At 56.3% G+C, this 228,625-nt stretch carries 209 protein-coding genes and 3 pseudogenes (1 of these 212 only partly in view); 92 read left to right on the top strand and 120 right to left on the bottom strand.

What is annotated here, in order from left to right:
* Both treY and glgX read left to right on the top strand, forming a co-directional pair.
* Positions 1-1,166 carry the final stretch of a malto-oligosyltrehalose synthase gene (gene treY, locus FOY93_RS11470; protein ID WP_143345128.1) on the top strand. Its footprint begins 1,303 nt before the window's first position, so the window shows 1,166 of its 2,469 coding nt (coding positions 1,304-2,469); the start codon falls outside the window, past its left edge; it ends in the stop codon at positions 1,164-1,166.
* A 15-nt stretch (positions 1,167-1,181) separates the two neighbouring features.
* The gene (glgX, locus tag FOY93_RS11465; RefSeq protein ID WP_136194882.1) at positions 1,182-3,257 is read left to right on the top strand and encodes a glycogen debranching protein GlgX; all 2,076 of its coding nucleotides are present in this window, start codon (positions 1,182-1,184) and stop codon (positions 3,255-3,257) included.
* On the opposite strand, the gene FOY93_RS11460 is transcribed toward glgX, so the two are convergent.
* Positions 3,258-3,803, bottom strand: coding sequence for a winged helix DNA-binding protein (locus FOY93_RS11460; protein WP_143345127.1), 546 nt, complete (start codon positions 3,801-3,803; stop codon positions 3,258-3,260).
* A 200-nt stretch (positions 3,804-4,003) separates the two neighbouring features.
* Here FOY93_RS11460 and FOY93_RS11455 point away from each other — a divergent pair, with 200 nt between their 5' ends.
* Genes FOY93_RS11455 through FOY93_RS11445 form a run of 3 tightly spaced genes read left to right on the top strand, consistent with a single transcriptional unit; the run spans position 4,004 to position 6,714 of the window.
* The gene (locus FOY93_RS11455) at positions 4,004-4,726 is read left to right on the top strand and encodes a DUF969 domain-containing protein (protein ID WP_123922397.1); all 723 of its coding nucleotides are present in this window, start codon (positions 4,004-4,006) and stop codon (positions 4,724-4,726) included.
* Complete coding sequence (locus FOY93_RS11450) at positions 4,723-5,709, top strand: DUF979 domain-containing protein (RefSeq protein ID WP_133294435.1); 987 nt, start codon at positions 4,723-4,725, stop codon at positions 5,707-5,709. Before FOY93_RS11455 ends, FOY93_RS11450 begins: the two co-directional genes overlap by 4 nt.
* Positions 5,710-5,718: 9 nt before the next feature.
* A complete protein-coding gene (locus FOY93_RS11445; RefSeq protein ID WP_143345126.1) occupies positions 5,719-6,714 on the top strand; it encodes a DUF2891 domain-containing protein in 996 nt (331 codons plus the stop codon).
* Positions 6,715-6,745: 31 nt separating this feature from the next.
* On the opposite strand, the gene FOY93_RS11440 is transcribed toward FOY93_RS11445, so the two are convergent.
* On the bottom strand, positions 6,746-8,161 hold the full coding sequence (locus FOY93_RS11440; protein WP_133294433.1) for an MFS transporter: 1,416 nt from the start codon (positions 8,159-8,161) through the stop codon (positions 6,746-6,748).
* Positions 8,162-8,278: 117 nt separating this feature from the next.
* On the opposite strand from FOY93_RS11440, the gene FOY93_RS11435 reads away from it, so the two are divergent.
* Positions 8,279-9,184: a LysR family transcriptional regulator gene (locus FOY93_RS11435; RefSeq protein ID WP_143345125.1), complete on the top strand. Its 906-nt coding sequence runs from the start codon at positions 8,279-8,281 to the stop codon at positions 9,182-9,184.
* Between the two features lie 4 nt (positions 9,185-9,188).
* Here the strand turns inward: FOY93_RS11435 and FOY93_RS11430 are convergent, their stop codons facing one another.
* On the bottom strand, positions 9,189-10,643 hold the full coding sequence (locus FOY93_RS11430; protein WP_133294431.1) for a Cu(+)/Ag(+) sensor histidine kinase: 1,455 nt from the start codon (positions 10,641-10,643) through the stop codon (positions 9,189-9,191).
* A complete protein-coding gene (locus FOY93_RS11425; RefSeq protein ID WP_133294430.1) occupies positions 10,633-11,316 on the bottom strand; it encodes a copper/silver response regulator transcription factor in 684 nt (227 codons plus the stop codon). The genes FOY93_RS11430 and FOY93_RS11425 overlap by 11 nt, the downstream gene beginning before the upstream one ends.
* 162 nt (positions 11,317-11,478) lie before the next feature.
* Between FOY93_RS11425 and FOY93_RS11420 the strand changes: the two genes are divergently transcribed.
* Genes FOY93_RS11420 through silA form a run of 4 tightly spaced genes read left to right on the top strand, consistent with a single transcriptional unit; the run spans position 11,479 to position 17,644 of the window.
* A complete protein-coding gene (locus FOY93_RS11420; protein ID WP_143345124.1) occupies positions 11,479-12,864 on the top strand; it encodes an efflux transporter outer membrane subunit in 1,386 nt (461 codons plus the stop codon).
* Between the two features lie 28 nt (positions 12,865-12,892).
* Positions 12,893-13,231, top strand: a complete 339-nt coding sequence (cusF, locus tag FOY93_RS11415; protein WP_143345123.1) for a cation efflux system protein CusF — start codon at positions 12,893-12,895, stop codon at positions 13,229-13,231.
* 11 nt (positions 13,232-13,242) lie between these two features.
* Positions 13,243-14,493 (top strand): efflux RND transporter periplasmic adaptor subunit, encoded by a 1,251-nt coding sequence (locus FOY93_RS11410; RefSeq protein ID WP_133294427.1) that lies wholly within the window; start codon positions 13,243-13,245, stop codon positions 14,491-14,493.
* 10 nt (positions 14,494-14,503) lie between these two features.
* Positions 14,504-17,644 (top strand): Cu(+)/Ag(+) efflux RND transporter permease subunit SilA, encoded by a 3,141-nt coding sequence (silA, locus tag FOY93_RS11405; RefSeq protein WP_143345724.1) that lies wholly within the window; start codon positions 14,504-14,506, stop codon positions 17,642-17,644.
* 40 nt (positions 17,645-17,684) lie between these two features.
* Here silA and FOY93_RS11400 read toward each other — a convergent pair whose 3' ends face one another.
* The 4 genes and pseudogenes from FOY93_RS11400 to FOY93_RS11385 all read right to left on the bottom strand — a co-directional run bounded on the left by FOY93_RS11400 (position 17,685) and on the right by FOY93_RS11385 (position 20,833).
* Positions 17,685-18,254 carry a hypothetical protein gene (locus FOY93_RS11400; RefSeq protein ID WP_111963558.1) on the bottom strand — a complete coding sequence of 190 codons (570 nt, stop codon included), beginning with the start codon at positions 18,252-18,254 and terminating at the stop codon, positions 17,685-17,687.
* Between the two features lie 15 nt (positions 18,255-18,269).
* The gene (gene ssp4, locus FOY93_RS11395) at positions 18,270-19,235 is read right to left on the bottom strand and encodes an Ssp4 family T6SS effector (RefSeq protein ID WP_111963557.1); all 966 of its coding nucleotides are present in this window, start codon (positions 19,233-19,235) and stop codon (positions 18,270-18,272) included.
* 154 nt (positions 19,236-19,389) lie between these two features.
* Positions 19,390-19,494, bottom strand: a pseudogene (locus FOY93_RS11390) (AraC family transcriptional regulator); the annotation flags it as partial.
* Positions 19,495-19,924: 430 nt separating this feature from the next.
* The gene (locus FOY93_RS11385; protein ID WP_143345122.1) at positions 19,925-20,833 is read right to left on the bottom strand and encodes a LysR family transcriptional regulator; all 909 of its coding nucleotides are present in this window, start codon (positions 20,831-20,833) and stop codon (positions 19,925-19,927) included.
* 94 nt (positions 20,834-20,927) lie between these two features.
* On the opposite strand from FOY93_RS11385, the gene FOY93_RS11380 reads away from it, so the two are divergent.
* The 4 genes from FOY93_RS11380 (at position 20,928) to FOY93_RS11365 (ending at position 23,386) form a co-directional block, all read left to right on the top strand.
* Positions 20,928-21,890 (top strand): NAD-dependent epimerase/dehydratase family protein, encoded by a 963-nt coding sequence (locus tag FOY93_RS11380; protein ID WP_143345121.1) that lies wholly within the window; start codon positions 20,928-20,930, stop codon positions 21,888-21,890.
* A 74-nt stretch (positions 21,891-21,964) separates the two neighbouring features.
* Positions 21,965-22,408: a PACE efflux transporter gene (locus tag FOY93_RS11375; RefSeq protein ID WP_136194867.1), complete on the top strand. Its 444-nt coding sequence runs from the start codon at positions 21,965-21,967 to the stop codon at positions 22,406-22,408.
* A 94-nt stretch (positions 22,409-22,502) separates the two neighbouring features.
* On the top strand, positions 22,503-22,874 hold the full coding sequence (locus FOY93_RS11370; RefSeq protein WP_127730896.1) for a VOC family protein: 372 nt from the start codon (positions 22,503-22,505) through the stop codon (positions 22,872-22,874).
* A gap of 149 nt (positions 22,875-23,023) precedes the next feature.
* Complete coding sequence (locus FOY93_RS11365; protein WP_133294424.1) at positions 23,024-23,386, top strand: TIR domain-containing protein; 363 nt, start codon at positions 23,024-23,026, stop codon at positions 23,384-23,386.
* Between the two features lie 38 nt (positions 23,387-23,424).
* On the opposite strand, the gene FOY93_RS11360 is transcribed toward FOY93_RS11365, so the two are convergent.
* Positions 23,425-24,198 carry a DeoR/GlpR family DNA-binding transcription regulator gene (locus FOY93_RS11360; RefSeq protein WP_133295430.1) on the bottom strand — a complete coding sequence of 258 codons (774 nt, stop codon included), beginning with the start codon at positions 24,196-24,198 and terminating at the stop codon, positions 23,425-23,427.
* A gap of 86 nt (positions 24,199-24,284) precedes the next feature.
* Between FOY93_RS11360 and FOY93_RS11355 the strand changes: the two genes are divergently transcribed.
* Complete coding sequence (locus FOY93_RS11355; RefSeq protein WP_143345120.1) at positions 24,285-24,869, top strand: NUDIX hydrolase; 585 nt, start codon at positions 24,285-24,287, stop codon at positions 24,867-24,869.
* Positions 24,870-25,173: 304 nt separating this feature from the next.
* A complete protein-coding gene (locus FOY93_RS11350; protein ID WP_111964585.1) occupies positions 25,174-25,866 on the top strand; it encodes a helix-turn-helix transcriptional regulator in 693 nt (230 codons plus the stop codon).
* Positions 25,867-25,880: 14 nt separating this feature from the next.
* On the opposite strand, the gene FOY93_RS11345 is transcribed toward FOY93_RS11350, so the two are convergent.
* Positions 25,881-26,519: an acyl-homoserine-lactone synthase gene (locus FOY93_RS11345; RefSeq protein WP_127730890.1), complete on the bottom strand. Its 639-nt coding sequence runs from the start codon at positions 26,517-26,519 to the stop codon at positions 25,881-25,883.
* 436 nt (positions 26,520-26,955) lie between these two features.
* Here FOY93_RS11345 and tam point away from each other — a divergent pair, with 436 nt between their 5' ends.
* Complete coding sequence (gene tam / locus FOY93_RS11340) at positions 26,956-27,714, top strand: trans-aconitate 2-methyltransferase (protein ID WP_133295429.1); 759 nt, start codon at positions 26,956-26,958, stop codon at positions 27,712-27,714.
* Positions 27,715-27,719: 5 nt separating this feature from the next.
* Here the strand turns inward: tam and FOY93_RS11335 are convergent, their stop codons facing one another.
* From FOY93_RS11335 to ssp4 (FOY93_RS11300), 8 genes are all read right to left on the bottom strand, one after another.
* Positions 27,720-28,910 (bottom strand): cytochrome c biogenesis protein/redoxin, encoded by a 1,191-nt coding sequence (locus FOY93_RS11335; RefSeq protein ID WP_136194866.1) that lies wholly within the window; start codon positions 28,908-28,910, stop codon positions 27,720-27,722.
* Positions 28,911-29,047: 137 nt separating this feature from the next.
* Positions 29,048-30,349 carry an ATP-binding protein gene (locus tag FOY93_RS11330; RefSeq protein WP_136194865.1) on the bottom strand — a complete coding sequence of 434 codons (1,302 nt, stop codon included), beginning with the start codon at positions 30,347-30,349 and terminating at the stop codon, positions 29,048-29,050.
* A complete protein-coding gene (locus tag FOY93_RS11325; protein WP_143345119.1) occupies positions 30,346-31,086 on the bottom strand; it encodes a response regulator in 741 nt (246 codons plus the stop codon). The genes FOY93_RS11330 and FOY93_RS11325 overlap by 4 nt, the downstream gene beginning before the upstream one ends.
* Positions 31,087-31,130: 44 nt before the next feature.
* Positions 31,131-32,126, bottom strand: a complete 996-nt coding sequence (locus FOY93_RS11320) for an alpha/beta fold hydrolase (protein WP_143345118.1) — start codon at positions 32,124-32,126, stop codon at positions 31,131-31,133.
* Between the two features lie 145 nt (positions 32,127-32,271).
* Entirely contained in the window at positions 32,272-32,712 is a 441-nt protein-coding gene (locus FOY93_RS11315; protein WP_143345117.1) for a GNAT family N-acetyltransferase, read from the bottom strand.
* A 12-nt stretch (positions 32,713-32,724) separates the two neighbouring features.
* Complete coding sequence (locus tag FOY93_RS11310; RefSeq protein ID WP_143345116.1) at positions 32,725-33,195, bottom strand: GNAT family N-acetyltransferase; 471 nt, start codon at positions 33,193-33,195, stop codon at positions 32,725-32,727.
* An 11-nt stretch (positions 33,196-33,206) separates the two neighbouring features.
* A complete protein-coding gene (locus tag FOY93_RS11305; RefSeq protein ID WP_143345115.1) occupies positions 33,207-33,794 on the bottom strand; it encodes a hypothetical protein in 588 nt (195 codons plus the stop codon).
* A complete protein-coding gene (gene ssp4, locus FOY93_RS11300; RefSeq protein WP_032674783.1) occupies positions 33,794-34,756 on the bottom strand; it encodes an Ssp4 family T6SS effector in 963 nt (320 codons plus the stop codon). Before ssp4 (FOY93_RS11300) ends, FOY93_RS11305 begins: the two co-directional genes overlap by 1 nt.
* A gap of 176 nt (positions 34,757-34,932) precedes the next feature.
* Between ssp4 (FOY93_RS11300) and FOY93_RS11295 the strand changes: the two genes are divergently transcribed.
* Positions 34,933-35,481: a GNAT family N-acetyltransferase gene (locus tag FOY93_RS11295; protein WP_111964593.1), complete on the top strand. Its 549-nt coding sequence runs from the start codon at positions 34,933-34,935 to the stop codon at positions 35,479-35,481.
* On the opposite strand, the gene FOY93_RS11290 is transcribed toward FOY93_RS11295, so the two are convergent.
* The 9 genes from FOY93_RS11290 to sad form a co-directional block, all read right to left on the bottom strand.
* A complete protein-coding gene (locus FOY93_RS11290; protein ID WP_133294416.1) occupies positions 35,469-36,383 on the bottom strand; it encodes a bestrophin family protein in 915 nt (304 codons plus the stop codon). The genes FOY93_RS11295 and FOY93_RS11290 overlap by 13 nt on opposite strands.
* A gap of 201 nt (positions 36,384-36,584) precedes the next feature.
* Positions 36,585-38,036 (bottom strand): tagaturonate reductase, encoded by a 1,452-nt coding sequence (locus FOY93_RS11285; protein ID WP_143345114.1) that lies wholly within the window; start codon positions 38,034-38,036, stop codon positions 36,585-36,587.
* Positions 38,037-38,153: 117 nt separating this feature from the next.
* Complete coding sequence (locus FOY93_RS11280) at positions 38,154-38,681, bottom strand: GNAT family N-acetyltransferase (RefSeq protein ID WP_136194863.1); 528 nt, start codon at positions 38,679-38,681, stop codon at positions 38,154-38,156.
* Between the two features lie 82 nt (positions 38,682-38,763).
* Positions 38,764-39,729, bottom strand: coding sequence for a sensor domain-containing diguanylate cyclase (locus tag FOY93_RS11275; RefSeq protein ID WP_115875055.1), 966 nt, complete (start codon positions 39,727-39,729; stop codon positions 38,764-38,766).
* Positions 39,730-39,848: 119 nt separating this feature from the next.
* On the bottom strand, positions 39,849-41,288 hold the full coding sequence (locus tag FOY93_RS11270; RefSeq protein ID WP_143345113.1) for a sensor domain-containing diguanylate cyclase: 1,440 nt from the start codon (positions 41,286-41,288) through the stop codon (positions 39,849-39,851).
* Between the two features lie 113 nt (positions 41,289-41,401).
* Positions 41,402-41,758, bottom strand: coding sequence for a DUF4186 domain-containing protein (locus FOY93_RS11265; RefSeq protein WP_111964599.1), 357 nt, complete (start codon positions 41,756-41,758; stop codon positions 41,402-41,404).
* Positions 41,758-42,684 carry a glutaminase B gene (gene glsB, locus FOY93_RS11260; protein ID WP_111964600.1) on the bottom strand — a complete coding sequence of 309 codons (927 nt, stop codon included), beginning with the start codon at positions 42,682-42,684 and terminating at the stop codon, positions 41,758-41,760. Before glsB ends, FOY93_RS11265 begins: the two co-directional genes overlap by 1 nt.
* A gap of 62 nt (positions 42,685-42,746) precedes the next feature.
* A complete protein-coding gene (locus FOY93_RS11255) occupies positions 42,747-44,336 on the bottom strand; it encodes a methyl-accepting chemotaxis protein (protein WP_143345112.1) in 1,590 nt (529 codons plus the stop codon).
* A gap of 111 nt (positions 44,337-44,447) precedes the next feature.
* Entirely contained in the window at positions 44,448-45,836 is a 1,389-nt protein-coding gene (gene sad / locus FOY93_RS11250) for a succinate-semialdehyde dehydrogenase (protein WP_136194861.1), read from the bottom strand.
* A gap of 98 nt (positions 45,837-45,934) precedes the next feature.
* Between sad and ptrR the strand changes: the two genes are divergently transcribed.
* Positions 45,935-46,813, top strand: a complete 879-nt coding sequence (gene ptrR, locus FOY93_RS11245; protein ID WP_143345111.1) for a putrescine utilization regulator PtrR — start codon at positions 45,935-45,937, stop codon at positions 46,811-46,813.
* Here the strand turns inward: ptrR and FOY93_RS11240 are convergent.
* The 3 genes from FOY93_RS11240 to FOY93_RS11230 all read right to left on the bottom strand — a co-directional run bounded on the left by FOY93_RS11240 (position 46,767) and on the right by FOY93_RS11230 (position 48,948).
* Complete coding sequence (locus FOY93_RS11240) at positions 46,767-47,249, bottom strand: GNAT family N-acetyltransferase (protein WP_127730865.1); 483 nt, start codon at positions 47,247-47,249, stop codon at positions 46,767-46,769. The genes ptrR and FOY93_RS11240 overlap by 47 nt on opposite strands.
* A 91-nt stretch (positions 47,250-47,340) precedes the next feature.
* On the bottom strand, positions 47,341-48,132 hold the full coding sequence (locus FOY93_RS11235; protein WP_111964605.1) for a PhzF family phenazine biosynthesis protein: 792 nt from the start codon (positions 48,130-48,132) through the stop codon (positions 47,341-47,343).
* Positions 48,133-48,159: 27 nt separating this feature from the next.
* Positions 48,160-48,948, bottom strand: coding sequence for a PhzF family phenazine biosynthesis protein (locus FOY93_RS11230; protein ID WP_143345110.1), 789 nt, complete (start codon positions 48,946-48,948; stop codon positions 48,160-48,162).
* Positions 48,949-49,125: 177 nt separating this feature from the next.
* Between FOY93_RS11230 and FOY93_RS11225 the strand changes: the two genes are divergently transcribed.
* Positions 49,126-50,322, top strand: a complete 1,197-nt coding sequence (locus FOY93_RS11225; RefSeq protein WP_133294408.1) for a sugar transporter — start codon at positions 49,126-49,128, stop codon at positions 50,320-50,322.
* Positions 50,323-50,366: 44 nt separating this feature from the next.
* Here FOY93_RS11225 and FOY93_RS11220 read toward each other — a convergent pair whose 3' ends face one another.
* Positions 50,367-51,032 (bottom strand): MarC family NAAT transporter, encoded by a 666-nt coding sequence (locus FOY93_RS11220; protein WP_032651801.1) that lies wholly within the window; start codon positions 51,030-51,032, stop codon positions 50,367-50,369.
* A gap of 255 nt (positions 51,033-51,287) precedes the next feature.
* Here FOY93_RS11220 and marR point away from each other — a divergent pair, with 255 nt between their 5' ends.
* The 3 genes from marR to marB are packed head-to-tail and all read left to right on the top strand — an operon-like array spanning position 51,288 to position 52,376.
* Positions 51,288-51,722 carry a multiple antibiotic resistance transcriptional regulator MarR gene (gene marR / locus FOY93_RS11215; RefSeq protein ID WP_111964608.1) on the top strand — a complete coding sequence of 145 codons (435 nt, stop codon included), beginning with the start codon at positions 51,288-51,290 and terminating at the stop codon, positions 51,720-51,722.
* Between the two features lie 21 nt (positions 51,723-51,743).
* Entirely contained in the window at positions 51,744-52,124 is a 381-nt protein-coding gene (marA, locus tag FOY93_RS11210) for an MDR efflux pump AcrAB transcriptional activator MarA (RefSeq protein WP_008502237.1), read from the top strand.
* 33 nt (positions 52,125-52,157) lie between these two features.
* Positions 52,158-52,376 (top strand): multiple antibiotic resistance protein MarB, encoded by a 219-nt coding sequence (gene marB / locus FOY93_RS11205; RefSeq protein ID WP_111964609.1) that lies wholly within the window; start codon positions 52,158-52,160, stop codon positions 52,374-52,376.
* A gap of 32 nt (positions 52,377-52,408) precedes the next feature.
* Here marB and eamA read toward each other — a convergent pair whose 3' ends face one another.
* Positions 52,409-53,314, bottom strand: a complete 906-nt coding sequence (gene eamA, locus FOY93_RS11200) for an O-acetylserine/cysteine exporter (RefSeq protein ID WP_111964610.1) — start codon at positions 53,312-53,314, stop codon at positions 52,409-52,411.
* Between the two features lie 194 nt (positions 53,315-53,508).
* Here eamA and ydeE point away from each other — a divergent pair, with 194 nt between their 5' ends.
* Positions 53,509-54,702, top strand: a complete 1,194-nt coding sequence (gene ydeE, locus FOY93_RS11195) for an efflux MFS transporter YdeE (protein WP_143345109.1) — start codon at positions 53,509-53,511, stop codon at positions 54,700-54,702.
* A gap of 46 nt (positions 54,703-54,748) precedes the next feature.
* On the opposite strand, the gene zinT is transcribed toward ydeE, so the two are convergent.
* The 8 genes from zinT to FOY93_RS11155 all read right to left on the bottom strand — a co-directional run bounded on the left by zinT (position 54,749) and on the right by FOY93_RS11155 (position 62,768).
* Positions 54,749-55,390, bottom strand: a complete 642-nt coding sequence (zinT, locus tag FOY93_RS11190) for a metal-binding protein ZinT (RefSeq protein WP_143345108.1) — start codon at positions 55,388-55,390, stop codon at positions 54,749-54,751.
* A 52-nt stretch (positions 55,391-55,442) separates the two neighbouring features.
* Positions 55,443-56,141 carry an urea ABC transporter ATP-binding subunit UrtE gene (urtE, locus tag FOY93_RS11185; protein WP_111964612.1) on the bottom strand — a complete coding sequence of 233 codons (699 nt, stop codon included), beginning with the start codon at positions 56,139-56,141 and terminating at the stop codon, positions 55,443-55,445.
* A gap of 9 nt (positions 56,142-56,150) precedes the next feature.
* Positions 56,151-56,948, bottom strand: a complete 798-nt coding sequence (gene urtD / locus FOY93_RS11180; RefSeq protein WP_133294404.1) for an urea ABC transporter ATP-binding protein UrtD — start codon at positions 56,946-56,948, stop codon at positions 56,151-56,153.
* The gene (gene urtC / locus FOY93_RS11175) at positions 56,948-58,021 is read right to left on the bottom strand and encodes an urea ABC transporter permease subunit UrtC (protein WP_136194855.1); all 1,074 of its coding nucleotides are present in this window, start codon (positions 58,019-58,021) and stop codon (positions 56,948-56,950) included. The genes urtD and urtC overlap by 1 nt, the downstream gene beginning before the upstream one ends.
* The gene (gene urtB / locus FOY93_RS11170; protein WP_136194854.1) at positions 58,021-59,595 is read right to left on the bottom strand and encodes an urea ABC transporter permease subunit UrtB; all 1,575 of its coding nucleotides are present in this window, start codon (positions 59,593-59,595) and stop codon (positions 58,021-58,023) included. Before urtB ends, urtC begins: the two co-directional genes overlap by 1 nt.
* 24 nt (positions 59,596-59,619) lie before the next feature.
* Positions 59,620-60,891 carry an urea ABC transporter substrate-binding protein gene (urtA, locus tag FOY93_RS11165; RefSeq protein WP_047958573.1) on the bottom strand — a complete coding sequence of 424 codons (1,272 nt, stop codon included), beginning with the start codon at positions 60,889-60,891 and terminating at the stop codon, positions 59,620-59,622.
* Between the two features lie 203 nt (positions 60,892-61,094).
* Positions 61,095-62,198: a cobalamin-independent methionine synthase II family protein gene (locus tag FOY93_RS11160; RefSeq protein ID WP_111964617.1), complete on the bottom strand. Its 1,104-nt coding sequence runs from the start codon at positions 62,196-62,198 to the stop codon at positions 61,095-61,097.
* Between the two features lie 156 nt (positions 62,199-62,354).
* Positions 62,355-62,768: a rhodanese-like domain-containing protein gene (locus FOY93_RS11155; protein WP_111964618.1), complete on the bottom strand. Its 414-nt coding sequence runs from the start codon at positions 62,766-62,768 to the stop codon at positions 62,355-62,357.
* Between the two features lie 73 nt (positions 62,769-62,841).
* Between FOY93_RS11155 and ftrA the strand changes: the two genes are divergently transcribed.
* Both ftrA and FOY93_RS11145 read left to right on the top strand, forming a co-directional pair.
* Positions 62,842-63,849 (top strand): transcriptional regulator FtrA, encoded by a 1,008-nt coding sequence (gene ftrA, locus FOY93_RS11150; protein WP_136194853.1) that lies wholly within the window; start codon positions 62,842-62,844, stop codon positions 63,847-63,849.
* Positions 63,850-63,889: 40 nt separating this feature from the next.
* The gene (locus FOY93_RS11145; RefSeq protein ID WP_136194852.1) at positions 63,890-64,426 is read left to right on the top strand and encodes a dihydrofolate reductase family protein; all 537 of its coding nucleotides are present in this window, start codon (positions 63,890-63,892) and stop codon (positions 64,424-64,426) included.
* Positions 64,427-64,587: 161 nt separating this feature from the next.
* Here the strand turns inward: FOY93_RS11145 and FOY93_RS11140 are convergent, their stop codons facing one another.
* Positions 64,588-64,950, bottom strand: coding sequence for a hypothetical protein (locus FOY93_RS11140; protein WP_133294399.1), 363 nt, complete (start codon positions 64,948-64,950; stop codon positions 64,588-64,590).
* Positions 64,951-65,194: 244 nt separating this feature from the next.
* On the opposite strand from FOY93_RS11140, the gene FOY93_RS11135 reads away from it, so the two are divergent.
* On the top strand, positions 65,195-65,425 hold the full coding sequence (locus tag FOY93_RS11135; protein WP_115876065.1) for a DUF2554 family protein: 231 nt from the start codon (positions 65,195-65,197) through the stop codon (positions 65,423-65,425).
* On the opposite strand, the gene FOY93_RS11130 is transcribed toward FOY93_RS11135, so the two are convergent.
* Positions 65,426-67,390, bottom strand: a complete 1,965-nt coding sequence (locus FOY93_RS11130; RefSeq protein ID WP_143345107.1) for a peptidase U32 family protein — start codon at positions 67,388-67,390, stop codon at positions 65,426-65,428. It abuts the gene before it with no gap.
* An 80-nt stretch (positions 67,391-67,470) separates the two neighbouring features.
* Positions 67,471-67,998: a helix-turn-helix domain-containing protein gene (locus tag FOY93_RS11125; protein ID WP_133294397.1), complete on the bottom strand. Its 528-nt coding sequence runs from the start codon at positions 67,996-67,998 to the stop codon at positions 67,471-67,473.
* Between the two features lie 92 nt (positions 67,999-68,090).
* On the opposite strand from FOY93_RS11125, the gene FOY93_RS11120 reads away from it, so the two are divergent.
* Complete coding sequence (locus tag FOY93_RS11120) at positions 68,091-69,257, top strand: benzoate/H(+) symporter BenE family transporter (RefSeq protein ID WP_143345106.1); 1,167 nt, start codon at positions 68,091-68,093, stop codon at positions 69,255-69,257.
* Here the strand turns inward: FOY93_RS11120 and FOY93_RS11115 are convergent.
* Positions 69,237-70,109 (bottom strand): helix-turn-helix transcriptional regulator, encoded by an 873-nt coding sequence (locus FOY93_RS11115; protein WP_133294395.1) that lies wholly within the window; start codon positions 70,107-70,109, stop codon positions 69,237-69,239. The genes FOY93_RS11120 and FOY93_RS11115 overlap by 21 nt on opposite strands.
* Before the next feature lie 173 nt (positions 70,110-70,282).
* Here FOY93_RS11115 and FOY93_RS11110 point away from each other — a divergent pair, with 173 nt between their 5' ends.
* Positions 70,283-71,179, top strand: a complete 897-nt coding sequence (locus tag FOY93_RS11110) for a DMT family transporter (RefSeq protein WP_133294394.1) — start codon at positions 70,283-70,285, stop codon at positions 71,177-71,179.
* A 34-nt stretch (positions 71,180-71,213) separates the two neighbouring features.
* On the opposite strand, the gene FOY93_RS11105 is transcribed toward FOY93_RS11110, so the two are convergent.
* Complete coding sequence (locus FOY93_RS11105; protein ID WP_111964626.1) at positions 71,214-71,888, bottom strand: DUF3313 domain-containing protein; 675 nt, start codon at positions 71,886-71,888, stop codon at positions 71,214-71,216.
* Between the two features lie 135 nt (positions 71,889-72,023).
* The gene (locus FOY93_RS11100) at positions 72,024-73,619 is read right to left on the bottom strand and encodes an ABC transporter substrate-binding protein (RefSeq protein ID WP_136195012.1); all 1,596 of its coding nucleotides are present in this window, start codon (positions 73,617-73,619) and stop codon (positions 72,024-72,026) included.
* Between the two features lie 112 nt (positions 73,620-73,731).
* On the opposite strand from FOY93_RS11100, the gene pepT reads away from it, so the two are divergent.
* Complete coding sequence (gene pepT / locus FOY93_RS11095) at positions 73,732-74,961, top strand: peptidase T (protein ID WP_143345105.1); 1,230 nt, start codon at positions 73,732-73,734, stop codon at positions 74,959-74,961.
* On the opposite strand, the gene tehB is transcribed toward pepT, so the two are convergent.
* Positions 74,958-75,551: a tellurite resistance methyltransferase TehB gene (gene tehB, locus FOY93_RS11090; protein WP_133294392.1), complete on the bottom strand. Its 594-nt coding sequence runs from the start codon at positions 75,549-75,551 to the stop codon at positions 74,958-74,960. The genes pepT and tehB overlap by 4 nt on opposite strands.
* Positions 75,552-75,684: 133 nt before the next feature.
* Between tehB and ydcK the strand changes: the two genes are divergently transcribed.
* Complete coding sequence (ydcK, locus tag FOY93_RS11085) at positions 75,685-76,665, top strand: YdcK family protein (protein ID WP_143345104.1); 981 nt, start codon at positions 75,685-75,687, stop codon at positions 76,663-76,665.
* Here ydcK and rimL read toward each other — a convergent pair.
* The 4 genes from rimL to FOY93_RS11065 form a co-directional block, all read right to left on the bottom strand.
* Positions 76,660-77,208, bottom strand: coding sequence for a 50S ribosomal protein L7/L12-serine acetyltransferase (gene rimL / locus FOY93_RS11080; protein WP_136194847.1), 549 nt, complete (start codon positions 77,206-77,208; stop codon positions 76,660-76,662). The two genes, ydcK and rimL, sit on opposite strands and share 6 nt — an antisense overlap.
* 45 nt (positions 77,209-77,253) lie before the next feature.
* On the bottom strand, positions 77,254-78,909 hold the full coding sequence (locus FOY93_RS11075; protein WP_143345103.1) for a glucan biosynthesis protein D: 1,656 nt from the start codon (positions 78,907-78,909) through the stop codon (positions 77,254-77,256).
* Between the two features lie 242 nt (positions 78,910-79,151).
* A complete protein-coding gene (locus FOY93_RS11070; RefSeq protein WP_143345102.1) occupies positions 79,152-79,925 on the bottom strand; it encodes a transporter substrate-binding domain-containing protein in 774 nt (257 codons plus the stop codon).
* 22 nt (positions 79,926-79,947) lie between these two features.
* On the bottom strand, positions 79,948-81,117 hold the full coding sequence (locus tag FOY93_RS11065) for a pyridoxal phosphate-dependent aminotransferase (protein ID WP_136194846.1): 1,170 nt from the start codon (positions 81,115-81,117) through the stop codon (positions 79,948-79,950).
* A 114-nt stretch (positions 81,118-81,231) separates the two neighbouring features.
* Here FOY93_RS11065 and FOY93_RS11060 point away from each other — a divergent pair, with 114 nt between their 5' ends.
* Positions 81,232-82,074, top strand: a complete 843-nt coding sequence (locus tag FOY93_RS11060) for a LysR family transcriptional regulator (protein WP_136194845.1) — start codon at positions 81,232-81,234, stop codon at positions 82,072-82,074.
* On the opposite strand, the gene FOY93_RS11055 is transcribed toward FOY93_RS11060, so the two are convergent.
* The gene (locus FOY93_RS11055; RefSeq protein WP_143345101.1) at positions 82,061-83,566 is read right to left on the bottom strand and encodes a carboxylesterase/lipase family protein; all 1,506 of its coding nucleotides are present in this window, start codon (positions 83,564-83,566) and stop codon (positions 82,061-82,063) included. The genes FOY93_RS11060 and FOY93_RS11055 overlap by 14 nt on opposite strands.
* 43 nt (positions 83,567-83,609) lie before the next feature.
* Complete coding sequence (hglS, locus tag FOY93_RS11050) at positions 83,610-84,953, bottom strand: 2-oxoadipate dioxygenase/decarboxylase HglS (RefSeq protein WP_143345100.1); 1,344 nt, start codon at positions 84,951-84,953, stop codon at positions 83,610-83,612.
* 528 nt (positions 84,954-85,481) lie between these two features.
* Between hglS and FOY93_RS11045 the strand changes: the two genes are divergently transcribed.
* The 8 genes from FOY93_RS11045 to FOY93_RS11010 all read left to right on the top strand — a co-directional run bounded on the left by FOY93_RS11045 (position 85,482) and on the right by FOY93_RS11010 (position 92,025).
* Positions 85,482-85,667, top strand: coding sequence for a con-10 family general stress protein (locus FOY93_RS11045; protein WP_006684659.1), 186 nt, complete (start codon positions 85,482-85,484; stop codon positions 85,665-85,667).
* 94 nt (positions 85,668-85,761) lie between these two features.
* Positions 85,762-86,256, top strand: coding sequence for a YciE/YciF ferroxidase family protein (locus FOY93_RS11040; protein WP_143345099.1), 495 nt, complete (start codon positions 85,762-85,764; stop codon positions 86,254-86,256).
* A 23-nt stretch (positions 86,257-86,279) separates the two neighbouring features.
* Positions 86,280-86,483 carry a hypothetical protein gene (locus FOY93_RS11035; protein ID WP_111964639.1) on the top strand — a complete coding sequence of 68 codons (204 nt, stop codon included), beginning with the start codon at positions 86,280-86,282 and terminating at the stop codon, positions 86,481-86,483.
* 30 nt (positions 86,484-86,513) lie between these two features.
* Complete coding sequence (locus FOY93_RS11030) at positions 86,514-87,020, top strand: ferritin-like domain-containing protein (protein WP_014883791.1); 507 nt, start codon at positions 86,514-86,516, stop codon at positions 87,018-87,020.
* A gap of 17 nt (positions 87,021-87,037) precedes the next feature.
* Positions 87,038-87,910, top strand: a complete 873-nt coding sequence (locus FOY93_RS11025) for a manganese catalase family protein (RefSeq protein WP_008502274.1) — start codon at positions 87,038-87,040, stop codon at positions 87,908-87,910.
* Positions 87,911-87,977: 67 nt separating this feature from the next.
* The gene (locus tag FOY93_RS11020; RefSeq protein ID WP_143345098.1) at positions 87,978-89,381 is read left to right on the top strand and encodes a cytochrome ubiquinol oxidase subunit I; all 1,404 of its coding nucleotides are present in this window, start codon (positions 87,978-87,980) and stop codon (positions 89,379-89,381) included.
* Complete coding sequence (cydB, locus tag FOY93_RS11015) at positions 89,381-90,391, top strand: cytochrome d ubiquinol oxidase subunit II (RefSeq protein ID WP_143345097.1); 1,011 nt, start codon at positions 89,381-89,383, stop codon at positions 90,389-90,391. The genes FOY93_RS11020 and cydB overlap by 1 nt, the downstream gene beginning before the upstream one ends.
* An 8-nt stretch (positions 90,392-90,399) precedes the next feature.
* A complete protein-coding gene (locus FOY93_RS11010; RefSeq protein ID WP_143345096.1) occupies positions 90,400-92,025 on the top strand; it encodes an alpha-amylase family protein in 1,626 nt (541 codons plus the stop codon).
* On the opposite strand, the gene FOY93_RS11005 is transcribed toward FOY93_RS11010, so the two are convergent.
* From FOY93_RS11005 to FOY93_RS10990, 4 genes are read right to left on the bottom strand one after another with little or no spacing between them, the layout of a single operon-like run.
* Entirely contained in the window at positions 92,026-93,012 is a 987-nt protein-coding gene (locus FOY93_RS11005; protein ID WP_104948601.1) for an SDR family oxidoreductase, read from the bottom strand.
* A 17-nt stretch (positions 93,013-93,029) separates the two neighbouring features.
* On the bottom strand, positions 93,030-93,548 hold the full coding sequence (locus tag FOY93_RS11000; protein ID WP_133294380.1) for a 2-oxo-tetronate isomerase: 519 nt from the start codon (positions 93,546-93,548) through the stop codon (positions 93,030-93,032).
* Between the two features lie 11 nt (positions 93,549-93,559).
* Positions 93,560-94,006 (bottom strand): DUF421 domain-containing protein, encoded by a 447-nt coding sequence (locus FOY93_RS10995; RefSeq protein ID WP_127730802.1) that lies wholly within the window; start codon positions 94,004-94,006, stop codon positions 93,560-93,562.
* Positions 94,007-94,015: 9 nt separating this feature from the next.
* Complete coding sequence (locus FOY93_RS10990) at positions 94,016-94,519, bottom strand: hypothetical protein (protein WP_143345095.1); 504 nt, start codon at positions 94,517-94,519, stop codon at positions 94,016-94,018.
* A gap of 138 nt (positions 94,520-94,657) precedes the next feature.
* Between FOY93_RS10990 and FOY93_RS10985 the strand changes: the two genes are divergently transcribed.
* The 4 genes from FOY93_RS10985 (at position 94,658) to FOY93_RS10970 (ending at position 99,738) form a co-directional block, all read left to right on the top strand.
* Positions 94,658-95,047: a YdeI family stress tolerance OB fold protein gene (locus FOY93_RS10985; RefSeq protein WP_045910503.1), complete on the top strand. Its 390-nt coding sequence runs from the start codon at positions 94,658-94,660 to the stop codon at positions 95,045-95,047.
* A gap of 64 nt (positions 95,048-95,111) precedes the next feature.
* Entirely contained in the window at positions 95,112-95,996 is an 885-nt protein-coding gene (locus tag FOY93_RS10980) for an SDR family oxidoreductase (protein WP_021242539.1), read from the top strand.
* A gap of 180 nt (positions 95,997-96,176) precedes the next feature.
* Complete coding sequence (locus tag FOY93_RS10975) at positions 96,177-97,100, top strand: LysR substrate-binding domain-containing protein (RefSeq protein ID WP_127730796.1); 924 nt, start codon at positions 96,177-96,179, stop codon at positions 97,098-97,100.
* Positions 97,101-97,356: 256 nt separating this feature from the next.
* Positions 97,357-99,738, top strand: a complete 2,382-nt coding sequence (locus FOY93_RS10970) for a glucose/quinate/shikimate family membrane-bound PQQ-dependent dehydrogenase (protein ID WP_133294376.1) — start codon at positions 97,357-97,359, stop codon at positions 99,736-99,738.
* Positions 99,739-99,827: 89 nt separating this feature from the next.
* Here FOY93_RS10970 and FOY93_RS10965 read toward each other — a convergent pair whose 3' ends face one another.
* The 6 genes from FOY93_RS10965 to FOY93_RS10940 form a co-directional block, all read right to left on the bottom strand.
* Entirely contained in the window at positions 99,828-101,522 is a 1,695-nt protein-coding gene (locus tag FOY93_RS10965; RefSeq protein WP_143345094.1) for a methyl-accepting chemotaxis protein, read from the bottom strand.
* 160 nt (positions 101,523-101,682) lie between these two features.
* Entirely contained in the window at positions 101,683-102,801 is a 1,119-nt protein-coding gene (locus FOY93_RS10960) for an S-(hydroxymethyl)glutathione dehydrogenase/class III alcohol dehydrogenase (RefSeq protein WP_021242543.1), read from the bottom strand.
* 30 nt (positions 102,802-102,831) lie between these two features.
* A complete protein-coding gene (locus tag FOY93_RS10955; protein ID WP_143345093.1) occupies positions 102,832-103,107 on the bottom strand; it encodes a metal/formaldehyde-sensitive transcriptional repressor in 276 nt (91 codons plus the stop codon).
* A gap of 101 nt (positions 103,108-103,208) precedes the next feature.
* Entirely contained in the window at positions 103,209-103,691 is a 483-nt protein-coding gene (locus FOY93_RS10950; RefSeq protein WP_232057388.1) for an SDR family NAD(P)-dependent oxidoreductase, read from the bottom strand.
* Between the two features lie 55 nt (positions 103,692-103,746).
* Positions 103,747-104,946, bottom strand: a complete 1,200-nt coding sequence (locus FOY93_RS10945) for an arabinose transporter (RefSeq protein ID WP_143345092.1) — start codon at positions 104,944-104,946, stop codon at positions 103,747-103,749.
* Between the two features lie 66 nt (positions 104,947-105,012).
* Positions 105,013-106,335 (bottom strand): amidohydrolase family protein, encoded by a 1,323-nt coding sequence (locus FOY93_RS10940; protein ID WP_143345091.1) that lies wholly within the window; start codon positions 106,333-106,335, stop codon positions 105,013-105,015.
* Between the two features lie 169 nt (positions 106,336-106,504).
* Here FOY93_RS10940 and FOY93_RS10935 point away from each other — a divergent pair, with 169 nt between their 5' ends.
* Positions 106,505-107,419 carry a LysR family transcriptional regulator gene (locus tag FOY93_RS10935; RefSeq protein WP_143345090.1) on the top strand — a complete coding sequence of 305 codons (915 nt, stop codon included), beginning with the start codon at positions 106,505-106,507 and terminating at the stop codon, positions 107,417-107,419.
* 123 nt (positions 107,420-107,542) lie between these two features.
* Here FOY93_RS10935 and FOY93_RS10930 read toward each other — a convergent pair whose 3' ends face one another.
* A complete protein-coding gene (locus tag FOY93_RS10930) occupies positions 107,543-107,848 on the bottom strand; it encodes a nitroreductase (RefSeq protein WP_143345723.1) in 306 nt (101 codons plus the stop codon).
* A 224-nt stretch (positions 107,849-108,072) separates the two neighbouring features.
* Between FOY93_RS10930 and FOY93_RS10925 the strand changes: the two are divergent.
* Together FOY93_RS10925 and FOY93_RS10920 are read left to right on the top strand one after the other, a co-directional pair.
* Positions 108,073-108,938: pseudogene (locus tag FOY93_RS10925) on the top strand (AraC family transcriptional regulator).
* A 290-nt stretch (positions 108,939-109,228) separates the two neighbouring features.
* Complete coding sequence (locus tag FOY93_RS10920; RefSeq protein ID WP_133294371.1) at positions 109,229-109,819, top strand: LysE family translocator; 591 nt, start codon at positions 109,229-109,231, stop codon at positions 109,817-109,819.
* A gap of 4 nt (positions 109,820-109,823) precedes the next feature.
* Here the strand turns inward: FOY93_RS10920 and FOY93_RS10915 are convergent, their stop codons facing one another.
* Positions 109,824-110,717 carry a LysR family transcriptional regulator gene (locus FOY93_RS10915; protein ID WP_045354903.1) on the bottom strand — a complete coding sequence of 298 codons (894 nt, stop codon included), beginning with the start codon at positions 110,715-110,717 and terminating at the stop codon, positions 109,824-109,826.
* A 59-nt stretch (positions 110,718-110,776) separates the two neighbouring features.
* Here FOY93_RS10915 and FOY93_RS24050 point away from each other — a divergent pair, with 59 nt between their 5' ends.
* Complete coding sequence (locus FOY93_RS24050; RefSeq protein WP_133295427.1) at positions 110,777-110,902, top strand: helix-turn-helix domain-containing protein; 126 nt, start codon at positions 110,777-110,779, stop codon at positions 110,900-110,902.
* Here FOY93_RS24050 and FOY93_RS10905 read toward each other — a convergent pair.
* Entirely contained in the window at positions 110,857-111,819 is a 963-nt protein-coding gene (locus tag FOY93_RS10905; protein ID WP_133294370.1) for a LysR family transcriptional regulator, read from the bottom strand. The genes FOY93_RS24050 and FOY93_RS10905 overlap by 46 nt on opposite strands.
* A gap of 90 nt (positions 111,820-111,909) precedes the next feature.
* On the opposite strand from FOY93_RS10905, the gene FOY93_RS10900 reads away from it, so the two are divergent.
* From FOY93_RS10900 to FOY93_RS10890, 3 genes are all read left to right on the top strand, one after another.
* The gene (locus FOY93_RS10900) at positions 111,910-112,386 is read left to right on the top strand and encodes a GNAT family N-acetyltransferase (protein WP_047717718.1); all 477 of its coding nucleotides are present in this window, start codon (positions 111,910-111,912) and stop codon (positions 112,384-112,386) included.
* Positions 112,387-112,510: 124 nt separating this feature from the next.
* A complete protein-coding gene (locus FOY93_RS10895) occupies positions 112,511-113,179 on the top strand; it encodes an epoxyqueuosine reductase QueH (RefSeq protein WP_008502293.1) in 669 nt (222 codons plus the stop codon).
* 119 nt (positions 113,180-113,298) lie between these two features.
* Positions 113,299-113,571, top strand: a complete 273-nt coding sequence (locus tag FOY93_RS10890) for an ElaB/YgaM/YqjD family protein (RefSeq protein ID WP_133294369.1) — start codon at positions 113,299-113,301, stop codon at positions 113,569-113,571.
* A 29-nt stretch (positions 113,572-113,600) separates the two neighbouring features.
* Here the strand turns inward: FOY93_RS10890 and FOY93_RS10885 are convergent, their stop codons facing one another.
* Entirely contained in the window at positions 113,601-115,064 is a 1,464-nt protein-coding gene (locus FOY93_RS10885; protein ID WP_133294368.1) for an EAL domain-containing protein, read from the bottom strand.
* A gap of 276 nt (positions 115,065-115,340) precedes the next feature.
* Here FOY93_RS10885 and FOY93_RS10880 point away from each other — a divergent pair, with 276 nt between their 5' ends.
* Complete coding sequence (locus FOY93_RS10880; protein ID WP_133294367.1) at positions 115,341-116,225, top strand: helix-turn-helix domain-containing protein; 885 nt, start codon at positions 115,341-115,343, stop codon at positions 116,223-116,225.
* Positions 116,226-116,260: 35 nt separating this feature from the next.
* Here FOY93_RS10880 and FOY93_RS10875 read toward each other — a convergent pair whose 3' ends face one another.
* From FOY93_RS10875 to FOY93_RS10860, 4 genes are all read right to left on the bottom strand, one after another.
* Positions 116,261-117,436, bottom strand: coding sequence for an HlyD family type I secretion periplasmic adaptor subunit (locus FOY93_RS10875; protein WP_115875014.1), 1,176 nt, complete (start codon positions 117,434-117,436; stop codon positions 116,261-116,263).
* A complete protein-coding gene (locus FOY93_RS10870; RefSeq protein WP_143345089.1) occupies positions 117,433-119,613 on the bottom strand; it encodes a type I secretion system permease/ATPase in 2,181 nt (726 codons plus the stop codon). Before FOY93_RS10870 ends, FOY93_RS10875 begins: the two co-directional genes overlap by 4 nt.
* A gap of 177 nt (positions 119,614-119,790) precedes the next feature.
* Positions 119,791-137,796 carry an Ig-like domain-containing protein gene (locus tag FOY93_RS10865; RefSeq protein ID WP_143345088.1) on the bottom strand — a complete coding sequence of 6,002 codons (18,006 nt, stop codon included), beginning with the start codon at positions 137,794-137,796 and terminating at the stop codon, positions 119,791-119,793.
* A 121-nt stretch (positions 137,797-137,917) separates the two neighbouring features.
* On the bottom strand, positions 137,918-139,255 hold the full coding sequence (locus FOY93_RS10860; RefSeq protein ID WP_133294365.1) for a TolC family outer membrane protein: 1,338 nt from the start codon (positions 139,253-139,255) through the stop codon (positions 137,918-137,920).
* A gap of 741 nt (positions 139,256-139,996) precedes the next feature.
* Between FOY93_RS10860 and FOY93_RS10855 the strand changes: the two genes are divergently transcribed.
* Together FOY93_RS10855 and FOY93_RS10850 are read left to right on the top strand one after the other, a co-directional pair.
* The gene (locus FOY93_RS10855) at positions 139,997-140,740 is read left to right on the top strand and encodes a DeoR/GlpR family DNA-binding transcription regulator (protein ID WP_115875010.1); all 744 of its coding nucleotides are present in this window, start codon (positions 139,997-139,999) and stop codon (positions 140,738-140,740) included.
* A 13-nt stretch (positions 140,741-140,753) separates the two neighbouring features.
* The gene (locus tag FOY93_RS10850; RefSeq protein WP_143345087.1) at positions 140,754-141,821 is read left to right on the top strand and encodes an oxidoreductase; all 1,068 of its coding nucleotides are present in this window, start codon (positions 140,754-140,756) and stop codon (positions 141,819-141,821) included.
* Between the two features lie 44 nt (positions 141,822-141,865).
* Here the strand turns inward: FOY93_RS10850 and cybB are convergent, their stop codons facing one another.
* Positions 141,866-142,396 (bottom strand): cytochrome b561, encoded by a 531-nt coding sequence (cybB, locus tag FOY93_RS10845; RefSeq protein ID WP_143345086.1) that lies wholly within the window; start codon positions 142,394-142,396, stop codon positions 141,866-141,868.
* 189 nt (positions 142,397-142,585) lie between these two features.
* On the opposite strand from cybB, the gene gap reads away from it, so the two are divergent.
* Positions 142,586-143,587, top strand: a complete 1,002-nt coding sequence (gene gap, locus FOY93_RS10840; RefSeq protein ID WP_023311641.1) for a type I glyceraldehyde-3-phosphate dehydrogenase — start codon at positions 142,586-142,588, stop codon at positions 143,585-143,587.
* Between the two features lie 55 nt (positions 143,588-143,642).
* Here the strand turns inward: gap and FOY93_RS10835 are convergent, their stop codons facing one another.
* Complete coding sequence (locus tag FOY93_RS10835; protein WP_143345085.1) at positions 143,643-144,437, bottom strand: YdcF family protein; 795 nt, start codon at positions 144,435-144,437, stop codon at positions 143,643-143,645.
* Positions 144,438-144,765: 328 nt separating this feature from the next.
* Between FOY93_RS10835 and FOY93_RS10830 the strand changes: the two genes are divergently transcribed.
* The 5 genes from FOY93_RS10830 to FOY93_RS10810 all read left to right on the top strand — a co-directional run bounded on the left by FOY93_RS10830 (position 144,766) and on the right by FOY93_RS10810 (position 151,113).
* On the top strand, positions 144,766-146,085 hold the full coding sequence (locus FOY93_RS10830; protein WP_143345084.1) for an MFS transporter: 1,320 nt from the start codon (positions 144,766-144,768) through the stop codon (positions 146,083-146,085).
* A 158-nt stretch (positions 146,086-146,243) separates the two neighbouring features.
* A complete protein-coding gene (locus tag FOY93_RS10825) occupies positions 146,244-147,896 on the top strand; it encodes an MFS transporter (RefSeq protein ID WP_143345083.1) in 1,653 nt (550 codons plus the stop codon).
* Positions 147,897-147,918: 22 nt separating this feature from the next.
* The gene (locus FOY93_RS10820; protein ID WP_143345082.1) at positions 147,919-148,998 is read left to right on the top strand and encodes an HlyD family secretion protein; all 1,080 of its coding nucleotides are present in this window, start codon (positions 147,919-147,921) and stop codon (positions 148,996-148,998) included.
* A complete protein-coding gene (locus FOY93_RS10815; RefSeq protein WP_143345081.1) occupies positions 148,998-150,377 on the top strand; it encodes an efflux transporter outer membrane subunit in 1,380 nt (459 codons plus the stop codon). Before FOY93_RS10820 ends, FOY93_RS10815 begins: the two co-directional genes overlap by 1 nt.
* A gap of 76 nt (positions 150,378-150,453) precedes the next feature.
* Positions 150,454-151,113: an O-methyltransferase gene (locus FOY93_RS10810; protein WP_143345080.1), complete on the top strand. Its 660-nt coding sequence runs from the start codon at positions 150,454-150,456 to the stop codon at positions 151,111-151,113.
* Between the two features lie 70 nt (positions 151,114-151,183).
* Here FOY93_RS10810 and hrpA read toward each other — a convergent pair whose 3' ends face one another.
* Positions 151,184-155,086, bottom strand: a complete 3,903-nt coding sequence (hrpA, locus tag FOY93_RS10805; RefSeq protein WP_143345079.1) for an ATP-dependent RNA helicase HrpA — start codon at positions 155,084-155,086, stop codon at positions 151,184-151,186.
* A 205-nt stretch (positions 155,087-155,291) separates the two neighbouring features.
* Here hrpA and azoR point away from each other — a divergent pair, with 205 nt between their 5' ends.
* Together azoR and FOY93_RS10795 are read left to right on the top strand one after the other, a co-directional pair.
* Positions 155,292-155,897, top strand: a complete 606-nt coding sequence (gene azoR / locus FOY93_RS10800) for an FMN-dependent NADH-azoreductase (protein WP_143345078.1) — start codon at positions 155,292-155,294, stop codon at positions 155,895-155,897.
* Positions 155,898-155,987: 90 nt separating this feature from the next.
* Positions 155,988-156,674, top strand: a complete 687-nt coding sequence (locus FOY93_RS10795; RefSeq protein ID WP_143345077.1) for an RluA family pseudouridine synthase — start codon at positions 155,988-155,990, stop codon at positions 156,672-156,674.
* A gap of 7 nt (positions 156,675-156,681) precedes the next feature.
* Here FOY93_RS10795 and FOY93_RS10790 read toward each other — a convergent pair whose 3' ends face one another.
* The gene (locus tag FOY93_RS10790; protein ID WP_115875000.1) at positions 156,682-157,221 is read right to left on the bottom strand and encodes a DUF2058 domain-containing protein; all 540 of its coding nucleotides are present in this window, start codon (positions 157,219-157,221) and stop codon (positions 156,682-156,684) included.
* A 141-nt stretch (positions 157,222-157,362) separates the two neighbouring features.
* On the opposite strand from FOY93_RS10790, the gene FOY93_RS10785 reads away from it, so the two are divergent.
* The 3 genes from FOY93_RS10785 (at position 157,363) to FOY93_RS10775 (ending at position 159,989) form a co-directional block, all read left to right on the top strand.
* Positions 157,363-157,839 carry a GNAT family N-acetyltransferase gene (locus FOY93_RS10785; RefSeq protein WP_143345076.1) on the top strand — a complete coding sequence of 159 codons (477 nt, stop codon included), beginning with the start codon at positions 157,363-157,365 and terminating at the stop codon, positions 157,837-157,839.
* 123 nt (positions 157,840-157,962) lie between these two features.
* Positions 157,963-158,937, top strand: a complete 975-nt coding sequence (locus FOY93_RS10780) for a DUF1852 domain-containing protein (RefSeq protein WP_115874998.1) — start codon at positions 157,963-157,965, stop codon at positions 158,935-158,937.
* A 23-nt stretch (positions 158,938-158,960) separates the two neighbouring features.
* Positions 158,961-159,989 (top strand): methionine synthase, encoded by a 1,029-nt coding sequence (locus FOY93_RS10775; protein ID WP_111964677.1) that lies wholly within the window; start codon positions 158,961-158,963, stop codon positions 159,987-159,989.
* Between the two features lie 4 nt (positions 159,990-159,993).
* Here the strand turns inward: FOY93_RS10775 and FOY93_RS10770 are convergent, their stop codons facing one another.
* Positions 159,994-160,926: a LysR family transcriptional regulator gene (locus tag FOY93_RS10770; protein WP_143345075.1), complete on the bottom strand. Its 933-nt coding sequence runs from the start codon at positions 160,924-160,926 to the stop codon at positions 159,994-159,996.
* 95 nt (positions 160,927-161,021) lie between these two features.
* On the opposite strand from FOY93_RS10770, the gene FOY93_RS10765 reads away from it, so the two are divergent.
* Both FOY93_RS10765 and FOY93_RS10760 read left to right on the top strand, forming a co-directional pair.
* On the top strand, positions 161,022-161,456 hold the full coding sequence (locus tag FOY93_RS10765; RefSeq protein WP_143345074.1) for a DMT family transporter: 435 nt from the start codon (positions 161,022-161,024) through the stop codon (positions 161,454-161,456).
* Positions 161,457-161,459: 3 nt separating this feature from the next.
* Positions 161,460-161,918, top strand: a complete 459-nt coding sequence (locus FOY93_RS10760; protein WP_115874995.1) for a DMT family transporter — start codon at positions 161,460-161,462, stop codon at positions 161,916-161,918.
* A gap of 2 nt (positions 161,919-161,920) precedes the next feature.
* On the opposite strand, the gene FOY93_RS10755 is transcribed toward FOY93_RS10760, so the two are convergent.
* The 8 genes from FOY93_RS10755 to FOY93_RS10720 are packed head-to-tail and all read right to left on the bottom strand — an operon-like array spanning position 161,921 to position 167,795.
* A complete protein-coding gene (locus tag FOY93_RS10755; protein WP_111964680.1) occupies positions 161,921-162,448 on the bottom strand; it encodes a DUF3833 domain-containing protein in 528 nt (175 codons plus the stop codon).
* A complete protein-coding gene (locus FOY93_RS10750; RefSeq protein ID WP_133294355.1) occupies positions 162,445-162,969 on the bottom strand; it encodes a hypothetical protein in 525 nt (174 codons plus the stop codon). Before FOY93_RS10750 ends, FOY93_RS10755 begins: the two co-directional genes overlap by 4 nt.
* Positions 162,966-163,451, bottom strand: coding sequence for a DUF2878 domain-containing protein (locus tag FOY93_RS10745; RefSeq protein ID WP_143345073.1), 486 nt, complete (start codon positions 163,449-163,451; stop codon positions 162,966-162,968). Before FOY93_RS10745 ends, FOY93_RS10750 begins: the two co-directional genes overlap by 4 nt.
* The gene (locus tag FOY93_RS10740; protein WP_133294354.1) at positions 163,448-164,668 is read right to left on the bottom strand and encodes an SAM-dependent methyltransferase; all 1,221 of its coding nucleotides are present in this window, start codon (positions 164,666-164,668) and stop codon (positions 163,448-163,450) included. Before FOY93_RS10740 ends, FOY93_RS10745 begins: the two co-directional genes overlap by 4 nt.
* Entirely contained in the window at positions 164,665-165,387 is a 723-nt protein-coding gene (locus tag FOY93_RS10735; RefSeq protein ID WP_143345072.1) for a DUF1365 domain-containing protein, read from the bottom strand. Before FOY93_RS10735 ends, FOY93_RS10740 begins: the two co-directional genes overlap by 4 nt.
* A 1-nt stretch (position 165,388) precedes the next feature.
* Positions 165,389-166,648: an NAD(P)/FAD-dependent oxidoreductase gene (locus FOY93_RS10730; protein ID WP_136194820.1), complete on the bottom strand. Its 1,260-nt coding sequence runs from the start codon at positions 166,646-166,648 to the stop codon at positions 165,389-165,391.
* The gene (locus FOY93_RS10725; RefSeq protein WP_127730732.1) at positions 166,645-167,364 is read right to left on the bottom strand and encodes an SDR family NAD(P)-dependent oxidoreductase; all 720 of its coding nucleotides are present in this window, start codon (positions 167,362-167,364) and stop codon (positions 166,645-166,647) included. Before FOY93_RS10725 ends, FOY93_RS10730 begins: the two co-directional genes overlap by 4 nt.
* The gene (locus FOY93_RS10720) at positions 167,361-167,795 is read right to left on the bottom strand and encodes a nuclear transport factor 2 family protein (protein WP_143345071.1); all 435 of its coding nucleotides are present in this window, start codon (positions 167,793-167,795) and stop codon (positions 167,361-167,363) included. Before FOY93_RS10720 ends, FOY93_RS10725 begins: the two co-directional genes overlap by 4 nt.
* A 257-nt stretch (positions 167,796-168,052) precedes the next feature.
* Between FOY93_RS10720 and FOY93_RS10715 the strand changes: the two genes are divergently transcribed.
* Both FOY93_RS10715 and FOY93_RS10710 read left to right on the top strand, forming a co-directional pair.
* Positions 168,053-168,250 (top strand): hypothetical protein, encoded by a 198-nt coding sequence (locus tag FOY93_RS10715; protein ID WP_023311615.1) that lies wholly within the window; start codon positions 168,053-168,055, stop codon positions 168,248-168,250.
* Position 168,251: 1 nt separating this feature from the next.
* A complete protein-coding gene (locus FOY93_RS10710; RefSeq protein WP_136194818.1) occupies positions 168,252-169,040 on the top strand; it encodes a hypothetical protein in 789 nt (262 codons plus the stop codon).
* Positions 169,041-169,107: 67 nt separating this feature from the next.
* Here FOY93_RS10710 and FOY93_RS10705 read toward each other — a convergent pair whose 3' ends face one another.
* A complete protein-coding gene (locus tag FOY93_RS10705; protein ID WP_136194817.1) occupies positions 169,108-169,509 on the bottom strand; it encodes a VOC family protein in 402 nt (133 codons plus the stop codon).
* A gap of 69 nt (positions 169,510-169,578) precedes the next feature.
* Positions 169,579-169,917 (bottom strand): winged helix-turn-helix transcriptional regulator, encoded by a 339-nt coding sequence (locus FOY93_RS10700; protein WP_115874985.1) that lies wholly within the window; start codon positions 169,915-169,917, stop codon positions 169,579-169,581.
* A 90-nt stretch (positions 169,918-170,007) separates the two neighbouring features.
* On the opposite strand from FOY93_RS10700, the gene FOY93_RS10695 reads away from it, so the two are divergent.
* On the top strand, positions 170,008-170,787 hold the full coding sequence (locus FOY93_RS10695) for an SDR family oxidoreductase (protein ID WP_143345070.1): 780 nt from the start codon (positions 170,008-170,010) through the stop codon (positions 170,785-170,787).
* A 49-nt stretch (positions 170,788-170,836) separates the two neighbouring features.
* On the opposite strand, the gene FOY93_RS10690 is transcribed toward FOY93_RS10695, so the two are convergent.
* A complete protein-coding gene (locus FOY93_RS10690) occupies positions 170,837-171,415 on the bottom strand; it encodes a TetR/AcrR family transcriptional regulator (RefSeq protein ID WP_143345069.1) in 579 nt (192 codons plus the stop codon).
* Between the two features lie 103 nt (positions 171,416-171,518).
* Between FOY93_RS10690 and FOY93_RS10685 the strand changes: the two genes are divergently transcribed.
* Entirely contained in the window at positions 171,519-171,986 is a 468-nt protein-coding gene (locus FOY93_RS10685; RefSeq protein ID WP_143345068.1) for a nuclear transport factor 2 family protein, read from the top strand.
* Between the two features lie 39 nt (positions 171,987-172,025).
* Here the strand turns inward: FOY93_RS10685 and FOY93_RS10680 are convergent, their stop codons facing one another.
* The 3 genes from FOY93_RS10680 to FOY93_RS10670 all read right to left on the bottom strand — a co-directional run bounded on the left by FOY93_RS10680 (position 172,026) and on the right by FOY93_RS10670 (position 174,461).
* Positions 172,026-172,565, bottom strand: a complete 540-nt coding sequence (locus tag FOY93_RS10680) for an ester cyclase (protein WP_143345722.1) — start codon at positions 172,563-172,565, stop codon at positions 172,026-172,028.
* 64 nt (positions 172,566-172,629) lie between these two features.
* Positions 172,630-173,349 (bottom strand): SDR family oxidoreductase, encoded by a 720-nt coding sequence (locus FOY93_RS10675; RefSeq protein ID WP_143345067.1) that lies wholly within the window; start codon positions 173,347-173,349, stop codon positions 172,630-172,632.
* Entirely contained in the window at positions 173,346-174,461 is a 1,116-nt protein-coding gene (locus FOY93_RS10670; protein WP_143345066.1) for an alkene reductase, read from the bottom strand. Before FOY93_RS10670 ends, FOY93_RS10675 begins: the two co-directional genes overlap by 4 nt.
* Before the next feature lie 99 nt (positions 174,462-174,560).
* Between FOY93_RS10670 and FOY93_RS10665 the strand changes: the two genes are divergently transcribed.
* The 7 genes and pseudogenes from FOY93_RS10665 to FOY93_RS10635 form a co-directional block, all read left to right on the top strand.
* Positions 174,561-175,472 (top strand): LysR family transcriptional regulator, encoded by a 912-nt coding sequence (locus FOY93_RS10665; protein ID WP_143345065.1) that lies wholly within the window; start codon positions 174,561-174,563, stop codon positions 175,470-175,472.
* A gap of 133 nt (positions 175,473-175,605) precedes the next feature.
* Positions 175,606-176,220, top strand: a complete 615-nt coding sequence (locus FOY93_RS10660) for a TetR/AcrR family transcriptional regulator (protein ID WP_136194813.1) — start codon at positions 175,606-175,608, stop codon at positions 176,218-176,220.
* A gap of 74 nt (positions 176,221-176,294) precedes the next feature.
* Positions 176,295-177,404: an efflux RND transporter periplasmic adaptor subunit gene (locus FOY93_RS10655; RefSeq protein WP_136194812.1), complete on the top strand. Its 1,110-nt coding sequence runs from the start codon at positions 176,295-176,297 to the stop codon at positions 177,402-177,404.
* The gene (locus tag FOY93_RS10650; protein ID WP_143345064.1) at positions 177,401-180,490 is read left to right on the top strand and encodes an efflux RND transporter permease subunit; all 3,090 of its coding nucleotides are present in this window, start codon (positions 177,401-177,403) and stop codon (positions 180,488-180,490) included. Before FOY93_RS10655 ends, FOY93_RS10650 begins: the two co-directional genes overlap by 4 nt.
* 34 nt (positions 180,491-180,524) lie before the next feature.
* The gene (locus tag FOY93_RS10645; protein ID WP_111964699.1) at positions 180,525-181,118 is read left to right on the top strand and encodes a TetR/AcrR family transcriptional regulator; all 594 of its coding nucleotides are present in this window, start codon (positions 180,525-180,527) and stop codon (positions 181,116-181,118) included.
* Between the two features lie 74 nt (positions 181,119-181,192).
* Positions 181,193-181,792 (top strand): NAD(P)H-dependent oxidoreductase, encoded by a 600-nt coding sequence (locus tag FOY93_RS10640; RefSeq protein ID WP_143345063.1) that lies wholly within the window; start codon positions 181,193-181,195, stop codon positions 181,790-181,792.
* Positions 181,793-182,039: 247 nt separating this feature from the next.
* Positions 182,040-182,534: pseudogene (locus FOY93_RS10635) on the top strand (isochorismatase family protein); the annotation flags it as partial.
* Positions 182,535-182,599: 65 nt separating this feature from the next.
* Here FOY93_RS10635 and FOY93_RS10630 read toward each other — a convergent pair.
* Together FOY93_RS10630 and FOY93_RS10625 are read right to left on the bottom strand one after the other, a co-directional pair.
* Complete coding sequence (locus tag FOY93_RS10630; RefSeq protein WP_136194809.1) at positions 182,600-183,076, bottom strand: WbuC family cupin fold metalloprotein; 477 nt, start codon at positions 183,074-183,076, stop codon at positions 182,600-182,602.
* A gap of 136 nt (positions 183,077-183,212) precedes the next feature.
* Complete coding sequence (locus FOY93_RS10625) at positions 183,213-183,998, bottom strand: phosphotransferase family protein (protein WP_136194808.1); 786 nt, start codon at positions 183,996-183,998, stop codon at positions 183,213-183,215.
* A gap of 181 nt (positions 183,999-184,179) precedes the next feature.
* Here FOY93_RS10625 and FOY93_RS10620 point away from each other — a divergent pair, with 181 nt between their 5' ends.
* Positions 184,180-184,650, top strand: coding sequence for a hypothetical protein (locus FOY93_RS10620; RefSeq protein WP_136194807.1), 471 nt, complete (start codon positions 184,180-184,182; stop codon positions 184,648-184,650).
* A 46-nt stretch (positions 184,651-184,696) separates the two neighbouring features.
* On the opposite strand, the gene FOY93_RS10615 is transcribed toward FOY93_RS10620, so the two are convergent.
* Together FOY93_RS10615 and FOY93_RS10610 are read right to left on the bottom strand one after the other, a co-directional pair.
* Entirely contained in the window at positions 184,697-185,620 is a 924-nt protein-coding gene (locus FOY93_RS10615; RefSeq protein ID WP_136194806.1) for a LysR substrate-binding domain-containing protein, read from the bottom strand.
* A 24-nt stretch (positions 185,621-185,644) separates the two neighbouring features.
* The gene (locus tag FOY93_RS10610; protein WP_143345062.1) at positions 185,645-186,181 is read right to left on the bottom strand and encodes a MarR family winged helix-turn-helix transcriptional regulator; all 537 of its coding nucleotides are present in this window, start codon (positions 186,179-186,181) and stop codon (positions 185,645-185,647) included.
* Between the two features lie 130 nt (positions 186,182-186,311).
* On the opposite strand from FOY93_RS10610, the gene FOY93_RS10605 reads away from it, so the two are divergent.
* Together FOY93_RS10605 and FOY93_RS10600 are read left to right on the top strand one after the other, a co-directional pair.
* Positions 186,312-187,472 (top strand): MFS transporter, encoded by a 1,161-nt coding sequence (locus tag FOY93_RS10605; protein WP_143345061.1) that lies wholly within the window; start codon positions 186,312-186,314, stop codon positions 187,470-187,472.
* Between the two features lie 82 nt (positions 187,473-187,554).
* Positions 187,555-187,992, top strand: a complete 438-nt coding sequence (locus tag FOY93_RS10600; RefSeq protein WP_143345060.1) for a VOC family protein — start codon at positions 187,555-187,557, stop codon at positions 187,990-187,992.
* Positions 187,993-188,135: 143 nt separating this feature from the next.
* Here the strand turns inward: FOY93_RS10600 and FOY93_RS10595 are convergent, their stop codons facing one another.
* Positions 188,136-188,708, bottom strand: coding sequence for a flavin reductase family protein (locus FOY93_RS10595; protein WP_133294336.1), 573 nt, complete (start codon positions 188,706-188,708; stop codon positions 188,136-188,138).
* A gap of 125 nt (positions 188,709-188,833) precedes the next feature.
* Between FOY93_RS10595 and FOY93_RS10590 the strand changes: the two genes are divergently transcribed.
* Positions 188,834-189,733 carry a LysR family transcriptional regulator gene (locus FOY93_RS10590; protein WP_143345059.1) on the top strand — a complete coding sequence of 300 codons (900 nt, stop codon included), beginning with the start codon at positions 188,834-188,836 and terminating at the stop codon, positions 189,731-189,733.
* Positions 189,734-189,881: 148 nt separating this feature from the next.
* Here the strand turns inward: FOY93_RS10590 and FOY93_RS10585 are convergent, their stop codons facing one another.
* Positions 189,882-190,364: a glutathione peroxidase gene (locus tag FOY93_RS10585; protein ID WP_143345058.1), complete on the bottom strand. Its 483-nt coding sequence runs from the start codon at positions 190,362-190,364 to the stop codon at positions 189,882-189,884.
* Positions 190,365-190,500: 136 nt separating this feature from the next.
* Here FOY93_RS10585 and FOY93_RS10580 point away from each other — a divergent pair, with 136 nt between their 5' ends.
* Positions 190,501-191,742: a serine hydrolase domain-containing protein gene (locus tag FOY93_RS10580; protein ID WP_232057386.1), complete on the top strand. Its 1,242-nt coding sequence runs from the start codon at positions 190,501-190,503 to the stop codon at positions 191,740-191,742.
* Positions 191,743-191,752: 10 nt separating this feature from the next.
* Here FOY93_RS10580 and FOY93_RS10575 read toward each other — a convergent pair whose 3' ends face one another.
* The 14 genes from FOY93_RS10575 to paaA all read right to left on the bottom strand — a co-directional run bounded on the left by FOY93_RS10575 (position 191,753) and on the right by paaA (position 203,760).
* The gene (locus FOY93_RS10575; RefSeq protein WP_143345057.1) at positions 191,753-192,502 is read right to left on the bottom strand and encodes an SDR family oxidoreductase; all 750 of its coding nucleotides are present in this window, start codon (positions 192,500-192,502) and stop codon (positions 191,753-191,755) included.
* A 102-nt stretch (positions 192,503-192,604) separates the two neighbouring features.
* Entirely contained in the window at positions 192,605-193,201 is a 597-nt protein-coding gene (gene paaY, locus FOY93_RS10570; RefSeq protein ID WP_143345056.1) for a phenylacetic acid degradation protein PaaY, read from the bottom strand.
* A gap of 9 nt (positions 193,202-193,210) precedes the next feature.
* Positions 193,211-194,146 (bottom strand): phenylacetic acid degradation operon negative regulatory protein PaaX, encoded by a 936-nt coding sequence (paaX, locus tag FOY93_RS10565; protein WP_028016008.1) that lies wholly within the window; start codon positions 194,144-194,146, stop codon positions 193,211-193,213.
* Between the two features lie 102 nt (positions 194,147-194,248).
* The gene (gene paaK, locus FOY93_RS10560) at positions 194,249-195,565 is read right to left on the bottom strand and encodes a phenylacetate--CoA ligase PaaK (RefSeq protein WP_136194799.1); all 1,317 of its coding nucleotides are present in this window, start codon (positions 195,563-195,565) and stop codon (positions 194,249-194,251) included.
* 27 nt (positions 195,566-195,592) lie between these two features.
* The gene (gene pcaF, locus FOY93_RS10555; RefSeq protein WP_143345055.1) at positions 195,593-196,798 is read right to left on the bottom strand and encodes a 3-oxoadipyl-CoA thiolase; all 1,206 of its coding nucleotides are present in this window, start codon (positions 196,796-196,798) and stop codon (positions 195,593-195,595) included.
* Positions 196,798-197,220: a hydroxyphenylacetyl-CoA thioesterase PaaI gene (gene paaI, locus FOY93_RS10550; protein WP_143345054.1), complete on the bottom strand. Its 423-nt coding sequence runs from the start codon at positions 197,218-197,220 to the stop codon at positions 196,798-196,800. Before paaI ends, pcaF begins: the two co-directional genes overlap by 1 nt.
* Positions 197,210-198,634 carry a 3-hydroxyacyl-CoA dehydrogenase PaaH gene (gene paaH / locus FOY93_RS10545; RefSeq protein WP_143345053.1) on the bottom strand — a complete coding sequence of 475 codons (1,425 nt, stop codon included), beginning with the start codon at positions 198,632-198,634 and terminating at the stop codon, positions 197,210-197,212. Before paaH ends, paaI begins: the two co-directional genes overlap by 11 nt.
* Before the next feature lies 1 nt (position 198,635).
* Positions 198,636-199,424 (bottom strand): 2-(1,2-epoxy-1,2-dihydrophenyl)acetyl-CoA isomerase PaaG, encoded by a 789-nt coding sequence (gene paaG, locus FOY93_RS10540; protein WP_143345052.1) that lies wholly within the window; start codon positions 199,422-199,424, stop codon positions 198,636-198,638.
* On the bottom strand, positions 199,424-200,191 hold the full coding sequence (gene paaF / locus FOY93_RS10535; RefSeq protein WP_143345051.1) for a 2,3-dehydroadipyl-CoA hydratase PaaF: 768 nt from the start codon (positions 200,189-200,191) through the stop codon (positions 199,424-199,426). Before paaF ends, paaG begins: the two co-directional genes overlap by 1 nt.
* Positions 200,188-201,258 carry a 1,2-phenylacetyl-CoA epoxidase subunit PaaE gene (paaE, locus tag FOY93_RS10530; protein WP_143345050.1) on the bottom strand — a complete coding sequence of 357 codons (1,071 nt, stop codon included), beginning with the start codon at positions 201,256-201,258 and terminating at the stop codon, positions 200,188-200,190. The genes paaF and paaE overlap by 4 nt, the downstream gene beginning before the upstream one ends.
* Positions 201,259-201,265: 7 nt before the next feature.
* A complete protein-coding gene (gene paaD / locus FOY93_RS10525) occupies positions 201,266-201,763 on the bottom strand; it encodes a 1,2-phenylacetyl-CoA epoxidase subunit PaaD (protein WP_133294326.1) in 498 nt (165 codons plus the stop codon).
* An 11-nt stretch (positions 201,764-201,774) separates the two neighbouring features.
* Positions 201,775-202,521 (bottom strand): 1,2-phenylacetyl-CoA epoxidase subunit PaaC, encoded by a 747-nt coding sequence (gene paaC / locus FOY93_RS10520; protein WP_133294325.1) that lies wholly within the window; start codon positions 202,519-202,521, stop codon positions 201,775-201,777.
* A gap of 8 nt (positions 202,522-202,529) precedes the next feature.
* Positions 202,530-202,817 (bottom strand): 1,2-phenylacetyl-CoA epoxidase subunit PaaB, encoded by a 288-nt coding sequence (paaB, locus tag FOY93_RS10515; RefSeq protein ID WP_003857353.1) that lies wholly within the window; start codon positions 202,815-202,817, stop codon positions 202,530-202,532.
* A gap of 13 nt (positions 202,818-202,830) precedes the next feature.
* Positions 202,831-203,760 (bottom strand): 1,2-phenylacetyl-CoA epoxidase subunit PaaA, encoded by a 930-nt coding sequence (gene paaA, locus FOY93_RS10510; protein WP_232057385.1) that lies wholly within the window; start codon positions 203,758-203,760, stop codon positions 202,831-202,833.
* A 285-nt stretch (positions 203,761-204,045) separates the two neighbouring features.
* Between paaA and paaZ the strand changes: the two genes are divergently transcribed.
* The 3 genes from paaZ to FOY93_RS10495 all read left to right on the top strand — a co-directional run bounded on the left by paaZ (position 204,046) and on the right by FOY93_RS10495 (position 210,185).
* A complete protein-coding gene (gene paaZ / locus FOY93_RS10505) occupies positions 204,046-206,088 on the top strand; it encodes a phenylacetic acid degradation bifunctional protein PaaZ (protein ID WP_143345049.1) in 2,043 nt (680 codons plus the stop codon).
* 598 nt (positions 206,089-206,686) lie between these two features.
* A complete protein-coding gene (tynA, locus tag FOY93_RS10500) occupies positions 206,687-208,960 on the top strand; it encodes a primary-amine oxidase (RefSeq protein WP_143345048.1) in 2,274 nt (757 codons plus the stop codon).
* Between the two features lie 118 nt (positions 208,961-209,078).
* Positions 209,079-210,185 (top strand): GGDEF domain-containing protein, encoded by a 1,107-nt coding sequence (locus FOY93_RS10495; protein WP_136194791.1) that lies wholly within the window; start codon positions 209,079-209,081, stop codon positions 210,183-210,185.
* Between the two features lie 42 nt (positions 210,186-210,227).
* Here FOY93_RS10495 and FOY93_RS10490 read toward each other — a convergent pair whose 3' ends face one another.
* A complete protein-coding gene (locus tag FOY93_RS10490; RefSeq protein ID WP_143345047.1) occupies positions 210,228-211,727 on the bottom strand; it encodes an aldehyde dehydrogenase family protein in 1,500 nt (499 codons plus the stop codon).
* Between the two features lie 241 nt (positions 211,728-211,968).
* On the opposite strand from FOY93_RS10490, the gene feaR reads away from it, so the two are divergent.
* Positions 211,969-212,877, top strand: a complete 909-nt coding sequence (gene feaR, locus FOY93_RS10485) for a transcriptional regulator FeaR (protein WP_143345721.1) — start codon at positions 211,969-211,971, stop codon at positions 212,875-212,877.
* Here the strand turns inward: feaR and FOY93_RS10480 are convergent, their stop codons facing one another.
* The 5 genes from FOY93_RS10480 to FOY93_RS10460 form a co-directional block, all read right to left on the bottom strand.
* Positions 212,878-213,195, bottom strand: a complete 318-nt coding sequence (locus FOY93_RS10480; protein WP_115874948.1) for a YdbL family probable chaperone protein — start codon at positions 213,193-213,195, stop codon at positions 212,878-212,880. It lies immediately after the preceding gene.
* Between the two features lie 7 nt (positions 213,196-213,202).
* Positions 213,203-213,394, bottom strand: coding sequence for a YnbE family lipoprotein (locus tag FOY93_RS10475; protein WP_014169918.1), 192 nt, complete (start codon positions 213,392-213,394; stop codon positions 213,203-213,205).
* Complete coding sequence (locus FOY93_RS10470; RefSeq protein ID WP_133294320.1) at positions 213,391-216,030, bottom strand: YdbH family protein; 2,640 nt, start codon at positions 216,028-216,030, stop codon at positions 213,391-213,393. The genes FOY93_RS10475 and FOY93_RS10470 overlap by 4 nt, the downstream gene beginning before the upstream one ends.
* A 215-nt stretch (positions 216,031-216,245) precedes the next feature.
* Positions 216,246-216,569, bottom strand: a complete 324-nt coding sequence (locus FOY93_RS10465) for a hypothetical protein (protein WP_115874946.1) — start codon at positions 216,567-216,569, stop codon at positions 216,246-216,248.
* Between the two features lie 2 nt (positions 216,570-216,571).
* Entirely contained in the window at positions 216,572-217,327 is a 756-nt protein-coding gene (locus tag FOY93_RS10460; protein ID WP_115874945.1) for a DUF4225 domain-containing protein, read from the bottom strand.
* Positions 217,328-217,648: 321 nt separating this feature from the next.
* Here FOY93_RS10460 and FOY93_RS10455 point away from each other — a divergent pair, with 321 nt between their 5' ends.
* Positions 217,649-218,638, top strand: a complete 990-nt coding sequence (locus FOY93_RS10455) for a 2-hydroxyacid dehydrogenase (protein WP_127730659.1) — start codon at positions 217,649-217,651, stop codon at positions 218,636-218,638.
* A gap of 19 nt (positions 218,639-218,657) precedes the next feature.
* Here the strand turns inward: FOY93_RS10455 and FOY93_RS10450 are convergent, their stop codons facing one another.
* Entirely contained in the window at positions 218,658-219,866 is a 1,209-nt protein-coding gene (locus FOY93_RS10450; protein ID WP_143345046.1) for an MFS transporter, read from the bottom strand.
* A gap of 455 nt (positions 219,867-220,321) precedes the next feature.
* Between FOY93_RS10450 and FOY93_RS10445 the strand changes: the two genes are divergently transcribed.
* Positions 220,322-220,993 carry an MgtC family protein gene (locus tag FOY93_RS10445; protein WP_133294317.1) on the top strand — a complete coding sequence of 224 codons (672 nt, stop codon included), beginning with the start codon at positions 220,322-220,324 and terminating at the stop codon, positions 220,991-220,993.
* Between the two features lie 60 nt (positions 220,994-221,053).
* On the opposite strand, the gene FOY93_RS10440 is transcribed toward FOY93_RS10445, so the two are convergent.
* Positions 221,054-223,636, bottom strand: a complete 2,583-nt coding sequence (locus tag FOY93_RS10440; RefSeq protein ID WP_133294316.1) for a bifunctional diguanylate cyclase/phosphodiesterase — start codon at positions 223,634-223,636, stop codon at positions 221,054-221,056.
* Between the two features lie 316 nt (positions 223,637-223,952).
* Positions 223,953-225,986, bottom strand: coding sequence for a peptidyl-dipeptidase Dcp (gene dcp / locus FOY93_RS10435; RefSeq protein ID WP_143345045.1), 2,034 nt, complete (start codon positions 225,984-225,986; stop codon positions 223,953-223,955).
* Between the two features lie 142 nt (positions 225,987-226,128).
* Between dcp and ydfG the strand changes: the two genes are divergently transcribed.
* Positions 226,129-226,875: a bifunctional NADP-dependent 3-hydroxy acid dehydrogenase/3-hydroxypropionate dehydrogenase YdfG gene (ydfG, locus tag FOY93_RS10430; RefSeq protein WP_023292548.1), complete on the top strand. Its 747-nt coding sequence runs from the start codon at positions 226,129-226,131 to the stop codon at positions 226,873-226,875.
* Positions 226,876-226,966: 91 nt separating this feature from the next.
* Positions 226,967-227,653: a GntR family transcriptional regulator gene (locus FOY93_RS10425; RefSeq protein ID WP_008502405.1), complete on the top strand. Its 687-nt coding sequence runs from the start codon at positions 226,967-226,969 to the stop codon at positions 227,651-227,653.
* A 33-nt stretch (positions 227,654-227,686) separates the two neighbouring features.
* On the opposite strand, the gene FOY93_RS10420 is transcribed toward FOY93_RS10425, so the two are convergent.
* A complete protein-coding gene (locus FOY93_RS10420; RefSeq protein WP_111965759.1) occupies positions 227,687-228,118 on the bottom strand; it encodes a universal stress protein in 432 nt (143 codons plus the stop codon).
* 287 nt (positions 228,119-228,405) lie between these two features.
* On the opposite strand from FOY93_RS10420, the gene ydfZ reads away from it, so the two are divergent.
* Entirely contained in the window at positions 228,406-228,609 is a 204-nt protein-coding gene (gene ydfZ / locus FOY93_RS10415; protein WP_014883679.1) for a putative selenium delivery protein YdfZ, read from the top strand.
* Positions 228,610-228,625 lie beyond the last annotated feature (16 nt).

Here is a 228,625-nt window from a genome sequence, read left to right as displayed (position 1 = left end):
CCCGCTTCCAGCAGCTGACCGGGCCGCTGATGGCGAAGTCCGTTGAAGACACGCTCTTCTTTCGCCACAACCTCGAGCTTGCGCTCAACGAAGTGGGCGCCGACCCGACGCCGCGCGCGTTTTCATTATCCCGCTTCCACCAGGAGATGCGCATTCGTCTGGCCCGTCAGCCCGATGCGCTGCTGGGCACCTCCACGCACGATACCAAGCGCGGGGAGGATGCCCGCGCGCGCCTTTACACCCTGACGGAAGCCCCGGAACGCTGGGGGGAAAATCTGGCCCGCTGGCGGCAGATGAACCAGACCCAGGTGCGTTTTCTCAATGACGGTACCGCGCCGAACGCCGCCGATACGTGGATGATCTACCAGGCCCTGGCGGGCGTCTGGCCCGCCACGCTGTCACCGGACGACGCCGACGGGCTGAAATCACTGGAAGAACGCTTCCTTGGCTTCCTCGAGAAAGCGCTTCGCGAGGCGAAACAGCGCACCGACTGGATTGACAGCAACGAGAGCTATGAGAGCGTGGTGCTGAGCTACGCGCGGCACATGCTTTCGCCGGACAACAGCCCGTTCCTGCATGATTTCAGCGAGGCGATGCAGCCCTTTATCCGCGCCGGGTTAATGAACAGCCTCAGCCAGACGGTGATTAAGCTGACGGCGCCCGGCGTGCCGGATATCTATCAGGGCAGCGAGGCGCTTAACTTTAGCCTCGTCGACCCGGATAACCGACGCGAGCCGGACTTTCCGGCCCTGGTGCAGAGCCTCAGCGCGGCGGATGCCGGGGTGTTTGACAACCCGGCATGCTGGCGGGACGGCAGGGTGAAGCAGTTTGTTACCGCCACGCTGCTGCGGCTTCGACCGCACTACGACGCGCTTTTCCGCTACGGCGACTGGCTGCCGCTTAAGGTCAGCGGCGAGCGCGAAGATAACCTGATTGTCTACGCGCGCGTTAAGGACGACGAGGCGCTGATTGTTGCCGTGCCGCGTCTGGTTTTTGATGTCACCGATAATCATCAGCTGTGGGTCAATACCACGGTGGCGATACCCGAGGAGCTGACGGGGAAACGCTATCGGGATCTGTTCAGCGGTGAGAGCCGCATTCTGCAAGAGACGCTGGATTTAACGTCAGAAAAGGGATGTGTACTGGTTCTGCTTACCTGCGAATAATCGTGGAGAACGAAAATGGCAAAGGATACAACGTTTGAAATTCGGGCCGGTCATGGCCAGCAGTTGGGTGCGAATTATGACGGGAAAGGGGTCAACTTCGCGCTGTTCTCCGCTCACGCTGAACGGGTGGAGCTCTGTCTGTTTGACCCGTCCGGGAAAACGGAAATCGCCCGGCTGGAGCTGCCGGAGTATACCCATGAGGTCTGGCACGGCTATGTGCCCGATCTGAAGCCGGGTGCGCTGTACGGCTATCGCGTCTACGGCCCCTACGACCCGGAAAATGGTCATCGCTTTAACCCGCATAAGCTGCTTATCGACCCTTACGCTCGCGAACTGATGGGTGACATCGACTGGAACGACGCCCATTTCGGCTATGAGCTGGGGCATGACGAGCTGGATTTGAGCTTTGATACCCGCGACAGCGCGCCGTTTACGCCGAAATGCAGGGTCATCGACCCGAATGCCTTTGACTGGCAGGACAACAGCCGGCCGAACGTGCCCTGGCCGCATACCGTTGTCTATGAGAGCCACGTGAAAGGGTTTACCCAGATGAACCCGGCCATTCCGCCCGAGCTGCGGGGCACGTTTGAGGGGATGGGGCACAAAGCCTCGGTCGACTATATCAAAAGCCTCGGCATTACCTCGGTGGAGCTGCTGCCGGTTCACTGGTTTCCGGACGATCAGCACCTGCTCGACCGCGGCCTGAAGAACTTCTGGGGCTATAACACGCTGGGCTTTTTTGCCCCTGCGTCACGCTACTACGGCCCGGCGGGGATCCAGGGCTTTCGCGATATGGTGCGCGCATATCATGACGCGGGCATCGAGGTCATTCTGGACGTGGTGTACAACCACACGGCGGAAGGGAACGAGCTTGGACCGACGCTCTCGTTTAAGGGGATTGATAACTACAGCTATTACCGCACGCTCCCGGACCAGCACCGGTACTACATCAACGACACCGGGACGGGAAACACGGTCAACACCTCGCACCCGCGCGTGCTGCAGATGGTGATGGATTCCCTGCGCTACTGGGCGGAATCGATGCACATCGACGGTTTTCGCTTCGACCTCGGGACGATCCTGGGCCGCGAGCCCGAAGGGTTTGACCCGCGCGGCGGTTTCTTCGACGCCGTGACTCAGGATCCGGTGTTATCCCGACTGAAGCTGATTGGTGAACCCTGGGATATCGGCCCCGGCGGGTATCAGGTCGGCGGTTTCCCGCCGGGCTGGGGTGAGTGGAACGACAAATACCGCGACACCGTTCGCGAGTACTGGAAGGGGGACAACGTCTCCACGGACTTTGCCGCGCGCCTGCTCGGTTCCGGCGATCTGTACGATCTGCGCGGACGTCGTCCGTGGGCCAGCGTCAATTTTATCACCGCCCACGACGGCTTTACGCTGAATGACCTGGTGTCGTACAACGAGAAGCACAACGCCGACAACGGCGAGGACAATAACGACGGGCATAACGATAACCGCTCGTACAACTACGGCGAGGAAGGGCCAACCGAGAACCCGGATATTATTGCTACCCGCGAACGGCAGAAACGTAATTTCCTGACCACGCTGCTGTTCTCCCACGGCACGCCGATGCTGCTGGCGGGGGACGAGTTTGGCCGCACGCAGAAGGGCAACAACAATGGGTACTGCCAGGACAGTGAGATCTCATGGATCGACTGGAAGGGGCTCTCCGAAAACGACGCTGCGCTGCGCGAGTTTACCCGTCGTCTCATTACCTTGCGCGCGCAACAGCCACTGCTGCGCCGTGAAAGCTGGCGCGACGGGCTGGAGATCCGCTGGTTCAATGCCGGGGGCGGCCCACAGCAGGCCGAGCAGTGGGATGAAGGCTCAACCCTCGGGGTCTCCATCAGCAGGCCGGATCTCAGGCAGGAGGACGGTATCTGGCACGACGTGCTGATGCTGTTCAATCCTTTTGAAGGCACCGTGCCGTTCCAGATCCCGCAGTTTGGCGAAGGGGGATGGGTGCTGGAGCTGTCTACGGCGGATGATGCTGCCACCGGGACAGCGATCACCGAAACCGTAGAGTATGCGCTGGCCGGACGGAGCATTACGCTGTTCCGACGTCCTTAATTACAGTGACGCCGCCGCCCGTGCGGCGGTGTCATACAGGGAGGAGATCGTGCGTAACAGCTGCGCGGTCTCGCCAATCGACTTCCCGGCAATGCCGCTCTCCGCGTGGATCGCAATCAGGCACGCTTCCCGCACGTCCCGGTATTTCATGCACAGCGCTTTCCCTTCCTCGGTGGTAGAGAAAAAGAGCTCTTTACCCGCTTTCTGGCTCGTCACGTAGCCTGCTTTGACCAGTTTTTTCAGGGCATAGGTCACCACGTGGGTATCTTCCACGTTGAGGACGAAGCAGATATCGGCCAGCTTTTTCTTGCGGTCGCGGTGGTTCACGTGATGCAGCAGCGAAACGTCAAAGGCGCCCATATCGGGCTCGCCGGCAGCCGTCATGCAGCGCACCATCCATTTGTTAAACGCGTTGCTGGTCATGATCAGCGCATATTCCAGCTCTGATAACTCCGCGCAGCGCTCGGATACCAGATGGCGGGAAGAGACGATCCGGCCATCGTTGATATCGTCGCGATCGGGTGAAGCACTCTTTTCTGAGGTCATAACGTTCCTTAGCCAGAAATGTAAACTCATCGATAAAATAAGAACATTTTATTGATAATTTGTTTACATGTTTTTGAGGTTCAGATATAGCTTTTTAGCGCAGGTTTTGCGAAGCCTGCCAACAAAACACAACATCGCTCGCCGCAAATTAAAAAAATAGCCGTCGGCGCGCAACGCTCACTTTCGATAGGGTAAACGTTATGGACGGTACTACGCTGCTTCCGCTGATCGGGATACCGATCGTGGTTATTGGTTTTGCACTGCGCTTCAACCCGCTGCTGGTAGTCGTGGTGGCGGGGCTGGCGACGGGTCTGCTGGTCGGCATGGATTTCGGGATGCTGCTGGAGACCTTTGGCGAGAAGTTCGTCAATAGCCGATCGCTGGCCACCTTCATCCTGATCCTGCCCGTGATTGGTCTGCTGGAATATTACGGGCTTAAGGAGCGCGCCCAGGCCTGGGTGGCGAAGATCGCCAGCGCCACCTCGGCGCGTATTCTGATGCTTTACTTTGTCGCCCGTGAAGGCACCGCCGCGCTGGGACTGATGTCGCTGGGCGGACATGCGCAGACGGTGCGCCCGCTGCTGGCGCCGATGGCCGAAGGGGCGGCGCTGAACGAATACGGCGAACTGCCGCAGCACATCCGCGACAAAATCAAAGCCCACGCCGCCGCGTGCGACAACATCGCGGTCTTCTTTGGGGAAGATATCTTTATTGCCTTCGGGGCGGTGCTGCTGATCGACGCGTTCCTGAAAGAGAACGGTATTCCGGGCATTGAACCGCTGCATATCGGCCTGTGGGCTATTCCTACCGCCATTGCGGCATTGGTTATTCATATGACGCGCCTGCTGCGCCTCGATGCAAGCATCCGTCGCGACGTGATGGCCTGGCGTGCAGAGCAGGGTACGCAGGAGGCTGCGCAATGATGACGCTTATCACCATTAACCGCGTGTACTACCTGATTGGCTTTGTCGTGATGCTGCTGGTTGTGATGACCCTGCGCGATCGCGCTAATCCGAAGCGTTTTACCACCGCGCTGTTCTGGTTCTTGTTTGGCGGGATCTTTCTGTTTGGCGATCTGATGGTTCAGGAGCTGGGGAAATCGCTGGCGTACCGGATAATCGGCGGCGGCGTTATCGTTATCGCGCTGCTGGCGGGTTTTGGCCTCGTCGGGAAAGGGCACTATAAAATGTCGACCGAGGAGGAGCGCGTCGCGTCGTCAAACCGGCTTAAAAACTGGCTGTTCCTGCCCGCGCTGATGATCCCGGTGGTGACGGTGCTGGGCACGTTATTCCTGAAGGGCGTTTCGATCGGCGGCGTGTTTCTGCTCGATCAGAAACAGCTCACCCTGGCGGCGCTGTGCGTGGCCTGCGTCGCGGCGATCCTCACCGGCTGGTGGCTGACCAAAGGCACGCCGCTGCATGCCGTTCGTCAGTCTCGTCGTCTTGTCGATACCATCGGCTGGGCGGTGATCCTGCCGCAGATGCTGGCCATGCTCGGCGGCGTGTTCGTGGTGGCCAACACGGGCGACTCGGTACAGAAGGTGGTGAGCCTGTTTGTAAACCCGGATAGCCGCTTCATGCTGGTGGTCATTTACTGCGTGGGTATGGCGCTGTTTACCATGATCATGGGTAATGCCTTTGCGGCCTTCCCGGTGTTAAGTGCCGGTATCGCCTTGCCGTTTCTCATCAACGTGCATCACGGCAACCCGGCGCCGCTGCTGGCGATTGGCATGTACGCGGGCTATTGCGGCACGCTGATGACGCCGATGGCCGCGAACTTCAATATCGTTCCCGCCGCGCTGCTGGAGCTGAAGGACAAATATCAGGTGATCAAGATCCAGATCCCGACCGCGTTAACCCTGCTGGTGGTGAACGTGTTGTTAATGTATTTCCTCGTGTTTCGCTAAGGAGCTGTCATGGAATTAACGCAACATCAGGCCGACGCGTTTGCCCGCATGCCTTTGACCTATTTGCGCCAGGAATACCCGAACCACATCATGCACCTGCTGAATGATGATGGTGACGTTCTGCCGCCGCGCGAGCTGCATCCCATTTTCTACGGTTGTTTTGACTGGCACTCGGCGGTGCACGGCTACTGGCTGCTGCTGCGCTGCGTGCGGCTCTATCCAGAATTACCTTGCCGGGACGCGATCGTCGCGCTTTTTGACGAGCACATAACCGAAGAGAACATGGCGAAGGAGCTGGCCTATTTCACCGCGCCGTTCCGCGCCTCGTTTGAGCGGCCGTATGGCTACGGCTGGCTGCTTGCGCTGGCCCAGGAGCTGAAACAGTCGTCGCTGCCGCAGGCCGCGGGCTGGTATCAGATGCTGGAGCCGTTAACTCAGGACATTCGCAACCGGCTGGTGGATTACCTCGGCAAGCTCACCTATCCGATCCGCGTCGGGACGCACTACAACACCGCGTTTGCCCTCGCGCTGGCGCTCGATTACGGTCGCGCAGTGGGAGACAAGGCGCTTGAACAGGCGATTGTGGCAGCGGCGGAGCGGTTTTATCTCGCCGACACGCGCTATCCGGCTCATTATGAGCCCGGCGGAGACGAGTATATTTCCGGCGCGCTGACGGAGGCGCTGCTGATGAGCAAAGTGTCTGAAGACTTCCCGGCCTGGTTTGACGCGTTTCTCCCGGAGGTGGGTGCCGTTACGGCGCTGATGAACCCTGCGGAAGTGAGCGATCGCACCGACCCGAAAATTGCCCATCTCGACGGATTAAACCTCAGCCGCGCCTGGTGCATGAAGCATATTGCTAAAGCGCTTCCCGCAAACCATCCGGCGCAGCAGGCGCTGCGCGAGGCGGTGACGAAACATCTGGCCGCAAGCGTTGAGCATGTGGTCGGCAGCCACTACAGCGGCGGGCACTGGCTGGCGAGCTTTGCGCTGCTGGCGCTGGAGTAAATAAACGCGCTGCGCCGTGAGGCGCAGCCTGTTAAGCCGATGCCCGAACCGCAGGGCGCAGCCTGCTCAGGCTAAATAAGACCGATCCCGTTGAGGCAATCACCGCAATCCACAGCGCCAGATGCACGGCCCGTTCATCAAGCGTTTGATGATCTGACCCTGTCGTCACAGCCATCAGCACCCCCACCGCGGCAGCGCCGAGACACTGGCCGAATGTCCTGACGATAGAAAGCACGCCAGAGGCATAGCTGGCATATTCCCGCGCCACGTTAGAGAGCATTTCCCGGTTATTGGGACTCTGGAAGCAGCCAAACCCAATCCCACAAACCAGGCTGCGCAGGCAGATATTCCATACGGAAGGATTTGCCGGCAACGTCGCCAGCAGGACCAGTCCACCAACAAACACGATCAGCCCGAGGGTCGAGATCAGCGGCGCGGAAATGGTATCCGCCCAGCGACCCGCGTGCGGCGCGATCAGCACGATGCCAATCGGCCACGGGGTGAACAGCAGCGCGGAAACTACAGGGCTGTAGCCATATACGCTCTGAAACAGGAACGGCAGCGCGACAAACGTGATCCCCTGGCTCACAAACGAGGCCAGCGAGGTCAGCGCGGCGAGGGTGAAGCGCCCGTTTCTGAACATCACCGGCGGCAGTAACGGATGTTGCGCACGCCGGATCCGCCAGGTAAAGGCGAAGGCGCTTACCAGCGCGAGAACGCCCCAGAAGATGGCCTGCGCGCTAATCTGTTGCGCCACGTGCTGAAGGCTGTCGGCCAGCATGATCGCGGAACCTAGCAGGACGGCGGAGAGAACAGCGCCCGGCGCGTCAAATGGAGTTCGGTCCACGGCCGATTCCCGCGGCAAGGCCCGCCATGCCAGCAGCAGGGCGATGCTGCCCGGAATGAGGTTAATGGCGAACAGCCATTGCCAGCTCAGGGCGTCCAGTATTGTTCCTCCGAGCACAGGAGCAATCGCCGTGCTGGAGGCGATAAGCAGGGCGTGCAGCCCCAGAATGCGGCCAAGCAGTTGGCGAGGAAAAACCGAACGCAGGATCGCCGGGGCGATACTCAGGGTCGCCGCCCCGCCGATGCCCTGCAGGATCCGCATCCCGGTTAACATTTCCGGCGTTGTTGCCAGCGCGCAGCCGAGCGAGGTGAGCGTAAAGGCGGCAAGCCCGGTCAGAAAGATCGGGCGATAGCCCACGCGCGCCGCCAGCGCCGCGAAGATGGCCAACGTCATCGCCGCTGACAGCAGATAGCCGTTGGCGAACCAGACCGCAACGTTCGCGGGGACCTGCATCGCCCTTGCCATAGAGGGGAGCGCGATGTTGATCATGGTGCCGTCAAAGACGCCCATCAGCGTGGTGGTCATAACGGCGGCCAGGACCCGGGCGCGTTCATGCCCGGGTAAACCTTCATCGCCGGGCTGGTTTGAAAAGAGCGTCATCGTCGTTACTCCGAAAAAGAATCGTGATGACGAAACTATAATCATGCGGTATATAGGGCGGAAGACGCAGCATTTGCACTTAATCATTGCGCGTAACGCCATATCTGAGGAGCAATCGTGTCCGATCCTGATTTTAACCTTCTGGTTGCGCTCGACGTTTTGCTGGCAGAAGCCAGCGTGGCGGGCGCGGCGCGACGTTTGAACCTGAGCACCTCCGCCATGAGCCGTACCCTCAGCAGGCTCCGGGAGGTGACCGGCGATCCTATTCTTGTACGGGCCGGTCGTCATATGGTGCTGACGACCTGGGCCGAAGCTACCCGGGACCGCGCCAGAAGCGCCGTCTACGAGGCAAGGGCGGTTCTGCAGCCCTCCACCGACACGCTGAAGGTGGAAAATCTCGAACGGTTGTTCACCATCCGGGCCAACGACGGTTTTGTGGTGGCATTTGGGCCACTACTTATTGCGGCGGTGGCGGAGGTGGCGCCCGACGTCTGTATTCGTTTTTCGCCGAAACCTGAAAAAACGTCGCGCTATTTGCGCGAGGGGCTTGTCGATCTGGAGATTGGCGTGCAGAACAATATGGGGCCTGAAATACGGCTGCAAAGGCTCTTTCAGGATCGGTTTGTTGGCGCGGTGCGCAAGGGGCATCCGCTGTCATTACGGCATGATGTCAGCCTTGACGATTATATCGCCTGGGGCCATGTGGTGGCCTCTCCGAACGGATCGTTGCATGGGTCTGTCGATGACGCGCTGGCAGAACGGGGGATGAAACGCAAGATCGCCAGCGTGGTGCCCGGCTTTCCGACGGCGTTATCCGTGGCGCTGGCCTCCGATCTGATTGCCATGGTGCCTGCGTTGTACCTGCTCAATCAGGCGATGACCGAGCGCGTACACGTCTTTGAACTGCCCTTTAAGACCAGGACCATTACGGTGTCACAGATGTGGCACCCGCGCATGGAGCAGGACCCGGCGCACCGGTGGCTCAGAGAGAAAGTGCTGGAGGTGTGCCGTTCCGTGCGCTGAGCGCTCAGGCAACCTTTCCCGGCACGGTGAGGATGAAGCGCGTCGACACCGCATCCGATTCCACGCGGACTTTTCCGTTGTGCGCCGTGACGATGGACTTCACGATGGCAAGCCCAATTCCGCTGCCTTCGCCTTTACGCTGCCTGGACGGATCGACGCGATAAAAACGGTCAAACAGCTTCGACAGATGCGCCTGCGGGATCGGCGTACCGGGGTTTTCTGTTACCAGCTCAACGTTGTTATCCTGTGTTCTGATGGAGACCGTTACCGTTTTCCCTTCCGGCGTATAGCGCAGGGCGTTGGAGAGCAGATTATTGATTGCTCTTCTGAACATCTGCGGATCGCCTTCTATCAGGCAGGGCATCCCGTTAAATTTCAGAGCGATGTGGCGTTCTTCCGCCCAGGCTTCGAAGAAATCAAACACCTTCATGACCTCGGCGCTTAAATCAAACATCACTCGATCCGGGATGAGCTGATTATTATCGGCCTGTGCCAGGAACAGCATGTCGCTGACCATGCGGGTCATCCGGTTGTACTCTTCAAGGCTGGAGTACAACACATCCTCCAGCTCCTTTTGAGAACGGTTCTGGCTCAGCGCGATTTCCGTTTGCGTCACCAGGTTGGTGATGGGGGTTCTGATTTCGTGAGCGATGTCGGCGGAAAAGTTAGCCTGACGGGTAAAAACATCTTCAATCTTTTCGATCATCTGGTTGAAGGAGATGACCAGCTGCTCCAGCTCAACGGGGACGCGGGACGGCTCCAGCCGCGCGTCAAGATTTTCGGAGGTGATGTTTTTAATGGCGTTACTGACGTTACGCAGGGGCAAATGTCCCTGGCGCACGGCGATGCGGATGACAAGAATAATCAGCAGGCTGATAACGGCGGCAATCGCCAGAAGGTTTTTTTTCAGCGCCTCAAGGTAGTGCAGATGAAAATTAATGGAGAGCCCGATCAGCATTACGTAGCCCTGCGTTTTGCCCTGCAGCGTCGCCGTGCCTGAGGAGGCGATAATCCGGTACGTTTCCATTTTCATGTCGGACCCGCCGTGCATGGGGGCGGCCGGGCCTTCAACCGTCCAGAGAAACACATCCTGCGCGCGGCGGTGTTCGCTAAAGTTCGCCGTGTTCATCGCCGGGCGCAGTGCCGCTCCTTGCGCCGAGCTGAACAGGGTATTGCCCTGCGGATCCAGAAGCAGGACGGCCACGTTGCGGTAGCTGGCGATCGACTCTTTGATCTTGCTGATTTTCTTTTGGTCAGGATCGGCCGGTGACTGCAGGATGCGGTGCATCGCGGTGCTGATTTGCTGCAGGTCGCTGATATCCTGCTCGGCGAAGTGCTTCTCGACGGAATGCAGCATAAACCAGGTAAAGGCGAAAAAGGCCAGTATCGTGGAGAGGCTGATAAAAAAGGTCAGCCGCAGCGCAAGCGAGAACGGGCGTCGGAGGGGCTTAACGCGCATCCGGCACCTCCAGCATATAGCCCACGCCGCGCACCGTCTGGATCAGCTTCGGTTCAAAGTCATTATCGATCTTTGCGCGCAGCCGCTTTACCGCAACGTCAATCGCGTTTGTGTCGCTGTCAAAATTCATGTCCCATACCTGGGAGGCAATCAGGGAGCGGGGCAATACTTCCCCCTGATGGCGCATGAAAAACTCCAGCAGGCTGAACTCTTTGCTGGTTAACAGGATGCGACTTCCGGCACGGCTGACCTTTCTCGACACAAGATCAACCGCCAGGTCAGCCACCTGAAGCTGGCTTTCGGCGATCACCGTATTTCCGCGCCTCAACAGCGTCCTGACCCGGGCGAGCAGCTCGGCAAAGGCGAAAGGCTTAATCAGATAGTCATCCGCGCCCAGCTCAAGCCCCTTAACCCGGTGTTCAATCGTACCGAGAGCCGTCAGAAGTAGTATGGGCATCCCTTTGCCGGCAGAGCGGAGCATGCGGACAATGTCCCAGCCGTTCACATCGGGCAGCATGATATCCAGAATCAGCAGATCGTATTCAGCGGTCATGGCGAGATGGTAGCCGTTGAGGCCATTAACAGCGTGGTCCACGACAAACCCCGCTTCAGTGAGCCCCTTGCTGAGGTACTCACCGGTTTTCATTTCATCTTCAACGATCAGTATTTTCATCTTGCTCCCCTGACTGGCTGCTGATGACATTCTATGGAGCCCGCAACCGTTCACAATGACTTACGTTAAAAATGACAACATTGTCATTATCCCGTCACCCGTCAAACAGGAAGCGTTCAGTAGAGTAGCCCTAAAAATACTCTGGACTTCATTTGAACCGCTATGTTCCTGTTAAAACGACTCAGCATCAGTACGGTATTTATCCTGGCGGGCTGCGTCTCGCTGGCCCCCGAATACCAGCGCCCGGCATCACCGGTACCCCAGCAGTTTTCACTTTCGCGCAACGGCCTGACGTCCGCGATGGTGGGGTATCAGGACACCGGGTGGCGCAACTTTTTCGTCGACCCGCAGGTAGCCGGGCTGATTACGGAAGCGCTGAACAATAATCGCGATGTAAAAATGGCCGCTCTGAAGGTTGAAGAGGCACGGGCGCAGTTCAGCGTGACGGATGCGGATCGTTATCCGCAGCTGAATGCCTCCTCGGGTATCACCTACAGCGGTGGGTTGAAAAGTGACAAACCGACCTCTCAACAGTACGACGCGGGTTTTGAGCTTAGCTATGAACTCGACTTCTTCGGCAAGCTGAAGAACATGAGCGAGGCCGGCCGACAAAGCTATTTCGCCAGCGAAGAGGCCCGTCGCGCGGTGCATATCCTGCTCGTCTCTAACGTTTCACAGAGTTATTTCAACCAGCAGCTGGCGTTTAAACAGCTGCGTATCGCGCGGGAAACGCTGAAAAATTACCGGCAGTCTTATGCGTTCGTTGAGCAACAGCTGGTGACGGGCAGTACGAACGTGCTGGCGCTGGAACAGGCCCGGGGACAGATCGAAAGCACGCAGGCAGAGATTGCCAAAAGAGAGGGAGAGCTGGCGCAGGCCAATAATGCCCTGCAGCTGGTCCTCGGCACGTATCGCGCGCTCCCGGGCGAGAGCGGCATGAACGCCAGCGACGTTGCGCCGGTAAAACTGCCGCCTCATCTCTCCTCAGCGATACTGCTGCAGCGCCCGGACATTTTGGAAGCGGAGTATCAGCTTAAAGCGGCCGATGCGAATATCGGCGCCGCGCGTGCCGCCTTTTTCCCGTCAATATCATTAACCAGCGGGCTTTCAACTGGCAGTACGGAATTATCCAGCCTGTTTACCGCGGGCAGCGGGATGTGGAATTTTATCCCTAAAATAGACATACCCATTTTTAATGCGGGCAGGAATAAGGCAAACCTGAAGCTGGCCGAAATTCGCCAGCAGCAGTCGGTCGTGAATTACGAACAAAAAATACAGGCTGCATTCAAACAGGTTGCCGACGCGCTCGCGCTGCGGGACAGCATCAACCAGCAGCTTGCTGCGCAGCAGCGGTACCTTAATTCACTCCGCATCACTCTTCAACGTGCAGGCGGGTTATATTCCAGCGGTGCAGTCAGCTATATCGAAGTCCTGGACGCGGAACGTTCTCTGTTCGCTACACAGCAAAATATTCTCGACCTTATTTATGCCCGACAGGTTAATGAAATTAATCTCTTCACCGCGCTGGGCGGCGGTTGGGTCGAATAACCTCATTTAATTAAACAGGAAAATAAGCATGCGCAATTCTCTTAAGGCTCTTGTATTTGGTGCAATTATTATGTTTTCAGCCAGTCTCCAGGCTGAGGTTCATCAGCACGAGGGGATGAATTCTACCAGCGAAGCGACCTCAGAGCAGCTCATCACCGCGACCGGCATCGTGAAGGACATTGATCTGACGAACAAAAAAGTGACGATTTCTCATGAAGCGATCCCGGCGATTGGCTGGCCCGCGATGACCATGCGTTTCACCTTTATTCAGGCTGACGAGAGTATCAATGCATTGAAAGTCGGCAGTCATGTTGATTTTTCATTTGTTCAGCAGGGCAATATCTCTTTACTGAAGAGCATTAAATAGCGAGAAACGGCATGGCCTCATTCAAAATAAAATATGCTGCCATGATAGTCAGCAGCCTTATTGCGGGAGGGCTGATATCGGTGACGGCTTTGCAGGCGTTTCATTCATCTGAAAAAACAGAAAATAGCGTCTCTGAAAGAAGGGTACTTTTCTGGTATGACCCGATGAAACCAGACGTGAAATTCGATAAGCCCGGTAAATCACCATTTATGGATATGGATTTGGTACCGAAATATGCGGATGAAAACGAGAATAAAAGCAGTGGCGGTATCCGTATCGATCCGACGCAGGTTCAGAATCTGGGGTTAAAAACGCAAAAGGTGACGCGCGGAACGCTGAATTATGCCCAGACGATCCCGGCCAACGTTAGCTATAACGACTATCAGTTTGTCATTGTGCAGGCGCGCGCGGAAGGCTTCGTGGAGAACGTGTACCCGCTGACGACGGGCGATAAGGTAAAGAAAGGCACGCCGCTGATTGATATCACCATTCCGGACTGGGTAGAGGCGCAGAGCGAGTTTCTGCTGTTATCCGGCACCGGCGGAACGCCGACGCAAATCAAAGGGGTTCTGGAACGGCTTCGGCTGGCGGGTATGCCGGATGAGGATATTCAGAGGCTGCGTGCGACCCGCACGATCCAGACCCGGTTTACCATCAGGGCGCCGATCGACGGGGTGATTACGGCATTTGACCTGCGCACCGGGATGAATATTTCGAAAGAAAAGGTGGTGGCACAAATTCAGGGGATGGATCCGGTCTGGATCGGTGCGGCGGTTCCTGAGTCCATTGCTTATCTTCTGAAAGACACCTCGCAGTTTGCTGTTTCGATACCTGCTTATCCGGATAAATCCTTCCCGGTTGAAAAATGGAGCCTTCTGCCGAGCGTGGATCAAACCACCCGTACGCTGCAGCTGCGCCTGCAGGTCTCCAACAAGGATGAGCTGCTGAAACCTGGCATGAATGCCTACCTGAAGCTGAATACCCACAGTCAGGAAATGCTGCTCATTCCGTCTCAGGCCGTTATTGATACCGGCAAAGAGCAGCGCGTTATTACCGTTGATACGAACGGGAATTTTATACCGAAAAGGATCCGCGTTCTGCATGAATCTCAGCAGCAGTCCGGCATTGGTAGCGGACTGGAGGAGGGGGAGTCGGTGGTGGTCAGCGGTCTGTTCCTGATTGACTCGGAGGCCAATATTACCGGTGCGTTGGACCGCATGCGCCACGCTGAAACAACTGAAGACGCGCATTCTGGCCATTAAGGAGACGATGATGATTGAATGGATTATCCGACGGTCAGTGGCCAATCGTTTCCTGGTCATGATGGGGGCGCTGTTCCTCAGCGTCTGGGGCACATGGACGATTATTAACACGCCTGTCGATGCCTTACCCGATCTGTCTGACGTGCAGGTGATTATCAAAACCCGCTATCCCGGCCAGGCCCCGCAGATTGTTGAAAACCAGGTGACCTATCCACTCACCACCACCATGCTGTCGGTTCCCGGCGCAAAGACAGTGCGCGGTTTTTCGCAGTTTGGTGATTCGTATGTGTACGTCATTTTTGAAGATGGCACCGATTTGTACTGGGCCCGTTCGCGCGTGCTGGAGTACCTGAACCAGGTTCAGAGCAAACTCCCTGCCGGCGTGAGCTCGGAAATCGGCCCGGACGCCACGGGCGTAGGCTGGATATTTGAGTATGCGCTGGTGGACCGCAGCGGAAAACACGATCTCGCCGAGCTGCGATCATTGCAGGACTGGTTCCTGAAGTTTGAGCTAAAAACTATCCCGAACGTGGCCGAGGTGGCCTCCGTCGGCGGCGTGGTGAAGCAATATCAGATTCAGGTTGACCCGTTAAAGCTGGCGCAGTTCGGCGTCAGCCTGCCTGAGGTTAATCAGGCCCTTGAATCGTCTAATCAGGAAGCGGGGGGATCGTCCGTAGAACTCGCGGAAGCGGAATATATGGTCCGGGCCAGCGGCTATCTGCAGACCATCGATGATTTCAATCACATCGTCCTGAAAACCGGTGAGAACGGCGTGCCGATTTACCTGCATGATGTTGCCCGCGTACAAACGGGGCCGGAAATGCGCCGTGGTATTGCCGAGCTGAACGGGCAGGGTGAAGTGGCGGGCGGAGTGGTGATCCTGCGTTCGGGTAAAAACGCGCGCGAGGTCATAACGGCGGTGAAAGACAAGCTGGAAACGCTGAAGGCCAGCCTGCCGGAAGGCGTTGAGATTGTGACTACTTACGATCGCAGCCAGCTTATCGACCGGGCCATTGATAACCTGAGCGGCAAGCTTCTCGAAGAGTTTATCGTGGTGGCCATCGTCTGCGCGCTGTTCCTCTGGCACATTCGCTCAGCGCTGGTGGCGATTATCTCTCTGCCGCTTGGCCTGTGTATTGCCTTCATCGTTATGCATTTCCAGGGGCTGAACGCCAATATCATGTCTCTGGGAGGCATTGCCATTGCCGTCGGCGCAATGGTGGATGCCGCTATCGTGATGATTGAAAATGCGCACAAACGGCTGGAAGAGTGGGATCACCACCACCCGGGGAAGCCGATTGACAACGTCACCCGCTGGAAGGTCATCACCAACGCCTCTGTAGAGGTTGGCCCCGCGCTGTTTATCAGCCTGCTGATCATCACCTTGTCGTTCATTCCCATCTTTACCCTCGAGGGGCAGGAAGGGCGGCTGTTTGGTCCGCTGGCCTTCACCAAAACGTACTCTATGGCAGGGGCGGCCGCGCTGGCCATCATCGTGATCCCCATTCTGATGGGATTCTGGATCCGGGGTAAAATCCCCGCAGAGACCCGTAATCCTCTGAACAGACTGTTGATTAACGCCTATCATCCGCTTCTGATTCGGGTGCTCCACTGGCCTAAAACCACCCTGCTGGTTGCGACCTTATCCATCTTCACGGTGATCTGGCCCCTGAGCCAGGTGGGTGGCGAGTTCCTGCCAAAGATAAATGAAGGTGACCTGCTGTATATGCCGTCGACGTTGCCCGGCGTCTCACCGGCAGAAGCGGCGGCATTGTTACAGACCACGGACAAGTTAATAAAAACCGTCCCTGAAGTGGCCTCTGTCTTCGGCAAGACCGGTAAAGCCGAAACGGCCACGGACTCCGCACCGCTTGAAATGGTGGAAACCACCATTCAGCTTAAGCCTGAGAATGAGTGGCGACCCGGAATGACGATTGACAAGATCGTTGACGAACTCGATAAGACCGTTCGTTTGCCTGGCCTGGCGAATCTCTGGGTTCCGCCCATCCGCAACCGCATCGATATGCTTTCAACCGGGATTAAAAGCCCCATTGGCATCAAGGTGTCAGGTACCGTTCTGGCTGATATCGACGCCACGGCGCAGAGTATTGAAGCGGTAGCTAAAACGGTGCCGGGCGTGGTGTCAGCCCTGGCTGAACGTCTGGAAGGCGGGCGCTACACTAACGTTGATATCAACCGCGAAAAAGCCTCCCGCTACGGGATGACGGTGGGCGACGTGCAGCTGTTCGTCTCCTCGGCCATCGGCGGCGCGACGGTGGGAGAAACGGTGGAAGGCGTCGCCCGCTACCCGATTAATATTCGTTATCCTCAGGACTACCGGAACAGCCCGAACGCGTTGAAGCAGATGCCGATCCTGACGCCGATGAAACAGCAGATCACGCTGGGTGATGTGGCGGATATCAACGTGGTTTCCGGCCCCACGATGCTAAAAACGGAGAATGCCCGACCTGCAAGCTGGATTTATATTGATGCCCGTGGCAGGGATATGGTGTCCGTAGTGAACGACATTAAAACGGCCATCAGTCAGAACGTAAAGCTGAGACCGGGTACCAGCGTGTCATTCTCCGGACAGTTCGAACTGCTCGAGCACGCCAACAAGAAACTGAAGCTAATGGTACCGATGACGGTGATGATCATCTTCATTCTGCTGTATCTGGCATTCCGTCGCGTGGATGAAGCGTTGCTGATCCTGATGAGCCTGCCGTTCGCCCTGGTCGGGGGGATATGGTTCCTGTACTGGCAGGGCTTCCATATGTCTGTGGCAACCGGCACCGGCTTTATCGCTCTGGCCGGGGTGGCGGCAGAATTTGGGGTGGTAATGCTGATGTATTTGCGTCATGCCGTTGAAGCGCATCCGACGTTATCCTATCGGGAAACCTTCACCGTACAGGGACTTGATGACGCCCTTTATCATGGCGCCGTGCTGCGCGTGCGGCCAAAGGCGATGACCGTTGCGGTGATTATTGCCGGTCTGCTGCCCATTTTGTGGGGAACCGGTGCCGGATCAGAAGTCATGAGCCGGATAGCGGCGCCAATGATTGGCGGCATGATCACGGCTCCGCTGCTATCGCTGTTTATTATCCCTGCGGCGTATAAGTTGATTTGGTTGCGCAGGCTTAAAAAACCATAAAAAAACCGCCGTTAGCGGCGGGTTTTTGCGTGATGAATGCTTAGCGCGCCTTGCTGATCAGTTTGCGCCAGGCTCTGTTATGCAGAGTAAATAGCAGCATCTTATAGAAAGCGGTAGAGAAGATGCAGCTGCCGCTAAGCCCCAGCATGACGGTACTCACCATCGCAGCGGCCAGACTGACGCCCGGAGCAGCGCTACCGCTCAGCGCGGCCAGCAGATAGGCTGCCGTTAATACCAGACTTATCACCGCCAGCGTAAGATGTAACCGCACGGCGCGCATGCTTCCTTTGCCAATCATAAACATCGTCACGCCGTTGATGCCTGCGAACAGTAGGGCGATCAGCACAATCCACACGAATACGCGTTCGGCTGGCTGGCCGAGTGCGGCGAATACGCCATAGCCCAACCACAGCTGAGGAATCGCGAAGCTAACAATTACCCCGAGAGTACTGATTGCCGCCGGAATACCCATGGTGTGTAGACCCACAGGTTTGCCCATTTCTTCAGCCAACTGAGTCTTTAGCTGTTGCAGCTGTGTCGGGGAGGTATTGCTTATGCTGGTAGCCACCTCGTTACAGTGTTGCAGGCGACGGGTTAAAACTTTAAACATTTGAATACTCAGCGTTCAGTTAGGTAAAAATGATTGCAGCACACCAACCACATAGCGTCCTGACTGGACGGTATTTTGCGGATTGCGGATAGTCCCAGTGAGTGAGCTCCCCACAAAGGCCGATGCGTTGTTGACCGCACTCATCAGCTCGCGCTGCAGTGATTTTTGTAACGATTCGCTTGGGAAACGTTTCGGATAAACACCTGCGCGGATCGCGGCCTTTACCCCGGCACTGGAGATACCTGGATTCTGCGCTTTAATGATCTCTTCCGTGATGCGCTTACGCTCGGCACGGCTCAGGCTCTGGAACCAGGCGGTAACTTTACTTGAAGACGCCGCTTTCATCAGCTTGTACGTTTCTAAAGTACCTCTTAGCGCGGTTCCTGCCGCAGCAAGCGAAATAACATCCAGAACTGTCGTGGTAGCAACGTACCAGTCCTGGCTGTCAAGCCATGCAACGTCGGAACCATGGTCGTTATGGATAGCCAGCAGACGGCCCGCGCCAATCATGCATTGCGCTCCCGTAGCCAGCGTACCGGACAGGCTAATCGCCGCAATCACACCAGACCCGCCAGCGGTAAACGGTACTGCCGCACCGGCACCAAACGCCATGACAAGCGTAACAATCATCGCGCCACAGGCAAAACCGGTCGAGGTAATTTCCGTAGCAAGTGACGGAGTAGTTAGTGTCGCAACCACAGCTTTTTCTGCACTGATTTCCTTAGCATCTGGAATTTTACTGATGACTACATGGCTGACGGTGCTCTGATTCACATCAGCAATGCGTCGAGACGGGCGAACCAGCCAGCGTTGCTTGCCATCATCAAAAATGATGCCGACATTGTAAAAATTACGCGAGCAGTCGAGCTGCGCGGCCAGCTTTTTAAAATCGATATCTGCACCGGCCTGTAGGCCAAGGCTTCGCGAGAGATCATATGAGGGAAGGGTGCTGTCAGGCGACTGCTGACCGGGTAAGTTCATCGAGGAAGCTCCTTCATTCCGTGAGGACTATTAATTAGCAGGGTAATTTATTGAAAAAATTTATGATTAGAACACTAAGACTTAGATAATAGCAGCGTTAACTCGGTGATCAAATGATATTGCTTGACTTAAATGTAAACGATACCAGGGTGTATTAAAGCTTAGCGGCAGACTTTCTCAGCACAGTAATATCCCTCTTAGGTGATTGACCGAACATCCGCGTATATTTCCGACTGAAATGGGATAAGCTTTCGTAACCCGGTCCCGCGTCTTGAGTGGAACGCCAGATGGGTAATGTGAGTTTTTCTCACAAAAGGTTTGTAATCGACGGTGGATTTTATCGAGAAGGGAGGACACCAACGTCCTGATTTCTGCATGAAAGCACCATGGAGAATAGAACCATGAATGCAATTTAACATAATATACATTATGCGCACCAATATGAAATAAGGGGAAATCTGGCGTTTTGTGGTCATCGTTATCGTTAGCCTGGATGCCGATGGACTATTAAAGCGTCTTAGCTGACCATCGTATGTGCATCCAGCTTTTGCTCAACATCTCAACCAAAGGCCGTGTTGAATACGCTCATCTGCCGCATCAGAACTTTGAACTGAACTTACGCATTTCACATTCCTTAAAACGCAGATAGCACGCCAGCTTGACGGTACTGTTCTTTCCAGCCTTATTATTTACCGTTTTGTCCTGTTGATATAAGCCTGCAAACCCTCCGCAAGATAATCAAACACCGTTTTACAGGTCTGGCTATGGCGTAAATCCTCATGCATCACCAGCCATGTGTCGAGATGAAATGCAAAGAAATCAGGCATTACCCTCTGTAACGGCGGAGAAAAATCGGCCAGTTGTACCTGGCACATACCGATACCTACTCCTGCACGAATGAGGTTTAATTGTGCAATATCACTGTCGCTCCGCACGGTAAACAATTCACGGCTTAGCTGTGGATATTGTTTAAGTGCCTGTAAAATAAAGGGAGTCGTATTATCGAAACCCACGAGCGTATGGGTGAATAACTCATCAATACTTTCCGGAGCACCACATCGTGACAGATAGGCTGGCGCGGCATGCAGACCTATTTCAACCCTGCCCATCCTACGTGCAATCAGTTGCTCCTGCACCGGCGTGGCCATGCGTACGACAATATCCGCTTCCCGGTTCAGTAAATCCTGAACGCGATTAGACAGATCCAGTTCAATAACTATCTGCGGGTATTCTTCCTTTATTTGTGCGATCACTGGAGGCAGAACCTCCGTGCCGATGATTTCACTAGCGGCGACGCGCACAATGCCTCGTAATCCGGTTGCGCCGGAACTGAAACTGGCTGCCGACCGCTCAATCATCATGGCCGTATTTTCCATCGCCTGCGCATGGCCCTTCAGCTCAACGGCTGCATCCGTGGCCTGTAATCCTGTCTGCGAACGGGTAAATAAAACAAGGCCCAGGGCTGACTCCAACGCCGCAATATGGCGTCCGGCGGTTGGCTGAGTAATGGCAAGCCTGCGTGCGGCCCCTGACAAAGACCCTTCCCTCATCACGGCCAGAAAGGTGCGATACCATTCCCACGGGATATTTAGCTTCATACAAAAATGAATACCTGCTGGCTGATATTATGCAATTACATTTAGCCCGTGTCGTCATTATGATGTCAAGCAGATATCCAATAAGGGTCAAACGATGAAAAACACAAATAAGGTACTGATACTGGGCGCAACGGGTGGGATCGGTGGCGAAATAGCCCGCAAATTGATCCGTGACGAATGGGATGTGCATGCATTGCGCCGCAGCGCTCCGAAAACTGACGATCGCAACAAAAGCATTTCGTGGATAAGCGGTGATGCGCAGAATGCAGAACAGGTTGAGGCAGCGGCGTCCGAATGCAGCGTTATTGTCCATGCCGTAAACCCGCCGGGTTATCGAAACTGGGAACAGCTGGTTTTGCCCATGTTGCATAACACCATAAATGCAGCGGAGCGAAACGGTGCGTTAATCGTTCTGCCGGGCACGATTTATAACTACGGCCCGGATGCTTTTCCCCTCTTACGCGAGGATTCTCCTCAGAATCCGTTTACCCGAAAAGGCGCTATACGGGTGCAAATGGAGCAGGAACTCGCAGACTATACGCAGCGTGGCGGAAAGGTGCTGATTTTACGTGCAGGTGACTTTTTTGGTCCCCATGCCGGCAATAACTGGTTTTCGCAGGGATTGGTCAAACCGGGGCAACCACCGAAGATAATTCAAAACCCAGGGAAAACCGGCGCAGGCCACCAGTGGGCTTATCTGCCGGATGTCGCCGAAACGCTCGTTGCACTGCTGTCGCGTCGGGAGGAACTCGAACCGTTTGCCAGTTTCCATATGCGCGGGCATTGGGATCCTGACGGGACAGCGATGACTACCGCCATAAAGCACGTCGCGGAGCGTGCCGGTATTCAGGCGAAGGTGAAATCGTTTCCCTGGTGGCTTATCTCGGCGATAAGCCCCTTTAATACCACACTTCATGAAATGCAGGAGATGCGTTATCTCTGGGAGCAGTCAATAGAAATGGATAATTCAAAACTGATTTCCTTTTTGGGCCATGAGCCCCAGACCCCTCTTATTGAAGCTGTACATTCCACATTAGCGGGCCTGGGCTGCATTTAACATAACCTGTACGTTTAGAAAGGGTTGAACGAGGTCTGATATACTTCAGCTTTTGAAAACGCAGCCCTAAGCAAATGGAAATTGAATTAAATAAAAGTGTTAAAGAGAGAATTTTCCACGCAGTCATTTTTGAAGTGATGGCCAACATTATTATCGCGCTGTCTCTTGCCTGGCTGATGAACGTGTCGATACTCCAGTCGGGCTCGTTGTCCGTGATATCCGCCCTTACCGCAACGGTCTGGAATTTTATTTTTAATAAACTCTTCGACTCGCTGCAGAAAAAATACCGCTTTCAACGGACGTTTCTCATTCGAGCGATCCATGCGGTAGGTTTTGAAACGGGACTCATCATCACCCTAATTCCTGTCGCGATGGTTATGCTGAATCTTACAGTGACTGAGGCATTTTTTGTTGAGATCGGTCTTGTACTGTTTTTCCTGCCGTACACGTTACTGTTTAACTGGATTTACGACTACCTGCGCTGGACATTTGTTGGGCGGAAACGGTCTGCTATGTAGAGAGATACCTGTCACATTGACACGCCTTTTATCGTATTCGACTCCTCTCACCTTCTATACTCTTCATTTCTCTATCTCTTTTGAGGAGTCGATAATGTTCGATCATGTGAAATTCGGCGTCAGCGATTATGAAAAAAGTAAAACTTTCTTCCTCGAGGCGCTTCGCCCGCTTGGGGTAAAAATCATCGATGAAGGCGCGCCGGAGTATGGTGTTGAAATGAGCTCCGGGGACGTTTCACTTTGCCTTTTCCATACAAATGACAAACCCGCGCCCCTGCATCTGGCGTTTGTGGCTAATACGCGTCAGCAGGTTGATGATTTTTTCCATGCCGCGCTGCGCGCTGGCGGACGTGATAACGGCGGGCCGGGATTGCGTTCGTACGGTGAAAATTATTATGCCGCTTTTGTCATCTCACCTGATGGACATAACATCGAGGCCGTGTGCCATACGCCGGAGAGCGAGTAGCTCAACGGGTCTTTCAGAACCCGTAAAACGATTTACTCATGCGGTTTTCTGCACGATACTGCACGAAAAGCTGTATTCCTGGCCAGTGATGTCGTAAAGTCTCGTCTGTAAATGTGCATTTTCATGCAACAACACTGACAGAGGTATTTATGACACAACAGTTGATTTTAATTGCCGGTCCCTATCGCAGCGGTACCGATGGCGTTCAGGCACGAATCGATGAGAATCTGGCGCGTCTCGAAAGCGCAGCATTAGCCGTTTACCAGCGTGGCCACATTCCGGTCATTGGTGAATGGCTTGCGTTGCCGCTGGCAAAAGCCGCAGGCTCAATAGCGGTGGGTGATGAAATCAGCGAAGCGATGCTGTACCCCGTTGCTCACCGGCTCATCGCAAAATGTGATGCGATTTATCGTATTGCCGGTGCGTCTAAAGGTGCCGATATGGATATTGAAGTAGCCCGAAAATATGGTCTCAGCGTTTATACCGCGCTTGAGAACATTCCAGAAGCTTAATCCGGGACGCCAGCCAGCCCGTGGTCAAAGGCTGGCTGTCAGAGGGGGTCACGATCTGAGGTCAGCACGACGGATACGCCCTTTTCCGATACCGCGCGGACCCAGTCCTTATCTGTACCGTCTTCAACGACGATGGTATTTACCGAAGACACATCGCCAATCACAAACGAAGACGCGGTGTTGATCTTTTCCGGAGAAGCCAGAACAACCGTCTCCGCGGCTCTGCCGGAAAATGCACGTTTGATGCATGCCTCTTCGAAATCACCGGTTGTCAGCCCCGCGTCAGGATGAATGCCGGTCACGCCCATAAAGAACAGGTCCGCATGTATATTCGCTATGCCTTCGATGGCCGCAGCGCCGACCGCAACAATTGAATGTTTATACAAGCGTCCGCCGATCAAAATCACCTCAATGGAAGGATGATCAACGAGCCCCAGAGCAATGCTCGGGCTGTGCGTCACCACGGTGATGCGCAAGTCAGGAGGGAAAAACGTAATCAGCTCGGAGGTTGTCGTGCCACCGTCGACAATCACCACCTGGCCTGATGAAATTAGCTGTGCCCCTTTTCGGGCCACCCTTTTTTTCGCATCCATCTTCACGGATTGCCGTTCGGCAAACGGAGCAATAGCGGAAGATGACGGCAGCGCGCCACCGTGAACACGCTGCAAACGCCCTTCTGCCGCCAGCTCGCGCAGATCGCGCCGGATGGTATCTTCTGAGACGTCAAAGAGAATGCTGAGCGCTTTTGACTGTACCTGACCTTCGGCACCCAGCTTCTCAAGGATCAATTGTTTTCGCTGACTGGTGAGCATCGTGAATTCCTGATATTGCATGTTTCATCCTGAACATGCATGATAATGCTGTTTATGATCATTACTCTACGTAAGGAGGGACATTCGTGCAATCAAAACGTGCAGATGTGCGCATCATCGACAGTGAAACCCAGTCAGACAACTGGTACATCCTCAAAAAATACACCTTTGACCTGCAGCGGCGTGATGGTGAATGGCAGCGGCAGCATCGGGAAGTCTATGACCGTGGCAACGGCGCGACGATTCTACTCTATAACCGTGAGAAAAAGACGGTGATCCTGACGCGCCAGTTCCGCTTCCCTGTCTTTATCAACGGCCATGAAGACGATTTAATTGAGGCAGCAGCAGGATTGCTGGACAACATGGATCCCGAAAGCCGCATTAAAGCAGAAGCGGAAGAAGAGACCGGATTTCACGTTTCGCGCGTGCAGAAAATCTTTGAAGCCTATATGAGCCCAGGCTCCGTCACGGAGAAACTCTACTTTTATCTTGCCGAGTACCAACCACATGACAGAACCAGCGCAGGCGGCGGGATCAAGGCTGAAGGAGAAGATATCGACGTGCTGGAAATGACGCTTGAAGAGGCTTTACGCAGCATTGAAACGGGCAAGATTGTCGACGGTAAAACCATCATGCTGCTTTATCATGTTGCCCTTAAAGGTATTCTGTAACCTACTGGTTTACATCCTGATTTAAAGGCGTATGTAGACGGTACGCTGGTACGTTACGCGTAAGAAAAGGGAAAACCTCCTAAATTTTGCAGCCTACTATATTTAGTGAACGATTTCGCAATTCGATAAAATCATCAACAATTCCCTGAGTCATCTGCATTTACCATTCAAAATGCCAAACGTTCACAAGGCTGCCCGCTGAGGTAGCCTGTCTTATCTGTTATCTGGATTAAAATGCGACTCGCTACGGATAACGAAGCATATTATACTTGCTCCTCCATTCGAACAGGAGGCAGCATCTCACGTGAAGGATACATATTACAACGACATAACGATCAATACGCTAATTCAGAGTGAGCTTGACGCGTTTTTTGAGGATTTCAAAGGGATCGTCTTTGCCTACGCTATTATGAACAAGAAAGATCCTTCACAGATGAGGATAATCAATAATAGCCCTGAGTGGTTTAATATCTACCTTGAAAGAAAATACCAGTTCATTGACCCTGTCATTATTAGGGCTTTGCGCTGTGTTGAAGATTTTTTCTGGGAAAGTGATGTCGTGCTGTCGGATGGTTACAACCTGACACGCATTTTCGACGAAAGTGTCCAGTATGATATTTACCAGGGACAGACGTTTCCTCTGCATGACTATCTGAATAATCTTGTTGTCTTATCCGTCATCAGTCCTAAGCATTCTGGCATTGACATAGATAAGTATCGGCCGCAATTTCTACGCTTCCTTGTCCAGTTACATCAGAAGACACTCAATCTGTATAGCCAGCATCAGCAGAAAAAGAATGTTTTCTTGTCGCCACGTGAGCGCCAAATCCTTAAATGGGTCAGTGCCGGGAAAACGTACGCAGAAATTGCTGTTATTTTGTCTATTGCCGAGCGCACCGTTAAATTCCATATGGGCAATATAATGAAAAAACTCGGTGTGAATAATGCCAGACACGCAATAAAACTTGGAACGGAACTCCGGTTACTGGAGGAGTAAGCCTCAGCCACTGGTTATAAATGGTGTAGATGCTCGAGCATTTCGCGAAGCCAGTGACTGGATTTATCTTTGCTAATAATGTCTTCAATAATGCCTATACTGGCAGGCATGTAAATATAGTAAATAACCTCCCCTTTTTCAGAAACACCGCGCTGAATAACCTCAACTTTCCAGTTAGCATGGCGAAATATGGCATACATACCACGGCTGGCTACTGCGTACATCCCATGATATTTATTCTTAATGCAATAAATAATCATTGCAAGAAACAATGCTTTACTGGCGGGCACGCCCTGAAGGCTTGCGGAGTCTCGTGTTTCTTTATCTAAAAATAAACGACTCACTTCACAGCAGGGAACATCTGCTGGAAAAACAATGGGATTATCGAAATAGTTGTGAAAGATCTCGCTTATCATTGTCGGCTGCGTTGCGTTAATAAATCGCGCGCCGCATAGCAGCTGCCCATCATACATACCCAGTAAGTATGTCGTGTTATGGGAATCAAATTGATCCTTTTCCATACCTTCGACGCATTCCACCTTCCAGTCGAGTCGGTCCCGAAAAGTTTTTCTCCTGAGTCTGTAGAGTTCGCGCGCTAATGCTGGTGGTAAATCATCGTAGTCGTGTAAAAAAAATTCAATGACAGAATTCATTCTCATGTTCCTGATAATAACACCTGAAACTAGTTTCACCTGTCTCTTAGGACAGCTTTCATTGTGCCGCATATTCCCTATACTTAAAAAGTACCTGACCACGAAGTTCTCGCAAAACTAAGCGGTCAGGAGGTCAAAGACCTATGAAACACCAGGGATATACCCATCGATTATTATCTAATATTTAAAGTTTCGGGTACAGAACATAAGAAGCACTTTGCCGATAAAATATTAAAAAACAATAATCATAAAATTATTACAATAAAAACATTGCCCCTTAATCCTTTAAGGGGTAATATTTCCGTTTTCTTATTTTTTTCCTCTCTTTTGTTTCACAGAAACTGCGGAATTCATCTGCCCTGAACCTCTCCCGTACCGCTTTGAAGGCGCCTGCCTGTGCTATTCTTGCAGAAGCATGCCAAACGGAGAATTGATGATGACCGACTGGAACCCTTCTCTTTACCTGCAATTTGGCGCAGAAAGAACGCGTCCAGCTGCAGAACTGCTCGCCAGAATTCCTCTGGATGAGATCGCTACCATCGCTGATCTGGGCTGTGGACCAGGAAACAGCACGGCGCTGTTGAAGCATCGCTGGCCTTCTGCTCACATTACCGGGGTCGATAACTCCCCTGCCATGCTTGAGGAAGCGCGCGCAGCCTTACCTGACTGCCACTTTATTGAGGCCGATATCCGTCAGTACAAGCCTGGCCAGCCGCTGGGCCTGATTTATGCCAACGCGTCGCTGCAATGGGTTCCGGACCACTACGATCTCCTGCCGCATCTTGTCTCCCTGCTTAAGCTAAATGGCGTACTGGCGATCCAGATGCCTGACAACTGGCTGGAACCGACCCATGTGGCGATGCGTGAAGTGGCGCTTGAGCAAGACTACCCAGACCGTGGCCGCGAGCCTCTGCCAGGCGTACATGCTTATTACGATATTCTGTCGGAGGCTGGCTGTGACGTGGATATCTGGCGGACGACCTATTATCACAAAATGAGCTCTCATCAGGCCATTATTGACTGGGTAAGCGCCACCGGCCTGCGGCCCTGGCTCCAGGAACTGAATGAAAGCGAGCAGAAACGTTTCCTGAAACGCTACCATGAACTGCTGGAAGAGCAGTATCCGCTCCAGGAAAACGGGCAGATACTGCTGGCTTTCCCCCGGTTGTTTATCGTGGCTCAACGCCAGCCCTGAACGGGCTATGACCGAGCTTCTTTGAGCAACTGCTGGATAACCTTTTCCTGTTGCTCATAGTCACCCTCGCCAAAGGCGGTATAGCGCAGCTGCCCTTTGGCATCAAAAAAGTAATGCGCTGGCCAGTACTGGTTGCCGAAAGCATTCCAGATTTTATAGTTGTTATCCGTGACCACCCGATACGGCAGTTGCCATTTATTCACCGCATTTTTAACCGACGAAAGCGGTTTTTCCCAGGGGTATTCCGGGGTGTGAACTCCGATCACCACCAGACCCTGCGGTTGGTACTTAGTGGCCCACTCCCGCACATGGGGGAGCGTATGCTGGCAATTAATGCAGTCCCACGTCCAGAAATCAATAAGTACAACCTTCCCGCGTAACGATTCAGACGTGACAGGGTCACCGTTCACCCACCCTGTTCCACCGCTGAGCGAAGGCAGCTGACTGCTGGGCTCTGTAATCACTATCGGCTCAAGCTTCACTGGCGTGGCTGTGGGTTTCGTCAGATTTAACAGCGCGGTTTCAAGACGGTCCGAGACGCCGTTTGCCCCTTTAAGAAGCGAAGTCATCCCCGTCGCGTTAAATGCGACGGTCGCTAACATCACAACGCCTGCACCCTGTCGCAGCTTTTCCATTAGCGCCGATTTTGCCCTTAAAGGTGCCATCAGCGTGCGGCCTCCAATGACGAGTAATCCCAGCATCATTGCGCATCCGCTGCCATAGGCGGCCAGCAGAGCGCCGGTGGTAATAGCGGAATGCCCCGCAATGTTAATGCCGAAAATCGCACCCAGAATGGGACCGGCGCAGGGAGACCAGAGCAGTCCTACAGCAAGCCCGGCCAGAAAAGCCGATGCCATTCCGCGCGTTTGCCCGCTTCGGCTGTTGAGAACATTGCCCGCGCTGACGGCCGGTCCCGCAATACGCTGGGCGAAAGACGGAAAAATTAAGGCTAGCGCGGCAGTGGCCAGAATGACGAGCGCGATCCAGCGCCCGACGATGGTTGCCTCTGCGATCCACTCGCTGGCGACGGTGACGGCCATCGCCACCAGGGTAAACATCACGATCATCCCAGCAAGCAGGGCCAGAATATGCCGACGCTGGCCCTGGAAACCGGCGAACAAAAGTGGAATAACCGGGAGCGTACATGGGCTGAGCAGGCTTATCATCCCACCCAGAAAAGCGATAACCAGAAACATAGATACCTCACAATACAAGTCCTGCGACGCTGCAGTGAGGCTATTTCAGCGTGCGGATGTGTTCAGGATATGTGTAAATGCGAGGGTTTTGTCTGGCTCTGTATCGCCCAGGCAGGGAGATACAAAGCCGTACAATTTTACTCACGGCGCGGTAGCGTAATGGAGACGTCCAGCCCGCCCCCGTTACGGTTCGCCAGCCTGAGCTTTCCTTCCAGCTGAGCGGTGAGCTGCGCGGCGATCGCCAGTCCGAGTCCTGTCCCGCCAGTCTCGCGGTTGCGCGAGGTTTCAACCCGATAAAACGGCTGTAAAACTGCCTCAAGCTCGGCTTCGGGGATCCCCGGTCCGTCGTCCACAATGTGAATAATGACCTCGCTGTCTGATGAATCGTCTACTGAAATCGCAGCATGCTCGCCGAATTTGAGGGCGTTATCCAGCAGATTGGTCATCACCCGGCGAAGCGCCTGCGGCCGCGTGACGATGGGCAAGCGGGCTTCGCCTGCCTGAAAGTGCACGTTTTTACCAATGTCCTGGTAATCGCAGGCGATGCTGTTGATCCAGGCGTTCAGCTCCAGCTTAAGCGACGTCTCCTCCAGTGATTCCGATGACCGGGCATACGCAATGCCCTCCCGCACCAGACGAGACATGTTATCAAGATCGTTCAGGAGTTTGTCGCGAAGTTCAGGCTCTCCGGCCATTTCGACGCGGAGCTTCATGCGGGTAATGGGCGTCTGGAGATCGTGAGAAATCGAGGCCAGGATCTGCGCGCGTTCCCGGAGATAAGACTGAATGCGCGCCTGCATGGCGTTGAAGGCATGCGCTGCCCGCTGCACCTCAAGCGGCCCTTTTTCCGTCATTGGCGTGCTGGCCGCCGGATCCAGCGCATCCACCGCGCGGGTAAAGTGTGAAAAAGGCCGCACGACCTGCCGCACGGCTATCCAGGAGCAGACAGCCAGAACCAGCAGCTGCAGGATGAGAACGACCGGTAGCCAGCTGGCGACGGGCGGCATGCGCGGGATCAGGTCAATGGTCAACGGTGCGCCATCGCGTAACGTAAGATGGGCCTGAATATGCGAAATGGCGCCGGGAACCGCGGTAAAGCTAAGCGGGTAATGCGCGGCAAGCGTCGCTTTTAAGGTTCGGATAGCATCTTGCGAACGCTTATCCGTCGGCGCTGCGCCAGGTTCCCCTGTGCCCAGAATATAACGATAGTTACCCCGTTCAAGCCGCGGCAGCCAGGCGGCACGTTCGCTCGCCGGTAAGCGGTCTAATATGGCGACGCTGGTTGCGACATCGTTTTCCAGATTACCGAGCATCACCGTGCGTGCGCTGTGCATGCGTTCAACCATGACCAGCGTCAGGCTCAGGGCGTTAGCCAGCAGCAGACCGGCCAGCACGACGAGCAGCAAACGGGCCAGCAGCGAGCGTGGCCAGAGCCTCATTCGTTAACCTCTTCGATGGTCACTGGCATCGTAAAAACGTAGCCTTCGCTGCGCACGGTTTTGATATAGGCGGGCATGCGGGCATCTTCGTTGAGACGCTGGCGAACCCGGCTAACCAGCAGGTCGATTGAGCGTTCAAACAGCTCGGCGTCTCGCCCCTGCGTCAGGTTGAGCAGCTGGTCACGGGTCAGCACGCGCTGCGGATGGTCAAGGAAAACGCGCAGCAGCCGATACTCCGCGCCGCTGAGCGCCACAATTACCCCTTCCGGATCGATTAAGTGGCGAGCGACGGTATCGAGCTGCCATTCACCAAACATCACTAGCCGCCCTGCTTCCGTCACCTGTAGATTGGGCGGCATCGTGCGAAAACGCCGTAAAATCGCTTTGATACGCGCCAGCAGCTCGCGGGCGACAAATGGTTTCACCACGTAGTCATCCGCGCCCATCTCCAGACCCAGGATCCTGTCCGTCTCCTCGTTGCGCGCCGTCAGCATCAGGATGGGGAGATCTTTATGTTTCCCGACGCGCAGCTCTCGACACAGCGTAAGGCCGTCATCGCCGGGCATCATGACATCCAGCACAACCAGGTCGATATGCTGTTTATCCAGCACGACGCGCATCTCTTTGCCGTTGGCCGCGCCCGTCGCGCGATAACCAGACTTAGCGAGGTAATCGACAATCAGTTCACGAATATCCCTGTCGTCATCGACGACAAGGATATGATCAATATGCTCCACCGAAATCTCCAGACCGAAGGGTAACGTACTGAAAATAGCACATTTCAGAGTTTGTCAGCGTCAACGACGGCCTTAACAAAATCCTGCGGATCTTCCTGAGGCGGGTTGTGCCCTACGGTGGCCCCGAAAGTGCGGTGCTCGTACTTACCGGTAAATTTACCCGCATAGGCCTGCGGTGCAGGATGCGGCGCGCCGTTGTTCCCACCTTCGATGGTGATCGTTGGAACGGGGATATTCGGCAGCGTGGCCAGTTTCTGCTCGTAGCTGTCGTATTTGCGCTCACTTTTTTCCAGCCCTAAGCGCCAGCGATAGTTGCTGAGCGTCACGGCGACGTGGTCCGGATTGTCGAGGGATTTGGCGCTGGCGTTAAAGACAGCATCGCTAAATTTCCAGTCAGGCGATGCCTGAGACCAGATTAAACGGGCGAAGTCATGCGTGTTTTTCGCATAGCCCTCAGCACCGCGCGCGGTGGCGAAGTAGAACTGATACCACCACTGCTGCTCCGCTTTTGGCGGCAACGGCTGTTTGCCAATCTGCTGGCTGCTGATGAGATACCCGCTCACTGAAACAAGTGACTTAACGCGCTCGGGCCACAGCGCCGCAACGATATCTGCCGTTCGGGCACCCCAGTCATATCCTGCAAATACCGCCTGCTTAATATTCAGGGCGTCCATCAGGTTCACAATATCTTTCGCCATGGCTGAAGGCTGGCCGTTGCGCGGCGTTTTGGCTGACAGGAAGCGCGTGGTGCCGTAGCCGCGCAGAGAAGGCACAATCACCCGATAGCCTTTTGCCGCCAGTGCGGGTGCAACCTCGGCGTAGCTGTGAATATCATAGGGCCAGCCGTGCAGTAAAATAACCGGCTGACCGTCTTTCGGGCCGAGGTCGACATAACCGACGTTAAGATCGCCGGCGTTAATTTGCTGCGGATGATCAAAGGCGGCCGCGACATTCGTGCCGGTGACTTCGGCCTGACAGGACATCACGGTGCCAAGAGAAATGGTCAGTGCAAGGGTCGAGTATGCGAGTTTGCTAAACATGTTGGTATCTCCGGTTGATTACAATTCACGGGGATATAACAACACTGCAGTGTATAGCGGATATGTGCGAAAGCGGGTTTATTGCAAGCCTGTGTATGTATCCGGGACCTTGATACAGTGTGATACAAACACAGGTGCTGGAGTCTTAGAGGGAGAGACGATAGCGGACGTAATCGTCAGCCTCACCGTATTTGTCATAGAGTTTACGCGCCGGGTTGTTCTCCCGGGTGACCCAGTACAGTTTTGACCAGCCTTCGCGCTTGCCTTCCTCAATCAGGGCGTCAATGAGCGCTTTACCTGCTCCCGCCCCGCGTTCATCGGCATCAACAAACAGATCTTCCAGGTAGCAGATGGGCGCGGTAGACCAGGTTCCTTCATGCAGAATACACATCGCGAAACCGATGACCTTTTGGCCCTTCTCTACCACCCGGCAGAACATCGGTGAATGCGCTGAGAGCGCCCTTTCCCACGTCGCTGCGGTGACGGATTCCTCGAGGTAGCAATCATAAAAATGGGTATAGCCATCCCACAGCGGTCGCCATTGGGAATAATCGTTTTCGCATAGAGGTCTTACCGTGACGGCCATGTGTTCCTCACATTACAAGTCGATCGCCATTTCAAAACAGCGTAAATCAGCCCCCGCCATACGCGAATGATGATAGTTTTCGCGCAGCGTGATAAACCCCAGCGTCTGATAAAACGACTGTGCGTTAGGGGTTGCATCCAGCCTCAGACGGGTTATCCCCCGGCTACGGGCTTCATTTTTGAGCGCCTCGATAATCCGGGTCGCCATGCCTTTACCGAATGCCGCGGGCAAGGTGAATATCGCCTCCAGACAGTGGGTATCCAGATCCAGATAGCCGGTCGCCGCAACGTCGCCCTTTTCATCTTCCACCACGTAAAAAGGGTATTCAATGACCATCTGCCGATAGCGTTCGGGCATGAGATCCGGCGTCCAGCGCGCAATGACGTCGGCATCGTAACTGGTTTTACAGCCGTGACGAATCGCCTGGTTGCGAATGTTCCAGAGTGTTTTGGCTTCCTGCGGCGTGGCTTTTCGTAATGTCATAACCTCCCCCTTTAACGGCTTTTTAGCCGCATTTCCCGTGCCAATCTGGCAAGACGCTGAGTACGACAATAGAGCGTAAATAGAACAAAGCCGCTGCCGTTCATCACCACCCGACAAAGTAACAGCGCGAAAGATGCAATGACGTGTGGCCAGAGGCTTCCATCATGAGAAAGCATGACATGTAGAACCTGAACGAGGGTCGTTATCAGCAGGATGATGAACAACGCCATAAAGCCCGACAATCCCGACGTCTTTCCACGAGCCAGTAGTACGCTTGTCACAATGAGCGCGCCTGTCATCGTCAATGATGGTAAGAAAAAGCTCAATGCATGATGTAAAGGTGACAAACCCTGCAACGTGCTGAGAAAAGGCAAAAGGTTTAGCGCAAACGCCACTAAAAACAGAGGTAACAGCATAGCTACCGGGTAAGGATTTTGACGCGGAAGCTCGCTGAGGGGTCGCGAAAAATACCGTTCCAGCTCGGGAGTGGAATTATCCAGAAGGCGGGCATCACGATGAGCAATAGCCTCCTCTATATCTTTACCATGTTGCAGGAGATCCTGGAAAACCCGTCCGGTTAACAAACTCAAAAACTTCATCAGAATACCGCCAGTGACTGAATGGTACCGATAATGTATTTACCGGTCCGTGGTAAGTTACTGGGCGCTGCAATAACGCCGCTCACCGCACTTCCTGCCAATGCTGCGGCACTTGTTACCACTTGCCCAAGTTGTCGAGTGAGTTCTACCTGAACCGGCCCGGTTGGAAAGCGTTTCGGATAAAGACCCGCGCGGATAAGAGCCTTGATTTCTTTGTTGCTTATACCGGGGTTTTGCGCGCGAATTATCAATTCGGTCAAACGAGCACGATCCTGACGAGGATAGCTTTTTAACCATTCAGTGGCTTTCAAGGAAGATATGGATTTCATTGCACGCCAGGTGGTAACGGCTTCTTTTAATGCCCCACCTGCACTTGCTAACGAAATTACATCCAGTGATGTGGAGGTGGCGACGTACCATTCTTGCGTATCGAGCCATGCAACATTTCCGCCACCGTTTTCAACCAGATCATAAATTCGATAAAGACCGTTAACACATTGTAATCCGGTAGCGAGAGTACCAGCGTAGCCGATAGCCACTAAAACACCACTGCCTCCTGCGGTAAGAGGTGTTGCTGCCGTGCCTGCAAGCATTACACCTCCAGTAATGATCATCGCGCCACAGGATAGTACAGTCGACGCAAGCTCAGTACCCATGGATGTCGATGTCACAGCGTCAGTCAATGATTTACCTACGCTGGAGGTGGATGGCTGCGAGTTCGCTTTCGTTACAATTACGTGGGTTACAATACCACTTTGGCCATTAGGATGACGCTGACCAGAGCGAACCAGGTAGCGTTGAGTACCATCAGAATAAATGATACCGGCCTGAGCAAATTCGCGATTACAGTCCATGGCGGAACCCAGTGCTTTGAAATCGAAATCTGCAGCCCCTAAACCTGCCATTCGCGCATAATCATAACCGGGGAGATTGGTCTCAGGATTCATTCCAGGCAAAACCATACATTATTCCTTATGTGGGTAGGTAAGTTAGCCCAACTAATCTGATGGTAGTCGAACGCTCAGCAGAGCAAAATTTTGGTAGTAAATACGTTACAACGCAACTAAACAGAACGTCATATAGATGAAAATACCAGAACGCAAACAAAAGCATAACGCCTAAAAAGGGAGATCAGCGCATGACGATACCGACGCTCACGACAGAACGCTTACTGCTGAAACCGCTGGTAGCGGAAGATGCCGTCCAGATACAAAAGCTATATCCGCGCTGGGAGATTGTCCGTTATATGGTCTCCTCCGTGCCCTGGCCCTACCCGGATAACGGCGCGGAAAACTATGTCAACAACGTGGCGCTGCCGGATATGGCAAAAGGGATTGCCTGGTTCTGGAGCATCCGGCGACGCGATATGCCGGATGAATTGATGGGCATTATTTGCCTGTACGACGTCGAGGACAACAACCGCGGGTTCTGGCTCGCGCCGGAATTTCAGGGGCACGGATATATGCGCGAAGCCAGTATTGCCGCGACGGATTACTGGTTCAATACGCTAAACAAACCCGTATTGCGCGCACCGAAAGCCGCCGCCAACAGCCGCTCCCGGCGTATTTCAGACAGTAGCGGCATGCGGCTTATCAGGACGGAAAAGAAAGCCTACGTCAGCGGGATGCTGGACTCCGAGCTGTGGGAAATCACCCGCGAAGAGTGGAACGCCCGTCAGGTCAGCTGATAATGTTTATCCGGCATCAGCCTTTCCGGGATGTTCTCTTCATCGTTCATCTGCAGCAGATCGCGTTCCATCATATTGCAGATGGCGTCCAGCGGCAGGTCGTTATCTTCGGTGCCAAACGGATCTTCCAGTTCTTCCGCAAGGGTGTCCAGCGAGATAAAGGTGTAGGAGATCAGCGCCGAAACGAAGGGCGTCATGTAGTGCAGGTCCACAACCAGCGCGAACGGCAGCATGATGCAGAACAGATATACCGTGCGGTGCAAAATCAGCGTATAGGCAAACGGTACCGGCGTGGTTGCAATGCGCTCGCAGCCGGAAAGGACGATAGACATGTCGTTCAGACGATTGTTCAGGCTATGGAACAGAATGTCTGAGAGTTGCCCGTTTCGCCGCCGCACGGCCAGCCACTCCCCCATGATCAGTAAAATACGGTTCGCCGGTGAGTTGGCGCTCATCACGTGACGTAAATTATCCGCAGCAAGATAGCGAGAGAGTTGCTCGGCGTTCAGCTCCCGGCGCAGGGTCATGCGCAGGCAATTGGCAAAAGCAATCTGCAGGCGGACAAATTCGCCCAGATGCTTATCGTCAGGCAAGGTGTTTTTTACCTCGCGAAACAGCGAGCGTGCCGCTATCATCAGCTGCCCCCAGAGCAGCCTCGCCTCGACGTAGCGTGAATAACAGGCGTTGTTTCTGAAACCCAGAAAGATAGCGATCGCCACGCCGAGAATGCTGAATGGCGCCACGGTAAATTTGATCCCCAGCGAGGTATACCACGGCAGCATAAGGATAACGGCGATAGAAAGCAGGAAGTTGAGCAGCAATCGGGTATAGATCTTGGGAAGTACCGAACCGTGCCAGACAAAAATCAGTTGTAGCCAGTGCTGTTTAGGACGAACGATCATAGTGAGTTTCAGGAAAGAAAAGAGCGAGGCTATTAAACGTGATCCCCGTCACCGTTGCAAGCATGTTAACGGAACATTGCATTTTCTCCCCTGAGTAACGAAAACCGCACGGTGCTGCATGTGTTTTTTAAAAACAAAGACAATAGTATGTTGTAACTAAATAATGTCGTATTCAAACCCGGCCGAAGCCGGGTGAATCTATTAACAAAGCGGTTTAGCCGCGGCGCGCATGCCCTTAAGCAGAATGGCATCCAGATCCAGCGTCACCTGGTCGACAAGACCGTTCACCTGCGTCAGATCCTGTTCCCAGTGCTCACTCACGCTGAGCACCGACTGCACCAGTTCACGGGTGCTCAGCTGCCGATCGCGGTGCTGCGCCCACAGCTGCTGATAACGTTCCAGCCAGCATGCATCATCCTGCACCGGATAGTTCTCCCCGTTACGCTCCGCGCGATAAAAAGCGATCAGTGCGGCCAGAGCATACGTCAGGCGTGCTGGTAATTGCCCTGTCGCCTTCTGCCCTGCCAGCAGCTGCGGCAGGATGCGGGTGCGGTATTTGGTCATGCCGTTAAGCGCGATGGAGAGCAGCTGGTGTCGGATGTAGGGGTTGCGAAAACGCCCAGTTACCGCACTGGCGAAAGTTTCCAGCTCGTCACGCGGCAGATCGAGGAGCGGAATAATCTCCTGATAAATCGCTTTTTCGACGAACGCGCAGACCTCGGCATCATTCATCGCCTCGCCTACCGTATCCAGCCCGGCCAGGAACGCGACCGGTACCAGCGCCGTGTGCGCGCCGTTCAGGATGGCGACTTTGCGCTCTTTGTAAGGCCTGATGTCATCGACAATTAGCACGTTTAACGGGTACTTATCCAGACGAAGCTCGTGCGCAAGGGATGCTGGCCCCTGGATAACGAACAGATAGAAATGTTCAGCCGTGTCCAGGAACCGATCGTGATAACCCAGCTCAGCTTCAAGCGCAGCCGCTTCATCGCGCGGGTAACCGGTCACGATACGGTCTACCAGCGTCGAGCAGAAGCAGTTGGCATCGTTTAGCCACCGGATAAAGGCCGCAGGCAGCGCCCATTCCTGCGCATAGCGCAGAACGAGTTCACGTAAGGCATCTCCGTTGTAGTCAATCAGTTCGCACGGGATGATGATCCAGCCTTTATCCGGCGCGCCGTTAAAGTGGCTGAAGCGCTCAAACAGTAGTCGCGTCAGCTTCGCCGGATAGCTCACTGCAGGGGCATCGTCGAATTTGTCACCTGCGTGGTAGCTAATACCCGCTTCGGTGGTATTCGAGAAAACAAACCGCATATCCGGATTGCGAGCCAGTTTCAGAAACGCGTCATAGTCTTCGTAGACGCTGATTTCACGGTTAACGGAGCGGATAAGACGGCTCTCGCTCACCGCTTCCCCCTGCCCGTTCAGGCCACGAACGATAGTGGTATAGAGACCATCCTGAGTGCTCAGCGACGGTGGAAAATCGCTCTGAATAGGACGGACGATAACCACGCCGGCATTAAGATCGGTATGTTCATTTAGCAGGTCGATTTGCCAGTCGACAAACGCACGCAGGAAGTTGCCTTCACCAAACTGAATGATGCGTTCTGGGTATTGAGCACCGGGAAAATCACGACGGTTGAGCGTGTTCACAAGAGGTTCCTTTTATGATTAGTCATACAGCCTGATAGGATTGGTACGATAACTTATCAAAACTTAACGACCAGAAACCCTGTTTTGATCAATACGTCGCGTAGTTGTGCAGAATATTTACAGGAACTTATAAAACACGGACGTGGCCGTCATGGCACCGTCCGGCATCAGCGCGTAGCGCGGGATCTCACCAACCTTTTGCCAGCCGGCACGCTGGTAGAAGGTTTCGGCCCCGCTGCCGGTGGAGGTATCAAGCACCAGAACCGAAATATCTTTGGCCCGGGCCTCAGCTTCCAGCGCTTCCATCAATGCCATCGCGGCCCCTTTCCGGCGCGCTTTCTCATGAACCAGCAGCTTTGCCACATCGGCCCGATGCGGCTGGTTTTCCGGCTGGTCTGTGATCAGCTGCACCGTTCCGATGATGCCGTCCTGCGCATCGACGCAGACAAGCACCAGCCGCTCGCCTCGCGCTACGCTTTCGGCAATACCGCGCCAGAAAATACGGGCCTTATCCAGGCTATAAGGGAGCATAAAGCTGACGGATGCCCCGCCGTTCACACAGTTTTCGAGGATCCCGGCCAGCACATCAATATGGGTAAGAATTTCGTCTCGGGTGAGGTTTTTGATTTGCAGTGAGGTATTCATTGTTTTTCCTTACGTTGAATACCATCACTGTGCATTTAACATCTTCTTAACGCAAACGGATCGAACATAGGCTTTTGTTATGTCACCGGGCGCGCTGGCGCTGCTGTTTCATGGCATACATCTTTTCATCGGCATCTTTTAACCACTGCTGCAGGTCGTTGCCGTTATGATCGAATTCGCTAAGCCCCCATGAGAAATGAAGCGACCAGGGATGCAGCTTGCGGGCGTTATAGTGTTCCACCTGCTCAGCGAGATACTGCATGGCAATCCAGGCCCCCTGCTCATCCGTATCCGCAAACAGCACGGCGAATTCGTCCCCGCCAAAACGCACCAGTAGATCTGCTTCACGGAAAGAGCTGCGCATCAGTTGCGCCATGGCTTTCAGCGCCTTATCTCCCTCTTCATGGCCGTAGCGATCGTTAATTTCCTTGAAACGATCCAAATCCAGCCAGCCAAGCGTCAGCGGCTCAGCCCGGCGCCGGGCAACGGAAAGCGTGAAACGTACAAGCTGATTAAAGCCCCGACGGTTGAATAACCCGGTTAATTCATCCGTGGTCGCCGCACTGATGGCAGCAAATTCATCTTCCGCCAGCGCGCCCAGGTCCCCCAGCACGGCGAGGTCGGACGCTGAAAACTCACGGGGAGCGTAATCAATCAGGCACAGCGAGCCCACGCTCGCGCCGTCACGCAGGCGCAGCGGGAAGCCCGCGTAAAACCGCACGCGCGGCTCACCGGCCACCAGCGGATTATCCGCAAAGCGATCGTCCTGAAGCATGTCCCCCACCACCAGCGGCGCTTCGGTGAGGATCGTATGTCCACAGAATGAGATGTTACGCGGAACGGCGCTCGGTGCCTGACCATCAGCCGACTTGACGATCAGCGAATGCTCATCGATAAGATTGACCATCGCCAGCGGCACCTGGAAAAAGCGTTTTGCCAGACGCGTTAAGCGGTCAAACGCCGGGGAACTGTCAATCTCAAGCAAACCAGACTCGCGCAGCGAGTTGAGACGTTCCGTTTCATTTTCAGGGGTTGCAGGTGCTTTCATAATGTCTCCTGACGTAAAGCGTTACTAAAAGCGTAGCTTAAACAGAGACATTGTCAGTGTTCTGACGTCCTGTTAAGCCGCTTACTATTCACGTCAATGCCTTATGACGATTAACGCAGCTATGTTTCACTCCCGGAAGGCGTAGCAATTTGCTCGTCCGCCACCCGGGCGCTGGTACGGTTTCGACCCGCTTTTTTTGAACGATAGAGATGATCGTCCGCCTCAGCCATCAGCTTGTTGAAGACCTCGGTCAACTGCCATGACTCTGCCTTTCCACTTCCGAGGCCAATACTGACCGTCAGATAGAGCGTCTGGTGACGCCATGTAAAAGGATGGCTGGCCACGGTGGACCGAATACGTTCAGCCAGTTCAAAACCGTGCTGCGCGTCGCCTGAATTAACTACCACCGCGAACTCTTCCCCGCCCATGCGCGCCACCATGCCGTCTTCACCGACAACCTGCTGAACCTGTCGGGCAAACGACGCCAGCACGCGGTCTCCGCACTCGTGGCCGTAGTTATCATTAATGCTTTTGAAATAATCAATATCCAACAGCATGACGGTCAGAAAACGTGTATGCCGGTAGGTTTCTTCCTTCTTTAACGCCTCATAAAGCCCGGAACGCGAATAGACGTGCGTTAAGAAGTCATAATCCGCCCGCAGGGAAACCTGACGGATCAGGGAGTTAATCGCCGCCATGCTGACGGAGACCATCACCGGACAGATCGCCATCGTGGCGATCCCCAGCCGGGCTGAAAACATCATTGGGGTGGTAAACGGCGTCGCCACGGCAATGTTAATAATCGAGTTGGCGACCAAAATGATTTCAGTGGCGCCCGTGATAAACGTCAGCAGACAGGTCGCAGGCAAGGAGTAACGAACCGCACACCAGATAAGCGCAGGCAGAGGAAACGAAAGGCTCCCCGCTCCGCCAATCACCACCGAAGCGACCACCGAGACGATCAGCGCAATCACAGGCAGCAACTGCTCCAGACGTAACCTGAGCTCACGCCCGGGCATGCGTAACGTGAGCATACAAGGCACAACAAGCACGCCGGTTGAGAACTGCTCGCTAAACCAGTCGGCAAACAGCGGCCAGAAGGTGTGACTGTCAATCCCAACCGACCCCACCGCGCCGAGCAAGGCACAAAGCAGCGCGGCAATCAGGCAGTAGTTAAACAGGCGTAATGCGTTAAGCGGATCGGGGGTTTTCTTCATTAGCCGCTTGTCGCGCTGAATCAGCGCGGCGACGACAACGATAAAGATCATGTTAGACAGGTTGATCACCAGTGAAGCGATACCCCAGTTAGTCGTCACCGCGTCGTACAACAGCATCGCGACATAACATACCGCATAGTAATGCAGGCGATTCAGGTAAACATAGCGGGCGAAGATCCCTGCCATGACGCCATTCAGCGGCCAGAACAGAGAGAGGGCCTCAACGAGCCGTAACTCCGCGCCCACAAAATAGAATAAGGTGGTGAGGATAAAGATCGTCGATGCATTTCGCAGCGGCGTGTCAACCTGGAACGGCCTGAAGGCAGTAAGAGCAGAACGCATTAAATATCATTCCATATGAAAGCTTATGGCAATTATTGCGGTCGTCAGCACGATTGGGACTAACTTAGGATGCATCTATAACACAAATAACACAGGAGCATAACTCGTCAAATTTAGGCGTTCATTTGCAACACCAGCCAGTGATGAATAACGCCGACAATATAATTTTGCTGCTGCGCAGTGAGCGTTACACCCTGTGGAATGTTATGCCATTTTGCCAGACAGCCCCGACAACAGGTGGCCGTGGCATGCTGGGCGATAAACACCGGGTGTCCGCGCATGGGCGTCTGCTTGCCGTCGTTTGCAGGGTGTGCAGGCGCAAGGCGCTTTTCGACAAAATCCGCGGCATGCTGGTCAATGGTTTCGGGGCCTTTGTCCCAGCAGTACTGTCGTTCCTTATCGCCTAAGCGAAAGCGCGAGCGAAATGTCGATCGCGCCAGACGGGAAAAAAGAGGATCAAGATCGGACATCAGTATACGGAACGTCCCAGACGCTGGGTCAGTTTCTCCAGAACCGCGACACCGGCAAGCGAATTTCCCGTTTCATCCAGTTCCGGGCTCCAGACGGCAATCGCCATTTCGTGCGGCACAATCGCCACGACTCCGCCGCCAACGCCCGATTTAGCTGGCAATCCAACGCGCCAGGCAAACTCACCGGCGTTTTGATACATCCCGCTGGTGGCCATCAGCGCGTTAACCTGGCGAGCCTGTAGAGGAGAAACCACTTCCTGATCGAGATGCGGCGCATGACCCTGATGCGCAAGGAACAGGAACGTCTGAGCCAGCTCAACGCAGCTCATTTTCAGGGCGCAGTAATGGAAGTAGTTTTGCAGGACGGTCGCCACGTCGTTGTGGAAATTACCGAAGGATTTCATCAGCCACGCGATAGCCGCGTTACGGGCGGAGTGTTCAAACTCCGAGCGCGCTACCAGCGCATCATAGGCAATATCGTCAACGCCCGAGAGCTGACGAACAATCTCAAGCATTCGCTGGCGCGGAGCGCTGAGGCGGCTTTGCAGCATATCGCAGACCACCAGCGCCCCGGCATTGATGAAGGGGTTTCGCGGTTTCCCCTGTTCAATTTCGAGCTGAAGCAGCGAGTTAAAAGGCTGGCCGGAAGGATCTTTACCCACGCGCTGCCAAATCTCTTCTTCTTCGTACTGGCGCATCGCTGCAACCAGACTCAGCACTTTCGAAATGGACTGAATGGAAAAACGTTCAGTGGCATCGCCTGCCTGGAATCGCTGTCCGTCGATAGTACAGATAGCGATGCCCAGCTTATTCCCGCTTACCGAGGCAAGGGCCGGAATATAGTCGGCAACCTTCCCCTTTCCAATTAACGGACGAACCTGCGCCAGAATCTCGTCCAACATCTCATTATGGATGACCGCAGCCACACTTTGCTCCTTGCCCTCAGGCTAAAACGGGCTGCGAGTATAACAGAGGCTTATGTATTACGTCAGGCGCTAAGACGAAAACGCGAAACGGCCTGCAATAAAAGATCGGATTGCTTTTGCAGCCGCTCTGAGGCATCCGAGGCGTCAGAGACCAGCAAATCCGTCTGACGGGAGACCTGATTCAGCGCCTGAAGCTGACGCGTCATCTGGTGAATACTCTCTCCCTGACTGAGCGTGGCGGTGGAGATCTCATTAAGCAAACTACTTAGATTGCCCACCAACCCGGTGACCTGCTGGAGATTCTCTTCCATCAGGGTGACGGCGCGGGAACCGTCTTCAATGCCCTGCAGCGAGCGGTTGATCAGCTCCTGTATGGTCTGCGTCGAGTGGCTGCTCTTTCTGGCCAAAAGACCGACCTCCCGGGCGACGACGGCAAACCCGCGCCCCTGGTTTCCTGCATGGGCAGCTTCGATGGCGGCATTGAGCGCCAGGATGTTGGTCTGAAACGCCACGCTGTCGATCATCGCCACGATCCCGCGCATCTCTGACGATCGCTCGACGATCGCCTGCATGGACGCGTTTACGGTTAACATCATCTGGTCGCCACCCACGGCGGCCTGGCGCGCCTCATCGGCCCGCGAGCTGGCGAGTCTGGCATACCCGGTATTGCCTTCAACGTGGCTTTCCAGCGCCGCGATATGCCCCGTCACATCCTCAAGCTCTTTCGCCTGACGCGCTGACTGCTGATACAGTTTCTGGTTACCCTCCGCGAGGGAGCCGATGTTTTCCACCATCGTGGCGGTGGCATGGCTGACCTGTGTCACCAGCTGCTGCAGGCCGTGCTGCATCGTGGCAATACTGTCGCTGAGCTGCCCTATCTCCCGGTTGAAGCGCATGACGTTGGGCGGCGTGCCGGAGAGATCCCCTGCTGCCAGCCGGTTGATATGCGAGATGAGTCGACGAAGCGGCGTAATCACCCATCTCGACATGCCGAACCACACGATAACCGCGATGGCGAGTAACAGCACAGGCGCAAACAGGAACAACGTTTGCAGGCCGGAGAGCTGCGCCATGAGGCTCTGGCGCCCCTGCATGGCCTGCTTCTCGCTTGCCTGCTGATAGCGCGCATAGTTGTCATTAAAATCAGACTGAAACGCCTGAGCAGGTACGGCAAAAAAAGCGTCGATAGTGTTGGTTTTGACCAGACCTTCAGCCTGCTCTTCGATCGCGCCGTAGAAAAGCTTATAGCTATTCACCAGGGCATCGTCTTTCGGCGGATTCAGCGCCAGCCAGGCCTTCCACGCCTGCTGAGACACCGTCAGCGCCTTTTGCGCATCATCCATCAGGCTATGCCAGCTCCCGTCGGATCCGGTCTCTTTATCCTGCATAAACCAGACGCCGGACCGGTTAAGCAAATCGCTTGCCGCCAACAGGGAAACACGGGCCTGATCCAGCTTGCTCTGCTGCTGCCAGGCCAGAAGGTTTTGCTGCTCGTTGCGCTGAGCGTCGTTCAGGGAGGCGTTAAGCAGAAATGACGAGGAGAGCTGCAGCGCGGAGAAAAGGCCAATAATGCAAAAGATCCCTGTCAACAGGCCAAAGTGACGGGGAGTGAGACGCTGCGCAATACGGCGAAAAATTTGCGTTAGATTCATAATTAGCTTCATTTACAAGGCGTTAGACGCGATGGAGTCTACGAAATGAAAATGACAGAACCATTGCAGATAAATGACAACGGCCCTCGCGATGAGGGCCGAAATCGAGGATTACACGCGATCCTTCCATACCGTCTGCGCGTTACAGAACTCGTGCAACCCAAAGTGGGAAAGCTCGCGTCCAAAGCCGCTTTTCTTCACGCCACCGAAGGCCACGCGCGCATCGCTGGCGCTATAGCCGTTGATAAACACGCCGCCGCACTCCAGCTCGCGCGAGAATTTATCCGCAAGCTCTGCGTCAGCGGTGAAGACCGTCGCAGACAGGCCAAAGTCGCTGTCGTTGGCAAGCGTCAGGGCGTGATCCGCGTCTTTCGCGACCGTAATGGCCGCGACCGGCCCAAACAGCTCCTGGCGGAACGCCGTCATCGACGGGGTAACGTTCGCCAGCACGGTTGGCGCGTAATAGTTCCCCTCACCGCCGATCTTCTCTCCGCCCAGCAGCAGCGTTGCCCCTTCTGCAAGCGTCGCCTGCACCTGCTGATGCAGTTCATCGCGCAGGTCAAACCGCGCCATCGGGCCCAGGTAGTTCTCTTCTTCTTCCGGCGCGCCCATCTTTAACGCAGCAACTGCATCGACAAAGCGCTGTGTAAAGTTCTTCGCAATACCCTCTTCCACAATAAAGCGTTTGGCCGCCGCGCACACCTGCCCGGTATTCTGATAGCGACCCGCCACCGCCGCCTTCACGGCAAGATCCAGGTCGGCATCGTTGAGGACGATGAACGGGTCTGAGCCACCCAGCTCAAGCACGCATTTTTTCAGCGCGGCCCCCGCCTGAGCACCAATGGCTGCCCCGGCACGCACGCTGCCGGTGACGGTCACCGCCGCAATACGACGATCGTTAATCGCCTGGCTGACGCCGTCATTGGTGGCGTTCACCCAGCCGAACACGCCTTCAGGGAAACCCGCATCCGCAAAGATCTGCGCGATAAGAGCCGCAGAGCCGAGCACGTTGGGGGCGTGTTTGAGCAGATAGCTGTTACCGGCCAGCAGAATTGGCACCGCGCCGCGCAGCACCTGCCAGAGCGGGAAGTTCCACGGCATCACCGCGAGAATCGGCCCCAGAGGACGGTATTCAATGACCGCGTTCTGGTTTTCCACCAGCGTAGGCTCCGCACGCAGCATCGCCGGGCCGTGCTCGGCATACCAGTCGCACAGACCCGCGGATTTTGCCACTTCGGCCCGCGCCTGCAGGATAGGTTTGCCCATTTCACGGGAGATCGTCTGCGCCATCTCTTCCGCGCGGTGTCGCAACGCTGCGCCGAGATCGCGCAGCTTTTGCGCCCGGTGGGCAACGCTTTCTCGACGCCACTGGCGATAGCCCGCGTCGGACTGAGAAATTGCGCGGTCAACCTGTTCCGGCGTTGCCCAAGGCCAGGTTGAGAGGGTTTCACCCGTGGCCGGGTTGACAGAGAAGGCATGTGTAGCAGATGAATAAGTCATGTTGTTCTCCACGTGTTTCGGTTGATTAATTGTGGCTCACTCTGCTATTTCTTAAAAATGAATAATACTAACCACCTTATTCACGAAACGAGAACATTATGGATTTAACCCAGCTTGAAATGTTTAACGCCGTCGCACTGACGGGCAGTATCACCCAGGCGGCGCAGAAGGTGCATCGCGTGCCGTCTAACCTGACCACCCGCATTCGCCAGCTGGAAGCCGATCTTGGCGTTGAGCTGTTTATTCGTGAGAACCAGCGTTTGCGTTTATCCCCGGCCGGGCATAACTTCCTGCGCTACAGCAAGCAAATCCTCGCCCTGGTGGATGAAGCGCGCATGGTTGTAGCGGGAGATGAGCCGCAGGGGTTATTTGCCCTCGGCGCGCTGGAAAGTACCGCCGCGGTGCGCATTCCTGAAACGCTGGCGCAGTTTAACCAGCGCTATCCGCGCATCCAGTTTGCCCTTTCTACCGGGCCATCCGGGACGATGATCGATGGCGTACTGGAGGGAACCCTCAGCGCCGCCTTCGTCGACGGGCCGCTGTCGCACCCGGAGCTGGAAGGCATGCCGGTTTATCGGGAGGAGATGATGCTGGTCACGCCTGCCGGGCACGCGGAGGTCGCACGCGCCGCGCAGGTTAGCGGCAGCGACGTTTACGCTTTTCGCGCCAACTGCTCGTACCGTCGACACCTGGAGAGCTGGTTTCATGCTGACCGCGCCGCGCCCGGCCGCATTCATGAGATGGAGTCCTATCACGGCATGCTCGCCTGCGTTATCGCGGGCGCAGGCATCGCGCTGATGCCGCGCTCAATGCTGGAGAGTATGCCCGGGCATCATCAGATTGAAGCCTGGCCGCTGGCGCAAAACTGGCGGTGGCTCACGACCTGGCTGGTGTGGCGACGCGGGGCGATGACCCGCCAGCTGGAGGCCTTTATAGCGCTGCTAAACGAACGTCTTCAACCAGCGCCTTCTCCATAAACAGGCTGAGCGGGTCGTCAACGTACGGGGCAAACGCCGGGCGTAAATCGTATCCGCACTGTTCATAAAGACGCACCGCGGCGCGCTGTTTAATACCGGTCTCCAGCCGTACCGTGTGGCAATGACGGCTCAGGGCCTCATCTTCCAGGGCGGCCAGCAGCGTCTCGCCGAGATGCTGCCCGCGATGGGCCGGATCGATATAGACCCGCTTCATCTCGCCCGTTCCGTCGCCGTTGAGAACAATAGCGCCACAGCCAACGGCCTGAAGCTGCTGGTCGCGAATGACCATCAGGATCAGCGAGGCTTCCGGCAGCGAAGCCAGATCGAGCAGATGATTGCTTTCAGCGGGATAGAGTTCGCTCTGATAGCGGTCAAGCGCCGCGATCAGACTGAGGATGTCCGGGTGACGTGCAGATTCAGAGGTAATGGAATACATGGCAGGCTCCTTGCTTTTTTATGAGGCTAAATTTCAACATAGCGCAGGCCTGCCAGGGTGCTTCATAGTATTAACTTATCGCTCCGCTCTGTTAGCGCAAAAAGACACGCCCTTTCAGATACAGGGTGGCCTGACCGCCTATGAGCACGCGGTCGCCCTTCAGCTCGCAGCGCAGATCTCCGCCACGGTGTGACACCTGGCGGGCATTGAGCGACGTTTTGCCCAGCTTTTCGCTCCAGTAAGGGATCAGCATGCTGTGGGCAGATCCGGTGACCGGGTCTTCCGGCACCCCTTCGCCCGGGCAGAAGAAGCGGCTGACGAAGTCATATTCTTCTCCCGGCGCCGTCACGCAGACCATTTTATCCAGCGGAAGTAGCGCCCCAATATCCGGCGTTAACGCTTCCACCTGCTGCTGGCTCTCCAGCACCACCAGGTAATCACGTCCGACGCGCACCTCTTTTGCCTCAGTGATGCCCAGCGCGCTAAACAGCAGCGCAGGTGGGTTCTCGACAACCTCCGTTGACCACGCCGGGAAGTTCAGCGTCAGCCAGTCGCCGCTGCGTTTCACCGTCAGCTCGCCCACGAAGCGGGTGGTGAAGGTGATTTCAGTGTGCGGATAGTCGAGGTATTCGAAAATAACGTGCGATGCGGCCAGCGTAGCATGACCGCAGAGGTTAATTTCATCCAGCGTGGTGAACCAGCGCAGCTCAAACCCGCCGTCGGTGCGCACGAAAAAGGCGGTTTCAGACTGGTTATGCTGCTGCGCCATTTTGAGCAGCGTCTCGTCAGGCAGCCACTCTTCCAGAGGACATACCGCTGCCGCGTTGCCGCCAAAGGTTTTGTCGCTGAAGGCATCCACCAGATAAAAATCAATTTCCTGCATTGTCTCTTCCTCTCTTGTTATGGGTATTTAGCGCAGAAAAACTGTGCCTTTCAGATAAAGTGAAGCCTGTCCGCTCATCAGCACGCGCGAGCCTTTCAGCTCACAGCGCACGTCGCCGCCGCGCGCGGAAACCTGACGGGCAAGCATGGCTGTTTTCCCCAGCTGTTCACCCCAGTACGGGATCAGCATCGTGTGCGCGGAGCCGGTGACCGGGTCTTCCGGAACGGAAACGCCGGGGGAGAAAAAGCGGCTGACAAAATCGTATTCCCCCTCGCCGCGCGCCGTCACGCTCACCTTATGCTCGCCCGGCGTCATCGCCGAAAAGTGTGGCGCAAGCGCCTCGACCTGCTGGCGATTTTCCAGCACGATCAGCCAGGCGCGCCCCTTACGGGCTTCAACGTAGCGGCTGATACCCAGCGCCGAGAGCATCTCCGGCGGAGGTGTCTCTTGATGGGTTGGACATGCCGGGAAGTCCAGCGTCATCCATTCCCCCTCCCGGGTTACCGTCAGGCGGCCAGAGGTGGTGTCAAAGTGGATCCGCGAGTCGGGGTAATCCAGTTCATTAAACAGAACGTACGCAGCGGCAAGGGTGGCGTGGCCGCAGAGATTGACCTCTGTAAGCGTGGTAAACCAGCGTAGCTCAATGCCCCCTTTAGTGCAGACGAAAAAAGCCGTTTCCGACTGATTATGCTGCTGCGCCATCTTCAGCAAAGTCTCATCGGGCAACCATTCCTTGAGCGGACAAACGGCAGCCGGGTTGCCGCCGAACGTGATATTGCTGAACGCATCGACCAGATAAAAATCAATCTCCTGCATTGTCTTACCGCCTGTTTTTATTGTGTTGTTCTTTTATATTCAATGAAAACAGCGTTCCCGGCTACCGCTTTCACAAGGCAAATTTTGAGATCTGCATCACATAATGGTTGAGTTTTCGCCGTTCAACGTTTTAAGATCGTCTCCTCTTCTTTTCAGCAACGAATCTCCGACATCCCTATGACAACGAACACAGTTTCCCGCAGGGTTGCGTGGCTACGCGTGGTCACGCTGGCCATTGCCGCGTTCATTTTTAACACCACAGAATTTGTGCCGGTTGGGCTGTTGTCTGACATCGCTGAAAGTTTTCAGATGGAAACGGCTCAGGTGGGCATTATGTTGACCATCTACGCCTGGGTAGTGGCGCTGATGTCCTTGCCGTTTATGCTGCTGACCAGCCAGATGGAGCGACGCAGGCTGTTGATCGGCCTGTTTGTCTTGTTTATTGCAAGCCACGTACTGTCGTTTATGGCGTGGAATTTTACGGTGCTGGTCATTAGCCGCATCGGCATTGCCTTTGCCCATGCGGTGTTCTGGTCGATCACCGCCTCGCTGGCTATTCGACTCGCACCGGCGGGTAAACGCGCCCAGGCGCTGAGCCTGATTGCCACCGGTACCGCACTGGCGATGGTGCTGGGTCTCCCGATTGGCCGCATCGTGGGGCAATACTTCGGCTGGCGTACCACCTTCTTCGCTATCGGCATGGGCGCGCTGGTGACGCTGGTGTGTCTGATTAAACTTCTGCCCGCGCTGCCGAGCGAACATTCCGGCTCGCTGAAAAGCCTGCCGCTGCTGATGCGTCGCCCTGCGCTGCTGAGTATCTACCTGCTGACCGCCATCGTCGTGACGGCACACTACACGGCGTACAGCTACATTGAACCGTTCGTGCAGGTGGTGGCGGGCTTTAGCGCCAACTTTGCCACCGTATTACTGCTGATCCTCGGCGGCGCGGGCATTATTGGCAGCGTGCTGTTCGGCAAGCTGGGTAACCGGCATGCCTCGACGCTGGTGAGCTGCGCTATTGGTCTGCTGCTGGCCTGCCTGCTGTTGCTGATGCCTGCCGCGGGCAGCGAAAGCCATCTGGCAATCCTCAGCCTGTTTTGGGGCGTGGCGATCATGATTATTGGCCTGGGCATGCAGGTGAAAGTCCTGGCCCTGGCACCGGATGCAACGGATGTCGCCATGTCGCTGTTCTCGGGAATTTTCAATCTCGGCATTGGCGCGGGTGCGCTGGTGGGAAATCAGGTCATACTGCACGTGTCGATGTCGGCGATTGGCTATCTGGGTGCCATTCCGGCACTGGTGGCGCTGATCTGGTCAGTGCTCATCTTCCGTAAGTGGCCGGTGGCGCTGGAGGAACAGGGGCAGCACGGGTAAGGTTTATTTATGCCGGGTAGCGCTGCGCTTACCCGGCAATCACATCAATGATAGGTCTTAATAATCTCCAGCACGCCGTTAATAATAAACTGCACGCCCATACAGACCAGTAAGAAGCCCATCAGACGAGAAATCGCCTCGATACCGCCCTTACCTACCCAGCGCATAATAGCGCCGGAGCTGCGCAGCGACACCCACACGATAAGACCGATAATCGCAAAAATCAGCGGCGGTGCCACCGTCAGCACCCAGTCCGGGAACGTTGCGCTGTCGCGCACCGTCGACGCGGAGCTGATGATCATCGCGATGGTACCCGGCCCCGCCGTACTGGGCATGGCAATCGGCACAAAGGCGATATTCGCACTCGGTTCGGTTTCCAGCTCTTCCGATTTGCTGGTCGCTTCCGGCGACTCATGCGCTTTTTGCGCCGGGAACAACATGCGGAAACCAATGAAGGCCACAATCAGCCCACCGGCGATACGCAGGCCAGGGATGGAAATCCCGAAGGTATTCATCACCACCTGTCCGGCGTAATAAGCCACCATCATGATGGCAAACACATACACCGAGGCCATCATCGACTGATGGTTGCGCTCGGCGCTGTTCATGTTCCCTGCCAGCCCGAGGAACAGCGCTACCGTCGTTAACGGGTTAGCCAACGGCAGCAAGACCACCAGCCCAAGGCTGATTGCTTTTATTAAATCCAACATAGTGCGTTGTCGTCCTTATCCATATTTAACACAGCAATTATAGGGGGAAAGTGTGACATTCAGCCATGGGCGCAACGTAACGATTATTTTCCTTCTGAAAAGATAACAGGAAGTTATCTCTATGATTTGAAACACCTTAAAAAAAGTTCATTAAACGTTTTAGCAATTCGTGGCATCGGCTGACTCATTCAGTTGACTTATACTTGCCTGAGCAATAATATCTGCCGTGACTAACTACTTGCCAGGGCAACCATTGTGAAAAGCACCAGTGATATCTTTAACGACGTTGTTCCGCTGGGTCGTCTTATTCATATGGTCAATCAGAAAAAAGATCGCCTGCTCAATGACTACCTGTCACCGCTGGATATCACCGCAACACAGTTCAAAGTGCTGTGTTCCATTCGCTGCGAAGTGTGTATCACGCCGGTTGAGCTCAAAAAGGTGCTCTCTGTCGATCTGGGTGCGTTAACCCGCATGCTCGATCGTCTCGTCTGCAAAGGATGGATAGAACGAAGCCCTAACCCGAATGACAAACGCGGCGTACTGGTGAAGCTAACCAGCGATGGCGCGGCCATGTGCGAGAAATGTCATCAATTAGTAGGACAAACACTGCATCAGGAACTAACAAAAAACTTAACGGCAGATGAAGTGGCAACCCTTGAGCTTCTGCTGAAGAAAATCCTGCCGTAAACAGAAAAAAGAGGTATGACGATGTCCAGACGCAATACTGACGCTATCACCATTCATAGCATTTTGGACTGGATCGAGGATAACCTGGAATCGCCGCTCTCCCTTGAAAAAGTGTCAGAGCGTTCGGGTTACTCCAAATGGCACCTGCAACGGATGTTCAAAAAAGAGACCGGCCATTCATTAGGTCAATATATTCGCAGCCGCAAGCTGACGGAAATTGCCCAGAAACTGAAAGAAAGCAACGAGCCGATCCTTTATCTGGCGGAGCGTTACGGCTTTGAATCGCAGCAAACCCTGACGCGTACTTTCAAAAACTATTTTGACGTGCCGCCTCATAAGTACCGAATCACCAGCGTGCCGGGCGAATCCCGATACCTGTATCCGTTAAAACACTGTAGTTAATTATCGCCTGTAACAGACGTAACCGAGGAAATCATGAAAGCTATCGCCTCCGCCGCCCTCGCCTTGCTGGTGCTGTTCTCCAGCCAGACCTTCGCGGAGCAAACCCCTCGTGCAACGCAGCAAAATAATCCTGATTCGATGATTTTGCCGTCAGCACATGACCAGTCGCCTTATGATTTCAACCACATGGGTGCTGGTAGCGACAAATCCGACGAATTAGGCGTGCCTTACTATAATCAGCACGGCCTCTGATTCGTTTTTGCCCCGCAGACGCGGGGCTTTTTTTATGCCTTTTCGCTTACCCGCGTCGTCCGACGCACCCGCAGACCAAACACGTTAATATACAGCCCGGCCATGATCAGCACGGCGCCAAACAGCTGCAGCGCGCTCAGCGTTTCATCCAGCAATATCGCCGCACTGGCAAGTCCTACCACCGGCACCAGCAGGGATAACGGCGCGACGCGCCAGGTTTCATAACGCCCCAGCAGCGATCCCCAGATCCCGTAGCCCACAATGGTGGCGACAAAGGCCAGATAGACAAGAGAAAGGATCGTGGTCATATCAATGTCGACAAGGCTGTTCAGCATCACCGCCGGACCGTCCAGAATGCACGACGCCAGCAGAAACGGGATAACCGGGATCAGCGCACTCCAGACCACCAGCGACATCACCGCCGGGCGCGCCTCGTGCTGCATGATCAGCTTGTTGAAGATATTCCCGCAGGCCCAGCTCAGCCCCGCCGCCAGCGTCAGCATAAACCCGAGCAGCGCCACATGCTGACCATTCAGGCTGGCCTCGATCAGCACCAGCACGCCGAACACCGCCAGGGTGATCCCCGCCAGCTGTTTGCCCTGCAGGCGCTCGCCAAACACAAACGCCCCGAGAATAATGGTAAAGAACGCCTGCGCCTGTAACACCAGCGAGGCAAGACCCGCCGGCATACCGAACTTGATGGCGCAAAAGAGAAACGCGAACTGGCCAAAGCTAATGGTCAGACCGTAGCCCAGCAGCAGTTTAAAGGGGATCTTTGGACGCGCCACAAAGAAGATGGCCGGAAAAGCGACCAGCATAAAGCGTAAACCGGCCAGCATCAGCGGCGGCATGTTGTGCAGCCCCAGCTTAATGACCACAAAATTAAGCCCCCATACTACGACCACCAGCAAAGCCAGCAGCCCGTCTTTACGCGTCATACCCTGCCCCTGAATTATTAATAATTTGTTAACACTTCAAGGTAACAGAAAAAAGCACGCTGCGAGAAGATCATTAATTCTGGCAGGCAGCTGAAGCACTTAGGGATAAATCAGGCGCTATACAAGCCCCTTATGTCATGGTAATCCTGTTAACACACATCTAATAAAAGCATAAGCAACTGTCGGGCAGGAATATGAAACCATCTCTCAGGCGCTCAACCGCAGCGCTGCTGACATCGTCATTGTTGTTAACCATCGGTAGAGGGGCAACGCTGCCGTTCATGACCATTTATCTCACGCGCGTCTACAGCATGAGCGTTGAGAATATTGGTTATGCCCTGACCGTGGCGCTGACCATTGGCGTGGTATTCAGCCTGGGATTTGGCATTCTGGCCGATAAGTTTGATAAAAAACGCTACATGCTGATCGCGATCGTGGCGTTTATCGCCGGCTTTGTGGCGATCCCGCTGGTCAATAACGTCACGCTGGTGGTGCTGTTCTTTGCGCTGATCAACTGCGCCTACTCCGTCTTTTCGACGGTGCTGAAAGCCTGGTTCTCCGACGTGCTCACCTCCAGCCAGAAGGCGCGGGTCTTCTCGCTTAACTACAGCTTCCTGAACATTGGCTGGACGATCGGCCCGCCGATTGGCACCCTGCTGGTGATGTACAGCCTGCAGCTGCCGTTCTGGCTGGCGGCCTTCTGTGCCGCCCTGCCGCTGGGCTTTATCCATTTCTTTGTACAGAAAAGCGTGGCGTTAGATACCGCAGAGGAGAAGACGCCGTGGCAGCCGTCGGTATTGCTGAAAGACCGCGCGCTGTTCTGGTACACGCTCTCTGGCCTGCTGGCGTCGTACGTGGGCGGGTCGTTCGCGAGCTGTATTTCGCAATACGTTCTGGCCGCGCATGCGGACAGTGATTTCGCCGAAAAGGTGGTCGCCGTGGTGCTGCCCGTCAACGCCGCCGTGGTGGTGACGCTGCAATATGCGCTGGGCCGCAAGATCTCAGCCAGCAATATTCGCCCGCTGATGACCCTCGCCACCCTGTTTTTTATCCTGGGGCTGGGCGGCTTTATGCTCTCCGGGGAAAACCTGGTTTACTGGGGCATCGCTGCCGCCATTTTCACGCTGGGGGAGATTATCTATGCACCGGGTGAATACATGCTGATCGACAACATTGCCCCACCGGGTATGAAGGCGAGCTATTTCTCCGCCCAGGCGCTGGGCTGGCTCGGCGCGGCGGCAAACCCGATGATCACCGGTATTATCCTGACCAATCTGCCGCACTGGTCCTTGTTTGCGATCATGATGGTCGCCATCGTCATGGCCTGGCTGATGATTCTGCGTGGGATGAGCGTGAAGGCCTGGTGCGAGTCACCCAAAGCGGCGTAGCGAATGCAGGCCGGGTAAGGCAAAGCCGCCACCCGGCAATAAAGCATCAGTGGTGCAACATCTCCTCCACCACCTGCTCTTTGTACATCTCATTCGGGTAATAGGTCGGCCAGTTATCCATCTCTTTCAGCAGTGCCTCGTGGGAGGTATTGCCCATGAAAATGTGGAAGTGCGAAGAGGCTTTCGGCCCGATGGTGTGGTCGCTGAACTGCACGAACTTCGGCGCCTTGCTAGCGGCGTCCTTACACTCAAACAGATAGCGAACGCCTTTCTTACCTGACGCGTAGGTCAGAATTTTGTAGCCGCTGTAATCATACTGACAGCGGCTGACCGCTTTGCCCTGATGGAATTCCATCACGTTATTTTCGATGCCGATGGCATCCACGTCCGTCGCATAACCCGTACGGTAGTAGGCTTTGACCTCATCAAAGGATTTGCTTTTATCCTTCTGCGCTTTCTGCTTAAAGACCGGATCCAGCGAACCATCGAGCAGGAACGGATAGACCGACTGCCAGGTCCCGTCCCAGTCAGACAATGCTCTGTCCTTCACGTCCTTATCCTCAAACACGCCGTTCGCCGCCTTCTGTTCCGCTTCGGTCATCTGATGGCCGTGCGAATGAGCAAACAGCTGGCCGCTGACCAGCAGCGCCCCCAGAGTCATGGCAAATTTTCCAATATATTCAGCCAAGATAACATCCTCATTCCGTTTTATAAGAATGAGGATGTTATAATATAACATTTCAGATCGCAACCAGGCCGCGAACGCCCTCCTGCTCCATGTTTTCACCCCGCCCGCGCTGAATAATCGTGCCGCGCGACATCAGCAGATAGCTGTCGGCCAGCTCGGCGGCAAAGTCGTAAAACTGCTCCACCAGCAGGATCGCCATGTCGCCTCTGCTTGCCAGAGTACGGATCACGTGGCCGATCTCTTTAATAACGGAAGGCTGTATGCCTTCGGTCGGTTCATCCAGGATCAGCAGCTGCGGACGGCTCGCCAGCGCGCGACCAATCGCCAGCTGCTGCTGTTGCCCGCCGGAGAGATCGCCCCCGCGACGATGCTTCATCTCTTTGAGCACCGGGAACAGCTGCCAGATCTCCTCCGGCACCTGCTTCGCCTCGCGTGCGGAAAATCGCGACAGCCCCATCAGGAGATTTTCCTCTACGCTCAGGCGCGGGAAAATCTCGCGGCCCTGCGGGACATACGCCACGCCAGACTGCACCCGCTGGTGCGGTTTGCTATGGGTGATCGTTTTTCCCTGCCAGATAACCTCCCCGGTTTTGGCCGGGATCAGCCCCATCAGACACTTCAGCAGCGTGGTTTTCCCTACGCCGTTGCGCCCCAGCAGGCAGGTGACTTCGCCGGTTACAGCCTCAAAGCTGACGCCGCGCAGGATATGGCTGCCGCCGTAATATTGATTCAGTTCATTAACCTGTAACATCATCGCTCCTTAACGTCCCAGATAGACCTCAATCACCTGCTCGTTGGCCTGCACCTCGCGAAGTGAACCTTCCGCCAGCACGCGCCCCTGATGCAGCACCGTGACGCGATCGGCGATGGTTTCGACAAAGCCCATATCGTGCTCAACAACCATCAGGGAATGCTTGCCTGCCAGCGTTTTGAACAGCTCTGCGGTGTATTCCGTTTCCGCGTCTGTCATTCCGGCTGCGGGTTCATCCAGCAGCAGCAGATGCGGGTCCTGCACCAGCAGCATGCCGATCTCCAGAAACTGCTTTTGTCCGTGGGAAAGCAGCCCGGCACGGCGGTCACGTTCGGCGGTCAGCCGAAGTAAAACCAGCATCTCATCGATCCGGTCGAGCTGCGCGCCGTTGAGTTTTGCCCGCAGGCTCGCCCAGACGGATTTATCCGTTTTCATCGCGATCTCAAGGTTTTCCCACACCGTCAGCGCTTCAAAGACCGTGGGCTTCTGGAATTTACGCCCGATGCCCTGGCGGGCGATGGCCGCAGGCTCCAGCGCGGTCAGGTCAATGGACTGATCGTAAATCGCCCTGCCGCTCTTTGGCCGCGTTTTGCCGGTTATGACGTCCATCAGCGTGGTTTTACCGGCCCCGTTGGGACCGATCACGCAGCGCAGTTCGCCTACGCCGATATTCAGCGAGAGATCGGTCAGGGCCTGAAATCCATCAAAATTAACGTTAATGGATTCAAGCTGAAGTACAGGATCAGTCTGGTCCCGGTAGCGATCGCCGGGCAGCTGGCGGGTGAATAACCCTTCGGCTGGCTGCATTATTTTTCTCCCTTACGAAACAGTCCGTAGACTCCGCGCGGTAAAAACAGCGTAACGGCGATAAAAATCAGCCCCAGAAACAGCTGCCAGTATTCCGGCATCGCGACGGTGAAGAAACTTTTCGCCCCGTTAACCAGCGCCGCGCCAATCACCGGCCCCACCAGCGTGCCGCGCCCGCCAAGCGCCACCCAGATGGCGGCCTCTATCGAGTTCGTCGGCGACATTTCGCCCGGGTTGATAATGCCCACCTGCGGGACATAGAGCGCCCCCGCCAGACCGCACAGCACGGCAGAGAGCGTCCACACCAGCAGCTTGAACCCGCGCGGATCGTAGCCGCAAAACGTCAGGCGGTTTTCGGCGTCGCGAACGGCGGTCAGAATGCGGCCAAACTTGCTCTTCGCCAGCGCAAATCCGCAGCCCAGGGCCAGGAGCAGCAACAGCACGGTCGCCAGAAACAGCGCGATACGGGTGGTCGTTTCCGTTACCGAAAACCCGAGCAGCGTGGTGAAGCCGGTAAAGCCGTTATTGCCGCCAAAGCCGGTTTCGTTGCGAAAGAACAACAGCATCCCGGCATAGGTCAGCGCCTGGGTCATGATCGAAAAATAGACCCCTTTGATCTTCGAGCGGAAGGCGAACCAGCCAAACACCAGCGCCAGCAGCCCCGGCACCAGCACAATCAGCACCAGCGCCCAGGCAAAGTGTTGGGTTCCCCACCAGAACCACGGCAGCTCGCTCCAGGAAAGAAACGACATAAACGCGGGCAGACCGTCACCCGCGGCCTGGCGCATCAGGTACATGCCCATCGCGTAGCCGCCCAGGGCGAAAAAGATGCCGTGCCCAAGAGAGAGCATCCCGGCGTAGCCCCATACCAGATCCAGCGCCACCGCAACGATGGCATAGCAGAGGATCTTGCCAGTCAGCGTCAGCATCCAGGTTGACAGCGCCAGCGGATGCGTCGCAGGCAGTAAGGCGAAAAACGGCAATATCAGCAAGCACACCACCAGCAGGCTGCCTGCAATCTGCGTAGTGCGCGGCGCTTTGCGCGCCAGCGTTAAGGTCAGCGGCTGGCTCATCAGTCAATCACCCTCCCTTTCAGCGCAAACAGCCCCTGCGGGCGTTTTTGAATAAATAGCACGATCGCCACCAGAATCACGATCTTGCCCAGCACCGCCCCCATCTGGGGTTCAAGGATTTTATTAAAAATCCCCAGACCAAACGCCGCGGCCACGCTGCCTGCCAGCTGGCCTACGCCTCCGAGCACCACCACAAGGAAGGAGTCGATGATATAGCCCTGGCCCAGCTCCGGCCCGACGTTACCGAGCTGCGATAACGCCACGCCGCCTAACCCCGCAATCCCGGAGCCAAGCCCGAACGCCAGCATATCGACGCGACCTGTCGGTACCCCGCAGCAGGCGGCCATGCTGCGGTTCTGCGTCACCGCCCGCACGTTGAGCCCCAGACGGGTTTTATTCAGAATGAGCCAGGTAAAGAACAGCACCAGCAGCACGAAGCCCAGCACCACAATACGGTTCCACGGCAGCGTCAGGTTGGCAAAAACCTGCACCCCGCCGGAGAGCCATGCCGGGTTCGCCACCTCCAGGTTCTGGGCGCCAAAGGTCATACGCACCAGCTGGATGAGCATCAGGCTGATCCCCCACGTCGCCAGCAGCGTTTCCAGCGGACGACCGTACAGATGACGGATCACCGTGCGTTCCAGCACCATTCCAATGCCCGCCGTCAGGCAGAACGCGACCGGCAAGGCGATAACGGGATAGAGCGCCAGCCACTGGGGCGCAAGCCCGGCCATCGCCTGCTGCACCATCCAGGTGGCATATGCCCCCAGCATCAGCATCTCGCCGTGCGCCATATTAATGACGCCCAGCAGGCCGTAGGTGATAGCCAGCCCCAGCGCGGCCAGCAGCAGCACCGACCCGAGGGAGAGCCCCATAAACGCCTGGCCCAGCAGATCGCCCCACATCAGCCGATGCTGGATCTGGCTAAGACTCTCTTCTGCGGCCGCGCGCACGCCGCCATCCGGCTCAGTGTCTGGCTGGGTAAACGGAGTGAGCCTGGACTGTACGTCCGGATCGTCGGACTGACCTAATAGTTCGACGGCCTTGCGGCGCACCTCTGCCTGCGGGCTTGCCAGCTGGAGGTTCGCGACCGCCAGCAGCAGCGCCTGACGCGCCACGGCGTCCGTTTCATCGCTCACACGTTTTTCCAGAAAAGCGAGCATACCGGGCTGGGCATCGCGCTGCAGCTGACGCGCAGCCGCCCGCCTCTCAGTGACACTGTCACTTACCAGCTGATGGGTGGCGATGGCGGTCGCAGCCAGCACGCGCAGCCGGTTCGTCAGACGAACGGCTTTGGTTGGCGCTTCTGCCGCACGGGCGTTCCCAAGCGACACCATTTGCCCGTTACGCTGCGCAAAGGCGTGCTTTTGACTGTCGGCATACAGGTTTTCCTTCTGCAGGGACTGAAGCAGCGGAAGCCTGGCGGCATCCGGCGCGGCGGCCCACTGCGTCAATAAATCCGCCTGCTGGCTGCGGCTGGCGGCAACAAAACGATCGGCATCCGATGCCTGCACCATCCCTGGCAGCAGTCCGGAAAGCCATACAAGAGCGATGAACATGCGCATGGCGTTCATGACGTTTCTCCCTGCGGTAATGGCTTAGTTGCTGGCGGTTTTCATCGGCTGGTCGGGCTTTTTGTCATTTCCGGCGATGAACGGGCTCCACGGCTGGGCGCGTACCGGCTGTTCCGTCTGCCACACCACGTTGAACTGGCCGTTACCTTCGATTTCACCGATCATGACCGGCTTATGCAGATGATGGTTGGTGGCATCCATGGTGAGCGTAAAGCCAGACGGCGCCTTAAAGGACTGACCGGCCATCGCCGCACGGACTTTGTCCACATCGGTTGTGCCTGCTTTTTCTACCGCCTGCGCCCACATGTGAATGCCCACGTAGGTCGCCTCCATCGGGTCGTTGGTGACCACGGTGTCGGCGTTCGGCAGCTTGTGCGCCTTCGCATAGGCTTTGTAATCCGCGACGAAGGCCTGGTTGGTCGGGTTATCCACGGACTCAAAGTAGTTCCAGGCTGCCAGGTTGCCCACCAGCGGTTTGGTGTCGATCCCGCGCAGCTCTTCTTCACCCACGGAGAACGCCACTACCGGCACATCCGTCGCCTTCAGCCCCTGGTTAGCCAGCTCTTTGTAGAACGGCACGTTGGAGTCGCCGTTGATGGTCGACACCACGGCGGTTTTGCCGCCCGCGGAGAATTTTTTGATGTTGGCGACGATGGTCTGGTAGTCGCTATGACCGAACGGGGTGTAAACCTCTTCGATATCCTTATCCTCCACCCCTTTCGAATGCAGGAACGCGCGCAGGATCTTGTTGGTGGTGCGCGGATAAACGTAGTCAGTACCCAGCAGGAAGAAGCGTTTCGCCGCGCCGCCGTCTTCGCTCATCAGGTATTCAACCGCCGGGATGGCCTGCTGGTTCGGCGCCGCGCCGGTATAGAACACGTTTGGCGACATTTCCTCGCCTTCATACTGCACCGGATAGAACAGCAGGCCGTTCAGCTCCTCAAAGACCGGCAGTACGGATTTGCGCGAAACCGAGGTCCAGCAGCCGAATACCACCGCCACTTTATCCTGGCTTAACAGCTGTCGCGCCTTCTCGGCAAACAGCGGCCAGTTTGAGGCCGGATCCACCACTACCGGCTCCAGTTTCTTGCCCAGCACGCCGCCTTTGGCGTTGATCTCATCGATGGTCATCAGGGCGACATCTTTAAGCGGGGTCTCGGAGATAGCCATCGTGCCGGAAAGAGAATGCATGATCCCCACTTTGATGGTATCGGCCGCCTGCACGCCAAAACTCATTCCCATCGCCACGACGGACGCGGATAACGCAAAGGCTTTTAATAAGGTACGACGGTGCATATTTTCACTCCTGAAAAAGAACGCTGTGCGAAAACGTCCGTTACGGCGTGGACGCGGAAATAAATGTGTCAGCGAAGCAGGAGCAAAAAGAATGCCAGAATGGAGATAGCGCTATTTCCGGGAGGGGAGCGCAGGATGTAAAGAGAACGTCTCAGAATGGCACAGCGCTGCACTTTTATAATGCAGCGCTGAGGAGGAAGGTTTTACCAGACTTCGCTGGCGATCTGCGTCACCAACCGGACTTTGTCCCACTGCTGGGTTTCGCTCAGGCTGTTGCCCTCTTCGGTCGAGGCAAAGCCGCACTGCGGGCTGAGGCAAATTTGCTCTTTCGCCACGTATTTCGCCGCCTCTTCCAGACGGGCTTTGATTCCCTCCGGGTTCTCCAGCTCGCCGTTTTTCGTGGTGATAAGACCCAGCACCACCTGCTGCTTGCCCGGGCGAACAAAGCGCAACGGCGCGAAATCCCCGCTGCGGTCGTTATCGTATTCCAGGAAGAAGGCATCAACGTTGACCGTTCCGAACAGCACTTCCGCCACCGGCTCGTAGCCGCCTTCGGAAATCCAGGTGGAGCGGAAGTTGCCGCGGCAGACGTGCAGCCCGATGGTCAGATCGTCCGGCTTGCCCTCCAGCGCCTTGTTCAGGACGCGGGCATAGATACGTGCAAGCTCATCGGCATCGTCGCCGCGCTCGCGGATCTGACGACGCTGATCGTCCGAACAGAGGTAGGCCCATACGGTATCGTCCAGCTGCAGGTAACGGCAGCCTGCATCATAGAATGCGCGAATCGCGTCGCGCCAGGTGGTCGCCAGATCGTCGAAATAGACGTTCAGGTCCGGATACACCGTCGCATCAATGTCTTTGCGACCGCCGCGGAAATGCAGCACGCTCGGGCTGGGAATGGTCATTTTTGGCTGGGCGTTACCGCTGATGCTTTTCAGATAGCGGAAATCGTCCAGCATCGGGTGCTCGCCAAAGCCCAGTTTGCCGGTGACGCGCACGCCGTGGGCTTTGGTTTGCACGCCGTTAAACTGGATGCCCTGCTGCGAATCGTAACGCTCAACGCCCTGCAGACCGTCGAAGAAGTCGAAGTGCCACCAGGCACGGCGAAACTCACCGTCGGTCACGACATGCAGGCCGCACGCGCACTGCTGCTCAACGACGTGGCGAATGGCTTCGTCCTCCACCGCGCGAAGCTGTCTCGCGTCAATCTCGCCGCTGGCAAATTGCAGGCGAGCCTGCTTGATGGCATCCGGACGTAAAAAACTGCCGACTACGTCGGCGCGGTACGGGGCGTGGTGTCGTTGCATGGAAATCTCCTCAGTCTGCCGGCAATAATTGCCCGCAGTGATAATTCATTATTTGAACTTTTAGACTTCTGGATGTCTAAATGTCCAAAAACAATGTCATACCTCCCCGGTGCCGGCAAACGAGAAAATTTCACGGGTGTTGAAAAAAATTCATCTTCACAGCGCGGCAGTGGTTTCGCTGCTGGCAAACGCGTAGCGTTCATCTTCCCAGCCGGTGATCCCACCGAGCATGATTTTGACCGGCAGCCCGAGACGCGCCAGCTTCAGCGCGGCTCTGTCCGCGCCGTTACAGTGCGGCCCCGCGCAGTAGACGACGAACAGCGTCCCTTCAGGCCATTGGGTCATGCGCTCAGCGGTCATCTGGCTCCACGGCATATGCAGAGCGCCCGGCACATGGCGACGGGCAAACTGCTCCGGGCTCCCCACCACGTGCAGCAAAACAAAGTCCTGCTCATTATTGGCGATGGCGTGATGCACATCGGCGCAGTCGGTTTCTACGCTCAGGCGACGCAGAAAATGGGTGACGGCTTCCTGCGGCTCGGCAGCCGGAAATTCAGTAACATAGCTCATGATCCTTCCTCATCTTTGGCGTTTGTGTTAACACTACTCTATCCAGAAATTCAGCACGTGAATGCGCTCGCTTATGCCAGAAAACAGCAAAAAGATGACAAACTTAAGACAAATTGCCCGCCCGCAGGTGGTGGTGCTGGCCTATGACGGCCTGTGTACCTTTGAGTTTGGCGTAGCGGTGGAGATCTTCGGTCTGCCACGTCCCGAGCTGGGCGATGAATGGTATCGTTTTGCGGTGGCGAGCGTGGATAGCGGTGAACTTCGGGCAACAGGCGGGATCCGTATCGTCACCGATGGTGATTTAAGCCTGCTTGCGTCTGCGGACCTGATTGTGGTTCCCGGCTGGCGTGGGCTGGACTCGCCGGTTCCGGACGCGCTCTGCAACGCATTACGTCAGGCCAGCGCGCGAGGATGCCAGCTGCTGTCCATCTGTTCGGGCGTATTTGTGCTGGCCGCTACGGGGCTGCTCAACGGGTGCAAAGCCACAACGCACTGGCGCTACATTGAGACGCTTAAAGCCCGCTACCCTGACATCGACGTGGTTGAGGATGTGCTCTACCAGGACGAAGGCGATATCCTGACTTCTGCAGGCAGCGCGGCGGGGATCGATCTCTGCCTTCACGTTGTACGAAGGGATTATGGAATGGAAACCGCTAACAGCGTGGCGCGGCGGCTGGTCATTCCTCCTCACCGGGATGGCTCTCAGCCGCAACAGCTGAGCCGCCCGGTGGCGCAGCTGCGGGAAAGCCAGCGCCTCGGCCAGCTGTTTGATTTTCTGCATACGCATCTTACCGAGCCGCACAGCGTCGACTCGCTGGCGCGTCGTGTCGGTATGAGTCAGCGCACGTTTCTTCGTCGCTTCGAGGCGGCAACAGGAACGACGCCTGCCCGCTGGTTACTCAATGAGCGCCTGCTGCGGGCGAAAGATTATCTGGAAAGCAGTCGTTTAAGTATCGACAGCATCGCGGAACAGACCGGGTTTGGCCAGGCATCGACGCTGCGTCATCACTTTCGCCAGCAGTTCGCGATTTCCCCGGCCCAGTACCGCAAACAATTTTCTCATTCCGCTACAGCCCGCTGAGGCGTCAGTCTTTTGGTTTCGCAGGAATACGGAGAACCTTATGGTCACTACACACGTTTTTATCGCAACCAGTCTTGATGGTTACATCGCCCGACACAATGATGATATCGACTGGCTCCTGCAGCGCGATGACCCGACTGAAGATCATGGCTATGCGGCGTTCATCGCTGACAAAGAGTGGATAGTGATGGGCCGAGGCAGCTATGAGAAAGTATTGACCTTTGATGCATGGCCTTATGACCGGCCCGTGCTGGTGCTCTCCAGACAGCTGGCCGACACGCCCGTGCCCGACGCGCTGAAGGGGAAAGTGCAGTTTTCCGGCCGCACGCCAAAGGAGGTGCTCGACTACCTGGCGTTGCAGAACGTCCATCGCGTCTATCTCGATGGTGGGCAGGTGATACAGTCGTTCCTGCGAGAAGGACTGGTGGCCGATATGGTGATCACAACCGTTCCTGTCCTGCTCGGTTCGGGAAAATCGCTGTTTGGCGCCCTGCCAGAGGATATCGATTTGACGCTGGTATCCAGCCGTAGCTTCCCTTCGGGTCTGGTACAGTCGCACTATCGACTGCTATCATAAAAAGACGGTAAACACTGCGCAAAAAAACCGCCAAAAAATGGCGGTAAATGCTTGCATGGATAGATTTGTATTTTGGTCTCTACGTCCCGACACTCCATGGCCGGGCTGCGGATCCCATACAACCTAACACCCGTTGTCTTAACGAAGGTTAAACAGTCTTATTAACCTGCATGAGTATTGATCTGCAAATAACGCATAAGGCCCTGTTCAGCGCTCTGTTTTGCGTCATCATTTATGGCTTCAAGATAAAATGACCGCGCCACTCCATAAGGTGCTTTATCAGAGGGGTACGCCGCAAACTGGAATGTTTTTCCTATCGTCTGCTGGGTGCAGTCTAATTCCCAACGCACATCGTTAATTTTTTTACTGTTACAGGTTACGGCTCCATAATCGCTGGTCAAATAGGAACTAACGCGAATTTCTGCCGATTGTATATATTCTGGTTTGTTATCACCAGCATAACGAATCCCTGCAACGGCCCCAACAGCAACCGCCAGAAGCGCAAGCGCAATTATTTTTTTCATTTATTAACGACCCGTTCCTTAGCCAGAGATTAACTATTATATAAGATTTATCCTTAATGCAAATATCCGATTATGGACCAGAAATGGCAATTTACAAACATTCATGACTTTTTAGGAAATGTCCTGGACAATTTTCCGGACACACAATATTTGACAATCTCTTTTCACGAGTTTGAATTATTAAATAATAACACTAAAAAATAATCGGCATGATTACCCCGCAATGTCATTCGGCGGCGATCTCATGATTAAAAAAGGCTTATCTCTCGTCATGCTTATCTGTGCACTCTTTTCAGGCCAGCTTATGGCCGGGCACAAAGGACACGAATATTTATGGGTCAAGAATGTGGCGCATCAGCTTCGTCATGAAGCCGACAGCGATGAGTTACGAAGCGCTGCGGAAGAGTCGGCGGAGGGTTTGCGCGAACACCACCTGTGGCAGAAATCGCGCAAACCGGATACCCACGTTCGGTAATTAACTGCCCTTGCGTTTAGGCAGAGTTTTCATCAGATCGTCCGGACTGACGGACGCCACAATACTGCCCGGCTGCGGCATTTTGAAGATGTGGTTTTTCATCTTGCCAATCACATGCATTTCGCAAGGACGGCAGTCGAACTTGAGAGTCAGAACTTCATCACCGTTTACAAGCTGCATGGGGGTTGCCTTCCAGCTCTTAATATTCCCTTTCGCCTGCTTAGGGCAAAGGTTAAACGCAAAGCGCAGGCAGTGCTTGGTGATCATCACCGGCACATCGCCCTTCTCTTCATGCGCTTCATAAGCCGCGTCGATCAGCTGCACGCCGTGGCGATGATAGAATTCACGCGCTTTATGGTTATAAACGTTGGCCAGGAAGGATAAATGTGTCTCCGGGTATACGGGTGCAGGTACGGCTTCCGCTTTACGGCTAGCGCGCGGATACTGCGCCAGGCGCGCGGCATCCAGCATCTCTGCCGTTTCACGACGGAACTGGTTAAGCAGGCTGTTCGGCACGAACAGAGCATCCGGCAGACTGACCTCAACGTTGCGGGCGTAGTAAATCGTCTGGCCAAGCTTCGCCACCCCATCCTTCAGGCTGTTGAGCGCTTTTTCCGCGTTGTTTGCCACCTCGAACAGGCCATCGAGCGTATGCGTTACGCTGATGCCGTCTTCACAGGTCATGGTCAGAATCAGCTGCTCTTCCCAACCGCCCAGCTCAATGTCCACCGCGATACGACGTTCGCTGGAGGTTTTCAGCAGCGCCTGCTGCCAGTTATGATCGAGGTTACGGTTAAGCGCCGCGTTTGGTCGCGCCTTGTAGAGATCGTCCGGCATTTCATTCGGCCAGACGCGGTAGCGGTTCTCGCCGGTTTTCTCGACCGTATTGGCGCGGAAGCCCACGACCTCACGCTTAATCATCACGTTAAGGCCATCGCCGTTCGCCAGCGGTTCCGTTACCTGGACATCAAGGTGATCTTTCGCCACTTTCAGCACTTCACCCACCGGTAAACCGATAAACTTCGGTGAGTCAAACGCGCCGATATCCCCTTTACGGGCATTAACGAAATAGTCCGTGCTGCCACGGTGGAACGTTTTGTCCGTCGACGGAACAAAAAAATGCTCGGTGCGCCCGGCGGACGCGCGTGCCAGGTCACCGCGATCTTCGATAATGGCGTCGAGCATCTGGCGATAGTGCGCGGTGATGTTCTTCACGTAGCTCATATCTTTGTAGCGCCCTTCAATCTTGAAGGAACGCACGCCCGCGTCGATCAGCGCGCCCAGGTTGGCCGTCTGATCGTTATCCTTCATGGAGAGCAGGTGTTTTTCGAACGCCACGACGCGGCCCTGATCGTCTTTCAGGGTATACGGCAGACGGCAGGCTTGAGAGCAGTCGCCGCGATTGGCGCTGCGGCCCGTCTGCGCGTGGGAAATATTACACTGACCGGAATAGGCGACGCACAGCGCGCCGTGGATAAAGAATTCAATCGTCGCGTCTGTCGCCTTGTGAATATCGCGGATCTGATTCAGGTTCAGCTCACGCGCCAGAACGATCTGCGAAAAGCCGACGTCAGAGAGAAACTTCGCCTTCTCTACCGTGCGGATATCACACTGGGTACTGGCATGCAGTTCAATGGGGGGAATATCCAGCTCCAGCACGCCCATATCCTGAACAATCAGGGCATCCACCCCGGCCTGGTAGAGATCGGTAATCAGACGTTGCGCAGGCTCCAGCTCATCATCATGAAGAATGGTGTTCAGGGTCACGAACACTTTCGCCCCGAAACGGTGGGCGAACGGCACCAGTTCAGCAATATCGCTCAGGCTGTTACTGGCGTTATGGCGGGCACCGAAGCCTGGGCCACCAATGTAGACGGCATCTGCGCCATGAAGGATCGCTTCACGGGCAATGGCGGCGTCGCGGGCCGGGCTTAAAAGTTCAAGATGATGGGATTGCAGGCGCATACTTCGTCGTTATCCGTTATGGTCAAAATGGCGGCTATTGTAGTCAGAAGTATGCGTCAGCGAAACAGTTTTGCGCAGCGTCAGCGGGGATAATGGATCAGGGAGTGAAAATGCACCGTCCGGTCGCTGCTGTTGCGGTAGGCGTGCGGTTTATCGCCTGCGAAACGGATGCCCGAATCGGCAGAAATCATCTGCCATTTGCCGCCAAGCTTCATCTCCAGCTCGCCGCTTATTACGACGACATGTTCAATTACTCCGGCCTCATGCGGCGTGGATTCGCTCAGCGCGCCGGGTGCCAGCGTGATGGAGAAATAATCAAACCCGAGCGTCTCGTCCCACGGAAAGAGCGGCTTGACGACCATCGCCTGCTGCTGGGGGTCAAATACCGCCTGCCGGTCCGCCTCTGGGGTGATGAACGCGGAAAACGGCACGTTCAGCCCGGTGGCAATTTTCCACAGCGTCGACACCGTCGGGCTGGATTCATTGCGCTCGATTTGCCCGAGCATGGCTTTTGACACGCCGGTCTCGTCCGCGAGCTTCGACAAACTCCAGCCGCGCGCCTGGCGCAGCGTTTTCAGCGTTGTTGCAAGGTGTAGTGTGATATCCATGTTCCCTCCTGGTGACGATCAGCATACCACTTGTACGCTATAGCGCACAGTGCTACCTTACTCCGGACGTTATAACGCACAATGGAGTTTTCATGCGCCCTTCCTCTCACTTTATTCCGGTCGCACTGGCTGGATTTGTCGCCGTTCTGGTCGGTTACGCCAGCTCGGCCGCCATCATCTGGCAGGCCGCCGCCGCGGCAGGCGCCAGCGCACAGCAGATTGCGGGCTGGATGACCGCGCTGGGAATTGGAATGGGGGTCAGCACGCTGGCGCTTTCATGGTGGTACAAAGCGCCCGTACTGACCGCCTGGTCGACGCCCGGCGCGGCGCTGCTCGCCACCAGCCTGCGCGGGATCACGCTGGCAGAAATCATCGGCGTGTTCATCTTTGCTAACGCGCTTATTTTGCTCTGCGGCATTACCGGGCTCTTCGCCCGTCTGATGAAGCTGATCCCTCATTCGCTTGCTGCCGCCATGCTGGCAGGGGTATTGCTGCAGTTTGGCCTCCATGCGTTTGCGCATCTTGAGGGGCACTTTCTGCTGTGCGGCAGCATGATTGCGGCGTGGCTAATCGCAAAAGCGCTGTCGCCGCGCTATGCCATCGTGGTCACGCTGCTGGTGGGCGGGATTGTGGCATGGGCGGCAGGTGACGTTGTCACGGATAAACTCACCCTTTCTCTGGTAATGCCCGAATTTATTGCACCCGCCTTCACCTTCACCAGCCTGGTGAGTATTGGCTTGCCCTTCTTCCTCGTGACCATGGCTTCGCAAAACGCGCCGGGGTTCGCCACGATGAAAGCCTCCGGTTACCCGCTGGCGGTCTCACCGCTCATCATCGTCACGGGAGGGCTGGCGCTGCTGTTTTCTCCGTTTGGCGTCTTTTCCATCTGCATTGCGGCTATAACCGCCGCCATTTGTCAAAGCCCGGATGCACACCCGGATGCGGATAAACGCTGGCTGGCGGCCATCGCAGCGGGAGGATTTTACCTGCTGGCGGGAATTTTCGGTGGCTCCATTACCGGGCTGATGGCCGCTCTGCCGCTCAGCTGGATCCAGACGCTGGCCGGTCTGGCGCTGCTGGGCACCATCAGCGGGAGTTTATATCAGGCGCTGAATCATGAAGCGGAGCGCGACGCGGCTATCGTCACGTTTCTGATGACCGCAAGCGGCGTCACGATCCTGGGCATCGGTTCGGCATTCTGGGGACTGGTGCTGGGCGGGATGTGCTACGCCCTGTTTTCACGCGCTCGCCGCACGTAGCTGCGAAGGCGTCATGCCCGTCGCGCTGCGAAAGCGGTTGCTGAAGTGGCTGGCGGAGTTGAACCCGCAGGCAAGCGCGATCTCCGTCAGCGGCGTCGTCGTATGCTGGACGAGGGCCTTAGCTTTATCCATTCGCCTCTGCATCACGTACTGATGCGGCGCCAGCCCCGTCGACTGGCGGAACATGCGGGCAAAGTGGTATTCGCTGAGCGCGGCCTGCGCCGCCAGCTCGGCCAGCGTCAGGGGCTGGCCCAAGCTCTCTTCAATAAAGGCCAGCACGTTGCGCAGCACGAATGGCGATAGCCCTCCGGTGACGACCGGCAGCTTCCACTGCACGTTAGAGTAGTTTTGCAGCAGATGGGTCAGCAGCAGCGTGGAGGCCGTGCTCAGGGTGAGCTGGTTGGCGTGCTGCTGCCAGTCACAGCCGAGCAAAAACTGGCGATACAGCGCGGTGATCTTCGGATCGCTACCAAAAATGCGCTCGTCCAGGGTCAGCGAAAGCGGGCGCTTGTCCCAGATTTTTTCCCCCACGTCGCGCAGGTGTTCGTCGGTGCAGTAGAGATGCACAAACGACAGGTCATCGCGGATATCCCACGTTGATTCGCTCTCTTTGGGCATCAGACAGAAACGGTCCGGTCCCCCGCCGTTCTTCCAGCCGCCCGGCGTTTTTTGATAGCTTTCGTAGCCGTCCGCCACGTACAGGCTGAGGGTATGATGGTTACTTTTTACCGTTATCGTATCGTGCTTGTTGTACCACGCTGCCAGCTGAATACCCGAATTCAGCGAGACGGTTTCCCGCAGGACTGCATTCTGTTGGCAAAGCGTTTCAAAGGTATCGTAAGCGTGAGACATAACCGTTAGCGCATAATTGATGGGAATATCAGTCTAAGAAGAGTTGCCCCCCGTTGCCAGTCCCGCCGGAAGAAAAAAGCGCAAGATTTTGCAAGTCACCCGCAACCCGGTGAAAGCCCGTCGCGAGTTTCAGCGCCATACTGCGGGCTTCCGCGGTTTGAGAAGAGACAACTATGAACGCATTATTATATGGACTCGTGGTCATTATCTGGGGAACCACCTGGATTGCGATTTTCCTGCAGCAGGGCCCCGTCGCGGCGCCGGTGTCGATTTTCTGGCGCTTCGCCGTCGCCAGCCTCACGATGATGGCGGTGTTAATCGCCCTGCGCCGCCTGCGCAAGCTGGCGCTGCGGGATCACCTCTTTTGTATACTCCAGGGATGCTGCGTTTTCTGCTTTAACTTCTGGTGTTTTTACGCCGCAGCCTCGCACATCAACACAGGGCTGGAATCGGTGATCTTCTCCATGGCCGTGCTCTATAACGCCATCAACAGCTTTATCTTCTTCGGGCAGCGCCCGCCGGCGCGCTTCTGGACGGCGGCGGCACTGGGCCTGACTGGGATCGTCACTCTCTTCTGGGACGATCTGCTGGCCAGCGGCTGGAGCGCGTCGCTCCTGACCGGGATTGGTCTCTCCGCGCTCGGTACCTACGGTTTCTCGCTGGGCAATATGATCAGCATGCGCCATCAGCGCAGAGGCTTGGAAACCATGACCACCAACGCCTGGGCGATGCTCTACGGCACGCTGGTGATGGGCTGCATTGCGCTGTTCAGAGGCGATAGCTTCGCGCCAGAGTGGACCATCAGCTACATTGGCGCGCTGCTCTATCTGGCTGTATTTGGTTCGGTGATTGCCTTTGGCGCCTACTTCACGCTGGTGGGACGCATTGGCCCGGGCAAAGCGGCCTACAGTACGCTACTCTTCCCGCTGGTGGCGCTGTCCATCTCTACGGTGTATGAAGGATACGTCTGGCATATCAACGGTATCGTGGGGTTATTGCTGATTCTGGGGGGAAATATGGTGATGTTTACCAAACCAGAAACCTGGTTCAGACGCTTACGAACGGCGTAAATAAAAAGGCCTGCATTACGCAGGCCGTTTTATTTTATTTCGCGGTCTTTTTCACATCAAACATGGTGGCGTCCGTCGCCATGTCATCAACAACCTGCTTCAGGGTTGCAAAGGTCATCGGCGTACTTTCGTTGTTCAGATCTTTACCTTCGCCTTTGCGCACCACCTTCATGACCGGTTTGTTGGTAGCCGCATCGATCAGTTCGCCTTCAAAGAAGAGATGCGTATCCATAGTGCGATGCCCGGTTGCCATCTGCGTACCTGCTACCACCAGCGCGACCGGCACCACTTCATAGAACTGCAGACCTTCTTTCTGCGAACTCACCCCGGTAATCGCGCCGCGGAAAATCAGGCTATGTTTACCCGGCGTGGTCACAATCGGCTTACGCGTGCCAATCGCCGTTTTCATTTTGGTATTGGTGTAGTTCAACAGCTCATCAAGCGTTTTTTGCCCAATTTGCGTGGTTGGTTTTGGCGTTGGATAATACGTAATCGGTGTCCAGAGAATACTGTCGTAATTAGCTTCGTTATAGGAAGGATCAACCCAACGCAGCGTTGGTTTACCCGTCGCAGACGTTGTCTGCTGCAAGCCTGAATAGTCTTTTAAAAAGCCAGAATATTGTTCGGGAGCTGCGACTTTCGAAGAACAGCCCGCTAACGCCAACAGACCAGTAAGCACTGCAACTTTAAAAAAAGTTTGAGTACGCATGATAGTTTTCCATGTTATCTGCAAGTATGCATTTGAAGTTATAGCAAAAGACCGGCGGGTTTGTTGTGACAAAAAATGATGCGGAGAGCACAAATTGCGAAAAGACTGCCCGGAGGCGTTCCGGGCAGTGAAAAATTACTGATTTATATCCAGTTGCCAGAACAGATGTTTGCCAAACGGGTCAATTTCATAGCCCGTCACCTCCTTGCGCACCGGTTCGAAAATGGTTGAATGCGCAATCATCACCGTGGGCATCTGGTCATGCATCATCTGCTGCGCCTCTTTATACAGCGCCACGCGTTTATCGCGATCGGTGGTTGATTTTGCTTCCGCAATAATTTTATCGAAGGGCTTATAGCACCATTTCGCCGAATTTGACCCACCGTTTGCCGAGGTGCAGGTGAATAGCGGGCCGAAGAAGTTGTCCGGATCGCCCGTTGCCGTCGTCCAGCCCATCAGCGCGGCCTGATGCTCTCCGCCCTTCACGCGTTTCAAATACTCGCCCCATTCGTAGGTAACGATTTTGGTCTGCACGCCTATTTTCGCCCAGTCCGCCTGAATCATCTCCGCCATGCGTTTCGCATTCGGGTTATAGGGACGCTGCACCGGCATCGCCCATAAATCGATGCTGACGCCGCTGGCAAAACCAGCCTCTTTCAGCAGCGCTTTGGCTTTTTCAGGGTCGTAGTCGTAATCCTTAAGCTCGCTGTCTGCGCTCCATACGCCCGGCGGCAGCAGGTTCTTCGCAGCGGTGCCGGTACCGTGGAACACCGCATCAATAATGGCTGGTTTATTGATGGCCATCGCCAGCGCCTGACGGACCTTCACGTTATCCAGCGGCGGCTTCTGCGTGTTGAACGCCAGGAAGCCGGTATTTAGCCCCGCCTTACTCATAAGATTAATGTCTTTGTTGGCCTTCATGCGCGGCAGATCGGCCGGGTTTGGGAAGGGCATGACCTGACATTCGTTCTTCTCAATTTTGGCAAAGCGCACGGAGGCATCTGGGGTGATGCTAAACACCAGCCTGTCCAGCTTCGATTTCCCCTGCCAGTAGTCGGCAAACGCCGTGAAAAGGATCCGGGAATCTTTCTGATACTGCGCCAGCTTAAACGGCCCGGTGCCGATGGGCTCCATATCCACCTTCTCCGGCGTGCCCGCTTTTAGCATCGCGTCGGCATACTCCGCCGAAAGGATTGAGGCAAAATACCAGGCCAGATCGGCGACAAACGGCGCTTCCGGGTGCGCCAGGGTAAAGCGCACGGTATGCTCATCGACTTTATCAATCGCGGTTATCAGGCTGCCGAACTCCAGACTTTCGAAGTTGGAGTAGCTGCCGTTAGAGACGTTGTGGTAGGGATGATTCACGTCTTTCTGCCGCATAAACGAGAAGATCACGTCGTCGGCGTTAAAGTCGCGGGTTGGCGTGAAGGATTTATTGCTCTGGAACTTAACGCCCTTACGCAGAAAGAAGGTGTAGACCTTGCCGTCGTCGCTCACCTCCCAACGCTCCGCAAGGCTTGGCACCAGCTCCGTGGTGCCGGGTTTGAAATCGACCAGACGGTTATAGACCGGCACGGCGCTGGCGTCCACGCTGGTTCCCGAGGTGTATAGCTGAGGATTAAAGTTTTCCGGCGATCCTTCGGAGCAATACACCAGCGTTTTCGCAGCGACAGCGGAACTGACCGTGAGTGCCGCGAGCGCCAATGTGAAAGTTGTGAGTTTGCTTGTCATCATTTATTCCTGTCTTTTTTAATTCGACGGCTAATTAATTCTTTTGCCATTTCATAAATAACATTAAAGTGATGTGGCAAACACCTGAAAAATAAATAAGGAATAAATCACTATGGGCTCGCCGCTTTCCAGACAATTAACGCACCGTTTTTTCCGCTATCTCGCGATCACCAGCCAGAGCGATCCCAAAGTCAAAACCCTTCCCTCAACGCCGGGCCAGCATGACATGGCGCGCGAGCTGGCGCAGGAGCTGGCACAGCTGGGGTTAGACGACATTGTGATTGATGAATTCGCCACGGTGACGGCGGTAAAAAAAGGCAACGTGCCCGGTGCGCCGCGCATCGGCTTTATTACCCATATTGATACCGTCGACGTGGGACTTTCACCGGATATTCATCCACAAATATTAACGTTTACCGGTGAAGATCTCTGTCTGAATAAAGAGAAAGACATCTGGCTGCGGGTTAACGAGCACCCTGAAATTCTGGCTTATCCGAACGAGGAGATTATTTTCAGCGACGGAACCAGCGTATTGGGCGCGGATAATAAATCGGCGGTCACGGTGGTCATGACGGTGCTGGAAAACCTGACGGCAGAGCATCAGCACGGGGATATCGTCGTGGCGTTTGTGCCTGACGAAGAGATCGGCCTGAACGGTGCCAAGGCGCTTGATCTTAAGCGCTTCGATGTCGACTTTGCCTGGACCATCGACTGCTGCGAGCTGGGTGAAATTGTTTACGAGAATTTTAATGCGGCCGCCGCGGAGATCCGCTTTACCGGCGTGACGGCGCACCCGATGTCCGCCAAAGGCGTGCTGGTGAATCCCCTGCTGATGGCGACTGATTACATCAGCCATTTTGACCGCCAGCAAACGCCGGAGTGCACCGAGGGACGTGAAGGCTATATCTGGTTTAACGGCATTCAGGCCGGACAGAACGAGGCCGTTCTTAAGGCCAATATCCGCGACTTTGACAAGGAGAGCTTTGCCGCGCGCAAGCAGCAGATTGCCGACGTGGCCGCACTGATTGCCGCCCAATATTCGACGGCCAGAGTGGACTATCGCATTGAAGATACCTACAGCAATATCAGCAATGCGATTGGTGAAGACCGGCGCGCTATCGATCTGATGTTCGAAGCGATGGAATCGCTCGGCATCACGCCGAAACCGACGCCGATGCGCGGCGGCACCGACGGCGCGGCGCTCTCGGCAAAAGGGCTACTCACGCCGAACTTCTTCACCGGGGCGCATAACTTCCACTCGAAGTTTGAATTCCTGCCGCTGTCGTCGTTCGAAGCGTCTTACAACACGGCCCTGCAGATCTGCCTGCTGGCCGCCCGTTAAGCGGGCTTGCGCGCCAGCATCGTGGCAAAGCGCAGCCTGATGCGGTTACCATTTTCATCGGTGCGGTGCAGTTCGCCAACGTCTTCGTTGTATTTGAGCAACTCCCAGCCTTCATAGTAGTTGCTCAGCTCACCGCTCTTGAACGCAAACGGGAAGCCGACGGTGCACGGGTAATCCACCGTGTCCATCGCGGCAACAATCAGGTTGTAGCCGCCAGGCCTGGTGCAGCGCTGCATATTAGCGATAAGACCCGGGATGGTTTTTGACTCCAGGAACATCAGCACCACGGTGGAAAGAATGAAATCGTACTCGCCGTCAAAACTCAGGTTGTTGAGATCTTTAATCGCCGCGTGGAGGTTATCGATCCCTTCTTCCGCCTTAATGCGCTCGATATTATCGATGCTCATCGGGTTCTTGTCCCACGCGGTGACATCGTGGCCGTTAGCTGCAAGATAGAGGCTGTTACGGCCGTTGCCGCAGCCCAGATCCAGCGTTTTACCGGGCTTCACAATCTCCGCGCTGTACAGCACCTCTGAATGGGTACGGGTTAAGCCATATTTCTCTGTGAAGTAATTCTCATCGACGGTCATTGTTTTCCTGCGTTCTCATAAAGTGAAAGTGCATCCTGGATGCTATTTTAAGGCGTTTACCGTCTGGTTGCCAGCCGCTCGAAAATCGAAAAATTTGCTACGTTTAGTTAAGACGCTTATCAGAGAAATAAAGATGAACAAATATCGCCTTAGCGACGAGACCCGCCTCTGGCAATGGAAAAACGGCGAAACCACCCACGCCACTACGCTGCGGCAGATTATCGCCACGGCGGACTTTAACGACGTGACGGTCGGGACGAGAGGCGGCTGGATTGACGATGAGCGCGCCCTCGCGCAGGACGGCCACTGCTGGATCTACGATGAAAACAGCGTGGTGTTCGCCGGAGCGACCGTGTCCGGCAACGCGCGTCTTACCCTGCCGTGCGTCGTGAGCCATGATGCCCGTATCGGTGACAGCTGCTGGCTGGACGGCGCAGAGGTCAGCCACGGGGCGCGAATAAGTGACAACGTCACCATTCAGCAATCCTGCGTGCGGGGCGAGTGTCATATCTACGGCGAAGCGCGCGTGCTGCACCACAGCGTGGTCATTGCTGCCAAAGGGCTTACGCCGGACCATGAACAGATCCTGCAAATCTACGATAAGGCAACGGTGATCCAGTCGAGGATTGTGCACCAGGCGCAAATCTACGGCGAGGCGATGGTTAATTTTGCCTTTGTTGAACACCGGGCCCAAGTCTTCGACAACGCGATCCTCGAGGGAAACGAACTCAACAACGTGTGGGTGTGCGACTGCGCAAAAGTCTATGGTAACGCCCGCGTGATTGCCGGCTTTGATGAAGATGCCATCCCAACGGTGCGCTACAGCTCGCAGATTGCGGAGAATGCCGTGGTCGAGGGAAACTGCGTCATCAAGCATCACGTCCTGATTGGCGGTCAGGCCTGGCTGCGCGGCGGGCCGATCATGCTGGATGATAAAGTCGTGATTCAGGGGCGCGCGCGCATCAGCGGGGATGTGCTGATCGAACATCGGGTTGAAATTACCGGCGATGCGGTTATTGAATCATTTGCCGGCGAGAGCATTCACCTGCGCGGCGAAAAAGTGATTAACGGCGACCAGCGCATCACCCGCACGCCGCTGCTGGGTGCGTTATAGGGTATAAATCCTGCCGTAGATATTCACGTCTTCAAAGCGGCCATTCAGGTATTCCGCTTCCCGCAAGCACCCTTCCAGCGTAAAACCGTTGCGTACGGCAACGCTGTTGCTGTGCTGATTCGCCACCCGACATTTGATCACAAAACGACGGATCTCACCGCGCTCAGCGTAGTAGCGCATAAACGCCTGCAGTGACCGGGAGAGAATACCCTGCCCCTGGTGGGCTTCATCCAGCCAGTAGCCGATGTACCCGGCCTTGTTGGTTGGTTCAATCGTGTTGAACGACAGTACGCCAACCAGCGCATCATCCTTAAAGATCAAAAACATTTTGGCGTAGCCGCGCTGGTGCAGCATCTGGTTACTCTGCACGTTGCGGCGGGTATCCTCTTCGCTGCCTACGTGCTGCGCCCAGTCAAAGGCGGTTTGCAGAAAGATTCTGTTTTTGACGACGAGATTGTGCAGGTCGGCAGTATAGCGCTCTTCGACGGCGCGAAGCTCGAGAGCGTCAGATACCGGGATAATTTCGGATTTTACTACGGTCATTGCCCCTCACCCTAACCCTCTCCCGGAGGGAGAGGGAATCGATCGTTAACGCATTACCCTGTCGTCAACGTAGTTACGTTTATCCGGCGCCGGTGGGAAATACTGGTACAGCCAGGTTTCACTGATGGCGTCGCCCTGGCAGCGCAGGAACAGACGCATATCCACCGGCTCCGTCGAATCCGACGTCGGGTACCAGTCAAACAGAATTCGATAGCCGTCAAACGGTTCAACGTAGAGGATCTCCACCTGCTTCGCTTCACCGCTGGAGAGCGTAATCACCGGCTCGATGCCTTTTGGCGCAGCGGCCTTCAGATCGCCGCCGACAAAATCTATCGCAAAGCGACGGGCCCATACTTTCGGGTAGTTTTCGCCCGGCGCCCAGCCTTCCGGGAAGCCGCCCATGCCGGTGCGGGTGGCGTAGACGTTGGCCAGCGGGGAGCGCACAGGCGGCATCGCGCTCCAGTAGAGGCGATACTTGAAGTCCAGCTCGTCGCCCGCTTTGACGGCTTTTTCCGGCTGCCAGAAGCAGACCACGTTATCCAGCGTTTCACCGGTGGTCGGGATCTCCATCAGGCCAACCGCGCCTTTCCCCCAGTCGTTACGCGGTTCCACCCACAGGCTTGGACGCTTGTTGTACCACCCCATCACGTCCTGATAGTGGGAGAAATCGCGATCGAGCTGCAGCAGACCGAACCCTTTCGGGTTTTTGTCCATATAGGCATTAAACTGCAGCTTCTGCGGGTTGTTCAGCGGACGACAAATCCACTCACCGTTGCCGCGCCACATCGCCAGGCGGTCGGAGTCATGAATTTGCGGGTGAATGGTGTCACACATGCGGCGTTCGTTATTACCGCAGCTGAACATGCTGGTCATCGGCGCAATGCCGAGCTGCTTGATGTCCTTACGCGCGTAGAGGTGGTTTTCCACCTCCATGATCACCTGGCTCTTCTCGCAGTGGATCACGAATTTATAGGCACCCGTGATGCTCGGGCTGTCGAGCAGCGTATAAACGGTAAAGGTCGTGTCGCCTGGCTTGACGGTTTCAAACCAGAAGGAGGTAAAGTCCGGGAACTCTTCCGGCGTGTCGGTAAAGGTGTCTACCGCCAGACCGCGGGCGGAAAGGCCGTACTGGTAGGTGTCATCCACCGCGCGAAAGTAGCTCGCGCCCAGGAAGGAGACGATATCGCGACGCGCCAGCTCCGGCGCCTTAAAGGCGCGGAAGCCCGCAAAGCCGAGATCGCTTTGCCCTTGCAGCTGTTTGGTATCCACGCCCGTTTCACCGTAGCTGAACAGCTCCGGACGGAAGTGGATCTCACGCGCCATAGAGGTCGACTGGTCCAGCGAGAACATCCGCACGCGACGGCGGAACCCCATTCCCATATGGAAGAACTGCACGTCCAGCTGACGCCCTTCAATGTTGTTCCACAGAGACTGTTTTTCATCGTAGCGGATGGCGTTGTACGCCTGCGGCGTCATGGTGGCCAGCGTCTCCGGCAGCGGGCGCGGCGCGCCACCCCACGGGGTTTTTGCCAGGTCATGCGCCATGGATTGCAGTACGGAGAAGTCAAAACGACGGCTCTGGCCGTCAGCAATGTCAGAGTCGGCGGCGTATGCCGCTTTGGAAAACAGGGAGGCAAGGCCGGATGTGCCGCTCAGGGCTGCCACTGCCAGCGAGCCTTTTAGAAAACGTCTGCGATTCATGCCTGGAAAAACGTCCTTATGGTCGTGTGAATGTGTTCCGCGCTCGGCGAAATGACGGCAAGAAAGAACGCACAGCCTAAACAAAAATGGTTAAGAATCCAATTGTTGGCCGGTGATTATCTGAACAAAGTGAGAAATATTTTCTGTCGACCAGAACGGCCCGAAAGTGGTGTAAAGAAAGCCTGGAAAATGTGTAGAAAAATGCCCCGGCGCGACATCGTTCACCGGGGCCAATGAGGCGGTTATTTTCCGCTGACATCGATACCCGGGAAGTACTTATCAGCGAGTTTGGCGATCGTGCCGTCGGCACGTACTTTATCAATTGCGGCGTCAAGCTGCTTTTTGGTGGCCTCGTCACCTTTACGCAACCCAAAGCCGATCCCACTGCCGAGGATAGTGTCGTCAGACACCGGCTTGCCGATGAAGCCAAACCCTTTCCCCTGCGGCTTGCTGAGGAAACCTGCCTGCCCGGCCGCGGACATGACCAGCGAGGCGTCGATACGGCCATTCAGCAGATCGCCCCAGGCCATATTCTGATCTTTATAAGACACCACGGTGACACCCTGCTTTTCCCAGTGCTCTTTGGCATAGGTTTCCTGAATGGAGCCCTGCAGCACGCCGATGGTTTTCCCCTTCAGCCCTTCAGGCGTCGCCTCGACCGCCGTACCGGCCTTGCCGACCAGCTGCGACGGAATACGGTAGATAGGCTGGGTAAAATCAATGCTCTTGCGGCGCTGCTCGGTGATATTCATCGCCGAGTTGATGGCGTCGAATTTCTTCGCCACCAGGCCCGGGATCAGCGCATCAAACGAGGTTTCCACCCAGCTGCACTTCAGCGCTGCCGCTTTGCAGATGGCGTTCCCCAGTTCAACGTCAAACCCTTCCAGTTCGCCTGCCGCATTGCGGCTTTCAAACGGCGGATATTCGGCTTCCAGACCGTAACGCAGCTCGGACGCCGCGAAGGAGGAAAAGGTACACAGCAATCCCATGCCGACAACTAACGCGCGTAATTTCATCTCATACTCCTCAGAGCCTATCTCAGCGTGGTTTAACCCGACACAGGGCCTGGGCACCTGCCCGTAACGTCGCCTCATCTTTCGCAAAAGAGAGACGAATCAATTTATTATCCGTACCGTCCGCATAAAACGCCGACAGCGGAATGGTGGCAACACCGTACTCAACGATCAGCCGCTTCACCAGATCGCTGTCGCGCTCGTCGCTGAACTGGCTGTAGTCCGCCAGCATGAAGAACGATCCGGCGCTGGGCAGCAGCGTGAACGGCGAATCGGCCAGCAGACTCTGCAGCAGATCGCGCTTGCGCTGGTAAAACGCCGACAGCGACAGCCAGGTTTGCGGGTCGACCATATGTTCAGCAAACGCTTGCTGCATTGGCGTATCGGCAGAGAACATTAAAAATTGATGGACTTTACAAATCTCGTCCATCAGCACCGCCGGTGCAACACAGTAACCCACGCGCCAGCCGGTGACGTGATAGGTTTTTCCGAAAGAAGAAATAATCACGCTACGCTCCGCCAGCTGCGGGTGCGTAGCCATCCCATGGTGCGGCTCACCGTCAAAAACCACGTGTTCATACACTTCGTCAGACAAAATAATGATGTCGGTATTGCGCGTCAGCGCCGCCAGCTGCTGCAGATCGTTGGCCGAAAAGACCTGACCGCTCGGGTTGTGCGGCGTATTGATGATAATCATGCGCGTGCGCGGGGTGATAGCAGCCCGGACCTCATCCCAGTTGACGGCAAAATCCGGCACGGTCAGCTTGATGGCAATTGGGGTTGCCCCCTGCAGACGGACAATCGGCGCGTAGCTGTCAAAAGAGGGCTCAAAGTAAATCACCTCATCACCCGGGTGCACCAGCCCGCTAATCGCCGAATAGAGACCTTCGCTGGCGCTGGCGGTCACCAGGACCTCGCCGGCCGGGTCATACCGCGTGCCGTAAAGCGTGGCAATTTTATCGGCAATGCGCTCTTTGAGCGGCTGCAGGCCGGTCATCGCCGCATACTGGTTATGCCCCGACTCCATTGCGCGGGTGACGCCCGCAATCAGCTTCGGGTCGCAGGAAAAATTCGGTGCGCCCTGAGAAAGGTTAATCGCGTTATGCTGCGCCGAGAGCTGGCCGATAACGGTAAAAATGGTGGTGCCCACATCGGGCAGTTTGGAGCGCGTCTGCACTGGCGTTCGTAAAGTCATCCTCTTTCCCTTCTCATGGACATTGCATAACTATTCAAACAACATCTCTGTTGTCGGGACAATCGAATTGTTGTCATAATAGCCATGATAAAAATGCATAGCTGAGGGTTTTCCATGTCGCGCCGTTCGCTCCCGCTCAATGCCATCGACGCATTTTTAGTCACCGCGCGTCACCTGAATCTGACCCATGCTGCCGCAGAACTTTGCCTGACGCAGGGAGCCGTGAGCCGCAAGATAGCCTCCCTTGAAGCGTGGTTTGGCTTTCCGCTTTTTGAACGCCACGCGCGCGGCCTGCGCCTCTCTTCGCAGGGCAGCGCCCTGCTTCCGGAGCTGCAGTCTGCTTTTGAACAATTGCTGACCGTGGCCGACCAGGCCCGCAGCCAGCAGACCGTGATCCGGCTCAAGGCACCCACCTGCGCCATGCGCTGGCTGGTGCCGCGCCTGCTGGAGGTTGAGCGTGAGCAGCCGGATCTGCAGATCGCCCTGACCACCACTACCGATCACAACGTCAATTTCAAAACCGAATCTTACGACGCGGCCATCGTGTTCGGGACGCACATGAGCGCAGGCGACCTGCTGTTCGAAGAGGCGCTCACCCCGGTGATAAGCCCGGTGCGGGCGGGTGCAACGCTGGGATCGCTGACGTTCCTGCACCCCACAAGAGATAAGACAGACTGGTCGCTGTGGCTGACGAAACAGGAAGGTCCGGGCTTTGCTATGCACAAAAATCAACACTTCGACACGATGGATCTCGCCATCACGGCCGCCATTCAGGGGCTGGGCGTTGCCATTGCCGACGAAACGCTGGTGGCCGAAGATGTCCGCGCGGGAAGACTGATGCGGCCTTATGAAACCAGCATAAAAACCGGCGCGAGCTACCGGCTGGTGCTGCGCGAAGCGCCAGGCGAGGAAAATGGACTGGCGGCGTTTCGCGCATGTTTGCTTAATCGAGGCTGACGTGGTGCTTCATCACCCGTTTGAAGAGGCTCATCCGGGAGCGCATAAAGCGGTTTTCAAGCCTGAAACCTGCATATTTATTCACGCCAATGCGTAATAAAACGTCCCGCCCTTTTCGGCATGCGGGCCAGTGCGTCGGCCCGGGCAGGATCTCGCGAGGACCAGCGTCACGCGCAAAGCTCACCCAGTAATCGGCCACGTGGGCAGCAAACTGCAGATCCCGTTCGTTGACGTACTGACGTGAAGGCTCTACCTGACCTAACGTATCAAAGACATAGGGAACCTCGTTGCCGTGCCAGGCACCGTTGATATAGGTGGCATGTTCCGCTTCCGCGACATAGTCAAACCAGTAACGCCAGCACAATCCGCCGACGCGCTGCTGAGCCTGCATCACGACGTAGCCCATCGTGGTGAACGCCATGTCGCGGCACACCTGCCTGCCCAGCTCTTCATCGCCTTTGACGCCAGGATAGAGCAGCTTAATCAGCCCCAGTCCGAAGCGCCGCTCCCGGCGGAGCTTCTGGATTTGCCCGGCGAGATCGATGCCAAACACCGCCATTACGCTGGCCTCATCGCTGTTCGACCCAATCATTACCGGTACGGGATGCTGGCGGGCCGCGAAAAAGACGTCCAGCATCGCTTCGGGCAGAACGCAGTCCCCGACGATGGGCGCGGGTGCGACGTTCAGCGGCGCGGTTAACGGCCAGAACGCCTCGGGCGGAATGGCGCGCAGCTGCTCAGCAGTCGCCTTCTCCAGGCCAAAATGGGCGGCCAGCGCCTCCCCTTTTTGCAGCGCCTGCTCGCGCGGCGTGTCCGGCAAGGTGTACCCGCTTTGCACAATAGCCTTGTGGAACAAGCCAGCCGCCAGGGGCGATGCCAGCAGAGAGAGCACGCTACGCGCACCGGCGGATTCGCCAAACAGGGTCACGTTAGCGGGGTCGCCACCAAATGCGGTGATATTGTCCCTAACCCATTCGAGCGCGGCGATCTGATCCAGCAATGCAAAATTATGCACCACGCGATCTTCCTCGCCTTCCAGCGCGGGATGGGCGAAAAAGCCGAGATGGCCGAGACGGTAGTTGATCGTCACGACAACAACGCCTCGCGTAGCCAGCGCTTTACCGCTATAGGGCGGTAACCCCCCCGCGCCAATGGTAAAGCCACCACCGTGCAGCCAGACCATAACCGGAAGCGCCCCGGCGCGCTCTTTGGGGGACCAGACGTTCAGATAAAGACAGTCTTCCGAGAACTGACCGGGATCGCCTCCGCCCAGCTCCTGACAATATTCGCTGCTTTGCCAGCTTGAGGCCGAAAAGGCGGTGGCCTCGCGAACGCCATCCCACGGCTCAGGGGGCCGCGGGGAGCGCCAGCGCCACTCGCCCACGGGCGGTGCAGCATAAGGAATACCGCACCAGACGTGGACATTTTCATCGGTTAAACCAGAAAGTGCGCCCTGGCGCGTTTCAACCACAGGGGCGGAAGGATTTTGCATAACGACCTTATTTTTTCCATCACACCCCAGCAGAGTAACGATTTCAGAGCAAACCGCAACGCTGTTTGCTGCGCGTTTCAGCCTCCTGGTAGAGCGTAAACTCGTCATATACCGGGCAGCCCAGCGCGTCTTCAAACGCATCGCGGCTGGCGTTACCGTGGCTGCGGGCCTGTGTTTCATTCCCGAGATTGGACTGGAAAATCCCCGCGGCGCTGACCGGGAGGAAATCTTCGTAGGTGATCGGCTGGGCAACCACCCATCCGCGCTCGATCAGCGGTTGCGGATCGTCTCCCGGCCGGAACGCATGGCGATGCGCTTCACCCGCAGGCGTCAGGCGATAGCGGAAATACGCCAGCTCCTGACGGCGCATTAACAGTTCGCTGTCCGGGAAGGCGCTAAAGATCTCCCGCAGATGCAGCTGATGGGTCAGGTTATCTTTACCGGTACCGGCCTGGGCAAGCAGGCTATCGTACAGTTCCCGGCCTTTCGGGGTCAGCGCCACGCCGCGCTGTTCAATCTCACCGAAGCGCGCGGTGTGGGTGCCCTTATGTTCCCCGGCAAACAGCACCGGCTCTTCCAGCGCCTTGAAGCTGGTTTGACGCAGCAGGACGGGCACCTCGCGACGCGGCGGGCCTTCTATCAGAATTTTCGGCTCGATACCGTACTTCGGCATCAGCTCCTGCACCCGATCAATATCCAGCGTGCGCGGCGTGAGGTGGTTAATGTGGCAGCCGGGGAAGCAGACCACATCGGCAATCAACCGGTGCTCGTTGTGCAGCGCAAGATAGGTTTCCCGATCGACCGTCGCGTGACGGTGCCAGCGGAAGGTTTCCAGCGCTTCCTGCACAAACTCGTGCGCCTGCTCGTCAGTAAACTGCCCTTCCGATTCATACAGATCGAGAAGCGCCAGACAGCGCGGGGTGAAGATGTTCCGGTGAGAGAGGATTTCCGCCGCACGTTCGCGCAGCGCGACGTTTTCAATCAGCTCAAGGCGCAGCAGCGACGTAAAGATGCGGAACGGATTACGGCACAGCGCCGCATCATCGATCGGGCGAAACGCCGTTGAGTGAACCGGCACCCCCGCCTGGGAGAGATCGTAATAGCTGACCGGGTACATGCCCATAATGGCAAACATACGGCGCAGGGTTGAAAGTTCTTGCGCACTGCCAACGCGAATTGCTCCGTGACGCTCCACGTTCAGGCGCGCAAGCTCATCAGCGTTTGCCAGTTGTTCATGTAATAGTGGATTATTTTCCAGAACCGTCAGGTTTACGTCCGCAACCAGTTCAAGCAAGGTGCCGTACTGCGGAACTTCCTGCTGGTACATCGCCGACATAGCCTGCGAAAAGTGTTCCCGAATGTCATCAGCCGTGATGGTGTTCGCCATGATGTCATGCCTCCAGTGAATATTACCTGGAGTGTAGAGAAACCCGTTCCTTCCGGGGGGAAGAATTTCTGAATTGTGATCTTAAGACGACAGTGGTCAAACCGTGTGCTACTGGTCCCTGAACAGCGCCGAACGGAACCGCCCTTTAAACCTGAACGCTTTTATCCAGGATTTTACTTATAATTATTTAGGGTTCCGCTTTCTAGCTATAAAGGAGTATTTTTGGGGTCTCTCCTGAATGCAAATTAACCAATTCGAGTAAGCCATTATTTTTATCCTCACCTTTCAAATTTTTAGCTCGAAGTTAGGATTAATCTGAATGGCTGTTTACAAGTCCTTCCTGTCTATCCATATTTCCCTTTTAAGCGAAGCGTAAATTTACAAATATTTAAAAATAACGCAACCGCAAATAGCAAAACGCATTTGACGGATACCGCACAGCGACTAGAGTTATTACTCGAACGACGAGTGATACGGAATATTTTCGTATCGTACTGGCATAACCAATATATGACTATGAGGTTTAATATGGCAGAGCATCGTGGTGGTTCCGGTAATTTCGCTGAAGACCGTGAAAAAGCATCAGAAGCTGGACGTAAAGGTGGCCAGCATAGCGGTGGGAACTTTAAAAACGATCCGCAACGCGCTTCTGAAGCGGGTAAGAAAGGTGGACAGAGCAGTCACGGCGGAGGCCGTAAATCTGATAACTCCTGATCTTATTTAATACTCTTTTAATAAAACCAGAGAGCATGCTGCGGGCTGAAAAGCTCGCAGCACCCATTCTTTATTTTACCGGAGCGTAATTATTATGAATATGAAAAGCGTTGAGGATGTATTTATTCATCTTCTCTCCGATACCTACAGTGCGGAAAAGCAGCTGACTCGCGCGCTTAGCAAGCTTGCCCGCGCCGCGTCCAGCGAGAAGCTGAGCGCAGCCTTTACCGCGCACCTGGAGGAGACGCAGGGTCAGATCGAACGTATCGACCAGATCGTCGAACAGGAAGAAGGAGTTAAGATTAAACGCATGAAGTGCGTGGCGATGGAAGGCTTAATTGAAGAAGCCAACGAAGTGATCGAAAGCACCGAAAAAAATGAAGTGCGTGATGCTGCCTTAATTGCCGCTGCGCAAAAAGTCGAGCATTACGAAATAGCCAGCTACGGTACCCTTGCCACATTAGCAGAACAACTGGGCTATAAAAAAGCCGTTAAGCTTCTTGCCGAAACGCTGGAAGAAGAAAAAGAGACCGACCTGAAACTCACCGACCTGGCCGTAGGCAATATTAACCAAAAAGCGCAGAAATGACGCTATAACACAGGTTAAATAAAATGAGCATCAGTCCCAGGACAATTAAACGGTGCCATTTAGCGGCAGCAATAATATGGTTCATTCTCGCTATTCCTTCCGTAATATGGTGGAAGAACAGCGTGCTATGGGTCATTATCATCAGTATTTATGCCAATATTGTCGGCCATTTATCTGGCTACAGTGCCGCACGTGCCGATCAGGCGGCTGAAAGTGAGAACAAATAAAATAAGCGAACCCCTAATGAGGATACAATGATGAATCACGTAGAACACTACCATGACTGGCTACGCGATGCCCATGCAATGGAAAAGCAAGCCGAATCAATGCTGGAATCCATGGCCAGCCGTATCGATAATTATCCTGATGTTCGCGCCAGAATTGAGCAACATATTAATGAGACAAAACGGCAAATCACATTGCTGGAGGAAATCCTCGACCGTAATGATATTTCTCGTTCGGTCTTAAAAGACTCGATGAGCAAAATGGCGGCGCTGGGACAATCCATCGGCGGCATGTTCCCTTCCGACGAAATCGTGAAGGGCTCGATCAGCGGCTATGTTTTCGAACAGTTTGAAATCGCCTGCTATACCTCCCTGCTCGCGGCGGCGAAAAAAGCGGGCGATACCGCTTCAATCCCCGCTATTGAGACGATCCTCGCCGAAGAGCGCGAAATGGCCGACTGGCTGATTCGTCATATCCCGCAAACGACGGAACAGTTCCTGCTGCGTTCAGACGCGTCGGGTGTCGAAGCGAAAAAATAACCCACAGGAGAGTGAGCATGTTTCGACACGTCAAACAGCTGCAATATACGGTTCGCGTCGCCGAACCGAATCCCGGCCTTGCCAACCTTTTACTGGAACAATTTGGCGGGCCGCAGGGTGAACTGGCTGCCGCCTGCAGGTACTTTACGCAAGGGTTGAGCGATGACGATCCGGGCCGTAAGGATATGCTGATGGATATCGCAACCGAGGAGTTAAGCCACCTCGAAATTATCGGCACCCTGGTCGGCATGCTGAATAAAGGTGCCAAGGGGGCGCTGGCGGAAGGGGTGGAAAATGAGGCCGAGCTGTATCGCTCCATGACCGAAAACGGGAATGACAGCCACATCACCTCCCTGCTCTACGGCGGCGGCACTCCGCTCACCAACTCAGCGGGCGTGCCCTGGACGGCGGCCTACGTCGACACCATTGGCGAGCCGACGGCGGATCTGCGTTCGAACGTGGCGGCCGAAGCCAGAGCCAAAATCATCTATGAACGGCTGATCAACGTGACCGACGATCCCGGCGTTAAGGACGCGCTGGCGTTTCTGATGACGCGTGAGGCGGCGCATCAGCTCTCCTTTGAGAAGGCGCTGCAGTCCATCCGTAATAATTTCCCGCCGGGAAAACTGCCGCCAATCGAGGAATTCACCAACAAGTACTACAATATGTCTGAAGGTGGAGAGGTTCGCGGAAGCTGGAACAGCGATAAACATTTCGATTACGTTGAGTCCCCCCAGCCTGCGGTTGACGGCGGCGATGGCAGTGCCAGCGTGACGCTCACAACCGAGCAGGCAACTCTGGTTAAGGCGATGTCTGCCCGCACGAAGTCCGATCCACATTCCGACCCGCTGACCGGTGCCGAGCTGGGTGCCGGTAAGACTAAACCGTAATCGGTTTGCCGGGCAGTCCTGAACTGCCCGGCAAGTCGCGTGCCCCATCGTCTCAGAGGTACGGACCATGTTCGAACTCGATGCATTTCATCTGGCCAGAATTCAGTTCGCTTTTACCGTCTCGTTCCATATCCTTTTTCCCGCGATCACCATCGGCCTCGCCAGCTATCTGGTGGTGCTGGAAGGCATGTGGCTGCGCACCAAAAACGACGTCTGGCGATCGCTATACCACTTCTGGCTAAAGATATTTGCCGTTAACTTCGGCATGGGCGTCGTTTCCGGGCTGGTTATGGCGTATCAGTTTGGCACCAACTGGAGCGGGTTCTCCCAGTTCGCGGGCAGCATTACCGGCCCGCTTCTGACCTATGAGGTGTTAACCGCCTTCTTCCTGGAGGCCGGATTCCTCGGCGTTATGATGTTCGGCTGGAACAAGGTCGGCCCGGGGCTGCACTTCTTTTCGACCTGCATGGTGGCGCTCGGCACGCTAATGTCGACCTTCTGGATCCTCGCCTCCAACAGCTGGATGCATACGCCGCAGGGTTTCACTATCGAAAATGGGCAGGTTATTCCGCAGGATTGGCTGGCCATCGTTTTTAACCCCTCCTTCCCTTACCGTCTTATTCATATGGCTATCGCCGCGTTCCTGAGCAGCGCGCTGTTTGTCGGCGCGTCGGGTGCCTGGCACCTGCTGCGCGGGAACGATACGCCAGCCGTTCGCACCATGTTTTCGATGGCGATGTGGATGGCGCTGCTGGTCGCACCCATTCAGGCGGTGGTGGGCGATATGCACGGCCTGAACACGCTTGAGCATCAGCCGGCGAAAATCGCCGCTATTGAGGGGCACTGGGAAAATCCGCCCGGCGAGGCCACCCCGCTGCTGCTGTTTGGCCTGCCGGATATGGAGGAGGAGCGCACCAAATACGGTCTGGAGATCCCTGCCCTCGGCAGCCTGATCCTGACGCACAGTCTGGATAAACAGGTCCCCGCGCTGAAAGACTTCCCAAAAGAGGATCGCCCAAACTCGACCATCGTTTTCTGGTCGTTCCGCGTGATGGTCGGGATGGGGCTGCTGATGATTACCCTCGGTCTGGTCAGCCTCTGGCTGCGCTATCGCCATCGACTTTACCACTCGCGTCCGTTCCACTGGTTTGCCCTCTGCATGGGGCCTGCCGGGCTGCTGGCGCTGCTCGCCGGCTGGGTGACCACCGAAGTGGGCCGTCAGCCGTGGGTCGTCTATGGCTACCTGCGCACCATCGACGCGGTATCGCTGCACAGCACCCTGCAGATGAGCATCAGCCTGCTGGCGTTCTTCGTCGTCTACTCATCCGTGTTTGGCGTGGGCTATGTTTATCTTATCCGGCTGATTAAGAAAGGTCCTCAGCCCGTCGATACGCTGACGTCAAACACCTCGGGCACGCCTGCCCGTCCGCTGTCAGCCGCGGAGTCTGTTCCGGAAGAGGAGAGAATCTGATGGGCGTCGATATCTCGGTGATTTGGTTTGCCATCATCGTTTTTGCCACGCTGATGTATATCATTATGGACGGCTTCGACCTGGGGATTGGCCTGCTGTTTAACTTCGTGGGCGATGCGAAAGAGCGCGATGTGATGGTCAACAGCGTCGCGCCCGTCTGGGACGGCAACGAGACCTGGCTGGTGCTCGGCGGCGCGGGGCTTTTCGGCGCGTTTCCGCTGGCCTACGCGGTCATTATTGATGCGCTGACGATCCCGCTCACCGCAATGCTGATCGGCCTCATTTTCCGCGGGGTCGCCTTCGAGTTCCGATTTAAAGCCACCCCTTCACACCGCAAATTCTGGGACTACTCCTTTGCCGGCGGCTCCCTGCTCGCTACCTTCAGCCAGGGCGTGGTGGTGGGCGCCGTGATCAACGGCTTTGACGTGGAGGGCCGACGCTATGTCGGCTCGGCGCTGGACTGGCTCACCCCCTTCAACCTCTTCTGCGGCATCGGGCTGGTCGTTGCCTACACGCTGCTGGGCACCACCTGGCTCATTATGAAAAGCGAAGGCGCGCTGCAAAAGCGCATGCGCGAGCTGACCCGCCACGTGCTGCTTGCGCTGATGGTGGTTATCGCGGTGGTCAGCGTCTGGACGCCGCTCGGCTGGCAGTACGTCGCCGACCGCTGGTTTACCCTGCCCAACTTCTTCTGGTTCCTGCCGGTTCCGCTGCTGGTCGGGATCTTCAGCGTGCTGATCTGGCGCCTGACCCGCAATCCGGACAGCCACGCGCGCCCTTTCCTGCTGACGCTGGGGCTGATCTTCCTCGGGTTCAGCGGGCTGGGTATCAGCCTCTGGCCGAACATTATTCCGCCGCGCATCACCCTGTGGGAGGCCGCAGCTCCGCCTGCCAGCCAGCTGTTTATGCTGGTCGGGACGTTACTGATTATTCCGGTGATCCTGGTATACACCGCCTGGAGCTATTACGTGTTCCGGGGCAAGGTTTCGGATACTGAAGGCTATCACTGAGGAACGCTATGACGGACTGGCATACACGGGCCATTATTTACCAGATTGATACCGCACTCTTTTATGACCTGAACGGCGATGGCTGCGGGGACATCGCCGGGATAACGGCCAAGCTGCGCTACATTCGCCGCATGGGGGCGACAGTTATCTGGATCACCCCGTTTTACCTCACGCCCTTTCTTGATGAAGGCTATGACGTCAGCGACCATCTCCAGGTGGATCCCCGCTTCGGAAAGCTGGCCGATATCATCGCCTTTATCGAACAGGCCCGCGAGCTGGGCATGCAGGTCATTATCGAGCTGCTGATCCAGCACACCTCCGACGCGCATCCCTGGTTCCAGCAGGCCCGCCGCAACCCGGCATCACCCTACCGGGATTACTACCTCTGGTCAGATAACGACGAGGACGATACGCCCCCCATGTTTCCCGGCGTCGAAAAGAGCATCTGGAGCTGGGACGACGAGGCGGGACAATACTACCGGCACATGTTCTATCGCCACGAACCGGATCTGAACCTCACCTCGCCCGCGGTGCTGAAAGAGATTGAGAACATCATCCTCTTCTGGCTCAAGCTGGGCGTGTCGGGATTTCGACTGGATGCCGCATCTCACCTGACCACCCAGGCGGGAAACGGTGATGAAAAAAAGGGCCTGTGGATCCTCGAGCATATGCGTCGTCTTATCGAGCAACACAACCCGGACGCGATCCTGCTGGGTGAGGTCGACGTTGAGGTGGAGGCCTATCAGGACTACTTTGGCAATAATGACCGCCTGAATCTGGTGCTCAATTTCTGGCTCAACAAGTATTTTTACGTCAGCCTGGCCCGCAAAAGCGCCCGTCCGCTGCGCAACGCGGTGAAGGAGATGATCGTCCCGCCCGATTCATGCTGTTTTGCCAACTGGCTGCGCAATCACGACGAGCTGGATCTGGAGGGCATCAGCCAGAAAGACAAACAGTTTGTCCTCGATACCTTCGCCCCTGATAAGGAGATGAACGTCTACCAGCGCGGGATCCGCCGCCGCCTGGCGCCGATGCTCAACGGCGATCTGAAGCGGCTGGCGTTCTGCCATGCGGTGCTATTTTCCCTGCCCGGCGTTCCGGTGATGCGCTATGGCGATGAGATCGGCATGGGGGATGACCTCGCTCTGGAGGAGCGCTACGCTGTGCGCACCCCGATGCAGTGGGCGGGATCGCAAGGCGGCGGTTTTTCGGCAGCCGACCCGAAAAAATTTATCGCGCCGATTATCGACCGCGGCCCTTATCGCTATCAGAAAATCAACGTCGCCGATTCGCTGCTCCACCGCAACTCGCTCCTGCACCGGATCATTGATATCGCCAATACCCGCTCGGAGTTCCCCGAAATCGCCGTTGCGCCCTTTCGGCTCCTCACGATCGATAGTGACGCGGTGCTGGGGATCTATTACGAGACCGAAGAACGCAGCATTCTGACCTTTGTTAACTTCAGTGACCAGCCGGTGCAGTTCACCGTGAAGGGGATCCGCAACGCCACCTGGACCGCCTGTCTTGCGGACAAACGCTACGATGACGCGCTGGTTTGCGGTAAAACCGTTGAGCTCAGCCTTGGCGGCTACGGCTATCGCTGGTTCTGGACGCACCGCAGCGCGCTGCGCTGATTATGGTTTCCGGCGGGTTAGCAAACGCGTCAACACAATACCCGCCAACGCCAGCCCCCCTAACGCCACTTTGCCCGGCATACCGGAGGTCACGGACGACGCGCGGGTTTTCGCTTCATCAGTGAAACGGCCATGGATTTTGTGCAGGTCGTTAACCGGCTGGTCGAGATAATCCCGACGGTCCGGCGCGTTCAGATCGTCGGTCATCTGGCCTTCCCAGGCTTTCTTCACCATCAGCCTGTCCAGAAAACCCGGGAAGAGGAACTGCCCGACAATCGACTGAATGGTGCTGCTGCCAACCCACAGCTCGCGTACCGGCTTTTGCGCCACCCTGAAGATGGCGCTGGCGGCGACTTCAGGCTCGAACACCGGCGGTACCGGCCGCATTGCCCAGGCGAACTTATTCCTTGCCCATTCAAACTGCGGCGTGTTAAGCCCCGGCATCTGCACCATCGAAAGCTGAACCCGGCTGTTTTCATGCATCAGCTCGGTACGCACCGCATCGGTAAACCCGCGGATCGCCGCTTTGGCCCCGCAGTAGGCGGACTGCAGGGGAATGGAACGGTAGGCCAGCGCGGACCCTACCTGGATAATCACGCCCCTGTCGCGCGGAACCATAAGCTCCAGCGCCGCGCGGGTGCCGTTCACGTAGCCGAGGTACGTCACCTCAGTCACGCGCCGAAACTCGTCCGGCGTAAGGGTACGAAACGGTGCCAGCACGGCCCCCATGGCATTATTCACCCAGACATCAATCGCGCCGAGGCGATACTCAATCTCGTTAGCCGCATCCACCACCGCCTGACTGTCGGCGACGTCCGCCTGCACGGCGTGTGCATTTACGCCGAAGCGGCGCAACTCTTCCTGGGTGGAGTGCAGGCTTGCTTCATCGCGGGCGATGAGGCCCACATCGTAACCTGCTTTTGCAAAGTGCAGCGCCGTGGCTTTTCCCACGCCCGCCGTCCCACCGGTAATTACTATGACAGCCATAGAACCTCCACGTGAACTCAACCGTTATGCCCGTCCGACAATGCTGTCACCAGCTCGGCCAGCGAAAAATGCACCGCTTTTTCCACCACGTCCTGACAGTCTCCGGAAAACAGTACGGTGCGGGTTTGCGTCTCGCCGCGAATGTTCCACGCAAAGCAGACCGTCCCCGCCGCCGTGCCGTCGTCGCCCCCTTCCGGGCCAGCATAGCCGCTGATGGCGATACTGATATCAGCCTGGGCGATGTCGCGGATGCTGGCGGCCATCTCGGTCACCGTCTGCTCACTGACCGCGGTATACCGCGCGAGCGTCTCAGGACGAACGCCGAGGATCCGTGCTTTGGCTTCGTCGCTGAATACGACCAGGCCAACATCATAAAAATCGGCCGTGTTCTCTTCGGCACAAAGTGCTACCGATAGCTTTCCGCCGGTACAGGATTCCGCCGTGGTTAAGCGAAGCCCGAGATCGGTTAATTTGCTCGCCAGTTTTTTCGTCAGTTCACCCACGGTATAATTGTTGTCGTGAAAAAGATTGCTCATCTTTGCGCCTCTTATTTCTCGAATGGAATGATTGAAATATGTCCATTGCGCTCCAGTATGGCATATTTAATTTGGCTTATTTCGTTAATACCATTATTTTGACGCGCCGACACCAGAATATCATCACAGGATACATCGACTTTTTTCAATTTATCGGCTAACGGCACGCCGTTCTCAACCAGAATAACGGGAGTACCGTCCAGAATATTCTCTACGGGCGAAAAATACTTTTTCATAAGGCCAAAAATAATATCCACCACCACCAGGGTGGTAATCGTAATCATCGCGCCGGTGACGGAAAAATCCTGTCCCAGAAGCGCCTGTTGCGTGGCTTCACTAATTATCAGGAGCAGAATGAGATCGAAGCTAGTCATCTGCAGCAGCGCACGCCGCCCGGCCACTTTAAAAACCACCACGAGGAACAGATAAATCGCCAGCGCACGAAAGACCATATCCATATCAGCCTCCTAGGGGTAAATAAATTGCCAGAAGGTTATCTCCGGCTCGCTGTTAATACGGATGGTTGTGTTCCATTTACCGGCTCTCGAAGGCGTGGTGAAGAATAACACCGCGAAGCGGTCTGACTTTTTCAGGTTGTTATAGACGAAATAGAGGGTCTTGCCACGGCTGAACATGCTGTCCGGCTGCGGCCAGACGCTGCCAGGCTCGTAAACATCGCTGCTCTCGCTGGTCATGCTGAGAACATACTTACCCTCTGATTGCACCGGGAACGCCAGCTCCATTCGCGTCTCCGTCTCCCGGCGGCCAAACCGTTCATAGCTTATGGTCAGTGATTTTGCGGAATTGGTTTTGACCGTATCGCTGACCCACCCGCTTGAAAACAGACCGGCGATAGCCGCGATGATAATAGCCAGCAGAACAATAAAACCCACCTGACGAAACGCGTATTCAAACGTCAGCAAGCGAAAACTCTCATCTATCCCGGGCAACTTTTCATTTTCACACTTCATGGCCATCGTCACCGTTTCGCTTATTATCCGATAAGTTTGATTTCTCACGCGAATGTTTTTAGGACTTATCACATTTGCCACATAAAGGAATAGCAACAATACTTAATAAGTCAAGACACCCAAAATGAAGGATATCCGATGAAATTATCGCTTATTTCCGCTTTTATGATATTTCTGGTTCCGGCCGCCTTCGCAGATAATAACGGCGGGTTACAAAAAGGTGAAGCCCCGCCGCCACCCCATGCGCTGGATAGCGGATATCGCGGAACCGATGATGCGCGTATTATGACCATCGATCAGGCAAAACAACTGCACGACGGTGCCACCATTTCACTGCGCGGTAATCTTATTGACGGTAGCGGCGATAAGTTTGTATTTCAGGATAAAACCGGAAAAATCGACGTTATTATTCCCCAGGCAGTCTTCGATGGCAGAACGGTAAAACCCGACCAGATGATCAGCATCAACGGTTCGCTTGATAAAAAATCATCTCCTGCCGTCGTCCGCGTCGATCGTTTGCAGAAATAATTCAGCGAAGCGTTAACGCTGCAGTTATCCATCAAATCTCACCCCTTGGCTTAAGGAGTCAGCTATGAGTGATACCCAACAACGTACGAACGCTTATCCGCAGCCCCCGTTCCCGGAACAGCCACAAACGCCACCGGGACTGGCATCCGAAATGCAGCCTGTACCCGACCACGGGGAAACCAGCTACAAAGGGCATGGCCGCCTGGCCGGTAAAAAAGCGCTGATCACCGGCGGTGACTCGGGTATCGGTCGCGCAGTGGCCATCGCCTATGCCCGTGAAGGCGCTGACGTGGCGATTAACTATCTGCCTGAAGAGGAAAAAGACGCCGCGGAGGTCATCGACCTGATCAAAGCCGAAGGCCGGAACGCCGTCGCGCTGCCGGGGGACGTCCGGGACGAAACCTTCTGCCAGAATCTGGTCGAAGAAGCCGTCTCGAAGCTGGGCGGGCTGGATATTCTGGTCAACAACGCCGGTCGCCAGCAGTTCCGTGAATCCCTCGAAGAGCTGACTACTGAAGATTTTGACGCGACGTTTAAAACCAACGTTTATGCTCCTTTCTGGATCACGAAGGCGGCCCTGCGGCACCTGAAGGCCTCGTCCGTTATCATTAATACCTCCTCCGTTCAGGCCGTGAAGCCAAGCCCGGTGCTGCTGGACTACGCCCAGACCAAAGCCTGTCTGGCGGTATTTACCAAATCCTTAGCCAAGCAGCTGGGTCCGAAAGGCATTCGCGTCAACGCGGTCGCTCCCGGCCCATACTGGACGGTGCTGCAGTCCAGCGGCGGCCAGCCGATGGAAAAAGTGAAGGAGTTTGGCGGAGATACGCCGCTGGGACGTCCGGGTCAGCCCGTCGAGATCGCCCCGCTGTACGTCACGCTGGCCTCGGATGAATGTTCGTTTACGTCCGGCCAGGTGTGGTGTTCTGACGGCGGTGACGGCGTAATCTAACCGCTTAACCCTTTCCCCTCAGCAATGAGCAATAAATGAACAAGGACGTTCGCTCTTATTCCCCGCCGAAAAACATGTTGTAACTCAAACAGATCAAATGTTAAAAATATTTTGCTATCAGGTTATCAAAATTAAATATCTTAACTTGTCACCCGCATCGCTCTGTTTTTAACATCGCCTATGGAAAAAAATGGTCTGTTCAGTCAGCGCATACGCTTGCGCCATTTGCATACATTTGTGGCCGTCGCTCAACAGGGAACGCTGGGGCGTGCGGCTGAAACTCTTAACCTGAGCCAGCCTGCGCTCTCAAAAACCCTCAACGAGCTTGAACAGCTGACCGGCGCCCGTCTTTTTGACCGCGGTCGGCTGGGGGCGCAGCTTACCATCGTGGGCGAACAGTTCCTTACGCACGCCGTTAAGGTGCTGGATGCGCTCAATACCGCAGGCCAGTCCCTGCACCGAAAAGAAGAACACACCAGCGAGGTCGTCCGCGTCGGGGCCCTGCCCACCGCCGCGCTCGGCATTCTTCCGCCGGTGATTGGCCAGTTCCACAAGCAGCAACGGCATACCACGATTCAGGTTGCCACCATGAATAACACCATGCTGCTCGCGGGGCTGAAATCGGGCGAGCTGGATATCGGTATCGGCCGCATGTCCGACCCTGAACTGATGGGGGGTCTCAATTACGAACTGCTGTTCCTGGAGTCCCTGAAGCTGGTGGTTCGTCCCGATCACCCGCTGCTGCAGGACACGGTGACGTTAAGCCGCGTCATGGAGTGGCCGGTGGTGGTGTGCCCCAAAGGGACCGTCCCGCGCCAGACCGCCGAAACCTTGCTGCAAATGCAGGGGTGTACGCTGCCCTCAGGGTGTATCGAAACGCTGTCAGCCTCGCTTTCACGCCAGCTTACGCTGGATTATGACTACGTCTGGTTCGTCCCTTCCGGGGCGGTAAAAGATGATTTACGCCAGGCAACGCTGATCGCGCTGCCGATTACCTCCCCTGGCCCCGGTGAACCTATCGGCATACTGACCCGCGTCGACACCCCACTCTCAACGGGTGCGCAGACGCTGCTGAGCGCCATCCGTAAATCAATGCCGGTTTAGAACCTTTTTGCCCCTCGCCCTGCCCCTCTCCCCTTAGGGGCGAGGGGGTTGACCTGTGCGTTAATCAAATAATGCGGAATAAATCATTAACAATTGCGTAAAACAATTTAACAGTTTTATCATAGCGGCGAATTCACCAAATGGTTCGCAAATTATTTGATATAAACGAATTCACCGGTATTAACCATCAATCCCACCGCATTTATTACCCAACTGGTACATACCCGACACAGCGGGGGGAGCTAAGGAGACAGAAATGGCATTTGGCAGCGCGCCGCGCGGGATACCTCGTATTCTGCAGTGGCTTCTTGCCGGACTGATGATGCTCATCGGTCTGGCCGTCGGCGGGTTGGGCTTAAAGCTCGCCACCGTGGGCGGAAGTAGTTACTTCCTGATAATGGGCGTGGTAATGGTGATTGCCGCGATCCTGATTTTCCTCAACCGCACCAGCGGGATTGTGCTTTACGGCATCGCGTTTATCGCCTCGCTATTCTGGGCGGTAAGCGATGCGGGCTGGGATTTCTGGCCGCTCTTCTCCCGCCTGTTTACCTTTGCCGTACTGGCGTTCCTGTGCGCCATCGTCTGGCCCTTCCTGCGCACGGCAAACTACGCTGCACCGAACAAGACGCCCGCCTTTGGCGTCGCGGCCCTGCTCGCGGTGGCCATGCTGGCCAGCCTGGGCTGGATGTTTAAGCCTCAGACCCTCGTGGCTGCCAACGAGCCCGTTCCGGTGAAACCCGTCGCCCCTGGCGAGCAGCAAAAGAACTGGGAGCACTGGGGCAATACCACCCACGGCGACCGTTTCGCCGCGCTGGACCAGATTAACAAGCAAAACGTCCGCGATCTGAAAGTCGCCTGGGTTGCGCACACCGGCGATATTCCGCAGAGCAACGGCTCGGGTGCGGAAGATCAGAACACGCCTCTGCAGATTGGCGACACGCTGTACGTCTGTACCCCATACAGTAAAGTGCTGGCGCTGGACGTGGATTCCGGTAAAGAAAAATGGCGCTACGATTCCAAAGCCACGGCCCCTAACTGGCAGCGCTGTCGCGGTCTGGGCTATTTTGAAGACCACTCTAGCGTGACAACGTCACAGGCAGAAACACAGCCTGCGGCATGCCCTCGCCGCCTGTTCCTGCCCACTACCGATGCCCGTCTGATTGCCATCAACGCGGATACCGGCAAGGTCTGCGAAGACTTCGGCGACCATGGCACCGTGGATCTGAGCGTCGGCATGGGTGAGATTAAGCCCGGATATTATCAGCAAACCTCGACGCCGCTGGTTGCCGGGAACGTTGTCGTCGTCGGCGGTCGCGTCGCAGATAACTACTCAACCGGCGAGCCGCCGGGCGTGGTGCGCGCCTACGACGTTCACACCGGTAAGCTGGCCTGGGCGTGGGATCCGGGTAATCCGAACCTGACCGGCCTGCCGCCGGAAGGCCAGACCTACACCCGCGGTACGCCGAACGTCTGGTCCGCGATGTCCTACGACGCCAAACTGAACCTGATCTACCTGCCAACCGGCAACGCCACGCCAGACTTCTGGGCGGGAGAGCGTACCGCGCTGGACGATAAGTACAGTTCATCCATCGTCGCCGTCGACGCGGCCACCGGTCAGGTTCGCTGGCATTTCCAGACTACCCACCACGACCTGTGGGACTTCGACCTGCCTTCCCAGCCGCTGCTGTACGACCTGCCTGACGGTAAGGGCGGCACCACGCCTGTGCTGGTGCAGACCAGCAAGCAGGGCATGATCTTCATGCTTAACCGCGAAACCGGTAAGCCGGTCGCGAAGGTAGAGGAACGCCCTGTCCCGGCGGGTAACGTTGAAGGTGAACGCTATTCCCCGACCCAGCCGTACTCCGTCGGCATGCCGATGATTGGCAACCAGACGCTGACCGAATCCGACATGTGGGGCGCGACGCCTGTCGACCTGCTGCTGTGCCGCATTCAGTTTAAAGAGATGCGTCATCAGGGCGTCTTCACCCCACCGGGTCTCGACCGTTCCCTGCAGTTCCCTGGCTCACTCGGCGGGATGAACTGGGGCAGCGTCTCCGTTGACCCGAACAACAGCCTGATGTTTGTCAACGATATGCGCCTGGGCCTGGCAAACTATATGGTGCCGCGCGCAAACGTGGCGAAAAATGCCAGCGGCATCGAGATGGGGATAGTTCCAATGGACGGCACGCCGTTCGGCGCGATGCGTGAACGCTTCCTGTCGCCGCTGGGCATTCCGTGCCAGAAGCCGCCGTTTGGCACCATGTCAGCCGTTGACCTGAAAACCGGCAAGCTGGTGTGGCAGGTTCCTGTCGGCACGGTGGAAGATACCGGCCCGCTGGGCATTCGCATGCACATGCCAATCCCGATCGGCATGCCGACCCTGGGCGCGTCGCTCTCTACCCAGTCCGGCCTGCTGTTCTTTGCCGGTACCCAGGATTTCTACCTGCGCGCGTTTGATACCGCCACCGGGAAAGAGATCTGGAAAGACCGCCTGCCGGTTGGCAGCCAGTCCGGCCCGATGACCTACGTGTCGCCGAAAACCGGTAAGCAGTACATCATCATTAACGCCGGTGGCGCCCGCCAGTCGCCGGACCGCGGTGATTACGTTATCGCGTACGCATTACCCGATAAGAAATAAGATGTGAAAAAGGGACCGAAAGGTCCCTTTTTTGTAGGTCAGTTTTTGTAGGTCGGGTAAGCGAAGCGCCACCCGACACGACTGTCGACTCAGAACGTCTCCCAGTTGTCCCCGCTATCTGCAACCGCCGGACGTAGTGCAGCCGGTTTTACCGCTGCGGAGTTCTGCGGTTGAGTACGCCCCTGTGTCTTGCTGCTCAACCGAAACGCGCCGACCGCCTCGGTCAGACGCGCGCCCTGTTCTTCCAGAGACGCCGCCGCCGCAGAGGCTTCTTCCACCAGCGAGGCGTTCTGCTGGGTCACTTTATCCATCTCAGAAATCGCCTGGCTCACCTGGACAATACCGCGGCTCTGCTCGTCGGACGCGGCGGCAATCTCCAGCATGATGTCGGTCACGCGTTTAACCGCTTCGACGATTTCATTCATGGTGTTACCGGCGGCCACGACCTCACCGGAGCCCTGGTCAATCAGCGAGACCGATTCGTTAATCAGGCTTTCGATCTCTTTTGCGGCATTCGCACTGCGGCTTGCAAGGGTTCGGACTTCGCTTGCTACCACGGCAAACCCGCGCCCCTGCTCGCCCGCCCGCGCCGCTTCTACCGCCGCGTTAAGCGCCAGGATATTGGTCTGGAACGCAATGCTGTTGATGACGGCGGTGATCTCGGAGATTTTTTTCGAACTGGTGGAGATATTGCCCATGGTTTTGACCACGCCGGAGACCATCTGGCCGCCGCGGCTGGCTTTCCCGGAGGCATCTTCCGCAAGCTTGCTAGCATGATGGGCGTTATCAGCGTTCTGTTTCACCGTCGCGGTGAGCTGTTCCATGCTTGCGGCGGTTTGCTCAATGGCCGCAGCCTGCTGTTCGGTACGCGAAGAAAGATCGGTGTTACCGGCAGAAATCTCGCTGGTGCCGCGGTAGATCTCCTCCGCCCCCTGACGAACGGTGCCCACGGTGTTTTCCAGCGAGTGCTGCATGGTTTGCAGATCGCGCGTCAGGCGGCCAATCTCGCTGCGCCCGGCCACGTCGTCCGGCATCGTCAGGTCGCCTTTGGCGATATTCTCGATACGTTTCGCTGCACGCTGCAAAGGATTGATTACCGTACGGCGCAGAACGACAAAGGTCATCGCCGTCAGCACCAGCGCCAGCGCAAACGCGCCCACCATAAACATCAGGCCCAGCTGCGTGCGGCTGTGCGCCTGCGCCGTTAGCGCATTGGCACGGTCGGTACGGATTTTAATTGCCTTCAGCAGTACGGCGTTGTAAGCGTCGTCCAGCGGACGCGCCGTTTCGTTTTCATGGTTGATAATCGCCTCGAACATGCCGTTTTTGGCGAATTTCACCATCGGCTGCATGCCCGCGATATAGGCGTCATACCGGGTCTTAAGCTCCGCATCCAGCGCTGCGCCCTCGGCGGTACGCACGGCGCGATTCATGTAGGCGGTAAAGCTATCCTGAGACTGCTTAATGCGTGTTTCCGCCTCGCTGATGTTCTGCTTCATCGCATCCATCTCCGCGATTCGGCTTGCCGCACCGGCGTGGATCAGATTAATACGCGCGGTTCGAAGATGGTTTGAGCTGTTCGACAGCCCCATACGCACCTGAATTTCGGATGTGACATCCTGCTGATCGTTATCGGCCTGCAGCAGGAAATACCCTGCCAGACCCGAGCTCAAGGCAAACAGAAGAATAATGCCACCGAGAATGGAGGAAAACAGCGGAACCAGCCTGATGTGATGCAAGAAGCCCAGCTTGCGCTGCGCCAGCATCGAAGTAGTGTTGTCCATGACCGTCGACTCTCTTGTAGGTAAGATGCGTAAAAACACGCCTGTTAAATAGTCATCGGCACGGCAGAGATTTAGATTACGGCTAAAAACGCCGCACTGGTCACACTTTAGAGAAGATTATTAAAGAAATGCCAGCGGCGAAAAACCGCTGGCAGAAGAGTTACTTGTCGCCGAAATGGATAACGGTACGGATGGATTTTCCTTCGTGCATCAAATCGAACGCCTCGTTAATCTGCTCCAGCGGTAAGCGGTGGGTAATGAACGGATCGAGCTGAATCTTGCCGACCATCGCATCTTCAACCATACCCGGAAGCTGGGTACGCCCCTTCACGCCGCCAAACGCGGAACCGCGCCATACGCGACCGGTGACCAGCTGGAATGGACGGGTTTTAATTTCCTGGCCCGCTCCGGCCACGCCAATAATGATGCTCTCGCCCCAGCCTTTGTGGCAGCATTCCAGCGCGGAACGCATCACGTTGACGTTGCCGATACACTCGAAGCTGAAGTCCACGCCGCCGTCGGTCATCTCAACGATGACGTCCTGAATCGGCTTCTCGTGATCTTTCGGGTTCACGAAATCGGTCGCGCCCATTTCACCTGCCAGCCTGAATTTCTCCGGGTTGGTGTCGACCGCGATGATACGACCGGCTTTCGCCTGAACCGCCCCCTGAATCACCGCCAGACCAATGCCGCCGAGACCGAACACCGCCACGGTATCGCCCTCTTTAACTTTTGCCGTGTTGTGCACCGCGCCGATGCCGGTGGTTACGCCGCAGCCCAGCAGGCAGACTTTGTCCAGCGGCGCCTGCGGGTTCACCTTCGCCAGCGAGATCTCCGCGCAAACGGTGTATTCGCTGAAGGTGCTGGTGCCCATGTAGTGATAAACCGGCTCGCCGTTATACGAGAAACGGGTAGTACCGTCCGGCATCAGCCCTTTCCCCTGAGTGGCGCGCACCGCCTGGCAGAGGTTAGTTTTGCCGGATTTACAGAACTTACACTCGCCGCATTCCGCGGTGTACAGCGGGATCACATGATCCCCTGGCTTCAGGCTGGTCACGCCCTCGCCCACTTCCACCACAATCCCGCCGCCTTCATGGCCGAGTACCGCCGGGAAAACGCCTTCCGGGTCGTCGCCCGAGAGCGTAAACGCATCGGTATGACATACGCCGGTATGGGTAATTTTGATCAGCACTTCACCTTTCTTTGGCGGTGCCACGTCAATTTCAACGATTTTGAGCGGCTGGCCGGGGCCAAATGCAACTGCAGCGCGAGATTTCATATGTCTTCCCTTCTTGTCAGGTATGTGGATTTATTTTAGATAAGAGCGCAGTAAATGGCCGACTTCCGACATGCGTACGGCACGCTGATCCGGCGTGGTTTCCCCCGCTACCAGCTCATCTTTTAGGTGAATCTCAACCATTTCGCCCATCAGGCCATTGGCAGCCCCGCGCACGGCGGCAATTTGCTGCAGGATGGCCAGACAGGGATCGCCCGACTCCAGCGCGCGTTCAAGGGCATCAACCTGGCCCCGAATGCGCCGGACGCGGGTAAGAATACGTTTTTTATCTTCGGGTGAATGCGGCATACGCCCTCCTGATACTATAGGGGGGTATGGTACCTATTTTATCCTTGATATGTAAACACTCTGTTTTTTATGGTTAATGCGCATTTCGTTAACGTTGCGTATTACTCAGGCAGCGCTATACCTGAAATCTCAGTACAAATATTAATGAGACGATCCTGCAATGCAACGTCGTGCGCCTGCGGATTAGCCGTCATGCGCTTCATGTGATAGAAATATTTCCCCGTAACGTCAGCCTCAGTATCACGGCTGGCGGCAAGCCAGGCCTGGGTCAGGTGCGCCTGGTCCCGGGGCATGCGGCCCCCCCATCTTTGTCGGCACCCAGCCAGGCTCGAGGCTGTTACTACGCACATCACGCCAGCGACGCGTCCCAGGGCGTTGACACGTAATGACGTTTGCCTGGCACCTTCAATTGTCTCCAGGTCACCGACAAAGACGGCTTCAGCCTGGGGTAAGGCACGGTGGGCCTCTTCTGCACGGTTCGCATTACGCGCGTGCAATACAACCTGGTGTCCTTGCTGAACCAGCAGTTCGGCCGCCATCAGACCCAGGCCTGTGGACGAACCGGAGATGAAAATGCGTGACATATAATTTCTCCAGATTAGTAAACCGACAGCAAAGGCTGCCGGCTCGAATGTTTATTCAGGACTGCTGCATGCGAGACGCGCTCGCAATCAGCGCCCCCAGCAGCGCACAGACCGCACCAGACAGATATACAGCGGCATAACTAAACTGACCGGCGATCAGGCCAGCTACCGGCCCGGCGATTCCATAAGCGACATCCAGAAATGCAACGAATGCGCCCATTGCACTGCCGCGGTTGGCTTGTGGAACACGTTTTAAGGCTTCAACGCCCAGTGCGGGGAAAACCAGTGCACAGCCCAGTCCGGTAACCAGAGCACCTGCAAGAGCCATCCATTCGTTTGAACCCAACCACAACATTGCCTGGCCAAGCGCTTCAACCACCAGTGACCAAACCGCAACGCGATAGCCGCCTGTTTGGTCTGGCAGATGCCCCAGGGCGAGGCGAACGAAAATAAAACCCAGACCAAACGCAGTCATCACCAGGCCGGCGTTCTGCCAGTGATGTGCCGCAAAGTACAGCGAGGCAAAAGCGGTTAGTCCTGACAACCCAACGCCCTGCAGCATTAATCCCAGCCCTTCGCGCCAGATGCGCCCTACTACGCGATGGAATGGCAGTCGCGGACCTCCAGGCGATATATATGATGTGGTACAAAATGCAACCAGAGCGGCTAACATCGGTGCAGCAATACAGGCAATCATCGCCATAGCGAGGCTGTAATGCTGGTATAACGCCATGCCAACAGGAGCACCAATCAACAGCGCCGCGAACATCGCGATGCCGGTCCAGGACATGGACTTACCGGCGCGCTGAGGGCCAACTGAGGCAATGGCCCAGGACACACATCCCGTCACGAACTGACTTTCGCCAAAACCGGCCATCAGACGACCTGCGATAACAATGCAAAGGGTTGCAGCAGGCGATAAATCCGTTACCGAAGCCACCAGATACAGCGCCCCTGCTATCGCTGAAAGGATTGCTCCCTGCAGAGCAGAACGTTTACCGCCCTGCTGGTCCGTAACCCGTCCGGCATAGCCGCGGGTCAGGACGGTGGCCAGAAACTGGATGCCGACCACCAGTCCCACCACCAGGTTGCTGAAGCCGAGATAACCATGGATGAACAATGGAATCACCGGCAGTGGCAGTCCGACTGCCAGATAGCCAAAGAAAAGTGCGGCAATAACGCCCGTTGCCGGGCGGGGAAGCAGGACGCGCGGGGTGTTATCCTCCGCAAACCGCTTAATGGCGAGGGCTCCCATGTCATTATCCTTTATGAAATATGATTAAGTGGGTTGAACGGCCCGGTGTATCAGGCCGCTCTGTCATCAGGATGCTTTAAAAAGATCGATGTGATAGCCGCTGGCGTTGAGCAGGTAATCACGAGAAGCGGTTATCTCTGTGCTTAGCGCCGCCAGATCAATATCCACCAACTTGCCCGCACGTTTACGAAGCTGGCCGGCCACCATCACGGTATCCACATCAGACCGCTCTATCGCCTGCACGACGGTACCAATTACGTTGGTTACCGGGAAAACAGCGGCTCCGCTGGTGCGAACCATGATAATGTCGGCCTGCTTGCCTGGCGTAAGGGTGCCAATCTGATCCTCCAAACCGGCCGCAAGCGCGCCATTAACCGTTGCCGCTTTCAGGACCTCCTCGGCCGTGATGGGTGACGGCACATTGTCCTCACCACGGAAGCGACGGTAGCGCATAGCCGATCGCTGTTGCCCGAACAGAGCGTGCATTTCCCCGAACATATCGCTGCCAAAGGCAGTATCAAGGTCAATGCCCAGTGCCGGGGTCAAGCCGCGATCGACAGCCTGCTGGTAGGCAAAACTTTCATCGTCGAAGCCAAATAGCGCATCCGACCGTGGATTGACCGTGATGTTTACTCCTGAATCGGCCAGGAGCTTCCAGGTATCCTGAGGAACCCTTGAACAGTGGTTGAAGATGTTATGTGTGCCCAGTACGCCCGGCGTGGCAAACTCAGGGCCTAGATTGGCGAGATCGCCGATGAATTCGGTCAGAATGCGCATGTCGAGTTTGCGAGCGACCTTCCACCAGTCAAGATTGAGCTGACCAAACAGACCAACGTGCACAAGGCTGTCACTTGTATTCCAGCTTCGCGAGAGTCGCTCCAAATCGGCAGGCAAATGCGCCGATGAAGCTTCTTTATCCATTGCTGCACCGACCATATGTAACGCACGGATGCCGCTTTCCTTTAGAGCATTTAATGCTGCATCAGTATGCTCGGGGCTGCGCGAGTTGTGGCAGGCATCAATGATGGTAGTAATACCGGCATCCAGTGAGGCAAGTGCCGTGAGCCTGGTGCTCAGGTACATGTCCAGGGGACGATAATGTTTGCCCAGTTTCTCTGCGACCACATCAATGTAATCAAACAGATCGTCGACATTTGGCATCATGCGGCGCATTACGCCAAGCCACATATGGTGATGAGCATCCACCAGGCCGGGCATAACGATATGGCCAGCTGCATCAATCACCAGGGCATCATCCGCCTGCAGTTCCGGACCCACAGCTGCGATACGGTCGCCATGGACGAGAACATCGCCCACGGAGAGGTTGGGTATATCTGCATCCAAAGTAAGGATGATGCCGCCTTTAAAAAGAGTGCGCGTCGTTGTCATTTCGTATTCCTCAGGGTTAAGTGATGCCATTCGTTGCGAGGTTTGCCCAGCCGGGGACAGGGAAAATAGCGCCTGGCAACGAATTGGCTGACACAATAGGTTGCGCACCATTTTTGATAAAGGTAGTTTTATGCAAATTATATTTGAATAAATTCAAAGGTGAGTCTCTATGAGTTTTGACGGAAGGCTACTGTCAGGATTGAGCGTGCTGGCCGCAGTTGTCGAGGCGGGTAGTTTCAGTCGCGCAGGCGAGGTGCTGGGACTGTCCGCTTCTGGCGTGAGCAGATCGATAGATCGTCTTGAAGAGAGGCTCGGTGTGCGCTTGCTAAACCGTACGACGCGTACGATGAACCTGACGAACGAAGGCCGGGCTTTGTATGAGCGCGCCTCGCCACATCTTGAAGGGATTGAAGTTGCGGCAAGCTACGTATCCGGTGCCGCCATTGCTGTACGAGGATCATTACGGGTCAGCGTTAATCCAATCTTCGCTCGTTATATTTTGGCCCCGAAACTGCCTCTTTTGCGCGAACGTCATCCGGAACTGGAACTTACAGTAGTGCAGCAGCCTGACGTAGGGGATCTTGTGACAGAGGGTATAGATGTTGCGGTGCGTTTCGGGCCGCAACTCCCCTCAACTATTTCTTCGAAATTGCTCTTTCAGACGCGCGTACTCACTGTGGCATCATCGGCATATCTGAAACGGCATGGTCGACCTGAGCATCCTGAAGAACTAGTCACGCATGAGTGCATTCAGTATATCGATCCTCGCCGCGGGAAACCGTTTGAGTGGGAATTCCGTCGTGATCGCGAAGTACTGGCTATTGATACTCATGGTCATTTGACGACAACCGATGTAGATCTGATGGTGCAATCCTGCGTAAGTGGTGTTGGCATTGCCCAGGTACTTTCACTCAGCGTCACGCAATTGATCGCTGACGGAATGCTGGTCGAACTTTTTCCGGAATGGCCTGGCGAAACCTATCCGCTGTATATCACGCGGCCATCTCGTCGACTGCCCCCCGCTGCTGTCGAAGCCTTTATGGAATTTTGCGCTGAAATTTGCGTAAATCATGCAGCGAATTGAAAAAAGAAGCTATCAGCTGCTGGCCGCACTTCAGCGGCGAGCAGCTGATAGCCTCAGCGATAATCAAAGAATTTGTCTGCTCACAAGCATGGCCCCATTAATTTATTCCTTATTCGAGATTATTTACTCTGCCTCAACATGTACGCTGATGTTCAGCCGTTTTGCTTCCATGGATATCATTTTTTGGGCAAGAACCATATTGCCGCCATGTACTTGATCTATTAAGTGTTGAACGAGAGTCATCATCAAAAAATCCTTATTAGCCGGATAAAAATCGATCATATCAATCCCGCTATCCTGCAGCTGCTGGTGCGTAGTTCTCTCCGTTTCAGCAACAATTTTGACCACGCTGGCCTGCATCTTTTCGATTTGCTCAAATACAATACGGTTTATGATTTCGATTTGTTCTGGCTTTAAGTCCTTTACCATCATTACCTCTCATAAAATTTTGTAGCTAAGAAAATTTGGATTATGACAAACCTAATATAAGTACAGGAAGTGAGTCTTCATTCATCATTTAGCAGTATCTTAGGTACGACGGAACGTTTGCTGCCGCACAACGATATACCGCCAGTATAACCCCTCCATAATCAGCAAGATCGGTCAGGATTTTGGCCGTTCGGTGAGGCAAAGTAGGTCATCAGGAGGATGCAATGAACGATGCAATCAAAACGGCTTACCGCGAGCGCTTCACGACGGTGTGCGACTATATCGCCCAACATCTCGATGAACCGCTCACGCTGGAGAAGATCAGCGCGTTAGCCTGCTGTTCGCCTTATCATTTTCACCGGCAGTTCCTGGCGTTTAGCGGCCAGCCTTTGTATCGCTATATTCAGTGGCTGCGCCTGCGTCATGCGTCCTGCGACTGGCGTTTAATCCTCAGGATAAGGTGATTGATATTGCGCTCGATGCCGGGTTCCAGAGCCCTGAATCGTTCAGTCGCGCCTTCAGAAACGCGTTTGGAAAAAGCCCGCGTCAGTTTCGGCAGCAGCCGGACTGGCTGAACTGGCACCAGCGCGTACCGAAAATGACCTTTCAGGAGCAAAAAACGATGGAAATTAAGATTGTCGATTTCCCACAGACCCAAGTGGCAATGCTTCAGCACCGTGGCAACCCGGATCGGGTAAATGGCAGCGCGGCGAAATTTATTGCCTGGCGTAAAAGCACGGGCCTATCGCCAGTACACGAAAGCAGCACGTTTGGTATCGCCTTGGATGACCCGGCAACCACACCCGCAGACGCCTTTCGTTTCGATATCTGCGGCAGTATCTCTGAAGCGATACCAGAAAATGAATTCGGGGTTTGCAGTGGCGAAATCGACGGCGGACGTTACGCCGTAGCCCGCCACACGGGTTCTCTGGATACCATTTCCGCCACGGTGTGGGCGATGTTTCGCGACTGGCTACCGGCCAGCGGCGAAACGCTGCGCGATGCCCCGGTATTTTTCCACTACCTCAACTTCATTCACGAGGTGCCAGAACATGCGCTGCAAACGGATATCTATCTGCCGTTAAATTGACTATCCCTTGTTTCCACCTTTTTCCGGGTAGCGCTGAGCTTGCCCGGCATAGAACTCCCTTGCAAACAGCGCCAGCGTTTGCCGTTCCTCCTTGAGATAGCAACTGAAACCCTGTCACTAATGGGCCATCCGCGCCTGCGCGATTGGTGCAAAAAATCAAACACACCTTTAGATAAAGGCCACTTATTCTGGCATACGTTACAAGGTAGTATTCAGACACATGACGAGTAAAGTTGTGAATTAATAGTCGCAGTACCTCTAATGCAGATAAACCAACCCACGGAGATAAAATGCTGGTACTTTTTACAATGTTTATATTTTCACTGACGCTTTCATTTTCTCCTGGCCCCGTTAATATGGTGATTATATCGTCTGGTGCCGTTCACGGCTTTAGAAAGACCTTCTCATTTGTCTCCGGTGCAACGATAGGGTTTACGTTATTACTCATCTTTATATGTTTCGGCTTTTACGCTGCAATCGAAAAATATCCAGTGTTTTTCCGGTATCTTAATATTGCCGGTTCTTTATTTATAATGTATCTGGGCTATAAGATAGCGTCGTCACGGTCCGATATGTCATTAACAAAAACAGATTCACCCGGTTTTATTCAGGGTTTTGTCATGCAGTGGTTCAACCCCAAAGCATGGACCGCGTGCGCCTCTGGGGCAGCGATGTTTTCTGAACCCTCTAGCCCTGTTACAGCTCTCGTCTTTATCACGGTCTATTTTTTAGTCTGTTATATGTCGCTTTCAGCATGGGCATTGATGGGAGAAAAAGTATCTGTGCTGCTCAGGAGCACGCGGCAGCTCCGCACGTTTAACGTGTTGATGGGCGGACTGCTGCTTATTACGGCGTGTTACATGCTCTTTTTAGCATTTTAACCCGTTATAACGCGTGAAACTCAATCGCGTTATAAATATCATTAATCAATTTGTAGGCAATACTGCTGGTCGACATATTAGAAGGCCATACGGCATAGACTTTCAGCGGTTCTAATGACCAGTCAGGAAGTATTTCCAGCATTTCTCCGCGCTTAACATCCTCTTCGCTTAAATAGCGAGGAGGTGCTGCGAGACCAATTTGTTGTCTGGCAAGGGCATAAGCGGCTTCGACATTATCTACATACACCGTGGGCGTATACGTTACGACGGCCACTTCTCCATTTTTATGTCGAAATTCCCGGTTATTCTGCCTCATATTGAGTCCAATCCATGGCAGTTTCGCCAGGTCATCAGGATGCGTAATCGTCGGGTAATGGCTGAGCAATTCCCGGGACGCAACTACCTGGCGCGGGAGCACAAAAAGATGGCGCGCTTTAAGAGAACTGTCCGGAAGCTCGCCGATTCGAAATGCCACATCGATACCGTCGGCAATAATATCTCTGCGCGTATCGCTATAAGAGATATTCAGTAAAATGCCCGGATGACGTTTTATAAAATCGGCCAGATGGCGAGTAAACGCACTCTTCAGAAAAACGGCAGGAAGAGAAACAGTCAGCTTATTCGCCGTTGATATCGAACGCTGCTTAAATTCAATGACCCCCTGCTCATACAGCGCCAGCATCGATTTGGCCGTTTCCAGCAAATTGGCTCCATCGTGAGTCAGAGAGAGTTTACGGGTATTTCTGTACAGTAACGCGCAGCCAAGATTTTTTTCCAGCTTTGATAAATGCGCGCTTGCCGTTGCGGTTGTAAGCCCTAACGCTTCCGCCCCACCCGAAATGGATCCTGCCTCAGCAATCTTTGCAAACACTATCAGATAACGGATGTCATCAATCATTTATCGTCCTGTCGCGACGGTGTTCCTGCGAACTACGCGTTTAATCATAGAGTTACGATATCGTACTTTCCTCTCCGGTCGCATCTCTTTTTATCGTTTGGACTTTAGCGCCCTACTCATTTTGCGAGGCGCTGCAGTGTCAGCCCAGCGACATCCTCTCCTGGGAGCCGGACAGCCCGGAATGACGCGCCTGCGCCAGCGTTTGCAGCTCCTCCTTAAGCCAGCGCGTTGCGCCCCGCTGGCCGCAGCGTTTATGCGAGTAAATTTTCACCTCAAACGTGCGTATCGAAAACGGTAAAGGAAAAATCCTCAGGTCCGCTGCCGCAGCCAGCTTCTCAGCGGCAAAACGGGGGATCGCCATCAGCAGGTCGCTCTCCGCAACGATAAACGGCGCGCTGAGCATCGACGGCGTTTTGATCGCGATTTGTCGGGTATAGCCCAGTTGTTCCAGCCGCACGTCCAGAACGCCCTGCTTCTCATTCCATGGCGTCACCACCAGGTGTCGGGCCGCGAGATACTCCTCCAGCGTGAGACGCGTCCGGCGCGCGTTGCTGATGACCACATACTCATCTTCAAACCAGTCGATCTCTTCCAGCTCCGGGTGCCGGATATCATCCTGAGTGCTGAACCCCAGCGCGAGATCCACCTCGCCCGCCAGCAGTTCCGTCAGCGCCGGACTGTGCGGCAGATAGCGCAATTCAAAGCGCAACCCAGGGGCAGTAAGCTGCAGACTGTGCATCAGAGCCGGAAAAATGCAAAGCGCGGTAAAGTCCGTTATCGCAATCTGCAGGCTCTCCGTACTGCTGGCCGCATCAAACTCCGCCTGCGGGGTCAGTTCATGATTAAGGAACGAGAGTGCGGAAGCAATCGAAGGTGCGAGCTGAGAGGCATAAACGCTGGGGGACATACGATGCCCTTCGCGGAAAAACAGCGGGTCATTCAAGCTGGCGCGCAGGCGCGACAGCGCATGGCTGAGCGCGGATGTGCTCATCGCCAGCTCGTCAGCGGCCAGCCGAACGGAACGGTGGCGGTAGATCGCGTCGAAAACGGGCAGCAGGTTTAAATCAAGTCGTCTCAGGGCCGGATGCATAATATTCATCATATGTTGATTTCATTGCACTTAATTCTTCGGACAATACTCCGTATGCTTAACGCCATCAATCAGGACACACGCTAAAAAGCAGGAAAAACAATGAGCATCACCCTTCGTCAGGCACGCCCCGAAGATGCGGCGGCCATTTACGCCATGATTTACGAGCTGGCGGTGTATGAAAAAGCCCCGGAAGAAGTGGTTACCACGCCGGAGGAGATCCGGGAAACGCTCTTTGGCGCAGGTACAAAAACCGAGGCATTGATCGCGGAGTATGAAGGCAAGATCGCCGGCTATGCCGTGTTCTTCACCAGCTATTCAACCTGGCTTGGCCGCAACGGGATTTATATGGAAGACCTTTACGTTTCCCCGGAATATCGCGGTAAAGGCGCGGGAAGAGCGCTGCTGAAACATATTGCTCAGCTCGCGGTAAAACGGCAGTGTGGCCGCCTTGAATGGAGCGTGCTGGACTGGAACCAGCCCGCCATCGATTTTTATCTGAGCATTGGCGCGCTGCCGCAGTCCGAATGGGTGCGATACCGTCTTGACGGAGAAGCGTTGCTCAAATTTGCCGAATAGCGGCACGTCATACCCGAGAAGATCCCGCCCCGCGGGATCGCTCTTTCCTGCGTCGATCCCGTCTCAACAGATTCTGAATTTATGCTACCCTTCCATAAATTTCATAAACATAGTGCAGAACGCCATGACGACAGCCCCTTTTATCCGCCCTCAACTCACCTTGCCAAACGGCGCTGACAAACTGCTGCTGCACTCCTGCTGCGCCCCCTGCTCGGGTGAAGTGATGGAGGCCATCCAGGCGTCGGGCATTGAGTACACCATTTTCTTCTATAACCCCAATATCCATCCGCAAAAGGAATACCTCATTCGTAAAGAGGAGAATATACGCTTTGCGGAAAAACACGGCGTGCCGTTTGTTGATGCCGATTACGACACCGATAACTGGTTTGAACGCGCGAAAGGCATGGAATGGGAACCCGAGCGCGGCGTCCGCTGCACCATGTGCTTCGATATGCGTTTCGAGCGTACGGCGCTCTATGCGGCAGAGAATGGATTCAGCGTCATCAGCAGCTCGCTCGGGATCTCCCGCTGGAAGAACATGCAGCAGATAAACGACTGCGGCCAGCGTGCGGCCGCGCGCTATCCGGGTATGGTTTACTGGGACTATAACTGGCGCAAACAGGGCGGCTCTTCACGCATGATTGAGATCAGCAAGCGGGAACAGTTTTACCAGCAGGAATACTGCGGCTGCGTTTATTCGCTCAGAGACAGTAACCTGCACCGTAAGTCACAGGGCCGCCCGCTGATCCGCATCGGGAAACTGTTTTACGGTCAGGATGACAATGAGAAATAATGGGTTCCGGATATAGAGATATATCCGAAAACCGCCCTTTCAGGTGCCGAATTTAGCCTTGCGTCTCTCGTATCCACAAAGAGCGGCTATCCTTTAATTATCAACAAAAGGAGGCAAAAATGTCTGATTTCGGTACTGATAAAAACACCCAGTTTGCTGAAGATAAAGCAAAAAATAAATTTGATGAACTAGCAGGCTCAGCGCAGCAGCAGTTTGGTGAATTCGTTGATTCACCAAAGCATCAGGTAAAAGGTGCAGCTAAAAAATATGCCGCGCAGGCCAGCGATGCCGTTTTCGATGTAACAGAAGCGGTCAGAAATAATCCCCTCACCGGCCTCGTCGCCGCGGGTGCTGTCGGTATTGTTCTCGGTCTGTTGCTGGGTCGAAAATAACAAAAGCCCCTTCGGGGCTTTATTTTTACCTAACTAAACAATCTTACCATACGGTCTAGATCTTCCTCTTTCACGGCCCGCGATAAATAATACCCCTGAAAGTTCTTGACGCCCAGCGCGACTAATTTTTCAAACTTTTCTTCACTATCAACCCCCTCGGCAATACAGTCCGTTCCGGTCATATCGCTATAAAGCTGTATCGCTTTAATCAGGTTATAGTCATTGTCGTTTGCCACAAAATGCTCAACGATGTCCCGATCCAGCTTAAGTCCATCAAAATGCACCTGGCGAACCGGGAACATGGTTTGATGATTTGAGAAGCAGTCATCCAGATACAATCGACACCCTGTATTACGTAAATGCCGCATGGTTTCAGGGATCCTTTTGTCCTTCGTTACGTCAATATCCTCTGCAAATTCAAAGACCAGCTTTTCGGCCCACTGCGGTTTGAGCAGCATATCGATGGCTTTGCGTGCCATATCAGGCAATGCATTTCCGGAAGCCAGGCGAGGCGGGATGTTCACAGAAAAATAATATTTCCCGTTATACTTATTAATACCCGAAACGGCGGCATGGATGACTAACGCTGTTATTTTTAACCATATCTCATGATTTGAGATGTCCGTGAGAAAACTGGCTGGCTTGACAATTTTACCATTTTTATTCCAGCGAATAAGTATTTCAAAACCTACGCCCTTTTTGTCACGATCGGTAATAATCTGATAGGCAGGGAAGATCTCTCTTTTAAGTAGCGCATTAAATATTTCTGTTTCCTTATCCGTGAATTCTGTTTTCTGGCGCTGATGTTTAATTCGCCTTTCCGCTTTTAAATTATGCGGATCGTGTAGCCATCGCTTAATTAAGTTTAATTTGAGCACACCCTCCTTCCGATGGGTATAAACCGTTTTATTCGACAACCCCATTCTTTCGCACATTTCTTTTACTGACATACCGCGATAGAAATTTAATAAAACATCAATCTCTCTTTTTGTTAGCCACTTTACGTTTTCCTGGGAAGAGTTATCCCGGTAACGATCGCGTAATAAGTACGAACGGTCCTTAAATACATTATGGTGCGTATGAATAAAGGTTATAATATCTGAAACGCGGGCTATACGAATCAATGATAACTGATAACTATTATTTAAAAGACTGCCCAGGGTGCGATACAGCCAGCCATCCGGTATGTCGCCATACAGGGTGACGCGTCTAATAACGGGAAGTGTATTGAGCACGGATGCCAGACGCTTCAGGCTTTCCAGGAGATTCACGACCCCCTTACCAAGAAAGACAACGATATGAGCATTTTGATTTATAAGGATATTTTCCATATCCCGCTCGGATATCTCATCCCCCTCAAAGTGCAGATGCGAAGCCTCTATTTCGTACTGGCTTAGGATCAGACGATATCCCTGGAACGTAAAACCGCAGGCTGAAATGACAAATTTTTGTTCATCGCACGCCCCATTTCTGTGAGAAATTTTGTGGGTCATAAACTGCTCCTGGGCACTAACGCACCTTTTCCATTTGTGAATACGTAAAATTTACCGCACCTTTTATAATCATTAATTTTACAATACAGCCACAGGGTACGAAACATTTATCAGTTGAACTCACAGGAACATCTTTGCGTTAATCACCGCGGTTTAAATATACTTTTCTTTTCAAATAACCCCGACAAACATCTCATTCTCAGGGTATAATGAAAATTCCGAAAAAGAAGACTGGATACTTCATCTATCGGTTCATTCAAATACGAGAAAAATGCTATGGATAATCATATCTCATCCAGGGCCTTGCTACATCGAAGGGATGTTATAAAGAGCAATCCGCGATTCGGTGAGGCAATATTAGAGCACTACACAATTAATGACACCATCTACAAAAAACAACCTTTGTTCTACAAGACAATGCTGCAGGAATCACGATTCAATATTATTCTCTCCATGTGTTGCTTTATTTTTGGAAATCAGGCCGAGTCAGTTTCAGAGATTAAAGAGTTATGTTCTCGCTATAAGATAGCCAGCCCTAACAGCGTTATTGCGATCATTACGATACTCAGAACCACCGGGCGCATCAGAACCTGGCGCTGCACGGAAGACCGACGTAAAACGAGAATCGCGCCAACTGAAAAAGGTCTCAATGAACTTAAGCGTTATATGTCCGGTGCTTTTTTGCCCGTCAGCATTCTTTACCCAGCATTTAACATTAATGTTAACCTGCTGGATAATGATATTTCGAGAAACAACTTTTTTCGCCGTGCGGCTGAATATCTTTTTCGGGGATTAACGTTCCGAAAGGTGCTGCCAGAAGTGGGATTATTTATCGATAAAGATGGCGGGCGTATGATTATGCTTTATCTTTACCTGCAGGCCATGAAAAACAAATCTGCCCATGGTGCCGTCATTGAATATTCAGCAAGCACGCTAGCAAAAGAATTTTTTGTTTCGCGCATTCACGTCAACCGAATTATTAAATCGGCACAAGAGGCGGGTTATCTTAAAGATCGTGGTGATGGTCGAATGTCGATATACCCGGCGTTTCTCGAACTTGTTGAAAATTATGCCGGATTATATTTTGCGTATGTTACCCATTACATCAACGTCGTACCTAAAGAGCGACGCCACGCTCATAACATGACGTCAACCGTATAATTCACCAGGCGTTCGGAATTCCGAACGCCACTCATCTATCGTTCCCGCAACGCCTCTTTTGCCTTGTTCAGCGGTTTTAACAGATAATCCAGAATGGTTTTGCTGCCGGTTTTAATGTCTACGGTGGCAATCATGCCGGGAAAGACCGGGAACTCCTGACCTTGCTTATTGGTCAGATGGTTACTGTCGGTACGAATATAGACGCGATAGTAGTAAACATCTCTTTTCACCTCATCCTGCAGGGTGTCCGGCGAAATCATGGTCACTTCCCCTTCCAGCCCGCCGTAAATGGAGTAGTCATAGGCCGTCACTTTCACCAGCGCCTTCTGGCCAGGATGAATAAACGCCACATCGCGCGGCGAGATTTTCGCTTCAATCACCATCTGATCGTCAAGCGGAACCAGACTCATCAGCTTGCCGTTCGGCGGGATGACGCCTCCCACGGTCGTGACGTCAATATCCTTCACGATCCCGCGAACCGGGGCATTGAAGGTCAGCCGGGTCAGAGAGTCTTCACGCCCCTTCATCACCGAACGCTGGGCTTCAATCTCCGCATTGGCTTTCGCCAGCTCTTCACGGGCGCGAACGTAATACTGGTTTTTCATCTCGGTGATTTTGTTCTCAAGCTCATTTTTCTGACGCTCAAGACGCAGCACCTCCACCTTGCTGGCCGCTCCCTGTGTCACCAGCGGACGGGTTAACGACAGTTCGCGCTGCACCAGCTCGGCCCCCTGACGCAAACCGGCCAGTCCTTTTTCGAGGCTTTCACGACGGGACTGGTAGAGCGCCGTTTCCTGTTTGACCAGCTCAACGTCGTCATCCAGCTCTTCCGGAAACGCGAGTTCCGTGTCGTTCACCTCGGCCTTCAGGCGCGCCGCCGTTGCCAGCGCCGCATTCAGACGAGACTCGCTCTCCAGCACGCTCGACTCGGTTTTCGTCCGGTCAAGCTGCGCGAGCTGCTGGCCGCGTTCCACAATGTCGCCTTCGCGCACCATCAGGCTGTGGATAATGCCGCCTTCCAGGGACTGAATGACCTGCTCATGCGAAGACGGTATCACCTTACCGCTGCCGGTGGTCACCTCATCCAGATGGAACAGGCTTGCCCAGGCGATAAACACCGCCAGCAGGGCAAACAGCGACCATGCCACCAGGGTAGAGCGCGGCAGGCGAGGCTCCTTCAGCCGGCTATTGAAACGAGACAAATCATTCATGCCGCGCCCTCCTCTGCAACCGCCGCCGGCTTCATGGTCACGGTGCGCTGTGCTGCTTTTTGCGGTGCCATACCGTGCTGGTGCAGGATAGCGTCGCGCGGTCCGTCCATCACCACCTTGCCGTTTTCCAGCACGATGATGCGGTCGACCAGGTCCAGAATCGGCAGGCGATGCGTCGCCACGACCAGCGTCCGGCGTTTACCCAGCCATTTGTGAAGATGCTGAATAAACTGCTTCTCGCTCATTTCGTCCAGCCAGGCGGTAGGCTCGTCCAGCAGCAGGATATTTGGCGAGGTGATCAGGGCGCGCGCCAGCAGCAGCGCCTGACGCTGTCCGCCGGAGAGGCCCGTTCCGCCCTCGTTGATGACGGTGTTCAGCCCCATTTTCTGCTTGCGCACAAACTCCAGCGCGCCGCTGTTAACCAGCGCCTGATGAATTTCGTCATCGGTGGCGAGCGGGTTCCCCATCAGGATGTTGTCCCGCACGGAGCCAAAGAACAGCCGGGCCTGCTGGCTAAGCAGCTGCATATCCCGACGTACATCGGCCGGGTCGAGGTGATTGAGCGCAATATCGTCCAGCAGAATGCTGCCCTGCTGCGGCTCCTGCATGCCCGCCAGAAGCTGTAACAGCGTGCTTTTCCCGGAACCATTGCGTCCAAGCACCGCCACGCGCTCGCCGGCGCGGATCTGCAGCTTGCTGATGTTGAGCACGGTGAGTTTCTCTTCCTCGTCGTAGTAAAACCCAACGTCCTCAAGCGAATAGTCGCCGCGCAGGTGGGCCTTGTGCACCTTCTTGCCGTGCTGCGGATCGTCAATCGGACGCTGCATCAGATCGTCCAGCCCCTTGCGGGCCACTTTCGCCGACTGCCAGCGCGAGAGCACGCCTGAGATCTGCGACAGCGGCGCAATGGTCCGCGACGCCAGAATCGAGGTCCCGACCAGCGCACCGGTGGTCATATCGCCGCTGATGACCAGATAACACCCCACCAGCAGCACTACCGCATAAACGATGGACTGCACCTCCTGCGTCCAGGTGAGCAGCAGGCCCGTCAGCCAGCGCTGCTTCATGCCGACGCTGGCGGCGACGTCGTTGGTGTTATTCCACTGGTTCTGGAAACGCTGTTCGGCGCGCATCAGCTTGATGTCTTCAATGCCCTGCACCGCTTCCACCAGCGTCGCGTTACGGATGGCGGATTCGCGCATCCCTTCGCTGGAGAGTTTCCCCAGCGGGCGCTGTACCAGCAGGCCCGGGATGAGCAGCAGCGGCACGGCGAGCAGAACCACCAGCACCAGCGGGCCGCCAATCATCCACAGAATGAAGACGAACAGCAGGAAGAACGGCAGATCGGAAATCGCCGCAATGGTGGTGGAAGTGATCAGCTCGCGCACCGACTCCAGCTCGCGGATCTGCGCGATAAACGATCCGGTTGATTTCGATCGCGCGCCGTTTTTAATCCGCAGCGCGTGGGCAAAAACGCGTTCAGAGATACGCAGGTCGGCGCGCTTGCCCACTACATCAGAAATATGCACCCGCAGCATACGCATGATGAATTCGAACACGATGGCAATCATCACGCCGCCAAACAGCACCCACAGCGTGGCCTCCGACTGCGACGGCACCACCCTGTCGTATACCTGCATGGAGAAGACCATGCCTGAGAGCGCCAGCACGTTAGCCACCAGCGCCACAAGCATAATGTCGCTGTAGCGTCGCCAGTCCTTCAGCGCCAGCTGCCAGAACCAGTTTTTCTCATACGGTTTGATGTAGTCATCCACGCGGGCATCCGGCGTGGATTCAAGCGGGCGCAGTACCATCAGGCCCTTTAACCGCGACCCGATCTCCTCGCGCGTCAGCGTCGTCTCCAGCCCCGCATCGCCGCTGAACTGCAGGCTGACGTTGCCTTCGTTGTCCATGCGGTTGATCACCGCAATCTGCCCGCCGGTAAATTCCGCCAGCAGCGGCAGACGCCACGGATCGAGGGATACCGCTTCCGCCGCCACCACACGCATCCCCAGCCCAAGCTGGCGCGCCATCTCCTCCAGCACCAGCTGGCGCGGAGACTGGCTTTCATGGTTAATTGTGACCCGAACATGCTCCGCGGAAAAATCCAGCCGGTAGTGCTTCGCGATGATGAGCATGCCCTGCAGCCAGGGTTCGTACAGTGGATGTGTCTTCATAAGGCTACGTCCTGTCCAGAGCGGTAATTCCGCCCTGAAATGATACCTTTACGGGATGATTAAAAAACGAACGCTTTCTAAACGAGCCCGCAAAATAATCTTGTGAAATATAGGGTTATGACTATTCGTGTAAAGAAATGCCAAAAGGCCGCGGGGATCGCTCCCCGCGGCGTTGTTTTACGCAATTAACAGCTGATGGTTCGCCAGCAGCGTCGCCAGATCCGTCTGCACGCCGTTCAGGGTCACCAGAGTGGTCGGCGAGAACTGGCCGCCCGTACCGTCCAGGTCAACCTGGATCTCGGTATTGCTGCCGTTCTGCACCACGCGGATGTAATCGCTGATATTGCCCGCGCTGCTGTCCAGCGTGGCCACGCCGTTCACATAGCTCGCCGAGCCCGTGCCGGTATAGCCGCTGCCGGAGAGCAGATCGCGCAGGTCAATACGATCCGTGTCCGCTGTCCCTTCCCAGGTCCCGACCGTAAAGCCGTTCACCACGTCGTGGCCGTTACCGCCCGTTGCATCCGAGGCGTTGATCAGCTTGTAGAGCAACGTATCGTGACCGCCGCTGCCGATGTTGAAGGTGTCATTTCCGCCGCGACCTTCGAACCGGTTATCACCGCTGTTGCCGGTAATGACGTCGTCGAAATCCGAACCGTTAATCCCTTCAATGTTCAGCAGACGCGTGGTGCCGAACCCGGTGTCCTGCGCGGTTGAGAGGCGCAGGTCAACGGTTACGCCGGAGGTCGCATTGCGGTAATCCACCACGTCCATACCACCGGTGTTGCTCCAGGTGTCATAGTCGGAATGGGTATTCCAGCCTCCGGAACCGTTGTAGGTATAGGTGCCGTTTTCAGCGATAAAGGTGTCGTTATACCCGGTCCCGGTGATAGTCCCGCTGTGGCCGCCGGTGGCGGCTTCGGCCGTCAGGACATAGCCCTCCTTGCCGTTGCCTGCCTCCAGACCGCTCCAGGTGACGTTATCCGACACGCCGTTGGTGATCTTCAGGATCTCAGCCGAATAGGTTTCATTCGGATCAAGCCCGTAGAAGCTCACCAGCGCAGAGGTATCGTTCGAACCGATACCGGACTGGGCGTTGATGATCTGCGAGGCCACCAGCACGCCCGCGGCGTTGTACAGATTGACCGTGTTGCCGTAGTAGGCGTTGATGCCCTCGCTGTCGACAATGTGCAGATGCATCGCGGTGCCGTCAGCAATGGTTTTGCTGTTTTGCACCAGCACCACCTTGCCGTTCTGCTGAGAAACCAGCAGGTCCTGCGCGCCGTCCCAGTTGTAGTCGACAGCCGCCACGCCGGTGACGTTCGCCAGGCCTGAAGCCAGCTGGCTTGAGGTCCAGGTAGAGCCGTAACCGTTGTTGGTGAACAGGGTCGCCGTTTGCGAGCCGCTGTAGGTGCTGAGCTTGACGATGTCCATCTGTCCGTCGCCGTTCCAGTCCACCGCCACAGACAAATAGCCCGCCGCTGCGTTAGAGGCTTCTACCGCGCTCTTGGTGGCCGAGAGCTTCCCGGTACCGTCGTTGTAGTAGATCACCCCGCCGTTGTTGTTGTAGCTGCTGCCCAGGTACAGATCCATGTAGCCATCGCCGTTGAAGTCCGCCCACGTCATGGATGCCGCCGTGGTGGTATTTGAAGCGTTTGCCACAAACACGTTCGTCAGGTTCTGACCGATGGAGAGCGTGCCGTTACCGTTGTTGTTGATCACGGTTAACGAGTACGCGCCGCTGCGGTTAGTGTGCTGGACAATATCTACCGTGCCGTCGTTGTTCAGATCGACGCCGGAGATTTCACGCATGGTGGTGAATTGCCCCCAGAAACCTGCTCCGCCATTGGTCCCATCCGGCGACAGTACGCCGTTCTTGTTGATCAGGTACGTAATGGAGTCCGCGCCGGAGTCACCGTAGGCCAGATCCAGATACCCATCACCTGTTTTATCGTACGCAATCACGCCGCCGTACCAGATGGTAGTGCCCATTGCCAGCTGACTGGCGTTATAGGTACTGCCATCGTAGGTCCACATCACCTGCGTTGACCCGGCGTAGGTATTTTCCGTCGCGAAAATGTCCTGCGTGCCGTTACGGTCAAAGTCGGCGGCGGTCTGGCTCACCACGTAGTAGTTACGGGTGTTGGTCAGCGTATTCCCGGCATAGGTCGAGCTATCGCTGCTGGAGTAAGACTGGCCGTTAGCGATGATATTCCACAGACCGCTGCTGTTCATGCCGAGAGTCATGGTGGAGTTGTTGCTGTTCCCCGCCGTGGTTGCCCAGTCGGTATTCACCGAGGTGGTATCAATCACCAGGCTGCCGGTCGCCGTACCCGTGGTATTGCCGTTACCCGCGCTGCTCTTCACCTGCGCGGTCACGCTGTAGCTCGCCACGCTCAGCGCATCGCCGTCCGGGATCTGCAGATACCAGGTGTTGTGATCCGGGTCGACCACCACCGCACCGCCGGTCTGGGAGGTGTAGGTTTTGCCGTTCACCGTCACCACCAGATATTCGCCGTTCACCAGGTCAGCGGAGACGGTACCGCTGACGATCGGCGTAGTGTCCGACGTGGTCTGCGCGGTAATCGCTGCAGTGGTGGTCGGAATGCTGGTATCGACGTTCAGCACAAAGCCGTCGGATTCCGTGTAGTTACCGGCCCTGTCGGTGACGCGCACGATGTAGGTGTGATTCCCGTCGCTCAGGCCGTTGTCCTGGAAGGACCAGCTCGCGCTGCCGTTCATGGTCACCTGGCCGAGCAGTACCCCATCACGGTAGAGCTGCACGATCTCGCCGTCGTCCGGGGCGCGGTTCAGCGTCCCGTTGATCAGCGGCGAGTTATCGTCCGTTGCCACCGCGCTGCCAAAGATGCCCTGACGCTCGCCTTCACCGTCGGTATAGCTCACGACCGTGCCGACCGTGGTTGGCGGCGTGGTGTCTACCGTGACGACCTGAGACGCGGTCGAACCCACGTTGCCCGCCTGGTCGATAATCCGCACCTGGTAGGTGTAGTCGCCGTCAGGCAGATCGCGGGTATCGGTGTAGCTCCAGCGCTGGTTGGTGACCGTGGTATCGAGCCACGTATTCCCGCCGTCCAGGCTGATCTGTACGCGCTCGTCGCTTGCCAGCGCGCTGCCCAGCGAACCGTTGATGGTCAGCGTGGTGTCCATGGTGATGAAATCACTGCCGGACTGGCCGGTATCTTCGCTGATGCTGTCGATGGTGACGCCGTACTGCGGCGCCTGGGTATCCACCGTCACCGCCTGCGAGGTGGTTGCCCCAACGTTCCCCGCCAGATCGACGACCCGTACCTGATAGTTGTGGCTGCCGTCGGTCAGGGTACGCGTGTCGCTGTAGCTCCACTGCGTGCCGCTTACGGTGGCGTATACCCAGGTGCTGCCGCCGTCCATGCTCACCTGCACGAATTCACCCGCGCCGAGTTCTGCGCCGAGCGTTCCGTGCAGCGTGTACGAGGTCGAACTGGTCAGGAAGTCGTTATTGTCGAAGCCGGTATCCACGGTGATGTTATCCACGGTCACCGTAATCGCCGCATCCGGGGCGACCGTATCGACGGTCACCTGCTGATGGGCGCTAGCGCCCACGTTACCGGCCGCATCCACCACGCGAACGTAGTAGTCATAGGTCTGGTTACCCAGCGTGCGGCCGTCCACGTAGTACCAGCTGTTGCCGGTGACGATCACGTTCTGCCAGGTGACGCCGCCGTCGATGCTGATCTGCGCGTATTCGCCGTCGGCCAGCGTCGCGCCGAGCGAGCCGTGCAGCGTCAGGGACGTGTCGCGAGTGATAAAGTCGCTGCTGCTCAGGCCGGTATCGTCGCTGATGCTGTCGATGGCGATCGTTTTGCTGGCGTCCGGCGCAACGGTATCAATGGTCACCACCTGAGAGGCGGTGGCGCTGATGTTGCCCGCATCGTCAATCACGCGCAGCTGGTAGTTGTAATCTCCGTCGGCCAGCGTGCGGCCATCGACGTACGTCCAGCTCAGGCCGCTGACGCTGACGTCGGTCCAGGTGACGCCGCCGTCAAGGCTGATCTGCGCGTGGTCGCCGCTGCCCAGCGCCGCGCCCAGCGTGCCTTTCAGGCTGATCTGGTTGTCGCTGGTGATAAAGTCGCTGCCGGACAGGCCGGTATCCTGCGTAATGGAATCCACGGTAATGGTGGTTGCCGCAGGCTTCGTCAGATCAATCACCACGTCCTGGCTGTCCGTTGCCCCCACGTTGCCCGCGTTATCAATCACCCGCACCTGGTACTGATACGTACCGTCCGTCAGGGTGCGGCCATCGGCGTAGCGCCAGGTGGTGCCGGTCACGGTCAGGTCAATCCAGGTGACGCCGCCGTCGAGGCTGATCTGCGCCTTCTCGTTATTGCCGAGCTGCGCGGTCAGCGAGCCGTTGACGACGACCTGGCTGTCGTTGGTGATGAAATCCGTTGCGCTCAGGCCGGTATCGTTTTGCAGCGAATCAATACTCATCCCCATCGACGGCGCGGTGAGATCCACCGTGACGGTATGGTTATCGCTGGCGCTGTTGCCGATGGTGTTGCTCACCAGGGCGTTAATCACGTACGAGCCGCCGTCTGCCAGCGCGGTCACGTCAGCGCTGCCCACCGTGTAGCTCCAGGTGCCGTCATTCTGGACGGTAGCCGCATAGGTTTTACCGTTCAGCGTGATGGTCACCGTCTGGCCTGCAGGCGCGTCGGTGGTACCGCTGATGACCAGCGGCGTGCCGTGCTCGGCGGCGTTGACGATGTCGTCCTGCGCAAAGGTGTTAATGGTGATGGTTGGGACATCGCCGTTCAGCGTCACGTCGTGCGTTGCGCTGCCCGGGTTGCCCGCCTTGTCGCTTACCGAAGCGGTGATGGTGTACTCCCCGTCGCTCAGGCCGAGGAAATCACGGCCCGGCACGAAGACCGACCACGATCCGTCCGCCCCGACGGTCGCCTGATAGCTGTGCCCGTTGAAGGAGACGGTCACCGTCTGGCCCTGTTCCGCCGTGGTCGTACCACGGATCGTCTGGCCCGCCAGCTGCTCCGCGCTGTTGACGATATCGTCATCGGCCACGGTGCTGATGGTCACGGTTGGCGCAACGGTGTCTACCGTTAAGGTGTGCGTGGTCTGGCCGTTGTTACCGGCTTTGTCGTTGACCGAGGCGGTGACCGTCAGCGCGCCCTGGCTAAGGGCAGCCAGATCGGCTGCCGGCACGTCGAGCGTCCAGGTGCCATCGCTGCCGACAAGCGCAGTATAGGTTTTGCTGCCCAGCGTCACGGTAACGGTCTGACCCGCCTCCGCGCTGGAAGAACCGTGCACGGTCAGCGGCTGCTGCGCTTCCGCGGCGTTCAGCATGTCGTCAACTGACAGCGTCCCAATGCTCACCACCGGCGCAGTGGTATCCACGCTGATAGTATGCGTTGCGGAGGCGCTGTTGCCCGCGCTGTCCTGTGCCGATACGGACACCTGATAGCTGGCGCCATCGGCCAAGGCGCTGACGTCTGCAACCGGTACGGTAGTCGTCCAGGTGCCGTCGCTCTGAATGGTGGCCGTATAGCTCTTGCCGTTCAGGGTCACGGTGACCCGGGTCCCGCTGGCGAACTGCGCGCTGGAGCCGTTAATCACCAGTGACGAACCGGCTTCAGCCGCGTTGATCACGTCGTCACCGCTAAGGGTGTTCACCGTCAGCGCCACGGAGGCGGTGTTGACCACCACGTCATGGGTCTGGGTGCTGCTGTTACCCGCGCTGTCGGTAATGGTCGCGCTGAGGGTCACGGTGCCGTCGGTCAGGGCGGAAATCACGCTGGCCGGAACGCCCACGCTCCAGTTGCCGCTGGCGTCAACGGTGGTGGTGTACTGGTGCGAACCGAGGGTGATAACCACTTTATCCCCAACGTTCGCGCCGGTTGCCGACCCGCTGACGATCTGCGCCTGGCCGTGCTCCACGCTGTTAATGACGTCATCGCCCGCGACAACGTTAAAGCTGACGGTCGGCGGCGTGGTATCAAGCGTAATTGTTTTGCCCGCGCTGCCCGGGTTACCCGCGGCGTCGCTCACGCTCACCTGCACGGTGTAGCCGTTATCCGCCAGCGTGGAGAGGTCGCTGCCCGGAACGTTAACGCTCCAGATGCCGCCCTGCTGCACCTGCGCGGTATAGCTCTTACCGCCCAGCGTCACGGTGACCGTCTGACCGACTTCCGCCGTAGTGGTGCCGGAGATGGCAACGCCCGCAGCCGCTTCGCTGCCGTTAATCACGTTATCGCCTGCAACCGTATCAATGGTCACGGTTGGCGCAGTCGCGTCCACGCTGTACTCACGCCCCGCCGACGCGCTGTTGCCGTGCGCGTTGGTGACGTTCACCTGCACGCTGGCATCGCCGTCTTTAAGGCCCGCGAGATCCGCAGACGGCACGGTGGCCGTCCAGTTACCGTCGGCATCCACCTTCGCGGTGTAAGTCTTGCCGCCAAAGGTAACAGTAACGGTCTGGTTTTCCTCCACGTTCGAAGTGCTGCCGGAGAGCACCAGATCCGCGCCTTTTTCCGCCGCGTTAATCACGTCGTCGGTGGCAATCGCATCGATGCTGACGGCGACGGCAGACAGATCCACGGTCACGTCATGGCTGATGGTCACCGGGTTGCCCGCCGCGCTCTGGCCTGCAACGGTCACGGTGACCGTACCTGCTGTGAAGGCCGCGACGTCTGCCGCCGGGATCGCCGCGCTCCAGGAGCCGTCCGCCAGCACGGAGGCCGCATAGGTTTTGCCATTGACGGTCACGGTGAGCGTTGTGCCTGCCGCCAGCCCGTCGCTGGTGCCGGAGACGATCAGGTTTTGAGTATGTTCGATGCTATTGATCACATCGTCGCCCGCCACGGTATCAACGCGCAGGCCCGGCAGGCTGGCGTCGATAACGATTTCCCGCTCGCCGGTCCCGGTGTTGCCATGGCCGTTGGTGACGGTGGCTGACACCGTCAGGTCACCGTTGCCCAGCGCCGTCAGGACGGACTCCGGCACGTTCACGGACCAGGTCAGATCGCTCTGTACCGTCGCGGTGTAGGTGTTGCCACCAATGGTCACGGTGACGGTATTGCCCGCCTCCGCGTTCGTTACCTTGCCGCTGAGGGTCTGGCCCGCGGCCACTTCCGCCGCGTTGATGACGTTATCGCCCGCCACGGTGTTGATGGTGACGGTCGGCAGCGCGGTATCCACCAGCAAGTTCGCGGTGTTGCTCACGCTGTTGCCCACGCCGTTGGTGGCGCTCGCGCTCAGGGTGTAATTCGCTTCGCCCAGACCCGCCAGATCCGCTGCCGGAACGGTCAGGCTCCAGGTGCCGTCTGCCGCCGTCGTGGCCGCGTAGTTTTTACCGTTCAGGGTCACGGTCACCACGGTGCCTTCCGCCAGGTTGGCGCTGGTGCCGCTGACGCTCAGGTCCTGACCTTTTTCTACCGCGTTCAGCACGTTATCACCGCTGATGGCATTGAAGCTGACCGAAGGCAGACCGGTATCGACGGTCACGTTATGGCTGCCGGTACCGGTGTTGCCCGCCGCGTCGGTAACCGACGCGGTGACGGTCACGGTGCCGTCGCTGAGGCCGGAAATCACGCTCGCCGGGACGCCCACGCTCCAGTTCCCCGCCGCGTCCAGCACGGTGGTGTACGTCTGGCCGCCGATGGTGACGGTGACCTTATCGCCCGCTGCCGCGCCGGTGGCGGTGCCGCTGATGATGTGCGCCTGGCTATGTTCTGCGAGGTTAATGACGTCGTCGCCCGCCACGGTATTGATGGTCACCGCAGGAACGGTCACGTCCACCGTCAGAGTGTGATCAACCGACGCCGGGTTGCCCGCCTTGTCGCTTACCGATGCGGTAACGGTCACGCTGCCGTCCGTCAGGGCCGCAACATCGGCCGCCGGGACGTTGAGAGTCCAGCTGCCGTCCGCGCTGACGGCTGTGGTGTAGTCTTTGCCGTTCAGCGACACGGTCACCGTCTGGCCAGCTTCTGCAGAGCTGGTACCGGACACGGTCAGATCGCTCTTCGCTTCGGCGGCATTCAGAATATCGTCCGTCGCCAGGGTGTTAATCGTGACGGTCGGCGCGGTGGCATCCACGCTGTACTCACGTCCCGCCGAGGCGCTGTTGCCGTTGACGTTGGTGACGCTCACCTGCACGCTGGCATCGCCGTCCTTCAGGCCAGCCAGATCCGCAGACGGTACGGTCCAGGTCCAGCTGCCGCTGTCGTCCACCGTGGTGGTGTAGATTTTGCCGTTCAGGCTGATGGTCACGGTCTGCCCGGCTTCCACGTTGGTGGTCGCACCGGACAGCACCAGATCCGCGCCCTTCTCCGCCGCGTTAATCACGTCGTCGGTCGCAATCGCATTGATGCTGATGGCAACGGTCGCCAGATCTACCGTCACATCATGGCTGATGGTAATCGGGTTACCCGCTGAGCTGTCGCCGGTCACGCTGATTTTGACGGTGCCTTCCGGCCACGCGCTCACGTCGGTAGACGGAACAGCCGCACTCCAGGTGCCGTCCGCCAGCACCGTGGCCGCATAGTCTTTGCCGTTGATGGTGACGGTCAGCGCCGTGCCCGGCGCCAGCCCGTCGCTGGATCCGCTGACGATCAGGTTTTGAGTATGTTCGATGCTGTTGACCACGTTGTCGCCCGCCACGGTATCGACGCGCAGGCCCGGCAGGTTAGCGTCGATAGCGATTTCGCGCTCGCCGGTACCGGTGTTGCCGTGGCCGTTGGTGACGGTCGCCGTTACGCTCAGGCTGCCGTTACCCAGCGCGGTCAGCACGTCAGACGGCACGTTGACGGACCAGGTCAGATCGCTCTGCACCGTCGCGGTGTAGGTGTTGCCGCCAATGGTCACGGTGACGGTGTTGCCCGCTTCGGCATTCGCAACGGTGCCGCTCAGGGTCTGGCCGGCCGCCACTTCCGCCGCGTTAATGACGTTATCGCCCGCCACGGTGTTGATGGTGACCGTTGGCAGCGCGGTGTCCACCAGCAGGTTCGCGGTGTTGCTCACGCTGTTGCCCACGCCGTTGGTGGCGCTCGCGCTCAGGGTGTAGTTGGCCTGACCCAGACCGGCCAGATCCGCCGCCGGAACCGTCAGGCTCCAGGTGCCGTCTGCCGCCGTCGTGGCCGCGTAGTTTTTGCCGTTCAGGGTCACGGTCACCACGGTGCCTTCCGCGAGGTTGGCGCTGGTGCCGCTGACGCTCAGGTCCTGACCTTTTTCTACCGCGTTCAGCACGTTATCGCCGCTGATGGCGTTGAAGCTGACCGAAGGCAGACCGGTATCGACGGTCACGCTATGCGTGCCGGTGCCGGTGTTGCCCGCCGCGTCGGTGACCGACGCGGTGACGGTCACGGTGCCGTCGCTGAGGCCGGAAATCACGTTCGCCGGGACGCCCACGCTCCAGTTCCCCGCCGCGTCCAGCACGGTGGTGTACGTCTGGCCGCCGATGGTGACGGTGACCTTATCGCCCGCAGCCGCGCCGGTGGCGGTGCCGCTGATGATTTGCGCCTGGCCGTGTTCTGCGATGTTAATCACGTCATCGCCCGCCACGGTATTGATGGTCACCGCCGGGACGGTGATATCTACCGCCAGGTTGTGATCCACGGACGCCGGGTTACCCGCCTTGTCGCTGACTGATGCGGTAACGGTGACGCTGCCGTCGGTTAATCCTGCCAGATCGACCGCCGGAACGTTCAGCGTCCAGCTGCCGTCCGCGCTGACGGTTGTGGTGTAGTCTTTGCCGTTCAGCGATACGGTGACCGTCTGGCCCGCTTCGGCGGTGCTGGTGCCGGAAACCGTCAGATCGCTCTTCGCTTCGGTGGCATTGAGAATGTCGTCCGTCGCCAGGGTATTGATGGTCACGGACGGTGCGGTCGCATCCACGCTGTACTCGCGGCCCGCCGAGGCGCTGTTGCCGTTCACGTTGGTGACGCTCACCTGCACGCTGGCGTCGCCGTCTTTCAGACCCGCCAGATCGGCCGCTGGCACCGTGGTCGTCCACTTGCCGTCGGCGCCTACGGTCGCGGTGTAGCTTTTGCCGCCGAAGATGATGGTGACGGTCTGGTTTTCTTCGACGTTTGAGGTAGTGCCTGAGAGCACCAGATCCGCGCCCTTCTCGGCCGCGTTAATCACGTCATCGGTGGCGATGGCGTCAATGCTGATGGCAACGCTCGCCAGATCCACCGTTACATCGTGGCTGATGGAAACCGGGTTACCGGCGCTGCTCTGGCCCGCAACGGTTACGGTGACCGTGCCTGCATTCAGCGCACCCACTTCCGCGGCCGGGATCGCCGCGCTCCAGGTGCCGTCCGCCAGCACGGTCGCCGGATAGGTCTTGCCGTTTACGGTCACGGTCAGCGCCGCGCCTGCCATCAGCCCGTCGCTGGAACCGGTGATAATCAGGTTCTGCCCGTGTTCGATGCTGTTGATAACGTCGTCACCCGCCACGATATCCACGCGCAGGCCCGGCAGGTTAGCGTCGATCGTGATATCGCGCTCAGCGGATCCGCTGTTGCCGACGCCGTTGGTCACGCTGGCTGACACCGTCAAATCGCCGTTGCCCAGCGCCGTCAGAACAGATTCAGGCACATCGACGGACCAGGTGAGATCGCTCTGCACCGTTGCGGTGTAGATGTTACCGCCAATGGTCACGGTCACGGTGTTGCCCGCTTCGGCATTCACCACCTTACCGCTGATGGTCTGGCCGGCTGCCAGCTCTGCCGCGTTAATGACGTCGTCGCCCGCAATGGTGTTAACGATCACGCCCGGAAGAACGGACTCCACGTTCACGGTGTGCGACGCGCTGGTGCTGTTACCGACGCCGTCCGTCGCCGAGGCGGTGACGGTGTAAAGCGCCTCGCCCAGCTGACCGACTTCGCTCGCCGGAACGGTGGTGGTCCATTTTCCGTTATCGTCCACCTGCGCACTGTACGCTTTGCCGTTGAGCATCACGGTCACCACCGCGCCTGCCGCCAGGCCGGAAGCCGTACCGGAGAGGGTCAGATCCTGGGTTTTCTCAGTATTGTTGATTACATCGTCACCGGAAACGGTGTCAATGGTCAGCCCCGGCGCGGTCAGGTTCACCTCTACGCCGTGCGTGGCGCTGTTGCTGTTGCCGGCTTTATCGGTCAGCGCCGCGGTGATGGTGTAATCCCCGGCGGCCAGCGCGGTTACGTCCGCCGCAGGCACGCCAACGCTCCAGTTGCCGGAGGCGTCGAGAGTGGCGGTGTACGATTTGCCATTGAGGGTGACGGTGACCACATCGCCCGCCGCCGCGCCGGTCACGGAACCGGTGACAATCAGGGCCTGCGCATGCTCGGCGCTGTTGATCACGTCGTCGTCGGAAACGGTGTGAATGGTCAGCTGTGGAACGGTGGTATCAACCAGCACGTCGCGATCCGCGGAGGCCGGGTTGCCCGCTTTATCCGATACGGCGGCGCTGACGGTGTAGTTCCCGTCGGCAATCGCGCCCAGATCGGCGGACGGTACGGTCACGCTCCAGCTGCCGTTAGCCTCAACGGTGGTGGTGTAGTCCACGCCGTTCAGGGTCACGGTGACGGTCTGACCCGCTTCGGCGTTGGTGACGCCGTTAATCACCAGATCCTGCTGCGCTTCGGCCGCATTGATGATGTTGTTGTCGCTGATGATTTCAATAGACACCGTCGGCGCGGTAGCGTCCACGCTGTACTCGCGGCCCGCGGACGCGCTGTTGCCGTTCACGTTGGTGACGCTCACCTGCACGCTGGCATCGCCGTCCTTCAGGCTGCCCAAATCGGCGGACGGCACGGTAGCCGTCCAGTTGCCGTCGGCATCGACCGTCGCGGTGTACGACTTACCGCCGAAGATGATGGTGACGGTCTGGTTTTCTTCCACGTTGGTGGTGGAGCCGGACAGCACCAGGTCCGCGCCTTTCTCCGCCGCGTTAATCACGTCGTCAGAGGCAATCGGGTCAATGCTGATGGCGACTGCCGCCAGATCCACCTTCACGTCATGGCTGATGGAAACCGGATTGCCCGCCGCGCTCTGGCCGTCCACGGTCACGGTGACCGTGCCCGCATTCAGCGCGCTGACGTCTGCCGCCGGAATGGCCGCCGTCCAGGTCCCGTCCGCCAGCACGGTTGCGGCGTAAGTTTTACCATTGACGGTCACCGTTAACGCCGCGCCCGCTGCCAGGCCTTCGCTGGAGCCGGTGATAATCAGGTTTTGAGCGTGCTCGATGCTGTTGATGACATCGTCGCCCGCCACGGTGTCGACCCGCAGGCCAGGCAGGTTAGCGTCTATCACGATTTCGCGCTCGCCGGTTCCGGTGTTGCCGTGGCCGTTGGTGACGCTGGCTGACACGGTCAGATCGCCGTTCCCGATGGCGGTTAAGATCGTGGACGGCACGTTGACCGACCAGCTCAGATCGTCCTGAACCATCGCGGTGTACGTATTGCCGCCAATTGAAATCGTGACGGTGTCACCGCTCGCCGCGCCGCTCACTTTCCCGCTCAGGGTCTGTCCGGCAGCCACTTCCGCCGCGTTAATAACGTCGTCCGTGGCGACCGGGTTGATGGTGACCTGCGGCAGCGCGCTGTCGACCAGCACGCTGTGACCGGTGCTCGCGCTGTTGCCCGCGGTGTCGGTTACGCTCGCCGTCACCACGTAGCTCGCTTCGCCCAGCGCGGAGACGTTTGCCGCCGGAACGGTCACGCTCCAGTTCCCGCTCGCGTCGGCGGTGGCCGTATAGCTGATGCCGTTCAGCGTCACCGTAATGGCGGTTCCTTCCGGCTGGTTGCTGGTGCCGGACACCTGCAGATCCTGGCCTTTCTCGGTCGCGTTGATCACGTCGTCAGCCGCCAGGGTATTGATGGCAATGACCGGCGCGGTCAGGGAGACGTCAAACTCGTGCGTCGCGGTGGTGCTGTTACCGGCTTTGTCGGTGAGGGTCGCAGAAATCGTCTGCTCACCGTTGACCAGCGCGCCCACGTCCGCCGCCGGAACGCCCACGCTCCAGCTGCCGGACGCATCCAGCATGGCGGTGTAATCTTTACCATTCAGGGTCACGGTGATCGCGTCACCCGCCTGCGCGCCCGTCACCTTACCGGAGACGATCAGCGCCTGGCCGTGCTCGGCAATATTGATGATGTCATCGCCCGCAACGATGTTGAAGCTAATCTGCGGTACGGTGGTGTCGACCAGCACCGATGAGCCCGCGCTGGCCGGGTTACCTGCTTTATCGGACACGGTCGCCGTTACCGCGGCGCTGCCGTCGGTGATGCCCGCCAGATCCGCCGCAGGCACGTCCAGCGTCCAGCTGCCGTCCGCCTGCACCTGCGCGCTGTATTGATTGCCGTTGAAGGTCACGGTGACCGTCTGGCCCGCTTCGGCAGTAGAGGTCCCGCTCAGGGTCAGATCCTGCGCCGCCTCTGCCGCATTCAGCATGTTATCGCCGCTGATGGTGTTGATGGTCACCGTCGGCGCGGTGGTGTCGACGCTGAACTCCTGCGCCGAAGACGCGGCGTTGCCGTTAACGTTGATGACGCTGACCTGAACGCTGGCGTCACCGTCTTTCAGGCCGCTCAGATCGGCAGCCGGAACGGTCCAGGTCCAGTCGCCGTTGCCATCCACCGTCGTGGTGTAGGTTTTCCCTGCGAAGGTGATGGTCACGGTCTGGCCCGCTTCAACACCGGAAGTGGTGCCGGACAGCACCAGATCCTGGCCTTTTTCCGCCGCGTTAAGCACGTTGTCGTCGGTCACGCTGTTGATGGTGATGGCGACCGGCGCGAGATCGACGTCCACGACGGTCCCGATGGTTACCGGGTTGCCAGAAGCATCCTGCGCGCTTGCCTTGATATCCAGCGAGCCATCCGCCCACTGGGACACGTCCGCAGCAGGTACCGCTGCCTGCCAGGTGCCGTCCGCCAGCACCGTTGCGGAATAGGCTTTGCCGTTGATGGTCACGGTCACGGCGCTGCCCGCCGCCAGATCGGTGCTGGTGCCGGACACAATCAGGTTCTGAGCGTGTTCAATCACGTTGATCACGTCGTCGCCTGCGACCGTATCAATACGCAGTCCCGGAAGCTGGGCGTCGATGGTGAAGTCGAGCGAAGAGGAACCGGTATTGCCGTGCGCGTTGGTGACGCTGGCCGATACGGTGAGATCCCCGTTGCCGAGCGCGGTGAACTGGCTCTCGCTTAACGGCAGGCTCCAGGTCAGATCGTCCTGCACGGTAGCCGTGTATGTCTGGCCGCCAAAGTTAATCGTGACAGTGTCACCTGGCGCCGCGTTCGTGACTTTACCGGACAGGGTTTGCCCTGCCGCCACTTCCGCCGCGTTAACGATATTGTCGCCCGCCAGCGTGTTAATCGTCACCACCGGCAGCGAGCTGTCTACCAGCACATCGTGTGAGGCTGAGGCGCTATTGCCTACGCTATCGGTGACGTTCGCCGTCACGGTGTAATTCGCTTCGCCCAGCGCCAGCACGTTTGCCGCCGGTACGGTCACGCTCCAGTTGCCGCTGGCGTCAGCGGTGGCCGTGTACTGAATGCCGTTCAGGGTCACCGTAATAGTCGTGCCTTCCGGCTGGTTGCTGGTGCCGGAAATCTGCAGATCTTCGCCTTTCTCGGTCGCGTTAATCACGTCGTCCGCCGCCAGCGTGTTGATACCGATGACGGGCGTCACGGTATTCACCACCACATCCAGCGAACTGCTTCCGGTATTGCCGGATCTGTCGGTCACGGAGACGTCAACTGTCCAGGTGCCGTCAGCCAGCCCCTGCACGACGGACGCCGGCAGGCCAAGGCTCCAGTTGCCCGCCGCATCCACCACGGTGGTGTAATCGACGCTGTTAATGGTGATGGTCACCAAATCGCCCGCTGCCGCGCCGGTGACGGAGCCGCTCAGGACCTGCGCCTGTGAATGGGCGAGCTGGTTAACGGTGTTGGTGTCGGTGACAAAGCTGTTGATGGTCACCTGCGGCACGGTCGCGTCCACCACACCCACGCGGTCGGCGCTGCTGGTGTTGCCCGCCACGTCGCTCACGGTGGCCGTCACGGTAACGATGCCATCGTTGAGGGCATCGACATCAGCCGCCGGGACGCTCAGCTGCCAGGTACCGTCCGTCTGGACCGTAGTCTGATACGTTTTGCCGTTCAGCGTCACGGTAACCGTCTGGCCAGGTTCCGCACTGCTGCTACCGCTTAACAGTAAATCCTGCTGCGCTTCAGCCGCGTTGATGATGTTATCGGCGGTCAGGTTATCGAGCGTAATCGCCGGCGGCTGCGTATCCACCGTGACCACGCGCGACGCGTCGGCACTGTTGCCATTGACGTTAGTGACGCTGACGCTCACCTGCGCGCGCCCGTCAATCAGGGTTTCCATGGCGCTGGCGGGCACGGTCAGGCTCCAGGAGCCGTCCTGCTGCACCTGCGCGGTGAAGGTCTGGTCGGCGAATTTCACCACCACGGTCTGCCCCGCCTCCACGCCCTGCGTCTGGCCGGAAATTGTTAAATCGGCGCCTTTTTCTGCCGCATTCAGCAGATCGTCGCCGGAGACGGTATCAATGGTGACCGCCACGGCGTTCAGATCCAGTTCAATCGGGTGTTCAGCCGTAACGGTGTTGCCCCAGGCATCTTCAGCGCTGACGCTTACCGTCACCTCTCCCTCCGTCCAGGCCTGCAGGTCCGCCGCCGGGACGCCGATCTGCCAGTTGCCGCTGGCGTTAACCGCGGTAACGTACTCAACGTTGTTGATGGTGACGATAATCTGCGTGCCCGCTGCCAGATGGGTGCTGGAGCCGGTGACGCTCAGATCCTGCTGCTGTTCGATCGCGTTGATGACGTCATCGCCGGAAATGGTGTTTACGCGCAGGCCCGGCAGTTCAGCATTGATATTGATATCGCGCTCGCTGGTGCCGGTATTGCCGTGCCCGTTGGTCACCGACGCGGTAAAGGTTAAATCCCCGTCGCCGAAGGCCTGAAGATCCGCCGACGGAATTTTCACGCTCCAGGTCAGGTCGCTGCCAACCGTTGCGGTGTAGCTCTTGCCGCCCACGGTGACAGACACGGTATCGCCCGCCGCCGCGCCGGTGACGCGACCGCTGAGGGTTTGATCGACGCCCGCTTCGGCGTTATTGACCAGGTTGTCGCCCGCAAAGGTGTTGATAATGACCTGCGGAAGTACGGTATCCACCAGCAGCGTCGCCCCGGCAGAGCCGCTGTTACCCACGCTGTCGGTACCGCTGACGCTGACGGTGTAAAGGGTGTTCGCCAGATTCAGCACGTCGGAAACCGGCACCTGGACCGCCCAGATACCGTTTTCAACGGTGGCCTGATAGCTGACGTTGTTCAGCGTCACGGTGATGGCGCTGCCGTCAGGCAGGTTGCTGGTGCCGGTGAGGCTCAGCGGCTGCATTGCTTCCTGAGCATTCAGCACGTTGTCCTGGCTGATGGCGTCAATCGTAAATTCTGGCGGGTTTCCGCTCAGCGTAATATCGTGCGTGGCGCTGCCGGTGTTGCCTGCCGCGTCGGTCACGGAAACTGAAATCGTATGGTTACCTTCTCCCAACGCGCCCAGCACGGACGCCGGAACACCTACGCTCCAGCTGCCGTCCGCCAGCACCACGCCGGTGAAAGACTGTCCGCCAACGGTCACGGTGACCACATCGCCTGCCGACGCGCCGCTCGCCTGCCCGGAAATAATCTGCGCCTGCCCCTGCTCGCTGATATTGAGGGTATCGTCGCCCGCCACGGTATCGATAGTGACGACCGGCGCAGTGGTATCAACCGTGAAATCTCCCGTCACGGACGTACCGTTGCCCGCTTTGTCGCTAACGTTAACCGTCAGAGTGTGATTGCCCTCGTTGAGCGCCTGCACGTCGTTCGCTGCAAGCGTGACGGACCAGGTGCCGTCGCTACCCACCGTAGCGTTATAGTTTTTACCGTTCAGCGTGACCGTGACGATCTGACCGGCTTCCGCATTCGTTTTACCGGTCAGGGTCAGCGGCTGATTGTGCTCAGCCGCATTAATGATGTTGTCCTGCGCGAGGGTATCGACAGAGAGGGTTGGTGCGGTGGTATCCACGCCGATCGTCTGGCTGCCGCTCACGGTATTACCCGCCGCGTCTTTGCCGCTGACGTTAATCGTCCAGGTGCCGTCGCCCAGCGCCTGCGCGTCTGCTGCAGGCACGTTCACGCTCCACGCGCCGTCTGCCCCGACTTCAGCCGCGTAGGTTTTGCCGTTCAGCGTTACGGTAAGTAAGGTACCCTGCGCCAGGTTTTTGCTGGCTCCGGAAACCGTAAAGCCCGCGGATTGTTCGCTGGCGTTCAGCACGTTATCGCCCGCCGTGGTGGCAAGCGTAATGGCGGCATCGGCGGTTGAAACCGTCACGGTGATACTGCCCGCAGAGGTGGTTTTACTGCCGTCGATCTGCACGACCGACCAGGTGTGCTCCCCGTCCGTCTGGGTCGGTAACATTACCGTCCACGTGCCGTCTTTGCCGACCATCGTGCTCGCAATGGTGCTGCCGCTGCTGTCTTTAACCTGGATGGTCGCGCCTGGCTGACCGGTACCGCTAAAGGTTGGGTTGCTGTCGTCCGTGATCTCGTTTGCGCTCAGCACGCCCTGCTTGTCACCCGCTTTATCCGACAGCAGGAAGGTTGGCGTGGCGCTTTCCACCTCTTTCGTATTATCAATAACTTTTGTCTTAGTTTCGCCGTCGCCGCCGTTTGCCAGCAGCGCCCCGATGGCACCGCCACCTAATGCAGCTCCCGCAATCCAGCCCCACGGCGCGTCGCTTAAGACGCTTTCCTGTTCAAGGAAAGGTTGAATGCTGCTAATCGGTGTGGCCTGCGCGGTTAACTCGGTCACCGCAGCGCCTGACGCGTCCCCGGCATCGGCAAAAGAAATATGCGTCAGTTCCTGACGATCGTTGAATACCAGCTCTGACTGAGTATGCGTTTCAGGATCTTCAACAAAATAGTTATTGCAGCGAATAACGCTGCCATCTTTCATATAAATGAGGAGGTCTTTACCCTGGCGGACATAGCGCACCACATCCTGAGCAGAACCCTGGATTTCAATCACGCTCGGGGATGAAATAGAGACCGACAGATTTCCTTCGCCGGTTAATTTCGTTTTCTCCGCCGTTTTGCGAATGATGACATCAACAACTTTTATGTTACTCATATTCTTCTCCTTGCAGGTGTACGGATTCCTGTGGATATGTCCACCAGATGGATGTAGCTATCCCTGGGAAAAAACACCCATTATTTTCAGTCTTACTTTGCGCAACACTGCGCGTCTTTTATTAACTCAAATCGGGTAATTTTGCGGCAGCGTTTTTCTCTATTCCAATAAGCGGCATTAAATTATCAACCGCGGAAGCATAATTAATTGCCGAACTCCAGCCATCATACTCAGCGATTATTTTCGCCGAAGTAGCCTGCCAGACATCCTGCTCAACGCTGAGCAGATCGTTAATGCTCCGCTTGCTCAGGGTGTACTCATTTTTATAAACATCCCGGGCGCGCAGGGCATTTTCCAGCTGCTGCTTCCCGGCCTCCATTCTTCCCCGTGCGCCGGTCCAGTCCGCCTGCGCGACGGAGGCTTTTTGCAGGACGTCAAAACGCGCCTGATCGACCTGAGAGGAGGCCATCGCTCGTGCTCCTTCAGCCTGCCGCACTCGTGCGGAAACTGCGCCCCCCTGATAAAGCGGTGCGTCAATATTGAGCTGGATCTGGTCGTCCCAGTACGAACGGTTGTCCGATTCATAACGGGTGCGCCCACCCTTCAGGCTTAACGTCGGCCAGTGCTGGGACTTCGCCGTTTCCACGCCGTACTGGGCAGAGCGCTCCATGTTTTGCGCGGCCATAACCGCCGGTATCAGCGAGTAATCAATGCGGTTGAGCGAATCAGGTTCAACCGCGAGGTTTGCAGGTACAGGCGAATAGTTTTCTGCCTGCATACCGGTTAATACCGCAAGCCGCGCGCGGGCGCTGTTTAAGGCGGCCTGATACTGCGCGACCGTCGCCTGCATGCCGGCAATACGCGTGCGGGTCTGGAGCTCATCGGAGGTCGAGCTCACGCCCGCATCGGCACGCAGCTTTGCCAGCTGCTCAACGTTTTTCAGCGCCTGAACGTTCTCCTTTGCCGCCTGCAGCAGATCGGCATAGCGTTTGACCTCGACGTAGCTCAGCGCCGTTTTTTCCGCCACGTCAGAGAGCGTGCCCATCAGCTGATAGCGATAGCTATCGCGCTGGGCGGAAGACTGGCTGATGCTGTTATTAGTCTTGCCAAAATCGTACAGCAGCTGCGTCAGGCTCAGCCCCCAGGCGGCCGAATTCTTCAGCGACCCGCTGGAATCGGTGGTCTGGCTGTGCCCTGTACTCCCGTTCAACGATATTTGCGGCATCCAGCCGCTGCGCGCTTCATCTATTTGTGCCTGGCCAATACCCAATTGTGCGGCCTGCTGACTAATAGACGGATCGCGATCGATAGCAAAAAGAATACTTTCTTTTAAGGTTGTCGTGGCAACCGGGGCAATGCCCACCTGACTGCTATTGGCGTACGCCGTATTTATGGCTAATGAAATGAATGCCAGTGCTGCTGTAAATCGGCGTAACATAGGCTTTCGTAATATCGTCATTGTTATCTCCCTGACTCTGAGTGACACTGAAGCAATTACCCAAAAAGAGGTATAGATAATTAGACAAATATCTTATTTAGCATCCTTGCCGTATTTTAGGTAAAACTCCCCCATACCCATTTCCTCTGGAGATGAGATCTGCCTGCGTCTTATTTAAATTAAGAATTTACTTATTTCCTAAAGTGGTTAGCAGCATAACAAAATGTGTTATAGGCCACTACACCCTCAATGTTAAGGCGGTGTTACAATTAAGAAAAAATATGGGGTTTCTGGACAAAACTCTTAAAATGACCTTTCAGATGAAACATATAAACCGACTGTTATTTAAGGAAAATTCTTAATTTGCTCCCTGCACATTTTTGCGTTAATTTCCGCTCGGGTCAGACACAAAGATTTTCAAAGAAGTGTCAATTTAAGTAGCCAAACAGGCCCAATTAAAATTTAATGCCATTAATAAACTAATTAAAGCAATTAAAAACCGAACTATCACCATTTAACAGAATTAAAACCCAGACAATGATGGTGCAGTGGTTACATAACCCAAACTGTTAAATAAAACATAACAATAACATTATGATTAACATTCAAAACGGCTTGCTTATACCTTTTTAATAAAATTTTAATAATCACGCATCTGAATCATCACCTCACTCCCCGACATCAAAACGACATTGCCCTTTTCTCTGCGTTAAAATGCTGTATTATGCAAACTATTGCGACATTTTGCAGGAATGTACCCCCATGCACAAAACCGCTCGTCAACGCTACGTTCTGGATATCCTGAGCGAGCAAGGCCAGGCCAGCATCACCGAGCTGGCCGAAAAGCTGCAGGTTTCAGCCGATACCATTCGTCGGGATCTGACCGACCTGGAGAACCAGGGCCTGGCGCAGAAGAACCACGGCGGAGCCATCGCGTTGAATCTCTCAGCCATGAACCGTCAGGGCCGCAATACGCTGCTGCCGGAGACCAAACAGCGCCTGGGTAAGCAGGTCGCACAGCAGGTTCCACCGGGCTCCACCCTTTTTCTGGATGCCGGGAGCACGGTGATGGCCGTCGCCACCTTTCTTCAGGGGCCGCTCACCGTCATTACCACGTCGCTGGATATCGCCCAGCACTTTAGCGACCGGGAAGACGTTGAGCTGATCCTGCTCGGCGGCAAATGGGACCACCAGCAGCGCCTGTTTGCCGGAAGCGCCACGTTATCTTTGCTGTCCCGTTATCGGGCAGATATCGCCATCCTCGGGGCGTGCGCCATTCATGCCGAACTCGGTCTGAGCGCCGGTAAAGAAGCGGATGCCGAGGTTAAACGCGCAATGCTCGACGCAAGCCACGTGCACTGGATTGTCGCCGATCATCTGAAAATTAACCGCTGCGAGCCGTATCTGGTTTCCGGGTTATCCAACATTCAACAACTCTTTTTAGATCGTCCCTGGCCTGAGCTTGGGGACCCTGGCGCATTGCAGGTCACGGTGTGCGCGAATTAACGTGGAGAAGGTCATGAGTAAAGTTCAAACAATCAACATTGCGCTGATCGGGTATGGATTTGTCGGGAAAACCTTCCATGCCCCGCTGATCCAGTCTGTGGACGGGCTTAAGCTGGCAGTTGTCTCTTCTCGCGATGAAGAGAAGGTAAAACGCGATCTGCCGGACGTACAGGTGGTCTCCACCCCTGAAGAGGCTATTCAGCATCCTGATGTTGACCTGGTAGTGATTGCCTCCCCCAACGCCACGCACGCCCCGCTGGCGACGCTGGCCCTGAACTCGGGTAAACACGTGGTCGTGGATAAACCTTTTACACTTGACATGCAGGAAGCCCGCGACCTGATTGCGCTGGCGGAGGAAAAGCAGCTGCTGCTCTCCGTCTTCCACAACCGCCGCTGGGACAGCGATTTCCTCGGCATTAAGCAGGTTATTGAGCAAGGCACGCTCGGCAAGGTTAAACACCTTGAATCGCACATCGACCGCTTCCGCCCGGAAGTGCGCGTGCGCTGGCGCGAGCAGAACGTCCCCGGGAGTGGCCTGTGGTTTGACCTGGGGCCTCATCTTATAGACCAGACGCTGCAGCTCTTTGGCCTGCCGCAGTCGGTTCAGGGGAATATCGCGACGCTGCGCGACGGCGCTGAAGTTAACGACTGGGCGCACGTGGTCTTAAACTACCCGGAGCATAAGGTGATTCTGCACGCCAGCATGCTGGTGGCAGGCGGTACGGCGCGCTTTGCCGTCAACGGGGACAAGGGCAGCGTGGTGAAGGCCAGAATCGATCAGCAGGAAGCACAGCTGCTCGCAGGGGTGACTCCTGGCAGTGAAACCTGGGGCGAAGACAGCGACAGTATGGTGTTCTTTGGGGCCGACGGCGCACCGCAGACGATCCCTACCCCGAAAGGCGATCAGCGACAGTACTATATTAACGTGCGTGATGCGCTACGCGGGGAAATCGCCAATCCTGCCCACCCTGTTGAGGCATTAGCGGTGATGGCCGTGCTGGAAGCGGCGGTGAAGTCGTCGGAGACGGGGTCAACTCAGGGGCTGGCGTTAACTGCCGAAGAGCGTGCTTTGCTGGGTTAAAAAACAAGCCGGGTGGCGCATCGCCACCCGGCAAGCGTTAAAGACTACGAACGCTTTTTCGGCATCATGCGCAGAAGGGTATTATCTTTCCAGAAATAGTGGTGCATCAGCGCCGCCGCGGCGTGCAGGCCAATCACAAAATAGCCCAGATTTGCCAGCGTTTCGTGCCACTCTTTCAGCACATCAACCAGGTCAAAATTTGACTCTGCCGCATGCGGCATCGCCAGGCCAAAAGCAAACCAGTCGCTGCCCCGGTTATACATCATCACAATGCCAATCAGCGGCAGCGCAATAAACAGCAGATAAACCACCAGATGCCACAGATGGGACATCCCCGTCACCATCGCTTTTGGCTTCGGTTGAATCGGTGGCGCGCGGAACTTCAGGCGAACCAGAAGACGCGTCACCATCAGCACCAGGATACTGATACCGCAAGAGACGTGGATCATGTTGATCGCCGGGCGCGCGGTGCGCGGGAAGAAACCTCTGAACTCCATGGCGCAGTAGGCGACGATGATTAACAGAAACACCAGCCAGTGGATGCCGATTTGCAGGCTTGTATATTTAGTGCGCATGTGATTTCTCGATTAAAAACAGTTACCGCGCCAACATAATCCCCTTTCCTTAAAAATTCATTAACTTTTCTGTATGGTTTTTCAAATACTTCCTCCCGCATGAAGCATCTTCAATTGCCGCCCTGCCCGTGATGGTCTAAGCCTGGATGAGTTCAAACTGTCGCATCGACACGTTTACAGGAGAACACCATGAGTAAAATTGGCATTAACGGCTTTGGACGCATTGGGCGCCTTGTACTGCGTCGCCTTCTTGAAACCCAGGACAGTAATACCGTCGTCGCCATCAACGACCTCACCTCCCCGAAAGTGCTGGCCTACCTGCTAAGGCATGATTCCAACTACGGTGGCTTCCCGTGGAGCGTGGACTTCACCGAGGATGCGCTGATTGTGGACGGTAAAACCATTGCGGTGTACGCCGAGAAAGAGGCGAAGCACATTCCGTGGAAAGCCGCAGGCGTGGATATCGTCGTGGAGTGCACCGGCTTTTATACTTCTGAAGAGAAATCACGGGCGCACCTGGACGCCGGCGCGAAGAAAGTGCTGATTTCTGCGCCTGCGGGTGACATGAAAACTATCGTCTACAGCGTTAATGACGACACCATTGACGCCAGTGATACCATCATCTCCGTCGCCTCCTGCACCACCAACTGCCTCGCTCCGCTGGCGAAAGCCCTGAACGATGCGTTTGAAATTAAGGTGGGCACCATGACCACCATTCACGCCTATACCGGTACGCAGGCGCTGGTAGATGGCCCGCGCGGGAAAGACCTTCGCGCCTCCCGGGCGGCGGCAGAGAACATTATTCCGCACACCACGGGTGCCGCCAAAGCCATTGGCCTGGTGATCCCTGCGCTCAGCGGCAAACTTAAGGGCCACGCGCAGCGCGTGCCGGTAAAAACGGGTTCGGTAACCGAGCTCGTGGCCATTCTGGGCAAGAAAGTCACCGTTGAGGAGATCAACGCCGCGCTGAAAAAGGCGACGCAGGGCAATAAATCGTTTGGGTATACCGACGAAGAAATTGTGTCGTCAGATGTGATTGGCTCGCACTATGGTTCGGTGTTTGACGCCACGCAGACGGAGGTGTCAGAGGCGGGAGAACTTCAGCTGGTGAAAGCCGTTGCCTGGTATGACAACGAATACGGTTTCGTCACTCAACTGGTGCGGACGCTGGATAAGTTTGCGGCACTGTGATTTTTTCCCCTCATCCTAACCCTCTCCCCATTGGGGCGAGGGAATTGTTCCGTGCTCAGATGATTTTTCGCGTCACCTTCAGGACCGGATCCTGCTGCAGCTGTTTCCATGCGTCCATGACGGCCTCGGGGAATTCAACGTGAGCAATATAATCCCGCCCGGCCGGGCCATAGCCGTTGGCGTCATCATACAGGCGCGGCAGTTCCCCCAGAACCAGAGAAAGATAGCGGTCAACGGGCCACAGCCCGGTGTTGCCCTCACCGAATTCCACGCCCTCTTTTCCGTTTTGCAGCGTTGGCGTAAACCCGCGATGGCTTGTCCACTCCGGTGACTCGGACTCATCCCGACAAACGCGGGCAAACGTCGCCATCGTGCGGCGCTGCATCGTCGGATCCTGCACCACCAGCACCCGCCCGGTCGTTCGATGACGCTGTTTCAGCATGTTCCAGCTAAAGCGCGCGTTTTCACCGCAGTTGGTGGATTGATCCTCAACCCACAGATGCCCCTGCGGGATCTGCCAGAACTCCCGCGCAATGTCGGCAAGAATGCTTGCTTCGGCCCGCCCTGCGACCGGTACGGTGTGGTAACGCGGATGACTGGCGATGGCAGCATATAAAAAGGTGGTCGAATGCCCGATGCCGCCGCTAATCAGGAGCGGGATTTCTCTCTGCGCGGCAATACGGCAGGCCGCGTCAATGGTTGGGATCACCGCGTTTCCAGCCAGAATCACCGCATCTATCTCCGGGGCCTGACGCGTCACGCTCAGATCATCCTGCGCCAGCCATTCACCGACAGTATTGATGGCCGCCAGCGTGGCATTCGCCAGAACGGGAAAATGGGGCTGAACCATGGTGAACTCCTCACGTTGTTGAAGCGCCGAATTTATCATTTTCTGAAATAACCAGAAACATCCAAAAATCATCGGGTTGCACCTGCCTATTATGCTTTTGATTTCCAGCCTTACAAAACATTGTATTGTGCAGACGTTATGTAAAAGCACCCGGCGCTGCTTATTTCACCGTGATCTGACCAGTTTTATCCCCCCTTCGCTTGCCAAAAACAACATCCAACCCTAAGTTGCTTAACAATTTCATAACCTTTTTCATCATCACAGGTTGCACCTGAAGCGCGCCAGGTGACACCTCTCTCTCATCATCAACGTGGCGGGGTTTCAGGTCATGACAGAACATGAAAGTACGACGACGGTATTACGAAAAAATAAAAAGGTATTAATCGCCAGCCTTACCGGGAGCGCCATTGAATGGTTTGACTATTTTCTCTACGGTACGGCGGCCGCGCTGGTCTTCAATAAGATCTTTTTCCCGATGGTCGATCCGGTGATCGGTCTCATTCTCTCGTATCTCTCTTTCTCATTAACCTTTTTTATTCGCCCCATTGGCGGGGTACTTTTCGCCCATATTGGCGACCGCATCGGACGTAAAAAAACCCTCGTTCTAACCCTCTCACTAATGGGAGGTGCAACCGTCATGATTGGTCTGCTGCCCACGTATGAGATGATTGGCCTGTGGGCTCCCGCTCTGCTGATCCTGATGCGTATCATTCAGGGGATGGGCATCGGCGGTGAATGGGGCGGCGCGCTGCTGCTGGCCTATGAATACGCGCCAGAAAAACGTAAAGGCTTCTTCGGCAGCATTCCGCAAGCGGGCGTCACCATCGGCATGCTGATGGCAACCTTTATCGTTTCGCTGATGACTCTGTTCAGCGAGGAGGATTTTCTCTCCTGGGGCTGGCGTATCCCGTTCCTGCTGAGTTCGGTTCTGGTGTTGCTCGGCCTGTGGATCCGCAAGGATATTGATGAAACGCCCGATTTTAAGAGAGTCAAAGCGTCCGGTCAGGTGGCTAAGGCCCCGCTGCGCGATACGCTGAAGCATCACTGGCGTGAAGTGCTGATCGCCGCCGGTCTGAAGGTGGTTGAAACCGCCCCCTTCTACATCTTCTCTACGTTTGTAGTGAGCTATGCCACCAGCACGCTGACCTATCAAAAATCACAGGCGCTTGAGGCCGTGACGCTGGGAGCCCTGGTGGCGACCATTATGATCCCGCTGATGGGGCTGCTCTCCGATAAAATAGGCCGTCAGCGCATGTACGCAATCAGCGTCTTCGTGCTTGGCCTGTTTATCGTACCGTGGTTTATGCTGCTCAATACCGGTACAACCTGGGGCATCGTGCTCGCGACGGTCATCGCCTTTGGCGTGCTGTGGGCCCCTGTCACGGCGGTACTCGGCACGCTGTGCTCTGAAATTTTTAGTGCAAACGTGCGCTACACCGGCATTACGCTCGGCTATCAGCTGGGTGCCGCGCTGGCCGGCGGTACCGCCCCGCTGATTGCCACCGGCCTGCTGGCAAAATATGACGGCGACTGGGTGCCGGTGGCCTGGTATCTTGCCGTCACGGTAACCATTTCCTTAATCGCGATTTTCTGCGCCTGCCGCGTTAAGCGTGCAACACTCATCCAGGCGCAGCCCGAACGTCTCTGACCGTTCCCGGCCCGTCCTGCGGGCCGCTCTTTTTCCTTAAATTTCCCTTCACCATTTGATTAACATGCGTAAATCATATTCACTTGAATTATCATTTGCGGCAGACGTAGAATCGCTAGCCCGCTAATTATCCAATCATTTCTAAGGTAAACGACGTTATGCGCCTGCCCGAACGCGATCCTTATGCTCCTCGCGAGTGGCAGCCACATGAGAAACCCGCCCTGCTGGGTTCGCCCTCCACGCCCGAACACAGTACGCCAAAACGCATTGCCTACGGCGTCGTGGGCCTGCTGGTCTGCCTGACGGGGGCGCTGGGGAATGCGGTGGTGACCGCCAACTTGCAAAATTTGCAGGGGACATTCGGCGCCTGGTCGACCGAAATCGCATGGCTGCCCGCGGTCTATGTGATGACCAACATCTCCATTAACCTGCTACTGGTCAAATTCCGCCAGCAGTACGGTTTGCGCGCCTTCACCGAAGGTTTTCTGGTGCTGTACGTGCTGGTCACCTTTTTCCACCTGTTCGTTAACGATCTCAGCTCGGCGCTGATGGTTCGCGCCGCGCACGGCATGGTGGCCGCCGCGCTCAGCTCGCTGGGGATTTATTACCAGATCCAGGCCTGGCCTGCGAAGCACCGCCTGAAGGCGCTGACCATTGGCATCACCGGGTCGTCGCTCGCCATCCCGCTGGCGCGCCTGTTTTCAACCGAGCTGCTGCAGCTGGACGAGTGGCGCGGGCTCTATTTCTTCGAGCTGGGGCTGGCGCTGATCTCCCTGGCCTGCGTGATAGCCTTAAAACTGCCGCCGGGCGACCGGCGCAAGGTATTCGAGAAAAAGGATTTTATCACCTTCTTTTTAATGGCCCCCGGGATGGCCTTGCTCTGCGCCGTGCTCTCGTTAGGCCGCCTTGACTGGTGGTTCGAAGCGCAGTGGATTGGCTGGTCGCTGGCGCTATCGCTGGTGCTGATTGTGGCGGCCATCGTCTTTGAACATAACCGCACTAACCCGCTGCTGAACACCCGCTGGCTGTCGAGCGGCAGCATCGTCCGCCTGGGGCTGATTATGCTGCTGATCCGTATCGTGCTGGCCGAGCAGAACACCGGCGTCATCGGCTGGCTGCAGTACGTGGGCTTACAGAACGAGCAGATGACGCACCTGGCGTGGTCTATTTTCGCCGGGATCGTCTGCGGGATCGTCACCAGCTGTCTGACCATCAAGCCCACCAAACTGGCGTGGCCAATTATTACCTCCCTGGCGCTGATGATTGTTGCCTCGCTGCTGGACAGCCAGTCTAACAACCTGACCCGCCCGGATCAGCTGATGCTAAGCCAGTTCCTGCTCGGCTTCGGCAGCGCCTTCTTCCTGGCGCCCGCCATGCTGGCCGCCATTGGCGGCGTGATCGCCGACCCACGCAACCTGGTCAGCTTCTCGGTGATGTTTGGCATGAGCCAGAACCTCGGCGGCCTGCTGGGCTCCGCGATCCTCGGCACCTTCCAGACCTGGCGCGAGAAATACCACTCCAGCCTGCTGGCGGACCAGCTCACCACGCTCAACCCGCTGGTCAACGAGCGAATTCAGCTTTATACCCAGATGTACAAAAGCCTGATTGGCGACAGCGCGCTGCTGGGAACCCAGGCGATAACGCAGCTGCAAACGGTCACCGCGCTGGAGGCGAATATTCTGGCCTACAACGATACTTATCTGCTGACGGCGAGCATCGCTGCCGCCACGCTGGTCTGGATTTTATGGCGCTTGCTGCGCCTGCGCATCACTGCCCGTCTGGCGCTGAAGAACGCCACCGGCAACAAATAATTGAAAGAGTTCTGGAGAGTTTATGAGTCAGCAGGATGCCGCCAAAGAGCAGGCCAACACCCGCAAAAATGTGCGCATTGTTTCCGTTTTCACCGCCGCCGCCATCGGTATCGTCGGCGTGCTGGTGATCCTTTACGCGTGGCAGCTGCCGCCGTTCACCCGTCACGCGCAGTTTACCGATAATGCCTACGTGCGCGGTCAGACGACGTTTATAAGCCCGCAGGTAAACGGCTATATCACTGAGGTCAAGGTTCAGGACTTTGAGCAGGTCAAAAAAGGCGACCTGCTGGTGCAGATCGATGACCGAATCTATCGGCAGCGCGTGCATCAAGCCGAGGCGCAGCTGGCGATGAAAATTGCCGCCCTGAATAACAACCTGCAGCAGCGTAAAAGCGCCGAAGCGACGATTGCCAAAAACGACGCGGCGCTGAAAAATGCCCGCGCCCAGAGCCTGAAAAGCCAGGCGGATTTAAAGCGGGTGAAAGAGCTGACGTCTGACGGCTCGCTTTCCATTCGCGAGCGCGACGCGGCGCTGGCCAGTGCCGCCCAGGGCAGCGCCGACATCGACCAGGCGAAAGCCGCCCTTGAGATGTCGCGTCAGGATCTGCAGACGGTGATTGTGAACCGCGGCGCGCTGGAGGCGGATGTCGAAAACGCAAAAGCGGCGCTTGAGCTGACGCAGATTGACCTGCAAAACACCCGCATCATCGCCCCGCGCGACGGCCAGCTCGGCCAGATCGCCGTGCGTCTCGGGGCGTATGTGACCGCCGGAACCCATCTCACCACCCTTGTGCCTCCTCAGCACTGGGTCATTGCGAATATTAAAGAGACTCAGCTCGCAGAGCTGCGCGTCGGCCAGCCGGTGAAGTTCACCGTAGATGCCCTGAACAACAAAGCGTATCAGGGCCGCGTGGAGAGTATTTCCCCGGCGACCGGCGTGGAGTTCAGCGCCATCACGCCGGACAACGCCACCGGCAACTTTGTCAAAATCGCCCAGCGTATTCCGGTGCGCATTGAGGTGCTCGGTAAGCCTGAGGACTCCGCCCTGCTGCGTCCGGGCATGTCGGTACAGGTGACCATTGATACGCGGGAGGCGAAGTAATGATCCTTCGTCCGATTGCCGCGCTGGCGGCGGCGGTCATGCTGGCCGGATGCCAGTCCGTCGACGTAAAACCGGCGCAGCCGACGCTGCAAATTCCTGCGCAGTGGCGCACCGTCTCTGGCCCTGCCAGCCCGGCGGAGCAGCTCTGGTGGCGCAATTTTCATGACAACCACCTCAACCGCTATGTGGATCAGGCGCTTAAGAATAACAGCGACGTGCTGATCGCCCGCGAACGAATTAACGAGTATCAGGCGCGGGTCTATGCAGCTGACGGGAGCCTGTTTCCTTCGCTTGACGCGGGCGTAACCGGGACGCGCGCCCGTTCGCAGTCCGCCGCGACCGGGCTGCCGGTCTACGGCACGCTGTACAGAGGTAGCCTGACGGCGAGCTATGACGTGGATATCTGGGACGTCAACCGCAGCACGGCCAGAGCCGCCGAGGCCTCGCTGGCGGCGCAAAAAGCCGCCGCCGCGGCCGCGGATTTGACCGTCGCGTCTTCCGTTGCATCAGGGTATGTCACCCTGCTCTCGCTTGACGAACAGCTGCGCGTGACCGAATCCACCCTGAAATCACGCGAAGAGGCGTTTAACCTCGCGAAACGTCAGTTTGAGACGGGCTACAGCTCGCGCCTGGAGCTAATGCAGTCGGATTCCGAACTGCGCTCAACGCGGGCGCAAGTTCCCTTGTTGCAGCATCAGATTGCGCAGCAGGAGAATGCCCTCAGCCTGCTGCTGGGAAGCAATCCTGGCGCGGTGGCTCGCAGTGAACGCTATGAGACGCTGACGCCCCTGAAGCTCCCGTCACAGCTGCCTTCTGCGCTCCTGAACCGCAGGCCGGATATCGTCCAGGCCGAACGCCAGCTGGTGGCGGCTGACGCCTCGCTCGCGGCGTCGCGCGCCAGCCTGCTGCCGTCGATCAACCTGACCGCCACCGGTTCGGTTCAGGATCGCACCCTTTCCGGCCTGCTGGACAACCCGCTTCAGCTCTGGAGCGTCGGAGGTAGTATCCTTGCCCCGCTGCTGAACCGCCAGGCGCTGAATGCGCAGGTGGATATTTCTCAGTCCCAGCGTAACCAGGCGCTGTACGCCTATGAAAAAACCGTGCGTAACGCGTTTGCCGAAGTGAACAACAGCCTTGATGCGATAAGTCGCTATCAGGAACAGCTGAAGGAGCTGCTTGCCCAGCAGGAGGTGGCCCAGGAGACGCTGCGCATTGCGCAGAACCGCAATCGCAACGGCTACTCCTCCTATCTGGACGTGCTGGACGCGCAGCGCACGCTGTACTCGGTTCAGACCAGCGTCGTGCAGGTGAAAAATAACCTGCTGCTGGCGCAGATTGATTTGTACAGAGCGCTGGGCGGCGGCTGGAATGGCGCGTAAACCCGGTTTGGGCGCTGATGCCCTTCACCCCGGCCCTCTCCCACAGGGCGAGGAAGAAAACCCAAGGAGTCAATCTATGCAACAAAAATGGTCTGCCGTAGATAATTACATGATTTCTTCTCTTATCCCTGACGATGACGTACTGAATCAGGTTCTGGAAAACAACAAACGCACCGGGCTCCCCGAGCACGACGTAGCGGCCAATCAGGGGCAGCTGCTGGCGCTGTTCGTGCGCATGACGCAGGCGCGGCGGATACTTGAGATCGGTACGCTGGGTGCCTACAGCTCAATCTGGATGGCGCGTGCGCTGCCGCCGGACGGTAAGCTGATTACGCTTGAGGCCGATCCCACGCATGCCCGCGTTGCGCGCGAGAATATTCAGCTTGCGGGGTTAAACGAACGCATTGAATTAATTGAAGGCCCGGCGCTGAGCTCGCTGGAGAATTTCGGCGACGTTCCGCCGTTCGACCTGATCTTTATTGATGCCGATAAGCCAAACAATCCCGGCTATCTGGAGTGGGCACTGCACTACTCCCGCCCCGGCACGGTAATTATCGGCGATAATGTGGTGCGTGACGGCGAGGTAATCAACGGGGAAAGCGACGACGCGCGCGTGCTGGGCGTGCGGCGTTTTATTGAGATGACAGGAGATAATCCGCGTTTAACCGCCACCGCGCTGCAAACGGTGGGGGTTAAGGGATGGGATGGGTTTACGCTGGCGATTGTGAACGGGTGAAAATTGTGCGGGGCTGATGCCCTCACCCCGACCCTCTCCCACAGGGAGAGGGAGAAAACCCGGCAAGGGTTTAACCGGAAATCTGCTCCATCGCCTGCAGAATACGCTTATCCGAAATCGGATACGGCGTACCGAGCTGCTGGGCAAAGAAGCTGACGCGCAGCTCCTCGATCATCCAGCGGATCGCCTGCACGTCTTCATCGTCGCGGCGGGCAGGCGGCAGTTTGTTGAGCCACTGCTGCCACGCCTGCTGGACGCTCTCCACTTTCAGCATCTGCGCGCGATCGCGGTGCGGATCGATGGCCATCTTCTCCAGCCGTTTTTCAATCGCCTGCAGATAGCGCAGCGTATCGCCGAGACGATTGAAGCCGTTGCCGGTCACAAAGCCACGGTACACCAGTCCCGCCATCTGCGCTTTAACATCCGACAGCCCCAGCGCCATGGTCATATCCACGCGCCCCTTCAGGCGCTTGTTGATATTGAACACGGTGGTGAGGATCTGCTCGACCTGTTTGGCAATCTCCACCACGGTGTCGTTCAGCTCCGCACGCACCTTTTCATGCAGCTGGGCAAAGCCCTCTTCCGTCCAGACCGGGCCGCCCGCCTCGTGGATCAGTTTGTCCACGCCGCAGGAGATGCAGTCGTCAATCAGATCCAGCACCTTGCCGTACGGGTTAAAGTAGAGCCCCAGCTTGGCCTTGTTCGGCAGCTTCTCGTGCAGATACTTGATCGGCGACGGGATGTTGAGCAGCAGCAGGCGACGCAGCCCGCGCCACATCATCTGCTGCTGTTCCTGCGGGTTATCAAACAGTTTGATCGCCACGCTGTCGCGCTCGTCCACCAGCGCAGGCCAGGCTTTGACCTTATAGTTGCCGCGCTTCTGCTCGTAGCTTTCCGGAAGCTGGCCAAAGCTCCAGATATGCAGCCCGCTCTGCTCGATGCCGTCGTCGGCCACCGCAGAGAGCGTCTCCTGGACTTTGCCTTTCAGCGCCTCTTTCAGCTCGCTCAGCGAACGCCCTTCCAGCAGCTTTTTGTTTTTATCGTCCACCACGCGGAAGGTGATTTTCAGGTGATCGGGCACCTGATCCCAGTTCCAGTCGTCGCGGTCGATGGTCGTCCCGGTCATGCGGCGGAATTCACGCTCCAGCGCGTCCAGCAGCGGCAGCTCCAGCGGCGTGACGCGGCCCAAAAACGCTTCCGCGTAGTTTGGCGCAGGCACAAAGTTGCGGCGCACCGGTTTCGGCAGGGATTTGATCAGCGCAATCACCAGCTCGCGGCGCAGGCCGGGGATTTGCCACTCGAACCCGCTCTCGTCCACCTGGTTTAACAGCGGCAGCGGAATGTGGACGGTCACGCCGTCCGCGTCTGCCCCTGGCTCAAACTGATAGGTCAGACGCAGCTTGAGGTTGCCCTGATGCCAGAAGTTCGGGTAGTCGAGCTTGCTGACCGACTCCGCTCCCTCTTTAATCAGCATGCTCTTTTCAAAGTTGAGCAGGTCCGGCGTCTCTTTGCTGGCCTTCTTCCACCAGCTGTCGAAGTGGCGGGCAGAGATAACATCGTGGCTGATGCGCTGGTCGTAAAACTCGAACAGCGCTTCATCATCCACCAGGATGTCGCGGCGGCGCGATTTATGCTCCAGCTCTTCCACTTCGGCGCGCAGCTTCAGGTTTTCACGGAAGAAGGCGTGCCGCGTCTGCCAGTCACCCTCCACCAGCGCGTGGCGGATAAACAGCTCGCGGCACAGGGCCGGATCGATCTGGCTGTAGTTGACCTTACGCGCGGCGACCACCGGCAGGCCGTAAACGGTCACTTTCTCGGTCGCCATCACCGCGCCCTGCGCGCGCTCCCAGTGCGGTTCACTGTACGAGCGCTTAAGCAGATGCTGCGCCACCGGCTCCACCCATTCCGGATCGATACGGGCCGCAATGCGTCCCCACAGGCGGCTGGTTTCCACCAGCTCCGCGACCATGGTCCACTTCGGCGGCTTCTTGAAAAGGCCGGAACCCGGGAAGATGGCGAAACGGGCGTTGCGCGCGCCGGTATACTCCTGCTTCTCGGCGTCCTTCATTCCAATGTGGGACAGCAGGCCGGTCAGCAGCGCGATATGGATTTCGCGGTACTCCGCCGGTTCGCTGTTCACCGGAATGCCCAGCTCTTTCACCACCTGGCGCAGCTGGGTGTAGATATCCTGCCACTCGCGCACGCGCAGGTAGTTGAGGAAATCCACGCGGCACTGGCGGCGGAACTGGTTCGAGGAGAGCGCTTTCTGCTGCTCGCCGAGGTAGTTCCACAGGTTCACGAAGGCGAGGAAATCGGACTCTTTGTCGTGGAAGCGGCGGTGCTTTTCGTCAGACGCCTGCTGTTTGTCCATCGGGCGCTCGCGCGGGTCCTGAATGGAGAGCGCAGAGGTGATGATCATCGCCTCGCGCACGCAGCCGTGCTTTTGCGCTTCCAGAACCATGCGCGCCAGACGCGGGTCGACCGGCAATTGACTGAGCTGGCGGCCCAGCGGCGTCAGCTTGTAGACCGTCGCCTGCTCGTCGGTGGTAATCGCCCCGAGCTCTTCCAGCAGACGCACGCCGTCCTGAATGTTGCGTTTATCCGGCGCTTCGACGAACGGGAACGCCGCGATGTCGCCCAGCCCCAGCGCGGTCATCTGCAGGATAACGGACGCCAGGTTGGTGCGCAGAATTTCCGGGTCGGTAAACTCCGGGCGCGACAGGAAATCATCTTCGGAATAGAGACGAATACAGATCCCTTCCGACACGCGGCCGCAGCGGCCCTTACGCTGGTTAGCGGACGCCTGGGAGACCGGCTCAATCGGCAGCCGCTGGACCTTGGTGCGGTAGCTGTAGCGGCTGATGCGCGCCGTGCCCGGGTCGATAACGTATTTAATTCCCGGCACGGTCAGCGAGGTTTCCGCCACGTTGGTCGCCAGGACGATGCGGCGCCCGCCGTGCGGCTGGAAGACGCGGTTCTGCTCGCTGTTGGACAGACGGGCGTACAGCGGCAGGATCTCGGTATGGCGCAGGTCGCGCTTGCTGAGCGCATCGGCGGTATCGCGGATTTCGCGTTCGCCGCTCATGAAGATCAGAATGTCGCCCGCGCTTTCGTTACCCAACTCGTCAACGGCATCGAAGATGGCCTGCAGCTGGTCGCGCTCGGTATCATCCGCCTCTTCCACAATCGGGCGATAGCGCACTTCCACGGGATACGTGCGACCTGACACCTCGATAATCGGCGCATTGTTGAAGTGCTTCGAGAAGCGTTCCGGGTCGATGGTCGCGGAGGTGATGATAACTTTCAGATCCGGGCGGCGCGGCAGCAGCTCTTTCAGGTAGCCGAGCAGGAAATCGATGTTCAGGCTGCGCTCGTGCGCTTCGTCAATGATGATGGTGTCGTACTGCATCAGCAGGCGATCCTGCTGGATTTCCGCCAGCAGAATACCGTCGGTCATCAGCTTGACCATGGTGTTATCGCTCACGTGGTCGCTGAAACGGACCTTGTAGCCGATGCAGCCGCCCGGCTCCGTCTGCAGCTCTTCGGCAATACGGTTGGCAACGGTGCGCGCCGCCAGACGACGCGGCTGGGTGTGGCCAATCAGGCCTTTGATCCCGCGGCCCAGCTCCATACAGATTTTCGGCAGCTGGGTGGTTTTCCCCGAACCGGTTTCACCCGCGACAATCACCACCTGGTGGTCGCGGACGGCCTCAAGGATGTCCTGTTTTTTCTGGCTGACGGGCAGGTTTTCCGGGTAGGTAATCGCCGGTCGCGCGGCTTCGCGCAGCAAGACTTTCCCTGCCGCCTGTTCAATCTCTTTCGCCATCTCCTGGTAAATGGCCTGCTGAGCATCAGGATTTTTAACCTTCTTAACGCCGTGCAGACGGCGGGCGAAACGCTGTTTGTCGCGCAGCATCAGAGAATCGAGCTGTTGCAGGAGGATCGGGAAGGTGAATTTTTGTTGTTCTGTCATAGCGTTAAAGGGCAGTACACGCCCTGATAAATTCTCTTTTTAATGATTGCTATAGAGTACCACAATGACGCCTTTCGCGCCTTATTCAAAAAATTCGAACATAGGCTTCGATATATTGCGCTATCTCTATGGCAGGATTGTGAATAGAGTGTCAACAAGCAACGGGGCAACCCCCTTCAATCAAATGCAAAAACAGGAATCACCCATGAGCAAAGTATTAGTTTTGAAATCCAGTATTCTGGCAGGGTACTCTCAGTCTGGTCAGCTGTCTGATTACTTCGTTGAACAGTGGCGTGAACAGCATTCTGCTGACGAAATCACCGTGCGTGACCTGGCTGCAAACCCAATTCCTGTGCTGGATGGCGAGCTGGTTGGCGCGCTGCGCCCAAGCGATGCACCGCTGAGCCCACGTCAGCAGGAAGCCCTGGCGCTCTCTGACGAGCTGATTGCCGAGCTGCAGGCGCACGACGTTATCGTCATCAACGCCCCAATGTACAACTTCAACATCCCTACCCAGCTGAAGAACTACTTCGACCTGGTGGCACGCGCTGGCGTAACCTTCCGTTACACCGAGAATGGCCCTGAAGGTCTGGTGAAAGGCAAACGTGCGATCGTACTGACCAGCCGTGGCGGCATCCATAAAGACACCCCAACCGACCTGGTTGCGCCGTACCTGAGCCTGTTCCTGGGCTTCATCGGCATCACTGACGTGAACTTCGTGTTCGCTGAAGGTATCGCCTACGGTCCTGAAGTGGCGACCAAAGCGCAGACCGACGCGAAAGCCGCTATCGACAGCCTGATTGCAGCGTAAGACTTCACCCTCTCACCGCCCGGTGGGAGGGTTTTTCTTTTCCCCCGCATTTCGTTATCATCCGCTCCCACTCTCCAGCCGGGCGGCCTGATGTCTGCGATCATTGATTCTTTTATTGCCCCACCGTGTCACGATGACATTCAGATCCTCTGGCAGGATGAACATCTGCTGCTGATCGATAAGCCTTCCGGCCTGCTCAGCCTCTCGGGAAAAAATCCGCAAAACCTTGATTCCGTTCACTATCGTCTGGTCCAGACCTTCCCCGGCTGCACGCTGGTACACCGCCTGGACTTCGGCACGTCCGGGCTGATGGTGGTTGCGCGCAATAAGACCATCAACGCGGCACTGTGCCAGCAGTTCAGCCAGCGTAGCGTGGAGAAAGTCTACAGCGCCCTGCTTTGCGGACATGTGGAAAATGACGAAGGTGTAATCGATGCGCCGATTGCCAAAGACCCGGCGCTGTTCCCGCTGATGTCGATCTGCGCCATCACCGGGAAACCCGCCCGCTCCCGCTATCGGGTGGTGGAACGGTTTTATCAGGAGACGGGACTGCCGTTAACGCGGGTTGAACTTACTCCGGAGACCGGGCGAACCCATCAGCTGCGTATTCACTGCCAGCGGCTGGGGCACCCGATTCTGGGCTGCGATCTGTATGGTGGTCTTGACGTACCGGGCGCTGAAGGAACGCCGCGGCTGATGCTGCATGCCAGCGAGCTGAATTTTATTCATCCCATGAGCGGAGAGCCGGTTAACGCCCGACACGCCGCCCCGTTCTGAACGCGTTTTACCACATCAAATCGTCAGGGATTTTGAAGTCAGCGTACGGATCGTCTTCGTCCTGCTCTTCCTGGCTGAGCGCGCTGTTTAACACGATGCTGTCGGCATCGCGCTGGGCAATTTTATCGGCCACCACCGCCGGAATAATCGCGTATTCGCAGTCGCCGCTGGCGTTAATCACCAGACGGGCAATCGCCAGACGGCCGTTGATCAGCTGAGCCTGGGTTTGCTTGTCGACGTCGATTTTTTTGATCAGATTACCGTCGGTGAAGTTAAAGGTGATGTTGCCTTTCGCCACGGTGATGCGGTTCATCTCAATCAGCTGCTTCACCTGCGCCTTAAACTCTTTCGCCATCACGGCCTGCTTCTGCTGCTCGCTCAGCAGCTTGTCACGCTCGATCTGCGCCTTCTTGTTCTCTTCTACCGCTTCCCGAGCCTCACGCGCCTGAACGCGTGATTTCTTTGCCGTGCGCTGCACTTTCGCCGCTTTCTTGCTGCTGACCAGGCCCGCTTTCAGCATCTGCTCTTGTAAGGTGAGTTTTGTCATGATTGTTTCTAAACCGGTTGGAAATTTTGGGGATTATAGCGTCATTAAGGGCGTGCCGAAACATAAGTAAAACATAGGACGGTTCACCTTAACCGTCTGATAATTTGACGCCTGCAAAATAAAACACAATGGAACACTCCAATGATAACGATTCAAAAAGCCGACCTGCACTCTTCTGAATCCCTGCGTCTGATTGAAAAATTATCATCAGAACTGGCGAACATTACCGGGGATGGCGGTACGCGTCATTTTAACGTCGACTCGATGATGGCCGAACGCGCCCTGTGGTTGGTCGCCAGGAATGAAACAGGTGATGCCGTTGGATGTGCCGCACTACGACCACTTTCCGAACAGGTTGCCGAGCTGAAACGCATGTATTCCGACAGGAGCGAGCCGGGTATTGGTAAGGTTTTACTGGCTTTTCTTGAAGCGTCGGCACAGCGTTTAGGTTATAGCGAAATCTGGCTAGAAACCCGACACGCTAATGCTCGTGCGGTGAAATTCTATGAGCGAAATGGCTACCGCGTAATTGACAACTATGGTCCCTACATCGGCAGGCAAGAAGCGGTCTGCTTAGCAAAACAACTGGCACTAAACGGGAGTCGTGGGAATTTGTGATCAACATCATGAACTTCCCTCATGTTGCAGTGAAATTAAGTCACTTCCCCTGCGCCGCGGGCTCAGGCATAAATTATGCATTGGTAACTTCTTAGCAACATGAACTTAGGATGCATAACCACAATGAGCAAAGCTTTCACATATTCCCTTAAGCGCAGTTGCTTCGATGAGAATTACAACCCGTCTGAAAATACGCGTACGACCACCAACTTTGCCAACCTGGCGCGCGGGGAAAAACGTCAGGAAAACCTGCGCAATACGCTGGTGATGATCAACAACCGCTTCAACGCTCTGGCGCGCTGGGATAACCCAAACGCCGATCGCTATGCGGTTGAGCTTGAAATCATCTCTGTCGATTTGAACATTGGCGCGGAAAAGCCATTCCCGGCTATTGAGATACTGCAAACCACTATTGTCGACAAGAAAAACAACCTGCGCATCCCTGGCATCGTCGGGAATAACTTCTCGTCTTACGTGCGGGATTATGATTTCAGCGTCCTGCTGCTGGAGCACAACAAGAACCAGCAGCACTTCAGCATTCCGGAAAAGTTTGGCGAACTGCACGGTAATATTTTCCGCCATTTTGTGCGTTCACCGGAATACAAAGAGAACTTCAAAAAAGGACCGGTGATCTGCCTGAGCGTATCCAGCAAAGATACCTATCGCCGCACCGGCAACCAGCACCCCGTGCTGGGCGTGGAGTATCAGCCGGACGGCGAGTCGCTAACGGAACAGTACTTCGCGAAGATGGGCCTGAGCGTGCGCTACTTTATGCCGGAACACAGCGTGGCACCGTTCGCGTTCTTCTTCACCGGGGATTTGCTGAGTGACTACACCGATCTCGAACTGATCGCCACCATCAGCACGATGGAGACGTTCCAGAAGATCTATCGCCCGGAGATTTATAACGCCAACTCGGCGGCCGGGCTGTGCTACCGACCGGATCTGAACCAGCAGGATCACTCATTAACCAAAATTGTGTATGACCGGGAAGAGCGAAGCCGTCTGGCGATTGAACAGGGTCGATTTACCGAAGAGTACTTCATTAAGCCTTACAAACACATTCTTGAGCAGTGGTCTGATAACTACACGCTTTAATACATTAAAAAAGGTCTTTTATTATGAAAACATTGCTCCCGACTTCTACCGCTGGCAGCCTGCCAAAGCCGACCTGGCTTGCGCAACCTGAAACGCTGTGGTCACCCTGGAAATTACAGGATCAGGAACTGCTGGCGGGCAAGCAGGATGCGCTGCGCCTGTCTCTGGATGAGCAGATCCGTGCGGGAATCGATATCGTCAGCGACGGGGAACAGACCCGCCAGCACTTCGTCACCACCTTTATTGAACACCTGAGCGGCGTGGATTTTGAGAACCGCCAGACGGTGCGCATTCGTAACCGCTATGACGCCAGCGTGCCGACCGTAGTTTCTGCGGTTGCGCGCCAGAAACCGGTCTTCGTCGACGATGCCAGGTACCTGCGTCAGCTCACGGACAAGCCGATCAAATGGGCCCTGCCGGGGCCGATGACCATGATCGACACCCTCTACGACGCGCACTATAAAAGCCGCGAAAAGCTGGCCTGGGAATTCGCCAAAATCCTCAATCAGGAAGCGCGCGAATTAGAGGCCGCGGGCGTGGATATTATCCAGTTCGACGAACCGGCGTTTAACGTCTTTTTTGACGAGGTCAATGACTGGGGCATCGCCGCGCTGGAACGCGCCATTGAAGGGCTGAAGTGCGAGACCGCGGTACACATTTGCTACGGCTACGGCATCAAGGCCAATACCGACTGGAAAAAGACGCTCGGATCCGAGTGGCGCCAGTACGAAGAGGCCTTCCCTAAGCTGCAGACCTCTAACATCGACATCATCTCCCTGGAGTGCCACAACTCCCGCGTGCCGATGGATCTGCTTGAGCTGATCCGCGGCAAAAAAGTGATGGTTGGCGCGATTGACGTAGCAACCAACACGGTTGAAACGCCGGAGGAAGTGGCCGATACGCTGCGAAAAGCGCTGCAGTTTGTCGATGCGGACAAGCTTTATCCGTCAACCAACTGCGGCATGGCTCCCCTCTCCCGTCAGGTGGCTAACGGCAAGCTGAGAGCACTCAGCGCTGGCGCAGAGATTATCCGCAAAGAGCTTGGCGCGTAATCCCTTACGTTTGCCAGTAAAGCGGCGTACCAAAACGCTCAACGTAATAATCAATTACCGCCCTGACGTTCAGGGGCGGATGTCGGGCATCAGGGTAGATCGCCGCGATCGCCTGCTGTTCCGTATTGATGGCACACTTCAGCGCGGGCAGGAGCGGAATCAGCTCACCGCGCTGGAGCGGCTCGCTCACCAGCCAGTCCGGAAACAGTACAATTCCCATCCCGCCCCGCGCCGCAGCCAGCAGCGCTTCCGCATTATTCGAGGTCATCAATGGCGTCACGGGATAATGCGTCCACGCCTCGCCCGCCCTGCGCAACAGCCAGCGGTTAGGCCCTGACGATCCGCGATAGACCAGACAGTGATGGCGGTTAAGATCGTCCGGTCCTTCAGGCGCACCGTGTCTACGCACGTAATCTGGCGACGCGGCCAGATGATACACCTGCTGCCCGAACACCCGCGCGTGAAAAGATGAGTCCGTTAGCACGCCAATCCGGAAGATCACGTCGGCGGCATCGCGGTGCGGGTCGATAAAATCATCGGTCAGCGTCAGCTCTACGTTCAGGCGGGGATAGCGTTCCGACAGGCCGGGAAGGCCGGGCGCAATGTGCTTCTGGCCGAAAAACACCGGTCCGTTAATGCGGATCGCACCGGACGGTTCCACCGCACGCGCGTCCAGCTCCCGTCGCGCCTCTTCCAGGTTTTCCGCCATCGACCGGGCATAGCGAATAAAAAGATGGCCGCTTTCCGTGGGGATGACGGCCCGCGTATTGCGGTAGAAAAGCTGCTGCCCGAGCGCATCCTCAAGCTGGTGGATCACGCGCGATATCTGCGAGGCCGATATCCCCTGCCGCCGCGCCACGACGGAGAAATTCTGCGCTTCATACACGTCGATGAAGATCAGCAGCGTGCGAATGTTGATATTGCTGGCGTCAACCATTAATGCATTTCTCGCAAAGGTGTTTCCACCATTATGGCATTTTTCTCACTGGACAACCCACGTAATCTTCTTCGCCTGAAAACGGAGGAAGAAGAATGCAGTTGGTTTTGATTTTACTGGTGATTGCTGGCGGGATGGGCCTCTCCGTCGAGGCGGGCCTGCTGGGACCGCTGGGGGGAAAGGTCGGGGATTTATGGGCGACGTTCAGCATTTTTGGCGTCGGCGCCGCGCTGACGTTTCTGCTGATGCTGTTTTTCAGCCCGCGCAACAGCCCGTCGTTTTTCGCACAGCCCGGCTGGCAGCTGCTCGGCGGCGTGCTCGGTCCGGTATACGTGGTCATCCTGACCGTGGCGACACCCACCATCGGCATCGCCATGACCATGATTGGCATTCTGGCCGGCCAGGTCTTTAAAAGCCTGATCATTGACCACTATGGTCTGCTGGGTTCGCCGCACAGGAAGATAAACGCAAAGCGCATTATTGCACTGGGGTTCATTATTGCGGCACTGGTTCTGGTCGCACAGGGGTAACGTATGACACTGATTATGATTCTTCTGGCCGTATGCGGCGGCGCGACGCTGAGCATTCAGGCCGCCATTAACGGCCAGCTTGGCAGCAGCGTGGGCGTATTCAAAAGCGCGTTTCTGACCTTTTCCGTCGGCGCGCTGGTGACCGCCCTGCTGATTTTCTTCTTTGAGCCTAAGCAGGCCGTCAGCCTGCTGGACGTGCCGAAATGGCAGCTTCTCGGGGCAATGTTTGGCGTGCCTTATATTGTGATTATGGTCGTGGCGGTGCAGCGCATCGGCACCGCCGTCGCCACGGTGGCGGTCATATTCGGCCAGCTCGCCATGAGCATGTTGATTGATAACTTTGGCTGGCTGGGTAATGCCGCTATTCCCTTTTCGCCGAGCCGTCTGGGGGCGGTAGTCTGCCTGGGTATTGCTCTCTGGTTCATCTACTCGAGCAGTAAAATTCACAGCACCCGCGACTAGACTCATGTCTTACGGGTAAAGAACAGCGTTACCGTGGCGACGGTGACGCCCAGCTTCTTCATCTCGGTTTTATTAAACAGATGGTTCTCATCCTGCAGGTACATCCAGTCGTCAAAGTTCAGTAGCCACGTGCTCCCGTTGGCCTTCACGTTCATGCTGTAATGCCAGTTGAACGCGTTGCCGGCGGCCTGCCCCGTCGCCACCCCTTCGATATCCCCCGCCGTTCCCTCATAGCGATCGTTCCCCAGGCGCCGGATATGCCAGACTCGCTGCTGCTTCTCACCGTCGTCATAAACGAAGTGCTCGTTGAGCGTCAGCGTATCGCCAATTACATCCCCGGCAATCTCAACGTGAAAGCGGCGGATCTGCTTGCCGCTGCGATCCTGCACCATCCCCCACGCTTCAGTTTTACCCTGGAAGTAGTGGAAGATATCCAGCCGCGGCTGCTGCTGGCGGTACTCGGTCACCTCCGTGCTACAGCCCGCCAGAAGCATCGTCAATGCCAGCGCCATCATAAGGAAACGTTTCATTTTTGGCCTCCGATTAACTGCTGACGCAGTTCAGGGTATTGCGTGCGGGGATCGAGCCAGATGGCCAGAAAGCGGGTGCTGAACGCTTCTGACTGGCGTGGTCCCAGGGGAATAAAGGTTTTCTGAAGGGTCGGATCGCGATACCAGAACTGCCCCTGCTTATCGTTGAGAACAAACGCCAGCTGTGAGCCCTGTCGGACATCAGGCCACAGCGACTGGAGCATCCGCAGCCAGGCTTCGCTTTGCGCTTCCTGCGCCAGGATACCCTGCGCCTGCCACTGGTCGCGGGTCGCCTCGACCAGTTCATCGCGATCGATGTCGCGCGCATAGGTAATAATCAGCGCCTGATCCTGGTCCTCCCGACCGTAACGCCCGTCCGGAGTACGCAGCTGGGAGGTATAGACCGTGAACGGCCCCCAGGTAAGCGTGGCGTCGCCCACCTTCCGCCACGCCAGCCAGTCGGCGGCCTGGCCAACGGGAACAACCAGCGTCAGACAAAGCAGCAAAAATGCAGCTTTCATTTTTGTCTCCCCATCAGCAGGTGGAAAAACAGCATCAATACCAGCCACCCCGGCGCCATCCAGCTGACGACGATAAAGGTTGGATCCAGAAACGTGATGGCACCCAGCCGCTCGCCAATCAGGTACGCTACCGGGCCTCCCACTGCGGCAAGCAGGGTCAGCAGCCAGCCGGGCAACGTGGTGGTGCGCGTAAGCTGCGTCCAGACGGTGGCAAACATCAGCCACAATGCCACCATCCATAGCGGCATCAGGGAGTCGCCCGTAAAGGCAATCAGTCCCGTCAGCGCCCAGAGCGTATCCAGCAAACTTCCCGCCGCGGCCAGCCCAATGGCGTAAAAACGGTATACAGACGGCAAAAGCAGGCACGCCAGAACCGCCAGCGCGAGCCAGATAATCAGGCCCTTTTCGCGAAAGAGCACCACCAGCGTCCAGTAAAGATCGAACGCGACGGCCAGCAGAAAGACCTGAAGATATCGTTTCATACGCGCTCGGCGGTCAGCTGCACCACGCTGATGGTGCGGGCGTTAAACCCGGCTTCGCAGTAGCCAAAGTAGTACAGCCACATACGGCGAAACCGCTCATCGAAGCCGAGCTTTTCAATCTCCTGCCAGGCGTGGACAAAGCGCTGCCGCCAGAGGGCCAGCGTGCGGGCGTAGTCCGGTCCCATGTCGAAAAGATTGCGCACCACGAAATCGGTGTGGCGCGTCATCAGCTCGTTCATCGCGGTGATGCTCGGCAGGAAGCCGCCGGGGAAGATGTAGCGCTGGATAAAATCGACGCTTTTGCTGTAGTCGCGATAGCGCTGGTCCTGAATCGTGATGGCCTGAATCGCCATCCGTCCTCCCGGGCGCAGCCGCGCCTGGCAGGTACGGAAGAACGTGGGCAGATAGCGCTGACCGACGGCTTCAATCATCTCTATCGAGACCAGCTTGTCGTACTGTCCGGTGAGGTCGCGATAGTCGCAGAGCAGCACCTCGACCCGATCCTGCAGTCCGGCGCGCGCAATTCGCTCGGTCGCCCAGACGTATTGCTCCTGTGACAGCGTGGTGGTAGTCACCCGACAGCCATAACGACGGGCCGCGTATTCCGCCATCGCGCCCCAGCCGGTACCGATCTCCAGCAGGTGGTCATTCGGTTCTAGCATTAACTGGTCACACAGGCGCGCCATTTTGGCCTGCTGGGCCGCCGTCAGGTCCTGCTCGTCCTCCGTAAACAAGGCGCTGGAATAGAGCAGCTCTTTATCCAGAAAATGGGCGTAGAAGGTATTGCCCAGATCGTAATGAGCGGCAATATTTTCACGCGCCTGCGCGCGGGAGTTACGCCGCGTCCAGTGGCGCAGACGCTCCAGCGGCCTGCCGAACAGGCGGAACCCGTTTTCCAGACGGCCAAGCACCTCGCCGTTGAGCGCCAGCAGTTCCAGAAGCGGCGTAAGGTGCGTGGTTTCCCATTCGCCGTCCATCCAGGCTTCTGCGGCAGCAAGGCTACCGCCCGTTAAAACTCGCCAGTAAACGCCGGGCGTGAGGATTTGTACGTCGGCGTGCAGCGCGGAGGATGTCTCGCCAAAATGGAAGGTCTGCGCCCCTTCACGCAGGGTGAGCGAGCCACCGCGGATACCGCTTAACAGACGAAAAAGCAGCCAGCGCGCGATGCGCACGTTGCGCGGGATATCGGGTTCTAACGCAAAGACGGGATCGGTCATGAGCGTTCACTCCTGCTGACGGGGTGGTTATACAGCGGCACGCGCTTGAGCCAGAGCCGCAGCGCCTGCCAGTAAATGGCAAAAACAGTTTTCAGGGTCATGAGCGGGATACGCACCAAAAGCCCACGCAGCGCGGGGCGCGTAAAAGGCTCCCGGCGCAGCGCCAGCGTGGCGTCAAAGACCTTCGCTTCCTGATGATTTTCAATGTGCATATGCAGCGTGTTATCCGGGTCGTTAAAGCGCCAGTGGTAGATCATGTCCATTGGATTGAAGGGGGAGACGTGAAACGCTTTTTCCGTGGGCTGTGCATTCTGTCCGTTGACGGCATAGTAATGACGTTCATTCCACGGCGTGTTGCGGACCTCCGCCAGCACCCAGCGCAGCGTCTCCTTCTCGTCATAGCAGTAGTAAAAGTTGACCGGATTGAAATGAAAGCCGAAATAGCGCAGCTGCGTCAGGAGCATGACCCGCCCGTCCGGACGTTCTCCGGTCAGGCTCTCCAGCCTGCTGAGCACGTTCTCCTTAAGCGGCGTGCCGAGCGGATAGTCCGAGTCGTGGAACGAGGCGGCGGCAAAGCGATTGTGCCGTACGCCGACGGACGGCAGCAGCGGCAGTTCATCGAGATCCAGCCAGGCCATAAAGACGCTGTAGCTGAATTCGTGGTTTTTCGGCTGGAGGCGGCGGTGGCGTAATACGCCGTGGTAGAGGCAGCTGTTCATCTTAGTTCCCCTCTCCGGCCGCTATCGCATTGACCACATCCAGCGCGCTGCGCACGCCATCCTCATGAAAACCGTTGTACCAGTAGGCCCCGCAGTACCAGCTCCGGTTATGACCGTTGATCTCGCCGCGCCGCGCCTGCGCCCGCCAGCTTTGCGGGTTAAACAGCGGATGTTCATAAACGAAGCGTTGCAGAACGAAGCGTTCATCTACCGGTGCGTCAGGGTTCAGGGTGACGCAGAACAGCGGACTGCCCGCAGGCAGCCCCTGCAGAATGTTCATGTTGTAGGTAACACAGGCGCTGGCCTGCTCCTGCGCGCTCAGGCGGTAGTTCCAGCTCGCCCACGCGCGCGGCCGCACCGGCAGCCAGCGCGGGTCGCTGTGCAACACCACCTCGTTGCGCTGCCAGCCAATATCGCCCAGCACCTCGCGCTCTGCGGAGGTGGGATCTTCAAGCATCGCCAGAGCACTGGCGGAGTGGCAGGCAAAAATCACCCGATCGAAAGTATGGCTGCCGTTTTCAAGCTGAAGCGTAACCCCGCCCTCGTGGCGGCTCACCCGCTGCACCGGTGAATTGAGATGCAGAGTCAGCCGATCGCCTAATTTGTCCAGCATCGCACGGATATACTCTCGCGAGCCGCCCGGCACCACGTACCACTGCGGGCGATGGGCGATATCCAGCAGCCCGTGATTCTGGAAGAAACGTAAGAAAAGCGGCAGCGGGAAGCGCTTCATCTCCTGCAGCGAGGATGACCAGATGGCGGCTCCCATCGGCAAAATATAGTGGCGCGCAAAAAACGGCGTAAAGCCGTGCTGGTCCAGAAACGTCTGCAGCGTGGCGTTCGGGTCCACCACCCCATCCAGCGCCTGTTTTGCCAGACGATTGAAGCGGACGATCTCGCCGAGCAGACGCCAGAACGCCGGATTCACCAGGTTGCGACGCTGGGCAAACAGCGACGTCAGGGTGTGACCGTTGTACTCCAGCCCCGTTTCGGGGTTGTGTACCGAAAAGCTCATCTGCGTTTTTTGCCCGCTGATGCCCAGCTCGCTGAGCAGGCCCATAAAGCGCGGATAGGTGCGGTCGTTGTAGACGATAAAACCGGTATCGATCGCGTATGTGCCCTGGGGCGTCGTCACGTCAACCGTTGCGGTATGGCCGCCCGGTGTGGATCCCGCTTCAAACAGGGTCACCTGATGATGCCCGGCCAGGCGCCAGGCGCAGGTCAGCCCGGCAATGCCGCTGCCGATAATTGCAATGTTCATGAACGCACCATCCTGCGCAGCAGCGTGCGCTGTAGAAACGCAGGCAGCCCGGAGAGCAGCCGCAAAATGAAGCCAAACCCGGACGGAAACGCGATGTGCATTTTCCCGGCCGCCAGCCCGATACGGATCGCCTTAACCGCCTCGTCGACGGTCACCCTGCCCGGCATGGCGAAATCGTTTTTTTGCGTCAGGGGCGTATCGACAAAGCCCGGGGAAACAACCGTCACGGCAATGCCTTTTGGCTCCCAGTCCAGGCGCAGGCTTTCGGCAAACCAGCTCAGCGCGGCTTTAGACGCGCCATAGGCCTCTGCACGCGGGAAGGGAAGCCAGTGGGCCATCGAGCTCACCAGCACCACGCGGTTACCGGCAACCAGCTGCGGCTGTAGCGCCTCAAGGCAGTTCACCGGCCCGAGGAAATTAGTGTTCATGACCCGCTCTACCAGCGCCGCGTCCACCACGCCCTGGTCGAGATATTCGCAGGTACCGGCGCAGAGAATAATCAGATCGGCGTAACTGCCGGTCAGCGCCTGGCGACAGGCGTCCCGGTCCGTCATATCGAACAGACGAACGGTGAGATTGGGGCAGGTCTGATGCAGTGCTTCCAGACGCGCCGGATCGCGCCCGCAGGCAATCACATGGTAGCCGTCAGCGGCAAAGGATTTTGCCAGCCCGGCGCCAATGCCCGAGCTTGCGCCGGTAATCAGCACCGTCTTCATGATTTAACCCTCCGCTTCACGCCGCGTACCGCCCAGCCCAGCAGCGGGAGATGTTCGTAGATCATCTCTCCCGCATCGTAGTAGTCGCGCTGGCGCGTGATGAGATCGTTTTCCGTCTCTACCACCGAGCACCCCGGCAGATCGAGCGGCTCACCTCCGGCAATGCGCGGATGCGACCAGTGCATCACCCAGGTGACAACAAACTGGTTCCCACTGCACAGCGGCGGATCGATAGAAAAACGGCAATTTTCGACGTTGGCCAGCAGATGGGTGAAATAGCGCTGGAGCGCAAAAATACCGTCATGCTCGCCGAACGGATCGACAAGCGTGGCGTTTGAATGGTAAAGCCCGACCAGCGCGGACGGCGGCTGGCTATCCAGTGCGGCGTAGTACTCAATAAACCGACTCACGACAGAGGGCAAAGTGCTCATGGGTCACATCCTGGCTGTAAACAACGTGGCGTAATCGCATACTTAAAACTTACACAATTAACGTTATTTGTCCAAGTTTGTGCAAAATTATTTTTTATTACTTATAAATATCAACAACTTGATAACTCAATCATTTGACGTTTTTGTAGGCCAGGTAAGGCGTAGCCGCCACCCGGCTTTCACTTTCAGGTTATCCTTAAGGCAAATTCAGCGGTCATCTTCCAGGCTTATCCTTTTTATTCATAAGGATGCCTGACATGAAACGTTTCTTTCTCTCCCTTTTCTCCAGCCCGGAATCCTTACTGCAGGTGATGAGCCAGCAGGAAATTATTGAAGCCGTCGAAGATGGCGATCGCATCATTATCGACCAGGACGGGAACGCCTCCGTTAACTACAAAAGCAACGAGGTGCGGCAGGATTTTCTGCGTCACGTCAACATGCTGAAGAGGGCCTGATATGGGAACGGCGATATTTATGGTGCTGATGGTCTGCGGGTACTGGTACACCAGCCGCGACCTGTCGACCCGCTTTAAAATCAAGCGTTCCTTCGGCTGGGACGTCTATTTTCTCGTTGCACTTTACGGCTGTATTTTCGTTTTGCAGGGGGTGATTGCTACGGGGCTACTCTGGCTGCTGCTGCTCGCCCTTTCCGCCGCCAATAACGCTTTTCACTTTGCCTCACCGAAATACACCGACTGGCAAATCGACTTTATGAACTGGAGTTTTTTGGGCATTCAGGCGCCGGTTGTCGTGATGCTGGCGTTCGCCATCCTGTTTTGCCTCTACCGCTCTAACTGGGCAGGCAGCGCCAGGCTGGACGGCGAAAGCCGGAAAAAGCTCTACAAACGTCTGGCGCAGTCGAGCGGTATCGAACAGCTGCTATACCAGTGTATGGAACAAGGCGAGCTGGCGCAGGTCACGCTCCGCTCGAGGCGGATATACGTGGGTATGATCCACACCGCGACGCTGGAGTATGAAAAAACGGCCAATATCGTGCTGATCCCGATGTTGAGCGGGTACCGGGATGCGAAGACGATGAACCTGCGCATCGAGAATAATTACAGCAGGTGGTATGCGGAGCATGACATTACGCTCGACTCTGAACCCCGCAGCGCCATGTCATTCCGCAAGGTGATTTTACTCAATCAGATTGAGAGCATCTCGCTGTTCGATCCCGCAAGCGCCAGCGCGCTGTCGCTGGCACAGCGGGACGAGGGCTCTGGCCCTAAAGAGACATCCCCATAATTTTGAGTACGCTCTGCTGGGAAGCGTACAGGACAAAAGGCGAATGACACATCATTTGCGGTGGTATTCACGGTTGCGCAGTCTGATAAAGATCCCAGCGGTTGCCGTAAATATCTTCAAACACCACCACCGTACCGTACTCTTCCTCACGAGGTTCTTCGCAGAAATGAACGCCTTTTGCCTTCATGGCATGGTAATCGCGCCAAAAATCATCCGTCTGAAGGAACAGGAAAACTCTGCCGCCGCTTTGATTACCGATAAAACCTTCCTGCCTCTCGTTAGAGGCACGAGCCAGCAGGATATTGCAGTCGCTTTCCGGGTTGGGTGAGACGACTACCCAGCGTTTTCCCGGTTGGGGCGTATCCTCTACGAGGGTAAACCCCAGCTTGTCGGTGTAGTACTGAATGGCGCGATCGTAGTCATCAACCACAATAGCTACGCAGCCAAGGCATCGTTTCTGTGTTCTCATTTTTTCGTTTCCTTTGCACAAATGGGTTACGGATAACGCTATTCCATTGAAGCGTGCTGACCGCCAGGCTTACAGGCTTGCGTAAGCCTCACGTTTTTCTGCCCATTTCAGCATGGCATCAAGCGCCGGGCATAATGCCTGCCCCCAATCGGTGAGGCGATACTCTACTTTCGGTGGCACTTGAGGGTAAACCATCCGCGAAACGATACCGTCGGACTCGAGTTGTCGAAGTTGCTGCGCCAGCATCTTTTGGGAAATACCGGGGATCAGTTTTTCGAAATCAGAATAGCGCTGCACTTTTCCGTCGAAAAGATGAAAAAGAATAATTAATTTCCAGCGCCCTTCCAGCAACCGTAATACTTGCTCCACGCCGCTTGCGGCAGATTCCGGACTATATAACTTACTCATAATTTAGTAACTCACTTTTTCGTGCGTACTTGTTAATTACTCAGTCTATGTTGAATATACCTGTACTGTAAATAATGGGAGCGAAAGTCCATGTCATTAGATATTGATTTTAAAGGCAAGCGCGTGCTTGTTACCGCTGGCACGAAAGGGCTCGGCAAAGCAGTCGTCGGACTTTTAAAACAACTCGGTGCAACGGTATTTACCACGGCGCGCCACGATCCAGACGTAAATATCGCGGATACTTTCGTAGCCGCTGATCTTACTACGGTCGCTGGATGTGCCTCAGTCGCATCCGCAGTGCAGGAACAGATGGGAGGTGTCGACGTAATTATCCATGTTGCAGGCGGTTCAACCTCACCCGGCGGCGGCTTTGCTGCACTTGGCGAAGACGAGTGGCAGCAGGAGCTCAATCTTAATTTGTTACCTGCAGTACGCTTAGATCGCGCCCTGCTTCCCGGAATGCTTGAGCAGGGAAATGGGGTGATTATTCACGTGACGTCTATCCAGCGCGAACTGCCTTTACCGGATTCAACAACGGGTTATGCGGCGGCTAAGGCAGCCCTCTCAACCTACAGTAAAAGTCTTTCAAAGGAAGTCTCGCCGAAAGGTGTTCGGGTGGTGCGCGTTGCCCCCGGCTGGATCGAAACTGAAGCGGCGGTGGCACTGGCGGAGAGACTGGCAAAGCAAGCAGGAACAGACTACGAAGGTGGCAAACAGATCATTATGAAGGCGTTAGATGGAATACCGCTCGGACGCCCTGCCCGACCGATTGAGGTTGCCAACCTCATCGTCTTCCTCGCTTCATCGCATGCTGCGAGTATCACAGGTACTGAATTTGTGATTGATGGCGGCACCATTCCAACAGTGTAACGCGGATGCTTAATCGACCTGGTGCAAGAGTTGATTAAGCACCGGAATCTCACTGGCCGGTCAGTTCCGCTAAAACCCTTTTTAACGCATTTATTATCGTTTCTGTATCCATGCCCATCTGCGCATGAATAATGGCACCGTCAATGAGCAGCATGATTTCATTGACGACGCGCTCATCAGCAATCTTTGTCAGCGACGCAATAATCTTCTTTGTTTCGATTTTATGATCGCGGCATATCGCTTTTATTTCGCTTTCAATATCTTCGGATTTGGCTTCCGCGCTGGCGTTAATAAACGCGCAGCCGTGGAACTCGGGCGAAATAAACCATTCATAGAGGGTAGCCGATAGAGCGTCCGCAGGCGTCTGGCCTTCAACGAGATGTCGACGAAGCGTGGCCTCAAACCAGTTAATCCATATTTCATGTCGATAGTGTAAATAGGCGAGAATAAGCAAGCTCTTACTCGGAAAATGGCGATAAAACGTCACCTTAGTCACTTTCGATGCTTTAATCAGCGTGTCCACCCCCGTCGCCCTGAAGCCAGTGGAATAAAACAGATCGTGCGCCGTGAGTAATATTTTATCTCTGACGCTGATTTTTGTCTCGTTACCTGCGGGTTCGGTTTTCATTTTTTCGACAGCCTCAAAAAGAGTGTTGACAGCGTTATTTTTCAGGCATAGATTACCGCAAGTAGACAGACCTGTCTACATAAATCACACTGAGGTAATCGCCATGAACACACGCCCTCCTTTACCGCCCTTCACTCGTGAAAGCGCCATCGAAAAAGTCAGGCTGGCAGAAGATGGCTGGAACAGCCGCGATCCGGCGAAAGTCGCGCTTGCCTATACGCTGGACACCCAATGGCGTAACCGCGCAGAGTTCGCCACCAACCGTGAAGAAGCCCAGGCGTTTCTGGAGCGGAAATGGAAAAGAGAGCTGGAGTATCGTCTGATTAAAGAGCTCTGGGCATTCACGGATAACCGGATCGCGGTGCGCTATGCCTATGAATGGCATGATGATTCCGGCAACTGGTTCCGCTCTTACGGCAATGAAAACTGGGAGTTTGAGCCGGACGGCCTGATGAAGCGCCGCTTTGCCTGCGTAAACGATATGCCGATAAAAGAATCCGAGCGCCTGTTCCACTGGCCGCTGGGCAGACGCCCGGACGATCACCCTTCGCTGAGCGATCTTGGCTTATAGGATTTTCGCATCACTCCGGGCCGCCCCGGAGTGGTGACTTTACAGCGCGCCGAGCTGTTTCATCAGCGTCAGGTTGTCCTCAATGTGCCAGTTTGCCGCAATCTTACCGTCAGCGACTTCATAAATATCGGTGGCGATAAAATCTATTTTCTGCCCCTGTCCTTTCAGCTTGCCAAATGTCCCGGTGAAGGTGCCGTGAAAATGTAGATGCGAAACCACGCGATCGCCTGAAATAATCATTTGCTCAACGTCACAACGCAAATCAGGCACGGCTGTCCGAAACGCCCTGGAAGCTAGAATAGCGCCCTCGGGACCTTGCTTACGTCCTTCCGGGGGCGTTTTATCAATAAAGTTTACGGCCAGGGCATCACGCGCCAGAGTTTCATTACCGGTGTTCCAGAACGTGGCATATTTTCTGGCAGCAGTTTCATTCGCCTTTAATTGTGCCTGTGACAGACTGTTATCCACAATAAGCAGTTTCGGCTGCAGCCATTCCCCCTGCGAGGAAATAGCATTGCCCGACAGACCGGCAAAAATAAGTGCCGCGATAGCGGGACGAAAACACGTCGTATATTTCATGTTGTTTCTCAATAGAGTATTACGTCACCCGCAGACGATGCCCTGCGGATCAAATTAATGAGGGTCAGTTAATTAACGCCCCGCCCTCAATATCAATAATCGATCCCGTCACAAAGGGATTATCAATGGCGAAAAGATATCCCTGCGCGATGTCCTCCGCCCTTCCCCAGGCCTTGGCTGGCAAGGTTTCCGCCGCGCCGACGAGCATTTTTTCCCGCGCGGCGGCGTCCATCCCCGCATACGCTTCCGTGTCGGTCAGCCCCGGACTGACGACGTTGACGCGCAGCGGTGAAAGCTCTTTCGCCAGCACTTTTGTCGCAGCCTCAATGGCGGCATTCATCGTTGTTTTTACGAGGGCGCCCGCCACGGTGCGGCGCGCCACAAACCCGCTGGTGAAGGTCAGCGTTCCTCGGGGAGCGATGTTCCCGCTGAGATAGCGGGCGACATTGAGGCTTCCCCAGAATTTTGTATCAAAGGCCTGTCTTGCCGCACGGAGATCCAGTCCGGAAAGCAGCCCGCCCGGCGCCTGTGATCCCGCCGTGACGACAATATTATTGACCTCGCCCAGCGTTTCACTGAGCGCAACAAGCTCTTCCTCACGGCTGATATCGAGCACGAGAGTGCTAACAGACGCGGCATGAGCGCTCAGTCGCTGTCGCGCGGCGTCCAGTTTTGCGCTGTCGCGTCCCGCAAGAATAATCTCCTCACCGCGCCCGGCAAGCAGGCTGCCCACGGCGAAACCGATGCCGGAAGCGCCGCCGATAATTAAGGTTTTACGGGTCATATTATTTCCTCCTGCTGGGTGTACGTTGAGTAATCGGTATAGCCCGTGGCGGTGCCGCCAAACAGCGTGGCGGGGTCGCGCACCTGAGCCAGCGGCAAGCGGTGCGCCAGCCGGTGAGGTAAATCCGGGTTGGCAATAAACGGTCGTCCGAAGGCAATCAGATCGGCATAGCCCGCCGCCAGAATTTCTTCGGCTTTGGCAAGGTCATAGTTGCCCGCGACGATCAGGGTTCCGCTGAAGGTCTCGCGAAGCGATTGACGGAAATGCTCAGGAATCTGCGGCGCGTCGTCCCAGTCGGCTTCCGCCAGGTGGATAAACGCAATCCCTTTTTGTTCGCACCAGGCCGCAAGCGAGAGTATGGCTTCAGAGACCTGCGGGTCGTTCATCCCGCGCTGGGTAATAAACGGCGAAAGACGGATGCCCGTACGTTCGTGACCAATCGCCTCGGCAATCGCGCTTAACACGTCCTGAGCGAAGCGGATCCGGTTAGCCACCGTACCGCCGTACTCGTCCGTGCGTTTGTTGGAGGTTTGGCGCAGGAACTGGTCGATCAGATAGCCGTTTCCGCCGTGGATCTCCACGCCATCAAACCCGGCCTGAACGGCATTCAAAGCGGCCTGGCGATAGTCCGCGACGATGTTCTGAATGTCCTTGCGTGAGAGCGTTCTCGGCTGCGGGCAGTCAACCATCTGGCCTTCCCCACGCTCATTCACCACCCACACCTGCGCGTCCGGGGCCAGCGCTGACGGGGCGACGGGCTGACCGTCCTGGTGAAAACTGGCGTGCGACATTCGCCCAACGTGCCAGAGCTGAGAAAAAATGACCCCGCCCGCCTGATGTACGGCCCCCGTCGTGAGCTGCCATCCTGAAACCTGCTCCGGTGAATGGATGCCGGGCGTCCAGGAGTATCCCTGACCCTGAGGCGAGATCTGCGTGGCTTCGGTGATGATTAACCCCGCGCTGGCCCGCTGCTGGTAATACTCCGCCATCAGCGCGGAGGGAATGTTGCCCGGCTGAAGGGAGCGCGCGCGGGTCATCGGCGCCATGACGATACGATTTTTCAGGTCCAGCGAACCCAGCCTGTAGCGTTCAAAGAGTGAAGCAGGTTTCATGTTTTCATCCCTTATGGTTTGGATGAAATCACTTTACAGCCCGCATCTGATTTTGATAATTACGCTAAAAGTAGATGCACTTTTCGGAAAATATGAATAATGGGCAAACTCGAAGACATGGCTTTACTGGTGGAAGTTGCCGAGGCCGGAAGTCTTTCCGCCGCCGGACGACGCCTGTCGCTTTCCCCCGCGACCATGACGGCCAGGCTGAAGGCGATTGAGGAGCGTTACCAGACGCGCCTGTTTCACCGCTCAACGCGATCCCTCACCCTGACCCGCGCCGGGGAAGAGTTTTACCATGCCGCGCTGCGCGTGCTGGAAGAGATGCATCATGCCGAGTCGTTACTGACGCAAAAAGAGGGCGTGCTCAGCGGCAATATTCGCCTTTCCGCGCCCTCGGATTTTGGCAGACAGTATCTTAGCCCCGCCGTCATTGATTTTTCCCGGCGCCATCCTGACGTTAAATTTTTCATTTCGTTAAGAGAACACGTTGAGGATCTGGTCGCTAACCGGCTGGATATGAGCGTGCGTTTTGGCAACCTGCCGGACAGCAGTCTTGTCGTAAGAAACATCCGCCCGAACCGTCGGGTGCTGGTCGCCTCCGGAGAATATCTTAACGACCGCGGCGTCCCCGCCACGTTTGCCGATTTAGCCCGGCACCGGTGCCTGGCGCTGGAATCGCAGGGCGTGGTGATGAACGAATGGCGCTTTGAAACTAATGGTGAGGAAAGCATTGTTCGCGTTGAGCCCGCCATGGTGTGCGACGACGGAGCATTGCTTCGTCAGTGGGCGCTCAGCGGAGCGGGCATCGCGGGGAAATCGTGGTGGGACGTCAAAGACGACGTTGAAACCGGAAGGCTCACGGTGCTGTTTGCCGACAGCTTCACCGGGTTTAGCCGATACGATCGCAAAGATGTCGCGCTGCAGCTTGTTTACCCCCAGCGCAAACTGCAGCCGCTTCAGGTCACGGCGTTTAGCCAGTTTTTTCTCGACTGGCTTAAAAAACATTAACGTAAAAAACAGTGATACACTTACTCCACCTGGCCGATTGTCCCGTCTTTACGGCGTAAGGCAGCACAACTGTAACCAAAATACAAAATGGTCACTCGTTGCCAACCCTGGCCCGTCACGCTAAGCTTACATAATGACTAAAACTATGAACGCCCCATCAATACGTGGTCCACTTGACCATTCTGTCAGAGAGCAAATCGTCGAAGCGGCCTTTGAGCACTTCGGCCATTACGGCTATGAAAAAACCACCGTCGCCGAGCTGGCGAAATCTATCGGTTTTTCAAAATCCTACATTTATAAGTTCTTCGATTCCAAGCAGGCTATCGGCGAAGTGATTTGCGCTAACCGCCTGGAGCTGATCATGTCGGCCGTGCTTTCCGCCATTGAGGATGCGCCGTCAGCCAGCGAAAAACTCCGCCGTCTTTTTAAGGCGCTCACCGAGGCCGGAAGCGAGCTGTTTTTCCACGATCGTAAGCTTTACGACATCGCCGCCGTCGCCGCGCGCGAGCAGTGGCCGTCGACAGAACGGTATGCAGAAAGCCTGATGAAGCTGATTGAGAGCATCATTATCGAAGGCAGGCAGGCCGGAGAGTTTGAAAGAAAAACGCCGCTGGATGAGGTCACTCAGGCTATCCACATGGTGATGTGTCCTTTTATTAATCCCGTTCAGCTGCAGTACAATCTCGAAATGGCTCCCACCGCGGCGGTGCTTCTCTCTTCACTCATTTTAAGAAGCCTTGCCCCCTAATTTGTGACCATTGACATTTTTGGTCACTAGTCAGAGAATGCGGAAACCGTCCTGTTACGTCGAAAAGGTTTCCCATGCTCAGGCTCACTTCAGCCCGCGTTGCCGTTTGTCTCCTGCCGTTTGCCCTGGTGGCATGCGGCGATATTTCCGCAAGTGACGATCCGCGTACAAAGCTACCGCTTGTCCGATCCGCATCCGTCGAGCTTGCGAACAATAGCGCCCGCACCTTCACGGGCGTGGTGGTCGCAAGAACGCAAAGCGATTTAGGTTTCAGAGTTCAGGGCAAAATCCTTGAGCGACTGGTTGATACGGGCCAGACCGTCAAACAGGGTCAGCCCTTGCTGCGCCTGGATCCGGTTGACCTGAAATTACAGGCTCAGGCGCAGCAGCGCGCGGTGGATGCGGCCCAGGCGCGGGCGAGAAAAGCCACCAGCGATGAGGCGCGCTATCGCGGACTTGTGGCGTCCGGCGCCGTTTCTGCCTCGGAGTATGACCAGATCAAAGCGGCAGCCGATACGGCCAGGGCCGATCTCAGCGCCGCCCGCGCGCAGGCCAACGTGGCGCAAAACGCCACGGGATATGCCGTCCTGCTGGCGGATTCAGACGGCGTGGTCATGGAGACGCTCGCCGAGCCGGGTCAGGTCGTCAGTGCCGGACAGGTGACGATCAGGCTCGCCAGAGCGGGACAGCGTGAAGCGCTCGTGCAGCTTCCGGAAACATTGCGCCCTGCCGTCGGCAGCGAAGCGCAGGCCACGCTTTATGGCAATGAAAAACACCCGGTCACCGCAACGCTGCGCCTGCTGTCTGACTCGGCCGATGCCGCGACCCGCACGTATGAAGCCCGCTACGTGCTGGATGGCCTGCTGGCGAACGCGCCGCTGGGGGCGACCGTTACGCTGAACATTCAGGACAATAAAGCGGAAGGTCAGGTCATGCAGGTCCCGCTGGCTTCACTCTATGATGCAGGAAAAGGTCCCGGCGTCTGGCGCATTTCCGCCCAGCCGGCAAAGGTCGCATGGACGCCCGTCAGGGTGCTGAGCGTGGGTGAAGATGCGGCGCAGGTCACGGGCGGCGTGAAGCCCGGTGAGAAGATTGTTGCGCTAGGCGCACATCTTCTGCACGAAGGTGAGGTCGTCAGGCTCGCGAAACAACGCAATAACGCCCTGGCGGAGAACACGCCATGAGCGGAAGCCGCTTCAACCTGTCCGCGCTGGCCGTCCGCGAACGTTCCATCACGCTGTTTCTGATCGTTCTGGTGACGATTGCCGGAATTTACGCCTTCTTTGGGCTCGGCCGCGCGGAAGATCCGCCCTTCACGGTGAAGCAAATGACGGTGATAACCGTCTGGCCGGGTGCGACCGCGCAGGAGATCCAGGATCAGGTCGCGGAGCCGCTGGAAAAGCGCCTGCAGGAACTCAAATGGTATGACCGTACCGAAACCTATACCCGTCCCGGCATGGCGTATATCACCCTGTCACTGCAGGACAAGACCCCGCCTGCCGAAGTGCAGGAGGAGTTCTATCAGGCGCGTAAGAAGCTTGGAGATGAATCCCAGCGTCTCCCGGCGAGCGTCATCGGCCCGATGATCAATGACGAATTCTCGGATGTCACCTTTGCCCTCTTTGCGTTGAAAGCGAAAGGCGAACCGCAGCGGCAGCTGGTACGCGATGCCGAAGGCCTGCGCCAGCAGCTTCTGCACGTTCCCGGCGTGAAGAAAGTTAACATTATTGGTGAACAGGCCGAGCGGATTTACATCTCTTTCTCCCACGACCGTCTGGCGACGATAGGGCTCTCACCGCAGGATATTTTCAGCGCCCTCAACGGCCAGAACGCGCTGGCCGCGGCGGGCGCCATTGAGACCCGGGGCGCGCAGATTTTTATCCGCCTGGACGGCGCGTTCGATGAACTGCAGAAAATCCGCGATACGCCTTTAGTCGCTCAGGGCAAAACGCTCACGCTGTCCGATGTGGCAACGGTTGAGCGAGGCTATGAAGATCCCCCGACGATGCTGATACGCAATCAGCATGAACCCGCCCTGCTGCTGGGCGTTGTCATGCGTGAGGGCTGGAACGGCCTGGCGCTGGGTAAAGCGCTGGATGCGGAAACGGCGAAAATCAACGATAGCCTGCCGCTTGGCATGACCCTGACCAAAGTCACCGACCAGTCCGTGAATATCCGCTCCTCGGTCGATGAGTTCATGATCAAATTCTTTGTCGCACTGCTTGTGGTCATGGTGGTTTGTTTTGTCAGCATGGGCTGGCGCGTGGGGGTAGTCGTTGCGGCGGCGGTCCCGCTGACGCTGGCGGTCGTCTTCGTGGTGATGGAGGCCGCGGGAATAAACTTTGACCGCGTCACGCTGGGCTCCCTGATACTCGCCCTCGGCCTGCTGGTTGATGATGCCATTATCGCCATCGAAATGATGGTGGTGAAGATGGAGGAAGGTTACGACAGAATCAAAGCCTCAGCCTACGCCTGGAGCCATACCGCCGCGCCCATGCTGGCCGGAACCCTGGTGACGGCGATTGGCTTTATGCCGAATGGGTTTGCCCAGTCGACCGCCGGGGAATACACCAGCAATATGTTCTGGATTGTCGGCCTCGCCCTGATTGCATCGTGGTTTGTCGCGGTGGTGTTCACGCCCTATCTTGGGGTGAAGATCCTGCCGGCGATCCCCAAAGTAGAAGGGGGTCATGCCGCCATCTATAACACGCCCCGCTATAACCGTTTTCGCCAGCTGCTTGGCCGCGTTATCGCCAGAAAGTGGCGCGTGGCCGGCTCCGTGGTTGCCATTTTCATTCTGGCCGTGCTCGGCATGGGGCTGGTAAAAAAACAGTTTTTCCCGACCTCCGATCGCCCGGAAGTGCTGGTTGAAGTACAGATGCCCTACGGCACCTCGATTGCGCAAACCAGCGCCGCCACCGCAAAAATAGAAGCGTGGCTGGGCCAGCAGCCGGAAGCCAAAATCGTCACGGCCTATATTGGTCAGGGGTCGCCCCGTTTTTATCTGGCAATGGCGCCTGAACTGCCCGATCCCTCTTTTGCAAAAATCGTGATCCTGACGGACAGCGAGACGTCACGCGAGGCGCTTAAGTTCAGGCTCAGGGAGGCCGTCGCCAGCGGTCTTGCGCCCGAAGCCCGCGTGCGGGTGACGCAGCTGGTGTTTGGCCCCTACTCGCCCTTCCCGGTTGCCTGGCGCGTGTCGGGCCCGGATGTCAAACAGGTGCAGGACATCGTCGAACAGGTGAAAGCCGTACTCCAGGCAAGCCCGATGATGCGAACCGTCAACACCGACTGGGGGTCACGCGTTCCCGTCCTGCATTTCACTCTCGATCAAAACCGCCTCCAGGCGACCGGCTTAACCTCCAGCGCCGTTGCCGATCAGCTTCAGTTTCTGCTTTCAGGCGTGCCTGTCACCTCCGTGCGGGAAGATATTCGATCGGTAGACGTCGTTGCCCGCGCGGCGGGCGATATCCGTCTTGACCCGGCAAAAATCGAAGGCTTTACCCTGGTCGGCAATGCGGGACAGCGCGTGCCGCTGTCTCAAATTGGCAAGATAGAGGTCGGCATGGAAGACCCGGTCCTTCGCCGTCGCGATCGCACCCCGACAATTACCGTGCGGGGCGATATTGCCGACAATCTTCAGCCACCGGACGTGTCGGTCGCCATCATGAAGCAGCTCCAGCCGATCGTTGATGCGCTGCCGGCCGGATACCGTATTGACATGGCGGGTTCGATTGAGGAATCGGGCAAAGCGACGCAGGCGATGTTACCGCTGTTCCCGATCATGATAGCCCTGACGCTGCTGATCATCATTTTGCAGGTGCGCTCACTCTCCGCGATGGTGATGGTGTTCTTAACCGCGCCGCTGGGGCTGATTGGCGTCGTGCCGACCCTGCTGATATTTAATCAGCCGTTTGGCATTAACGCGCTGGTCGGTCTGATCGCCCTTTCCGGCATTCTGATGCGCAATACGCTGATCCTGATCGGTCAAATCGATCATAACCAGAAGGACGGCCTTGAGCCGTTCCAGGCGGTGGTTGAAGCGACTGTCCAGCGCGCACGCCCGGTCTTACTGACCGCCATGGCGGCCGTGCTGGCGTTCATTCCCCTGACGCATTCGGTATTCTGGGGCACGCTGGCCTGGACGCTGATCGGTGGAACGCTGGGCGGGACGATTATTACGCTCGTCTTCCTGCCCGCGATGTATGCGATCTGGTTCCGGATCCGCCCCGCGGAACAACGCGTGCAGCACGTTGCTGAAAACGTGTAAACTACCATGAGTAGATAACACTTCTGAGGAAAACATGGTTGTTAAGCGCTTAAGAAAAGAGGATCGCCGCGTGCAGCTGCTGGAGGTTGCGCGAGGGATCGTGCGTCAGCAAGGCACGGAGGCGCTGACGCTTGGCTACCTGGCCGAGCGGGCCAACGTGACCAAACCTATCCCCTACGACCATTTTGGCGATCGTGAAGGGTTGCTGATGGCGCTGTACAAGGATTATAGCGATCGGCAGCTCGCGAAATTCCGCGAGACGCTGGCGGTCGACAGCAAAACGCTGGAGAAGACGATCCGTTTTTTCAGCGCGGCCTATATCGACTGTGCGATTGCCGCCGGGCCTGAAACCGGGCCAATCGCCGCGGCGCTGTCCGGTTCTCGCGCGCTGCAGACGTTTCGGGAAGCATGCGTGGCCGAATGTGCCGACTGCCTGCGCACCGCGCTTTCCCCTTTTATCGTCTTAAAAGGCGTTCAGGGGGAAGCGGTACTGACGGCCATTATTGGCGCGGCGGAGGCGCTCAGCACCGCGGCGGGCAACGGCGTGCTCGCCCGGAACGTGGCGGAAGATACGCTCAGCGGCGCTATGACCGGGGTGCTGGAGACCTACGCGAATAGCACAAAATGATCGCCGGGGGCGGATTGACACCTAAGTTACTAATAGTAATATAGGCGTTACTTCTCCCCCATCTGGAGGTCATTATGTCTGCTACACATGCCATTAAAAACGCGCTGATCGTGACGGCACACCCGATCGACAATTCGTTATCCCATACGCTGGCAGCCCGTATTGCCGGGAAATTACGCGAGGAAGGTACGCAGGCTGAGATCGCCGATCTGCATGCTGAAGGGTTTAATCCGTCGATGACCCGCGCCGATCTCGATTTGTATCACGGCGATCCGAGCGCCCTCCCCGATGATATTCTGCGCGAGCAGCAGCGCGTCGAGCGCGCGGATATGCTGGTATTCGTCTTCCCGGTGTACTGGTGGTCGGTTCCCGCGCTGTTGAAAGGCTGGTTCGATCGCGTGTTAACCCTGAACTGGGCGTATAAGGTGGCCGAAGACGGCCGGATTGTGGGCAACTTACGGGATGTTCCCGTCCGCATGATTGCCTCTGGCGGTAGCGATCTGACCGGATTTGATAAACACGGCTATTCGACGGCGATTCAGACGCAGATTATCGAAGGCGTGTTTGGCTTCTGCGGGTTGAAGAACGTCAAGCTCGATATCCTTTACCAGGCAGACACGGCGACGCCTGAACAGGTTGAGGATTTCCTGAAAGGGCTCGACAGTATTAAATAATATCAGCCAGGCGCAACGCTAATGTTGCACCTACTGATGTTGGTGTATTGAAGAGAATCTCTTACCAACGCTATAACTGTACGCGATAGTTACGCTAACAGCGAAATAAACAAAGGTCATTGCATGTATCAGTCAGTTCAGCCAACAACCACCCTCACCACCACCGGAACATTCGGCGGTGCGAGCGTATCTGTAGTGAACGACTGACAAACAGAACCTCAATCCCCGCCGACATGGACGGGGAAATCTCTTTCGGGGCCCAGTTTCCCCCAGTTCCGCCGATGCCGTTCTGGCCAATATCCGTCTGTTAATCACCAACGCGCGACACGCTCAGGCGCCCGTCTTTTTTGCCCGCCATATTGGGCCGGACGACTCCCCCTTCTCAGAAAAGGGGCCGTTAACACAGCTGATACCTGAACTGGACGTGAAGAAGCAGGACGTTGTTTTCACCAAGCGCTATCCCAGCTGTTTTCGGGATACCAAATTGCTGCGTGAACTTAATCAGAGAGGCATCAAACAGCTGGTCATTGCCGGGATGAAAACAGAATTTTGTGTCGACACCACCTGCCGTGCCGCACCGGAGCTGGGTTTCAGGACGGTATTGATTTCAGATGCGCATACCACAATGGATAATGACTGTTTATCCGCCAGCGATATTATCGCCCATCACAACAGCACTCTGTCAGGCCCGTTTGTGACGCTGTCGACTGCTCGTGACTGGCTTTTTAGTACTGTGAGTTGACTCAGGTGATCGCTTATCTCTTTACCCGGCTCGCCTTTCCGCGCGCCGGGCACATAAGAGAATAATTACAGGGTAAACCCACCATCACCCACCTGTGCCTGTGCGTACCATTTCATCAGCTTCCCGGTGCCGGGCTCGTTTTCTGGAGGTGACCATGGGGCGGTATCGTGCTCGGGCACGGGTTGATACCCCCCGTGCTTAACCTCAAAAATGACGCCGCCTTTATCCAGCGACAGAACGGCATGCCAGGTACCGGCATCCATCTCCAGCACCTTGCACTCTTCGCCTAATACGACACGCCGGGTCACGCTACCGCTGTCATCAAAGTTCAACACCAGAAAGCGACCGCTCAGCGCCGTCAGCAGTTCAAAGGTGTGCGGATGGCGATGGGGACGAACATAGGTGCCGGGCTCCATTGCAATGGCCAGGCGCTGCACCGGGTCGCTAAGCTCAGGATGTAAATTGCGATGCGCGCGTAAGCGAGGGGAATTAGCCGCCTGCTCGCTTTGCTGCTGCAGGTCACTGAAAGTAATTTGTTTCATATACACCTTTGTGGATGGGATCAGCGGACGGCAACCCGATTGCCGCAGGACGTTATACCATCCTCAAAAGCCGATGAGCTATGGCGTTTGTGAAACAAAACGCTGCAACGTTTTCGCATGCTCTGTTATATCGTGCTCAAAGCAGTGTGATGGACTCATCCAGCCAGCCGGGGAGATGTTCTCTGTACCAGCTCAGGTAGCGATGAAAATCACTTTTTTTCCTTTCGTGCAGAAGTAATACGACTTCAGTCACAATCCATGCTTTAGCGAGAGCAATCTCTCTGGCTAACCTGCCTGTGGCCGAATGCGTGGCAAAAACACAGTAGCGCTCGGCAAGCTGTGAAATGCTATGTTTTGAGCCCATCCCCTTCACCAGAGGAGCAAGGTCAATGGCCGGGCTGCCTGTGCCGAACCTTTCCCAGTCGAAGAGCACCGCATCGCCGTTTTCTCTTCTGCCCCAGTTGCCCGCATTGGTATCACCAGAAATTAAACCTTCCTGACTAAACAAAACGCTGCCCGCCTGCTGAAAACATCGCATCTGCTGCTCGGCGCGGACGGGTAATTCCAAAAGAGATAAGGATTTCTCAAGCGCTGACTCAGACCAGGTATGGCTGTGATAAATCCATCCCGGTTCGGCAGGATAATCGTGAAGGCGCGAAAGTCGTTTCAGTATGTCGTCCCCTGCAACCTCTTCCTGGGAGATCTTATGAGGAACGTATTCGAGCGTCAGGCTGCGTCGATGGGTATCTGCGTGCAACAGTCGAGGGGATTCAACAACGCCAATGAGTGGTTCCGCCGCATGTTCATAAAAGCCGTATTCAACATCACTAACGGGGCATTTTTCTATTACCTGGTTGCCATGTTGATCTGCAATCAATTGGACTTTTGCTGCCCCCATTCTGGACAGGTTTTCGCCAGCCATACCATCCTCAGCTACTCGTTTGGTTACAGAACGTAAGTATAGCGTGATGTGTCAACATTCGAGGTTGAGTAAAACTCACATTGATTCCCACTATTTATCGTTTTTAAAAAGTGATTGCCCTGAATACCATCCCCTCATCCCTGGGATAAAAAAAATATTACTAAGCTTGTATGGAGCACCTATGACTCTCGATGTTTTATTCCCTGTAATAAATATTATCTCGCCGCGTAAATTTAGCGGCGATGCAAATATGCATGAGTTAATAACATTACTTTCAGCAGAAAAAGAAAGTTCAGAAGCGCTTTCGCCTTTCTTGCATCGACTGCATCTTCTGTCTTTCGCCCAAAGCAATCCGGGTAACGCTGAAGAGTTGCTTTCAGCGCATTTGCCCAAAGAAGATGGTCTCCTTCCGTTGCTTGACTTTGCGGACTGGCCAAGGGTGCATTACGCCGCGTCAGGCGAAGTTCAGACGGCTGAATCTGAGGAGTACTTCCGTGAAATGACATCGGCTGCCAATCTGTTGCGCTCTGCGCTGATCGAAGCTGAACGCGCAAAGGGAACGCCTGCGCTTTATATACTGGATAAATTACTCAACCTGAACAGCGCCCTGCCGGATAGATATAAAAAGATGGCAAATATCCCCTACGCATAAATACGTTCAATATGCGGAATATCTCGCAATAATATTCCGCTATTTATTAAACCCGCTTTTCATTGAAATCAAGACAGACGATATCCAAAGAAGGCACCACAGGCGCATTAAGGTTAAGCCAGGCCAGCAACCGTTCAATGCTCTCTCCTCTGAGCGAATTTTTGGGCCAGACAAGATAGTAGCCGTCACCGGTTGCGATGGCTTCCCTGAAGGGCAATGCGAGCAGCCCGCTTTTCAGGGCTTCCAGCGTGAGTCGAAGATCGGCTATAGCAACACCATGTCCGTGCATGGCCGCAAGGCTTCCCTGCTCCAGGGTGTCGAACACGATCCCGCCGCTCATGTCGAGTCCGGGGAATAAGCCCGTCCTTTTAAGCCAGCGTCGCCAGTCTCGTCGGTCCGGTGAGGGATGGATAAGCTCGCACTGGGCAAGCTGATGCCGGGCAGGCTCCAGCAAAGACGGCGTACAAACCGGAATAAGCCATTCGCTGAACAGCAGCCGGCTCTCCGTTGACTCGCCGAAATAGCCGTTACCGAGGAGGATCGCACAATCGTAAGGTTCCCGGCTGAAGTCAACCGTGTCGAAGTCCATCCAGACGCTGGCAATTTCGATTTTCGGCTTCGCATGGTTCTCGCGAAAGGATTTAAGCACATTCAGAAGCCATCGCATCGTCAGGGAGCTTGGCGCTTTGAGTCGCAGAAGGTGGTTTTCACTTTTGAATGCGCGACAGGCCCACTCAATATTCGAGAAACTTTCGCTAAGCTGACCGGCCAGAATACGCCCGGCGTCGCTGACCTCCACTCTCGGTCCCTGTCGTTTAAACAGCTCGCAGTCGAACCACATTTCAAGCGTCTGGACATGCCTGCTGACCGCACCCGGCGTGATATTCAGGGCTTCAGCCGCTTTGCTGAAGGAGTTCAGCCGTGCGGCAACTTCAAACGCGCGCAGCGCATACAGTGGCGGTAAAGACATACGTTCCCTTTCTGTAAGGTGTAATCATGCAGTTTTTGTATTATCGGCACACGGTGACTTGTCGCCCAATTCCTCAGACGGGAACGTCAGCAGCAGCTCCCTGAGCAGGGACTCTAGCTGCGCGCGCTGCGCGTTCGACAAGTTGCTCAGTAGCGCATTCTGCGTTTCCGTGTGCACGACCAGCGCCTGTTCGATAAGAGCCTGCCCGTGCGGCGTCAGGCTGACGAGCGAGCTGCGCTTGTCATCGGGATCGGCAATCCGCCTGATAAGCCCTTGTTGTTCAAGACGGTTGAGCCGGTTCGTTATCGCCCCTGAGGTGATCAACAGCGATGTATACAGCTGCGTGGGCGAAAGGCAGTACGGCTCCCCGGCGCGACGCAGCGTGGCGAGGACGTCAAACTCGCCCTCGCGAAAGCCAAACTGCGCCATCGCCTCCGCCCATTCTTTTCCAAGATGCTTCATCAGCCGGAGCATTCGGCCAAAAATTTTCATCGACGAGGCGTCCAGCTCCGGCATGGCGCTGCTCCACTGGCCGACAACGAAGTCTACATGGTCTTTCATTTTCACCCCTGATGGCGTGGGAATTTATCCTGTTGTGCGGTACATCTTACGCAAAAACACATTTTATCTTAACGTTAAGATAAATGCTCGCAGCGATTTGCCCGGGCCATTCACACCCGAAAAGGATTCCATGTTGAAACGCACATCGCCATTACTCTTCGCCATTATCGCTTTTATCGTCGGGCTGAACCTTCGCCCCATTCTGGCCTCGGTTGGACCACTGTACTCCGTGCTGCAGCGCGAAGCGGGGCTGACCGCGACGCAATTTAGCCTGCTGACCACCCTGCCGGTGGCGATGATGGGACTGGCTGCCCTGTGTGGTCCCTGGCTTTTGGCCACAGTCGGAGCCGTACGGGGAATTATGTTCGGGCTGTTCATCCTGCTGGTAGCCTGCTTATTACGCGGTTTTAGCGCCTCACCGGAGAGTCTTATGTGCACCGCGTTACTCGGCGGGGCCAGCATAGGCACTATCCAGGCGTTAATGCCTGCCCTGATAAAAAAGGAGTATACGCAAACTGCCAGCACGATTATGTCGCTATTCAGCACGGGCATTATGGCCGGAGCTGCAGTCGCCGCCGCCAGCGCCGAGCCGCTGTTTTCATGGCTCACGCTCAAGCCCGCACTGGCTATGGCAGGACTGTTAGCGCTGCTGGCGTTGATAATGTGGTTAACTCTGGTTAAGCATCCTCAGGGGGAAAAACCAGCACGCGAAACCGTTACGCTCTCGTCCTCCCGTACGGCACTACTGTTGCTCTTTTTCGGCGTGGGAACGGGAGCCTATATGCTGGTACTGGCCTGGCTGCCCCCGCTCTATATTCAGGCGGGATGGACCGCACGCAGCAGCGGCTACATGCTGGCCTGGCTGACGTTAACCGAGGTTGTCGCCGGGTTTGTCGTCTCCGCGCTGATTGGTAAATTCCCCGATCGCCGCGTGCCGCTGATCGCCGTATTGTTGCTGCTGCTGGCGGGATTACTGTGCCTGGTCTTTTCGCCGGGTACAACGCCCGTCTTATCCACGCTGCTGCTTGGCACTGGGATCGGCGCCCTCTTCCCGCTGTCGCTTATCGTCACGTTCGATCATGCGCGAACGCCCGCGCAGGCCGGGAAGTTACTGTCTAAAGTTCAGGGAGGTGGATATATGATTGCCGCGCTTATGCCGTTAATTGCAGGGATCGTTCGCGACAGTTCGGTCTCGCTGACCAGCGCATGGTTAATCATGAGTGCAGGAGTCGTGCTGCTGATCGTCATCGCGCTGAATTTTAAACCCGTCGTGGACGTTCAGGCACGGTGAATGCGATACCAGAATTGAGAGTCGTATTTCAGCCGATCGTGAGATAATTTCAGGGTGAATTTCACCTCATTCAGGAGTGGATATGTTGCAAACGTTACCGGGTATTAATGTCTTGTTCGTCGCCGGGTTCGGGCCCATATCGCGGGATACGGAGTCCAGCGCCGCGTTTTATGTCCAGACACTCGGCCTTCCGCTGAGGCCGATGGAGGGGAACAGCGAATATCTGCTCACTGAAGAGGGCCAGCTGGAAGGCGTGAAGCATTTTGCCGTCTGGCCGCTCGCACAGGCGGCTGCGTCCTGTTTTGGAGAAGAACAGTGGCCCACGGAGCACCCGATACCACAGGGATGGATTGAGTACGAGGTACAGGATCTGGACTCGGCTACCCGCGTTCTGAGCGAAAAAGGCTATCGGTTGCTGGTGGCTAACCGTATAGAGCCGTGGGGGCAAACCGTCACTCGCCTGCTCAGCCCGGAAGGTTTGCTTACCGGGCTGACGATTACGCCGTGGCTGCGGGGGTAATGGGTTTTATCCTGGCGCGATGCAGACTTGGATGAGGATAATGTCTGCTTTGAGCGAAGAGCGGACATCTTTAGTGGGTTGATTTTGGTGCTCTTACCTCTATGTAGCCATTTTATATGGCTACATTTATACAGAAGTAAGGATTAGTCTTTTCCCGGACCATAATTAAATTTTGTACCTTTGCCAATGGCGTAAAACTGTCCGCCAGCTACGTAATGGACAGTACGTAGTTCATCAGACGCATCATCAAAAATCCAGTGCCCATTCCTGAAAACGCGGTCATCACTCCATGCTCCGACAATTTCCCCCATGAACAAGTTGTGCTGCTTTTCATTTTCTTCATTGGGTATAACCTTACAGACTAGCCAGCCAGCGCAACCTACAACTAAAGGCAGATCAAACTCTTTCTGATAAAAAAGTGGGATTTTATTGTTTTTTTCGGGTGTGTCAGAATAACTGTGACCGCCTGCATATAAAACCATTTCCATCTGATTTACTACTGGGACCTGGACAACGTAATATCCACTTTTTTCGACAAGGCCGCGTGTAAATGCCTGTGGACCTATAAAAGCCATCACTTTGTTATTGCCTACTAATCCCACCCAGGCAGCTGCCATGACATTTTCAATACCATTATTTTTAGCCGATATCATCGTCGTTGGCCCGAGCTGCAATAAACGATAGGCTTTGTTTAACTCTACTGGTTGAATTGACATAATTTACTCTTTTGAATTCTGAAAAGTAAGAGAGGTTGCTTATTTGATTGTTCGATTATATGACTGGAATAGTTGCAAATTAATTGCTATTATCAAAATACATTATTGCAATTTTCACAACAATCATGAACAAACTTGATGCTCTAAAGTTTTTTATCATTGCCTCTGAAACCCTGAACTTCCGCGAAGCAGCCATAAAGCTGTCGGTTTCACCATCAGTAGTAACCCGAACAGTCGCTGAGTTGGAGAAACAGCTTGGTGAACCTCTTTTCAAACGCAATACTCGCTCGATCTTTCTCACCAGTTTCGGTGAGTTATTTTTACCCCAAGCGAAGCGCTTGCTGGAAGATTCTGAAAAGCTATTTCAGGCAGCGAAAGATGATAATGAAATGAAGGGTATTGTTCGTATCACATTACTTCGATTTCCAAATCATGAACAAATCTTGTATGAACTTTTGACTGCTCTACGTCCATATCCTGAGTTATTTATCGACTGGCGTTTAGATATGATGAAACTTGATACTATCGAGCATCGTATCGATATAGGTATACGTGTAGGGCGAGAACCTAATCCAAACTTTATAATTAAAAATATCGGGCAAGTTGAACATATTCTGGTTGCGTCCCCTGAACTCATTGTTCGCCTGGGAGCACCAACTGATTTAGAAGATCTTCGACAGCGTTATCCATTTAGTGGTTTAATTAATCCTGAGACGGGAAAATCATTTGAGTTTATGAGTGACGCAGTGAATACTTTTGTCCCTCGTCATATTGAGTTTTATACTACAGACCCATACGCCGAGATTCAGGCTGCATTGGCCGGGAAAACGGTTGTACAATCCAGCGATTTTATCTGTAGGGAGTACTTAGCAAGCGGTCAACTTGTTCCCCCACTGCCTGAACTGCGACAGGAGAAATGGCAATTTTATTTATATCGGCCTTACCAGTTGATTACTCCCAAAAGAGTGACTGTCGTTTTTTCGCTATTAGAAACAATATTACGCAAATATTTCGCATCAAAATAATCTTCTCCTCAACGTCTGCTCCTGGCACAAAGCAGTCATAAGGAAAGGCAGTAAGATCTTCCACAATCGAGGGGCGTCCGTTGCCAGCTTCCATATAATTCATTTTCGTTAGCACTGGATTTGTGGAATGCTCCAGTCACCACAGCACCTAACTCCGCAAAGCCTCAACAATCTCCCCCTCCATTTTCTCTGGGGTAGTCATCGGAGCAAAGCGCTTCAGTGGTTTACCGTCGCGTCCGATAAGAAACTTAGTAAAGTTCCACTTAATTCGCTCACCCAGCACGCCGGGTAATTCGTTTTTCAGATAACGAAACAGCGGATGCGCTGCGCTACCGTTAACCTCAACCTTCTCGAACATCGGGAAACTCACGCCGTAGTTGATGTAACAGGTTTTCGAGATTTCGTCGGCGCAGCCGGGTTCCTGTTTACCGAACTGGTTGCAGGGGAAGCCCAGCACCACTAACCCCCGATCGGCGTACTTCTTGTACAGCACTTCAAGACCAGCATATTGCGGCGTGAAGCCACACTGGCTGGCGGTATTCACGACCAAAACCACCTTTCCGGCATAGTCGGCCATAGAGGTAAGCTGTCCATCCATACGGGTGGCGGTAAGTTGATAAAAGCGAGTCATACTAATATCCCTCAAAGCTGGCCGAAAAGTCATGGTGACCACCCGCAGGGCCGTCACCGTGTAGAAAGTTTACATTCAAGCAGGCTATTTGTGATACATTCCTGGCGCGCCATGACCACCACACTCGCTATCAGGTATGCAGAACATAACAAAAAAATTTCGCTGGCTTCTGCTTACTCTCCCACTCCTCAGCGGTTGTGGCACGCTTTCACAAATGTCCTCCCCGGAAGGTACTCAGGAACTTCTCACCCATGATTCGCTGGATGGCGACGTTGACAGCGTGGTGCGTCACTACATGGCGCAAAAATCCGTTCCGGGAATGACGGTCGCGGTCATTCATAATCACGGCTCACCGCAGTTTTACACCTGGGGCGTAACCGATGCGGTCAATCGTTATCCGGTCAGGCCCGACACCCTGTTTGCACTCGGCTCGCTCAGCAAAGGGATTACGGCGGAAGTAGTGGCTTGTCTGGTCAATGAAGGGCAACTGAACTGGAACGATAGCCTGGCAACATTATTACCGCCGGGTACGCCGCTTAGCGCGGATGCACAAAAAATCACCCTGCTTGAACTGGTAACCCACACCTCCGGCCTGCCGCGTCAGAATATGGATGTTCCGATGCTTGGAAAATTCATCAGCTATTTAAGCACGGGCGATAATTTCTACGGCGAGCTGGATAGCGATAACGTGCTGCGTTACCTCGCCGAATGGCAAGCGCCAAAGAATAAAGTGCCGCAATACTCCAATACCGGCTACGCGCTGATCGGCTATATCCTGAAACACAAAACAGGCGAAGATATCCAGAGTTTAGCCTCGCGCTATATTTTCCATCCGCTGCAAATGGCTAACAGCAGCTTTACGCCACAGCAGCTAAAAGGATACCCGCAGCGCGCCCTCGGCCACGCGGGCGATCAGCCGAAATTCATCCCGCGCGGACAGCTCACGCCGGACTGGCATTTTTCCAACAACATGGTGGCGGCAGCGAGCTTATACAGCAACGCCGAAGATCTGGCGGCCTATGCGCGCTATCACGTATCGACGACCCACAATCCCTTGCTGGACAGCGTCTTTGCCGAAGTCAGAAATACCGATATTCAACGCCCCGACGGGGTACAGGGTATTGCCTGGACCACCGACTTTATCGGTCTGGAAAAAATCACCTATCAGGTCGGCTATATCGGCGGCTACTCCAGCTTTATCGGTTATGACAAAGAAAAAGGCAATGCGGTGGTGGTGCTGCAAAATACCTTTAACTGGAGTAATTACATTGGCATCGCGCTGTTGATGGATATGGCGAAAAAAGACAGCCTTAGTATCTCTGGCAACCGTTTTGCGAATAATGGGATGCCTGAACGCGTTTATCAGCAATTACGGTGAGTGCCCGCAGTCAGATTAAGGCCTGATGCGCCAGATCTTCACGAGTCGGCCCCTGAAAGTAGATGGTACTAATATGGCAACTTCGAGGCTGAGTCAGCACAAAACGCATCGTTTCCCAGATGGACCGTCCATTCACCAGACGCTCCCCCATTCTTGTTTGACGATCGACATGTGCATCTAAACCGGTCAGTTCAAAATCAGGCGGATATAACCCGGTTACCCGAATATTTTCTTTGGATAAGTGTGCTGACAGTTTCGTTAGAAAGCCGCTTAGCCCGTGTTTACTGGCAAAAAAAGCGGGATGGGCAATGGAATCTGTAAAGTTCGGAATACCGCATGCGGATATAATCGCAATGATGTCTGCGCCGTCTGAGCGTCGCAATCCTGAAAGCAGCGTCTGGGTGAGCAGGATTGAACCTGTCAGGCCTGAACTGACGGTATTGACGATTTCAGAGCTCGATTGTTCGTCCATTGTTCCTGACAGCCACTGAGCAGCATTCAGTATTAAAATATCGATTGGCCTGTCTGAATGTAAGACTTGCGAAGAGAACTGAGAAACGGATTCCGGCTGGGCTAAATCACAGAGATACCCTCTTGCCACCCACCCTTCAGCCGCTATGAGGGCGCAAGTTTTTTCTATATCCTCCTCGCGACGGGCGCTAAAATCAACGTCAACGCCCTCTCGCGCCAGCCAGACGCAAAGCGCCTGACCAAATCCCCCGCCGCCGCCCGTGATAACAGCGCGTTTTCCTCTCAGCATAACTCTGCGTCCTTTATCGTGATGAGTCTATGTCGGAGGATTTATAGCATGATGAGGCGGGGTCACATCTTCCCGTTAGTGCCCTGGCGCAGACTTCCCGTCCTACACCGCAGACTTCGGCCTTAAATTCTCATCAAACGTCAGCCGCTTCCGTTCAGGCTCAACCTCGCGCAGCGGTTCAACCTGATGCATCGTCAGCTTGCAGCGCTCCACCAGCACCTGGTATTCCCGCGTGCCCTGCTGCTTCCAGACGAGCTCCTGCTCGCTCAGCTCGCGAATCGCTTTGGCCGGGCTGCCGATAATCAAATGGTTGGCGGGCATCTCCGCTTTCGCCTTCACGAACGCAGCCGCGCCGACGATGCTGTTTTCACCAATGACCGCCCCGTCCATCACCACCGCGTTCATGCCCACCAGCGCATTGCGGCGGATCACGCAGCCGTGAAGAATGGCGCTGTGGCCGATATGCCCGTCCTCTTCCACCACCGTGTCCTGCTCCGGGAAGCCGTGCATCACGCAATTATCCTGAATGTTCGCCCCGTCTTTCACCACGATACGGCCAAAATCACCGCGCAGGCTGGCATTAGGACCGACATAAACGCCTTTGCCCAGAATCACGTCGCCAATCAGCACCGCCGTTGGGTGAACGTAGCTCTCGTCAGGCACGACCGGCGTCAGGCCGTCAATTTGATAAACAGGCATCTTCCCTCCTTATGCGCTTGTGAGACCACCAAAGCGCTGATAGTAGAGCGTGCCGGGCACGGGCAGTTCGCCGACGGAGGTTTCGCCCTTCTCGCTGACAAACGCCAGCGCTCCCGGCGCGACACGCTGATAGATATTTATGCAGAGCTGTCGGGCGCTTTGCCCCGCCCAGTGCGCGGGCAGTAACTCTTCCGGCAGTAGCGGATCCTTCAGCACCACGCGACGATAAAAGTGAATCAGCAGCAGCTGGATCTGGAAGCAGCGTTCCGGCGTCAGCTCCTCGGGCGCGGCCTCTTTCAGCAGCGGCAGCAGCGGCCGGAACGAGCTGATAAACGACTCGTACATCGCGTTTTGCTCGGTTAACTGCCAGCACTCTTCCACGCGTGAACGCAGCGCGGCGCGGGAGAGCGCCAGCGGCGAGTGGGCTTCAAAGAAAATCACGTTTTCCGCCACGCCGGCATCGTGAAGCAGGGACTGCACGTCCGCAAGATGCTGCGACGGCGAGGCCATCAGGCTCGGCGCCAGCGTGCCAAACCCCTGCCAGATCAGCTGCTTTTTAACGTCGGCCAGGGTGGTTTTATCCAGCCCCTCGGAGAGCAGCAATAGCCATTTTCCGTCCCAGGCGGGCAGTTCCGCGCGGTAGATCTTATTCTCCGCGCGACGCGTCAGGCGCAGCCCCTTATCGCTCAGGCGGTAAAAGCTACGTCGTCCGATGCGCGAGACGTCCAGCCAGCCCTCTTTGTTGAGGCGAAACAGCGCGGTACGCACGAACCGTTCGCCAAACCCCATGCCTTCCAGTAAGGCAGCCAGGCTGCCGAGCCAAATCTCACCGCCGCGATGGGAAAGCGCGTCACCGTATAACGAGGAGATAAGCGAGGTCCCGCTGACGGGAACGGAGCTGACCGCGTGCTGGATAAAGGCGTCGAGTTTATTCATGTGATTCATTCTGTTGTTATTTTTGTCCTGGATGAATCATAGCATAGGATTCTGGGATAGCCCTTCACCCTAACCCCCTCCCTTTGGAAGAGGGCCGGGGTGAGAGGAAACTTAACCGTTGGCCGCCGCTTTACGCAAATCAAACACCCGGCAGGCTTTTCCCTCCGAGCGCGGGATGCTGCCGCAGTTCACGATCGTGACGTCTGTGGAAATCCCCACCATCGACTTAATGCGGTGGCGCAGCTGGTGGCACACCTGACAACGCTGCTCGTGGGTCAGCGTGAGGCTGCTCTCTTTTAGCTCCACCTTCACGGAAAGTGAATCAAGATGTCCGCGACGGTTCACCTCCAGCTGGTAGTGCGGCGAAAGATGTTCGAACTTCACGATCTCCTCTTCCAGCTGCGACGGGAAGACGTTGACGCCGCGGATGATCAGCATATCGTCGCTGCGGCCGCTGATCCGGTCCATACGGCGCATGCTGCGCGCGGTGGCCGGGAGCAGGCGCGTCAGGTCGCGGGTGCGGTAGCGGATCACCGGCAGCGCCTCTTTGGTCAGCGTGGTGAACAGCAGCTCGCCCTGCTGGCCGTCATCCAGCGGCGTGCCGTCGTTCGGGTTGACGATCTCAGGGTAGAAATGATCTTCCCAGATGGTCGGGCCGTCGACGGTTTCGATACACTCCATCGCCACGCCCGGGCCCATCACCTCGGAGAGGCCATAGATGTCCAGCGCCGTAATGCCCAAGCGTTTTTCAATTTCGCGGCGCATGGCCTGCGTCCACGGCTCGGCGCCGAAGACGCCCACGCGCAGGGAACAGCCGCTGGCATCGCCGCCCATCTGGCGCTCCAGCTCCTCAATCAGGTTGAGGCAGTAGGATGGCGTCACCATGATCATGTCCGGCTGGAAATCACGGATCAGCTGCGCCTGTTTCTCCGTCTGGCCGCCGGACATCGGGATCACCGTCGCGCCTAAACGCTCTGCGCCGTAGTGCGCCCCCAGCCCGCCGGTAAACAGGCCGTAGCCATACGCCACGTGAATTTTGTCCTTCGCGCTGCCGCCCGCCGCGCGCAGGGAGCGGGCCACCAGGTTGGCCCAGTTATCAATGTCGCCCTGCGTGTAGCCGACAACAGTCGGTTTGCCGGTGGTGCCGGAAGACGCGTGAATGCGCACCACCTGCTCCATCGGCACGGCAAAGGTATCGAACGGATAGTTATCCCGCAGGTCCTGCTTGGTGGTGCACGGGAATTTACGGATATCCGCCAGCTCTTTGAAATCGTCAGGGTGAACGCCCGCGGCGTCAAACTTGCGTTTGTACATCGGCACGTTGTTGTAGGCGTGATGCAGCGTCCATTTCAGACGCTCTGTCTGCAGCGCCTGTAACTCGTCAAGGGAGGCCGTTTCAATCGGATCAAGCTTTGTTGTATTTGTCATTGTAGGGTACTCACATTGTTTTTATGCTCAAACACGCTCAAGGATCATGGCAATGCCCTGACCCACACCGATGCACATCGTACACAGCGCGTAGCGCCCGCCGCGTCGGTGCAGTTCATTACTCGCGGCCAGCGCCAGCCTGGCGCCGCTCATGCCCAGCGGGTGGCCCAGCGCAATCGCGCCACCGTTCGGGTTAACGTGCGCGGCATCGTCCGGCAGGCCCAGCTGACGCAGCACGCCCAGCGCCTGCGCGGCGAAAGCTTCGTTAAGCTCGATGACGTCCATATCGTGAATACTGAGTCCGGCGCGCTCCAGCACCCTGCGGGTGGCCGGCACCGGGCCGAGCCCCATCAGACGTGGCTCCACGCCTGCCGTCGCCATCGCCACGATCCGCGTGCGCGGGACTAACCCCTGCGCCAGCGCCATCTTCTCGCTGGCGACGATCAGCGCCGCAGCGCCGTCGTTGACCCCGGAGGCATTCCCCGCCGTGACCACCCCGTTCTTACGGAACGGCGTTTTCAGCCCGGCAAGCTGTTCAAGCGTGGTGTCCGCGCGCGGATGTTCATCCACGCTGAACGCTGTGATCGCACCTTTTTTACCCGGCACCTGCACCGGCACGATCTCCTGCGCCAGAATGCCGTTCTGCTGTGCCAGCGCGGTACGCTGCTGGCTGCGCAGGGCGAACGCGTCCTGATCGGCACGGCTGATATTTAACAATTCAGCTACATTCTCTGCCGTTTCCGGCATACTGTCAGTTCCGAATTGCTGATGCATGAGCGGATTCACAAATCGCCAGCCGATGGTGGTATCAAAGATCTCCGCCTGACGCTGAAACGCGGCGGTGGCTTTGCCCATCACAAACGGCGCGCGCGACATCGACTCCACGCCGCCCGCAATCAGCAGCTCGCCATCGCCCGCCTTAATGGTGCGCGCGGCAAAACCAATCGCGTCCAGCCCGGAACCGCACAGGCGGTTAATGGTGGTTCCGGATACCGTCTGCGGCAGCCCGGCCAGCAGCGACGACATGCGCGCCACGTTGCGGTTATCTTCCCCCGCCTGGTTGGCGCAGCCGAAAATCACGTCGTCAATCCGCCCCAGATCGAGCTGCGGGTAGCGGGCCAGCAGCGCGCGCAGCGGAACGGCACCGAGATCGTCAGTTCGAACAGCGGAAAGCGCGCCGCCGTAACGGCCCACCGGGGTTCGAACGCCATCACAAATAAATGCGTCACGCATCAGGCCTCTCCTGTCACGCTGCCGCCGATGCGGTGAGATTTTCCGCGAAAAAGGGCGACGGTTTTCTGTTGTTGGTTCTGGATTTCAATGTCGTACACGCCGGTCATCTTGCCCTGATGCTTCACCCGCGCGGTGGCGGTGAGCGTGTCCCCGGCGAAGCCCGGACGCAGGAAATCAATCGAGCAGCCGGAGGCCACCGCCGCCAGCCCCTGACTATTGCAGGCGTAGGCAAAGGCAGTGTCCGCCAGCGAAAACAGCTGCCCGCCGTGGCAGGTTTTGTGGCCGTTCAGCATCTGCGGGGTGATGGTCATGGTTACCACCGCGTAGCCCTCGTCCATCTCGACAATGTCCATCCCCATCGCCTGCGCGCAGGCGTCCCGTTCGTACATGGTGCGGGCGTTATGCCAGGCGTTATGACTCATAGCTACTCTCCAGAAGCGCGCGCTGGCGCAGCAGTGAACAGGGGCGATAGCGCTCTTCGCCGTAATGACGCTGCAGGTTCTCCAGCAGCGTCAGCAGGCGCTGCCAGCCCAGGCGCTCACCCCAGGCGATCGGCCCGCTCGGGTAGTTCACGCCCAGGCGCATGGCCGTGTCGATATCCTTCTCGCTGGCGACCCCTTTTTGCAGGGCATCCAGCGCTTCGTTGGCAATCATCGCCAGCGTTCGCCAGATCAGCAGGCCGGGATAATCGGCAATTCGCACCACCCGGTGTCCCTGCTGCTGCAGGTAGCGGATAGCTTTTTGCGTCGCGGTATGCGGGTTGCTGGCGGCGGCGGCAATGACCGCCACGTCACGCTCAATCCGGTCGACCACAACTACCGGGCCGTTGAGCCGCAGCGCCAGCGCCTGCGCGGTCTCTCCCTGCGTTTCAATCAGGTACACATCATCAATTTCTGTGACACCGTCACGTATTTTTTCCACGCGCATCGGGCTATAGCTGTCGTTCACCGACTCAACCCACTGCACGTCAGGTTTGTCGCCCTGCCAGTCGTACACGCCCTTCCCGCTTTTCTTGCCCAGCCTTCCAGCCAGCACCAGCTCCTGCTGGACCAGCGAAGGCAGAAAACGACGCTCCTGCCAGAAGGCGTTAAATACCGAGCAGGTCACCGCAAAATTCACGTCCTGGCCAATCATGTCGGTCAGCTCCAGCGGCCCCATCGGGAAACCGCCGCCGTCGCGCAGGGCGGCATCAATCACCTCAGGCGGGGCGACCTGCTCTTCCAGCGCGCGCCAGGCTTCGGAATAAAACGGACGCGCGACGCGGTTGACGATGAACCCCGGCGTTGACTGGCAGCGAACGGGCTGTTTGCCCCAGTTCAGCGCCAGCTCGCACAGCGCGTCGGCCACTTCCGGGGAGGTCCCCAGCCCGCTGACCACCTCCACCAGCTTCATCACCGGCGCCGGGTTAAAGAAATGCAGCCCTGCGACGCGCTCCGGGTGGTGGACGTCCGCCGCAATCGCCGTGACGGAGATGGAGGAGGTATTGCTGGTCAGCACCGTCTGCGGCGGGCAGATCTCAGCCAGCTGGGCAAACAGCGCCTTTTTCACCTCCAGCCGCTCGGAGGCCGCTTCAATCACCAGATCGGCCGCGGAGAGCGCGTCGATCTCCGTGACGGGAACAAGCCGGGCAAGGGTCTGGCTCCCGGCATCGGCGGAGAGTTTTCCGCGCGTCACACGGGAGGCCAGACGCTGGCGGATCCCGTCGATAGCGCGGGATACCGCATCGCTGGAAATGTCATAGAGCAGCACCTGATGCCCGTGGCTGGCCGCCACTTCGGCAATCCCGGCACCCATCGTGCCGCTGCCGATCACGGCGACCGTACGTATGTTCAGCATCTTATTTCCCCGTAAAGTTCGGCGCGCGCTTCGCAAGGAAGGCGCTAACGCCCTCGCGGTAGTCGTCGCTGCGCCCGGCCAGGCGCTGATAGTCGCGCTCGAGATCGAGCTGAGCGTCCAGAGTATTGATTTCCGAAGCATTGATCGCCTGCTTGATCAGCCCCAGGCCGAAGGTCGGCTGCGACGCAAAATGCAGGGCCATCTGCTGTGCCGTGGTGGAGAGCTGCTCGTCATCCACCACCTGCCAGATCATGCCCCACGCCTGCGCCTGTTCGGCGCTGAGCTTGTCGCCGAGCAAAGCCAGCCCCATGGCGCGGGCGCGTCCGGCCACGCGCGGCAGCAGCCAGGTGCCGCCGCAGTCCGGCACCAGACCGAGCTTGCTGAAGGCCATCACAAAGCTGGCGGAGCGCGCCGCAATCACCATGTCGCACCCGAGCGCCAGCGTGGCGCCCGCGCCCGCCGCCACGCCGTTAACGGCACAGATGACCGGCTTCGGCAGCTTTGCCAGGCGGCGCACCAGCGGGTTGTAGAAGGTTTCGACGGACATGCCCAGATCCGGCGCCGGGCCGTTGGGGTCGACGTTGCGGTCGTTCAGGTCCTGACCGGCACAGAAGCCGCGTCCTGCCCCGGTGATCAGCAGGCAGCGGATAGTGTCATCGCGCTCGGCCTGTTTCAGGCAGTCGGCCAGCTGCTGGTGCATCACGTCGTTAAAGCTGTTCAGACGCTCCGGACGGTTCAGCGTAAGGGTCATCACGCCCTGTTCTACATGACTGAGAATAAATTCCACAATTAGCGTCCTTTAAAGTCGGGAGTGCGTTTTTGTAGGAAGGCGTTGATGCCTTCCCGGCGGTCTTCGGTGGCAGAAAGCAGCGTAAACAGCTGGCGCTCCTGGGCCAGACCGGCCTGGAGCGGCACCTCCTGGGACTGGCGCAGCGCCTGTTTGGCCGCCTGCAGCGCCAGCGGCGAGTGGCGCGCCATCAGGGCCGCCTGCTTCAGGGCATACTCCAGCGTCAGCGCCGCCGGGAAAACGTCGCTCACCAGCCCGGCGTTCAGCGCCAGCCCGGCGGAAATGCTCTCGCCGGTCAGCACCATTTTGCTGGCCAGCGATTTACCGACGCTGCGGATAAGGCGCTGGGTGCCGCCCGCGCCGGGCATGATGCCAAGCGTGATTTCCGGCAGGCCGAAACGGGCGTTGTCACCGGCAATCACCACGTCGCACAGCAGCGCCAGCTCGCAGCCCGCGCCCAGCGCGAAGCCATTTACGGCGGCGATCAGCGGTTTAGGAAAAGCGTTGATTCGCGCCCACAGCTGCGGGCGAATATCGTTCAGGGTGGCAGGCAGGTCTTTCTCCGCCATTTCGTTGAGATCGGCCCCGGCGGCAAAGCAGCGCTCGCTGCCGTAAATCACGCAGACGGAAATCTCGATGTCACAAGCCGCGGCCTCAAGCTGCTCAGCAAGCTGGGTCAGCAGCGCGTTATTGAGGGCGTTGCGCGCTGCCGGACGGTTTAGCGTCAGCTGCAGCACGCGGCCATGACGGGTTACAGTCAGCTCGCTCATGCCATCCCCTTCGCGTCGAAGTCGACGATCACGTCGGCGGTTAACGGTAAAGACTGGCAGCTCAGCACATACCCGGCGGCCAGCTCGTCCGGCTCCAGACTGTAGTTGGTCGCCATGTCCACCTTCCCGCGCAGCACTTTGCATTTACAGGTGGCGCACACGCCGCCCTTGCAGGCATACGGCAGATCCGCTCCCTGACGCAGGGCGGCATCCAGAATGCTTTCGTCGTCCGCCGTCAGGGTGATTTCACGGTCGCGCCCGTCCTGGCGAACGGTCACTTTCTGCCCTTCTGCCTGCACGAGCGCCGCGCGCTTAACGGTGATTCCGGAGGTGTTAAAGCGCTCAAGGTGAATGGATTTGTCCGGCATCCCCAGCGCCTTCAGCGTGGCTTCCGCGTCGTCCATCATTGCGGACGGGCCGCAGATAAAGGCCTCGTCATACTGGCGGAAGTTGATCAGGGTTTTCGCGAGCGCCTGCAGTTTTTCCCCGTCGATGCGTCCAAAGAGCAGATCGCTGTCCAGCCGTTCCTGGCTGAAGATGGAGACCAGCTGCAGGCGCTGCGGGTATTTGTCCTTCAGGTCCGCCAGCGCCTGGCGGAACATCATGCTCTGGCTGCTGCGGTTGCCGTAGATCAGGGTGAAATGGCTGTTCGGTTCGGTCTCAAGCGTCGCGGAGATAATCGCCAGCATCGGGGTGATCCCGGAGCCTGCCGCAATTGCCAGATAGTGGCCTTCGCGTTCGGCCCGCGGCTGGTAGCCAAACTGACCCTGAGGAACCATCACCTCCAGCGCCATGCCCGCTTTGATCTCATCCCGGGCATAGCGGGAGAAGCGCCCGCCGTCGATGGCTTTGACTGCCACGCTGATTTCGCCCGGGGCGGTACTCCGGCAGATGGAGTAGCAGCGGCGCAGCTCGTCCCCGCCAAGCGTCGTTTTTAACGTCAGGTGCTGGCCGGGACGGAAGCGGTAGGCCTCCTGCAGGGCCTGCGGCACCGCAAAGGTGATGGTCACCGCGTCGCGGGTTTCGGGTTCCACTTTTGCCACTGTTAATGAATGAAACGTTGTCATGGCAGCCTCAAATACATTTGAAATAGTCGAAGGGCTCACGGCAGGTGTTGCAGCGATAGAGCGCTTTGCAGGCCGTCGAACCAAATTCACTGATAAGCGCGGTGTCGGTGCTGGCGCAGCGCGGGCAGCTCACCTCGGCTGGGGCGTGTGCGTGACAGCTATGCCCCACCGGCGGACTGATACCGTACGCCCGCAGGCGCTCACGCGCGTCGGCGGTCATCCAGTCTGTGGTCCAGGCGGGTTCAAGCTGGAGCACAATGTGCACAGGAGTAAAGCCGTGCGCGGTCATCGCCTCGCGGATCGCCCCCAGCAGGTGCTCCGTCGCCGGACAGCCCGAGTAGGTGGGCGTGAAGCCGATGACCCAGCCTTCCCCCTGCGCCTTTACGCTGCGCACCATGCCTAAATCGGTGATGGTTAACACCGGCACTTCCGGATCGGGGATCTGGCCTAACAGCGCCCAGATCTGCGGGATTTGCGCGGGCGCGATGTCGACGAGGCGTTGCATAGCGTTCTCCTTTACCACTGCTGACCGGGATACGCGCGCTGGAGATACTGCATTTCCGCCAGCATCGGGCCCAGATGTTCGGTATGCAGCCCCCTCTTGCCCCCGGTGCGGTACGCCACCTCGGCGGGCACCTGCAGGCAGGCTTCATTCAGACCGGCAAAGACTTCACTTTCCCACGGCTGACGCAGGAGGCGCGGGTCAACCGCCACACCGGCGTCAATCAATTCCAGCTCAACGTCATCCGCCTCAAACAGCTCCGCCGTAAAACGCCACAGGCTGTCGATGGCCTGCTGCATTTTTTGCGCGGACGTTTCGCTGCCGTCGCCCAGACGCACCAGCCAGCCGCGGCTGAAGCGCAGGTGGTAGCGCGCCTCTTTAATTGCCTTGGCGGCAATGGCGGCAAGCTGGCCGTCGCGGCTTTGGGTCAGGCGTTCGTACAGCGCCACGTTCCAGGCATCCATCAGGTACTGGCGGGCAATCGTGTCGGCGAAGCTGCCGTTCGGCTGCTCCACCAGCAGGACGTTGCGGAACTGGCGTTCGTCGCGACCAAACGCCAGCGTGTCTTCATCGCCCTGGCCTTCCAGCTCCGCGGCATAGGTCAGGAAATTGCGCGCCTGGCCCAGCAGGTCGAGACCGATATTGGCGAGCGCGAGGTCGATTTCCAGCTCCGGCGCGTGGCCGCACCAGGCGCCGAGACGCTGGGAAAGCACCAGACCGTTGTCGCCCAGACGCAGGGCATAGGCAGTCACTGAATTCATTCTTTGCCTCACATGTGCTCGATGCCGTCAGGGATGGTGTAGAACGTCGGATGTCGATAGACCTTGCTTTCCGCCGGGTCGAAAAACTCGCCGCTCTCTTCCGGCTGGGACGCGACAATCTCGCTCGCCTTAACCACCCAGATAGAGCACCCTTCGCTGCGCCGGGTGTAGGCATCGCGCGCATTTTCCAGCGCCATGCGGTCGTCGGCGGCATGCAGACTGCCCACGTGACGGTGGGATAACCCCTGTTTGCTGCGTACGAACACTTCGTATAGCGGCCAGTAGACATTGCTCATGGTTATTTCCTCTTTATGCGGCCTGACGGGCGCGCTGTTTTTCGGCGTGCGCCAGCGCGGCTTCCCGCACCCACGCGCCCTCTTCCCAGGCTTTACGCTTGGCGGCCAGGCGTTCGTGGTTGCAGATGCCGCGCCCGATAATGACCTCGTCAAACTCCTGCCAGTCGATCTCGCCGAAGCGGTAATGACCGCTCTCGTCATCGAAGCGCAGGTCGGGATCGGGCACCGTCATGCCCAGCATCTCCACCTGCGGCACCGTGTTGTCGACAAAGCGCTGGCGCAGCTCGTCGTTGCCGAAGCGCTTGATTTTCCACGCCAGGCTGCGGGCGCTGTTCGGCGAGTTGTCGTCGTTTGGCCCGAACATCATCAGCGCCGGCCACCAGAAGCGGTTGATGGCGTCCTGCAGCATCTGGCGCTGGGCCTCGCTGCCCTGCGCCAGCACCATGCAGGCCTCAAAGCCCTGACGCTGGTGGAAGCTCTCTTCTTTACAGATTTTCACCATCGCGCGGGCATACGGACCATAGGAAGTGCGGCACAGCGCCACCTGGTTGACGATGGCCGCGCCGTCCACCAGCCAGCCGATCACGCCGATATCGGCCCAGCTCAGGGTCGGATAGTTGAAGATGGAGGAGTATTTCATCTTGCCGTCGAGCATCTTCTGGTAGATGTCTTCCCGCGCGCAGCCCAGCGTTTCCGCCGCGCTGTAGAGGTAAAGCCCGTGTCCGGCTTCGTCCTGCACCTTCGCCAGCAGGATCGCTTTTCGGCGCAGCGTCGGGGCGCGGGCGATCCAGTTCCCTTCCGGCAGCATGCCGACAATTTCGGAGTGCGCATGCTGGCCAATCTGACGGATCAACGTCTTACGGTAGGCGTCAGGCATCCAGTCCTGAGGCTCAATCGCCGTCTCCTGCGCTATGCGCTGCTCAAACCGTTGTTCTTGCGTCACGTCATCACCTTTATGATTCGTTAGTTTGCAAATTAAAGCGTAATGTTGAATCACTTTGTTTTTTAAAAGTTACACAAAGGTTAAATATAACCCCAAGAATTGTTTCCTGATTCTGTGACGCTGCTCGCAAGCCTTTTGCTGAAAGCCTTGATAAGCGGGCCTTCGTATTCTGAAATTCATCCAGTCAGATCACATCATTAACAATTCATTAAAAACGCCGCTTGATTTTTATGATTCATGATTAAACTATTAATGAGTAAATTACGTAACATTTGGAGATAAGCGATGCAGCAGTTAGCCAGCTTCTTATCCGGTTCCTGGCAGTCTGGCCGGGGCCGCGAACGCACTATTCATCACGCCATCAGTGGCGAAGCGCTGTGGAGCGTGACCAGCGAAGGGCTGGATATGGCGGCCGCCCGCCGCTATGCGATTGATCGCGGCGGCGAAGCGCTTCACTCGATGACCTTTATCGAACGCGCAGCCATGCTGAAGGCGGTGGCAAAGCACCTGCTTAGCGAGAAAGAGACGTTTTATGCCCTGTCCGCCCAGACCGGGGCGACTAAAGCGGACAGCTGGGTGGACATTGAAGGCGGGATCGGCACCCTTTTCACTTACGCCAGCCTGGGCAGCCGCGAGCTGCCGGATGACACCGTGTGGCCGGAAGACGAGTTAATCCCGCTGTCGAAAGAAGGCGGCTTTGCGGCGCGCCACGTCCTGACCTCAAAATCCGGGGTGGCGGTGCACATCAACGCCTTTAACTTCCCCTGCTGGGGGATGCTGGAAAAGCTGGCGCCGACCTGGCTTGCCGGCATGCCCGCCATCATCAAACCCGCCACCGCCACCGCGCAGGTGACGCAGGCGATGGTGAAATCCATCGTCGACAGCGGGCTGGTGCCGGACGGTGCCATCAGCCTGATCTGCGGCGGCGCGGGCGATCTGCTCGACCAGCTCGACAGCCAGGACGTGGTGACCTTTACAGGCTCCGCCAGCACCGGGCAAAGCCTTCGCGTGCACCCGAATATCGTGGCGAATTCGATTCCGTTCACGATGGAAGCCGACTCCCTGAACTGCTGCGTGCTGGGGGAAGACGTCACCCCTGAGCAGCCAGAATTTGCCCTGTTCGTCCGGGAAGTGGTCCGCGAGATGACCGCCAAAGCCGGGCAAAAATGTACGGCCATTCGCCGGATTATCGTCCCGCAAAACCAGATTGACGCGGTGAGCCAGGCGCTGATTGCCCGCCTGGAAAAAGTGGTGGTGGGCGACCCGGCGCAGGAAGGGGTGAAAATGGGTGCGCTGGTCAACGCCGAACAGCGCGCGGACGTGCAGGAGAAAGTGGATCAGTTGATCGCCGCTGGCTGCCAGATCCGTCTGGGCGGCAAAGCGGATTTGCAGGCCGCGGGGGCGTTCTTCCCACCGACCCTGCTGTTCTGCCCGCAGCCGGATGAAACCCCGGCGGTGCACTCAACCGAAGCCTTTGGCCCGGTTGCGACGCTGATGCCGTATCGCGACGCGCGCCACGCAATGCAGCTTGCCCGCGCGGGCGGCGGCAGCCTGGCGGGCACGCTGGTCACCGCAGACCTGGACATTGCCCGCCAGTTTATTCTCGGCGCGGCGCGCGCCCACGGGCGTATTCAGATCCTTAACGAGGAATCATCAAAAGAGTCTACCGGCCACGGCTCCCCGCTTCCTCAGCTGGTGCACGGCGGCCCGGGTCGCGCGGGCGGCGGCGAAGAGCTGGGCGGCCTGCGCGCGGTGAAGCACTACCTGCAGCGCACGGCCATTCAGGGCAGTCCGACCATGCTGGCCGCCATCGGCAAGCAGTGGGTGCGTGGCGCAACGGTGCAGGAAGATCGCGTGCATCCGTTCCGCAAATACTTTGAGGAGCTACAGCCGGGCGACAGCCTGCTGACGCCGCGCCGCACCCTCACGGAAGCGGACATCGTGAACTTTGCCTGCCTGAGCGGCGATCACTTCTACGCCCATATGGACAAGATCGGCGCGGCAGAGTCGATCTTTGGCGAGCGCGTGGTGCACGGCTACTTCCTGATCTCCGCCGCGGCGGGACTGTTCGTTGATGCGGGCGTCGGGCCGGTGATTGCCAACTACGGCATGGAAAACCTGCGCTTTATCGAGCCGGTCAAACCGGGCGATACCATTCAGGTACGTCTGACCTGCAAGCGTAAAACGCTGAAGAAACAGCGCACCGCCGAGGAAAAACCGACCGGCGTGGTGGAATGGGCGGTTGAGATCTTCAACCAGCACCACCAGGCCGTGGCGCTTTACTCCATCCTGACGCTGGTGGCGCGCCAGCAGGGAGATTTCAGCTAACGCCCCTCACCCTGACCCTCTCCCCAAAGGGGGAGGAATCCCTGTAATTTTTTTAACCAGAAGCGATAAATTGCTTCAGGAAAATTAATGGCTTACAGCGATACCCTGGTCCGGCTGTAAATCGCCGAAGCGTTTCCGTAAGGCCGAGGCGAGGCGCAGGGATGCGCCGAGAGGGCGTGGCCTGCAGGGATGCAGGCTCATGCCCGACCCGATAGCCTGAAGGAATAAGCTGAGGGCACCGCGAAGCGGCGATTTACCGCCGGGAGCCCGGGTCGCCAGGGTGGTGGCGATTGAGCCACCCTGGCACGTTCACCGGTCATGTCGTTACAGAGTAGTAAGGAACATAAAGTGAACGGAATGACCACCACAGCCGTATGTTCCCCCTCACCCCAGCCCTCTCCCTCAAGGGAGAGGGGGTCGCCTGTGCTGACATCATTTGTGGGGAGAGGAAATGGCCCGGCATGTGATGTATCCCCGCTCTTTTTTTAACCTGGCAAGACTGGCAAATAACCTGGCAGATGCAGGCAAACGCTTTTCTCAGGCGCCTGTCAGGATAAGGCTGTCACAACACAATAAACACAACAAGATGAGGTCTACGATGGGAAGCAATTCTTCTTTTTCTGCCCGTAGAACGGCGCTGGCTATGGCCGTTGCGCTGTGTTGCGCCTGGCAATCCCCTGTTTTCGCCCACGGCAGTGAGGCGCATATGGTCCCGATGGACAAAACGCTGCAGGACTTTGGCGCCGACGTTCAGTGGGATGATTACGCACAGATGTTCACCATTGCGAAAGACGGTGCCTTAGTGAAGGTCAAGCCGGGCGCTAAAACCGCCATCGTCAACGGTAAAACCCTCAGGCTTGAGGTGCCGGTGGTGATGAAAGGCAAGAAAGCCTTTATTTCCGATACCTTTATCAACGATGTTTTCCAGTCCGGTCTTGACCAGACCTTCCAGGTTGAAAAACGCCCTCACCCGCTAAACGCGCTGACGGCGGACGAAATTAAGCAGGCCGTTGAGATTGTGAAAGCCTCGGCGGACTTTAAGCCTAATAGCCGCTTTACCCAGATTGCCCTTGCAGAGCCAGAGAAAGCCAAAGTGTGGGACTTTGTGCTTAACGGTACGGCGGTGGATGCACCGCGTCAGGCAAAGATTGTGATGCTCGATGGAAAGCACGTTATCGAAAGCCTGGTGGATCTGAAGGATAAAAAAATCCTGCGCTGGGAGCCGGTGAAAGACGCGCACGGCATGGTGCTGCTGGATGATTTCACCGCGGTACAGCAGATCGTTAACGAGAGTACGGAATTTGCCGAGGTGCTTAAAAAACACGGCATCACCGACCCGAAAAAAGTGATTACCACGCCGCTGACCGTCGGCTATTTCGACGGTAAAGACGGCCTGAAGCAGGAAGATCGCCTGCTGAAGGTGGTGAGCTATCTGGACGTAGGCGACGGCAACTACTGGGCGCACCCGATTGAGAACCTGGTTGCCGTGGTCGATCTTGAGCAGAAAAAGATCCAGAAGATTGAAGAAGGCGCCGTTGTTCCGGTCCCTATGACGCCGCGCCCCTACGATGGCCGCGATCGTATAGAAACGCCGAAAAAACCGCTCGACATCATCGAGCCGGAAGGTAAGAACTACACCATTACCGGCGATATGGTGCACTGGCAGAACTGGGATTTCCACCTGAGCCTGGACTCTCGCGTCGGTCCGATGATTTCAACCGTCACGTATAACGACAACGGCAAAAAGCGCCAGATTATGTATCAGGGGTCGCTCGGCGGCATGATCGTCCCTTACGGCGATCCGGACGTGGGCTGGTACTTCAAGGCCTATCTTGATTCCGGCGACTACGGCATGGGTACCTTGACCTCCCCTCTGGTGCGCGGTAAAGACGTGCCGTCCAACGCGGTGATGCTCAACGAAACTATCCCGGACTATACCGGCTCGCCGATGGAGATCCCGCGCGCGATTGCGATTTTCGAACGCTACGCGGGGCCGGAATATAAGCATCAGGAGATGGGCCAGCCTAACGTAAGCACCGAGCGCCGCGAACTGGTGGTGCGCTGGGTGAGTACCGTGGGCAATTACGATTACATCTTCGACTGGGTGTTCCATGAAAATGGCACCATCGGCATTGACGCCGGCGCGACGGGTATCGAAGCGGTGAAAGGCGTGCAGGCAAAAACCATGCACGATGCCACCGCCAAAGACGATACAAAATACGGCACGCTGATCGACCACAACATCGTAGGCACCACGCACCAGCACATCTACAACTTCCGTCTTGATATGGACGTGGACGGCATCAACAACAAGCTGGTGGCGATGGATCCGGAAGTGAAGCCGAATACCGCCGGGGGCCCGCGCACCAGCACCATGCAGATTAATCAGTACGATATTGATACCGAGCAGCAGGCGGCGCAGAAGTTCGACCCGGGCACGATTCGACTGCTGAGCAACACAAGTAAAGAGAACCGCATGGGCAACCCGGTCTCGTACCAGATTATCCCTTACGCGGGGGGGACGCACCCGGTGGCAACCGGCGCGAAATTTGCACCGGACGAGTGGATTTACCATCGCCTGAGCTTTATGGACAAACAGTTGTGGGTGACCCGTTACCATCCGGATGAGCTCTACCCGGAAGGGAAATTCCCGAACCGCTCCATCCACGACACGGGCCTTGGGCAGTACAGCAAGGATAACGAGTCGCTGAACGATCAGGATGACGTGGTCTGGATGACCACCGGCACCACCCACGTGGCGCGCGCGGAAGAGTGGCCGATCATGCCAACGGAATGGGTGCATACCCTGCTTAAGCCGTGGAACTTCTTCGACGAGACGCCAACGCTCGGGAAGAAAAAAGACGAAAAATAACCACCCGCCGGGCAATAGCCCGGTTTTTTTTGCCCTGGCGTTTGAGGATCGTCCTGGCTTGCTTATAGTTACAGATATCTCATCGACATGATTTATCCCCCGGACGGGAAAGGGCTTTATGGAAAAAAGAAAAAAACCGTCGCTGGAACGGGCGACCTGGCCAACGCGCCATGCCATGGTCATGCACGGGCTGGCGATGAACCTGCCGTGGCTGGCCTTCGTCAATATCAGCTTTGCGGTGATGATTCTGCTGCGACACGTTCTGCTTAAGCCCAGCGATCCCCTTTATCCCCACTCGCCCCAGCTGACGAGAATGGTTGATGCCTCCATGCTCGGTATTATCATCCTCTCGGCCGCGCTGATCCTCATGGCCTGGCGGCGTATCGCCGGTATCAGCGTGGTGTTGTTTATCTGTAGCGCTATCTGGTCGGTCTCCTGCTTCTGGTTTATCACCCAGCTGCTGCTCCCGCACGTCTGGCCGCTGTGCGTTATTCTGTTACTCGCCGGTTTGACGGCGCTCTATTTCTACCCTGAAGGGCTGCTCGCATTTGTGCTCCCGCTCTGGATCACCCTGCCGGTAGCAAGCTGGATACGAAACGATGGCCTCAACCTACACTTCGTTGTTATCTGGAGCGTGTTTACGCTGATCCTGATCTGCGGGCGTTTCATTCTGCTGAGCTGGTTTGACGAAGCCTGGCGACGTAACCAGCAAAATCAGCTGCTTATTTCGCGGCTGGACGCGCTGGCGCATCAGGACCCGTTAACCAAAACCGCCAATCGCCGGAAAATGGAGGTGGTGCTGGAGAACGCGGTTGAGCAGAAAAAAACCTTCTCGGTGATCATGCTGGATATCGACTACTTCAAGCGCTACAACGATACCTACGGGCACCAGGCGGGCGACGACTGTCTGACGCGCGTGGCGCGCGTGCTGAAGCAGTCCGTGCGCACGCCTGACGATGTGGTGTCACGCTACGGCGGCGAAGAGTTTCTGGTGATTCTGTTTAATTGCCCGGAGAACATCGCGGAAAAGGTAGCCCTGCGTATTCAGGACGGCCTGCGTACGGAAGCCATACCGCACGGCGCCTCGACGGTCAGCGACCATGTCACCGTGAGCATGGGGATTGCGAGCATGGCCGAGGGGTTAGCGGGCACCGAGATCATCGCCCGCGCCGATGCGGCGCTGTATCGGGCGAAAGAGGCAGGTCGGGATCGGTGGTCGCTGTAGAAAAAAAGCCGGGTGGCGGCTACGCCTTACCCGGCTTGCTTTTTAATACCGCACGCACACCGACTTGGTTTCACACCAGCCGTCCAGCCAGTCCGGGCCAAAATCGCGTCCGGTACCGGACTGCTTCATGCCGCCGAACGGCAGGTTGGCGTCGATCAGCGTATGGCTGTTCACCCAGACGGTGCCCGCCTGCAGCCTGTCGGTATATTCCAGCGCCTTGCTGATATTCTGCGTCCAGACGCTGGCCGTCAGGCCATATTCAGTGTCATTTGCCAGCTGGAGCGCCTCTTCCCCGTCGGAGACGCGCACCAGGTTGACCACCGGGCCAAACACCTCTTCGCGGGTCAGGCGCAGCGAGGCATCCGGGTTCACCACCAGCGTAGGTGAAACGTAATAGCCTTTGCCTTCCGGCCCCCGGTTACCGACGATCAGCTCCGCGTGGCGCGACTTCGCCTCATCGAGGAAGGTCTGCACCTTGTCGCAATGCGCGCGCGACACCAGCGGGTTAATAAACGCTTCCGGCGACATGCCTGGCCCGACGCTCAGGGATTTCACCGTCTGTTCAAACCCGCTGACCAGCGTGTCAAACAGCGGCGCCTCAATGTAGATGCGCGAGCTCGCCGCGCACACCTGCCCCTGGTTCAGGAAGCTGCCGGTCATCAGGCCTTCGATCACCCACGCGGGGTCCGCATCCTTGAGCACAATTGCCGGGTTTTTCCCGCCCAGCTCCAGGGTCACGCCGGTTAGCGTGTCCGCCGCCGCGCGGGCAATTTGCTTACCCGTCGCCGTTGAGCCGGTGAAGCTCACCTTCGCGATATGCGGATGAGAGGTCAGCGCCGCGCCACACACCGCGCCGCTCCCGGTCACCACGTTGAACACCCCATCCGGGATGCCCGCTTCACTGGCCAGTTCTGCCACGCGCAGCATAGTCAGAGGCGTGGTTTCAGACGGCTTAATGACGATAGAGCAGCCAGCTGCCAGCGCTGGCATCACTTTCCACATGCCGATCATCAGCGGGAAGTTCCATGGCACAATCCCGGCCACCACGCCAACCGGCTCTTTACGCGTCCACGCCTGATAGCGGGCACCCTGCGGCAGCGGGATAGAAAGATCGAGAGTCTTACCCGAAATTTTGGTGGTCAACCCGGCGGTATAGCGCATCCAGTTCAGGGTGCAGCCGACTTCAAACATACGGGAAATGTTGATGGATTTGCCCTGCTCCAGCGTTTCAAGCTGGGCCAACTCCTCGCTGTGCTGTTCCACCAGATCGGCGAAATGGAGCAGGATCCGCTCGCGCTCCGCCGGGAGTTTTCCGGCCCAGGTGCGGGCCACAAAGGCGCGCCAGCCGGACATGACGGCACGATCAACGTCATCGACGCTGGCATCGGCAGTCGAGGCAATCACCTCGCCCGTAGCCGGGTTGTAGACGTTCAGCCGCTTTTCACTGTCCGACGCGGCCTGACGCCCTTCAATCCACAGGCCATGCTGTCGGTCTAAAAACTGCTGCACGGCAGGCTGAATAGCCACCTGTGATTCAGACATAGGATACTCCTTCGTTATTCTTCGCAGGGTGTTCATCCAGTCTAAGAGGGGTTTTGCATTCTCGCTTTTGTCTCTGTGACATTCGCTTTGCCACCTGTGACAGGCTCCGCAAATCGCGATAATTGCCGCTTATATCGCTGTTACCGGTGAGTGTTCTTTCCTATAGTCAGCCTCATAGCTCTGACAAAATGCAACACAAATGCAACAATGCGAAAACGTTGACGGTGCAGTGAGAGAAACGATGGCGTGTGCAAGCGAGCAGGAACAGTATCAGCATTGGCTGGCGCAAATTAACCAGGTTTGCGGGCGTTTTAACGCGCAGCCCACCGGGGGTAAATTCTACGGCGAGCTGGAGACCAGCTATGCGCGCAGCCTGAAGCTCAGTACCGTGACCGCGGGTGGCGTTAACCTGTTCCGCTCCCGTCAGGAGATCAAACAGAGTAACGATGCCTGGTTCTATACCGTGTTCCAGCTCGAAGGGAGTGCAGAAATTGAGCAGGATGACCGTCGCGCGCTGCTCAAAACCGGTGATATCACGCTGATTGACGCGTCGCGTCCCTGTTCAATCAACTGGCAGGAAAAATCCCGCCAGATTTCGCTCCTGGTTCCGCGTCAGATTATTGAGCAGCAGTGTCGTTTCCAGGAGATAAGCTGCGCGACCGCCCTTTCCCGCACCTTACCCACGGTACAGCTGAGCCATCGCCTGTTGATGGAGAGTATGAGCAATGCCGACCTGAGCGATCGTGAAAGCGAAGCGGCGCTCGAAGCGATGATCTGCCTGCTGCGCCCCGCTTTCCAGCAACGTGAAATCATTCAGCCGCGCAAGGAGCGCCAGTTCCAGCATGTGGTGGCGCTGATTGACGACCATATTCAGTCTGAATCGCTGCGTCCTGAATGGATTGCCGCCGAGAGCGGTATGTCCGTGCGCAGCCTCTACCGCATGTTTGCCGAAAAGGGGCTGGTGGTCGCGCAGTACATTAAAAACCGTCGCCTGGATCTCTGCGCGCAGGTACTGCGCACTGCTGGCGATGATGAAAAGCTGGCGGGCATTGGCTACAGCTGGGGGTTTACCGACCATAGCCATTTTTCAACGGCGTTTAAGCAGCGTTTTGGCGTCTCGCCGGGTGAATACCGCAGGCGCTACCGCTAGCTACTTTCTGAGCCATTTTCCGTTAATACCCTTCACGTACTCGCCCGGCTGCGCGCGGGCAACCAGTTTTTGCCCAGCCATTTTGGCCACTTCATCGACCGGCAAATTATTGCTGTCAGCCAGCTTCTGGTAGCTTTCCGTGCGCGCCGCGTTGATGCGATTGACCAGCGCCAGCGTTTCGGCGTCCTGTTGAATCGGGGCCAGATAACCGCTGAGGGTTTCCCCCACGCGCCCCTGCGCCCGGGCATCGTTCAGGGTGAGCGTAGCCGCCTGTACGTTCATCCCCAGCGCCAGCAAAATCAGAGCTACTCGTTTCATGGCGTCCTCAGAACAGATCGCTGCGCGATTTCAGCAGGGTTTCGACGTCTTTATCGACCTTAATGTGGATCTCATGTTCGATTTTGACATTCATATTGATGGTAATCGGCTCCTTTGGCGCAGCGACTTCAATGCGCGGCGTACAGCCGGTCAGTAGCGCGGCAACGGCAACGGTGAGCACACCAGCCATCTTTTTCATTGTTGTTCCTCACTTTCCTTGCCGGTCGAACTGCGGGGAGCAGGTATCGCCGCATGTTGCTCAAACCAGGTTTGCAGGTTGTCCCCAAAGCGCAGGCTACGCCAGAGGGTAAAGACATTCTCGTCATGGGTATAGTTCAGGTTGACGGAGCTGCTTTTGCCATCCACCCAGCTGTTCCCCTTGATGGTCGCCTGCATGGTTAATTCACCCAGATTATCTAAATTGATTCTCGTCCACGAACGCGAAATTTCCATATAGCGGAGCCAGTTAATCGCGGCACCCGCAACCATATTATCTTTAACGATGGCGTCGGCCGTATCTTTGTCGATGCGCAGCGTCATTGGGCCCGGGTTGGTGAGCCAGCCATCTTCAATGATCCATTTTTCATTGTCCAGCCAGAACGGCAGCGCCCCGCTGACTGGCCCCGACATGGCAAACTGTTTCGGATTAACGGCGCTAATCAGCTCGCTCGAAGAGATATTGTCCACCCGCAGCAGGGCCGGATCGTGCTGCGGCATCCGCAGCTGCTGCATGGTGATCTTCCCGCCGAGGGTTTCCACCTTCACGTTGGTGAGCAGCAGCGGATTGTCCTCCGTCCAGGGATAGTCCCCCTGTAGATCGGCAGTAATGTTGCGCGCGGTCACCAGGTTTACCACTTCACCGATGCGCAGCGTCACCGGACCGCGCGTGCCCAGAGACCAGGTTCCGTCGCTGAAGCGAAACGGCAGCAAAAAATCGACGCCGTTAATCTGGTTATCCGGCATCCAGGCGCTGCCGGATTTCAGCACGCCGTGCCCGCCCGCTTCAAAACCCTGATCGGCCGCCGCCGAGAAGGCGACCTGCGCATACAGTTCCCCGTCGCGCAGCGTCATTTTCCAGTCAGGCGGGATCAGCGGCTGGAATACGGTGAGAGACTGTTTCGGCCACCAGGCCTGCCCGCGCAGGCGTACGCCATCCCAGCGCCCGTTTACCTGTACCGGACCGATTTTGTCCGCGTGGAGGTCGCCCTTAAACTGAAAAATAGTCGGGTCGGTGCCGTCGACGCTAAAGGTCAGGACCGATGGCGGCAACACGCTGCCGCCGGAGAAACGGGTTTGCCCGGCGTTAAGCGACAGCGCGCCGCTGAAGGTCGGTTTTTCGGGGTCACGTAACCAGCGCACCGGTTGATCCAGCACCAGGCGAGGCTTGCTGACCTCCATCGTGCCGTACTGGAGCTTGTCAAAACCGGTGGAAAGCGCCGTCAGCTCAATAAGATTGTCGCGCCACTCGCCTTTCCCGGCGACATCCCAGCGGGCATGCATCGGCGTAAAACCGCCTTTACCCCAGTAGCGCCACTGCCACAGGCCGTTATCGGGTAAGAAGTCGCTGGCCTGACCGTCCAGGTGGAGTTCAAAATCGCCCATCTCGTTTTCATGGGCGCGCAGAATCGCCTGTAAACGACCGTCCACCCCCTTCTGGGTGAGCTTCACGCCCGCCAGCGGCCAGCGGATTTCATCGATATCAAGTGAGTCAATGATGCGCCCGCGCGAGCGGAGCAGCGCGCCCGGCTCAAAGGCCAGCTTCGGTTCATACAGGCTGCCGGTCAGCGTTGCGGGCAATTTAGCGTAAAGAATGAGATCGTTTTGCTTTGCCTCGCCGCTCAGGTGCAGAGGCATGTCGCTGTTTTCCATGCTGAGCCTGCCTGGCCCGATATTCAGTACCGCGTTCCCTTTCCCCGCATCACCGTGGGTAAGCACATTCAGCCGTCCGGTCAGGGTGGCTTTCTCCAGCCCCTGCTGCCAGTTGTCGGCGCGAAGGGACACCCGCCCGCTCAGCGGCATACCCGAGAGATCCCAGTTCCAGCGCCCGTCGCTGATGTTCAGCTGTTCCGCCGTGATCTGCCACGGCAGGTCGAGCAGCGGATCGGGATTGTCCCGCGCCATCACCACCAGCTGTCCCTGATTGTCTTCCCAGTCCAGATCGGCATCGACCAGAGACGTCAACTGTGGCACGTTAAAGGTCGCGACCGCGTGGCCTTTCACCGGTACGCCATCCGGTACCAGCGGCAGGGTAAATTCGCCCACCAGCTTAATCGGCTGCGGCTGGTCCGGGAGCTGTACATCGAACTGGCTGACCGAGAGCGTCTGACCGCGAAGCGTGCCTTTAATGCTGACCTGCTCGCCTTTATAGGCGATCTCCTGACTGGACGGGGTCAGCGACGCACGCAGCTCGCCCTGCCACTGCTGCCAGGGAGAGAGCGTCAGACGGTGAATCGTGAGCCAGGTATTGGGTAATACTGCCTGCCATTGCGCGAGCGTTTTCGGGGCGACCGTTGAAGGCGCTGACTGAGGAATTTTGCTCAGACAGACGGAATTTAAATCCAGCGCGCCGATATCCAGCTTCCAGCGGCTCGGATGTGACAGCGTCACGTTATCGATGCGGGCAATTTCGCAGTCTTCAACCAGATAGCGAAGATTGGGGATCACCAGCGCGTGGCGGGTTAGTTTCGGGCTCTCTTCGAACGCGATGCGCGTCCCCACGGGCAGCCAGATCCCGGCGAGCGTCGGGACCCACTGGGCGAGCGTCATCAGCAGCGTCAGCGGCAACAGTATGAACAGCAGTAAAAGCGCAAGAGCGGCTTTGTATTTACCCTTCATGGGCAGTTAATATCCTGATTTAGCGAAAGAATTAAGCCGGCAGTGCGAACATTGTCGCATGTTTAGCGGTTGAGTTGAAGTTAACGCCAAGATTAAGGATAGATGCTGGAAATAGTATGAGGTAACTTTTTTGCTATGCGTAACCTAAAGAACACATTTTATATTCAGTGGGTTACGCATCATTTCAGGCGTAAAAAAGGGAAAACACTGCGAAACTAATACCTGTTCCTGGGCATTGCCAGCAGGTAAAGCATAGCGAATATCAATGACCCCCAGTACACCGAATCGTACCGCCAGGGATCAAAATCGATATGTAAAAAACCGCGAACAAACTCATAGCCGTTGGCAAAAACGTTAATTTGGATGGCTGCAATGGCTATCACAAACAGCGTATAGGCTATGAACAGAGGATATTTACGAAGCCTGTTAACCTTGAGTTTTCCGAGGTACAACAGGCAAAAAATAACAATAGATACAATAAAATAGCACACGGCAGGTAGAATCGGTGGGGTTAATGACAACTCGAACTGTTCTGACATAATTAATTCTCTTTAGCTATCTGGTACATCTGCCAACCTGTGACGCTTCCACTGGTTAAATCCAGAGCCATCGCTGTTTTAGAAGCCTCTTGCCATCCTCTGATATAATCAGATTCGATGTTGCGGAACAGACTCCAGGATTTTTCTCTGGGAGCCAGTACTCTCCTGCCCGCGCCATAGGCTGATAAAGAGATATCAACTACACCATATACAATATCAGCTTCATTATCCCCATAGCCGAGCATCGCTGCTGCGTAACGATAAGCATCTCTTAGCGTGCCAGACCGATCTTCACGATAGAGAAGATAGTATCCATTTTCATACATGTTGTTTAGCCCATGAGTGATCATAGGTGCACCATACGCAGCACAGGCAAGACCCAGCGAACCGACGCATAAACTAGCGCCGCCATACACTTGCGCCCCACCGGCAACGAAACCGATCTGTTTAAGCGCTAAAGTCGTCGTTGTTGTCCGATTTTTTTCAACAACGATGAATAATTTTGCCTTATTGAAGGTAAGTAAGTCATCTTGTTCCTTAAGATGGTGTATCTGTTCATCAAGAACTTGAATCCCGCCTGACCAGGTCAAGCAATGCGATTCGATCTCCCTTCTCAAACGAGCAACAAGTTGTTGAGTTTCAAAAAACATGCCAGAGGAACCATAAAGCAAATGCTTTGTGGCAATTCGCTGCGCAAGATTTTCAATCTCAGAAACTTTCTCCTCGAAATGACTTTTTTCCCGATTATGGTTGTACATTCGGTCTCCCTGTCATTTTTAAACAATAACGATAATACTACCTTTGATGTTAATACATTCAAAGAGCTACGCAATATCAATGATTACGCTGGTCACGTTTTCAGGCATTGGTAAACCACTGAGTCTCCCCAATGTTAAAACTAACAGACATGTCTCTGGTGTAACCCCCTTAAGAAAGCGTTGGATATGAATATCATGGAGTTAGGGTGGACATATGCTCTAGAATAATTGATAGAACTTATTGAATTCAATAATATTTTAGAAATTGTAAGATAATTTTAATCATGCTAACGTGAATGCAAAATCACTGGAGAAAGTCTTATGAAACTCGCGGTATATAGCACAAAGCAGTACGACAAAAAGTATCTGCAACATGTTAACGAGGCTTACGGGTTTGAGCTTGAATTTTTCGACTTTCTGCTGTCCGAAAAAACCGCCAAAACGGCGCACGGCTGTGAAGGCGTCTGCATTTTCGTAAACGATGACGGCAGTCGCCCGGTGCTGGAAGAGTTGAAAAGACAAGGGGTGAAGTACATCGCCCTGCGCTGTGCGGGCTTTAACAACGTGGATCTCGACGCGGCGAAAGAGCTGGGTCTGAAGGTGGTGCGCGTTCCGGCGTACTCCCCGGAAGCGGTGGCTGAACATGCGATTGGCATGATGATGTCGCTTAACCGTCGTATTCACCGCGCTTATCAGCGTACCCGTGACGCTAACTTCTCGCTGGAAGGACTGACCGGCTTTACCATGTACGGCAAAACCGCCGGCGTGATCGGCACCGGTAAAATTGGCGTGGCTGCCCTGCGCATTCTGAAAGGCTTTGGCATGCGTCTGCTGGCGTTCGATCCGTACCCGAGCGCCGCAGCGCTGGATCTGGGCGTGGAATATGTCGACCTGCCGACGCTGTTCTCGCAGTCCGACGTGATCTCCCTGCACTGCCCGCTGACGCCGGAGAACTACCACCTGCTTAACCAGGCGGCATTTGACCAGATGAAGGATGGCGTGATGATCATCAACACCAGCCGCGGCGGGCTGGTTGATTCGCAGGCCGCTATCGAAGCGCTGAAGACCCAGAAAATTGGCGCGCTGGGGATGGACGTGTATGAGAACGAACGCGATCTGTTCTTTGAAGACAAGTCGAATGATGTGATCCAGGACGACGTATTCCGTCGCCTCTCTGCCTGCCATAACGTGCTGTTTACCGGCCACCAGGCGTTTCTGACTGCCGAAGCGCTGATCAGCATTTCAGAAACCACGCTGGGGAACCTGCAGCAGCTGGAAAAAGGCGAAGCGTGCCCTAACGAACTGGCATAAGCGTGACGCCGGGTGGCGGCTATGGCCCACCCGGCGTACTGTCCGTTTCCCAGCTCCGGTGCGCAACGCGCCACCAGAGCAGGACGGCCACCAGCGCAATCGCGCTCAGGACACTGAATGCCGTGGCAAATGAGTAATGACCGGCAATCGTGCCGGTTAACGCCGGGCTCATGGATGCCCCTATCCCCTGCATCAGCATCACCACACTCTGCCCGGCATTGACGTGCCCGCTACCGCGCAGCAGCACAACGATAAACGACGGTACCACGACGCCCAGGATCCCTGCGGCCAGCCCGTCGAGAATTTGTACCGGGATCATCATGAGCGGCGCGTCCGTAGACGCCGCCAGCGCGGCGCGCACCGGCATCACCAGCAGCGCCAGCATAATCAAGCGCCAGTAGCCGTAGCGGTCTATTCGGTGGGCGACCCAGATGGCGACGGGGATCATCACGGCCTGAGAGATGATAACGGTGCCCGCCGCGTACAAACCGGGGTTGATCGATGCGGGTGCCGCGGCCACCCTCATGCTCAGCATCGGCAGCAGCGCGGCGTTCGCCAGATGAAACAGCAGCAGCGTCAGGCCTGTCACAAACAACGCCCGGTTTTTCATCAGCACGGCAAAGCCGGGAACCGGCAGGCTCTCCGAAGAGGACAGTCCTCTCGCCGCGTCGTTATCAATATCCCGGTTGCGAATGGCAAGCAGCGCGCAGAGCGTTAACAGCGTGGTACAGGTCATCAGCAGAAAAATCCCGCCGACTCCCCAGTACCAGGCAATGCCGCCTGCAATCAGTGCGGTAACAAAGTTGCCGCCGTGATTGAACGCTTCGTTTCTACCCATCTGCGCGCTGAACCCGCTCTGGCCGGTCAGACCCAGCGTAATCCCGGCGATCAGCGGCCCGACAAACGCCGCACAGATACCGGTGACGATTTGCGACACGGCGACAACGCCGCTCTGCTGGCTAAACCAGAGCAGGAGCGTGCTAAGGGTGATGAGCAGGCACACCAGCGCCAGCACGCTCCGCTTGCTGCGTGAGGTGTCGGTGATGAATCCCGCCGGCAGCGTGGCCAGTAATCCCGCCAGACCACCGGCCGTCATCAGGATGCCGATATCATCAGGGGTCCAGTGGCGTTCGGTCAGAAAAATACCGAGAAAAGGACCGAGGCCATCGCGGACATCCGCGATGAAAAAACTTGTCAGGCATAATGCCCGCAGCGAACGAAGAGACATACTTCCTGCCTTTGTCTGTTATCGCCTGAAAAAAAGGAAATGTAGTATACCGGGTATTTTTGAAAATCAGATGACGTCTTAAAAATATGCCTTTCGAACTTAAACAATTCATAACGGAGGCTGTTTTTTCGCTTTACTCATTATTTCGCCTGACTATACTGGCAATAAATTTTCACAGGAGACCTTCGTTGGAAAGTCATTTTATCGTCGATACGAAGGTAAGCTAGCGCAATTTTCTCGCTGCTTACCTGAAAGGGTGGGCAGCAATCCTCTTTAAGCGATTGTATCCCGAAATAGTAAAACCACTCAATTTGTGGGGCATCGCATGTTCATGTTTACACATTCACTCTTTCCGCCACCGTCGTCCTGACACGTTTAGCATTTAAACGGCGTTATGATGTGCTTAGCAAAGCACTGACGCTTATTATTTATTAACGTTTACAGGCGACAGGCTGATGCTCCCTTATATCTCTCATCTGCTCGCAGCGATGCTGCTGGGCGCAATTATTGGCGCGGAAAGACAGTGGCGCCAGCGTATGGCCGGACTTCGTACCAATGCACTGGTTGCCACGGGCGCGGCAGTGTTCATCTTAAGCTCGGTATCCACCTCTCCTGATAGTCCGGGGCGCATCGCAGCACAAATCGTCTCCGGAATAGGCTTTCTTGGCGCAGGCGTCATTATGCGTGAAGGAATGAATATTCGTGGTCTGAACACCGCCGCCACGCTGTGGTGCTCGGCCGGAATTGGCGTGCTATGTGGTTTAGGCCAGTTCTGGAATGCCGCTATGGCCAGCTTAATTATTCTCTGCGCCAACATATTGCTTCGCGAAGCCGCGCAGCGGATTAATCAGCTGCCCGTGCTCCATGAAGGCGAAAAAAGCTATGTTCTGAAAATCACCTGTGCTGACGAGCATGAAGATGCGGTGCGGCAAAGCGTCGTAAATATGGCGAAAGAGTTGACGTTAAGTCTGAAAGCGATTTATTCCGCCACGGCGCAGGCTGAGGGAAAAACCGAAATTCGGGCTGAGGTGATTACCCGTGAGGAATACCGAAAATTACTCGAACTGATTATGGGCAATATGGGCGGGAATAAAATTATTGCGTCCGTTAGCTGTCACGCAATGTAAATACTCAACCGGGCGAGAAGCCCGGTTTTTCAGTTACGCTTCCCTGAGTGAAAACGCGATTTAGAGATTTACTCTGCTTGCGTTTAAATTTAAGTCCGTAATGGCGACCGGTTTTCCAAGCAGGTAGCCCTGAACCTCATCACATTTATTTTCTTTAAGAAAAGAGAGCTGTTCGACGGTCTCCACCCCCTCTGCGGTTACCGCCATGGAATAGGCTTTCCCCAGGTCGATAATTTTCTCCACGACTGACTGGTTCTGCGGCGAGTCACCCAGGGTAAAAATAAAGCTCTTGTCGAGCTTAAGCCCATCAAATTGAAACTTCCGCAGATAGCTCAGAGAGGCGTAGCCGGTTCCGAAATCGTCAATCAGAATGCGCACGCCCATTTTTTTGAGAGACTTCATGGTCTGCAGCGTTTTTTCAGGATCGGAAAGCGTTACGTTTTCCGTCACTTCTATTTCCAGGCGGTTGGATTCAAGCCCTGTTTCGCGAAGTAGCTCTTTAATCCTTTCAGCAAGATCGCTTGCCTGGAATTCGATAGCAGAAATATTTACGGATACCGATAATCCCGGCAATTTTTCTTTCGTTTCCGCACACGCTTTGCGTATGACCCAGTTGCTCAGGCTAATAATAAGCCCGGTTTCTTCTGCCAGCGGAATAAACTGGTCGGGCATTATGGTCCCCCGAGTCGGGTGCTGCCAGCGTACCAGCGCTTCGACGGCCTCTATTTTAGAATACCGGAGGTTATAACGGGGCTGGTAAACCAGGTAGAGTTGTTCTTCGCGAATCGCGGTCTTCAGCTCTACTTCCAGTTTCCTGCGTTCGGTCAGCTTTTCCGACATATCCGGGCGATAATAGACCCATCGGTTTCTGCCGGATTGCTTTGCCTGATACAGCGCAATATCTGCATAGCGTAGAAGATCGTTTGCGCTGATGCTATCCCGGGGAGCCTGTGCAATGCCCATGCTTACACCTATCGCTACCTCATTCCCTTCAATGGAAAAAGGTCGGTTCAGTTCTTGCACAATACGGCGACACACCTCTTCAATCTGGTCTTGCTGGCTGGTGTTGCCGAGGAGAATCATAAATTCATCACCTCCCTGCCGTGCGACAAAATCACCTCGTCGAACGCAATATTTAAGACGTGAAGCGACCTCACCGAGCAGAGCATCCCCAGTAGAGTGCCCAAAAATATCATTGACGGGTTTAAACTTGTCTAAATCGAGACAAATCATGGCAAAGGGATAATGGTTAAGGTCTTCTTTAGCCAGCTGGCCTGCCAGAAATTCCTTAATATGATAGCGGTTCGGCAGACCGGTTAATTCATCATGACGTGACAGAAACTCCACACGTTTTGTTGCTTCAACTTCCTGAGAGACATCGGTTGCCGCGCCTCGCAAAACCACCGTTCCATCAGGCTGAGCAGAAAATTTTGCCAGGAGCGTGCAATATGACGTGGTTTGATGCGCGTGAGTATAAGGACAGTTTTTAAATTCAAAGCGCTCAGTTAAGTCCCGCTGGCTGGCACAGGCATGTGATAACCCGCTAGTCGACGGAAAGAGTTCATCCAGGCTGCGGCCTATCCATTTGCTATTTTCATATCCCGTTATTGTAGTAAAACGACCTGACAGCCATGTTATCTTTAACGATAAATCTGTTTCCCAGAACCAGTCGCTGGTTGTTTCACTGACGTCCCGGAATCGTTTTTCACTCGTAATTAGATTTAATCGCGCCTGCTCAAGGAGAAAGCTATTTTCATCAAGCATTCTCGCCTTGTGCATAATATGACGCATTAATATTAGCGTCATTGATACCGTCAGAACGACTGAAAGAATGAGTAATGGCAAAAAATAAATTATCAACGCCTGGCCGGGATTTTCACCGTCCCAGATAATTTGCACATCACCATTCTGGGTGCTTAAGGTAAATTCCGTCTGATTATTTATTTGAGAAGTCACTGTAGCCGGTGAGGTACGAACATTCAGAATGCCGGCATCCTGCCCAATCGTGAGGAGTTTTTTAGCCGTTAACTTATCTATAAACACCATTGTCGAAGATTTTCCCGGTAAGGGTTGCACGCTCGTATCATCGCCGGTCGTTATCCATTCAGCAGAAACAATGGCCGGGACCGAATTGATAAGCGTTAGCACAGAAACCGGCAATCCATTTTTTATGCTTATCTCACGCAGTAAACGGTCTTTGGTTGATTTGTCTAACCAGCGCTCCAGATCCTGAAGCTTCAGTTTCCCGTCAACCACGCTGTATCGCGTGCTCCCTTCCGGAGAGAGAACAAACACCCCTTCGTAGCCAAAGTTGTCATACAGGGACTTACCCAGATTCTGCTTATCCCATGCCCAGTGAACGTCAGTGGTCAGATGAAGATGTTTGTAGGCATCTCCCCACTCGGCATTGTCTTTCAAATGACTTCGCATGTTTTCCTGGCGGGTATCCAGGGCCTTCCTTAACAAAAATTCATCGTGCTTGTCGCTGATTTCATTAACATTATCTTTTATTATGAGCAGGGAAATTATTGCTGCAATAAAAATACTTATCAACAACGTTACTATATAGCTAAAAGTTTTATTTATCAGGCCTTTAGAAGGCTCGGTATCCGTGAAGCCCGGATTGTTCAGAGGTAGGGTCATCTTTCGCCTTCTTGACTGCTACTGCGTCGATTCTTATGCCATTTTCATTTATCGGCACAAAATAATAAAAATTTATAGCTAAAAATTCGCAGTTAAAAGATTTTTTATTTTTACAATCCAGATCAAAGTATTAATTATTCACTCACTTACAGACTACACTTGGAAAATTATATATACCGGTAGAAGCGAGTTTTAATCTCACATTTTTTATTTATAAAGAATGCCTGTTAAAACTTTTTTGCTAAAGCATTTACCAGCAAGATGAAATTAAAAAACCGGGCGTAAAGCCCGGCTCTTTTTTCTGACGAAACTGTCGCTATTCGCTCAACCCGCGATTCTCCAGCATCGGTTCAATCTTCGGATCGCGCCCGCGCCAGCTGCGATAAAGTTCAGCCAGATCCGTGCTGTTACCACGAGACAAAATCGCCTCGCGGAATTTTTGCCCGTTTTCACGAGTTAAGCCGCCCTGCTCGACAAACCATTGATAGCCATCATCCGCCAGCATCTGCGTCCACAGGTAGGCGTAATACCCCGCCGCGTACCCGCCGCCGAAAATATGGGCAAAATAGCTGCTGCGGTAGCGCGGCGGTACGGCGGGCAGATCCAGCCCTTCTTTTTTCAACGCTGCCGCTTCAAAGCCTTCAACGTCCGAAACGGCCTCGCCGATGCCGTGCCAGTTCATGTCCAGCAGCGCGGCAGCCAGCAGCTCCGTCATGTCATACCCCTTGTTGAAATGGGTCGCGTTGAGCATGCTTTCCCGCAGAGCGTCCGGCATCGGCTCCCCGGTTTCGTAATGGCGCGCATAATGGGTAAACACCTGTGGATGGCTGGCCCAGTGCTCGTTGATTTGCGACGGGAACTCAACAAAATCACGCGGCGTATTGGTGCCGGAAAGCGTGGCGAAACGCTGGCTGGCAAAAAGACCGTGCAGCGTATGGCCAAACTCGTGGAACAGGGTGATCACGTCATCCCACGAGAGAAGCGCGATCCCGCCATTCGTCGGTTTTTGGTAGTTACAGACATTGTAGATAACCGGACGAGAAGCAAACTCGAAGGATTGTTCGACGAAATTCCCCATCCATGCCCCGCCCTGTTTGGAATCACGGGCAAAGAAGTCACCGTAAAACAGCGCCATGCCCTCACCGGTGTGGTCGAAAATTTCCCATACGCGGACGTCCGGATGATACACCGGGATATCAAAGCGCTCGACGAAGCGAATGCCAAACAGCTGGCTGGCGGCCCAGAATACGCCATCCTGCAGCACGGTATTGAGCGCAAAGTAGGGCCTGATCTGCGACTCATCAAGGGCATATTTTGCCTGGCGCACGCGCTCGGCATAAAACGCCCAGTCCCAGGCCTGGACGGTGAAACCGCCCTGTTCGTCGTCAATGACTTTCTGAATGTCGGCCTGCTCGCGTTCCGCGCGGGCGCGCGCGGCAGGCACAATGCCGCGCATAAATTCCAGCGCGGCGGCCGGGGATTTCGCCATCTGATCGGCGATACTCCAGCTGGCGTAATCCTCAAAGCCCAGCAGGCGGGCCTGCCGCGCACGTAGCGCCGTCAGACGAAGGATCAGCTCGCGAGTGTCGTTTTCATCCCCTTTCTGGGTGCGCGTCCAGCCTGCGTTGAAAAGGTTTTCGCGGGTCTGACGATTGCGCAGCGCGGAAAGCGCGGGCTGCTGGGTGGTGTTCAGAAGCGGGATCAGCCAGCGATCGTTTAGCCCTCGCTCCGCGGCAGCCTGCGCGGCGTCCGCGATTTCACCGGCGCTGAGCCCGTCAAGCTGGTGTGCGTAATCCACCACCAGCCCACCCGTCTTATCGGCAGCCAGCAGGCGCTGGTTAAACTGGCTGGTCAGGGAGGCAGCCTCGGTATTCAGTGCCTTAAGCTCGGCCTTTTCCGTCTCATTCAGACGCGCACCGGCCAGAATAAACCGCTGATACGTCTCCTCGACCAGACGACGGGATTCGGCGTCCAGCGCGGCACGGTCCTGCCAGACGCTTTCCACGCGGGCGAACAGCACGTTATTCAGCCAGATATCGTTTGCCAGCGCGGCAAGCTCGGTGGAGAACTGTTCTTCCAGCTCCTGTAAATACGGATTGGTGTGCGCGGAAGTCATGGCGAAGAACACGCTGCTGACGCGCGCGAGCAAAGCGCCGCTTTTCTCCAGCGCCAGCACGGTGTTCGTGAAGTCAGGCGCAGCGGACTGAGAGACAATCGCGTCAATGTCCGCCCGCTTCTGGCGAAGGGCTTCATCGAAGGCCGGACGATAGTGGCTGTCGTCGATCTTATCAAAATGGGGGGCCTGGTAAGGCAGCAGGCTGATGTCAAAAAAGGGATTGGTGGCCGTCATCTTTCGCTCCTGAGTACGGGTATCCTCCCAGAGTAGGCCAGGCCGCCATCCCCTGCAACGCCGTCATACAAATGTTGCCTTAACGCACCCTCTGCGGCCGTGCTATGTTAGTACAACACAAAAAGCGTTGAGGAACAGTGAGATGATTATTTTAGTTACCGGGGCAACGGCAGGTTTTGGTGAAAGCATCACGCGTCGCTTCGTCGCCAACGGGCACAAGGTTATCGCGACCGGCCGCCGTCAGGAACGTCTGCAGGAGCTGAAGGACGAACTAGGCGACAGCATTCTGACCGCGCAGCTGGACGTGCGTAACCGCGCGGCGATCGAAGAGATGATTGCGAATCTGCCAGCAGAATGGCGCGCCATCGACGTGCTGGTCAACAATGCCGGTCTGGCGCTGGGCATGGAGCCCGCCCACAAAGCCAGCGTGGAAGACTGGGAAAACATGATCGACACCAACAATAAAGGGCTGGTCTATATGACCCGCGCGGTGCTGCCGGGCATGGTTGAGCGCAATCGCGGCCACATTATCAATATCGGCTCCACCGCCGGAAGCTGGCCTTATGCGGGCGGCAACGTCTACGGCGCGACGAAAGCGTTTGTGCGCCAGTTCAGCCTTAACCTGCGGACCGATCTGCACGGCACCGCCATTCGCGTCACCGACATCGAGCCGGGCCTCGTGGGCGGCACCGAGTTTTCCAACGTGCGCTTCAAGGGCGATGACGCGAAAGCAGACAAAACCTACGAAAACGCTAACGCGCTGACGCCGGAAGATGTCACCGAAACGGTCTGGTGGGTGGCGACGCTGCCAAAACACGTCAACATCAATACAGTAGAAATGATGCCGGTCAGCCAGAGTTTTGCCGGGCTGAGCGTCCATCGCGGCTAAATCTGCCCTTCCCGGCCTGCGGGCCGGGTCTGTTTCGGGTTATAAAAGAATGGTAGTATGCTCAGGCTAACTCTCTGAGAAATGACAACTCATGGCCGCTGAATCGCAACTCAACCCCACCCAGCCCGTAAACCAGCAAATCTATCGCATTTTGCGACGTGATATTGTCCATTGCCTGATCCCACCGGGAACGCCGCTTTCTGAAAAAGAGGTGTCCGTGCGTTTTGACGTTTCCCGTCAGCCGGTGCGTGAAGCGTTTATTAAGCTTGCTGAAAACGGTCTGATTCAGATCCGCCCGCAGCGCGGCAGCTACGTGAACAAAATTTCACTCTCTCAGGTGCGCAACGGCTGTTTTGTTCGCCAGGCCATTGAATGCGCGGTGGCGCGCCGTGCCGCAACGCTCATCAACGACAAGCAGTGTTACCTGCTGGAGCAAAACCTGCATCAGCAGCGAATTGCGATTGACCGTAAGCAGCTGAATGATTTCTTCCAGCTTGATGATGAATTCCACCAGAAACTGGCGCAGATTGCGGATTGCCAGCTTGCCTGGGACACCATCGAAAACATCAAGGCCACCATCGACCGCGTGCGTTATATGAGCCTCGATCACGTCTCCCCGCCGGAAATGCTGCTTCGACAGCATCATGATATTTTCAGCGCGCTGGAAAAACGCGACCCGGACGGCGTGGAAAAAGCGATGACGCTGCATCTGCAGGAAATTAGCGAATCCGTGCAGCTGATTCGTCAGGAAAATAGCGAGTGGTTTAGCGAAGAGTAATATTCGCCGCCCCTTTCGGACGCGGCGATGGGTTTAGCGAACGACTAACACCGGAATAGTGGCGTAGCGCAGGATAGATTCCGCATTTGACCCCAGCAGATGGGTGCTGATGCCCGGATTTTTCGACCCGATGACGATCGCGTCATATTCCCCTTCTTTGCTCAGCCTGATGATTTCATCGCGGACGTTGCCAAAGCGAACCAGGCTGTCAATTTTCTCCGGCGAAATATCGAAAAGTCTTTTTAACGCGTTCATCTTCTTACCGGATTCCTCGGTCATATACTCTTCGAACTTTTTAATATCGGCGTTAAATCCACGCAGCAGGGATCGGCTGCTGGCCGGCAGAATATTGACCAGGGTAATCGAGGCGCCCTCCGCCTTCGCAAGGTTTGCCGCGTGGCGAACCGCTTTGTCGCTCAAATCCATTTCAAACACATCAACAGGCATCAAAATCTTCTTATACATAAGCCTGACTCCTTATTCCGATGAAAGGGTTATTTCCTGTACCCAGAATGGCATCAGGAATATAAACCAACCCTCAACGCTTCCCTGCTGAAACTATCATTTAATGAAAATAACGGTCTGCTTTGTAAATTGCTGTAGTGAACCGTCAGCGCCCGGCACAATAAAGAAAAAAGTGTGAGTTTGATCAAAAACAAAAACATGTGATGCAGACAGGCGTATTTATATGCTCCGTGAACGGCACCCCTGAAATAACGCCGTAACGAAGAGGTTAGAGAGGAGAAAATACCATGATGACATACGACCGTAACCGCAATGCAATCACCACCGGCAGCCGCGTCATGATTAGCGGCACGGGCAAAACTGGCGTGATTAAAGCGATCCACAGCGACGGGCTGGATGCCGCGCAGGTGCGCCGCAGCAAAACGGTTGAAGTGGAAGGATGCGAAGGTAAGTTCGAACCGATTGAGCTGATTCGCCTGGGTATGCACTAAGCGGTGCGCAGACATG

This window comes from Enterobacter sp. 18A13 (assembly GCF_007035975.1).
Classification (GTDB): Bacteria; Pseudomonadota; Gammaproteobacteria; order Enterobacterales; family Enterobacteriaceae; genus Enterobacter; species Enterobacter vonholyi.
Note: the sequence above shows the minus strand (reverse complement) of the source record. Positions and strands in the feature narration are given on the sequence as shown.

What these genes read in the sequence shown, in the direction of transcription:
- glgX (WP_136194882.1), top strand. Translation starts at nt 1,182, where the DNA reads ATGGCAAAGGATACAACGTTTGAAATTCGGGCCGGTCATGGCCAGCAG.
- FOY93_RS11460 (WP_143345127.1), bottom strand. Translation starts at nt 3,803, where the DNA reads ATGACCTCAGAAAAGAGTGCTTCACCCGATCGCGACGATATCAACGAT.
- FOY93_RS11455 (WP_123922397.1), top strand. Translation starts at nt 4,004, where the DNA reads ATGGACGGTACTACGCTGCTTCCGCTGATCGGGATACCGATCGTGGTT.
- FOY93_RS11450 (WP_133294435.1), top strand. Translation starts at nt 4,723, where the DNA reads ATGATGACGCTTATCACCATTAACCGCGTGTACTACCTGATTGGCTTT.
- FOY93_RS11445 (WP_143345126.1), top strand. Translation starts at nt 5,719, where the DNA reads ATGGAATTAACGCAACATCAGGCCGACGCGTTTGCCCGCATGCCTTTG.
- FOY93_RS11440 (WP_133294433.1), bottom strand. Translation starts at nt 8,161, where the DNA reads ATGACGCTCTTTTCAAACCAGCCCGGCGATGAAGGTTTACCCGGGCAT.
- FOY93_RS11430 (WP_133294431.1), bottom strand. Translation starts at nt 10,643, where the DNA reads ATGCGCGTTAAGCCCCTCCGACGCCCGTTCTCGCTTGCGCTGCGGCTG.
- FOY93_RS11425 (WP_133294430.1), bottom strand. Translation starts at nt 11,316, where the DNA reads ATGAAAATACTGATCGTTGAAGATGAAATGAAAACCGGTGAGTACCTC.
- FOY93_RS11420 (WP_143345124.1), top strand. Translation starts at nt 11,479, where the DNA reads ATGTTCCTGTTAAAACGACTCAGCATCAGTACGGTATTTATCCTGGCG.
- cusF (WP_143345123.1), top strand. Translation starts at nt 12,893, where the DNA reads ATGCGCAATTCTCTTAAGGCTCTTGTATTTGGTGCAATTATTATGTTT.
- FOY93_RS11410 (WP_133294427.1), top strand. Translation starts at nt 13,243, where the DNA reads ATGGCCTCATTCAAAATAAAATATGCTGCCATGATAGTCAGCAGCCTT.
- silA (WP_143345724.1), top strand. Translation starts at nt 14,504, where the DNA reads ATGATTGAATGGATTATCCGACGGTCAGTGGCCAATCGTTTCCTGGTC.
- FOY93_RS11400 (WP_111963558.1), bottom strand. Translation starts at nt 18,254, where the DNA reads ATGTTTAAAGTTTTAACCCGTCGCCTGCAACACTGTAACGAGGTGGCT.
- ssp4 (WP_111963557.1), bottom strand. Translation starts at nt 19,235, where the DNA reads ATGAACTTACCCGGTCAGCAGTCGCCTGACAGCACCCTTCCCTCATAT.
- FOY93_RS11385 (WP_143345122.1), bottom strand. Translation starts at nt 20,833, where the DNA reads ATGAAGCTAAATATCCCGTGGGAATGGTATCGCACCTTTCTGGCCGTG.
- FOY93_RS11380 (WP_143345121.1), top strand. Translation starts at nt 20,928, where the DNA reads ATGAAAAACACAAATAAGGTACTGATACTGGGCGCAACGGGTGGGATC.
- FOY93_RS11375 (WP_136194867.1), top strand. Translation starts at nt 21,965, where the DNA reads ATGGAAATTGAATTAAATAAAAGTGTTAAAGAGAGAATTTTCCACGCA.
- FOY93_RS11370 (WP_127730896.1), top strand. Translation starts at nt 22,503, where the DNA reads ATGTTCGATCATGTGAAATTCGGCGTCAGCGATTATGAAAAAAGTAAA.
- FOY93_RS11365 (WP_133294424.1), top strand. Translation starts at nt 23,024, where the DNA reads ATGACACAACAGTTGATTTTAATTGCCGGTCCCTATCGCAGCGGTACC.
- FOY93_RS11360 (WP_133295430.1), bottom strand. Translation starts at nt 24,198, where the DNA reads ATGCTCACCAGTCAGCGAAAACAATTGATCCTTGAGAAGCTGGGTGCC.
- FOY93_RS11345 (WP_127730890.1), bottom strand. Translation starts at nt 26,519, where the DNA reads ATGAATTCTGTCATTGAATTTTTTTTACACGACTACGATGATTTACCA.
- tam (WP_133295429.1), top strand. Translation starts at nt 26,956, where the DNA reads ATGACCGACTGGAACCCTTCTCTTTACCTGCAATTTGGCGCAGAAAGA.
- FOY93_RS11335 (WP_136194866.1), bottom strand. Translation starts at nt 28,910, where the DNA reads ATGTTTCTGGTTATCGCTTTTCTGGGTGGGATGATAAGCCTGCTCAGC.
- FOY93_RS11330 (WP_136194865.1), bottom strand. Translation starts at nt 30,349, where the DNA reads ATGAGGCTCTGGCCACGCTCGCTGCTGGCCCGTTTGCTGCTCGTCGTG.
- FOY93_RS11320 (WP_143345118.1), bottom strand. Translation starts at nt 32,126, where the DNA reads ATGTTTAGCAAACTCGCATACTCGACCCTTGCACTGACCATTTCTCTT.
- FOY93_RS11315 (WP_143345117.1), bottom strand. Translation starts at nt 32,712, where the DNA reads ATGGCCGTCACGGTAAGACCTCTATGCGAAAACGATTATTCCCAATGG.
- FOY93_RS11310 (WP_143345116.1), bottom strand. Translation starts at nt 33,195, where the DNA reads ATGACATTACGAAAAGCCACGCCGCAGGAAGCCAAAACACTCTGGAAC.
- FOY93_RS11305 (WP_143345115.1), bottom strand. Translation starts at nt 33,794, where the DNA reads ATGAAGTTTTTGAGTTTGTTAACCGGACGGGTTTTCCAGGATCTCCTG.
- ssp4 (WP_032674783.1), bottom strand. Translation starts at nt 34,756, where the DNA reads ATGGTTTTGCCTGGAATGAATCCTGAGACCAATCTCCCCGGTTATGAT.
- FOY93_RS11295 (WP_111964593.1), top strand. Translation starts at nt 34,933, where the DNA reads ATGACGATACCGACGCTCACGACAGAACGCTTACTGCTGAAACCGCTG.
- FOY93_RS11290 (WP_133294416.1), bottom strand. Translation starts at nt 36,383, where the DNA reads ATGATCGTTCGTCCTAAACAGCACTGGCTACAACTGATTTTTGTCTGG.
- FOY93_RS11280 (WP_136194863.1), bottom strand. Translation starts at nt 38,681, where the DNA reads ATGAATACCTCACTGCAAATCAAAAACCTCACCCGAGACGAAATTCTT.
- FOY93_RS11275 (WP_115875055.1), bottom strand. Translation starts at nt 39,729, where the DNA reads ATGAAAGCACCTGCAACCCCTGAAAATGAAACGGAACGTCTCAACTCG.
- FOY93_RS11270 (WP_143345113.1), bottom strand. Translation starts at nt 41,288, where the DNA reads ATGCGTTCTGCTCTTACTGCCTTCAGGCCGTTCCAGGTTGACACGCCG.
- FOY93_RS11265 (WP_111964599.1), bottom strand. Translation starts at nt 41,758, where the DNA reads ATGTCCGATCTTGATCCTCTTTTTTCCCGTCTGGCGCGATCGACATTT.
- FOY93_RS11255 (WP_143345112.1), bottom strand. Translation starts at nt 44,336, where the DNA reads ATGAATCTAACGCAAATTTTTCGCCGTATTGCGCAGCGTCTCACTCCC.
- sad (WP_136194861.1), bottom strand. Translation starts at nt 45,836, where the DNA reads ATGACTTATTCATCTGCTACACATGCCTTCTCTGTCAACCCGGCCACG.
- ptrR (WP_143345111.1), top strand. Translation starts at nt 45,935, where the DNA reads ATGGATTTAACCCAGCTTGAAATGTTTAACGCCGTCGCACTGACGGGC.
- FOY93_RS11240 (WP_127730865.1), bottom strand. Translation starts at nt 47,249, where the DNA reads ATGTATTCCATTACCTCTGAATCTGCACGTCACCCGGACATCCTCAGT.
- FOY93_RS11235 (WP_111964605.1), bottom strand. Translation starts at nt 48,132, where the DNA reads ATGCAGGAAATTGATTTTTATCTGGTGGATGCCTTCAGCGACAAAACC.
- FOY93_RS11230 (WP_143345110.1), bottom strand. Translation starts at nt 48,948, where the DNA reads ATGCAGGAGATTGATTTTTATCTGGTCGATGCGTTCAGCAATATCACG.
- FOY93_RS11225 (WP_133294408.1), top strand. Translation starts at nt 49,126, where the DNA reads ATGACAACGAACACAGTTTCCCGCAGGGTTGCGTGGCTACGCGTGGTC.
- FOY93_RS11220 (WP_032651801.1), bottom strand. Translation starts at nt 51,032, where the DNA reads ATGTTGGATTTAATAAAAGCAATCAGCCTTGGGCTGGTGGTCTTGCTG.
- marA (WP_008502237.1), top strand. Translation starts at nt 51,744, where the DNA reads ATGTCCAGACGCAATACTGACGCTATCACCATTCATAGCATTTTGGAC.
- marB (WP_111964609.1), top strand. Translation starts at nt 52,158, where the DNA reads ATGAAAGCTATCGCCTCCGCCGCCCTCGCCTTGCTGGTGCTGTTCTCC.
- eamA (WP_111964610.1), bottom strand. Translation starts at nt 53,314, where the DNA reads ATGACGCGTAAAGACGGGCTGCTGGCTTTGCTGGTGGTCGTAGTATGG.
- ydeE (WP_143345109.1), top strand. Translation starts at nt 53,509, where the DNA reads ATGAAACCATCTCTCAGGCGCTCAACCGCAGCGCTGCTGACATCGTCA.
- urtE (WP_111964612.1), bottom strand. Translation starts at nt 56,141, where the DNA reads ATGTTACAGGTTAATGAACTGAATCAATATTACGGCGGCAGCCATATC.
- urtD (WP_133294404.1), bottom strand. Translation starts at nt 56,948, where the DNA reads ATGCAGCCAGCCGAAGGGTTATTCACCCGCCAGCTGCCCGGCGATCGC.
- urtC (WP_136194855.1), bottom strand. Translation starts at nt 58,021, where the DNA reads ATGAGCCAGCCGCTGACCTTAACGCTGGCGCGCAAAGCGCCGCGCACT.
- urtB (WP_136194854.1), bottom strand. Translation starts at nt 59,595, where the DNA reads ATGAACGCCATGCGCATGTTCATCGCTCTTGTATGGCTTTCCGGACTG.
- urtA (WP_047958573.1), bottom strand. Translation starts at nt 60,891, where the DNA reads ATGCACCGTCGTACCTTATTAAAAGCCTTTGCGTTATCCGCGTCCGTC.
- FOY93_RS11160 (WP_111964617.1), bottom strand. Translation starts at nt 62,198, where the DNA reads ATGCAACGACACCACGCCCCGTACCGCGCCGACGTAGTCGGCAGTTTT.
- FOY93_RS11155 (WP_111964618.1), bottom strand. Translation starts at nt 62,768, where the DNA reads ATGAGCTATGTTACTGAATTTCCGGCTGCCGAGCCGCAGGAAGCCGTC.
- ftrA (WP_136194853.1), top strand. Translation starts at nt 62,842, where the DNA reads ATGCCAGAAAACAGCAAAAAGATGACAAACTTAAGACAAATTGCCCGC.
- FOY93_RS11145 (WP_136194852.1), top strand. Translation starts at nt 63,890, where the DNA reads ATGGTCACTACACACGTTTTTATCGCAACCAGTCTTGATGGTTACATC.
- FOY93_RS11140 (WP_133294399.1), bottom strand. Translation starts at nt 64,950, where the DNA reads ATGAAAAAAATAATTGCGCTTGCGCTTCTGGCGGTTGCTGTTGGGGCC.
- FOY93_RS11135 (WP_115876065.1), top strand. Translation starts at nt 65,195, where the DNA reads ATGATTAAAAAAGGCTTATCTCTCGTCATGCTTATCTGTGCACTCTTT.
- FOY93_RS11130 (WP_143345107.1), bottom strand. Translation starts at nt 67,390, where the DNA reads ATGCGCCTGCAATCCCATCATCTTGAACTTTTAAGCCCGGCCCGCGAC.
- FOY93_RS11125 (WP_133294397.1), bottom strand. Translation starts at nt 67,998, where the DNA reads ATGGATATCACACTACACCTTGCAACAACGCTGAAAACGCTGCGCCAG.
- FOY93_RS11120 (WP_143345106.1), top strand. Translation starts at nt 68,091, where the DNA reads ATGCGCCCTTCCTCTCACTTTATTCCGGTCGCACTGGCTGGATTTGTC.
- FOY93_RS11115 (WP_133294395.1), bottom strand. Translation starts at nt 70,109, where the DNA reads ATGTCTCACGCTTACGATACCTTTGAAACGCTTTGCCAACAGAATGCA.
- FOY93_RS11110 (WP_133294394.1), top strand. Translation starts at nt 70,283, where the DNA reads ATGAACGCATTATTATATGGACTCGTGGTCATTATCTGGGGAACCACC.
- FOY93_RS11105 (WP_111964626.1), bottom strand. Translation starts at nt 71,888, where the DNA reads ATGCGTACTCAAACTTTTTTTAAAGTTGCAGTGCTTACTGGTCTGTTG.
- FOY93_RS11100 (WP_136195012.1), bottom strand. Translation starts at nt 73,619, where the DNA reads ATGACAAGCAAACTCACAACTTTCACATTGGCGCTCGCGGCACTCACG.
- pepT (WP_143345105.1), top strand. Translation starts at nt 73,732, where the DNA reads ATGGGCTCGCCGCTTTCCAGACAATTAACGCACCGTTTTTTCCGCTAT.
- tehB (WP_133294392.1), bottom strand. Translation starts at nt 75,551, where the DNA reads ATGACCGTCGATGAGAATTACTTCACAGAGAAATATGGCTTAACCCGT.
- ydcK (WP_143345104.1), top strand. Translation starts at nt 75,685, where the DNA reads ATGAACAAATATCGCCTTAGCGACGAGACCCGCCTCTGGCAATGGAAA.
- rimL (WP_136194847.1), bottom strand. Translation starts at nt 77,208, where the DNA reads ATGACCGTAGTAAAATCCGAAATTATCCCGGTATCTGACGCTCTCGAG.
- FOY93_RS11075 (WP_143345103.1), bottom strand. Translation starts at nt 78,909, where the DNA reads ATGAATCGCAGACGTTTTCTAAAAGGCTCGCTGGCAGTGGCAGCCCTG.
- FOY93_RS11070 (WP_143345102.1), bottom strand. Translation starts at nt 79,925, where the DNA reads ATGAAATTACGCGCGTTAGTTGTCGGCATGGGATTGCTGTGTACCTTT.
- FOY93_RS11065 (WP_136194846.1), bottom strand. Translation starts at nt 81,117, where the DNA reads ATGACTTTACGAACGCCAGTGCAGACGCGCTCCAAACTGCCCGATGTG.
- FOY93_RS11060 (WP_136194845.1), top strand. Translation starts at nt 81,232, where the DNA reads ATGTCGCGCCGTTCGCTCCCGCTCAATGCCATCGACGCATTTTTAGTC.
- FOY93_RS11055 (WP_143345101.1), bottom strand. Translation starts at nt 83,566, where the DNA reads ATGCAAAATCCTTCCGCCCCTGTGGTTGAAACGCGCCAGGGCGCACTT.
- hglS (WP_143345100.1), bottom strand. Translation starts at nt 84,953, where the DNA reads ATGGCGAACACCATCACGGCTGATGACATTCGGGAACACTTTTCGCAG.
- FOY93_RS11045 (WP_006684659.1), top strand. Translation starts at nt 85,482, where the DNA reads ATGGCAGAGCATCGTGGTGGTTCCGGTAATTTCGCTGAAGACCGTGAA.
- FOY93_RS11040 (WP_143345099.1), top strand. Translation starts at nt 85,762, where the DNA reads ATGAATATGAAAAGCGTTGAGGATGTATTTATTCATCTTCTCTCCGAT.
- FOY93_RS11035 (WP_111964639.1), top strand. Translation starts at nt 86,280, where the DNA reads ATGAGCATCAGTCCCAGGACAATTAAACGGTGCCATTTAGCGGCAGCA.
- FOY93_RS11030 (WP_014883791.1), top strand. Translation starts at nt 86,514, where the DNA reads ATGAATCACGTAGAACACTACCATGACTGGCTACGCGATGCCCATGCA.
- FOY93_RS11025 (WP_008502274.1), top strand. Translation starts at nt 87,038, where the DNA reads ATGTTTCGACACGTCAAACAGCTGCAATATACGGTTCGCGTCGCCGAA.
- FOY93_RS11020 (WP_143345098.1), top strand. Translation starts at nt 87,978, where the DNA reads ATGTTCGAACTCGATGCATTTCATCTGGCCAGAATTCAGTTCGCTTTT.
- cydB (WP_143345097.1), top strand. Translation starts at nt 89,381, where the DNA reads ATGGGCGTCGATATCTCGGTGATTTGGTTTGCCATCATCGTTTTTGCC.
- FOY93_RS11010 (WP_143345096.1), top strand. Translation starts at nt 90,400, where the DNA reads ATGACGGACTGGCATACACGGGCCATTATTTACCAGATTGATACCGCA.
- FOY93_RS11005 (WP_104948601.1), bottom strand. Translation starts at nt 93,012, where the DNA reads ATGGCTGTCATAGTAATTACCGGTGGGACGGCGGGCGTGGGAAAAGCC.
- FOY93_RS11000 (WP_133294380.1), bottom strand. Translation starts at nt 93,548, where the DNA reads ATGAGCAATCTTTTTCACGACAACAATTATACCGTGGGTGAACTGACG.
- FOY93_RS10995 (WP_127730802.1), bottom strand. Translation starts at nt 94,006, where the DNA reads ATGGATATGGTCTTTCGTGCGCTGGCGATTTATCTGTTCCTCGTGGTG.
- FOY93_RS10990 (WP_143345095.1), bottom strand. Translation starts at nt 94,519, where the DNA reads ATGAAGTGTGAAAATGAAAAGTTGCCCGGGATAGATGAGAGTTTTCGC.
- FOY93_RS10985 (WP_045910503.1), top strand. Translation starts at nt 94,658, where the DNA reads ATGAAATTATCGCTTATTTCCGCTTTTATGATATTTCTGGTTCCGGCC.
- FOY93_RS10980 (WP_021242539.1), top strand. Translation starts at nt 95,112, where the DNA reads ATGAGTGATACCCAACAACGTACGAACGCTTATCCGCAGCCCCCGTTC.
- FOY93_RS10975 (WP_127730796.1), top strand. Translation starts at nt 96,177, where the DNA reads ATGGAAAAAAATGGTCTGTTCAGTCAGCGCATACGCTTGCGCCATTTG.
- FOY93_RS10970 (WP_133294376.1), top strand. Translation starts at nt 97,357, where the DNA reads ATGGCATTTGGCAGCGCGCCGCGCGGGATACCTCGTATTCTGCAGTGG.
- FOY93_RS10965 (WP_143345094.1), bottom strand. Translation starts at nt 101,522, where the DNA reads ATGGACAACACTACTTCGATGCTGGCGCAGCGCAAGCTGGGCTTCTTG.
- FOY93_RS10960 (WP_021242543.1), bottom strand. Translation starts at nt 102,801, where the DNA reads ATGAAATCTCGCGCTGCAGTTGCATTTGGCCCCGGCCAGCCGCTCAAA.
- FOY93_RS10955 (WP_143345093.1), bottom strand. Translation starts at nt 103,107, where the DNA reads ATGCCGCATTCACCCGAAGATAAAAAACGTATTCTTACCCGCGTCCGG.
- FOY93_RS10950 (WP_232057388.1), bottom strand. Translation starts at nt 103,691, where the DNA reads ATGTCACGCATTTTCATCTCCGGTTCGTCCACAGGCCTGGGTCTGATG.
- FOY93_RS10945 (WP_143345092.1), bottom strand. Translation starts at nt 104,946, where the DNA reads ATGGGAGCCCTCGCCATTAAGCGGTTTGCGGAGGATAACACCCCGCGC.
- FOY93_RS10940 (WP_143345091.1), bottom strand. Translation starts at nt 106,335, where the DNA reads ATGACAACGACGCGCACTCTTTTTAAAGGCGGCATCATCCTTACTTTG.
- FOY93_RS10935 (WP_143345090.1), top strand. Translation starts at nt 106,505, where the DNA reads ATGAGTTTTGACGGAAGGCTACTGTCAGGATTGAGCGTGCTGGCCGCA.
- FOY93_RS10930 (WP_143345723.1), bottom strand. Translation starts at nt 107,848, where the DNA reads ATGGTAAAGGACTTAAAGCCAGAACAAATCGAAATCATAAACCGTATT.
- FOY93_RS10920 (WP_133294371.1), top strand. Translation starts at nt 109,229, where the DNA reads ATGCTGGTACTTTTTACAATGTTTATATTTTCACTGACGCTTTCATTT.
- FOY93_RS10915 (WP_045354903.1), bottom strand. Translation starts at nt 110,717, where the DNA reads ATGATTGATGACATCCGTTATCTGATAGTGTTTGCAAAGATTGCTGAG.
- FOY93_RS10905 (WP_133294370.1), bottom strand. Translation starts at nt 111,819, where the DNA reads ATGATGAATATTATGCATCCGGCCCTGAGACGACTTGATTTAAACCTG.
- FOY93_RS10900 (WP_047717718.1), top strand. Translation starts at nt 111,910, where the DNA reads ATGAGCATCACCCTTCGTCAGGCACGCCCCGAAGATGCGGCGGCCATT.
- FOY93_RS10895 (WP_008502293.1), top strand. Translation starts at nt 112,511, where the DNA reads ATGACGACAGCCCCTTTTATCCGCCCTCAACTCACCTTGCCAAACGGC.
- FOY93_RS10890 (WP_133294369.1), top strand. Translation starts at nt 113,299, where the DNA reads ATGTCTGATTTCGGTACTGATAAAAACACCCAGTTTGCTGAAGATAAA.
- FOY93_RS10885 (WP_133294368.1), bottom strand. Translation starts at nt 115,064, where the DNA reads ATGACCCACAAAATTTCTCACAGAAATGGGGCGTGCGATGAACAAAAA.
- FOY93_RS10880 (WP_133294367.1), top strand. Translation starts at nt 115,341, where the DNA reads ATGGATAATCATATCTCATCCAGGGCCTTGCTACATCGAAGGGATGTT.
- FOY93_RS10875 (WP_115875014.1), bottom strand. Translation starts at nt 117,436, where the DNA reads ATGAATGATTTGTCTCGTTTCAATAGCCGGCTGAAGGAGCCTCGCCTG.
- FOY93_RS10870 (WP_143345089.1), bottom strand. Translation starts at nt 119,613, where the DNA reads ATGAAGACACATCCACTGTACGAACCCTGGCTGCAGGGCATGCTCATC.
- FOY93_RS10865 (WP_143345088.1), bottom strand. Translation starts at nt 137,796, where the DNA reads ATGAGTAACATAAAAGTTGTTGATGTCATCATTCGCAAAACGGCGGAG.
- FOY93_RS10860 (WP_133294365.1), bottom strand. Translation starts at nt 139,255, where the DNA reads ATGACGATATTACGAAAGCCTATGTTACGCCGATTTACAGCAGCACTG.
- FOY93_RS10855 (WP_115875010.1), top strand. Translation starts at nt 139,997, where the DNA reads ATGCACAAAACCGCTCGTCAACGCTACGTTCTGGATATCCTGAGCGAG.
- FOY93_RS10850 (WP_143345087.1), top strand. Translation starts at nt 140,754, where the DNA reads ATGAGTAAAGTTCAAACAATCAACATTGCGCTGATCGGGTATGGATTT.
- cybB (WP_143345086.1), bottom strand. Translation starts at nt 142,396, where the DNA reads ATGCGCACTAAATATACAAGCCTGCAAATCGGCATCCACTGGCTGGTG.
- gap (WP_023311641.1), top strand. Translation starts at nt 142,586, where the DNA reads ATGAGTAAAATTGGCATTAACGGCTTTGGACGCATTGGGCGCCTTGTA.
- FOY93_RS10835 (WP_143345085.1), bottom strand. Translation starts at nt 144,437, where the DNA reads ATGGTTCAGCCCCATTTTCCCGTTCTGGCGAATGCCACGCTGGCGGCC.
- FOY93_RS10830 (WP_143345084.1), top strand. Translation starts at nt 144,766, where the DNA reads ATGACAGAACATGAAAGTACGACGACGGTATTACGAAAAAATAAAAAG.
- FOY93_RS10825 (WP_143345083.1), top strand. Translation starts at nt 146,244, where the DNA reads ATGCGCCTGCCCGAACGCGATCCTTATGCTCCTCGCGAGTGGCAGCCA.
- FOY93_RS10820 (WP_143345082.1), top strand. Translation starts at nt 147,919, where the DNA reads ATGAGTCAGCAGGATGCCGCCAAAGAGCAGGCCAACACCCGCAAAAAT.
- FOY93_RS10815 (WP_143345081.1), top strand. Translation starts at nt 148,998, where the DNA reads ATGATCCTTCGTCCGATTGCCGCGCTGGCGGCGGCGGTCATGCTGGCC.
- FOY93_RS10810 (WP_143345080.1), top strand. Translation starts at nt 150,454, where the DNA reads ATGCAACAAAAATGGTCTGCCGTAGATAATTACATGATTTCTTCTCTT.
- hrpA (WP_143345079.1), bottom strand. Translation starts at nt 155,086, where the DNA reads ATGACAGAACAACAAAAATTCACCTTCCCGATCCTCCTGCAACAGCTC.
- azoR (WP_143345078.1), top strand. Translation starts at nt 155,292, where the DNA reads ATGAGCAAAGTATTAGTTTTGAAATCCAGTATTCTGGCAGGGTACTCT.
- FOY93_RS10795 (WP_143345077.1), top strand. Translation starts at nt 155,988, where the DNA reads ATGTCTGCGATCATTGATTCTTTTATTGCCCCACCGTGTCACGATGAC.
- FOY93_RS10790 (WP_115875000.1), bottom strand. Translation starts at nt 157,221, where the DNA reads ATGACAAAACTCACCTTACAAGAGCAGATGCTGAAAGCGGGCCTGGTC.
- FOY93_RS10785 (WP_143345076.1), top strand. Translation starts at nt 157,363, where the DNA reads ATGATAACGATTCAAAAAGCCGACCTGCACTCTTCTGAATCCCTGCGT.
- FOY93_RS10780 (WP_115874998.1), top strand. Translation starts at nt 157,963, where the DNA reads ATGAGCAAAGCTTTCACATATTCCCTTAAGCGCAGTTGCTTCGATGAG.
- FOY93_RS10775 (WP_111964677.1), top strand. Translation starts at nt 158,961, where the DNA reads ATGAAAACATTGCTCCCGACTTCTACCGCTGGCAGCCTGCCAAAGCCG.
- FOY93_RS10770 (WP_143345075.1), bottom strand. Translation starts at nt 160,926, where the DNA reads ATGGTTGACGCCAGCAATATCAACATTCGCACGCTGCTGATCTTCATC.
- FOY93_RS10765 (WP_143345074.1), top strand. Translation starts at nt 161,022, where the DNA reads ATGCAGTTGGTTTTGATTTTACTGGTGATTGCTGGCGGGATGGGCCTC.
- FOY93_RS10760 (WP_115874995.1), top strand. Translation starts at nt 161,460, where the DNA reads ATGACACTGATTATGATTCTTCTGGCCGTATGCGGCGGCGCGACGCTG.
- FOY93_RS10755 (WP_111964680.1), bottom strand. Translation starts at nt 162,448, where the DNA reads ATGAAACGTTTCCTTATGATGGCGCTGGCATTGACGATGCTTCTGGCG.
- FOY93_RS10750 (WP_133294355.1), bottom strand. Translation starts at nt 162,969, where the DNA reads ATGAAAGCTGCATTTTTGCTGCTTTGTCTGACGCTGGTTGTTCCCGTT.
- FOY93_RS10745 (WP_143345073.1), bottom strand. Translation starts at nt 163,451, where the DNA reads ATGAAACGATATCTTCAGGTCTTTCTGCTGGCCGTCGCGTTCGATCTT.
- FOY93_RS10740 (WP_133294354.1), bottom strand. Translation starts at nt 164,668, where the DNA reads ATGACCGATCCCGTCTTTGCGTTAGAACCCGATATCCCGCGCAACGTG.
- FOY93_RS10735 (WP_143345072.1), bottom strand. Translation starts at nt 165,387, where the DNA reads ATGAACAGCTGCCTCTACCACGGCGTATTACGCCACCGCCGCCTCCAG.
- FOY93_RS10730 (WP_136194820.1), bottom strand. Translation starts at nt 166,648, where the DNA reads ATGAACATTGCAATTATCGGCAGCGGCATTGCCGGGCTGACCTGCGCC.
- FOY93_RS10725 (WP_127730732.1), bottom strand. Translation starts at nt 167,364, where the DNA reads ATGAAGACGGTGCTGATTACCGGCGCAAGCTCGGGCATTGGCGCCGGG.
- FOY93_RS10720 (WP_143345071.1), bottom strand. Translation starts at nt 167,795, where the DNA reads ATGAGCACTTTGCCCTCTGTCGTGAGTCGGTTTATTGAGTACTACGCC.
- FOY93_RS10715 (WP_023311615.1), top strand. Translation starts at nt 168,053, where the DNA reads ATGAAACGTTTCTTTCTCTCCCTTTTCTCCAGCCCGGAATCCTTACTG.
- FOY93_RS10710 (WP_136194818.1), top strand. Translation starts at nt 168,252, where the DNA reads ATGGGAACGGCGATATTTATGGTGCTGATGGTCTGCGGGTACTGGTAC.
- FOY93_RS10705 (WP_136194817.1), bottom strand. Translation starts at nt 169,509, where the DNA reads ATGAGAACACAGAAACGATGCCTTGGCTGCGTAGCTATTGTGGTTGAT.
- FOY93_RS10700 (WP_115874985.1), bottom strand. Translation starts at nt 169,917, where the DNA reads ATGAGTAAGTTATATAGTCCGGAATCTGCCGCAAGCGGCGTGGAGCAA.
- FOY93_RS10695 (WP_143345070.1), top strand. Translation starts at nt 170,008, where the DNA reads ATGTCATTAGATATTGATTTTAAAGGCAAGCGCGTGCTTGTTACCGCT.
- FOY93_RS10690 (WP_143345069.1), bottom strand. Translation starts at nt 171,415, where the DNA reads ATGAAAACCGAACCCGCAGGTAACGAGACAAAAATCAGCGTCAGAGAT.
- FOY93_RS10685 (WP_143345068.1), top strand. Translation starts at nt 171,519, where the DNA reads ATGAACACACGCCCTCCTTTACCGCCCTTCACTCGTGAAAGCGCCATC.
- FOY93_RS10680 (WP_143345722.1), bottom strand. Translation starts at nt 172,565, where the DNA reads ATGAAATATACGACGTGTTTTCGTCCCGCTATCGCGGCACTTATTTTT.
- FOY93_RS10675 (WP_143345067.1), bottom strand. Translation starts at nt 173,349, where the DNA reads ATGACCCGTAAAACCTTAATTATCGGCGGCGCTTCCGGCATCGGTTTC.
- FOY93_RS10670 (WP_143345066.1), bottom strand. Translation starts at nt 174,461, where the DNA reads ATGAAACCTGCTTCACTCTTTGAACGCTACAGGCTGGGTTCGCTGGAC.
- FOY93_RS10665 (WP_143345065.1), top strand. Translation starts at nt 174,561, where the DNA reads ATGGGCAAACTCGAAGACATGGCTTTACTGGTGGAAGTTGCCGAGGCC.
- FOY93_RS10660 (WP_136194813.1), top strand. Translation starts at nt 175,606, where the DNA reads ATGACTAAAACTATGAACGCCCCATCAATACGTGGTCCACTTGACCAT.
- FOY93_RS10655 (WP_136194812.1), top strand. Translation starts at nt 176,295, where the DNA reads ATGCTCAGGCTCACTTCAGCCCGCGTTGCCGTTTGTCTCCTGCCGTTT.
- FOY93_RS10650 (WP_143345064.1), top strand. Translation starts at nt 177,401, where the DNA reads ATGAGCGGAAGCCGCTTCAACCTGTCCGCGCTGGCCGTCCGCGAACGT.
- FOY93_RS10645 (WP_111964699.1), top strand. Translation starts at nt 180,525, where the DNA reads ATGGTTGTTAAGCGCTTAAGAAAAGAGGATCGCCGCGTGCAGCTGCTG.
- FOY93_RS10640 (WP_143345063.1), top strand. Translation starts at nt 181,193, where the DNA reads ATGTCTGCTACACATGCCATTAAAAACGCGCTGATCGTGACGGCACAC.
- FOY93_RS10630 (WP_136194809.1), bottom strand. Translation starts at nt 183,076, where the DNA reads ATGAAACAAATTACTTTCAGTGACCTGCAGCAGCAAAGCGAGCAGGCG.
- FOY93_RS10625 (WP_136194808.1), bottom strand. Translation starts at nt 183,998, where the DNA reads ATGGCTGGCGAAAACCTGTCCAGAATGGGGGCAGCAAAAGTCCAATTG.
- FOY93_RS10620 (WP_136194807.1), top strand. Translation starts at nt 184,180, where the DNA reads ATGACTCTCGATGTTTTATTCCCTGTAATAAATATTATCTCGCCGCGT.
- FOY93_RS10615 (WP_136194806.1), bottom strand. Translation starts at nt 185,620, where the DNA reads ATGTCTTTACCGCCACTGTATGCGCTGCGCGCGTTTGAAGTTGCCGCA.
- FOY93_RS10610 (WP_143345062.1), bottom strand. Translation starts at nt 186,181, where the DNA reads ATGAAAGACCATGTAGACTTCGTTGTCGGCCAGTGGAGCAGCGCCATG.
- FOY93_RS10605 (WP_143345061.1), top strand. Translation starts at nt 186,312, where the DNA reads ATGTTGAAACGCACATCGCCATTACTCTTCGCCATTATCGCTTTTATC.
- FOY93_RS10600 (WP_143345060.1), top strand. Translation starts at nt 187,555, where the DNA reads ATGTTGCAAACGTTACCGGGTATTAATGTCTTGTTCGTCGCCGGGTTC.
- FOY93_RS10595 (WP_133294336.1), bottom strand. Translation starts at nt 188,708, where the DNA reads ATGTCAATTCAACCAGTAGAGTTAAACAAAGCCTATCGTTTATTGCAG.
- FOY93_RS10590 (WP_143345059.1), top strand. Translation starts at nt 188,834, where the DNA reads ATGAACAAACTTGATGCTCTAAAGTTTTTTATCATTGCCTCTGAAACC.
- FOY93_RS10585 (WP_143345058.1), bottom strand. Translation starts at nt 190,364, where the DNA reads ATGACTCGCTTTTATCAACTTACCGCCACCCGTATGGATGGACAGCTT.
- FOY93_RS10580 (WP_232057386.1), top strand. Translation starts at nt 190,501, where the DNA reads ATGCAGAACATAACAAAAAAATTTCGCTGGCTTCTGCTTACTCTCCCA.
- FOY93_RS10575 (WP_143345057.1), bottom strand. Translation starts at nt 192,502, where the DNA reads ATGCTGAGAGGAAAACGCGCTGTTATCACGGGCGGCGGCGGGGGATTT.
- paaY (WP_143345056.1), bottom strand. Translation starts at nt 193,201, where the DNA reads ATGCCTGTTTATCAAATTGACGGCCTGACGCCGGTCGTGCCTGACGAG.
- paaX (WP_028016008.1), bottom strand. Translation starts at nt 194,146, where the DNA reads ATGAATCACATGAATAAACTCGACGCCTTTATCCAGCACGCGGTCAGC.
- paaK (WP_136194799.1), bottom strand. Translation starts at nt 195,565, where the DNA reads ATGACAAATACAACAAAGCTTGATCCGATTGAAACGGCCTCCCTTGAC.
- pcaF (WP_143345055.1), bottom strand. Translation starts at nt 196,798, where the DNA reads ATGCGTGACGCATTTATTTGTGATGGCGTTCGAACCCCGGTGGGCCGT.
- paaI (WP_143345054.1), bottom strand. Translation starts at nt 197,220, where the DNA reads ATGAGTCATAACGCCTGGCATAACGCCCGCACCATGTACGAACGGGAC.
- paaH (WP_143345053.1), bottom strand. Translation starts at nt 198,634, where the DNA reads ATGCTGAACATACGTACGGTCGCCGTGATCGGCAGCGGCACGATGGGT.
- paaF (WP_143345051.1), bottom strand. Translation starts at nt 200,191, where the DNA reads ATGAGCGAGCTGACTGTAACCCGTCATGGCCGCGTGCTGCAGCTGACG.
- paaE (WP_143345050.1), bottom strand. Translation starts at nt 201,258, where the DNA reads ATGACAACGTTTCATTCATTAACAGTGGCAAAAGTGGAACCCGAAACC.
- paaD (WP_133294326.1), bottom strand. Translation starts at nt 201,763, where the DNA reads ATGCAACGCCTCGTCGACATCGCGCCCGCGCAAATCCCGCAGATCTGG.
- paaC (WP_133294325.1), bottom strand. Translation starts at nt 202,521, where the DNA reads ATGAATTCAGTGACTGCCTATGCCCTGCGTCTGGGCGACAACGGTCTG.
- paaB (WP_003857353.1), bottom strand. Translation starts at nt 202,817, where the DNA reads ATGAGCAATGTCTACTGGCCGCTATACGAAGTGTTCGTACGCAGCAAA.
- paaZ (WP_143345049.1), top strand. Translation starts at nt 204,046, where the DNA reads ATGCAGCAGTTAGCCAGCTTCTTATCCGGTTCCTGGCAGTCTGGCCGG.
- tynA (WP_143345048.1), top strand. Translation starts at nt 206,687, where the DNA reads ATGGGAAGCAATTCTTCTTTTTCTGCCCGTAGAACGGCGCTGGCTATG.
- FOY93_RS10495 (WP_136194791.1), top strand. Translation starts at nt 209,079, where the DNA reads ATGGAAAAAAGAAAAAAACCGTCGCTGGAACGGGCGACCTGGCCAACG.
- FOY93_RS10490 (WP_143345047.1), bottom strand. Translation starts at nt 211,727, where the DNA reads ATGTCTGAATCACAGGTGGCTATTCAGCCTGCCGTGCAGCAGTTTTTA.
- feaR (WP_143345721.1), top strand. Translation starts at nt 211,969, where the DNA reads ATGGCGTGTGCAAGCGAGCAGGAACAGTATCAGCATTGGCTGGCGCAA.
- FOY93_RS10480 (WP_115874948.1), bottom strand. Translation starts at nt 213,195, where the DNA reads ATGAAACGAGTAGCTCTGATTTTGCTGGCGCTGGGGATGAACGTACAG.
- FOY93_RS10475 (WP_014169918.1), bottom strand. Translation starts at nt 213,394, where the DNA reads ATGAAAAAGATGGCTGGTGTGCTCACCGTTGCCGTTGCCGCGCTACTG.
- FOY93_RS10470 (WP_133294320.1), bottom strand. Translation starts at nt 216,030, where the DNA reads ATGAAGGGTAAATACAAAGCCGCTCTTGCGCTTTTACTGCTGTTCATA.
- FOY93_RS10465 (WP_115874946.1), bottom strand. Translation starts at nt 216,569, where the DNA reads ATGTCAGAACAGTTCGAGTTGTCATTAACCCCACCGATTCTACCTGCC.
- FOY93_RS10460 (WP_115874945.1), bottom strand. Translation starts at nt 217,327, where the DNA reads ATGTACAACCATAATCGGGAAAAAAGTCATTTCGAGGAGAAAGTTTCT.
- FOY93_RS10455 (WP_127730659.1), top strand. Translation starts at nt 217,649, where the DNA reads ATGAAACTCGCGGTATATAGCACAAAGCAGTACGACAAAAAGTATCTG.
- FOY93_RS10450 (WP_143345046.1), bottom strand. Translation starts at nt 219,866, where the DNA reads ATGTCTCTTCGTTCGCTGCGGGCATTATGCCTGACAAGTTTTTTCATC.
- FOY93_RS10445 (WP_133294317.1), top strand. Translation starts at nt 220,322, where the DNA reads ATGCTCCCTTATATCTCTCATCTGCTCGCAGCGATGCTGCTGGGCGCA.
- FOY93_RS10440 (WP_133294316.1), bottom strand. Translation starts at nt 223,636, where the DNA reads ATGACCCTACCTCTGAACAATCCGGGCTTCACGGATACCGAGCCTTCT.
- dcp (WP_143345045.1), bottom strand. Translation starts at nt 225,986, where the DNA reads ATGACGGCCACCAATCCCTTTTTTGACATCAGCCTGCTGCCTTACCAG.
- ydfG (WP_023292548.1), top strand. Translation starts at nt 226,129, where the DNA reads ATGATTATTTTAGTTACCGGGGCAACGGCAGGTTTTGGTGAAAGCATC.
- FOY93_RS10425 (WP_008502405.1), top strand. Translation starts at nt 226,967, where the DNA reads ATGGCCGCTGAATCGCAACTCAACCCCACCCAGCCCGTAAACCAGCAA.
- FOY93_RS10420 (WP_111965759.1), bottom strand. Translation starts at nt 228,118, where the DNA reads ATGTATAAGAAGATTTTGATGCCTGTTGATGTGTTTGAAATGGATTTG.
- ydfZ (WP_014883679.1), top strand. Translation starts at nt 228,406, where the DNA reads ATGATGACATACGACCGTAACCGCAATGCAATCACCACCGGCAGCCGC.